The sequence below is a fragment of the Stenotrophomonas pavanii genome, from assembly GCF_900101175.1.
GTDB lineage: Bacteria > Pseudomonadota > Gammaproteobacteria > Xanthomonadales > Xanthomonadaceae > Stenotrophomonas > Stenotrophomonas pavanii.
The window spans coordinates 1-227883 of the sequence record NZ_FNFQ01000005.1 but is presented as its reverse complement, the minus strand read 5'-3'; the positions used below and the strand labels follow the sequence as shown (position 1 = coordinate 227883).

Below are 227883 nucleotides of genomic sequence, written 5' to 3'. Positions count from 1 at the left end.
ATCCACAGCAGCACGGCCACCATCAGCCAGGCAAAAATGAGGAATACGCGGGTCTGGTTCATCAGCGGACAGGCTCGGCGGGGCCGGGACGCGATGCCGGCTCGGTCAAAGAAGGAGTTGCGATGCCATCAGGCGGCGGCATTGTGCCGTCCACGCCCGGCGCGGGCAATGCACGCAGGCGACGCAGCAGGCGCAGGAAGGCCTGGCGGATCTCGTCGTTGCTGGCGGAACGCGCAGCACTACGGGCCACGACGACGAAGTCGCCTGGCTGGATTTCGGTACGTGTCTGACGCAGGATGTCGCGCAGGACGCGCTTGATCCGGTTACGCCCCACGGCGTTCGGATCGACCTTGCGGGAAACCGCCAGACCCAGCCTGGCCGGCCGGTCAGCCGGCAGCCAGTGCAGGGTCATCAGCGGATCGGACACACGGCGGGCGCCGTTGAAGACCGTTGAATATTCGGCACGCGTGCGAACCCGCGCAGAGCGAGGGAATCGCTTGCGCGGGTCTGCAGTATTCACTGTCGAAGGGATTGCGTCTGCCGCGAGGTGCGGCATGGCAATCAGGCGCTCAGGACTTTGCGGCCCTTGGCGCGGCGACGCGACAGGATCTTGCGGCCGTCAGCGGTCTTCATACGGGCACGGAAGCCGTGGTCGCGCTTACGCTTGAGGTTGCTGGGCTGGTAGGTGCGCTTCGTGGCCATTGGGGGCCTCTCGTATGAATGGGACGGAAAGAACCGGAAATTCTAGAGAGGTACCCTGCCCCGCGTCAAGCCCTGACAGCTACGCGAATTCACCGGGCTGTGCAATAGCTGTGGATGTTTTTGTGAATAAGTAGGGGACAAGCATTCCGAAGGCGGGCGCTCGGTGGTAGTCTGAGCCATCCATTTCCCCCCTTTCCGGCCTGTGTCTGGGCGCCTTGTCGCGTCCATGCCCCGGCCACCGGACGATTATTGCTGATGGATGCCTGGTCCCGTAGTCTCGAGCGCCTTGAAGCGGAGTTCCCGCCGGAAGACGTTCACACCTGGTTGAAGCCGCTGCAGGCCGATCTGCGCGCGGACAGCCTGGTGCTGTATGCACCGAATGCCTTCATCGTCGACCAGGTACGCGAGCTGTACCTGGCCCGTATCCGCGAGCTGCTGGCCCATTTCGCCGGCTTCAGCGACGTTTTTCTTGAAATCGGCTCGCGCCCACGGCCGGTGGAAGCGCAGAACGCGGCCGTTTCCGCGCCGTCGGCGCACATCGCCAGTGAGCCGCAGGTGCCGTTCGCCGGCAATCTGGACAGCCACTACACGTTCGCCAACTTCGTTGAAGGCCGCAGCAACCAGCTGGGTCTGGCTGCTGCCTTCCAGGCAGCGCAGAAACCGGGCGATCGCGCGCACAACCCGCTGCTGCTGTACGGAGGCACCGGCCTGGGCAAGACCCACCTGATGTTCGCCGCCGGCAACGCCATGCGCCAGGCCAATCCAGGTGCGAAGGTGCTGTACCTGCGTTCGGAACAGTTCTTCAGCGCGATGATCCGGGCCCTGCAGGAAAAGACCATGGATCAGTTCAAGCGCCAGTTCCAGCAGGTCGACGCGCTGCTGATCGATGACATCCAGTTCTTCGCCGGCAAGGACCGCACGCAGGAAGAGTTCTTCCACACCTTCAACGCGTTGTTCGATGGCAAGCAGCAGATCATCCTGACCTGCGATCGCTATCCACGCGAAGTCGAGGGCCTGGAAGCGCGCCTGAAGTCGCGTCTTGCCTGGGGCCTGTCGGTCGCGATCGAACCGCCGGACTTCGAGACCCGCGCCGCGATCGTGCTGGCCAAGGCACGCGAACGTGGTGCAGAGATTCCCGATGATGTTGCGTTCCTGATCGCCAAGAAGATGCGCTCCAACGTGCGCGACCTCGAGGGCGCGCTGAATACCCTGACCGCCCGCGCCAACTTCACCGGCCGCGCGATCACCACCGAGTTCGCCCAGGAAACCCTGCGCGACCTGCTGCGCGCCCAGCAGCAGGCGATCAGCATTCCCAACATCCAGAAAACCGTTGCCGACTACTACGGCCTGCAGATCAAGGATCTGCTGTCGAAGCGCCGGACCCGCTCGCTGGCCCGCCCCCGTCAGGTCGCCATGGCGCTGACCAAGGAACTGACCGAACACAGCCTGCCCGAGATCGGCGACGCCTTTGCCGGTCGCGATCACACCACGGTGCTGCACGCCTGCCGCCAGATCCGGACCCTGATGGAAACCGACGGCAAGCTCCGTGAGGACTGGGACAAGCTGATCCGGAAGCTGAGCGAATGATGCACGGATGCCGATGAGGCGTCATCGCACAAAACGGTGCAGAATCCGGTAGCAAGCGCGGGACACGTTGTGGATAAAAATGCCGTTTGAAATCGCAGCAGATTTATCCACAGCTTTCCCCACCCCTTGGGGGTCGGTAATGCAGAGGGTTTCGAGGTCTGAAATACCTTTAATTACAAAGACTTAGCATTGTTTTCCAGCGATTCTGTCTCTACCAGCACCACCAAGCTTTTGATTTATTCCACATTTTTTAAAGCATAGGGGCACGGAACCACATGCGTTTCACACTGCAGCGCGAAGCCTTTCTCAAGCCGTTGGCACAGGTCGTCAACGTGGTCGAACGCCGCCAGACCCTTCCGGTTCTGGCCAATTTCCTGGTCCAGGTGCAGAACGGCCAGCTGTCGCTGACCGGTACCGACCTGGAAGTGGAGATGGTGTCGCGGATCGCGGTTGAAGATGCCCAGGACGGCGAAACCACCATTCCCGCCCGCAAGCTGTTCGAGATCATCCGCGCCTTGCCCGACGGCAGCCGGATCACCGTCTCGCAGACCGGTGACAAGATCACCGTGCAGGCCGGTCGCAGCCGTTTCACCTTGGCCACGCTGCCTTCGAACGACTTCCCGTCGGTGGATGAAGTGGAAGCCACCGAGCGCGTCGCCATCGGCGAAGCGACCCTGAAGGAGCTGATCGAGCGCACCGCGTTCGCGATGGCGCAGCAGGACGTGCGCTATTACCTCAACGGCCTGCTGTTCGACCTGCGCGGGGATGCGCTGCGCACCGTGGCGACCGATGGCCATCGCCTGGCACTGTGTGAAACCGATCTGGCCAAGCCGAGCGGTTCCAAGCGCCAGATCATCGTGCCGCGCAAGGGCGTGACCGAACTGCAGCGCCTGCTGGAAAGCGGCGATCGCGAGATCGAGCTGGAAGTCGGCCGCAGCCACGTCCGCGTCAAGCGCGACGATGTCACCTTTACCTCCAAGCTGATCGACGGTCGCTTCCCGGATTACGAAGCGGTGATCCCGATCGGTGCCGACCGCGAAGTGAAGGTCGATCGCGAGGCGCTGCGCGCGTCGCTGCAGCGTGCGGCGATCCTCTCCAACGAGAAGTACCGCGGCATCCGCGTGGAAGTCTCGCCGGGCAACCTGAAGATCAGTGCGCACAACCCGGAACAGGAAGAGGCGCAGGAAGAGATCGAAGCCGACACCACCGTCAGCGACCTGGCGATTGGCTTCAACGTGAACTACCTGCTGGATGCCCTTTCGGCCCTGCGCGATGAGGAAGTCATCATCCAGCTGCGCGATTCCAACTCTTCGGCCCTGGTACGTGAATCCAGCAGCGAGAAATCGCGCCACGTGGTGATGCCGCTGCGGCTCTGACAGCGGTCCTGTTCCACGTGGAACCAGACGACGCCCGGGATATTCCCGGGCGTTTTTTTTGGTTCCACGTGGAGCATCGAAACGTGCTTCCGCTGCGCCGGTCTGTGTGGCCGGTTTATCGAGCTTCGGATCGGAGTGAAACAGGCGGTAGGTGTCCCAGGCAATCGCTTGCCCCTGGCCAGGACTCCGGTTCGTCGGACGGCCGCCCGATCAGGAACTCAGTGCTCTTTCCTCAGCCGGTCGGGTTTCCCAGCGGAAGGCGCTGACGCAGGTGAAGGCAGCCGACATCGCGGTGCTCGCGCCTCTGCGAAACGACCCTGTCCACAGGCTGCATTTCCGGCAGATCGGGGCTCGCCTAGCTTCTAAATCTGGGTATAAATCTAAAGCATGGTGGTGATGGTAGCTCCAGATCTGGTGGAAAAACAGGCTATGTTTATGATTTAAAAGATCTTTTTAGGGCTGAAACCCCCTGTATATAGGCCCCACAGCCTGGGGGAGAACCTGTGGATAGTTTCGAGGCCGGTGCAAAGCCGCTTTTTTATCCACAGATTGCCCATACCTTGTGTATAAGTCATACAGTGCCGCTGTGGACAGCGTGAAACGATCGGCGCGAATTTCTTGAAATCTGTGGAACCCTCCAGGACCTTGGGTCTCAGATTTGAAGCAATCTGCAGGAACGGTCGCGGGCTCCGTCCGTTATCACGAACCGCTCTCCGTAGACGCGCTGATTTCGCTGAAATCTGGGCGGCTGCTCCCGCCATCGCGGTGCAGAATCGAAGGATTTCGAGGTAACCCGCGACGCCATTCCCGCCACGTGGAACAGGGCATCGTTCTGGACTACCCCGCTCCACGCGGTACGTGGTGCCGTCGGCCCCGGCTTGACCGATGCAGTAAGCTGATGGATTCCCCGCCCCCTCTACCGCCCCGTGCGGATGGTCTTTCGCGCCCCATGCTTATCCGCCGCCTCGCCTTGCACCAACTGCGTCGCTTCAGTGCGGTGGACCTTTCGCCCCAGCCGGGACTGAACCTGCTGACTGGCGACAACGGTGCCGGCAAGACCAGCGTGCTGGAGGCCCTGCATCTGATGGCGTACGGGCGGAGCTTCCGAGGCCGGGTACGCGATGGTCTGGTGCGCCAGGGCCAGGAAGCCCTGGAAATCTTCGTCGAATGGGACGAACAACGCGCGGACCATCCGCCGCACCGCCGGAAGGCCGGCCTGCGCCACAGTGGCCAGGACTGGAAGGGACGATTGGACGGTGAGGACGTGGCCCAGCTGGGCAATCTATGCGCAGCGCTGGCCGTCGTGACGTTCGAGCCCGGCAGCCACGCGCTGGTCAGTGGAGGCGGTGAACCCCGTCGCCGTTTCCTCGATTGGGGCTTGTTCCACGTGGAACCTGATTTCCTGTCCCTGTGGCGCCGCTATTCGCGTGCGCTGAAGCAGCGCAACGCCCTGCTCAAGCAAGGGGGGCCGCCACGGATGCTCGATACCTGGGATCATGAGCTTGCCGAGGCCGGAGAACCTCTGACCAGTCGTCGCCAGCACTACCTGGAGCGCTTGCAGCAGCGCACCGTGGCGCTGGCTGCCAGCCTGGCGCCGCAGCTCGGCATCCAGGGCCTGGAACTCAGTGCGGGGTGGCGTCGGCATGAGCTTCCTCTGGCCGATGCCCTGCTTCTGGCACGGGAACGTGACCGCCAGGCCGGTTACACCTCGGTCGGGCCGCACCGGGCCGATTGGAGCGTGGATTTCCACAGCATTCCCGGTCGTGACGCGCTCTCTCGCGGCCAGGCCAAGCTGACGGCATTGGCGTGCCTGCTGGCACAGGCCGAGGACTACGCGGAGCAGCGCGGCGAGTGGCCGGTGATTGCCCTCGACGATCTGGCTTCGGAGCTGGACCGGACCCACCAGGCGCGGGTACTGGAGCGCCTGCTCAGCGGCCCGGCACAGATCTTTGTCACTGCCACCGAAACCCCGGCAGCGCTGCAGGAGCTGACCCATATTGCCCGGTTCCACGTGGAACATGCACAGATCGTGGCTGTGCCATAGTGGGCACACCAGGGCCGCTCGACCCCGGCTGGTATAATTCGGGTTGGAATCCTTTCATTCTCGGCACATCGCTCCCGGCGGTGGCCGACCTGCGGAGCCTACGGCAAGCGCAATGAGCGACGAACAGAACACCCCGGCAAACAACGGCAATTACGACGCCAACAGCATTACCGCCCTGGAAGGCCTGGAGGCTGTCCGCAAGCGTCCCGGCATGTACATCGGTGACGTACATGACGGCACCGGTCTGCACCATATGGTGTTCGAGGTCGTCGACAACTCGATCGACGAAGCGCTGGCCGGCCACGCCGACCACGTTGCAGTGACCATCCACGCCGACGGCTCGGTTTCGGTATCCGACAACGGTCGCGGTATCCCCACCGGCAAGCACGAGCAGATGAGCGCCAAGCTGGGTCGCGAGGTGTCCGCCGCCGAAGTGGTGATGACCGTCCTGCACGCGGGTGGCAAGTTCGACGACAACAGCTACAAGGTGTCCGGCGGCCTGCACGGCGTCGGCGTCAGCGTGGTCAACGCGCTGTCGCAGAAGCTGCTGGTGGATGTGTTCCAGAACGGCTTCCACTACCAGCAGGAATTCAGCAACGGCGCCGCCGTGACCGCACTGGCCAAGCTGGAAACCACCACCAAGCGCGGCACCACCGTGCGCTTCTGGCCGTCGACCGTTGCGTTCCACGACAACGTGGAATTCCACTACGACATCCTGGCCCGTCGCCTGCGCGAGCTGTCGTTCCTGAACTCCGGCGTCAAGATCGTCCTCGCCGACGAGCGCGGTGATGGCCGTCGCGACGACTTCCACTACGAAGGCGGCATCCGCAGCTTCGTGGAGCACCTGGCCCAGCTGAAGACCCCGCTGCATCCGAACGTCATCTCGGTCACCGGCGAGCACAACGGCATCGTCGTGGATGTGGCGCTGCAGTGGACCGACTCCTACCAGGAGACGATGTACTGCTTCACCAACAACATTCCGCAGAAGGACGGCGGCACCCACCTCGCCGGTTTCCGCGGTGCGCTGACCCGCGTGCTCAACAACTACATCGAGCAGAACGGCATCGCCAAGCAGGCCAAGATCAACCTGACCGGCGACGACATGCGCGAAGGCATGATCGCGGTGCTGTCGGTGAAAGTGCCGGACCCGAGCTTCTCCAGCCAGACCAAGGAAAAGCTGGTCAGCTCCGACGTGCGCCCGGCAGTGGAAAACGCCTTCGGTGCACGCCTGGAAGAGTTCCTGCAGGAAAACCCCAACGAAGCCAAGGCGATCGCCGGCAAGATCGTTGACGCCGCGCGTGCACGTGAAGCCGCGCGCAAGGCCCGCGACCTGACCCGCCGCAAGGGCGCACTGGACATCGCCGGCCTGCCGGGCAAGCTGGCCGACTGCCAGGAAAAGGATCCGGCGCTGTCCGAACTGTTCATCGTCGAGGGTGACTCGGCAGGTGGCTCGGCCAAGCAGGGCCGCAACCGAAAGAACCAGGCCGTGCTGCCGCTGCGCGGCAAGATCCTCAACGTGGAACGTGCCCGCTTCGACCGCATGCTGTCCTCCGACCAGGTCGGTACGCTGATCACGGCGCTGGGCACCGGCATCGGCCGTGACGAGTACAACCCGGACAAGCTGCGCTACCACAAGATCATCATCATGACCGACGCCGACGTCGACGGCGCCCACATCCGCACCCTGCTGCTGACGTTCTTCTACCGTCAGATGCCGGAGCTGATCGAGCGCGGTTACGTCTACATCGGCCTGCCGCCGCTGTACAAGATCAAGCAGGGCAAGCAGGAGCTGTACCTGAAGGACGACCCCGCGCTGGACAGCTACCTGGCCAGCAGTGCGGTGGAAAACGCCACGCTGGTGCCGGCCACCGGCGAACCAGGCATCGAAGGCCTGGCGCTGGAAAAACTGCTGCTGGCCTACGCCGCCGCGCAGGATTCGATCGAGCGCAACGCCCACCGTTACGACCGCAACCTGCTCGAGGCGCTGGTTGATTTCGTGCCGATGGACATGGAGAGCCTGCGCAGTGCCGGCGACGGTGAAGGCCTGGATGCACTGGCCAAGCGCCTCAACCAGGGCAGCCTGGGCAGCCCGCGCTTCAGCCTGGAGCTGCAGGAAGCCAACGATGAGCGTCCGGCCGCCGTGCTGGTGACTCGTCGCCACATGGGCGAGCAGCACATCCAGGTGCTGCCGATGTCGGCGTTCGAGAGTGGTGAACTGCGCGCCATCCACCAGGCGTCGAAGTTGCTGCACGGCCTGGTCCGCGAGGGCGCGACGATTTCCCGCGGCGCCAAGTCGATCGAAGTCGACAGCTTCGCCAAGGCGCAGAGCTGGCTGCTCGAGGAAGCCAAGCGCGGTCGCCAGATCCAGCGATTCAAGGGCCTGGGTGAAATGAATCCGGAGCAGCTGTGGGACACCACCGTGAATCCGGAAACCCGTCGACTGTTGCAGGTGCGCATCGAAGACGCCGTCGCAGCTGACCAGATCTTCAGCACCCTGATGGGCGATGTCGTCGAGCCGCGTCGCGATTTCATCGAAGACAATGCGCTGAAGGTCGCCAACCTGGATATCTGACACAATCGGCAGCCGGCCGGTGCGCGGGGAGGCGCACCGGCCTCTGTCCCTTGAACGCAGGTATCTGATGTCCGTTTCCGCCCCGGCTTCCGCTCCGCCTCCGGTTCCGCCCGCGTCTGTCCCGCCGCGTGCCGTGGCCCCGCTGGCAGGTTTCTTCATCGACCTGGGTATTGCCGCGATCACCCTGATCGGCCTGAGCATGGTCAGTGGCCTGTTCTGGGGCTTCTACCGCGCGATCATGGTCAGCCGTGCCAATGCGGATGCCAACGGCGGCGCGCTGTCGCCGGATGCCGTCGGCGCAGCGGTCGGCCAGCCCGGTGCCCTGGCGCAGATCCTGATGGCGTTGATCGCTACCGGCGGCGCGGCACTGCTGCTGTACTTCTGGCGGCGTCCGGCAAGCGTCAGTGAACGCCAGGCCTCGCGGCAGGCGCTGCTGAGGCCGTCCACGTGGGGGTGGACCCTGCTGGTGGCGACCCTGATCGTGCTCGGCAGCAACGGCATCGCCTTCCTTTCCAGGCAGTTCGGGATCGAGCCGGTGCCGACCAACGTGGAACTGATGCAGAGCGCGATCGCGCGCTTCCCGCTGTTCCTGGTGCTGTTTGCGGTGGTCCTCGCGCCGGCGTACGAAGAACTGCTGTTCCGCCGCGTCCTGTTCGGGCGCCTGTGGCAGGCCGGCCGCCCCTGGCTGGGCCTGGTCCTCAGCAGCCTGGCCTTCGCGCTGGTCCATGAAGTGCCCGGTGTCAGCAAGAACTCGCTGCTGGGCATGGCGCAGCTGTGGCTGGTGTACGGCGGCATGGGCGCCGCCTTCTGCTGGCTGTACCGGCGTACCGGCACCCTGTGGGCGGCCATCGCCGCGCATGCGCTGAACAACGCGGTGGCGCTGGCCGCAATGGTGTTCCTGGGGTCAACGTAACGCTGTGCCCGCTTGACGAAAGATTAAGCAGGTACGCTACACACTGCGCACATGAACACGGGGGCGGACCCATGAAACAACTGCTGCTGGCTCTAGTCATCACCACCGTCGTCAGTGCCTGCGCGACCACGACCTCGCCTACCGGACGACGGCAGATGGTGGGCGGCGTGTCGCAGGCACAGCTGGACCAGCTCGGCGCGCAGGCGTTTGCCGAGACCAAGCAGAAAGAGAAGATCAGCACCGATGGCCGCCAGAACGGCTACGTGCAGTGCGTGGTCAACGCGCTGGTGGCGCAGTTGCCGCCCCAGTACCGTGGCGTACGGTGGGAGACGGCGGTCTTTGTCGACAAGGAACCCAATGCGTTCGCCCTTCCCGGCGGCAAGGTGGGCGTCAATACCGGCATCTTCACCGTCGCCAAGAACCAGGATCAGCTGGCTGCCGTGATCGGCCACGAAATCGGCCATGTGATCGCCCGCCACCACGAAGAGCGCATTACGCGCCAGATGGGCGCGCAGACGGGCCTCGCCGTCCTGGGGGCACTGGCCGGTGCTGCCTATGGCGATGGTGCCGCCAGCACGGTCAACCAGTTGGGTGGCATGGGTGCGCAGGCGGCTTTTCTGCTGCCAGGCTCGCGGACCCAGGAAAGCGAGGCCGATGTCATTGGCCAACGGCTGATGGCCCAGGCCGGCTTCAACCCGGCGCAGGCGGTCGATCTGTGGCAGAACATGATGGCGGCCAGCGGTGGTCGCAGCCCGCAATGGCTGTCCACCCACCCCGATCCGGCCAACCGGATCCAGGAACTGCGCCGTGATGCACCGGGCCTGACGCCGGTGTACCAGCAGGCGCAGGCGGCCGGGCTGCGGCCAAAGTGCGGATGAGTGCGCAGTTCTATGCTGTATTGCAGCACATAAAACGATTTCTCACGCCATCTGTTTCTGATACGTTTGGCGGCTCAGATTTTTCTGACAGTCCGACTTTGCCGCTATCCGGCGGTTCGATCGAGGTGAACGATGATTTTCCGTAACCACAAAGCTGTGCTTTCCGTCCTCGTCGCGACCGCCCTGACCGGCGCCGTGGTCACCGATGCCTTTGCGCAGTCCTCGCGTTCCTCCGACCGTGGCAGCCGCGGCGGCAGCAGCAAGCAGGCCAAGGCCGAACCGCTGTACCCGAATGCGACCCGCCAGGAGCCGACCGCCAAGGCCTCGGCCAAGATGGGCAGCAAGCTGCAGAAAATGATTGACAGCTACAACAAGGAAAAGTTCCCGGAAACGCGTGAGCAGGCCGACGCGATCCTGGCCGACAGCGCGTCCAACGAGTACGACAAGTCGCTGGCCGCGCAGCTGGCCTCGCAGGCGGCGTACCAGACCGACGACGTCCCGGGCGCGATCGCGTACCTGAAGCAGGCGATCCAGTTCAACGGTCTGGACAACAACGGTCACTTCCAGTCGATGCTGATGCTCGGCCAGCTGCAGCTGCAGGAAGACCAGACCGCCGAAGGCCTGGCCACCCTGGACAAGTACTTCGCCGAGAGCAAGTCGACCAAGCCGGAAGAGCTGATCGCCAAGGGCCAGGCGCTGTACCAGCTGGAGCGCTACCAGGAAGCGATCCCGGTGCTGAAGCAGGCCATTGCCGGTGCCACCGAGCCGAAGGACAACTGGAACCAGCTGCTGATGGCTGCCCTGTCCGAAGCCGGCCAGACCGGTGAGGCGGTGCAGGCCGCAGAAGCGCTGGCGGCCAAGAACCCGAATGACAAGAAGGCCCAGCTGAACCTGGCCAACATGTACATGCAGGCTGACCAGATGCCGAAGGCCGCCGCGGTGATGGACAAGCTGCGCAGCAGCGGCCAGCTCACCGACGAGCGCGAGTACAAGCAGCTGTACTCGATCTATGCCAACACCGAGAACAAGGAAAAGGACGTCATCGCGGTCATCAACGAAGGGTTGCAGAAGGGCATCCTGAAGCCGGACTACCAGGTCTACCTGGCGCTGGCCCAGTCCTACTACTACTCCGACCAGGTGCCGCAGGCGATCGACGCGTGGCAGAAGGCCGCCCCGCTCTCCAAGGACGGTGAGACCTACCTGAACCTGGCACGCGTCCTGCATGCCGAAGGTCGCATCCCGGAGGCCAAGCAGGCCGCCCAGCAGGCGCTGGCGAAGGGTGTGAAGAACCAGGCTGATGCCAAGAAAATCATCAACCTGAAGTAAGTAGGAATAACGCCTGAACGCCTGCTCAGTTGATGCGCAGGCGCTCAGGATTGGTATAAGCTTGGAGGTTCCTGCGGTGTCATGCACCGCTGATCAGGGATTCCGCCCCCGGCATCCCGGCCCCACTATTGAGCTCTTGGCGCATGACGGAACAACTAGTCGTTCACCGGTACGAACAACCCGATGACAAGGGGCTGAGCTGGCCTCGCATCGTCGGCATCGCGTTTGTAATTGCCCTGCATCTGGCCGCCTTCATGATGCTCCTCATTCCCGCCGTGGCTCCCAAGGCCGTCGCGGAGAAGGAGCGCAACGTCATGGTGACCATCGTCGACGCGCCGCCGCCGCCCCCACCGCCGCCGCCGCCGCCGCCGCCGCAGGATACTCCGCCACCGCCGGTGAAGAATCTGTCGCCGCCGAAGCCGTCGCCCGTACCGCCGCCGCCGCAGGCGCCGGTCGTGGACGTGCCGGAGCCGCGCCCGAACGATATCGTCACCCCGCCGTCGCCCCCGTCGCCGCCGGCTCCGCCGACCTCGATCGAGGCCAGCGTGGACATCTCGTCGAAGGCCATGAATCCGCCGCGCTACCCGCCGGCCGCCTTCCGCGCGGGTATCCAGGGCGAAGTGATCCTGATCATTGATGTCGATGCCAACGGCAACGTCACCAATGTCACGGTGGAAAAGTCCAGCCGTAACCGCGACCTGGACCGTGCTGCGATGGAAGCAGCTCGCAAGTGGCGCTTCAACGCCGCTGAATCTGGCGGTAAGAAGGCGGCAGGTCGCGTTCGCGTCCCGGTCAACTTTGCGCTGAACTGATGCGTCCGGGTGGCCCTCCGGCCACCCCCGCTCCCGGTTCGATTGTTTAGCTTAGCTACACCCTTTATCACCACACACAACAAAGGTAAGCGTCATGCTGCAGGAAATTTTCATCGCCGCTGCTGCCGGGGGCAATCCGTCCAACGCCCTGTCGCAGATGGGCTTCGAGCACCTGATCCACGAAATGACCACCAAGCCGGGTGATTTCGCGGTTTCCTGGGTCGTGCTGCTGACCCTGATCGCCATGTCGGCCATGTCCTGGTACTGGACCGTCATCAACATCTTCCGTGCTACCCGCCTGAAGAGCGCCGCTGACCGCGTCGTCAGCCTGTTCTGGGACACCCCGAACGCGCAGGACGCCATCCGTGCGATGGAAGAGCAGCCGGCTTCGGAGCCGTTCTCGAAGATCGCCCTGGACGCTGCCCAGGCCGCTGCCCACCACCAGCGCGCTGAAGGCGGTGCTACCGGCGGCGTCGGTGAGAACCTGAGCCGTTCGGAGTTCGTCGACCGCGCCCTGCGCCAGGCCGTGACCCGCGAAAGCAACAAGCTGCAGTCGGGCATGACCCTGCTGGCCACCGTCGGTGCAACCGCTCCGTTCGTCGGTCTGCTGGGTACCGTGTGGGGCATCTACGGCGCGCTGATCAAGATCGGTGCCACCGGCTCCGCTTCGATCGACGCCGTTGCCGGCCCGGTGGGTGAAGCGCTGATCATGACCGCGATCGGTCTGTTCGTCGCAATCCCGGCCGTGTTCGCCTTCAACTTCTTCAGCAAGATCAACAGCGCGACCATCAGCAAGTTCGATACCTTCGCGCACGACCTGCACGACTTCTTCGCCACCGGTTCGCGCGTCCGCTAATTGCGGCGCGCGTCACCCAGCGACGAAGTAAGTAGTCACCAAGATCTAGACGGAGCCCGTTATGGCTTTCAGTAGTGGTAACAGCGGCGGCCCCATGGCCGACATCAACGTTACGCCCCTCGTGGACGTGATGCTGGTGCTGCTGATCATCTTCATCATCACGGCGCCCCTGATGTCCCACAAGGTCAAGGTGGATCTGCCGGAAGCCAACCTGATCCAGAAGCCGGAAGATGCTGAAAAGCGTCCGAACCCGATCACGCTGGCAGTCAAGGAAGACGGCTCGATCTACTGGAACGACGAAGAAATCAACAAGCAGACTCTCGAGTCCCGCTTGGCGACCGCCGCACAGCAGACCCCGCAGCCGCCGCTGAACCTGCGTGGTGACCGCACCACCAAGATGCGCGTCATCAACGACCTGACCAAGGTCGCGCAGGAACAGGGCATGCTGGACGTCGGCTTCGTTGCAACCAAAGAAAAGGGGCAATAAGCCATGGCATTCAGTAGTGGTGGTGGCAAGGGCCCCATGGCAGACATCAACGTCACGCCCCTGGTGGACGTGATGCTGGTTCTGCTGATCATCTTCATCGTGACCGCGCCGATCATGACGTACCCGATCGCCGTGGACCTGCCGCAGCGCGTGCTCAACCCACCGCCGCAGCTGGTCGAACCGCCGCCGCCGATCGAGCTGAAGATCGACGCCAGCAACCAGGTCTCGTGGAACAACAGCCCGATCAATACCAGCGAGCTGCAGCAGCGGATGGAGCAGGAGGTCCAGCGTGACCCGACCAACCAGCCGGAACTGCGCATCGACGCCAGCCCGGATTCCGAGTACGACGTGATGGCCAAGGTTCTGGCCGCCGCGAAGAACGCTCAGATGAAGAAGATCGGTTTTGTGCAGCAGTAATCGCTACACCGCAACACAACAGTCATGACGCGACTGCAGACGCCCCTGGAGACAGGGGCGTTTTTTTGTGTTTTCGTCGTGGCGCACGGCTTGGGGTCAGATCCCTTTTCCTGAGCAAAAAGGGATCTGACCCCATCCGGCAGCACGCGCCGCTATGATCGGCGGATGCTCGCCCTCTTCGACTCCCTGCGCCACTGGCTTGACGGCATCGCCCACCTTGGCTCGATCCTGGCGGTGGCCTACCTGCTGTACCTGTTCGCGCTGGCGGGCTGGATCATGCTGCAGAAGCGTGAGCCGGTGGCCACGCTGAGCTGGATCCTGTCATTGGCGCTGCTGCCCTACCTGGGGCTCTTCATCTATTACCTGCTGGGCCCGCAGAAGGTGAAGCGGCAGCGCCTGCGTCGCGGCCGCGCGCGCTCGGGCATGGAGCACTACAGCGATGTCTGCCCGCCCGATGCGGACTGCACCGAGCTGGCCAAGGTCGCCCAGGCCACCACCGGGCTGGCACCGAGCAGCGCCACCGAAGTGACCTGGCTGGTGGACGGCGCCGCGACCTATGACGCGCTGCTCGACGCCATCGCGCAGGCCCGCGACCATGTGCACCTGGAGTACTACATCTTCAACCCCGACCACGCCGGCACCGCGGTGCGCGACGCGCTGGTCGAGCGCGCCGGCGCCGGCGTACAGGTGCGCCTGCTGCTGGATGCGGTCGGCTCGTCCGCCCTGCCCCGCCGCTTCCTGCAACCGCTGCTGGACGCCGGTGGCGAGGCGATCTGGTTCCATCCGCGGCAACTGCTGAAGCCGTTCAAGCGTCCGTGGCTGAACCTGCGCACGCACCGCAAGCTGGTGATCGTCGATGGCCGCGTGGCCTTCACCGGTGGCATCAACATCACCGACGAAGAGGACGAGCGCCGCAGGCCCGACGCCTACCGCGACCTGCACATGCGTATCCGCGGCCATGTGGTGCGCAGCCTGCAGCTGGTGTTCGCCGAGGACTGGCTGTACGCCAGCGGCCAGGACCACTCCCGATTCGACATCGCCCGGTTGTGGCCGGCCGATGTGCCGATGCGCGCGGATGGACCGATCAACGCGCAGGTGCTGGTCTCCGGGCCCGACTCGGGCTGGGAGACCATCCACCGCCTGCATGTGGCGGCGATCCAGGAAGCGAACGAGCGGGTGTGGCTGGTGACGCCCTACTTCGTGCCGGGTGAAGCGGCGCGGATGGCGCTGACCTCGGCCGCGCTGGGCGGCCTGGACGTGCGCCTGCTGGTACCGAAGATGAGCGATTCCTGGTTCGTGACCCAGGCCGCACGCTCCTACTTCGATGAGCTGTTGCACGCCGGCGTGAAGATCTATGAGTACGGGCCGCGCATGCTGCATACCAAGGCCTTCATTGCCGATGACGATGTCTGCATCGTCGGCAGCGCCAACTTCGACCACCGCAGCTTCCGGCTGAATTTCGAGCTGTCGATGATGATCAGCGACCGCGGCCGCGTTGCCGCCCTGGCTGAGCTGCTGCAGGGCGAGTTCGACCGCGCCACCCGGGTGCATGACCAGGCCGGTCGCTCGCTGTGGCTGCACCGCCTGCCCGAGGCCTTCGCCCGGCTGGCCTCGCCGCTGCTGTGACGCAGCGCTACACTGCGGCGATCATCCGGGGAGCCTGACTATGTACTGGTTGTACCTGCTGCTGGCGCTGGGCTGCTTTGCCTTCGCGCTGAAGACCCCGAGCGCGGGGTTGATGACCCTGTGCCTGCTGGCGGCGCTCGGTTTCCTGCTGGCCTGGGTGCGCGGCCGCTATGTGGCCCGCTTCGGCGACCTGCAGCGCGACCCGGCCACGCTGATCGATGCCGAGGAGCTGCGCCGCCTGCGCGAACAGGCCCAGGCCCGCCGCACTGACGACCACAACGACCACGACCCGTCCCCTCTTTCCAAGTAGTTCCGTTCCATGACCCAGCTCAGCGTCAACGTCAACAAGATCGCCGTCCTGCGCAATTCGCGCGGCGGCGCCGAACCGGACGTGGTGCGCGCCGCCCAGGCCTGCCTGGATGCCGGCGCGCATGGCATCACCGTGCATCCGCGGCCGGACCGCCGGCACATCACCGCCGAGGACGTGCTGGCCCTGTCCACGCTGACCCGCGCGCGTGGGGTCGAGTTCAACATCGAAGGCAATCCGTTCGCGCCGCCGCGCGAGGGCTACCCGGGGCTGCTGGCGCTGTGCGAACAGACCCGGCCCGCGCAGGCCACCCTGGTGCCCGACGGCGACGGCCAGATCACCTCCGACCACGGCTTCGATTTCGAGCGGGACGCCGGGCGCCTGCGTCCGCTGGTGGCGGCGCTGAAAGCGATGGGCTGCCGGGTCAGCCTGTTTGTCGACGCGGGCAACCCGCTGCTGGAGCAGGCGGCGGAGGTCGGTGCCGATCGCATCGAGCTGTATACCGGCCCCTACGCGGAGGCGCACGCGGCGGGCGACGCTGCGGCGATGCTGGAACTGTTCGCCACTGCGGCGCGGCGGGCGCAGGCGGTGGGCCTGGGCGTCAACGCCGGGCACGATCTGTCGCAGGACAACCTGCGTGACTTCCTGGCCCATGTGCCGGACGTGCTGGAGGTATCGATCGGTCATGCGCTGATCGGCGAGGCGCTGTATGACGGGCTGGACGCCACGGTGCGGGGCTATCTGGCCCTGCTGTGACCGACGGATGCGAGGGACACGGGTTGCCTTGTAGGGCCGAGCCCTGAACCCTTCAGGCGGCCGTCGCAGCCATTGAGACGGCCACGACGTACCCTGCCGCAATGGGTATTGCGATCAAGGGCCGAGGTTCCACGTCCCACCTTGCCGGGCGCTTCGAAAGCACCGTCAGCGAGGCGGTGGACGACGGCTGGGCGGTCGACGAAAGCGAAGAGTTCCTCGCCCCGCGCCTGCGCACCGAAGTACGCGCCGAGACCGCGCGCAGCATCATCACCCGCAACACTTCGCCGGACGTCGGCTTCAGCCAGTCGGTGAATCCATATCGCGGTTGCGAGCATGGTCTGAATTTCCCATAAGTTTTCACTGAGAAATTACTTCGTAATCAGCAACTTGCGAAGGAAATAGTGAACACTTTCGGCGTCAAAGCTTCGAAAATCGGCCAGACAGTGCCATTCCGGCAGGAAAGGTCGATTCGAGACTGGGAGAGTTAAGCGAAACCTTCTAGAGACCTGCCTCGGTCAGCAACTCAGACATGGTCTTCCCAAGGCCCTTTGCTACTCGTTCGAGTGTGGCGAGAGTGACATTCTTCTCGCCACGCTCAATCTTGCTGTAGTAAGCCCGGTGCATCTGGATATGGTCTGCAAAGCCTTCCTGACTGAATCCAAGAGCGACGCGACTCGCCCGGATGACGTCGGCCAGGGCTGCCTGATGCGTATGTTCGACCATACGACCAAGCTTGTGGTTCCAGTACTTTAAAGACTACGCCTCTAAAGGTAGTCTACTTATAAGTACTGACCTGAATTCTCATGAATTTCTATCTTGTATGCCCGGAACTGGAATTCACTCTAGAGCTGCCCTTCTCTCCTTTAGGAAGAGAACAAGTGATCAGCCAGGTTCGTCGAATGCAAGAAGAGGAAGGCCAGTCGAGAAGCTTTGAGTACCGTCTAGCGGAGGAGCTCTCCAGGCTCATCCCAGAACTGACCGACTGGGACATCAAGCCCCCGACAGGAGCGCAGATGGCATACGCAGTCTCCCTGTGCGCCCAACTGGGAATTGTGCTGACAGCAGCTACCCGTCGATCCCGGGGCCTAATGCACACCTTCCTGGCTGAAGCCAAAGCGCTCGCTAGCCAGCGGGACTGATGGTCGCCCAGCCACAAACGTGCTGTGGATAAGGTTGGGAATACAACACGGAGCGATCAAGCATGAGACCTACAGCTAGCTGAATTCCCGGACCTTGCAGTCCCTGTGGTTAGCAATAATACTAACTGCTTACCAAGGGCTGAGGGTGGCATGGAACAGGATGCTCGAAAGGCCCAAGTACCTATCAAAGGTCGAGGCTCCGCCTCACGCGTACCAAGTCGCTTCGATGCCACGACAACAGTCGGCATCGACGATGGCTGGGAATCGGTCTACGAAGACCTGCAGGAGTTGCCGCAGCTGAGAACTGAGGTGACCGAAGAGCGCGCCCGGAGTGTGATCAGCCGCAACAACTCCCCTGACGTCGGATTCAGTGCGTCGGTCAATCCCTACAGAGGATGCGAGCACGGATGCGTCTACTGCTTCGCGCGACCTTCCCACAGCTACCTCAGCCTATCGCCAGGTCTGGACTTTGAGACCAAGCTCTTCGCAAAAACCAACGCCGCAGAGCGGTTGCGCAGTGAGCTTAGTCGGCCCAGCTACCAATGCGCTGCCATTGCCTTGGGCATCAACACGGATGGGTACCAGCCCATCGAAAGGAGTTACCAAATTACCCGCCAATGCCTTGAGCTTCTGGCCGAAACACGCCACCCCGTGAGCTTCGTGACCAAGAGTGCATTGATCACTCGTGACATCGATCTACTCGCGGCCATGGCTAAGGACCGCCTGGTCACGGTGTACTTCTCAGTGACCACACTTGATCGAAAGCTGTCAGCAAAGCTCGAGCCACGAGCTGCTGCTCCGCACGCACGGCTGAGGGCGATGGAGACGCTACATAAGGCCGGTGTGCCTGTTGGTGTACTGGTGGCTCCTGTCATTCCTCGCATCACTGACCACGAACTCGAGGCGATCCTTGAAGAAGCGCATGCCCATGGAGCGCGGGCAGCAGGCTACGTGCTGTTGCGACTACCCAACGAGATCAGGGACATCTGGAAAGAGTGGCTGGAACTGCACTATCCGGACCGGGCCGAACACGTTCTTAGCCTCATGCGCCAGTTGCATGGTGGCAAAGAGTACGACGCCACATTCGGTACCAGGATGCGAGGTACTGGCCCCTTTGCGGATCTACTCGCCCAAAGGTTCAAGAAGGTTCACAGAAGCCTGGGATTCGCAAAGCTCCCTCCCCTGAACACCCAACTCTTTCAACCCCCCAGGGAGCTGTCGCCCCAGGGCCAATTGTTCTGAGAAGTAAGATGGAGCCCACTACATGCAGATGGGCAAGCTGTCTCAAGCTGTGAGATGAGCAAAAGCTAGCCTTTCTGGAAACAACTACACCGAGAGAATGGTAATGAGCTGGCTGAAGCTAATACGCCTGTACTACCCTGCCGGCTTTGTGGCGATTCTCTCCTTCGTATTCGCGCTAGTCGTGCGTCCCCTTGGCGACAACAGCTTGACCAAAGGCCTCTATCAAGTGGCCATGTGGCTACCAACGGCGGGGCTTGCGTTTGCCTTCATCCATGGTCTGTGGACGCTCCATCGGTGTCGCCAAGCGGAACTAGGCACAGGGCCGATCTGTCCCTACTGCGGGGGGCCGCTGGGGGCCGAAAAAAGCGGCAGATACAGCCTCCACAGGACTTGCATGGCGTGTGGGAAGCACGCAAACGAGCGGCACTACCGCTGATCAGAACTGACTGACGCTGCATCTATACAATCCCCTGCTAACTTCCCTTACTGCTACGGAAGCAATGTCCGCCTCATCGCCGGATCAAGACTCCGTTGCTGAAGCCAACGCTCCAAAGTGATCCTTGAACAAAGGGACCAGGCATAGATGCCACATCAGCCAACAAGCATACATAGCGTCGACACTGAACGGCACGCCGTCGCTTGCGGTGCCATGCGCGATGGCATGCCTGAGTCCTGGACCGGATCGGGCTAGAAAAACTCGATCAATATCATCAATCACCGACTCACCGAAGATTCTATTCAACTCACTCCGATGATTCTTGTAGAGCTGAGTAATGCTCATGTCTTCCTGTGTCCCCGAATCTTCATCGTGCCGTACGACGTCGACATCGTGTCCCTTGAGGACATAGATCAGCGAGGCTTCCATAAGCGGCGTCAGGATGAAAAGTGCGGACGTCAAATCACCATGTAAGAACGCTAGAAATCCCCGCGAGAAAGTCTCCGTAAGATCAGTCGGCACGAACGGGCTATCTCGACAGAGTAGAAAAACGTCCTCGTATGAAATTGGATGTTCCAAAGCCAGCTGGTACAAGACGACAGCAATACGTCCTTGCACCACGGTGCCACGATAAATCTCCTCCTGCTTCGCTACCGCATGCTCTAGGGCAGCAGAGTCAATATCGCGCAGACCTGCTCCAGGCGCCCTGAAGCGAACATAGCCATCGGAGTCATACTGCTCCACGCCAAACAGCGAACTCAATGGATGCTTCCGTATGCCTTCGATGGCCTCTGCTTCGATGACCTGGGTAGGCCGAGGGCGATGGATGGATGCGAGCAAGAACAGTCCGTTCTTGAGTGAAACCCCTTTGGCTCGACTCCTTACTGCATCAACCAGCTCGCTCAAGTCCCATGAATACTCAAACGAGCTAAAGTCATCCTCCGCAGCGGATTGAAGACGAATCAACTCCACGCGAAGTTCGCGCTTGGAAGCCTTGGCGTCAGCTGAGGACAGCCCTCGCAGAAGATCGATGGCCTGCTGCACAAAGTGAGATGCACTTAGCGTGCCGCCCAGCGAGCGGCCATGCTCCGCCATAACGCTGCTAGCCTCAAGCAGGCACCTCTCGTAATTGGCATTGTCCTGCGCGCGGCGCCACGCGCGCCCAGCAGAAACAAGTGCATCGCACACGGCATGTGGGCCTCCATCTGAGGAGAATCCGTGGGCAGCGACCTCCATCCGGGGCGCGCAGTTGCCTGGCTCATCGAGCTCAAAGTCCAGAGCTAGGGTCATCATCAGCAGGAGCCCCTCGCTGCTGGCCTCAGCCTCGAACCTGTCGGCCGCTGAGAGGCAAAACTGCCGCAGCACCCTAAGATCTGGGTCATCCCGATCAAGATGCATGATGTCGCAGATCTGCAGTCCCCGCCGCAACGCATTGGCGATCACTCTGACAGGAATATGACCTGCATCAAGGTCACGGTGCCTGAGCTGCTGAGTCATCAGTCCTTCCGCTACCCGACAGTACGCGAGCGCAGCCTCCCTACCCGAATCAACCCGACCCCGCTCAACAAACCAGGCGAGATCGCAGAGCCGAGCACAAATCACTGGGTTGGGTGAGCTACGCCCTAGGGCCTCTAGTACGGCGCCACATCCCTTCCAATCGGTGCCGACAGCCGTGCGTCTATCGCCGAAGTCCATCATCGCTGTGTACGGAGCTTTCGGCAGATCCAGCCTTTGGTGAAGTTTCAAGGCCGACGCAAGCATCTGCAGGACGCGACTACGCGAAGATGAGTTCGTATCGTCGGAGCTCGAGGTAGCGGCGATAAACATCTCACCGAGATGGTGGGCAGACGCCTCGCTAGTTACAAGCTCGGCAACCGCTAGGTCAAACTCAAACTCAAACTCATTGACGTCTGACAACGACGCTGCGGCCCAAGGATACTTCGCATCGTTCATTGAGCTTCTCCAATCCGACACGTGGAGACTGCGACAGGTCGCCAGCTCCGTGAGAAAAAGGACACCTGCAAGAGGAATGCGAACATCAGAAGGCCGGGCTGAGGAAAACTTCTACAAGTACTCCACAGGACCAGGCAACTCCTCTTCAACAAAAGGGAGTGGATCAACCAAGCCACCTTCGTCGACGTAAGGTAGTCCCTCCGCCTTACAAATGCCTGCTAGCTCTCTCAGCAGCGAGTAAACGCTTTCGAACCGTCGGTCGATGGCAGCGGCAACCTTCGTAAGCGTCTTTCCCTCATGCACGATGGAGTTCCGGAGCCGAACTATCTCCGCGATCGGAGCGGTAACGTCGACAGCGACGCGATGTCCTGTGAGCTTGTAGATGCGCTCAAAAACCCTCTCCATTGAACCATCCGATGCATTGCGTGAAGCCCGGCGGGCGAGGTGGCCATGAAGCTCGGACAACGATGACGCAGCCAACACTTCGCGCAGGGGTACGTACGCTTCCTCTCGCTTTGATGAGTTGGGCATCAGATGCGCATGAATCGACTGCGGCCTGGCAGTGAAGTACACCACAAGGAACTCAAAGACGATGTTCTCGACATACGTCGCCGCGGTGACGACCATAAGTGACGCGTAGTGATCAATGGCTGATAGAGCGTCACTGTAGACAGAGTCGCGAATACGTTCATCCAGACGACTGACGCCAGACGAAACCAGCGCACCGCTATCATCCAACGTCCGTACGTAGAGAGATCGTTTGTACTCGGCTGCCACTGGCGGATGCTCTGCCAAGTCAACTAGCCTCGAGTACGCGGCCGGTGTGGAAAGGACTCTCGCATGCCACTTTCCAACGTCAAAGGCCATTCTCATTCATCCTTGGGTGCCGATTCTGGACGCAATTCTGGGTCGCCGCTGCGTGTGCTGTCTACTCAAGATTGAGAGAGCCGTGGGATTCAGCCGCTAAAGACCCCGGGGCACAAGCCTCTGTAAGCGCATGGATCCGATTAGGGCGCAGAACCGCGAGAACCTAGTATCAATCTACCTACCGCGCACGATCTGCAGGCGGTGAGCAGAATGCACGCAGCGATAGCCATAACCATCTCCTGATCTGAGCTCACCTCATACCCCGTCGGATAGCTTTCCACAGAGGCATGTGCTGCGCACTTCCAAGGCTATTCATTATGAATAGGCGCCTCTCTTAGCAAAGATATCAGTACCTAAAAGTACGGTGCAAGTCTATGAAATAGCGGGGAAATAAACGCTAATGTGACCCATGCGCATCCAGGAGGTACCAGTAGGCTCACGCGCTTGCATTCCGAATTGGGAGTGCTACGTTCCGCGCCCATGAAGGCCTACGACGCAGAAATCCGGATGGTCAGGAACAACGAGGGGAAGAGTCCTGCTTCAAACGGGGGACTTTGGGGTACTCCTTTGCCGAATCACTTCTGCTTCTTGACCAGCCGAACTGACGGGAAAGTCATAGAGCCGGTGTTCGACTTCATGTGTGCCACCTATCTAACCAGGGCGGCGACGCCGTGCCTGAAGGGGGGAAGGAACACCGCGCCAACCATCCTGGCCGACATAGCCGACTTCCATCACTACCTGGACGCCTCGGGCATCAAGGTGGCCGATATCTCATCCGCACACTTGAGGGGCTACGCCACAGACCTCTGTCACTCCAAGTCGGCAGCAACAGGAAAGAACTTGGCCGCGAGCACGGTCAATCGACGCTGGTCGACGCTGACGAAGTTCATCCTCTACTGCCTACGGCATGGATATCTGAAGAATGTGATCCCTACCGCCGAGCGAGACACTAAACGCGGGAAGGTCACCTATCTCGACATTGACGCAGATATCTCTGGATCAGGCAGCAACCTGCTTATCACTGCGCTTGACCCTCAAACCTTGGACCTCTTGCTTGAGGAGTTGGGGCCTCCTGTGAAGGAGATCATTGATCAAACAGTCGTGCTCTGCGAGGGCGCAACCACTGACCGACTCATGGCTGAGGTCTGCCTACATACGGGCCTAAGGCGCGCCGAAGTCTGCAATCTAGGGCTCTCTGCGGTGGGCAACGGCGCGAAGCTTGTCAGCAAGGTCATCGACCGTTGGGCCTATGAAGCCGGTGCGGAGCTGGATTCTTCCCGGCGCGGCGAGCCAACGGACACCACGATGGTGTAAAGCTTCCATTGCCGGCTTAGGAATGAGCCCCTGCTCGAGCGCTGGGGTTCTCGTCTTAGCCGACGCGCAAAGCAAAATTGAAGCTCTGTGGATGCTCTATAACGAGAACTGCACCCACAGTGCTCTAGCAGCAAATTTCCAGAAGTCCGCAGAGGTCCAGATCTCTTCGGGCGCATCGCCCAGCCCACGGGTAGGGGCAATCGCACAAGCTTCGCAGGAACGTAATTGCAAATGGCCGCAATGTATCGGGATTAGCAGCTTGCTGTACCCATGCCAAGTGCATATGATCAATCTATGTGTCGAATGCGTCGCTCTGGCGTTGCAGAGGCCATTGAACTGAAATTGCTCGTCTCAAGCATCCAGCGAAGGATCATTCCATGAACGCCGTTTCTCAGCCAAACAAAAAGCCCTTCTTGCTGCTGATTGCAGTTTTTGCCATTGCAAACGCGGTCGACTTCATCATCTATGGCCAACATCTCTACAACCTTGCAGCAGTGCTTGGACTTCTGCTTATGGCATTCGGCATCCTGAGGGACAAGAATATTGCATCCACCTGCGGTGCAATCGTAGCGATAGCAGCAATTGCCGCGAAGTACCTCTAAGCGTTCGCGCCATTTGGGGCTCTAGCGTAAGAGTGCCGTGCTGGAACGGACTGCATGCGCTGAAAGGTCAAAAAACTGCGCGCCGCGAATAACCCTTGGCTGTAGAGAGTGATGGCCTGTGCGTATGGTGTCTTGGCGCCTGTACCACGAATGGCGTTCTAATGCGGCGGCTAGCACCAGAAGCGACTTGTCCTGGATGCAGGATCGTGATCGCGGCGAGTGGTTTCTATTTCTGAAATAAGCTCGAGGCCTTTAATTGAGCGGAGTCTCAAAGCGAGGCAGTCATGCTTCATGACTGCCTCGCGAGCACTCAGTTACAGCACGCGCGGATTCGCGTTTGCGTAGCCTTCTTTGAAGCCTTCAACAAAATCACTGGTGGCGTCATACACAGCGATCGCAGTGAGGATGTGTGCCCAGATGCCGCCAGAAACTTCTTCGATCTCGTTAATTTCAAGAGTACGCATTTCGTTCATTTCCTTATGTCGAAAAAATAGAGCCAAGCAGGATGACCTCAATGAGGCGCCTGACAGTCGACCAGTCAACTCAGTTACGGGCGAGATTTACTCAAGTTCCCGGCGTGAATCGCGCCCATGTTCGCCTCGTACCAGGCATAGGCCTCACCGGCAAACTGGCCAACGTCGGTCCAAAAGCCGGCGCCGGAGATCTGTTCCACTTCGACCTCAGTAATCTCACGCATACACATTCCTTTAGTGATAGATGATGAAAAGCTTGACTTCCACGTCTCCTGACGCAGGAAATCGATCCGGCCATTTGGCAGGATCGATCAACAAGCTCGAAGCGAGCACTACAACTGCAGATGTGTTGCCAAGCAGGAAGCAAGCCATCGTTGAATGACATCCAATCCAGTCATGCTCACCACGCTTCGCAGCATCTGTTTGAGTGCACGCGATTCCGTTATCGCACGCAAACTTTTGAGTTGTCAATAGACTGTTGGTGCTAGTCAGGCTGCACTTGCTCGTCGTCTCAACGCCATCGTATATTCGACGAAATGCGAGGGAAGGCAGTAGTACTACATGGAACCAATCATTCAGTCTGAGTCTGCAGAGTGTGGACTGGCATGTCTGGCGATGATCGCAGACCACCATGGAAATCGAATTGGTCTCCGTGAGCTGCGTAGACAGCATCCCGCATCTCTTAAAGGGGCAACGCTTGCGCAGGTGATGAAGGTGGCAGCGCGGTTAGGCTTGGGAAGCCGCGCAGTACGTTTGGACTTGGAGCACTTGAGTCAACTCCGACTTCCTGCTGTTCTTCACTGGGACCTAAATCACTTCGTCGTGCTGCAGAACGTCAGCAGGCGCGGGGTTGTTGTTCTTGATCCTGCGTTCGGAAGAAGAGTGCTGAAGATTGATGAGTTCTCAAAGCACTTTACCGGCATTGCGCTTGAGCTAGCTCCAACCACCGACTTCAAGCGAGCACCGATAGCACCGGCTATCGCGATCTCCGATCTTACTGGCAGGATCGACGGCCTATGGCGATCATTGGGGTTGATACTGCTGCTGTCCTGCGCGCTGCAGATATTTGTGTTGCTCGCACCATTCTTCATGCAGTGGACGGTCGATCAGGTTCTGATCTCTGCTGACAGCAACCTGCTAACAGTGCTCGGTGTGGGGTTCGGACTTGCGCTCTTGATACAAGTCATGATCGGACTTGTCCGCGGCTCGGCCGTAATCTATCTGTCCAACCGCCTTGGCGTTCAGTGGGCGACAAACGTCTTCTCCCATCTGCTTAAACTTCCCCTCGACTTCTTTGAGCGGAGGCATCTAGGCGACATCACCTCAAGAATGAGCAGTGTTCAGGCGATTCAGCGAACTCTGACAACAAGCTTTGTGGAAGCGATTGTAGATGGCCTAATGGCGTCAGTTACGCTCCTCATGATGTTCATGTATAGCTGGAAGCTCGCGCTCATCACGCTACTTGCAGTGTGCCTGTACATGGCAGCAAGGACGCTGGCCTTCAAGGCATTACGCACCGGATCGGAGCAGCAGCTGATCGCTTCGGCTCGACAGCAAAGTTACCTGATCGAGTCGATTCGCGGTATTCAGTCCATCAAAATTGGCGGACGAGAGACATCGCGAAAGCTGAGCTACTCCAACCTGCTGCAGGACACGACCAACTCTGACGTTTGGCTCGCTCGCTACGGTCTTGCATTCACCAGTTCGAACCAGCTCATATTCGGCCTTGAGCGCATAGCTGTTATTTGGATCGGCGCACTTCTCGCAATGCAGAACGTCTTCTCCGTAGGCATGCTTGTGGCATACCTAGCATACAAGGACATGTTTGCTCAGCGCATCGCTAGCCTGATTGACAAGTCCGTCGAGTTCCGAATGCTGAGGCTACATGGAGAGAGGCTTGGTGAGATCGCGCTGACCCCTCCCGAAGAAAGCAGTGACGCCTATCTTACTGAGACGCTGCCAGAGGACTTGTCGATCGAGTGCAAGGGGCTTGGCTTTAGGTACTCACCGGACGAGCCTTGGGTCATCAAAGACTGCAACTTGCGCATCGCCCAAGGTGAGTCCGTCGCGATCACGGGGCCGTCAGGGTGCGGAAAGACTACCCTACTTAAAGTTCTGCTGGGCCTCTTGCCACCCACGGAGGGAACAGTCTTGGTCGGGGGCGTTCCCCTGGAGAAGATCAGCGCCGAGTCCTACCGGAATGCAGTGGGTGCCGTCATGCAAGACGATCAGCTATTTGCCGGTAGCCTGGCGGACAACATCTCATTCGGAGAAGACACTCCGGATGAATCATCCGTCTATCGTGCCGCAAATCTAGCGGCGATTCATGCGGAGATTATGGCCATGCCAATGGGTTACCACACCTTGATTGGTGACATGGGCACAAGCTTGTCGGGCGGCCAGAAGCAGCGAGTCATTCTGGCGAGGGCACTCTACAGCAACCCAAGAATCCTCTTTCTTGATGAGGCCACGAGTCATCTCGACGTGGGTAGAGAGCGCCTGGTTAACACTTCGATCCACGGGCTCGATCTCACAAGAGTGATCATTGCGCATCGCCCAGAGACTATCGCTAGTGCTGATCGAGTTCTTCTAATGACCAATGGACAGTTGATAGATCTTCCGGATCAGGCGCGGGACGCAAGGATCGACGAAATCCTTGAATCGGGACACGCAGCATGAGCGACCTTTTTCGGAAGGAAGTGATCGAGAATCGGAGAGGAAGTTGGCTAGGGAGCATTTCCTTGGTTCAACCCCTTCGCATGTGGTTGCTCGCGTCGTTGGCCGCAGTAGCCGGCGGGCTCGTGCTCTTTTTCCTGTTCTTCGGTGAATACACGCGGAGGTCACGTGTGGCTGGCGAGCTGGTGCCAGACTTGGGCCTTTCGACAGTTGTCGCATCTGCGCCAGGAGTTGTCACAGCTTTGCACGCTGAGGAGGGACAGCACGTTTCCGCGCAGGCTCCTCTCGTGCTCCTGAGCGCACCGAGAGTTACTGCTTCAGGCCAAGACGCGCTTGAAATACTCCGATCCCAACAGGAGGCCCAGCAGAAGAGCCTTATCAAGGGCCGCGAATCGCAAAATGAGCAGGTGCGTCTGCAGCATGTAGGTCTTACAAGGCAGAGGGAGGCTCTGCAAAAGGAACTATCTCAGATCGCTGGGGAGATCGAATCTCGAAGAGCGCAGGTAAGAATCGCGCAAGACATTGTAGAGCGATACAGGAAAGTATCGGATGCGCGATACGTTAGCATTTTGCAGCTAAATCAGCAGGAACAATCCGTGCTTGAGCTGATTAATGCGCAGAAGGCGCTGGAGAGACAAGCTACGACCATAAATCGAACACTTGCCCAAGTTGAGCAAGCGCTTGCGGAGTTGCCTAAGCAGCAGGATTCAGCCAACGCCGCCATTTCGAGGGAACTGGCACTCCTAGCCAAGGAAACGATCCAGGTCGAAGCGAATGGAGAAATGTTGCTTCGAGCTCCAGTCAAGGGTCTAGTCGCGAATCGCTTGGTAGAAGTTGGACATGCCGTGCAGACAGGTCAACCCGTGCTCACTCTGCTTCCGGAAGGCTCAGAGCTTCGGGCGCAATTGATGGTTCCTAGTTCGGCGATAGGTTTTATAAAGCCTGGGGATAGAGTTCTTCTTCGCTATCAAGCTTATCCGTATCAGAAGTTTGGCACCCATTCTGGACGCGTACTTCGAATCTCTCGCAGCGCTGTCATTGCATCCAAGGGGCAAGCCGATGAAGGCGAAGCGGTTTATCGAGTGCTTGTTTCACTTAATGAGCAGACAGTCCTTGCGTATGGACAGCCAGAGGCACTTAGGCCAGGAATGCGATTGGAGGCGGACGTGATGGGAGAGCGACGGCGGCTTTACGAATGGGTGCTTGAGCCGCTCTACTCGGTTGTTGGCAAAGCTAGCGGCAGTTGAGTCGGATAGATATCTGCCAGCAATCATGCCTTGAATATACCGGATGGCGCCGCAGCTTGTGATCCGCAGCTCCAAGCCTCCAGGATGAGGAACCGCTGTCGCATCTTTGCGTAAGACTTGGTGCGCATGGAGTACCTGCGGTAATGCTCATAGCTGGTCAGAATGGCGTCGATGTCTTGTTGAAGGCGGACGCAAGTTAGATCGTTTCAAACTTAGACTTGCACCCGTGCTGTAAGAAGCTCCATTAAGGCGGCGCCAACCCCAGGAATCTATGAGGTGGCTGCTTCTCCTCGACCGCCGAGGGTAGCCTCCCCCTCCCTCAGTCCCGGAGCACTGTTGAATCCTCAGATAAACCCTGCAGGAATCAGTACGGGTAGCATTGGCGGCCACGAGTTACGCGCCAACCTGCCCTCTATTGCCTTGGGCTAGGGGGCTAAGTCTTCCTCTTGGTCCTCCAGACTTAGGGTATGACTCCATCATAGCCGGCGACGCAGTGAGCAGATTCCCGCGAACACATATAATGTTGCTGTTCCTACTGTTTCGCGCGTCCCTCGCACGCCTATCTGAACCTGTCGCCGGGCCTGGACTTCGAGACCAAGCTGTTCGCCAAGACCAATGCGCCGCAGCTGCTGCGCAAGGAACTATCAAAACCCGGTTACGTGCCGCAACCGATCGCACTGGGCATCAACACCGATGCGTACCAGCCGATCGAACGCAAGTTCAAGCTGACCCGCCAGCTGATTGAAGTGATGCTGGAGACCAGGCATCCGTTCTCGCTGATCACCAAGAACGCACTGGTCGAGCGCGATATCGATCTGCTTGCGCCGCTGGCGGCGGAAAACCTGGTCAGCGTGCACTTCTCGGTGACCTCGCTGGACCCGCATCTCTCCGCGAAGCTGGAACCGCGCGCATCGGCACCGCACGCACGGCTGCGTGCGATGAAGCGGCTGCATGAAGCCGGCATTCCGGTCGGTGTGATGGTGGCGCCGGTGATTCCCTGGATCAACGACAGCGAACTGGAAGCCGTGCTGGAGGCCGCACACGACGCAGGTGCGAGCACCGCCGGCTACGTGCTGCTGCGCCTGCCGCTGGAAGTGGCACCGCTGTTCCGCGACTGGCTCGATACGCACCATCCTGATCGCGCTGCGCATGTGATGAGCACCATCCAGCAGCTACGCGGCGGCAGGGACTACGACAGCCAGTTCGGCACGCGCATGCGGGGCCAGGGCGTGTATGCCGATCTGTTGAGCAACCGCTTCAAGCTGGCGCACAAGCGCCTTGGGTTCAATGCGCAGAACAGCCATTGGCCGAAGCTGGATTGCAGCCGGTTCCAGAAGCCGCTGCCGCCGAAGAAGGATTCGCCGCAGGGGTCGTTGTTCTGAGGCCATCAGTCGAGCATGGCTCGACTCTACATTGAGGCCGACGAGCAGCTCGGCGTCACGCCCCAAACAACTTCTGCGCACTCTGGAACAGGATCCAGCTGGTGGCGATGAACTTGTCACCACCCTGTGGCCGATTCCCGCGATGCGTGTGGGTGAACGCCGTCGGGGCGATCAGCAGGCTGCCGGTGCGTGGCGCGATCTTGCGGCCCTGGAACAGGAACTCGGTTTCGCCTTCGTCGAAGTCGTCGTTGAGGTAGAGCGTCCACAGCACGTGCCGGTGCAGGGTCTCGGCCTGCGCATCCTTCGGGTACAGCTCGCAGTGCCAGTACGGGTAGCCGCCCTCGCCTGCCGCATACCACTGCAGGTTGATCGCGCCCGGGCGCAGGCAGGTGCGGGCCAGGTCGGCCAGCTGCTGCGGCGGCATGTCGGGGAAGTCCTCGGCAGACAGGCGTCGCGGTTGGCCGTTGCTGTCCTGGATCTGCAACATCAGCGGCGCGATCAAGGCCTGTGGATAACGGCGTAGATAAGTCAGCAGGCCGTTGAACACGGCGATCTGCAGCTGCTGGTCGACGTCCTGCCAGCCGTCCAGGCCACTGATGCGCAGATCCTTGCTGTGCTTGAGTTCGGGGAACACGCCACTGCCCACGGCACCGGGCAGCAGGCCACGCGTGGCACGCATGCGCTCGACGATGGCCGCGCAGACCTCACTGGGGACGGCGTTGTGGATGACTTCGATGAAATCGACCGGGCCCTGCTCGTGCATGCGTGCATTCCTTCGGCGGCAACGGCTTGATGGTGCCGTTTGCCGCCCGCGGTGTCACCCTGCGGTCATGTCATCGAACTGCCATGACCGCCGTCAGGCGTCGAGCCGTCAGCCCTTCGCTTCGTCGTGCGCGTGGTGGTAACGCACTGCTTCGGCCACTTCTTCGCGCGAACCGAGGAACACCGGCACGCGCTGGTGCAGCTGATCAGGCTGGATGTCGAGGATGCGCTCACGGCCCGTCGAGGCGGCGCCGCCGGCCTGTTCGACCAGCAGGCCCATCGGGTTGGCTTCGTACATCAGGCGCAGCTTGCCGGCCTTGGACGGATCCTTCTTGTCCCACGGGTAGATGAAGATGCCGCCGCGGGTCAGGATGCGGTGTACGTCGGCCACCATGCTTGCGATCCAGCGCATGTTGAAGTTCTTGCCGCGCGCGCCTTCCTTGCCTGCCAGCAGGTCGCTGACGTAGGCCTGCATCGGCGCTTCCCAGTGACGCTGGTTGGACATGTTGATGGCGAACTCCTGGGTGGCCGCCGGAATCTGCATGTTCTCGGTGGTCAGCACGAACTCGCCCTTCTCGCGGTCCAGGGTGAAGGCATGGGTGCCGTGGCCGACGGTCAGCACCAGCTGGGTGCTGGGCCCGTAGATGCAGTAGCCGGCGGCGATCTGCTTGCTGCCCGGCTGCAGGAACGCGTCATCGCCCGGCAGTTCGACGTTGGTCGGGCAACGCAGCACGGAGAAGATGGTGCCGACGGAGACATTGACGTCGATGTTGGAGCTGCCGTCGAGGGGATCGAACAGCAGCAGGAAATCGCCGCGCGGGTAGATGTCCGGCACCGGCTGGCTGTGGTCCATTTCCTCCGAGGCACACGCGGCGAGATGGCCACCCCATGCGTTGGCCTCCAGCAGGATCTCGTTGCTGATGACGTCCAGCTTCTTCTGCGCTTCGCCCTGCACGTTGCCGGTGCCGGCGTCGCCGAGCACGCCACCGAGGGCGCCCTTGCTGACGGCGATGGAGATGCTGGTGCAGGCGCGGGCGACCACGGCGATCAGCTGGCGCAGGTCGGCATTGATGCGGCCGGCGTGCTGTTCCTGGATCAGGAAGCGGGTCAACGAAGTACGGGACATGGGCGGGCAGGTCTCGGCAGCGGGAAAACGCCTATTGTCGCCCGTCTGGCGGGAGCGTGCGTGAGCGCGGGAAGGCGTAATCGTTTCCAGATGCGTTGCGCCGCAGAAGCGGGGCGCCCTGCTTCTGTAGAGCCGAGCCCGCGCTCGGCTGCGCTTCGTCCTTCATGCCGCACAAGCCGAGCGTAGGCTCGGCTCTACAGAGACCAGGGCTCAAAAAACAAAGGCGCCTTTCGGCGCCTTTGTCTTCAAACCACTGGAGCGTTGTTTCAGCCCTTGGCGACGGTGGCCACGGCCTTGGCGACGTATTCCAGGTTGTTCTGGTTCAGCGCGGCCACGCAGATGCGGCCGGTGCCGACGGCGTAGATGCCGAACTCGTCGCGCAGGCGCTCGACCTGCTCGCGGCTCAGGCCGGAGTAGGAGAACATGCCGGCCTGCTCGTTGATGAAACCGAACTGCGGCGCGCCGGCGGCGGCCAGCTTCTCGACCAGGCCCTGGCGCAGTGCGTGGATGCGCTCGCGCATCTCGGTCAGTTCCTGCTCCCACATCGCGCGCAGTTCCGGGTGGGTCAGCACGCCGGCCACCAGCGCAGCACCGTGGGTGGACGGGCTGGAGTAGATGGTGCGGATCACGCGCTTGACCTGCGACTGCACCGCCTTGGCGTCAGCGGCGGTCGGCGCCACCATCGACAGCGCACCCACGCGCTCGCCATACAGCGAGAACGACTTGGAGTACGAGTTGGCGACGATGAAGCTGTCGATGCCGGCTTCGGCGATGATGCGCACGGCTGCGCCGTCCTGCTCGATGCCCTTGTCGAAGCCCTGGTAGGCCATGTCGATGAAGGGGAACAGCTGCTTGTCCTTCAGCAGCTGGGCGACCTGCGTCCACTGGCTGACCGTGAGGTCGGCCCCGGTGGGATTGTGGCAGCAGGCGTGCAGCAGCACCACGGTGCCGGCTTCCAGCTTGCCGAGGTCGGCCAGCATGCCGTCGAAATCAACCCCATGGGTGGTCGGGTCGAAATAGGTGTAATCCAGCACCTCGAAACCGGCGGCGCTGAACACGGCGCGGTGGTTTTCCCAGCTCGGGTTGCTCAGTGCAACGGTGGCGTGCGGCAGCAGCTTCTTCAGCACGTCGGCGCCGACGCGCAGCGCACCGCTGCCACCGACGGTCTGTGCGGTGGTGACGCGGCCGGCGGCCAGCAGCGGCGAGTCCTTGCCGAACACCAGCTCACGCGTAGCCTGCGTATAGGCCGGCAGGCCATCGATCGGCAGGTAGCCGCGCGGTTTGGCTTCGGCGGCAAGCTGCTGCTCGATCTGCTTGACGGCGCGCAGCAGCGGAATGCGGCCGCTCTCGTCGTAGTAGATGCCCACACCCAGGTTGACCTTGGTCGGGCGGCTGTCGGCGTTGTACGCCTCGGTCAGGCCCAGGATCGGGTCGCCTGGGACCAGTTCCACGTTTGCAAAGAAGGACACGGCGGTACTCGTTCGGTAGACGGAAAGGGGGAGGAAGTGCGCTACGCGGCTTGCGGCCGTTCGGCCGGAAACAGCCCATCGTAACAAAGCCTGCCGGGGCTGGCCGCCGCCATCGTCATCCACGGCCCCGTACCATGGCGTGCGTTGCCACCGGATCCACCAACCTGAATCATGAATGCTGCCGCACGCCGCCGTTGCCTGCCGTTGTCCGTCCTGCTGCTGCCGCCCTGGGCGGTGGTGGCCGCGCCCGCGCCGACCACCCTGCCCAGCGTGCAGGTGCAGGCTGCGAGGGTGCCGGGCATCGACCCGTTCGCGCTGCCGGCCAGCCAGGACACGGTATGGATCGACGCCAGCCGTGCCGGCACCGGCGTGCAGCTGTCCGAGGCGCTGGCCGGCGTGCCGGGGCTGGTCGCGCGCGACCGGCAGAACTTCGCCCAGGACACCCAGCTGTCGATCCGTGGCTTTGGCGCGCGCTCGACGTTCGGGGTGCGCGGGGTGCGGGTACTGATCGACGGCGTGCCGGCGACCATGCCGGACGGCCAGGGCCAGCTGTCGCACGCCAGCCTGCTGGGTGCCGAGCGCATCGAGGTGCTGCGCGGACCGTTCTCGGCGCTATACGGCAATTCCTCCGGGGGCGTGCTGCAGGTCTGGAGTGCACAGGGCCAGGCCGGGGACCCGTGGCGGCTGCGGCTCAACGCCGGTGCCGACAATACGCTCAGCATCGGCGCGCAACTGAAGGGCGCAGGCCGTGCGCTGGACTACAACATTGCCGCCAACCACTTCCGTACCGATGGCTGGCGCGACCACAGCCGTGCGCGCCGTGAATCGCTCAATGCGCGCATCGGCGGGGAGCTGGGCGGAGGCCGGCTGGAGCTGCTGCTCAATGCACTGGATGCCCCGGACGCGCAGGACCCGCTGGGGCTGAGTCGTGCCCAGGTCGCGGCGGATCCGCGCCAGGCCACCGCCGTGGCACACCAGTACAACACGCGCAAATCAGTGCGCCAGCAGCAGGCTGGCCTGCGCTGGAGCCGCGAAACCGGGGCGCAGCGCTGGCAGGTCATGGGCTATGCCGGGCAGCGCGCGGTGACCCAGTACCTGCCGATTCCGCCCACCGCACAGGCCAACCCGTTGCATGCCGGTGGGGTGATCGACCTGGAGGGCGGTTATGGCGGGCTGGACGCGCGCTGGGGCTGGCACGGTGATCTTGCCGGCCGGCCGCTGGACCTGGTGGCCGGGCTCAGCGCCGACCGCCAGCGCCAGCACCGCACCGGCTACGAGAACTTCGTGGGCAGCGCCCTGGGGGTGCGCGGGCGCCTGCGCCGTGACCAGATCGATACCGTGCAGAACGTGGACCAGTTCGCCCAGGCATGGTGGCAATGGAGCCCGCGCTGGTCGCTGCTGGCGGGCGTACGCCACAGCAGCGTGCGCTTCGAATCGGACGATCGCTACATCACCGATCGCAACCCGGACGACAGCGGCCACCGTCGCTACTCGGCCACCACGCCGGTCGCCGGCGTCAGCTTCGAGGCCAGCCCGCAATGGCGGCTACACGTGGCCACCGGCCGTGGCTTCGAGACCCCCACCTTCAATGAGCTGGGCTATCGCGCAGATGGTCAGGCGGGGCTGGCGCTGGATCTGGCAGCAGCGCGCAGCCGCAACGTTGAGGTCGGCAGCAAGTGGCGTACTCAGCAGGGCACCCAGCTTGATGTCAGCGTGTTCCGCGCAGATACCGACAACGAGCTGGCAGTTGCGAGCAGTAGCGCAGGGCGTAGCACGTATCGGAACATCGGCCGCACCCGCCGCCAGGGCGCGGAGCTGCAGTATCGCCAGCCGTTGGGCGAGCAGCTGGAACTGCAGCTGGCCTGGACCTGGCTGCAGGCCCAGGTGCGATCGCCGTATCTGACCTCCAACAGCGTGGTCGCCGCCGGCAGCCGCCTGCCTGGCGTTCCGCGCCAGCAGGGCTTCGCGCGGCTGCAATGGACCCCCGGTCCATGGCAGTGGGCGCTGGAGGCGTCGGCCAGCAGCGACACCGTGGTCAACGACGTGGCCACCGAACGTGCACCGGGTTACGCACTGCTGAATCTGGAAGCCGGCCACCGCTGGCGCCTGCCGGGTGGCGAGCTGCGCACCTTCGCCCGGCTGGAGAACGTGCTGGACCAGGCCTACATCGGCTCGGTGATCGTCAACGACGGCAACGGGCGCTTCTACGAACCCGGCCCGGGACGGCACGCCAACGTCGGCCTGCAATGGTCGTGGCGCTGAAGGGGCTTTGGACGGCAGCGCGCTGCGCAGGACGTCTGGGGAGGTTGCCGGCCAGCGGCCGGCACTACCCGCAAATTCCGGCGGGACCTGGACGGCAGCGCGCTGCGCAGGACGTCTGGAGGTTGCCGGCCAGCGGCCGGCACTACCCCGCAAATCTGGGGGCTTTGGACGGCGGGACGCCTGGCGGTTGCCGGTCAGTCCGGTGCCTTGGCTGGCACGAACGGCGATGTCGGGTCGCTGGCCGGGAAGGTCTCCTCCAGCGCTTCGTCCTGGTTGTCGCTGGCGCGCTGCTTGCGTTCGCGGCGCTTGAGCGGGCTTTCCTGGCCGCCACGATGGCGGTCGCCGCCATCCTTGCGGTCCTGGGCCGCCTGTTCAGCCTCGTGCTTCACCGGCAGATGGTCGTTCCCGTGCTCGGCATCGAAGAACGGTGCGCCGGTGCCACGGTAGTCCGCGTTGTCGGCGTCGCGCTTGCCGCGCTGCTCGCCGGGAATGGGCGGGTGATTTTCCCGCAACGGGTCTCGGGAGGTCTCTCGGCTCATGGTCTGGCTACCTGCGCTGGGGCCTCCACTACACCGCGCCGCAGGTAAAGCGGCTGCGAACCTGGCGTCATGAACATCTCGCTCACCCCCCGGTAACGCTACCGCGCGTATTCCTGCCCACCCGCCCCCGTTGCAGGAGCCGGCCATGCCCCGTCTTGAACGACCCGCGCCGTCCGTGTTCAACGCCCTGCTCGATCCGCTCGGCCAGCGCACCGCGCAACGCCGCACGCGCCGGCATGAAGACCCGCAGGCGGTGGCGCAGGACTACCTGCAGTACATGCTCAGCGACTATGAGGAGCGCCGCGGCCAGGGCCATCGCAACTGGCGTGACCTGTGCCCGGTCTATGCGTTCGCGCTGACCACCCATGCGGCCGACTGGCCGCGCGGTGATGCCGCCGATACCTGCGAGGAACTGGCCGAGCACTGGGAACAGATGCGCGGCCAGTCGCGGCTGGGCTGGTCGCAGGCGCGTCCGGTGGTGGAGGATGCCTGGCGCGCGCTCGACCACATCCCCGCTGCGGCGGTGAGGCCGTTGCTGCAGTAGTGCCGGCCGCTGGCCGGCAACCCCAGGAAACTTCAGGCCGCGAGCTCTGCCGGCCAGCAATCGGGACTACCGCATGTGTGTAGAACCCACGTGCACGGCACGGACACGGGTGGTTTACGCCCGTCGGGCCACGCTGGGCACCCTGCCCTAGCAAAGGTGCGTCCATGGCCCGCCCGATCTGGACCGGCACGCTGTCGTTTGGCCTGCTCAACGTGCCCGTGTCGCTGATGTCCGGCGAACGCCGGGTCGATCTGCAGTTCCGCATGCTGGATTCACGCGACCGCAAACCGATCCGCTTCGAGCGCGTCAACGCCGACACCGGCGAGGAAGTGCCCTGGAAGGACATCGTCAAAGCCTACGAGTACGACAAGGGCAGCTATGTCGTGCTGGAGGAAGGCGACATCCGCTCTGCGGCACCGGAGAGCCATGAGGCGGTCGAAGTGGAATCGTTCGTGGACGCGGCGCAGATCGACCCGCGCTACTACGAGAAGCCCTATCTGCTGGTTCCCGGCAAGAAGGCCGAGAAGGGCTACGTGCTGCTGCGCGAAACACTGCGCAGCACCGGCAAGGTGGGCATTGCCCGGGTGGTGGTGCGTACCCGCGAATACCTGTGCGCGGTGATGCCGCATGCCGACGCGCTGGTGCTGATGATCCTGCGCTATCCGCAGGAACTGGTGGATCCCGAGGATTACAAGCTGCCCACCGGAAAGCTCGCCGACTACCGCATCAGCAGCAAGGAAACGGCGATGGCCGAGCAGTTGATCGAGTCGATGTCCGGTGATTGGGACCCGTCGCAGTACCACGACGAGTTCCGCGAGCGCCTGCAGCAGGTGCTGAACAAGCGCATCAAGTCCAAGGGCGGCACCACGCGGGTGGAGGATGAACCTGCACCGCGTGAGGACGCCAGCACCAACGTGGTCGATTTCATGGCACTGCTGCAGAAGAGCCTGGATGCGAACAAGCGGACGCCGGCAAAGAAGGCCGCGGCGCGCAAGGCAGCCGCAAAGCCGACGGTAAAGAAGGCCGCAAAGAAGACAACGAAGAAAGCTGCAAAGAAGTCCGCACCCCGGCGCAAGGCAGGCTGAGCCATGTCGCTGCACCAGTACCGGCGCAAGCGCCGGCTCGGCGGTGGCGCCGGGCAGACGCCGGAGCCTGACGACGTCCCCGCGCACGGCGATCCAAAGCGCCGGCCGACCTTTGTCATCCAGCTGCATCACGCCAGTTCGCGCCACTACGACTTCCGCCTGGAAATGGAGGGCGTGCTGAAGAGCTGGGCGATACCGAAGGGCCCCTCACTTCGGGCCGGCGAGAAGCGGCTGGCGGTGCAAGTGGAAGACCATCCGCTGTCCTACGCCACGTTCGAGGGCGATATCCCCGAAGGCCACTACGGCGCGGGCCATGTCGAAGTATTCGATCAGGGCACCTGGGCCTGCGAAGGGGATCCGCTTGAGGCACTCGCCGCAGGGAAGATCGACTTCGTGCTGCATGGCCAGCGCCTGGCAGGCGCCTGGAAGCTGGTGCGCACGGCGATGAAGGGGCGCCAGGTGCAATGGCTGCTGATCAAGCGCAATGACGATGCAGCACGCGATGCGGACGCGGACGACCTGCTGGAGGTGCCCGCGTCGAAAGCCCGACCGTCGAAGAAGCGTGCTGCGACGAAAGCGGTTCGCGCTGCTCCGGCCGCGCGCGCCCGCAGCCGCAGGGCCTCAGCGCGCTGGCGTACCCGCGCGCTGGGGCTGGAAGGCGCGCGCGACACGGCCTATCCCCGCGACTTCAAGCCACAGCTGACCGATCACCGCGACAGTGCCCCGGACGGCGAACGCTGGCTGCATGAGATCAAGTGGGATGGCTATCGGCTGCTGGCCGACCTGCACGAAGGACAGGTGAAGCTCCGTTCGCGCAACGGCCTGGACTGGACGGCCGACTTCCCCGAAGTGGCGCAGGCGGTGCAGGCTCTGCCGGTGGATGATGCGCGCCTGGACGGCGAGCTGGTGGTGCTGGACAAGCAGGGGCGCAGCGACTTCGCCGCGCTGCAGCGGGTGATCGACGGCAGTTCGAAGCAGCCACTGCGCTATATCGTGTTCGACCTGCCCGGCGTGGCCGGCACGGACATCAGTCGTGCACCGTTGCTGGAACGCAAGGCGCTGCTGAAGGATCTCATCGGGCCCGCGCCGGGCATCCTGGCGTTCAGCGAACACGTGATCGACCATGGACCGCAGGTGTTCGACGCCAGCGGCAAGGCCGGTTTCGAAGGCATCGTCAGCAAACAGGTGGATGCCCCGTACGTGAACACCCGTGCACGCAGCTGGGTGAAGGTGAAGCACGAGGACACCGAGGAGTTCGTGATTGTCGGCCACACTGCACCCAAGGGTTCACGGGTAGGATTCGGCTCGCTCCTGCTGGCGGCGCCGGACAAGGGAGGGCTGCGTTACGTGGGACGGGTAGGCACCGGTTTCGACGATGAGAGCCTTCGCGCGCTGGCCCAGGCCTTGCAGCCATTGGCAGTGACGGCGCCGGTGCTGCAGCTGCCGGCACACGTCCCGTTCCGCGCGGCGAGCGTGCGCTGGGTCAAACCGGTGGCGGTGGCCGAGGTGGCCTTCCGTGGCTGGGGCAAGGAAGGCCTGCTGCGCCAGGCCAGCTTCAAGCGGCTGCGCAGCGACAAGCAGAAGGAGGACCTGGGCGTGGACGCAGCAGAGGCCGACGCGGGGTCCGGGGTCCAGATCACGCATCCCGAGCGGGTCGTGTATCCCAGGCAGAAGCTGCGCAAGGGTGACGTGGCCGACTACTACCGGCGCATGGCACGCTGGATCCTTCCTGAAATCGCCGGCCGGCCGCTATCACTGCTGCGCTGCCCGGATGGCGTCGGCAAGGCCTGCTTCTTCCAGAAACACCATGGCCCCGGGCTGGGCGACGCCGTGCATGCGGTGCCCCTGCAGCAGAAAAGCGGCCGCGAGGACTATGTCTACATCGACGATGCGCGGGGCCTGCTGCAACTGGTGCAGATGAATACCCTGGAGCTGCATCCGTGGGGCGCGACCGTGGCCGATCCCGAGCATCCCGATCGCCTGGTGTTCGACCTCGACCCCGGCGAAGGGGTGAGCTGGGCACAGGTGAAAGCCGCCGCGCGCGATGTCCGTGATCACCTGCAGGAGGTCGGCCTGGAGAGTTTCGTACGCCTGTCCGGTGGCAAGGGCGTGCATGTGGTGGTGCCGCTTCAGCCCAAGGGCGACTGGGAACAGGCCAAGGCGTTCTGCGAGGCGTTTGCGCGGGCGATGGCGGAGCGGGCGCCGGACCGTTACGTGGCGACCATGAGCAAGGCAAAGCGTGGTGGCGTCATCTTCATCGACTGGCTGCGCAACACGCGCGGCGCCACCAGCGTGTGCTCCTGGTCGCTGCGCGCGCGCGACAGTGCCGGCGTAGCGGTGCCGCTGCGCTGGGAAGAGCTGGCCCGGGTCAGGGCGGCCGATGCGTTCCCGATGGAAAAGGCGCTGGCCCGCGCCAAACGGCTGGACAGTGACCCATGGCAGGGCACCGCGCAGGTGAAGCAGACGCTACCGTCGCTGAAACGGTAGTGCCGGCCGCTGCAGGATGGGAGGTTGCCGGCCAGCGGCCGGCACTCCCTGCAGGCGCTCAGCGCGGGTCGCGCGAGGGGCGGCGGCCGAACCACCAGCCCACCAGCAGCTGCAACGGCAGCGATGCCAGCAGCGCAATGACGAACCAGAACGGGAAATCCGCGCCCGTGGTCCACATCGCGTAGCCGCAGCCCAGCGCGATCAGCGACCAGATCGAGAATCCGTGCGAACGCGGCCAGCAGGGCGCGTAGTAGGTGGCAAAGGCGATACCCGCGATGCCGCCGAGCACGCTGAAGGCGAGATCCCAGCCCAGCTGCACGCTGTTGTCGCCAGGCGCCATGCCCAGCAGTGGCGGCAGCCAGCCGGCGACGCTGCTGACCAGTGCAAGCGACAGCACGCCACCGATCAGGGCAACGATGGACAGGAACAGGATCTTGAGCATGGCGGGCATGCGCGCATTGTACGGCTGCCACAGAGTGCCCGCGTTGCCGGCCAGTGGCCGGCACTACCGAACCGCCTGGGTTTGCGGGCCAGCGGCCAGCACTACCGAACCGCCTTGGGTTTGCCGGCCAGCGGCCGGCACTACCGATGAATCGGCATGGCCGCCGCGTCCGTGGGAGAGGGGGACGGAGCGACGGCGGCCATGCACGGAGGGTCAGGCAGCGAAGTCCAGTACGACGCGGCCTTCGATGGTGCCGGCATGCATGCGTGCGAACACGTCGTTGATGTTCTCCAGGCGGTCGGTGCTGACCGTGGCCGCGACCTTGCCTTCGGCGGCGAACTGCAGCGATTCCTGCAGGTCCAGGCGGGTGCCGACGATCGAGCCGCGCACGGTGATGCCATTGAGCACCATGCCGAAGATGTCCAGCGGGAAGTTGCCGGGTGGCAGGCCATTGAGCGACACGGTGCCGCCACGGCGGACCATGCCCAGCGCCTGCTCGAACGCCTTGGGCGATACCGCCGTGACCAGGGCGCCATGTGCACCGCCGATCTCCTTCTTCAGGAACGCAGCCGGATCGGTGCTGCGCGCGTTGACGGTGACCTGCGCGCCCAGCTGCCGCGCCAGCGCCAGCTTGCTGTCGTCCACGTCCACGGCGGCGACGTTCAGGCCCATCGCGCGGGCGTACTGCACCGCCATGTGGCCCAGGCCGCCGATGCCGGAGATCGCCACCCAGTCACCGGGCTTGGTGTCGGTGACCTTCAGGCCCTTGTAGACGGTCACGCCGGCGCACAGCACCGGCGCGATCTCGACAAAGCCCACTTCCTTCGGAAGCAGGCCGACATAGTTGGCATCGGCCAGTGCGTACTCGGCGAAGCCGCCGTTGACCGAGTAGCCGGTGTTGCGCTGCGTCTCGCACAGCGTTTCCCAGCCACCCAGGCAGTGTTCGCAATGGCCACACGCCGAGTACAACCAGGGGATGCCGACCCTGTCGCCTTCCTTGACGTGCCCGACCCCGCCACCCACGGCCACGACGTGCCCCACGCCCTCGTGACCGGGGATGAACGGCGGGTTCGGTTTCACCGGCCAGTCGCCCTCGGCGGCGTGCAGGTCGGTGTGGCAGACGCCACAGGCCTCGATCCTGACCAGCACCTCGCCCGCCCCCGGGCGCGGTACCAGGACTTCCTCGATCACCAGTGGCTTGCCGAACTCACGCACGACAGCGGCCTTCATGGTCGAATTCATGTTCGGGTCTCCGTAGTGCGCTTGCCCACAGAATGACGCCGGCGCGAGGCCGGCGCTTTGATCACGATCAAACCTTTGAAGATCCGTGCGCCGGGTTCAGCTGGCCAGGACCGACGCTTCGCGGGCCAGGCGCTCGATGGCGTCCCAGTCGCGGGTCTGCAGCAGCGCCGGGGTGGTCAGCCACGAGCCGCCCACGCACAGTACGTTGGGCAGGTGCAGGAACTGCGGCGCAGTCTGCGCGCTGATGCCGCCGGTCGGGCAGAACCGCACCTCGGAGAACGGGCCGTGCCAGGCCGCCAGCAGCGCGGCACCGCCGGCCTGCACGGCCGGGAAGAACTTGAACGTGTCATGGCCGTGTTCCAGGCCCAGGATCAGGTCCGAGGCCGTGGCCGCACCGGGCAGGTACGGCAGGTCGGCATCGCGCGCGGCCGCGTACAGGGCCGGCGTGGCGCCGGGGGACACCGCGAAACGCGCACCGGCCTGCTTCGCCGCCTGCATCTGCGCGGAGGTGAGCACGGTGCCGGCACCGATCACCGCGTCCGGTACGGCTTCGACCATGGCCCTGATCGCGTCCAGCGCCCGCGGCGTGCGCAGCGTCACCTCGATCACCGGCAGGCCGCCGCGGAACAATGCCTGGGCCACGTTGACCGCTTCATCCACATCGTCGGGGGTGTACACCGGGATCACCGGTGCCAGTTTCAGGACCGCGCGTACGCGCGGATCAGCGGCGGACATCGAGTTGCTCCTCGCCCATCAGGGCCAGCACGTCAGCTTCGCTGACAGGATTGAAATCGCCGGGAATGGAGTGCTTCAGCGCCCCGGCGGCCAGGCCGAAACGCACGGTGGCGTCGGCATCAAGGCCGGACAGGATGCCATGCAGGATGCCGGCCGCGAAGGCATCGCCGCCGCCAATGCGGTCGACGATGCCCTGCAGGTGACGCACCGGGGCCTGCGCGCGTGCCCCTCCGCGGCCCAGCAACAGCGCGCCCATCGCATGATGGTCCACGCTCAGCACCTGCCGCTGCGTGCATGCCATCCACTGCAGCTGCGGAAAGGCGCTGAACGCGGCCGCCGCCGCTGCGTCGACCCGCTCCACCGGGTCCGGCTGAGTGAAGCGCGTACCCAGCACGACCTCCATGTCGCGGTAGTCGGCGAACACAATGTCGGCCTGCGCGAACAGCGCGCGCAGCACCGCCTGGGCATCGCCGCCCCAGCGCTGCCAGAGGCGGGGCCGGAAATTGCCGTCGAAGGAGACGCGGACACCGGCCTGGCGTGCCGCGCGCGCCGCCGCCAGCGTGGCGGCAGCCACGTCAGGGCCCAGCGCCGGGCTGACACCGGACAGATGCAGCCACTGTGCGTCCTGCAGCAGCGCAGGCCAGTCATAGTCGGCCGCCGTGCTGCGTGCGAACGCCGAATCCGCGCGGTCATAGACCACTTCACTGGCGCGCTGCACCGCGCCGGTGGTGAGGAAATACAGCCCCATGCGGGCATCCGGCACTTCGCGCACATGCCGGGTATCGACCCCGTGCCGCCGCAGTTCGCCCAGCGCGTGCGCACCCAGCGGGTTGCCCGCCACCGCGCCGACCATCCTCACCTGATGTCCCAGCCGGGACAGCGAGACACCGACGTTGGCCTCGGCGCCGCCCACATGGACCTGCAGCTGCGGCGACTGCAGCAGCAGTTCGTGGCCGGGGGCGCCCAGGCGCAGCAACAGCTCTCCGAAACACACGATACGACCCATCTCAGCTCCTTCACGCGTGCCGCCGGCATGGGACACTGCATGGCATGTAAGTGGACCACGCAGGGGGCGTGGCATTGACCATCGGTGTCATTCTAGACCGAAGTCGCCTTGCAGGTGCTCGATCGACATGACGAAACCATTGTCCTGCAAGCGTCTTGGAGACATTACAGATCTGTTGCGGTGCAAGATGCCCGATCCCGGTGGTGCTGCTAACGTCGGCTTTGACCAGCGGTGTCATTCCGCTACACAGCCGCGATACCAGACCTTTGGGAGAGGGAAAGGCATGCAATCTCGGATCCATGGAAAAAAGACACCGGTTACCTTGCTGGCGATGGGCGTGGCACTTGCCCTGTCGGCAAACGCGACCGCCCAGCAGCAGACCGCAACCGACCTGGACACGGTGACCGTCACCGGCTATCGCGCCAGTGTCGAGAAGGCGCTGGACATCAAGCGCGGCGAGGCCGGCGTGGTTGATGCCATCGTCGCCGAGGACATCGGCAAGTTCCCCGACCTCAACCTGGCCGAATCGCTGCAGCGCATCCCCGGCGTGGTGATCACCCGCGAGGCCGGCGAGGGGCGCAACATCTCGGTGCGCGGCCTCGGCCCGGACTTCACCCGCGTGCGCATCAACGGCATGGAAGCGCTGACCACCGTTGGCGCCGGAGACCAGAGTGGCGGCACCAACCGTGGCCGTGGTTTCGACTTCAACGTCTTCGCCTCGGACCTGTTCTCGCAGCTGCTGGTGCGCAAGACCGCCTCGGCCGACGTGGAAGAGGGATCACTGGGCGCCACGGTCGACCTGCGCACCGCGCGCCCGTTCGACTATGACGGCTTCACCTTCGCCGCCAGCGGTCAGGCCGGCTACAACCAGATGGCTGAAAAAGCCGATCCGCGGGTGGCCGCGCTGATCTCCAACACCTTCGCCGATGGCACCTTCGGTGCCCTGCTGTCGGTGGCCTACTCCGAGCGCCAGGCGCTGGAGGAAGGCTCCAACACCGGCCGCTGGGCCAACGGCCCCAGCAACGGCAACTTCGCTGCGTCATCGCCGTTTGCCGCAGCACGCGCCGCGGATGTCTTCCATCCGCGCTTCCCGCGCTACGTGCAGATGGAACACGAGCAGAAGCGCCTGGGCGTGACCGGCTCGCTGCAGTGGAAACCCAGCGACGCCACCGACGTCTCGCTGGACGTGTTGTATTCGAAGATCGATGCCACCCGCGACGAGCACTACATCGAAGCGATCTCCTTCAGCCGCGGCAGCAGCAGCACGCCGCGCCTGGTGGGCAAGCCCTCGACCATCGTCAGGAACGGCGAGATCCGCAACGGCGCGCTGCTGTACGGTGAATTCGACAACGTCGACATCCGCTCGGAGAACCGGCACGACGAGTGGAGCACCGAGTTCAAGCAGATCAGCCTGAACGGCCAGCACCGCTTCGGCGACGACTTCACCGTGTACGGCAAGCTCGGCATCTCGCGCTCCAGGCACGAGAACCCGGTGCAGACCACCGTCATCATGGACAAGTACGACGTCAAGGGCTACAGCTACGACTATCGTGGCAACAGCCGCTTCCCGATCCTCAACTACGGCATTGATCCGACCAGCCCCAATGGTTGGGAGCTGGCGGAAATCCGCCTGCGCCCGCAGTACGTGGACAACGATTTCGATACCGGGCAGATCGATTTCAACTGGAACATCAGCCCCGGCTTCCGCCTGAAGGGTGGCGTGCTGGCCAAGGACTATACGTTCAAGACCACCGAACTGCGCCGCGCCAGTGAACTGGCCGTGCCCACCTTCGCCAATGGCAGCAGGATCGTGCCGGTGGACATGGTCAGCCAGGCGGGCCTGAAGGGCATCGACGGCAATCCGTCCAACTGGGTGGTGCCGGACCTGGATGCGATCGCCGACCAGTTCGACATCTACAGCAACAGCGGCATCTACGCCGTCGCCCCCCGCGCCAACAACGTGCGCAGCGTGGAAGAGAAGGATCGCGGCGCCTACCTGATGGGCGAGTTCAGCACCGAGATCGGCGCGCTGCCGCTGTCGGGCAACTTCGGCGTGCGCTACGTGCGTACCCGGCAGTCGTCCACGGGCCTGTCTACGCTGGCCAGCGGCACCACCTCGACCACGGCCACGCGGACCTACGACGACACCCTGCCCTCGTTCAACCTGGTGGCCGAAGTCACGCCCGATTTCCTGATCCGCCTGGGGGCGGCCAAGGTCATGACGCGCCCGGGGCTGGGCAGCCTGACGCCCGGCGCAACCGTGGCCGTGGCCGGCGGTGCCCGCACCATCTCCAGCGGCAACCCCAACCTGGACCCGACACGCGCCACCAATGTCGACCTGGGCTTCGAGTGGTACTTCGCCGAAGGCGCGATGGCGGGCCTGGGCCTGTTCTACAAGGACATCGAGACCTCGGTGCAGACCCTGCGCGAGAACCGCCCGTACACCGACAGCGGCCTGCCCGCCGAACTGCTGATCGGTACCGGCGCCTCGCCCACCGACGACTTCACCTTCACCCGCCCGGTCAACACCCCCGGTGGCGAACTGTACGGCGCCGAAGCGAACTACACGCAGCCCTTCAGCTTCCTGCCGGGCAAGTGGTCCAACCTGGGCGTGCAGTTGAACTACACCTGGGTGGAATCGAAGATCCAGTACATCAACGCGTCCGGCCAGCCGGTGATGAAGAACGATCTGCTGGGCCTGTCCAAGTCCTCCTGGAACGCAACCCTGTTCTATGAAGGCGAGACCTTCTCCGCCCGCGTCTCGGCCACCAACCGCGATGACTACCTCACCCAGGTTCCGGGCCAGGAAACCGGCTTCAACCTGGACGGCTACCACGGCATGACCGGCACCACGGTCATTGATGCGTCGCTCCGCTACAGGATCAGCGACCAGCTGGAACTGAGCCTGGAAGGCATCAACCTGACCAACGAAGCCTCCGACGAGTGGGTGTACTCGCCCGCGACCGGCCGCCTGCCGCTGCAGTACACCGAAACCGGCCGCCAGTTCCTGCTGGGCGTGCGCTACAAGTTCTGAGCAATGCTGGCGGCGCGCACCGGTGCGCGCCGCCGCACGTCGTGACCGCTGCTGCGCCGCAAGGTGCCGTCGTGGCATGGCCTTGCTACGGTCCGGCGGCCCACCGCCGGCCGTCGCCCGTTGAAAGGAAACGTCTTCATGCCGCACCGCACGACCTTGTTCCGCTGCCTGCTGCTGGCAGCGGCGCTGGCCGCAGGCCCCGCGACGGCCGCCGCCGATGTCCCTGCCCTGCTCTTCCACGTCGATGCCCGCCACGGCCTGCAGGCCGTGACCGCACAGGGTGAAGCCGTACCGAACTTCCGCGACAGGGTGGCGGTGGTCGACGATGGTGCCGGTGGCAAGGCCATCCAGTGGGAAGACGACGGCGTACTGGCCTGGGACGCACCGGGCAACATCCTGGCCCAGCGCGGCACCCTCGCCTTCGACTGGCGTCCGCGCTATGCGGTGGGCGAAGCCCCGTTCGTGATCTTCCGCGTCGGCTACGCCGACCACAGCAGCTGGGACATGGCCTGGCTGCGCGTCGACTGGAACGGGCACGGTTTCGATGCCTTCGTCACCGATGCCAACCTTGCACGCACCCGCGTGTCGTTCCGCATGGACACGCCACCGCGCCCCGAGCAGTGGCTGCACCTGGCCTTCGCGTGGGATGAAGACCAGGGCGTGCGCCTGTTTGTCGACGGGCGCGAAGTGGCGCGGGCGCAGACCACCGGTGACTACGATGCGGCGCTGGACCAGCTCGGCCTTGCCGGGCGGGTGATGGCACCGTACCAGGTGCAGAGTCGCTACAACTTCCTGCGTGGGAGTGATTTCCAGCACATCCGGGTCTACGACCGCATGCTGGATGCGCCGGCGGTGGCAACGCTGGCGCGCGGGCGCGAGCCGGCCAGCGCCGTGGCGATCGGCGATGGCACGCGCGCCTGGCGCCACCGCTTCGGCTGGGAAGGGGCTGCACCCCCCGCGTTGGCGGCCGGCGGCACCCGCATCCGCAAGATCGAATTCGCCGACACCCGCGACCTGAAGGCGTGGATGTGGAAGGCCACCGATGGCATCGCCGAAACCACCTGGCCGGGCGTGTACAACCGCTCGCGCCTGCCCGGCCGCAATGACTACTTCCAGCTTCCGGACTGGAACACCTATGTGGAAGGCGGCCAGCACCTGGACCTGACCCTGCCGGCCACTGAAACGGTGAACCGCGTGGAGATCCGCGGTGCGGCCTTCGGCACCCTCGCCCACGGGCCCGACGCCCGACATGCCACTGACGTGCTGGCGACGCGCCCGCGCGGCGTGGTGCGCAGCGTCGACGACATTGCCGCGCAGCGCGGCGGCGTGCTGCGTTTCAGCAACGTCGAGCAGGAAACACCGATCCAGGAAATCTGGGCCTACCACGTGAGCGAGGGCACCGAGCCGGAAGGCACGGTGAAGCAGACCTACATCATCGACAGCCAGGCGCTGCCCGACTACACCAACCTGGACGCATTGCGCCGCTACATTGACGGACGTTTCCCGGCCGCCGAACGCAGCACGGTGATGGCGCTGCCGAAGGGCGCCGGTTCCCGCCGCCGGGATGCCGGCACCCTGCCCGCACATCCGCAGCCGATCGTGCACGTGCTGATTCCTTCCGGGGTGGGTGACGCGCCGGCCAACCAGCCGCTGATCCGCAGCTGGGCCTACAGCTGGGAAAACATGCACGACGGCCTGGATGGCGTGGCCCTCGATATCCCCGCGCTGGACCTGCCGGCCACCCATGACGGGCTGATCCCGCTGAACATCCGCATCAAGGATCCGATCTGGTCGGCGCGCGACATGATCGATGTATCGGTGTCGGTGCCGCCACGGCAGGCGCGCACGCTGTGGCTGGACCTGCGCGATCGCATCCTCACCCCGGACAGCCTGTGGCTGAGCATCGCCTCGGCCGCGCCGGGCTTCGATGCAGGCGCCTTGGACGGTGCGCAGGTCCGGCTGGTGTTCAAGCCGCGCGCCGAGGCACTGAAGGAGCACGTGGCCGACCGCTTCAACCAGGTCCGCGACAACTGGGGCTTCCTGGTGGAAGAGCACACCACGTCCAAGCGCCAGCGCCTGTACGCGCGCGTGTACGCGGACCTGAGCGACCTGCTGCGGGTGGATCCGGACCATGAACTCGGCCGCCTGTACTGGAACTACATCAGCTACAACAGCCAGGGCCGCCCGCCCTACACGGCGCCTGCCGTGCCCAGGGGCGTGCCGGCGTGGGCATTCAACCAGGTGCAGGACCTGGCGCAGGCGCGGCAGTTCGTCGACTGGTGGATCGACGAACGGCAGGTGGCCTACGGTGACTTCGGTGGTGGCATCTCCGACGATTCCGACCTGACCCAGCAGTGGCCGGGACTGGCCCTGATGGGCGTGCGGCCGGATCGATTGAACGCCTCGCTGACCGCGCTGTCCGACGCGGTGTACCGCAATGGCATGTTCAGCAATGGCCTGAGCACCATCGAGACCGACGAACTGCACTCGTACGAGGAAGGCATCAACACCAACAGCGCCATGCTCTACCTCAACTGGGGCGATCCGCTGACGCTGGAACGCCTGATGGAAACAGTGAAGGCCTTCGACGAGCGCATCATCCTGCGCAACCCGCAGGGCCACCTGCTGTTCTCCAGCAACTGGTTCGGTGGCAACAAGGTGTACCGCGAACCGAACTGGCAGTGGCAGAAGCCGTATTCGTTCCCGGTGCTGCACCCGGCGTTCCTGCTGGGCCAGTACAACGCCGATCCGACCGGTCGCAAGCTGGTGATCGGCCTGGCCGATGGCTACCTGGCCCACGCAGGCAAGGACGACAAGGGGCGCTTCACCCTGCCCAACGAGATCAACTGGGCCAGCGGTGCCACCCGGGGCGGGGAGTTGAACAATGGCTCCGGCGGCGGCGACACCCTGCATACCTTCTGGGCCGCGTGGCGCTGGACCGGCGATGCGAAGTACCTGCAGGCACTGGACTATCGCGTAGCCCGTGGCGGCCCGGGTGCGCTGGCCAACCTGGGCGAGAACGTGGTGGACATCCTGGGGCGGCAACAGGACTGGTATCCGCTGCTGAGCACCGAGGCCGATGCGGGAAAGACCGGCTTCGCCAGCCTGATGGCGTGGCAGGCCAGCGGCGACAGGGCCTACATCGCCGCGATGCATGCCGACGGCCTGCAGGCGAAAGTGCAGCGTGCGTACATGAACACCGAGGGCCACTGGTGGTCTGACCGCGTGGAAGCACCCAGCGAATTCCTGCAGCGCGCACGCCTGGGCGGCATCGCGCTGAAGCGCAACCAGAGCTGGCCCGGCCATACCGTCAGCTGGCGCTTCGACCGCGAGGACGCGGCCGAACAGGTCGCCCTGCTGGTACACGCGCCGTCGCGCGAGCGCTTCACGGTGACCAGCTACAACCTGGGCACGCGCACCATCGGTGCGGACATGACCGGCTGGAACGTGGCCAGTGGTACCTGGCGCATTCGCAGCGGCGTGGATGCCGATGGCGACGGGCGCATCGACGGCCCGGTGGCCGCGCGTACCGTGCAGCTGGAAACCAGCACATCGGTGCCGATGCAGTTCCGCCCCGGCCGGACCGAGGTATTCGAATTCGAGCGGATCAGCGCGGGCACGCCGGTGGAAACCCGCCCGGACCTGGGCATCGGCCGTGGCGATGTACGGGTGGACGGCCGCCAGGTGCACGTGACCGTGCACAGCCTGGGCCATGTCGGCAGCGGCGTGGGCGTGGCGGTGCTGGAAGATGCGCGTGGCCGCGAGATCGCCCGGACCGAAGTGCCGGCGATGGCCGCACCGGCCGATCTGCAGCCGAAGACCGCGGTCGTGTCGTTGCCGTTGCCGGCCGGTGACCGCAGCGGCCTGCGCGTGCGCGTGGCACTGGCCGACGGCGGCGAGGAAGTGACGCAGCTCAACAACCGGGTGGACGTGCCGCGCTGATGCCTGCGCAGGGGCCGGGCCATGCCCGGCCGAACGCGGTCAGGCTGCGTCGGTCTCCATCAGCTTCACCCGCCGCTGGTACCAGTCCTCGCCCAACGGTTCGAACACCGCGCTGCGTTCCATCACGCCCTCGTAGACGTGCAGCGATACCGCCACGTCCGCGTCGCTGGCGTTGCGCAGCGTGTGGTACTCGTGCGGCGGAATCAGGCTGCCGGCACTGCCGCGATGGCCGTACAGCGCCGGCTGGGCGGCGAAGCGATGGCGTTCGCCCTCCTGCTCCAGCAGCGCGTACGGGGTGACGACCAGTTCGCCCTGCCAGACCCCTTCCACGCACCACATCGCATCGTGGTCGTGCAGCGGCGTGCCCTGGCCCGGGCCCCAGCACATCGCGATCACGCTGTAGCCCAGGGTCGGGCTGCGATGCAGTTCGCGGCGCGCGTAATGCCCTTCGACCGGGCGCCGCACGCAGGGCGGCAGCTGGATGGACGGATCGACGATGGCCTCACGCAGCACCTGCTGCAGCGCATCGGTGATCGCCTCCGGCGTGCCCAGCATCACCGCGGCATCGATCGCAGCGAACAGGCGCTCCCGGCCGGTGAACGGCAGTGGCGAGGACATCTCTCCCATGGCCCGACTCTAGCCGAGACGGGTTAACAGAATGTTTGCACCACGGTGTCATCACTGCGTGCCGCGCTGCACGAACGGCACTTTCGCGTACAGCGCACGCTCGCCGGCACGGGGATCATCCACTGCGCGGCTGTGCTGATCGAACAGCATGGTCTGGCGCTGCGGCAGACGGTAGGGGGCCCATTGCGACATTCCGCGATGATTGGGGTCGCCGGTCCGGGCAAAGGCGATCAATGCGTCGCTCATCGTGGCCGCCAGCGCCTGCGCGTCCGCACCGCCGCCGGTGCGTGCACCGGGCAGGCCGGCGTTGTCGAACACCAGCGGGATGTCCAGGGTATGGAAGGCGCGCAGCCGGCCCTCCTCCACCGGGGAGTCCCAGTCCAGCTGGTAGGCCCAGGTGGGTGCGGCCCCGCTGGGCTGGCGCGCACGCGCTTCCAGTTCCTCCACTGCGCCACGCCAGGAACGGCCGGCAGTGGTGGCGGCAAAGAACACCTCCGATGGCGTGTAGTGCGGGTACAGGCGCCGGTACTCGGCGATCACCGTCTGCGGCAGCAGATCAACGAACTGCTGGCGTTCCAGCTGCGCCGGCAGCGTCTCCCAGGTCAGCGCGAAGTTGGCCGGGTCATTGCCGAGGAAGGCGCGGGTCTCGTCGCGGGTATTGCCGATCACCATCGGAATGGCGGCCGACTGCAGCGGAGCCTGCGGCCAGAACGGATGCACCGGCAGGGTGACCTCGTCCAGCACCGGCCCGAAGTACAGCGACGTGCTTTCCACCCGCGACGGATCGCGCGCGCGGGTCGCCGCCAGCAGATCGGCGGTGGGCAGTCGCAGCAGTGCCGCCAGGTCCCCTGCGCCTACGGTCTGCATGGCGATCGCCGCGCGCTGCGCGGCGGCACGCGGGCCGGCTGCGGTGACCTGCTGGCCGCTCATGGTCCAGGCGCGCTGGAACAGGCCGCGTGCGGCCGGCATTGCCATCAGCGTAGCGATCTTGGCGCCGCCCCCGGACTGGCCGAACACGGTGATGTTGCCGGCATCGCCACCGAAGGCTGCCGCATGCTCGCGCACCCACTGCAGCGCCTGCACCAGATCGAGCTGGCCGACGTTGCCCGACGCCGCATAGCGTGCATCGCCCAGCCCACCCAGGTACAGGTAGCCGAAGGCATTCAGGCGATGGTTGAGGGTCACCACCACCACATCGCCGCGACGGCACAGCGCACTGCCGTCGTACAGCGGGTCGCTGCCGGAACCGTTGTTGAAGCCACCGCCATGCAGATAGACCAGCACCGGGCGGCGGCCGCCATCCCCCAGCGCCGGCGTCCAGATGTTGAGGAACAGGCAGTCCTCGCTGCCGGGGCCTTCTGCGCCCGCCTGTGGCGCGGCGGCGCCGTAGTCCAGCGCATCGGCGATGCCGTTCCATGCCGCTTCCCGGCGCGGCGGTTGGAAGCGATGGGGGCCGGTGTCGGCACCGTAGCGCACGCCGCGGAACACCAGCACGCCTTGCTCATGCTGGCCGCGCAGGCGCCCCCCGCGCACGCGGACGATCGGCAGGCGGTCGTCGCGTGCACCGGGCATCGCCGCTGCCGGCAGTGTCGCCAGCGTCGCCGTGGCCAACGCCCAGCGCGCGCTGTCGCGCAGGAAGCGGCGGCGCTGCAGGTCGTCCGGTGCTCCCGTCATCGGCTGCCCTCCGCGCCCTTTCCTGCCGTCAGCCACGCCTGCGCCAAGGCCGGCCACAGCGCCAGCGACGAACCACCCTGCAGGTGCATGCCGAAGCCGTGGCCGCCGTGGGCGAACACGTGCAGTTCGTGCTCCACGCCCGCTTCGGCCAGCGCCCGCGCCATCACTTCGCTGTTGTGCACGCTGACCACGCGATCGTCAGCGGCATGGATCAGCAGGGTCGGTGGCATGTCCGCGCGCACGTGCTGCTGCACCGAGTACCGGGCCGCCAATGCGGGGTCAGGGTGTTCGCCCAGCAATCGCCCGCGCGAACCGCTGTGCGCATGCGCACCCATGTCGATGACCGGGTAGACCAGCACCGCCCGTGCCGGGCGCGCGCTCAGCTGATCGATCGCATCGCGTGCGGGATAGACCGGAGCATCGAAGCCGGTGGCCAGCCGCGCCGCCACGTGGCCGCCGGCGGAGAAACCCATGACCGCCACGCTGCCGGCCTCCAGGCCGCGGCGTGCGGCCTGGTCGCGTACGACCCGCAGCGCGCGCTGCGCATCGGCCAGCGCCGCCTGGCGGTCCCTGCCCGGCTGCGGCAGGCGGTAGCGAAGCACGAACAGGGTGAAGCCTGCCCGCTGCACCCAGTCCGGTACCAGCGCGCTGCCTTCCTTGTCGATCACCACGCGCTGGTAGCCGCCGCCCGGAATGACCAGCACCGCCTGCCCGTTCGGACGTGGCGGCGCGTACACGATCATGTACGGCGCATCGATCCCGTCCACGAACCGGTCCGGATGGGCCGGGTCGGGGCTGCGCTCAACCACGCGCGCCGTTCGCGACGCAGCGCTTTCGCCGGGTACCTGCCCGGCGGGCCAGAGCGGCAGGCGTTCGCCCGTCACCTCGCGCCCGGGCCGCTGGCCGTCGCGCAGCGGGACGTCGGTGGCGCGCGCCGGTGCAAGCGTCAACAGAACGGACAGGCACAGCACAAGGGTGGGCAGACGCATGGCGGACCGGGCTCCAGCAAGGGGGGGCAGCGTGCCGCAGGCGCCCCGGAAGCGGGCGTGATGCGCTGCGGCTTGCGTGATGACACCGGTTTACCATATACACCTCCTGCAGACGCTGTCGATGGGCAGTGCAACAACGCAGAGGGAGACCGTTCTTGAGCAACGAACACGGCACACAGGGGCACAGGCCGACGCCGGACGATGCAGCCGCGATCGCCCGCGCCTTCACCGACGCCCGCCGCGCCGGCCAGGCCCTGACAGGGTTTCCCGGCACCATTCCGGCCGATCTGGTGCACGCCTACCGGGTCCAGGACCGCGCCATCGAGGCCTGGGACGATCAGGTGATCGGCTGGAAAGTGGGGTACATCGCCGCCGAGCGCCGCGATGGCTCCGGCGACGAACGCCTGCTGGGGCCGATCTTCAAACGTCAGCTCTGGAATGATACCGGTGGAACAACCGACATTCCGGTATTCGTCGGGGGCTTTGGCGCAGTGGAAGCAGAGTACGTGCTGGAGCTGCTGGAGGACGCCCCGGCCGGACGGTTGCACTGGTCCCCGGAACAGGCCGAAGCCCTGCCCGCGCGCCTGTACATCGGCGTGGAAGTGGCCAGCAGTCCGCTGGCCACCATCAACGAACTGGGTCCGCGCGTGGTGGTGTCCGACTTCGGCAACAACAATGGCCTGGTGCTGGGGCCGGAGATCACCGGCTGGACCGCCCGCGACGAGACTGCGCTGCGTGCGGAGACCGTCATCGACGGCGAGGTGGTCGGTACCGGCGGCGCCACCCGCCTGCCCGGCGGCCTGCGTGCGGCCTATGCCTTCGCGCTGTCCCGTTCGGCGCAGCGCGGCCGGCCGCTGCGCAAGGGCGACCTGATCGCCACCGGCAACGCTACCGGCATCCACGATATCGAGGCAGGACAAACGGCGCTGGTGCGCTTTGCCGGCTTCGGTGACATTGCCTGCCGGGCCGTGCCGGCGGGATGACCGCCGGCCAGCCCTGGTGAACACGCGCGGGAGGGCGCAGATGATCACACGACGTAATTTCCTGGCCGGCGGCGCCGCTGCGCTGGCGACGCCGATGCTCGCTGCCTGCGGGCGTCGGGCCGCCGGCGACGTGGACGGCAGCACCCTGCTGACCGCGACCGACGTGCACGTGGCCGACTACCCCACCGTCACTGCGGTGAAGTGGATCGGCGAGACCCTGCAGCGTGAGACCAACGGCCGCCTGCGGCTGCGGCAGTACCACTCGGGCCAGCTGGGCCGCGAGTCGGAAGCGATCGACATGGCGCGCTTTGGCGCCATCGACATCACCCGCGTGTATGCCGGTGCACTCAACAACGCATTTCCGCTGACCCAGGCACTGTGCCTGCCGTACGTCTTCAGGTCGGTCGCACAGCAGCGCGCCGCACTCGATGGCGGCGTGGCCGACGCGGTGCTGCGTGGCTTTGAAGGCCGCGATCTGGTCGGCCTGGCGATCTACGACTCCGGTGCACGCTGCTTCTACAACACCAAGCACCCCATCGTTTCGCCCAGCGACCTGCACGGCCTGAAGCTGCGGGTGGCCTCGTCGGACATCTTCATCCAGCTGATGCGCCTGCTCGGCGCCAACCCGACGCCGATGTCGCTGGGCGACACGTTCTCCGGCATGGAGACCCACATGATCGACGGCGCCGAGAACAACATGCGCAGCTTCCATTCCAGCCGCCATTTCGAAGCCGCGCACTACTGGTCGCAGAGCGACCATTCGTATGCGCCGGACGTGCTGCTGATGTCGCGCGCCCGTTTTGAACGCCTCAGCCCGGATGACCGCCAGCTGCTGCTGCACACCGCCCGCGCATCGGTGGCGGTGATGCGTGAGCAGTGGGACGCATCGGAGGATGCCGCGCGCCGGGCGGTGCTGGCCTACGGGGTGAAAGCCAACGAGGTCGACATGGCGGCCTTCCGCGATGCGGCGCAGCCGCTGCTGAAGCACTACCTGCAGCAGCCTGGCATCGCCGCGCTGGTTGACCGCATCCGTGCCGCCTGAGGATACCGCCATGACCGAAACGACGACCTCCACCACCGGACCCGGCCAGCGCCTGCTGGACCGCATTGCCGACATCGCCATCTACGGCGCCGTCGCCGCCCTGCTGGGGCTGGTGGTGGTGCAAGGCTGGCAGGTGTTCGCGCGCTACGTGATCAACGATTCGCCCAGCTGGACCGAGCCGGTCACCCTGCTGCTGCTGGCCACGGCGATGAGCCTGGGCGCGGCCTGCGGCGTACACACCAACCGCCACTTCGGCTTCTTCCTGCTGCATGCCTACATGGGCGCCGGCCTGCGCCGCGCGGTGGACGTGCTGGTGCAGCTGGTGGTAGCGGTGCTGGGCGGCTTCATTGCGTTCTGGTCGGCCGACCTTCTGGTCGACGGACTGGACATCAAGACCGCCGGTGCCAACCTGCCGCAGAGCATCAACTACCTGCCGCTGGCGGTGGGGGGCGCGCTGATGCTGATGTTTGCACTGAACCGCGCGTGGAACGCGCTGCAGGCCCGCGTCACCGGCGCCGAAGACGCTGAAGGAGATCGTTGATCCATGGGCATCACCCTCCTGTTCTCCGTATTCGCCGTGCTGCTGCTGCTCGGCGTGCCGGTCGCCTACGCGCTGGCCGCTGCGGCGCTGGCCACCCTGCTGTACCTGGATATCCCCAGCATCGTGCTGGTGCAGCAGATCTCGGCCGGTACCGGCTCCGCTTCGCTCATCGCCATTCCACTGTTCATCTTTGCCGGCGAAATCATGATGCGCGGCGGCATCTCCGAGCGCCTGATCGCACTGGCCTCGTCGCTGGTCGGGCGCCTGCGCGGTGGCCTGGGCCAGGTGTCGATCCTGTCCTCGCTGTTCTTCGGCGGCGTGTCCGGCTCGGCCATCGCTGATGTCTCGGCGGTCGGCGGCACGATGATCCCGCAGATGGTCAAGCGCGGCTACGACCGCGATTTCGCCGTCAACGTCAGCATCACCGCCGCGCTGGTGGCCCTGCTGGTGCCTCCGTCGCACAACCTGATCCTGTTCTCCGCTGCTGCCGGCGGGGGGCTGTCCATCGCCGACCTGTTCGCCGCCGGCATTGTCCCTGCGCTGCTGATGACGCTGGCACTGATGATCACCGGCTATGTGGTCGCACGTCGCCGCGGCTATGGCGTAGAGGTCTTTCCAGGCTGGCGTGCCGTGGCCCTGCGCATCGTCTCCGCCCTGCCCGGCCTGGGCCTGGTCGCGCTGATCTTCGTCGGTATCCGCGCCGGCATCTTCACTGCCGTGGAAAGCGCGGCGATCGCCGTGGTCTACGCCCTGCTGGTGACCACCGTGCTGTACCGGCAGCTGCGCTGGCGCGAGTTCTTCGACACCGTCATCCATGCCGCGCGCAGTACCGGCGTGATCCTGTTCGTGATCGCCACCGCGGCGGTGTTCGGCTGGCTGCTGGCGTACCTGCAGGTGCCGGCTGCCGCCGTCGAGTTCCTGCAGTCGTTCGCGCACAGCCGCTTCATGGTGCTGCTGATGATCGTGGTGATGCTGCTGTTGCTGGGCACCTTCATGGATCTGGCGCCGATGATCCTGATCTGCACGCCGATCTTCCTGCCGGTGGCGCGCGCCTACGGCATCGATCCGATCCACTTCGGCCTGGTGCTGGTGCTCACCGGCGGCCTCGGCCTGGTCACCCCGCCGGTCGGCTCGGTGCTGTTCATCGGCACCTCCATCGGCAAGATCAGCGTCGGCCAGAGCATGCGCACCATCTGGCCATTCTGGTTCGCCGCGCTGGGCGTGCTGCTGGTGGTCACCTTCTTCCCCGCCCTGTCGCTGTGGCTGCCGGCCGCGCTGCGCGGCTGAGCCGCAAGGAGACTGCCATGCGTGCACTGCGTATCGTCGCCGCCGCCACCCTGTTCGCCGTGTTGCTGCCGGCATGGCCTGCACCCGCGGCGGAGACCGCGCGCGCCCCGGCGCAGTGGGCGCGGGGGCTGGAACACCAGCGCCAGGCGGACCGTGGCGATGGCACGTTCCTCAATCCGGTGCTGGCCGGCGACCATCCGGATCCCTCGGTGCTCAAGGACGGAGACGATTACTACCTCACGCTGTCGTCGTTCGACGCCTATCCCGGCCTGCCGATCTGGCACTCGCGCGACCTGGTGAACTGGCAGCCGCTGGGCCATGCGATCACCCGCAACGTGGGCTCGATCTGGGCGCCGGACATCGTCAAGCACCGGGGGCGCTACTTCATCTACTTCCCGGCGCGCACCGGCGAGCGCCGCAGCAACTTCGTGGTCTGGGCCGATGACATCAAGGGCCCATGGAGCGCACCGATCGACATCGGCCTGGGCGGCTACATCGATCCTGGCCATGCGGTGGGTGAAGACGGCAAGCGCTACCTGTTCCTCAGCGGTGGTGATTACGTGCAACTGGCCGACGATGGGCTGAGCGTGGCCGGCACGCCGAAGCACGTCTACGACGGCTGGCGCTATCCGCAGGACTGGGACGTCGAGGCCTATGCGCAGGAAGGCCCGAAGATCCACCTCCGCAACGGCTGGTACTACATGACCACGGCGGTGGGCGGCACGGCCGGGCCGCCCACCGGCCACATGGTGATCACCGCGCGCTCGCGTTCGATCCACGGACCGTGGGAGAACGCGCCCAACAACCCGATCACGCGCACGCAGTCGGCAGCCGAGCCCTGGTGGTCGCGTGGCCATGCGACGGTGATCGAAGGGACCGATGGGCGCTGGTGGATGATGTACCACGGGTACGAGAACGGCTTCTGGACGCTGGGCCGCCAGGCCCTGCTGGAGCCGATCGAATGGACCGCCGACGGCTGGTTCCGCGCGACCGGGGGCGACCTCGGCCAGCCACTGCGCAAGCCGGCCGGACAGGCACTGTCGCCGCATGGCATGGCGCTGTCGGATGATTTCCGCGGCAGCACGCTTGGCCCGCAGTGGGCGTTCTTCAATCCGGCGCAGGACGAGTACCGGCGGCTGGGTTTCAGCGGCAACGGCCTGGTCCTGCAGGGCAAGGGCAGCACGCCGCGCGATGCGTCACCGCTGACCACCATCGCCGGCGACCGGGCCTACCAGTTCGAGGTGGAGATGGAGATCGCCCCCGGTGCCGTGGGCGGCGCGCTGCTGTTCTACAGCGACCGCCTGTACGTGGGCGTGGGCAGCAATGGCGAGTCGTTCATCATGCATCGCTACGGCGAGGAGCGACCTGCCCGGCCGGCGGCGGGGCGCGGCGGCCGGCTGTGGCTGCGGGTGACCAACAACCGCCACATCGTCACCTTCCACTCCAGCACCGACGGGCACACTTGGCAGAAGTATCCGGTTCAGATGGAAGTGTCCGGTTACCATCACAATGTAGCGGGCAGGTTCCTGGCGCTGAAGCCGGCGCTGTATGCGGCCGGCGACGGTGCGGTAACCTTCCGCAACTTCCGCTACCGCGCGCTGGACTGAGCGCGGAGCCGGAATCCCCAGACTTACCGGGTTCAAAACATGTCAGTGCGCAACAAGAACGATGCCGCTACGCCGGCATTGGCGAAGGGCAAGGCAGCCACCATCAACGACATCGCGCGACTGTCGGGCGTATCCAAGAAAACGGTTTCAAGAATCATCAACAACTCGCCACTGGTGCGCAAGGACACGCGCGACAAGGTGGAGGCGCTGATGCGTGAGGTGGGCTACACGCCCGATCCGCTGGCCCGTGGACTGGCGTTCCGCCGCTCCTTCCTGATCGGCATGGTCTACGACAACCCCACCGCGCAGTACATCGTGGACATGCAGTACGGTGCGCTGGATGCACTGCGTGGTTCCAGCTTCGAGCTGGTGGTGCACCCGTGTGACAGCCGCAGCCCCGGCTACATCGAGGGCGTGCGGCGCTTCGTGCAGCAGCAGAAGCTGCACGGGGTGATTCTGGTGCCGCGTGCCTCGGAAGACCAGGCGCTGGCGGACATGCTTGATGAGATCGGCTGCCGGTTCACCCGCGTGGCAGCGCTGCCGCTGGACGAAAGCTCACAGATGGTGGTCACCCATGACCGCGACGGTGCGGCCGAAGCCGCCGACTACCTGCTCTCGCTCGGCCACCGTGACATTGCCCTGGTGACCGGTCCCAGCGCCTACCGTTCGGCCCATGAACGTACCGCCGGCTTCATCGACGCACTGTCCCAGCGCGGCATCGAGCTGCCCAAGGACCGCATCATCGAGGCCGGCTACACCTTCGAATCCGGCGTGGCCGCTGCCGAGAAACTGCTGTTGGGCAAGCGCCGCCCGACCGCCATCTTCACCGGCAATGACGAAATGGCCGCCGGCATCTACAAGGTCGCGCTGCGCGCGGGCATCAACATTCCGCGCCAGCTGTCCATCGTCGGCTATGACGACAGCCCGCTGGCCTCGCGCCTGTGGCCCTCGCTGACCTCGGTGCGCCGGCATACCCGCGATACCGGGCGCACCGCTGCGGCGATGCTGATCCAGCCCGAAGGCCAGGCCGCGCTGCCCATCGCCAGCGTGCGGCCGCACCTGATCGTCCGCGATTCCTGCCAGCCGCCGGAGGATTGATCCCCCGGGGATCAATCCTGCAGGTCACGACCTCTGCCCCATCCACCCGATCCGCCGCGCCTTGCCCGGGCCATCCCGGCATCGTGCGACGCAAAATGACACCGGTTTCCTGTCTGGCTAGAATCGACCGTGAACCGCGCCGGGGCCGACCCGTCGGCCCGCCCCCCGCTCTGGAGACGCCATGTACAGCAAGACCCATTACGCCACCCATCCCGATGCCATCCACGGTGCCAGCAACGACCAGCTGCGTGACCTGTACCTGCTCGATGGCCTGTTCAACGCCGGTGCGGTGACCCTCAAGTACACCCACTACGAGCGCTTCGTGATCGGCGGCGCTGCCCCGGTGGACGCACCGCTGGCCCTGCCGACCCAGACCGAACCCGCTTCGGCCGCAGGCCATCCGTTCCTGGAGCGTCGAGAGCTGGGCGTGATCAACGTCGGCAGCGGAACCGGCAGCGTCACCGTCGATGGCACGGTCTACACGCTGGGCCCGAAGGATGGCCTGTACGTGGCCATGGGCAGCAAGGACGTCGTGTTCGCCTCGCAGGACGCCGCCAATCCCGCCCAGTTCTACCTGGCCTCGACCCCGGCCCATGCCCGCTTCGAGACCCGGCAGCTGTCCATCAAGGATGCCGTCGCCCTGGATCGCGGCGCGCTGGAAACCAGCAACGAGCGCACCATCTACCAGTACATCGTGCCGGCCACCTGCCAGTCCTCGCAGCTGCTGCTGGGGCTGACCGTGCTCAAGCCGGGCAGCGTGTGGAACACCATGCCGCCGCACCTGCACGACCGCCGCAGCGAGGTGTACTTCTACTTCGACCTGGGCGACAGCGACCGCGTCTACCACTTCATGGGCGAGCCGGCCGCGCAGCGCCACATCGTCATCCAGAACAACGAAGCCGTGGTGTCGCCGCCGTGGTCGATCCACATGGGCGCCGGTACCAGCAACTACGCCTTCATCTGGGCGATGGGGGGCGAGAACCTGGATTACACCGACATGCACGTGCTGGACATCTGCCAGCTCAAGTAGGCCCCACCTGACCGCCGTGCACCGTGTGCCGGCGGCCGTCGCGCTGACCCCGCTCGCCCCAATCAAGGAACGCATACGCAATGGCTAATCCCTTCAGCCTGGAAGGCAAGGTCGCTCTGGTAACCGGTGGCAACACCGGTCTGGGACAGGGCATCGCCGTGGCACTGGCTGCCGCCGGCGCCGACGTGGCCGTGGCCGGCATCGCCCCGCCCACCGACACCATCGAAAAGATCACTGCGCTGGGCCGCCGCTGCCTGGCCATCGAAGCCAACCTGATCAGCATCGAACCGGTGGCGCGCGTGGTGCGCGAAACCATTGACGGCCTGGGTGGCCTGGACATCCTGGTCAACAACGCCGGCCTGATCCGCCGCGCCGATGCGGTGGACTTCAGTGAGCAGGACTGGGACGACGTGATGAACGTCAACCTCAAGTCCGCCTTCTTCATCTCGCAGGCCGCCGGCCGCCACTTCATCGAACAGGGCCACGGCAAGATCATCAACATTGCTTCGATGCTGTCCTTCCAGGGCGGTATCCGCGTGCCGTCGTACACCGCCAGCAAGAGCGGCATCGCCGGCATCACCCGGCTGCTGGCCAACGAGTGGGCGGGCAAGGGCATCAACATCAATGCCATCGCCCCGGGCTACATGGCCACCGACAACACCGCCCAGCTGCGCGCCGACGAAGCGCGCAACAAGGCGATCCTGGAGCGCATCCCGGCCGGTCGCTGGGGCACGCCGGATGACCTGGCCGGTGCGGCGGTGTTCCTGGCGTCGTCGGCGTCGGATTACATCAACGGCGCCGTGCTGCCGGTCGACGGTGGCTGGCTGGCGCGCTGACGCGTGAGCCACGGCAGTGCCGGTCGCTGGCCGGCATCTTCGCGAGGCTTCCGCCGTTCATGAGGGTGCCGGCCAGCGGCCGGCACTACCGGAGAACCGCCATGCGCACCCTGTTGCTGCTGTTGCTGCTGTCTTGCACCACCGCACAGGCGGCGCCGGTGCGGGTATTCATCGCCGGTGACTCCACTGCGGCCGAATACGGCCCCGAGCGCGCGCCCCAGGCCGGCTGGGGCCAGGCACTGCAGAGCTACCTCGACCCGGCACGCTTCGAGGTGCACAACCATGCCAAGGGCGGTCGCAGCACGCGCAGTTTCATCGACGAAGGGCGCCTGGATGCCATCGCCGCCGAGCTGCGCCGTGGCGATGTGCTGCTGATCCAGTTCGGCCACAACGATGCGAAGTTTGAGGATTCCACGCGCTACACCGATCCGGACCGGGACTACCCCCGCCTGCTGATGCGCTACGTACAGGTGGCGCGCGGGAAAGGCGCCACGCCGGTGCTGGTCACGCCGGTGGCGCGGCTGCTGTACGACTTCGGTTCACTGCTCGACACGCATGGCCGTTACACGCAGTCGATGAAGGCCCTGGCCGCGCGCGAGCGGATTGCGCTGATTGATCTGAACGACCGCAGCACGCGCTGGATCCGCGCGCTGGGTGAGCAGGGCGCGCGACCGTACTTCCTGTTCGTGCCCGAACAGAACAAGGCCGACGGCACCCATTTCAGCGTGGCCGGCGCCCATGCGGTGGCCTGTCTGGTACTGCGCGAAGCAGTGCCGCTGCTGCCCGCGCTGCAGCCGGCGCTGGTGCGGGACATCGACTGCGACGTGATGGACGCAGGGCAGGGCGCCGGTGCGACGGGAGATTCGCAGGTCGTGCACGAAGGCACGATTGCGCGCATGCAGCCCGGCCCGCACGGCGGCGGCGGGCCCACCACCGCGTATCCGTTCTTTGCCGGCGCGGCGGACCTGCCCTTCGTGCTGCGCAAGCGTGTGCTGCACAAGGGCGCGGGTATCGGCCTGCATCCGCAGCACAAGGATGAGATCTATTACATCGTCAGTGGGCAGGGCAGCTACGTGCTGGACGGCAGGCAGTACGACGTGCACGCCGGGCACGCGCTGCTGACCCGCAAGGGCAGCCGCCATGCGCTGCAGCAGGTGGGTGACGAGGACCTGGTGGTGCTGCTGGCGTACCCGCGCTGAGCCTGTAGAGCCGAGCCCATGCTCGGCTGTCCTGCATCCGGTTGATCGCAGCCGAGCATGGGCTCGGCTCCACGCGGACTGCTACAGCCGCTCGGCGCCGAAGTGCTTCAGCCCGAACCGCGCAAGGTCTTCCGGGCGCTCGAAATAGGCGTCCTCGAACGCTTCCAGCGCCTGCCGTTCGTCTTCGCTCATCGCGTCGTACAGGTCGGTCAGTTCCTTGATCGCCGGGTCGTTTTCCAGCCGATCCAGCAGCCCGCGCATGCCGGCCAGGAGCGCGTGCGTCTGCACTGCGCCCATCGCCTGCAGCGCGCGCAGCGCCAGCTGGCAGGTCGGGTCGCCCCAGTTGCACAGGAACTGCATGAAGCCGCCGTTGTTGATGTCCGCTTCCATGCGCCACAGCGCCACCAGTTGCTGGTCCTCGTCGGACAGCGCCTCCAGCGTCCATCCGGCGTCCTTCAGCCGTGCCATCGCCGCGTCGTAGCGGTCTTCCCAGACCTGGTTGAGGATATCGACCACGCCCGCCTCGCGCGCCGGCAGCAGGGCCGGCCAGTTCACACCCAGGCCATCGGCGGTGGCGACCCACTGCGCGCGCTGCCCTGCATCGGCTTCGAACAACGCAGGTACCCAGCGCAGCGGCTGGCGGGTGCGCCGGCCATCGGCCAGGGTCAGCAGGATGACGTCGTCGTCGAAGGCGACGTTGGTCACGCGCAGGGCGGCAAACACATCGGTCATGCCGCGCAGGATACCCGCCCGCCGGCCCGCCTCACACGTCGCCGCCGTCGGCCCAGCCTTCACCCGTGCCCTTCTGGAACACGCGGTCGTCGTCCTGCACATCACCGGCAGGCAGGTGTGCCTGGTCGGCCAGTGCCGCGTAGATCGGAGTGAAGTCCGGTGAGGTCGCCTGCATCAGCTGTTCAAAGCTGTCGATGACGAAGTAGGTCTTCTGGAACGTGTCGATGCGGTACTTCGTGCGCATGATCCGCTGCAGGTCGAAGCCGATGCGATTGGGCGCGTCCGATTCCAGCGAGTACAGCGACTCTCCCTTCGACGACACGATGCCCGCGCCGTAGATGCGCAGGCCGTCCGGCGTATCGATCAGGCCGAATTCCACCGTGTACCAGTACAGGCGGGTGAGATTCTGCAACGCGTCCGGCCCGATCGCGTGGGCCTTGACGCCACCGCGGCCGTAGGCCTCCATGTAGTCGGCAAACACCGGGTTCATCAGCAGCGGCACGTGGCCGAACAGGTCGTGGAACAGGTCCGGTTCGGCGATGTAGTCGATCTGGTCCGGGCGGCGGATCCACCAGGTCACCGGGAAACGTCGGTTGGCCAGGTGGTCGAAGAAATCCAGTTCCGGCAGCAGGCCTTCGACGCCGACCAGCGTCCACCCGGTCGCCGCGCCGAGCACTTCGTTGAGCTGGTCGAAGCGCGGAATCATGTGCGCACTCATCCCCATCTCGTCCTGCGCATCCAGGAACTCCTGGCAGGCGCGGCCGACCAGCAGCTCGCGCTGGCGCTGGTACAGCGTGCTCCAGGTGGCGTGGTCGTCGGCAGTGTAGGTGTCCCACGGTTGCTCGACGAGCGCGGTGGTGTACACCGGCACGTAGCCCTTGTCGGTCTGCTGGTGTTCGACGCGGCGGGGCTGGGCGAGGTCCATGGGGCGCTCCTTGAAGGGATACCCACGATGCTAGGGCAGGGCGCGCGCAACAGGGTTGCAAAAGTTGCGCCGATTGCCGTTGTTGGCGCAATATCCTTGCGTACTCACCATGTTGCGGGGCAACAATGGCCGGAGAAGTCCAGTTCGATCGCACGGATATACGCCTGCTGGCTGAAATCCAGCGGGACGGGCGCGCTACCAACGCCGAACTGGCGGCGCGGGTGAATCTCTCCCCCTCGGCCTGCCTGCGCCGCCTGCAGCGGCTCGAAAGCGAGGGCGTGATCGTCGGCTATGGTGCGCGCCTGGAGCCACGGCAACTGCGCCTGGGCCTGCAGGCCTTCGTGCGCGTGCAGCTGGAAAAGCACGACCAGGCCGCCATCGGCCACTTCGTGGACAGCGTGCAGGGCTGGGATGAGGTGGTGGCCTGCCATGCGTTGACCGGCGACATGGACTACCTGCTGCACGTCTATGTGCGCGACCTGGAGCACTTCTCGCACTTCCTGCTGGACCGGCTGCTCAACGCCGGCGGCGTGGCCGATGCCAATTCCAGCTTCGTGCTGCGCACGGTGAAGGGCTTCCAGGCGTTGCCGTTGTCGCAGCTGGAGACCTGAGCGGCCACCGGGCATGCCCGGTGGCCACGCATCAAGGGATCAGCACTTGTCCTTGCGGCCCATCAGCCTGCCCAGGCGCGAGGCTTCCTCGCACTTCGGTGCAGCCACCGGGGCCGGTGCCGCTGCGGCGGCGCGTGCGCGCTGCAGCTGCTGGATCTTCGCGCGGATCTGCGGCATGGCCGCCATCGCGGCCTTTTCGCCTTCCAGGATCGCGGTGCCGCGCTGGCTGAAATCGGCCGCGCCGATGTCCAGCACCTTCGGGCGGATGACGATGTCGGCGCGCGCCAGTTCCTGCTCGCCCAGGCGCTGGCCCATGATCGAGATGGACTGGTTGACGATGCCCAGCATGTCCGTCGGCGCCTTGCCGCTGGCCTTGCTGGAAATATCCACGGCGATCACGAAGTCGGCGCCGAGCTGGCGCGCGGCGTCCACCGGCACCGGGCTGACCACGCCGCCGTCGATGTAGTTGCGGCCGCCGATCTTCACCGGTTCGAACACGCCGGGGATGCTGCTCGATGCGCGCACGGCCTGGCCGACATTGCCGCGCACGAAGATCGCGCGCTCGCCGGTTTCCAGCTGGGTGGCGACGGCGGCGAACGGCTTTTTCAGGCGCTCGGCGGGACGGTTGGCAACCTGCTCGTTGACGTAGTCCTGCAGCTTCTGGCCCTGCACCAGGCCACCGGAGAACAGGCGCACGTCGCGGATGCTGGCTTCATCCAGCGCCACGGCCTTGCTCTGCATCTGGAAGGCGTCCATGCCGCTGGCATACAGGGCGCCGACCACGCTGCCGGCGCTGGTGCCGGCGACCACGGCCGGCTCGAAGCCGTTGGCCTCCAGCATCTTGATCACGCCGATATGGGCGAAGCCCTTGGCCGCGCCGCCGCCGAGGGCGATGCCGATCTTCACCGGCTTGGCCTGCGGGACCACGGTCGGTGCCGGCGGCGGGGTGGGGCGGACCGGCTCGCCACCGCAGCCGGCCAGCAGGCCGATCAGGGCGACGGACAGCAGCATGCGGGGGCGGAACAGGCTCATCGGCAGTGCGCGCGCGGCGCCGGGTTCAGGAAAGGGCGCCAGCATACCGAAGCCGTGGCAGGGCGGGCAGGGTGGGAAATATCGCCCATTCATAAAGGTAGTGCCGGCCGCTGGCCGGCAACCATAGGGAAACTGGCAACGGTCCATGGGGTTGCCGGCCAGCGGCCGGCACTACCGGGATGCGCGCCAAGGTGCATGGGGCTGCCGGCCAGCGGCCGGCACGACCGGAGCCGCTCAGAACCGGTTGTCGCCATCCAGCATCCGGCCCAGGCCACCCAGCACCGAGCCTTCGCCACGGTTCTGGCCGCCGCCCTGCGGCGCGGCCATCCACATGCGGCCGGCCAGGCGCGAGAACGGCAGCGACTGCAGCCAGACCTTGCCAGGGCCGGTCAGCGTGGCCAGAAACACGCCTTCGCCGCCGAACAGCATGCTCTTGATGCCGGTCACCCGGCGCACGTCCATGTCCACGGTCGGGTGGTAGGCCACCACGCAGCCGGTATCCACGTCCAGGCGCTCGCCGGCGGCCAGCTCGCGCTCGATCACGCAGCCGCCGGCGTGGATGAAGACCCAGCCGTCGCCTTCCAGCTTCTGCATGATGAAGCCCTCACCGCCGAACAGGCCGGTCATGATCCTGCGCTGGAACTGCACGCCGATCTGCACACCGCGCGCGCCGGCCAGGAAGCTGTCCTTCTGGCAGATCAGGCGGCCGCCATGCTGGTCCAGTTTCATCGCCAGCACGGTGCCGGGGTAGGGCGCGGCGAAGGCGACCTTGCCCTTGCCGTGGCCGCTCTGGGTGTAGACGGTGGCGAACAGGCTCTCGCCGGTCAGCATGCGCTTGCCGGCGGCCATCACCTTGCCCATGAAGCCACCGCCCGGACCCCCGCTGGCGGCGCCGAACACGGTGTCCATCTGCACGCTCGCGTCCTTGAACATCAAGGCGCCGGCCTCGGCAATGGCGCTCTCGCCGGGGTCAAGCTCGATTTCCACGAACTGCATCTCATGGCCGACGATGCGGAATTCGATGTCGTCGGCGCGGCCGCCGGCGTCGGCGGGGACCGGCGGCGGGGTGCTGGGCATGCCAGGGGCCGTTGACTGCAGTTCGGGCACCTCGGCAATCGACGTCCACCCGCCCATGCCCTGGCACCAGGCCAGCGCGCGCGGATTGGCCAGCGCAAAGCGGCGCGCGGCCTCGTCATCAAGCGGGCCGATGCGTTCGGCCTGGGCAGAGGCGTGGAAGTACCACTGGGTCATTGCGGCGGCTCCGCGGCGCTGGAAAACCCCGAGTCTAGCGAGCGCGCCCGGGGCCGGGCGACAGGGCCATGAACGGCCGGCATTTGCGGGGCAGGTGCTGTATTGCAACAATTATCTGGTAGCGCCGTTTTACCACCCCTCCAAACACAGCCTACCGCCATGTCCCCGACCCGCACTTCCCGTGGCCGATTTCCGGTCGCGCGTCCCCTCGTTGCCGCTCTTTCCGCCCTGCTGCCGCTGGTAGCAGCCGCCCAGGAAACCCCCGCTGCCAAGGATCCGGTTGCCCTCGACGCCCTGCAGGTGACCGCCCAGCGCCGCGTCGAGAACGCCAAGGACGTACCGGTCGCGTTGAGCGCGATCCAGGGCGAGAAGCTGGACGTGCTCGGCTCGGCCGGCGATGACATCCGCTTCCTGGCCGCACGCGTGCCCAGCCTCAACATCGAGTCGTCCTACGGCCGGGCCTTCCCGCGCTTCTACATCCGCGGCCTGGGCAACACTGACTTCGACCTCAATGCCTCGCAGCCGGTGTCGCTGGTGTATGACGATGTGGTGCAGGAAAGCCCGTTGCTGAAGGGCTTCCCGCTGTTCGACCTGGCCAACGTGGAAGTGCTGCGTGGCCCGCAGGGCACGCTGTTCGGCCGCAATACCCCGGCCGGTGTGGTCAAGTTCGACTCGGCGCGCCCGTCGCAGGATGCCGATGGTTACCTCCGCGTCGGCTACGGCAGCTACAACAGCTGGAACGTGCAGGGCGCCTACGGCGGCCCGCTGACCGACCGCTGGTCGGCGCGCGTCTCGGCCATCTACCAGCGCCGCGACGACTGGGTCGACAACACCCGCGCCGGTGCACCCAACAGCGGCTTCGAGGGCTATGACGAAGCGGCCGGCCGCGTGCAGTTCCTGTACGAAGGCGATGACTTCGAAGCGCTGTTCAACCTGCACAAGCGCAAGCTCAACGGCACCGCCCGCCTGTTCCGCGCCAACATCATCCAGAAGGGGGGCAATGCGCTGGTCGAGAACTTCGACCGCGACAAGGTGGCCAATGACGGCGTCAACTTCTCCGACCTGGAGACCTGGGGCGGCAGCGCGCGCCTGCAGTGGAACCTCGGCTCGGTAACCCTGCACTCGATCACCGGCTATGAAACCGCCGAATCGCTCAACCGTGGCGACATCGACGGTGGCTACGGCGCGTCCTTCCTGGGTGCCGGCAACTCTGGCCCGGGCCTGATTCCGTTCTCGTCGGAGTCGGCCGACGGCCTGCCGCACCACCGGCAGTGGACGCAGGAAGTCCGCGTCGAGTCCAACGAGTGGGGCCGCTTCGACTGGCAGGCCGGCGTCTTCTACTTCGATGAAGACGTGACCATCAACAACTTCAACTACGACTCGCTGACCCCGGGCAATCCGCAGACCGGCCACGTGGTGCAGAACCAGCGCAACAAGGCGTGGGCGGTGTTCGCCTCGGGTGACTTCGATGTCACCGACCGCTTCAAGCTGCGCGCCGGCGTGCGCTACACCCAGGACAAGAAGGACTTCAGCGCCAGCGTGCTGCAGGCCGTTCCGTTCGGCACCCCGGTCAGTGGCCCGTACCTGGCCAACACCGACGTCAACGACGTCAGCTGGGATTTCAGTGGCGTCTACAAGCTGACCGACGACATCAACGCCTATGCCCGCGTGGCCAAGGGCTTCCGCGCGCCGTCGATCCAGGGCCGCCTGGCCTTCGCGCCGGGCCTGTCGCAGGCCGATTCGGAGAAGGTGATCTCGTACGAGGCCGGCATCAAGGCCGACCTGTTCGAGCGCCGCGCGCGCCTGGGCCTGAGCGTGTTCCGCTACAACGTCGATGGCCAGCAGCTGATCGCCGTGGGCGGCGCCAACAACACCGCCACCCTGCTCAACGCCGACAAGACCGTCGGCCAGGGCGTCGAGCTGGACCTGGAGGCCTACCTGGCCGACAACGTCCTGCTGACCTTCGGCAGCAGCTACAACGACACCGAGATCAAGGACAAGAACCTGGCGGTGGCGATCTGTGGCGGTGGCTGCACCATCACTGACCCGACCACGGTGATCAACGGCCAGACCTACGCGCTGGTCAACGGCAACCCGCTGCCGCAGGCGCCGAAGTGGATCCACAACGCGACCCTGCGCGTGGGCTTCCCGCTCAGCGATGGCAGTGAGCTGTACGCCTACACCGATTGGGCGTACCGCAGCGCGGTCAACTTCTTCATCTACGAGTCGCCGGAATTCCGCGGCCGCAGTTCGCTGGAAGGCGGCCTGCGCCTCGGTTACAACTGGGATTACGGCCAGTACGACGTGGCCGTGTTCGGCCGCAACCTGACCAACCAGACCCGCGTGGTCGGTGCGATCGACTTCAACAACCTGACCGGCTTCCTCAACGAGCCGCGCACCTGGGGCGTGGAGTTCACCGCGAAGTTCTGATGCGGTGGCGGTAGTGCAGTGAAGAAGGGCCGGCGTAATGCCGGCCCTTCCTTTTGATGCGCGACCATGTCGCAGATGGACACGCCCGCACTGCGGGCAGCGGTCAAGAAGTGTGAGCGGCGGCAAGAATATGTCTCAGTTCCCGTGAACCCGAGCCCGTGTCGATGCGCTCGGATGGAACAGGCGTACAACCGTAGCTACCGGAATCTTCCGGGCAACCGGGGTACTGCAATGAAGAACAGAATGTCGCGGATGACCGTAGGCTTGGCCATGCTCGTGCTGTCGATGCAGGCATCTGCGGGGGTGAACGCTGCTGAAGCAGCAACAACGACGCTTCCGGACGACCAGCACCTGCACCTGGAGAAGCGGACCGCGTCGATCACCGATCAGCGATCATTCGACGCGTATGCAAAGGCATTCGGGGATACCGATACGTTTCCCCTTTACAAAATGACGCCTGCAGCGCGCGCGCGGTTCACCGCATCGCTACGGTTCAGTGCGCTCGGACTGACCACCTTCGATTACTCCGATCTGGCACGGGAACTGGGAGCGGCCGATCTCCATCGCGTACTCAAACCGTTTGGGTTCCAGCACCTGGTGGCGGTCATTCCCGATGTCAGGGTCAATTCGGAAGAAGACCAACGGGTTCTGCAGATACAGAACACTGCGCGCAGCCTGCGTTGTAGCGTGGGAGAACATTGCAACGAGGCAGACTATCCCGGCTACAAGTGCATCTCGCACGCGACATGCGAGGAATCAACGGCACACATATGCACGTCCAACTGCTGATCGCGGCCCTGCGGCGCCCACGGGTCATGATGCGTGGGTTGCTCCCGGTCGCCACCACGCTGGCGATGATCCTGTCCTCTCCCTGTGCCGCCGGGGTATCTCTGGAGGAGGGCTATGCCACCGTGCAGGAAACGTGGGAAAGCCTCTCAGGGCCGGACCATGACTGGCGTGAGCGCGGAGCCCAGGTTGATCGTGCGTTTGACACGGGTGTTTTGCCTCATACCGCTACGCTGTCCCGCCTGAGCACACCCGACCTGCGTGTACTGTTGCGGGCGACCCACGCGGCCGCCGTGGCAGGCAAGCAGCCGCACTACTCGGCCATTGCACTGCGCGTGGGGGTCGAGCTCCGCAAGCGTGGTGAACTGCAGCCTGCTGACGCACGCGCCGGAGCGACCATTGCCGTTCTGAGCCGTGATGCCGCTGCGTTGGCCCCGGTATCGCCGTGGCGGGCCGCTTTCAATGGCCGCCCCGTGCCCCGGTGGCCGCGCGTCACCAAGCCGTTCGAGTACTGGACGCCCAGTGCGGATGGCGCGAGCTTTCGCGCGGCGCACGCCGACATGGCGTCGTTGAAGATCATTGTCATCGCGCATCCAGCCTGCGGCTTCACGCGTGCGGTGGCAGAAGCGGCGCGCGCCGACCCCGACGTGTTGCGGATACTTTCAGGAAGCCGCGCGCTGTGGCTGTCCCCGCAGGACGGGACGCTTGATCTGCGCATCTTCACCGACTGGGCCGAACGCCATCCCGATCTGCCGATCCAGGTCGTGGCCCGCCAGACGGACTTTGCAGACTTCGGCTACTGGGGAACACCCACCTTCTACATCCTGCGCGACGGCAGGGTCGCCGCGCGGGTGGTGGGTTGGCCGCGCGGCGGCAACAAAGCAGCCCTGCAGAAGGCGTTCGCCGACGCAGGGATCGCCGCAGAGCCCTGACCCTGGCATCGACCGTTACAGCGCGCTCTGCGGGCGGATCTTCAGCACCGCGTTCTCGGTGGTGCAGTCGCGGCTGGAGTGCAGGCCGGCCTTGCGTGCCGCTTCGATCTCCTTGCGTGCGGCCAGCAGGTCCTTGTTGAACGCGGCGTTGTCGTGCAGGCGGGCCACGGCGGCGGCACCCATGAAGCGGCCTTCGAGGATGTCGCTCTGCCAGTGCACGTTGCAGACCAGGCGGCTCTCGCCGTAGTTGCGGCCACGGGCCTGGATGGCGTCGGCGCGGTCCGGCGCGATCTCCGACAGGATCAGGGCCCAGGCCCAGCCGATCGAGGTGTGGCCGGAGGGGTAGGAACCGTTCTTGCGCAGGCCGTCCTCGTCCTTCGGCGAACAGGTCGGCTCACCGTTGACCATGAACGGGCGCGGGCGCTGGTAGTGGTTCTTGGCCGCCTTGGTCGCCGCACTGGCGTCGATCCGGCTGCGCTCCAGCAGGCGGTACAGCGCTGGGGTCTTCACCGCATCGACGTCGATGTCGGCGGCGCAGGAGAAGTGGTTGGCGCCCTCGGGGAAACCGAGTTCCGCATCGACGCCGGCCTGGGCGAAGCGCGGGCTGCCACGCAGCGCGCGGGCTTCTCGGCTGACCTGCTCGTCCAGGGCGAGGGCAGCCGAACCGGCGACCGGCGGTGCCGGCACCAGGTCGAGGCTGGCCGGAACCGCGCTCTTGTCCAGATAGCCGACGGCCTTGGTGGTGATGTTGGCTTCGACGGCGGTCGGCTTGGTGGCGGTGGCGGCACAACCGGCCAGGGCCGCAGCCACGGCAAGGCCGAGCAGCGGGCGGGCAGGGTGGGAAATCAGCGACATGGACAGGCTCTGGGCAGGAAACACCGCGCCATGATCGCAGCCCCCGCACGACACCGCAGTGACCGTCGGTCATACGGCCAGACCCGGCATGGTCACTGCCATGAAATAAAAACCGTCATCGTTCGGCGTCATTCTCCCGATTCCGGGCGCAGCGCACGGACTTTCACGCGCCTGCACCGCGAGCATCGACACAACGGTGGTCGAGATGCCGTCCAGTTCCAGTCGGGTCGGGGGGATCCGCTGACAGAGGGAGAGAAGCGATGCGCAGCACCGCAACAGGAAGTACCGTCCTGGCCCTGCTCCTCGGGCTGGCAACCGCCCCGGCGCAGGCCGCCGATGTGGTCGGCGTGGCCTTCGTGCATGGCACCGGCGCGCAGACCAATGCCACCCAGGACTACTGGCAGCCGGCGATCATCGACACCGTGCGCCAGGGCCTGCCCAACAGCAGCAACTACGTCGTCATCAACTGTGACTTCACCCAGTACATGTGGAAACCGGAAGCGGCCGGTTGCCTGGCCAACCAGCTGACAGGCTTCATCGACAGCCGTGGCATCACCCAGCTGGTGGTGATCACCCACTCCAACGGCGGCAACGTGGTGCGCTGGATCCTGTCCAACCCGACCTACGACAGCCGCTATCCGAAGATCATCCGTACGCTGCGCAAGGTCACCGCGCTGGCGCCGTCCTCGGCCGGCACGCCATTGGCCGATGCGGTGCTCAACGGCAATACCTTCGAAACCTCGCTGGGTTGGCTGCTGGGCTACAAGAACGACGCGGTGCGCCAGCAGCAGGTGGCGAGCATGGCCACCTACAACGCGCAGAACCTGTATGGCACGGCCGGTCGCCCGGCGCTGCCCAAGCCGTTCCGTGTGGTGGTCGGCAGTGACGTGGAATCGGCGGTATGGGACAGCAACAGCTACTGCGGTGGCTATGCCGCTAATGTCGGCCTGGAGTTCACCCAGAACTGGCTGTCGTCCTGCTCCGATGGCTTCCTGGAGTGCAGCAGCCAGAAAGCTGCCGGCACCACCTGGTTCACCGACAAGGCGCGCACCCAGGGCGCAGAACCGCTCAGCCACAACCAGAGCCGGCGCGAGTGCTTCGGCCTCGGCACCCTGCTGCGCAACGACCTGACCCGGTGAGGGAGATGACCATGACGATCCATTCCACCCTGCTGGCCAGTGCGGTGCTGGCAGTGCTGTCCCTTTCCACAGCGCAGGCCGCGCAGCCGCTGCAGGCGGCCCGCGCGGGCGATCAGGTGCCTGCCGCCCTGGTGGCCGCGCCGCTGCCCACCGATGACAGCGAACACGCGCCGCTGGCGTTCGCCTGGGCGCTGGACCCGGCACAGCCGCTGCAGGCAGCCACGCCGTACGCCTCGGTCAGCCGCAGCTACTGGCAGCAGGTCGATGGCACGCAGCTGCAACGCGGCCTGGACCTGCCGCTGACGGCCGCCGATGCGGTGATCCAGCTGAGCCCGGCCGAAGGTGCCCGCGCGCTGCCGGCCAATACCCTGCAGGTGCGCGACCCGGCCGGCCGCAGCAGCGTGGCGCGCAGTGTCGATGCGCGCGCGCTGCAGGAGGCCGGCATGCCGGTGAAGGATGGCAGCAGCATGCTGCGCACCGGCGCGACAAGTGCCGCCGGTGCGTACACGCTGCAGAGCGCACAGGCACAGGGCCGCTACGTGGTGCAGGTGCTCGAGCCGAACAGCCCGCTGCGGCTGGAAGTGCAGGCCAACCAGGCACAGGTGCTGGCCGGTGGCAGCGTGCAGCTGCAGGCACGCCTGCTGGAAGACGGCGCCACCACCGCCCAGCTGGCATCGCGGCGTAGCGGCCTGGGCGGTGAAGCGCTGCTGGTGGCACCGGACGGACGCAGCTGGCCGCAGCGGCTGCTGCGCACCACCGATGGCGCCCTGCGTGCGCAGGTGCGAATTCCGTCCGACGTCGGCAGCGTGCAGGGGCTGTGGGAGTTGCAGGTGTTCGCGCAGGCCGATGGCGTGCTGCGCGATGGCAAGGTCGCCTTCGCGGTGGCGCGGCCGACCGCGCGTTTCAGCGGCCAGGCGGCACCGGACCCGGCCAGCCGCCAGGTGGCGCTGCCGCTGCAGGTGGCCGCAGCCGGTCGCTACGAGGCGCGTGGCACGTTGTATGCCACCGGTCGCGACGGCCAACTGAGGCCGGTCGCGCAGGGGCATGCAGCGGCGTGGTTCGATGGCCCCGGCGCGGGCCAGCTGGTGCTGCCGTTCGACCAGGCCGCATTGCCGGCGGGCTTCGGCGCACCCTATGAGCTGCGAGACCTGCAGCTGCAGGACCAGAGCCGGATGGCACCGATCGAGTCGCGCGCGCTGGCGCTGAAGTTCTGAGCAAGGGTGCAGCGGGCCGGAACCTCCGGCCCGCTGCATTGCATCCTGCAGAGCCGAGCCCATGCTCGGCTGCCGTTTGCTGTGATCACGAGCCGCCGAGCGTGGGGTCGGCTCTACAACGGCATGTCGATTACCCCGCGTACGCGGTCAGCCGGCCTTCCTGCTCGCACACGGTGATCGCGCCCCCGAATACCGCCGACAGCGGCGTGCTGCGCAGCAGCTCGGCGCGGGTACCGTCGGCCTGTACGCGGCCGTCGCGCAGCAGCACCACCCGCTCGATCTCGGGAATGATCTCTTCGATGTGGTGGGTCACCAGCACCAGGGTGATGCCCTGCTGCGCCAGTACCCGCATGGTCGCCACCAGCTGCTCGCGCGCGACCAGGTCCAATCCGGTGGACGGTTCGTCCAGCAGCAGTGCCTGCGGCCGGTTGACCAGCGCGCGGGCGATCAGCACGCGGCGGGTCTCGCCGGCCGACAGCTCGGCGTAGGCGCGTTCACGCAGGGACAGGGCGCCGGTCATCGCCAGCGTTTCGCCGACGCGGGCGCGCATGTCGTCGGTCACCTCGCGGAACGCGGGCACCACGTAGCTGGCGAAGAAGCCGGACAGCACCGCCTGCTCCACGGTCAGCCCCGGCATGTCGGCCAGGTTGCTGCTGAGGTCACCGGTGACGATGCCCAGCTGCGAGCGCAGCCGGTCCACCTGCCAGCGGTTCTGGCCCAGCACCTTCACGGCCACCGAGCCGTCGCCCAGCGCCAGCGGGTACAGCTCGCGGGTGATCAGCTTGATGAAGGTGGACTTGCCGCAGCCGTTGGGCCCGAGCAGGGCGGTGTGCTGGCCCTGCGCGATGCGCAGGCTGAGCCCGTGCAGCACCTTTACCTGGCCGCGCACCACGGTGGCGCGGTCCAGTTCGATCAACGGGGGCGGCTCCGCGACGGGCGGGGCAGCGGTGATGGCGCTGGTGCGTGGATCAAGGCTCGACAACTCGGGTCCCCAACTGTGAACGGTGCCACGGATGGCGATGCGATACACCGCCGTAGGGATGCAGTTTGCAACGCAAGCGCCCATCATGTCTGCCATCCCCGCGTCGATCCGGAGAGCTGCCATGCCTGATGCCCTGATGTCCCTGTTGACCGGTGGTGTGCTCGGCCTGGGCGGGTGGGCCCTGCTGGCGGTGCTGCTGGTCTTCACCCAGATCACCATCTTCTCGGTGACCCTGTACCTGCATCGCAGCCAGGCCCATCGCGGGGTCGATTTCCACCCGGCGCTGGCCCATGTGTTCCGCTTCTGGCTGTGGCTGACCACCTCGATGATCACCCGGGAATGGGTGGCGATCCACCGCAAGCACCACGCCAAGGTGGAGACTGAGGACGACCCGCACAGCCCGGTCACCCGTGGCATCGGCAGGGTGTTCTGGCACGGCGTGGAGCTGTACCGGGAGGCACGCGCCATGCGCGCGGACATCGAGCAGTACGGGCGCGGCACCCCGGACGATGCGATCGAGCGCCACCTGTATACCCCGCACGCCACGCTGGGCCCGGTGCTGCTGCTGGTGATCAACAGCGTGCTGTTCGGCCTGCCGGGCGTGGCGTTGTGGGCGATCCAGATGGCGTGGATCCCGTTCTGGGCCGCCGGCGTGGTCAACGGCCTGGGCCACTGGTGGGGATACCGCAACTACGAGTCGGCCGATACCTCCACCAACCTCACGCCGTGGGGGTTCTGGATCGGCGGCGAGGAGCTGCACAACAACCACCATGCCTTCCCCAGTTCGGCGCGCTTTGCGATGCGGCGCTGGGAGTTCGACATCGGCTGGAGTGCGATCCGACTGCTGCAGGCGCTGCGCCTGGCCAAGGTGCTGCGGGTGGCGCCGGCCATGGACGTGCGCCCGAACATCGCCGTGCCCGATGCCGAAACCCTGAAGGCGCTGCTGTCGCATCGCTTCCAGGCGATGACGGATTACCAGCGCAACGTGTTCATGCCCGCCCTGCGCGAGGAAGCCGCGCAGGCTGGAGCCAAGCTGCGCCGCCTGTTGCCGCGCCGGCTGCGCCGCGGCCTGGTCAATGATGGCCGCTGGCTGAAGCCGGATGGGCGTGCCCAGCTCAGCGCCTGGGTGGCACAGCGCCCGCGCATCCGCACCCTGGTCGAGTACCGCGCGCGGTTGGCGGCACTGCTGGAGGCGCGCGGCCACGATGCTGCCGAGCGCCTGCATCAGCTGCAGGCCTGGTGCCGCGAGGCCGAGGAAAGCGGTATCGCCGCGCTGCAGGCCTACGCCGCACGGTTGAAGGGCTACAGCCTGGTGGGCGCGTGAGGGCAGGGCACGGGCTTCTGCTGGCGCTGCTGCTGCCGGGCGTGGCGCTGGCCCAGGTCACCGACACCGCCAGCTATCTGCAGCGGATGGACAGCGATGGCGACGGCCGGGTGAGTGAATCCGAGTACGTGCAGTGGATGCTGTATGCCTTCGACCACATGGACCGCAATGGCGACGGAGTGCTGAGCGCCGACGAGCTGCCCGGCGGCAAGGGCAGGGCGATCAGCCGTGAGCAGCAACGGCAGGTGATCGTGCAGCGCTTCCACAAGCAGGATGCCAACGGTGATGGTTTCCTGGACGCCCGTGAGCTGTCCGCGCCGCCGCGTTGAGCGGGCGTAGAATCACCCCATGCCCGAACTACCCGAAGTCGAAACCACCCGCCGCGGCCTGGCGCCGCACCTGCAGGGCCGGCGCGTGCATGGCGTGATCCTGCGCCGCGCCGACCTGCGCTGGCCGATTCCGCCGGAAGTGGCCGAGCTGCTGCCGGGGCAGCGCATCGAAGACATCCGCCGCCGCGCCAAGTACCTGCTGCTGGATACCGCCATCGGCAGCGCGGTGCTGCACCTGGGCATGTCCGGCAGCCTGCGCGTGCTGCCCGGTGATACTCCGCTGCGCGCGCACGATCACGTCGACATCAGCCTGGACAACGGCCGCCTGCTGCGCTTCAACGACCCGCGCCGCTTCGGCAGCCTGCTCTGGCAGCCGGCCGGCGAGATCCACCCGCTGCTGCAGGGGCTGGGCCCGGAGCCCCTGGACGATGCCTTCGACGGCGATTACCTGTTCGCCCGCAGCCGGGGCCGCAGTGCGCCGGTGAAGACCTTCCTGATGGACCAGGCGGTGGTGGTGGGTGTCGGCAACATCTACGCCGCCGAGAGCCTGTTCAAGGCCGGCATCAGCCCGCTGCGCGAGGCCGGCAAGATCTCGCGCGAGCGCTACCAGCGGCTGGCCGACGCAGTGAAGGAGATCCTGGGCTACGCGATCACCCGCGGCGGCACCACCCTGCGCGATTTCATCAGCCCCGATGGTGCGCCGGGCTACTTCGAACAGGAACTGCTGGTGTACGGCCGTGACGGGCTGCCGTGCCCGAACTGCGGGCGCGCGCTGAAGCACGCCACCATCGGCCAGCGCGCCAGCGTCTGGTGCAGCCACTGCCAGCGCTGAGCCGGGCAGCCAGCGGCAGCTGAACGGGCAGGGCGCGTCTCCGCTGCCCGTTAACGTTTGTCTGCCTATCATGGCCGACCTTCCTCCCTGTGCCTGACGCGCCTGCATGCAACGACGCGACTTCATCCGCAATGCCTCCCTCGCCCTGGCTGCATTCGGCCTGCCGTCCCTGCCCGCGTGCGCGGCCAGCCGGAACGGCCAGATGGGCCTGCGCCGCCTCGGCCAGCCGCAGCCGTTCGATTTCGCCACCCTGAAGGGCCAGGCGCGCGCGTTGGCGCAGGCGCCCTACAAGAGCCACAAGCGGGTGCTGCCGGGCCGCCTGGAGGGCCTGGACTGGGACCAGTACCAGTCGATCGGCTACCGCCAGGACCATGCGCTGTGGGCCGACCAGCCCGGCAAGTTCCAGGCCAAGTTCTTCCACCTGGGCCTGTACTTCCATTCGCCGGTGCGCATGTTCGACGTGGTCGACGGCAAGGCGCAGGAGCTGGCCTATGACGGCGCGGCGTTCAACTACGGCAAGAGCGGCATCAAGGATGGCGAGCTGCCGGCCGACCTCGGCTTCGCCGGTTTCCGCCTGAACACCCGCAAGGATACTGACCGCGACTTCGCCGCCTTCCTCGGCGCCAGCTATTTCCGCGCGGTCGGCAAGGAAGGCCAGTACGGCCAGTCCGCGCGTGGCCTGGCGATCGATACCGGGATGGGCAAGCCGGAGGAATTCCCGGATTTCATCGCCTACTACCTGGAACAGCCGTCGGCAGATTCGGACACGATCGTGGTCTACGGCCTGCTGGATTCGCCCAGCGTGGCCGGTGCCTATCGCTTCGCGATCACCAACGGTGACGTGCTGCTGATGGACATCGACAGCGCGCTGTACCCGCGCAAGCCGATCGAGCGGCTCGGCATCGCACCGTGCACCAGCATGTACCAGGTGGGCGAGAACGACCGCCGCATGGGCTGGGACTGGCGCCCGGAGATCCACGATACCGACGGCCTGTCGCTGTGGACCGGTGCCGGCGAATGGATCTGGCGCCCGCTGCTGAACCCGCGCAACCTGCGCTTCAACATGTTCGTGGACCGCAACCCGCGCGGCTTCGGCCTGCTGCAGCGCGACCGCAACTTCGACCACTACCAGGATGACGGCGTGTTCTACGAGAAGCGCCCGTGCCTGTGGGTGGAGCCGAAGGGCGAATGGGGCGAGGGCTCGGTGCAGCTGGTGGAGATTCCCACCGTGGACGAGACCTTCGACAACATCGTGGCGTTCTGGAATCCGAAGGAGAAGCCGCAGCCCGGCCAGGAGCTGCTGGTTGGCTACCGCCTGTACTGGGGCGCCGAGCCGCCGGCACGTCCGCCGCTGGCGCACTGCGTGGCCAGCCGTACCGGCCTGGGCGGTGTGGTCGGCAAGAAGCGCGAGTATTTCAGCTGGCGCTTCGCGGTGGACTTCGAAGGCGGCGAACTGGCCAGACTGATCGACAAGGCCGAGGTCGAGGCGGTGGTGGAAGCCAGCCGGGGCCGGGTCGAGATCGTGTCGGCGCGGCCGCTGCGCGAGATCAACGGCTATCGCGCGATGTTCGACCTGGTGCCGCCGGAAGGCAGTACCGAGCAGATCGACATCCGCCTGTTCCTGCGCAGTGGCGGCAAGACCCTGACCGAGACCTGGCTGTACCAGTACACCCCGCCGCCGGCCGGAGCGCCGGAGCGCACGTTGTACTAAGAGGGGTGCGGGTTTGCAGGGCTTGCAGCCCTGCACCTGCCGGGGCCAAAGCCACCGCAACAGCCGAAGCAGACGCTGGTTTCCTGAGGGTAGGCGGGGTGGGTCCGGTGGCGGGAGACGCCGTAAACCCGTCCATGGGGGCTTGGCCGCGGCATTCATGCCGCGGACGCCCCCGCCACCGGCCCGCCATCCCACGGAATGCGGCTCTGGCTTTGGCCGTTGCCGTTGCCGTTGCTTCTGCAGGTGCAGGGCTGCAAGCCCTGCAAAAGAACACCCTTTACAGCGGCAGGGGCGCCTGCGCCGGGTCGATCCGCCCTTCACCGCGCGTGATCTTCTTGAACTCCGCACGGCTGACCGACACGTAGCGGTCGTTGCCACCGATCTCCACCTGCGGGCCGTCCTGCACGGCGTGGCCATGCTCGTCCACGCGCACGGTCATGGTCGCCTTCTTGCCGCTGTGGCAGATGGTCTTGATTTCCTGCATCTCGTCGGCCCAGGCCAGCAGGTACTGGCTGCCCTCGAACAGTTCGCCGCGGAAGTCGGTGCGCAGGCCGTAGCACAGCACCGGAATGCGCAGCTGGTCGACCACCTCGCTGAGCTGCCAGACCTGGGCGCGGGTCAGGAACTGCGCCTCGTCCACCAGCACGCAGCCCATCGGCCCGTTTTCCGCAAGGTCCTGCTCTACCCAGCGCTGCAGGTCGGTGTCGCGGTCGAAGGCCATGCCCTCGGCGCGCAGGCCGATCCGCGAGGCAACCACGCCGGCGCCGGCCCGGTCGTCCAGGCGCGGCGTCAGGATCGCCACCCGCATGCCGCGCTCGCGGTAGTTGTGTGCGCTCTGCAGCAGGGTGGTGGTCTTGCCGGCGTTCATCGCCGAGTAGTAGAAGTAGAGCTTGGCCATCGGCCGATTGTACGCCGCCGCCCCCACTGGCCGAAGCTGTTCAGCAAGCCTGCCGGCCGCCCGCTGTGGTTGTCCCGCCCGCCCGCTACAATCCCCATTCCATGCACGGTCTCAATCCCCCCCAAGCTGCCGCGGTCCTGCACATCGAAGGCCCGTTGCTGGTGCTCGCCGGCGCCGGCAGCGGCAAAACGCGCGTGATCGTGGAGAAGATCGCCCACCTGATCAGCTGTGGCCGCTACCCGGCGCGCCGCATCGCCGCGATCACCTTCACCAACAAGTCGGCCAAGGAAATGCGCGAGCGCGTGGCCAAGCGCCTGCGCGAGCAGGACGCCGATGAAGTGACCATCTGCACCTTCCATGCGCTGGGCCTGAAGTTCCTGCAGATCGAGCACGCTGCCGTGGGCCTGAAGCGTGGTTTCTCGATCTTCGATGCCGATGATGCCGCCGCGCAGATCAAGGACCTGATGCACGGGGCCAAGCCCGATGACATCGAGGACATGAAGAACCTGGTGTCGCGTGCGAAGAACGCCGGCCTGTCGCCCGAGCAGGCGATGGCCGCCGCGCGCAGCAACCGCGAGAAGGAAGCGGCCAGCGTCTACGAGCGTTACCAGCTGCGGCTGACCGCGTTCAACGCGGTCGACTTCGACGACCTGATCCGTCTGCCGGTGCAGATCCTGGAAGAGAACCCGGAGATCGCGCTGGCCTGGCGCGAGCGCATCGGCTACCTGCTGGTGGACGAATGCCAGGACACCAACGACGCGCAGTACCGCCTGCTCAAGCAGCTGGCCGGCGAGAAGGGCAACTTCACCTGCGTGGGGGACGATGACCAGTCGATCTACGCCTGGCGCGGGGCCAACCCGGAAAACCTGCAGCAGATGGGGCGCGATTACCCCGCCCTGGAGATCATCAAGCTGGAGCAGAACTACCGCTGCTCCAACCGCGTGCTGCGCGCGGCCAATGCGCTGATCGCCAACAACCCGCACGAGCACCTGAAGAAACTGTGGAGCGACCAGGCCGACGGCGAGCGCATCCGCGTGTGGGAATGCCGCAACAGCGAGCATGAAGCGGAAAAGGTCGCGGCCGAGATCGCCTTCGTGGCGCAGTCGCGCAAGGTGCCGTGGAGTGATTTCTGCATCCTGTTCCGCGGCAACTTCCAGTCGCGGCCGCTGGAAAAAGCGATGCAGCTGCTGCGCATCCCGTACCACCTGACCGGCGGCACGATGTTCCTGGAGCGCCAGGAAGTGAAGGACACGCTGGCCTGGCTGCGCCTGCTGGTGAACCCGGACGACGACACCGCGTTCATGCGCGCGGTGCAGTCGCCCAAGCGCGACGTGGGGGCCGGTACGCTGGCCAGGCTGGCCGAGCTGGCGCAGGAAAAGGACATGCCGATGGCGCATGTGGCCGAGACCATCGGCGCCCTGCAGCAGTTGCCGCCGCGCGCGGCCAACAGCCTGGCGCGCTTCACCGACATCCTGCGCGACCTGCGGGCACAGATGCGCCAGGTGACGTCCGGCGACATGATCCGCAAGGTGGCCAAGGAATCGGGCCTGCTCAGCGAACTGCGCCAGCAGGCCAAGGAAGAGGCCAGCTACCAGCGCCGCGCCAACAACATCGAGGAACTGGCACAGTGGTTCGAGGGCGGCCCACGCGGTGCCACCGCCGCCGACCTGGCCGGCCAGCTGGCGCTGCTGTCGCGCAGCGACAAGGACGAGGGCGGCAACCAGGTGCGCATGATGACCCTGCATGCCTCCAAGGGCCTGGAGTTCCCCTATGTGTTCATCGTCGGCTGCGAAGACGGCGTGCTGCCGCACCAGGTCAGCCTGGATGAGGGCAACCTGCAGGAAGAGCGCCGCCTGCTGTACGTGGGCATCACCCGCGCCAAGATCCAGTTGTGGATGAGTTACAGCAAGCTCACCCGCAAGTTCGGTGAGCATGTACGGCTGAAGCCCAGCCGGTTCTTCGAGGAAATTCCGGCCGAGGAGATCCAGCGCGATGGTGCCGATCCGGTCGCCGATGCGGCGCGCAAGAAGGAGCGGGCGACGGCGGGGTTGGCGGCGATCGAGGCGTTGTTCGATTGATCCGGCACCCCGGCTCACGGCCTTACAATCGGTTTTCCCATTGGAGATCCGCGCGTGCATCCCATTGAAAGCGAACGCCTGCGCCTGCGCCGGATCGATCCTGACCGCGACGCGGTGCCGATGCTGGCGTTGTTGAATGACCCCGGCTTCCTGCGTTTCATCGGTGACCGCGGCGTGCGTACGGCGCAGGAGGCACGCGACTACGCCACGGCGCGGGTGCTGCCGGCTTATGCGCTGCACGGCTACGGGATGTACGCCATCGAGCGCTTGTCCGATGGCGCGTGGCTGGGCAACGCCGGGCTGGTGCGGCGCGATGGCCTGCCGGGACCGGATATCGGCTATGCGTTGCTGTCCGAATTCGCCGGGCAAGGCTATGCCGGTGAGGCGGCGCGGGCGGTGTTTGCCTATGCGCGTGGCGAGCTGGGCCTGCGCGATCTGTATGGCATCACCGACCTGGACAACGTGGTGTCCGGAAAGATCCTGCTGGGCCTGGGCATGCAGGAGCGCGGGGTGGTCCAGCTGCCGGGCGTGGACAGCCCGAGCCGGCTGTATGCCACGCCGGGTGCGGCCGACGTCGGGTAGTGCCGGCCGCTGGCCGGCAACCAGGCATGACCAGATGCCGGCCAGCGGCCGGCACTACCGCCGCATGTCGACGCTCAACCGCGCAGTTCGGCCAGCTGCGCCTGCAGTTCGGCCACGGCTGCTTCCAGCTGGGCCACGCGCTCGGCCAGGCCCGGCTCGGCCGCGTCGCTGCTGCCGCTGCTGCTGGCGTACTTCGCCGCCAGCGCCGCACCATCCACTTCACCGCACAGCAGGTGCATGTAGCGGTCTTCGCGCTGGCCACTGGCACGCGGCAACACCACCAGCAGCGCGCGCTGCTGCAGGCGCTCGATGGCATGGCGGGCTTCGTCGGTGTCGGCGAAGCGGTGCAGGCGCTCGCTGCGCGTGACCAGCTCGCCCAGCGTCTGCGGCCCGCGCAGCAGCAGCAGCGCCAGCAGCACGGTCTGCTGCCGGGTCAGGTCCAGCGCTGCCTGCAGGCGGTGCTCGTAGCGGTCTGCCCGCGAGGAGAAGTGCTGGCGGGCCAGCCCCAGCGCCTCCAGCTGGCGCAGCGCGTGCTGCACCGTGCCGGCATCAACGTTCATCACCGGCTCGCGGGCGGTCTTCTGGTTGGCGGCCGATTGGGCGGCGTTGACCGTCAGCGGGTAGGTGTCCGGCGTGGTCGCCTCCTTCTCCACCAGGCAGCCCAGCAGGCGGGCCTGCACGGCGTCGAGCAGGGGGACGTCGGGGGTCTGGCTGGAATCGGTCATGGCGGCCTCCGGAAGGGCAACGGGTCAACCGCCAAGCATAGCCGTCCCGGGGCCGCCTTTGCCGGTAAAATGCGCCGGTATATCTGATTGCCGGTGAATCCATGCGTCGTCCCGTTTCCCTGTCCCTGACCCTGCTCGCTACCGCGGCGCTGGGCCTGTCCGCCTGCAAGCGCGTGGAGGCGCCTGCCGCCGAAGCCGCTGCCCCGCAGGCGCCCGCTGCCGCTGCCAAGGCCGAAGGCGCGCTCGATGCCACGGCCAACGACAACCTCAATGCGGTGCTGTGGATGCAGCGCGCGCAGGAGTACAAGGCGATCACCGAGCAGACCTACCGTGCCGCCGCCGACCATCTGGATGTGGCGCTGAAGGAAGCCCATTGGGATGCGCTGGTGCCGGAAGAGCGCGGCAACGATGCCAAGGGCCTGAAGCCGGCGGTGGTGCTGGACGTGGACGAAACCGTGCTGGACAACTCGCCCTACCAGGCGCGCCTGGTGCGCGATGGCAAGGAATACGACGAGCTGAGCTGGGACCAGTGGGTGGCTGAAAAGAAGGCCAAGGCCATTCCCGGCGTGGTTGATTTCGCCAAGGCCGCCAACGCCAAGGGCGTGACCCTGCTGTACATCTCCAACCGCGCCGTGCACCTGAAGGACGCGACGCTGGCCAACCTGCGCGAGCAGGGCCTGCCGGTGGCCGATGACAGCGTGTTCCTGGGCCTGGGCACGGTGGTGCCGGGGTGCGAGCAGGCCGGCAGCGAGAAGAACTGCCGACGCCGCCTGGCCGGGCAGAAGTACCGCGTGCTGATGCAGTTCGGCGACCAGCTGGGTGACTTCGTCGAAGTGACCGCCAATACCAATGAAGGCCGCGACGCGCTGCTGCAGCAGTATCACGACTGGTTCGGCGAGCGCTGGTGGATGCTGCCCAACCCGACCTACGGCGGCTTCGAGCCGGCGCAGTTCAACAACGACTACAGCCAGTCGCGCCAGGCCCGCCACGACGCCAAGCGCGCCGCCCTGGACTACGCCCCGTGAGCCGCGCACCGCTGCCGCTGCGCGATGACGAGCGCCTGATCTTCGCACTGGACGTGCCTGATCGCGTGCAGGCACTGGACTGGGTCGATCGCCTCGGTGACAGCGTGGCGTTCTACAAGATCGGCATGGAACTGCTCGCCTCCGGCGAGTACTTCCAGGTGCTGGACGAGCTGGCCCGCCGCGACAAGCGCGTGTTCGTCGACCTCAAGTTCTTCGACATTCCAGCCACCGCGGCGGCGGTGATCAAGCGCCTGTCGCAGTGGCCGGTCAGCTACGCCACCATCCATGGCTGGCACCCGGCGATGATGGAGGCCTGCGCGGCCGCCAACAGCAGCGACATGCGCCTGCTGGCGGTGACCGTGCTGACCTCGATGGGGCGCGCCGATCTGGCGCAGATGGGCATCGACCGCGAGCCGGTGGACGTGGTGGTCGAACGCGCATTGGCCGCCCAGGCAGCGGGCGTCGATGGCGTGATCGCCTCGGGCCAGGAGGCTGCACCGATCCGCGCCGCGACCGGTAGCGGGTTCTCGATCGTCTGTCCGGGTATCCGCCCCGGTGGTCCGGCTGGCGATGACCAGAAGCGCACCGTCGGCGTGGCCCAGGCCTTTGCCGATGGCGCCGATGCCATCGTGGTCGGTCGCCCGATCCGTCTGGCGGCCGATCCGCAAGCGGCAGCGCGGGCGATCCAGCAGGAAATCGCGTCGGCTCTGGCTGCACGCTGAGCCCACTGCTGACGCCGGTCACGCCGGCACCACGAACGCCATTCCGATCCATGCGGGATGGCGTTCGCATTTGTCGGCCTGCGACTGTCGCAGGCAGCGCATTGCGCCGAAACTGTGCGCGCGTTCGCGCTGCAGGCTTCATCCCTGCTCCCCAATCGATGCACCGGCACGGACCGCGGCCGCGCCGGTTCTAATCATTGATAGAGGAGTACAGGGATATGTATCGCAGCACCTCTTTGTTCATCGGCCTGTTGTTGGCCGCGTCCGCCGTACCCGCCTTCGCTGCGCCACAGGTGCGCGATGCGCCGCGCGTGATCGGCGGCGAAGCGGCACTCGCCGGCGAGTACCCGTTCATGGTCAGCATCCAGGGCATCTTCGACGGCGATTCGGATCATGACCGCCACTTCTGCGGCGGAACGCTGATCTCACCGTCCTGGGTGCTCACCGCCGCGCACTGCCTGCAGGGCGAGCAGCCGATGGGGTTGGCGGTGCTGGGGGGCCAGGCCACGCTCTCCACCGGTGCCGCGCCGCGACCGTCCAACGTCAAGGCGATCCACGTCCATCCGGCCTTCAACAGCGGCAATTCGCTCGAACACGACGTTGCCCTGGTCCAGCTGAGCGCGCCCCTGGAGGGCGCACAGCCGGTGGCACTGCGGCTGCGGCCCGACGCCAGCTACCTCAAGCCGGGCCGTGAGTTCACCGTGATCGGCTGGGGCGACACCGACATCGGCGATGGCCGGATCTACCCCACCCAGCTGCAGACCGCGCAGGTACCGTTCGTGTCCTTCAGCGACTGCCAGCAGGCCTACGGCGGTGAACTGTCACGCGGCAAGGTGATCTGCGCCGGCCGTGAAGGCGTGGACAGCTGCCAGGGCGATTCCGGTGGCCCGCTGCTGCTGCGCCTGCGCGAGGGCTGGACCCAGTTCGGCATCGTCAGCTGGGGCGAGGGGTGCGCGCTGGCCGGCTATCCCGGGGTTTATGCCCGAATCGCCGAAAAACATGCCGTAGATTTCATTGAGGCGGTTTGGCAACGAGACTGATCCATTAAAATCAAATAGATACGACGCATTACGTAAAGTGTTGCCTTAACTTGGGCGGCAGCGTAGGATCGCCGCCATCCGGTCCTTGACCGGACATGCGCCACAACACTGTCCTCCGGCCTCGTGCCGGCTTGAAGAGCCTGCGATCCCCGTGATCCGGGCTCTTTTTTTTATCCCGGTGGCGGCTCTGGGGTCAGATTCCTTCTGCCTGCGGGCAGAAGGGATCTGACCCCCGTGGTTGGAAACCGTGACCGCACGGCTTGCCGCTGTCACGTCGCAGGCCGCAAGATGCGGGCCGGTCCGGGGAGTCCGAGTGCATGAGCGTGGCGGTGCGAGGAAGGTCTGCGCGTGGGTGGGGGCTGGCAGCCATGCTGCTGCTGGTCGTGGCGGCGTGCCGCGAGCCTGGCAACGATCCGGCCAGGCCGGCGGCCGAGCCGGTGGCGGCCGTGCAGGCGATGGCATTGCGCTTGGCCGACGATGATCTGGTCGGCTACGCAAAGCTGTCGGTACCGCCAGGCCAGTACCAGCGCCTGCAGCAGGCCTGGGCCGAGGGACACAGCCAGTGGCCGCTGACCGAACTGCCGCTGGGTGACCAGCTGCTGCCGATGCTGGCCGCACTGCGCAAGCCCGGGGCCAGCGCCGAGCTGCAGCGCAGCTTCGACCGCCAGCTGGCCGGCCAGGCCAGTGCCGTGCGCCAGGCTGCACAGTCGATGGGCAACTTCGGCGTGCAGTACCTGCGCCATCAGAAGGGCTACACGCCCGGCCAGCAGGCGCACTACATCGCACTGGTGGAAACCCTTGCCGTCTGGGCGCAGGGCGCGCCGATCAGCGACCGCGCCCGTGCACGCAGCACCATCGCCGCGCTGGTCGGCGCGGCCGGCAAGGTCGGCTTCGATGACGAGGCGGGCCTGCAGGCCGCTGGCATGGAAGGCAGCCTGCAGCAGCTGGCGCCGTTCATCCACACCCTCAAGGCGGTGCTCGGCAGTTACGGGCTGGGCGTGGACGACGCGCTGCGCAGCGTGCGTGGCGAGCTGCTCTCGGTGGAGGGCGACAACGCGCTGGTGCGCCTGCACTACGACCTGGCCGGCCGTGAGATGAGCCTGCAGCTGCCGCTGAGCCGCCGCGAAGGCCACTGGTACCTGACCCGCACCCTGGCCGACACCGATGCGCTGCTGCGCAAGGCCGACGCGGCCCGCGCTGCGGCCTCGCCGTCGCCGGCTGAGGCCCCTGCCGGGGGTGGGGAAGCAGCAACGCCGCCGCCTAAGCCATAATGGCGCCGATGTCGAAACAGAACCCGCTGCCGTTCCCCGGCGAAGAATCCCAGTCGACGCTCGCCGATACGGTGCCGGCGTCCCCCTCGACCGGTACCGGCCCGAACCCGGTACCGCCGCCCGCGCACGCGCGCCCGGCCGGCCGCCGCCCGCTGTGGGCGCGCCTGCTCGGTCGCCTGGTCGAGCCGTGGCTGTCGCTGAAGATCGAACCGGAAGACCCGGGCCAGTACAACGATGGCCGTCCGGTCATGTACGTGCTGGAAGACTACGGCCTGTCCAACGCGCTGATCCTGGACAAGGCCTGCCGCCAGGCCGGTCTGCCGTCGCCGCTGGTGCCGCTGGCCGGTGATCCGACCGGGCGCAAGCGCGCCTACCTGGCGCTGTCGCGGCGCAGTTCCAGCAATTCGCTGATTCCCGAGCAGCGCGGCGCCAAGACCCACTCCGATTCGCTGGCCAAGGTCCTGCAGGCGCACCGCGTGCGCGATGACCTGGACGTGCACCTAGTGCCGGTGTCGATCTTCGTCGGCCGCGCGCCGGACAAGCAGAGCGGCTGGTTCGCGGTGCTGTTCTCGGAAAACTGGGCGCTGGTCGGCCGCTTCCGCCGCCTGCTGGGCCTGCTGCTGAACGGGCGCAATACCATCGTGCGCTTCGCCCCGCCGATCTCGCTGCGCAGCACCGTGGACGAAGGCCTGGAGCCGGAACGCACGGTGCGCAAGCTGCAGCGCGTGCTGCGCACCCATTTCCGCCGCATCCGTGAATCGGTCATCGGCCCCGACCTGTCGACCCGGCGCCTGCTGGTGGACCAGGTGCTGGCCGCCGAGCCGGTGCGCGAAGCGATCGCCGCACAGGCCAAGCGCGACAACTCGAAGCCAGCCGATGCCTGGAAGAAGGCGCACGCCTACGCCTGGGAAATCGCAGCGGACTATTCCAGCCCGGTAGTGCGCTCGGCCAGCTTCATGCTCAGCCACGTGTGGAACCGCATCTATGCGGGCGTGCTGGTGCACCACCTGGACAAGTTCAAGGCCGCCGCGCCGGGCCACGAAGTGGTCTACGTGCCCAGCCACCGCAGCCACATGGACTACCTGCTGCTGTCCTACCTGCTGTACGACCGTGGCATCGTGCCCCCGCACATCGTGGCCGGCATCAACCTGAACCTGCCGGTGGTCGGCACCCTGCTGCGCAAGGGCGGTGCGTTCTTCATCCGGCGCTCGATCCGTGGCAACGCGCTGTACTCGGCGGTGCTCAGTGAATACGTGGCGCAGCTGGTGGCCGGCGGCTATTCGCTGGAGTACTTCGTCGAAGGTGGCCGCTCGCGCACCGGCCGCCTGCTGCAGCCCAAGGGCGGCATGATCTCGATGACGCTGCGCGCGTTCCTGCGCCAGCCGCGCAAGCCGGTGCTGTTCCAGCCCATCTACATCGGCTACGAGAAGCTGATGGAAGGCGGCAGCTACCTGGACGAACTGTCCGGCCGGCCGAAGGAAAAGGAATCGATCTGGTCGCTGCTGTGGGGCATCCCCAAGGTGCTCAAGCAGAACTACGGCCAGGTGGTGGTGAACTTCGGCGAGCCGATCGCGCTGAACGACGTGCTGGCCGAAAAGGCGCCGGAATGGAAGGGCGAGGCAGTGTCCGAGGACGAGAAGCCGGCCTGGCTGTCGACCACCGTGGATACGCTGGCCGAGCGCATCCAGGTGCGCATCAACGGCGCCGCCGACGTCAATCCGATCAACCTGCTGGCACTGGCGCTGCTGTCCACGCCGAAGCACGCGATGGGCGAGGCCGACCTGATCGCGCAGATCGAGCTGTGCAAGACCCTGCTGGCCGAGATGCCGTACTCGGACCGGGTGACGGTGACGCCGCATTCGCCGGAACGGATCATCGCCCACGCCGAGGAAATCAACGTCCTCACCCGCATCAAGCACCCGCTGGGCGATGTGCTCAGCGTCAGCGGCGACACCGCGGTGCTGCTCAGCTACTTCCGCAACAACGTGGTGCACCTGTTCACCGCCTCGTCGTGGGTGGCGTGCTGCTTCCAGAACAACCGCCGCATGAGCCGCACCGGCCTGGTGCAGCTGGGGCGCACGGTCTACCCGTTCCTGCAGGCCGAGCTGTTCCTGCCCTGGAGCGAGGACGAGTTCGCCCAGCGCATCGACCGCACCATCGACGTGTTCGTGCGTGAGGGCCTGCTGCAGAACGTCAACGATGACGATGGCGGCATCCTGGCGCGCAACACCGGGCAGACCGACGAGGTGTTCCGCCTGCGTGCGATCGGCCATTCGCTGCAGCAGGCGTTCGAGCGCTACTACATCGCCATTTCGGTGCTGGTGAAGAACGGCCCGGGCGTGCTTGGCGCCGCCGAGCTGGAGAGCCTGTGCCAGCAGGCCGCGCAGCGCCTGAGCCTGCTCTATGCACCGGCCGCGCCGGAGTTCTTCGACAAGGCCCTGTTCCGCGGTTTCATCCAGAAGCTGCGCGAACTGCGCCTGGTGTGGCCGGACGAGAACAGCAAGCTGCTGTTCGACGAGCGCCTGGACGCCTGGGCCAAGGACGCCAAGTTCATCCTGGGTCGCGAGCTGCGCCACACCATCGAGCGGGTCAGCCCGGAAGCGGCCCGCCCGGACGAGCCTGCGCCGCAGGATTGAAGGCAGCGCCGGGTCCTGCCCGGCGAACGGCATGCCAACCCGGGGGGGCACTACCGGGGCCAAGCAGTAGATCCACGCCATGCGTGGATGGCCACCGCTCAGGCCGGCTCGTCAGGAATCTGCAGGCTTTCCAGCTTGGCGATGCAATCCTTCAGCTGCAGCTTGCGCCGCTTCAGGCGCTTGGCTTCCAGCTCATCCTCGCCGTTGGCGGCCATGCGGGTGATCTGTTCATCCAGCAGGCGGTGCTCGGCGCGCAGGGCAGCGAGGCGTTCGACGATCTCGGCGGGGTCGTAGGTATCCACGGCTTCGAGGATACACAGCGTTGATGACCGCCGGGAGAGGGGAATCCCGACTCCCGGCCGGGGCCGCTCCGAGCCGTTAGAATGGACCCCATGAGTGCCGTGATTTCTCTTCCCGATCCCCCGCCGCGCACCGCCCGCGATCCGCGCGTGGCCGAACGCGAGCAGCACAAGCTGGCCAAGCGCCTGCGCCGCCAGGTGGGCGAGGCGATTGCCGACTTCGGCATGATCGAGGCCGGCGACAAGGTGATGGTCTGCCTGTCCGGCGGCAAGGACAGCTACACCCTGCTGGATCTGCTGCTGCAGCTGCAGAAGAAGGCACCGGTGCCGTTCGAGCTGGTGGCGGTGAACCTGGACCAGAAGCAGCCGGGCTTTCCCGAGCACATCCTGCCGGAGTACCTGGCCGGGCTGGGCGTGCCGTACCACATCATCGAGCAGGACACCTATTCGGTGGTCAGCCGGGTCATCCCGGAAGGCAAGACCATGTGTTCGCTGTGCTCGCGCCTGCGGCGTGGTGCGCTGTACCACTACGCCGAGACCCACGGCTTCACCAAGATCGCGCTGGGCCACCATCGCGACGACAGGGTGGCCACGTTCTTCATGAACCTGTTCCACCACGCCAAGCTGGCGAGCATGCCGCCGAAGCTGCGCAGCGATGACGGCAGGCACGTGGTGATCCGGCCGCTGGCGTACGTGCGCGAGAGCGACATCGTCGAGTACGCGCAGGCACGCCGGTTCCCGATCATTCCCTGCAACCTGTGCGGCAGCCAGGAGAACCTGCAGCGCCGCCAGGTCGGCCTGATGCTGAAGCAGTGGGAAAAGGACCACCCGGGCCGCATCGAGCAGATCGCGCGTGCCCTGGGCGACGTCCGGCCCTCGCAGCTGGCCGACAGCACGCTGTTCGACTTCATGTCGCTGGGCCGTGGCGACGACGCGCCACTGCCCGACGCCCATGCCTGGCTGGCCGGTACCCCGGCTGACGCCGACGCAGATCCCGAGACGCCCGCCGTTTAAGGTCGGTCGCCCTTCCTCTTTGCCATCCGGAATTCCATGTTCTTTCGCAACCTGACGTTCTTCCGTTTCCCGACTACGACCGATTTTTCCGAAGTCGATACCCTGCTGCCGCATGCCGTGCTCAAGCCCGTGGGCGCGCTGGAAATGAACTCGCGTGGCTTCATCTCGCCGTTTGGCCGCGAGGAGAAGGAACTGCTGTCGCACCGCATCGCCGAACACCTGTGGCTGACCGTGGGCGGCGAGGACAAGATCCTGCCGGCGGCGGTGGTCAACGACCTGCTCGAGCGCAAGCTGGAGGAGATCGAGGAGAAGGAAGGCCGCCGCCCCGGTGGCCGCGAGCGCAAGCGCATGAAGGACGACCTGCTGCATGAACTGCTGCCGCGCGCCTTCGTGAAGTCCTCGCGCAACGACGCCTTCATCGACCTGCAGCACGGCTACGTCGCAGTGGATACCTCCAGCCGCAAGACCGGCGAGTACTTCATGTCCGACATCCGCGGCCTGCTCGGCAGCTTCCCGGCGATGCCGCTGAACGCTGAAGTCGCGCCGCGTTCGATCCTGACCGGCTGGATCGCCGGTGAGCCGCTGCCGACCGGGCTGAGCCTGGGCGAAGAGTGCGAGATGAAGGATCCGGTCGAAGGCGGTGCGGTGGTCAAGTGCCAGCACCAGGAACTGCGCTGCGACGAGATCGACAAGCACCTGGACGCGGGCAAGCAGGTGACCAAACTGGCGCTGATCTTCGAGGACAACCTGTCGTTCGTGATCGGCGACGACCTGATCGTGCGCAAGCTGAAGTTCCTCGACGGTGCCCTGGACCAGCTGGAGCATGCCGACGAAGACGGCCGCCGCGCCGAGTTCGACGCCCGCTTCGCCCTGCAGAGCGCCGAGATCCGCCGCCTGTTCCTGTTGCTGGAAGACGCGTTCAAGCTCAGCAAGGCTGACTGAACACGCGCCTCATGGGCCGCCGGTCATCCGGCGGCCCGAAGCAGCGCTATGCTGGGTGCATGAGCCGTCTGCTGCGCCGCCTGATCAGCCCGACCCCGCCCGCCACCGTGCAGCGCGACACCGTTCGCCTGCGCCTGGAGGATGCCGAGATCGAGGTACTGCGCGTGCGCGATCCGCGGGCACGCCGGATCAAGTTGAGCGTGGACGAGCGCGGCGCACGCCTGACCCTGCCGCCGCGGGCCAGCCTGGTAATGGGCGAGCGCTTCCTGGAGCAGCACCGCGACTGGCTGGCGCTGCAGTTGCGCCAGTACCAGGGCCAGGGCCTGCCGGCCCCACTGCAGCCGGGCGAAGCCGGCGTGCTGCCCCTGCGCGGCGAACTGCTGCCGCTGCGCTGGCAGGAAGGCCGCTACGCGCGGCTGGAGATCGATGAGCACGGCGCCTGCGTGCAGTGGCCGACCCGGGGCGGCGATGCGACCCTGCGCCGCCTGCTGCGCGAGTTCTACGAAGCCCAGACCCGCGCCGATGTCGGCCGCTGGCTGCCCAGGTACCTGCCCACCCTGCCACGCGCACCCAGCCGCCTGCGGCTGAAGGTGATGTCCTCGCAATGGGGCTCGCTCGCCCCCGATGGCAGCATGGCACTGGACCTGGCACTGGTGCTGGGCCGCCCCGAAGCGTTCGAGTACGTGCTGGTGCACGAACTCTGCCACCTGATTCAGCCCAATCACTCGCCGGCGTTCTGGCATGAAGTGGAACAACGCTTCCCGGACTGGCGGCAACAGCGCGACTACTTCCAGCTCGAAGGGCGCCGCTTGAAAGCCATGCTCCGCCAGCTGTTGTAGAGCCGAGCCGATGCTCGGCTGACGCGCGTAGCGCGGATATTCAGCCCTCGCGATCAACAGCAGCCGAGCATGGCTCGGCTCTACAAAAGCGCGCGCAGCGCGCGACCCGCTCCTGCTCTTCCTTCTTTCTTTCTTCCGTGATGGGCACACAGGAAACTGTCCGTGGCCGGGCGGGGTGGGTTGCGCAGGGGCGTGAGCCGCATGGATGCGGCGACCGAGCTTACAAGGACGTACTTGCAGCGACCCCTGCGCAATCCACCCCGCCCGGCCGAGCACGGCTTCTGATTTGAACGACCCACCACGAGGGGCTCAGCCGTTGGCCGGAACCCTCATCCCGCGCGCAACGCCGCCGCTGTCGCCCAGCGTGCCGCCACCCGCGGTGCGGTGATGCACACCGCCTGGTCGGTCACCGTCGTCACCGCGCGCTCCAGCAGCTGGATGTCGGCCTCGTGCTGGCGCGCCACATGCGGGTCCTCGAAGAAGATCGCGCGCTGGCAGCGGCCCTCCAGCACGCGATCGGCAATCTGCGCGTCGCCACCCATCGGGCCACTCTGGTACCGCGTCACCCACGGCGTATCGCTGGGCCACCCCCGGCTCCACGCCAGCTCGTTCAGGCGTTGGCCGGTGGTGCCGGTGGCAACGCGCTGACCAAAGCGTGCCAGCACATCGAAGTGTTCATCGGCAAAGGCCAGCATCGCCGGCTTCATTGCATCATGCGCGATCAGCGCCAGCGTCTGTTCCTGGAACGCATGCAGGTCGTCGGCACCGGCATCGGCCGCCAGCCCGGCGTGGATGCGCTCCACTTCGATCCAGTCGCGCGCGGTGGCCACGGTTGAGATGAACGGCTTGCCGTGGATTACACACTGCCGCTTGAGCGCAGTGGCTTCCGGAAACACCGAGGAAGGATCGACCGGGTCGATCAGGTAGATCGCGCCGTCCAGGGTGCGCTCCGGTCCCATGCCGACCACTTCGGCCACCAGCTTCATCAGGCCACCTTCGCGGCCGTAGGGATACCGGTGCAGGCCGCCGTACCCGGCCAGGAAGCCCTGCCGCGCGATGGCGTCGTGGGTGCGCCCGACCGCATGCAGTGACACCCCCAGCTCCCGCAGGCCCGCCTCGCTGGCACGCAGCCAGCGGAACAGCGCAGCGCGTGCATCGTGGTGATGGAGACGGTTGGCGGCCAGGCCGATACGCATCGAGCGCTCCGTAGGGACGGGTAGAAGCGGCAGTGTATGTCGCCATCCGCCGATGCGGATGTTTTTCCAATTTTTCTCATTGTGGCGGAAGCCTGCCCCGCTAGCGTGGCTGGCAGCGGTACCGCTGCGCGGCCGTGGTTCCTGCCCGCGAAATGAGGACGCCTACCGTGAATGCCGCCGGCCGCCGCGCCGTCGCCGCTGTCATGACAATGCTGCTGCTGCCCGGCGTCGCCACTGCGTCCAGCTGCACAAGCCCGTTGCAGGTGGCATGGCGCTCCGATCGGCCGCCGCTGTCCTACAGCGTGCAGGGCGACCTTGCGGGATTGGCTGCAGACTATCTGCCGCTGCTGGGCGAGCCGGCGGCGACGGATGCCAGGCCTCTGGCTGCCGCGGCGCTCACCGAGGGCCAGGTGCCGGCCGGCACCCAGGTGCTGTTGGGGTGGCCGCAGGCGCAGCTCCCCGCCGGATGGGTGGCCAGCAGGGCCTACCTGGAGGTGCCACAGGTGATCGTGCGGCGCGAGAGCGCGGCAGCCGTGCTGGGGCTGGAGGACCTGCGTGGGCGCAGCGTGGCCAGTCCGGACCGGCTACCGCTGGAGGCACTGCTGGCCGAGCAGGCCCCGGGCGCGCAGCTGCTGGCCCCTGCGCCGCTGGACCATGCGCTGTCACTGCTGCGCGCCGGGCTGGTCGATGCCGTGATCGCCAATCTTGCTGAAGTCGAAGCCGCGCTCCGTGCCGGGCCGGGTGACCCGCTGGTGATCGCCGCACCGGCGGGCTTCGGTGATGCCCTGGTGGTGGCAGCGGTGCCGGCCTGTGCCGGGGTGATCGCTGCCTTCGACCAGCAGTTGCGGCAGGAGGACGACGCGCATCGCGCATCCGAGCACAGCGCGTGGCGGCCGGAGCGGCCACGGGCACAACCCGCCGGCGCGACGCTGCGTTGGCTGGTGCCGGCGTCGCTGGTCCTGCTCGCGCTCGCGCTGGTCCATGCCTTTGGCTATTGGCGCGTGCATCGTGAGAGCACCCGCCGGCGCGTGCTGGAGCAGCGCTTGCAGGAGGTCACCGCGAACCTGCCGGCGGTGGTCTACCAGGCCCGCCGCTCGGCGACCGGGCACTACAGCCTGACCCAGATCGCCGGTGATGTGCAGGCGCTGTTCGGGGTGAGCGTGGAGACCGCGCGGATCGATCACTTCCAGCTGCTGGCCGCCGTCCATCCCGACGACCGCAGCCGGGTGATGGCCTGCATCGAAGCTGCCGCGTTGGCGCGCGGCCCGATCGACGTCACTTTCCGCACCCGGTCGGCGCAGGGCTGGCGCTGGGTCCGCTCGCAGGGGCGCCCGTTGCCGTGCGATGACAGCAGCGTGGAGTGGAGTGGTTACTGGATGGACGTCAGCGAAGCACAGGCGCGGGCGACGGCGCTGGCCGATGCACGCCGCGCAGCCGAGCAGGCGGCGCTGGCCAAGAGCCATTTCCTGGCGACCATGAGCCACGAGATCCGCACGCCGATGAGCACCCTGCTGGGCATGCTGGAGCGGTTGGCGGGCGGGCCGCTCGACGCGGGCCAGCAGCAGGTGCTGGGCACGGTGGCGGATGCGGCGCAGATGCTGCGGCAGATCCTCGACGACGTGCTGCACAGCCAGCGCCTGCAACCCGCCCCGCTGCAGCTGCGCCCGACCGACCTGGCGGCGATGGTGCGGGCGGTGCAGCAGCTGCTGGCGCCGGTCGCGAGCAGCCGGGGCCTGCAACTGCACAGCGAGATCGACCCGGCATTGCAGGCCTGGTCGCTGGCCGATGGGCTGCGCCTGCGGCAGGTCCTGTTCAACCTGGCCGGCAATGCACTCAAGTTCACCCTGCAGGGGTGCGTGGTGTTGCAGGTCCGCGTGCTGCAGCAGCGCGAGGGCGGCCAGCAGCTGCGCCTGCAGGTGACCGACACCGGCGTGGGCATCAGCGTGGAACGGCAACAGGCGGTGTTTGCCGCCTACGAGCAGGCCGAGGCGTCGACCACGCGCCGCTTCGGCGGCAGTGGCCTGGGGCTGTCGATCTGCCGCGAGCTGGCGACGTCGATGGGCGGGCGCCTCCACCTGCGCAGCGTGCCCGGCAAGGGCACCACCGTGTGGCTGGAGCTGGACCTGGCGGCCTGTGCGGCCCCCGCGGCGGGACCGGCGACGGCACGGGCCGCGCAACGACCGCTGCCACCGGCGCGGGTGCTGGTGGCCGAGGATCATCCGACCAACCTGCAGTTGCTGGCACAACGCCTGTGCGAGCTGGGCCTGCAGGTGCACGCCTGCGGCGACGGCCTGCAGGCCTGGGAGGCCTGGCAGGGGCAGCCGTTCGACCTGGTGATCACCGACTGCCACATGCCGCACATGGATGGCTTCGCGCTGGCCCGGGCGATCCGGAGCGACGCCTGCGCCACCCGTGCACGGGTCCCGATCATTGCGCTGACCGCCAGCGTGCTGGAGCGCACCCGTGAGGCCTGCCGTGATGCGGGCATCGACCATTTCCTGGCCAAGCCGCTGGAGGCGCGCGAACTGCGCGCGCTGCTGGACGCGCTGCTGCTGCCTGACTCAGTGCGCCAGTAGGCGGACGATGCTGGCAGCGGCGTCGCGACCTTCGGCCACGGCGGTCACCACCAGATCGGCACCGCGCACCGCATCGCCACCGGCGAACAGGCGCGGGTGCGCGGTCTGGAACGGCAGACGGTCCTTGCCACCGGCGAGGATGCGGCCGTTGGACTGGGCTTCCACGCCCAGTTCGGCCAGCCACGCCGGCACGCTGGGCGAGAAGCCGAAGGCGATGATCACCACGTCCGCCTCCAGCAGCGATTCACTGCCTTCGATCGGTACGGCGTTCTGGCGGCCATTGGCATCGGGTTCGCCCAGCCGCGTTTCGACCACGGTCACGCCGATCACTTCGTCGTCGGCGCCGGCTTCGATCGACAGCGGCTGCCGGTTGAACAGGAAGCGCACGCCTTCTTCGCGCGCATTGGCCACTTCGCGCGCGCTGCCGGGCATGTTGGCTTCGTCGCGGCGGTAGGCACAGGTGACCTTGGCCGCGCCCAGGCGCACGGCGCTGCGTACGCAGTCCATGCCGGTATCACCGCCACCGAGCACCACCACGCGCTTGCCGTTGAGGTCGGGCAGGGCGATGGTGTCTTCCCAGCCGGCAATCGGCCGCCCCTTCGGGTCATCGCCGCCGACGATGCGGCTGTTCTGCACCAGGAACGGCAGTGCCGGCAGCACGCCCTTCAGGTCCTGGCCGTCGAGGCCACCGTCGGTATAACGGTAGGCACCGGTACCGACGAACACGGCATCGTGGGTGTCCAGCAGCTGCTGCACGCTGAGGTCGCGGCCGATCTCCACGCCGAGGCGGAACTGCACGCCCATGCCTTCCAGCACTTCGCGGCGCCGGTGGATCACGTCCTTGTCCAGCTTGAAGCTGGGAATGCCGAACTGCAGCAGGCCGCCGATCTGCTCGTAGCGGTCGTAGACCACCGCGGCAATGCCGGCGCGGGCCAGGCGATCGGCGCAGGCCAGGCCCGCGGGGCCGGCCCCGATCACCGCAACGCTGTGGCCGGTCGGCCGTACCGCGCCTAGGTCCGGGCGCCAGCCACTGGCCAGGGCGGTATCGACGATGTACTTCTCCACCGCGCCGATGGTGACCGCGCCGAATTCCTCCAGCGTGCAGCTGCCTTCGCACAGCCGGTCCTGCGGGCAGACCCGGCCGCAGACTTCCGGCAGCGGGTTGGTGCTGTGGCACAGCGTGGCGGCCTCGTGGATGCGGTTCTCCTGCACCAGCTGCAGCCACTGCGGAATGGCGTTGTGCACCGGGCACTTCCAGCTGCAGTAGGGGTTGCCGCAGTCCAGGCAGCGGCCGGCCTGGTACTGCGCGTCTTCCTTGCCGAACTTTCCGTACAGCTCGCCCCAGTCGCCGGAGGTGCGCAGTTCCACCGGAATGCGCTGCGGCATGGTGCGGGGCAGGTCGAGGAACTGGAAGGCGTGCTTGCGGCTCATGGCGGGCTCTGTGGTGTTTTGCGGTTGCCGGCCAGCGGCCGGCACTACGTGGTCCTGGGTTGCCGGCCAGCGGCCGGCACTACCGTTACGCGGCGCGGCGCAGCGTTTCGGTCAGCGACTCGATGCTGGCGGCCTTCGGTTTGACCAGCCAGAACTTGCCGATGTAATCGCGGAACTCGTCCAGGATCTGCTGTGCCCAGATGCTGCCGGTCAGCTCGCGGTGGCGGCCGATCAGGCGGTGCAGGTGCTGGCGATAGTTCTCGAAGCCTTCGGCGGACACGCGATGGATGTCGATCAGCTCGTGGTTGTAGCGGTCGACGAAGTCGCGGTCGACGTCCAGCACGTAGGCCAGGCCACCGGTGAAGCCGGCACCGAAGTTCAGGCCGACCTTGCCCAGCACCAGCACCACGCCATCGGTCATGTACTCGCAGCAGTGGTCACCGGCCCCTTCGACCACCGCCAGCGCGCCGGAATTGCGCACCGCGAAGCGTTCGCCGGCACGACCGGCAGCGAACAGTTCACCGCCGGTGGCGCCGTACAGGCAGGTGTTGCCGATGATGGCAGTGCTGCGTGCCTCGAAGCGCGCGCCCCGCGGCGGCCGCACCACCAGCCGGCCGCCGGCCATGCCCTTGCCGACGTAATCGTTGGCTTCGCCTTCCACTTCCAGGTGCAGGCCGCCGACATTGAAGGCGCCGAAGCTCTGCCCGGCGCTGCCGCGGAAGCGCAGTTCCAGCGGCGTGTCGGCCATGCCCTGGTTGCCGTGCGCGCGTGCCACCGCGCCGGCCAGGCGGGTGCCGATGCTGCGGTCGGTGTTGTGGATCAGGAAGCGATGCTCGCCGCCGCGCTTGTGCTCGATGGCCGGGGCCAGCAGGCCATCCATCTGCGTGGCCAGGCTGTCCGGCGATTCGTACAGGCGCTGCGCGGCGCAGTGGCTGCCTTCATAGCGGCTGTCGGCCAGCAGGCGCGACAGGTCCACGCGTACGCCGTCACGCGGCGCGGCCTCGATCTGCCGCAGCAGGTCGGTGCGGCCGACGATCTCTTCCAGCGAACGCGCGCCCAGGTAGGACAGCCAGCCACGCACTTCTTCGGCCAGCAGCCGGAAGAAGTTCTCCACGCGCTCCGGCTGGCCGGTGAAGTGGTTCTCGCGCAGGCGTTCGTCCTGGGTGGCCACGCCGGTGGCGCAGTTGTTGAGGTGGCAGATGCGCAGGTACTTGCAGCCCAGCACGATCATCGGCGCCGTGCCGAAGCCGAAGCTGTCCGCGCCCAGCAGCGCGGCCTTGACCACGTCCAGGCCGGTCTTCAGCCCGCCATCGGTCTGCAGCAGGGTGCGCCCGCGCAGGTCGTTGGCCAGCAGCGCCTGGTGCGCTTCGGCCACACCCAGTTCCCACGGCACGCCGGCATAGCGGATCGAGCTGACCGGCGACGCGCCAGTGCCACCGTCATGGCCGGAAATGGTGATCAGGTCCGCACCGGCCTTGACCACGCCGGCGGCGATCGTCCCCACGCCGGCATGGCTGACCAGTTTCACCGACACCAGCGCGGTCGGGTTGACCTGCTTGAGGTCGTAGATCAGCTGCGCCAGGTCTTCGATGGAATAGATGTCGTGGTGCGGCGGCGGCGAGATCAGGCCGATGCCGGGGCGTGCGTAGCGCAGCCGTGCGATCAGTTCGTTGACCTTGTGGCCGGGCAGCTGGCCGCCTTCGCCGGGCTTGGCGCCCTGGGCGACCTTGATCTGCAGCACCTCGGCATTGACCAGGTACTCGGCGGTCACGCCGAAGCGCCCGGACGCCACCTGCTTGATCTTGCTGCGGCGCTGCGTGCCGTAGCGTGCCGGGTCTTCGCCGCCTTCGCCGGAATTGCTGCGGCCGCCCAGGCGGTTCATGGCAATGGCCAGCGCTTCATGCGCTTCCGGCGACAGGGCGCCGAGGCTGATCGCCGCGGTATCGAAGCGCGGGAACAGTGCGCTGGCCGGGGCGACCTCGTCCAGCGGTACCGGCACGGCGGCCGGTACCAGTTCCAGCAGGTCACGCAGTGCCGAGGGCGGGCGCGCATGCACCGCATCGCAATACTGCTGCCACGCACGCGGGTCACCGCTGCGCGCCGCGCGCTGCAGGGTGGTGACCACGTCCGGGTTGTACATGTGGTATTCGCCGCCGTGCACGTACTTCAGCAGGCCACCGACATCGACATCCTGCTGCGCGTCCCAGGCCTGCGCGCACAGCTCGCGCGCATCGGCGTCCAGGCGTGCGAAGCCGGCGCCGCCGATGCGCGAGGCGGTATCCGGGAAGCACAGGTCCACCACTTCCGGTTCCAGGCCGATGATCTCGAACAGCTGCGCGCCGCGGTAGCTGGCCACGGTGCAGATGCCCATCTTCGAGATGATCTTCGACAGGCCCTTGTAGACGCCCTTGCGGTAGCGGCGGCCGATCTGCGACTGCTCACCGCCCTTGCTGAGCTTGAGGATGCCGCGACGGCCGAGGTCGAACAGGGTCTGATAGGCCAGGTACGGATATACCGCGGTGGCACCGAAGCCGAGCAGGCAGGCCATGTGGTGCGGATCGCGCGCGGTGCCGGTCTCGACGATCAGGTTGACGTCGCAGCGCAAGCCCAGCCGCGACAGGTGGTGGTGGATGGCGCTGGTGGCGAGCAGGGCATGCACCATCGGGCGTCCGGCCACCGGGTAGCGGTCGGACAGCAGCAACATCACCATGCCATCGCGCGCGGCCTGTTCGGCCTCGGCACAGATGCGCTCGATGCCGGCGCGCAGGCCCTCGTCTTCGCTGTAGGACAGATCGAGCAGGCGGTTGGCCTGCACGTACTGGTCCATCTTCAGCAGCTGGCGCAGCTTGCGCTGGCTCAGCACCGGCGAATTGAGGATGACGTGGTTCACCGTCTCCGGGCCGGCATGGAAGATGTTGGTCTCCTTGCCGAGCTGGGTGGACAGGGACATCGCGCAGTCTTCGCGCAGCGGATCGATCGGCGGGTTGGTGACCTGCGCGAAGGCCTGGCGGAAATAGTCGTACAGCGGGCGGCTGCGCTGGCTCAGCACCGCCATCGGCGTGTCGTCGCCCATCGAGCCGGTGGCTTCCTGCTCGGTCTCGGCCAGCGGCCGCAGCACCTGCTCCACTTCCTCGCTGCTGAGCTGGTACAGCTTGTGGTAGCTGCGCAGGGTGGCTTCGTCGAACGGCTCTTCCACCAGCGACGGGTCGATCAGTTCGGTCTGCAGGTAGGTCACGCCCTGCTGCAGCCACTGCTTGTAGGGCGCGCGGCCGCGGTTGATGCGGTCCACCGCATCGGAGTCGAGCAGATCGCCGCGCTTGAGGTCGATCGCGATCATCTCGCCGGGGCCGAGCTTGCCCTTGCGCACCACCCGCTCGGTGGGCACTTCCCACACGCCCGCTTCAGAGGCAACCAGGAAGTGGCGGTCGGCGGTCAGCATCCAGCGCGCCGGGCGCAGGCCGTTGCGGTCGAGGGTGCAGACGGCGTAGCGGCTGTCGCAGGCAACGATGCCGGCCGGGCCATCCCACGGCTCGCTGTTCAGACCGTGGAACTCGTAGAACGCGGCCAGGTCCGGGTCCTTGAACTCCAGCGACTGGGTGGCCGGCGGCACCAGGATGCGCAGCGCCTGGATCAGCTCCATGCCACCGGCGACCATCAGTTCCAGCATGTTGTCCAGGCTCTGCGAGTCCGAGCCGTGCATGGAGATCACCGGGTCGAATTCGGCGATGTCAAAGCGCGGCGTCTTCCACACCTTGCTGCGCGCCTGGGCCCAGCGGCGGTTGCCTTCGATGGTGTTGATCTCGCCATTGTGGGCGAGCATCCGGAACGGGTGGGCAAGCGGCCAGCGCGGCAGCGTGTTGGTCGAGAAGCGCTGGTGGAACACGATCGCGCTGGAGGCCAGCTCGCGCCGCTGCAGGTCCGGATAGAAGCGGCTGAGCTTGTCCGGCAGCACCATGCCCTTGTAGCTGATCGCATCGGGGGTGAGGGTGGTGACGTAGAAATCAGCGTGATCGCGCAGCTGCTGTTCGCTGCGGCGGCGGGCCAGGAACAGCGCCAGCGCGAAGCCGGCATCGTCCTGGCCGACGCCGGCATCGACGAACACCTGCTCGATGCGCGGCAGGGTGTCACGCGCCAGCTGGCCGCAGACGCTGTCATCGGTCGGCACTTCGCGCCAGCCGGCGACCCGGCAGCCGACCGCTTCGACCTGCGCCTGCAGCTGGGTGCGGCAGGCATGGGCGGCATCGGCGTCGTGGGGCAGGAACACCAGGCCGGCAGCAAAGCGTGCGGAGACGGCGATGCCGGCTTCGCTGGCCAGCAGTTTCAGGAACGCGTCGGGGCGGCGCAGCAGCAGGCCGCAGCCATCGCCGGTCAGGCCATCGGCGGCAACACCGCCACGGTGGGTCATGCGCGACAGCGCGGCGATGGCGGTATCGACCAGCAGGCGCGAAGGTTGATCGTCGAGCTGGGCGACCATGCCAAAGCCACAGGCATCGCGCTCGGAGCGCGGGTCGTAAAGCCCTTGGCGGTTGCGGGGGGCCATCTCTACCTCGATGCGGGATGAATTGAACGGGGACACTCAAGCCCGCCCAATCCCTGGAGCGCATCGTGAGGCCACCGGATGCCTCGACTAGATCACAGGTTGCTGCAACGCCGCAATACACGGTTGCAGGTGCAACGGAACGCGCCGGCAACCCCGTGCCGGCGCGGGGTCGGCCTCAGCCGCAGCGCACGCCGCTGACCAGGCCCTTGTCGTCCACTTCGACGTTCAGGCGGTCGCCAAGGAACTCCATCGTGGCCACGTCGTTGGGCTTCATCACGCGCAGCTGGTGGGCACCGGCATCTTCCTGCGCCTGCTTGCCCAGCGCGTCGGCATAGGCCTGGCCGACCAGGCTCTGCACCTGGCTGGCATCGCAGGTGCCGACCGGCGGTGCCTCGGTGGCCTTGCCGGCTTCGTCGGCCGGTGCCTTGGCCGCTTCGGCCGCCTGCTGCGCATGGGCCGTGGCCGAATCCTGTTCATCCAGCGCCGGAGCCTGGCAGGCGGTCAGGGCCAGTACGGCCGGCAGCAGCAGGGCGGAGAGCGAACGGGCGCGAATCGGGAACGACATCATGACTCCGGAAGGGATTGTGAAAACCCGAGCATAGCGGCGATCCGACCCTCACGTGTTTGTCTTCTGTTATCGACAGGATCGCGGCATCGCGACGGCGACACTGTGGTCATGCCAACCCCCTCTTCCCCCGAACGACAGGCCGCGCGCGCGGCCGGCCTGCGCTATGTCGATGACACCCAGCCGGGCATCAGCCGGCGCCGCGCCGGCCAGGGCTTCAGCTACCGCGACGCGGACGGTCACGTGGTCCGCGATGCGGCCACCCTGCAGCGCATCCGCGCACTGGCCATTCCACCGGCCTACACCGCCGTGTGGATCTGCGCCCACGCCAACGGCCACCTGCAGGCCACCGGCCGCGATGCGCGCGGGCGCAAGCAGTACCGTTACCACGCCGACTGGGCGAAAGAGCGCGACGCCGGCAAGTTCGACCGCATCATCGCCTTTGGCGACGCCCTGCCCACGCTGCGGCGACGGCTGTCGCGGGACCTGAAGCGTCCAGGGTTTCCGCGCGAAAAGGTGCTGGCGATGGTGGTCGCACTGCTGGCCGACACGCTGGTGCGGGTCGGCAATGAAACCTATGCCCAGCAGAACCGTTCATTCGGGCTGACCACCCTGCGCAACCGCCATCTGGAGCTGTTGCGGGGTGGGCGGGTGCGCATGCGTTTCCGAGGCAAGTCCGGCCAGCTGCAGGAAGTGACCGTGGGTGATCGCCGGCTGGGGCTGCTGGTGCGGCGCCTGCAGCAGCTGCCGGGCCAGGCGCTGTTCCAGTACCGCGACGATGAAGGTGCGCTGCAGCCGGTGGATTCGGGTGCAGTGAACGATTATCTGCGCGAAGTGATGGGCGAAGATTTCACGGCCAAGGATTTCCGCACCTGGGGCGGCACCGTGGCCGCAGTGCAGGCGTTTGCCGCCACCGAGCTGCCGGAACCGGCCAGCCAGCGTGCGTTGGCGCAGGCACAGCGCAGCGTGGTGTGCCAGGTCGCGGCGCGGTTGGGCAACACACCGGCCGTGTGCCGCAAGGCCTACATCGACCCGTGCGTGTTTGCCGGCTGGGAGCGCGGTGAACTGGCGGCGCTGGCCGGCCTGCGTGGGCCGCGCCAGTGGGAGCAGGCCACCCTGCGCGTACTGCGCAGGGCGCGCCGGCTCAGCCGCCGTCGTCAGCCGCAATAGATCGCGACGATGTTGTTGGTCCGGCCTTTCTCGATGGTCAGGCGGTCGCCGCCTTCACTGGCCGGTGGTACCCGCGGGCCGTCATGGCGCAGCACGCGCACCTGCAGGCTGTCGCTGTCCACGCGTGCGCGGGCCACGGTGGCGTCCGAAGCGGCCAGGCCCACGGCGCCACGCACCTTGTCGCTGTGGCACTGGCCGGAAATCACGCCATCGATCGGCTGTACCTGTGCGACCGGCGTACTGCTGCAGGCGGTGACGGCGAAAGTGAGTACGGCCACGCTGAATGCGCGCATCATGGTCCTGCTCCGTGGTGATCGGGTCGACAGCGTGCCGGGCGCTGCGTGGTGACGGCATGAATGGCCTGCACGCGCGCGACACAGGGCATTCACCGTCGGCGACATCGGCGATGGCCACACTGACGTTTCTTTCCACACCACGGAGGCGCGAGATGGCCACCTGTGATGTCTGCGGTAACGACTACGACAAGAGCTTCACCCTGCAGCAGGGCGGGCGCAGCGGCACGTTTGACTCGTTCGAGTGCGCGATCCATGCCTTCGCCCCGCACTGCGCGCACTGCGACTGCGCGGTGATCGGCCACGGCGTCGAAGGCGACGGCCGGATCTTCTGCTGTGCGCACTGTGCCAGCCACGCCGGCGTGCAGGGCGTGGCCGACCGCGCCTGAGCAGCCCCCATTCCCATCTGACTGAAGGAGACCCCATGGCCACGAGCAAGAAGGTGCCCGCCCGCCGCAAGGCATCCCCCAAGGTACGCAAGGGTGCGAAGGCGCCGGCTGCGGAAACGGCTGCAGGCACTGCGCGTACGCGGGTGGTGAAGACCGCAACGCGCAAGGCCGCCGCCGGTGATCCCCGTGCCGCCCGCGTTGCCGCCCGGCAGCGGCGCCTGCAGGACCAGGAAAAGGCCAAGGACGCCCGCGCGGCCAAGAAGGCCACGAAAAAGACCGCCACCCAGGCCGGCGCACGCCGCCAGCCGGAGGCCATGCCGGCCCAGCAGCTGGCAAAGCCGGGGCACGAACACGAACTGGCGCTGGCGCCGCGCTTCCTCGCGCCGGACTACACCGGCAGCGGCAAGCTGCAGGGCATGCGCGCGATCGTCACGGGCGGTGATTCCGGCATCGGCCGCGCGGTGGCCGTGCTGTTCGCACGCGAAGGCGCCGATGTGGCGGTTCTGCACCTGGACGAGGCCGAAGATGCCGACCTCACCCGCCAGCACGTGGAGCGCGAAGGCGGCCGCTGTGTGGTGATCGCCGGTGACGTGCGCGACCCGCGCTTCTGCAACAAGGCGGTGAAGCAGGTGGCCAAGGCCTTCGGTGGCATCGACATCCTGGTCAACAACGCCGCGTTCCAGCTGCACTGCGAGCGGCTGGAGGATCTGGAAGACGCGCACCTGCAAGAGACGCTGCAGACCAACATCGGCGGCTACATCCAGATGGCGCGTGCGGTACTGCCGCACATGGGCGAGGGCGCCAGCATCATCAACACCGGTTCGGAAACCGGACTCTTCGGCAGCAAGGCGCTGATCGATTACTCGGCCACCAAGGGCGCGATCCATGCGTTCACCAAGGCCCTGGCCAGCCAGCTGCTGCCACGTGGCATCCGGGTCAACTGCGTGGCACCCGGTCCGGTGTGGACGCCCTTGAATCCGGCTGACAAGCAGGCTGAAGACGTAGCGGAATTCGGCAAGGACAGTGACATGGGCCGGCCCGCACAGCCCGAGGAGCTGTCACCGGCCTATGTGTTCCTGGCGTCGCCAGCCTGTGCCAGCTACATCAGCGGGGTGATCCTGCCGGTGATGGGCGGGCCACGTGGGTGAACAAGCACTGGCGGTAGTGCCGGCCGCTGGCCGGCCACCTCAGGGCACGGTCACCGCAGGCGCATAAAGATCGGCGATGCGTGGAATGAACTGCTGCGGATTGGCACCGACAAGATTGGTCAGCACCACCACCGCCACGCCGCGCTCGGGGTAGACCACGAAGGCCGAGCGGGCACCGCCGATGCCGGCGACCTGCAGGTCCGGTGTGTCCTGCAGCACGGGCCAGCCGGCGGCCCAGGGGCCGGCACGGCCATCGGCCAGACGCTCGGCCGACCACATGCGTGCACGCGCGGCGTCGTCCAGCAGGCCGCCTTCGGTCAGCGCGACCAGCCAGCGCGCGGTGTCGTCGGCGGTGGTGAGGATGCCGCCACCGGCCCACAACGAAGGCGGTATGTCATAGAACCAGTGCGACAGGCGCGACGGCGCATCCGCCGCGTCGGTGGCACGCGGGGCCAGGCTGTACATCGTCGCTACCTCCGGAATCAGGTCATAGCTGTCGCCGAAGGTGGTGCGCGCCATGCGTGCACTGCTGAACTGGCCGGTGGCCAGGAAGCGTTCGTAGGGCATGCCGGATAGCTGCGCGATGATCCTGGCCAGCAGCACGTAGTTGGTCTGGTTGTAGGCAAAACGCTGCCCCGGGGCGGCTTCGACAGGGCGCGCGGTGACTGCCGCCCATGCCTGTGCCTCGGAGCCACCGCCAAGCAGTCCGTTCGCATCAAGGATGTCCGGAAGGCCTGAGGTATGCGCCAGCAACTGGCGCACGCGTACGTCTTTCCACGCAGGTGGAAGATCATCCAGGTAGCGCGACGCCGGCGCGTCCAGATCCAGCTGCCCCCGCTGTGCCAACTGTGCGGCGGCCACGCCGGTGAACGCCTTGGTGGCCGAATTGAGCGGGAAGCGGGTATCGCGCGAGGCGGGCACGCCGTTCTCGACGTTGGCCAGGCCATAGGCCTCTGACAGCACGATCTGTCCCTGCTTGACCACGGCGACCTGCAAGCCGGGGATGCGCTGTTCCAGCATGACCTGGCGGATCAGGCGGCGGGTCTGGTCGTTGGCCGGGTCGTGGCTGGCAGAGATGGCAGCGAAGGGCAGTGCACTGATGAGCATGAGCAGCACTCGGAGCGTGGGACGGAACATGCGGCATTCCACTGGGACGTTGCGGATCGGATGCAGACGGCGCGTCAAAGGTTTAAGGGCGCGGTGGTGCCTACCGTTCGTCGGCCCATGACTTCCGGGGGGTTGACTACAGTTGTCGTCACAGAGAAAGTGACGACACGTGTAGTCAAGGGAGTGGTGTCATGCGTGGCAAGACGATCGGGGACCAGGAACTGGCCCTGCTGCAGTACATCGATGAACATGCGCCGGCCACGGTCGGCGAGGTCGCCAGTGGCTACGGCGAGGCCCGCGGCCTGGCCCGTTCGACCGTGCTGACGATGATGGAGCGGCTGCGGGCGAAGGGGTATCTTCAGCGCCACCAGCAGGACGGCGTCTACCGCTACCAGGCCACCCGTGGCCCGCAGAGCGTGCTGCAGGGCGCCGTGGCCCAGTTCGTCGACAACACCCTGCAGGGCTCGGTGTCGCCGTTCGTGGCCTACCTGTCGCAGCGCCAGCAGGTCAGCGACAACGAACTGGCCGAGCTGGAAGCGCTGGTGGCCCAACTCCAATCGCGTCGCCACGAGGGCTGAGCCATGGACACCACGATGCTGATCCCGTTGTTGGAACGGCTGGGCTGGACCAGCCTGCAGACTGTGTTGCTGGTGGCCCTGGTGTATGGCGTGTGCCGCGCGCTGCCGTCACTGTCGGCGGCGACCCGCTGCCGCCTGTGGTGGCTGGTATCGCTGCAGGCCGTGCTTGGCCTGTTCTGGAGCCAGCCGCTGCAGCTGGCCTGGCTGCCCGCACCGCAGGCGGTGGCGATGACCGCAACCGATGCGGCCGCCGACGTGGTCTATCCGCTGGCCCCGGAAGCCTCGGCACAGCTGCTGGCTGCGATGCCCACGGCTGCGGCGGACATGCCGGCCATGGCGTGGTGGGCGGTGGCACTGGCCGGCCTGTGGATGTCGGGCGTGCTGCTGATGGCCCTGCGCACCTTCGGTGAATGGCGTCGCTGCCGCGCGTTGCTGGCGGCGGCGTATCCCTGCACGGACGAGGCGCTGGTAGCCGCGTTGCAGCTGGCGTCCGATGCACACGGCGTGCGCCCTGCGCCGCGGCTGTGGATGAGCAGGCAGGTGGACGCACCGCAGCTGGTCGGTCCGTTCCGCCCGGTGCTGCTGCTGCCGGCGGGCGACAACGCCCTGCAGGGCGACGCGCTGGACCTGGCACTGACCCACGAACTGCAGCACCTGCAGCGCCGTGACCTGCAATGGGGCCTGCTGCCCGCGCTGGCCCAGCACCTGTTCTTCTTCCACCCGTTGCTGCGCCTGTCGGTGCGCGAATACGCGCAGGCCCGCGAGGAAGCCGTGGATGCGGCCGTGGTGGGCCAGCAGGGTGCCAGCCGCCAGGCCTATGGCCGCCTGCTGCTGCAGCTGGGCGTTGCGCCGCAGCCACACCTGGGCGTGGCCAGTGCCGCGCCGGACGCCACCAGCCTCAAGCGCCGCCTGCTGTCGCTGCAGCCGCGCCGGGCCTGCCCGCGCGTTCTGGCGATGGCGCTGACGGCCGTCGTGGTCCTGGTGGGCGTGGCGCCGATGCGCCTGGTCGCGGCCCCGGTGCCGCCGGCTCCGCCCGCGCCGCCGACGGCACCGAAGGTGGCTGTGCCGCCACCGCCGAAGGCTCCCAAGGCCCCGGCCGCACCGCCATCGGCCGCGGGTGTGCCGGAGGCGCCTGCAGCACCGGCTGCACCGGAGGCGCCTGCAGCACCGGCCGAACCCGCTGATACGACCGGGCCCGACGATGCCGACGTGGCCGATTTCGACGCCGCCGCCGGCATGGCCGAAGACCCCCAGGGAACGACTTCGACGGCCTCATCCATCACCACCTATGGCCGCCTGGACCTGGGCAGGTCGCCGCCGCAGGCCTTCGTGCTGGTCGATGGTGATTCGACCTTCGCCAACGGCGGCATGGATGACGTGACGGTGGCCCGCCAGCAGCTCGGCAAGGGCCCGGCGTTGTGGTTCCGCCAGGGCGACAAGCGCTACGTGGTGCGCGATCCGATGATGATCCAGAGCCTGCAGCGTGCCTACAGTGGCGCGGTGGATCTGGGCCGCCAGCAGCGCGAACTCGGCCGTCAGCAGAGTGCGCTGGGCCGCCGGCAGGGTGAACTCGGCAGGCAGATGGGCGAGATGGGCCGCCTGCAGGGCGAGGAGGCGCGACGCATCGCCTTGGCGGCCGCCCAGGCCGCGCGCAGCGCGATGGCCGCGCATGACATCAACCGCGAAGCGGCGGCCGAGGCGGCGAAGGCGGCGCGGGGCGCGACCCGCGATTCGTCCATTGCACGTGAGGCCGCGCGTGAGGCCGCAGCACAGGCACGTCGTGCCATGCAGGACGTGGACAACGAAACCGCGCGTGCCAGCCACACCCGCGATATCCAGCGGCTGGCCAGCCAGCAGTCTGAACTGGCCAGCCGTCAGGCGGCGCTGGGCAGCCAGCAGGCCGCGCTTGGCGAGCGCCAGGCCCGCGTGCATGCGCAGGCGTCGCAGCAGGCACAGCAGGTGATCGCGCGCGCACTGGCCAGCGGCAAGGCCGAGCGTCTCTGACTGGTAGTGCCGGCCGCTGGCCGGCAATGTGGGGCGCCGGCCAGTGGCCGGCACCCACCGGGCCGATCAACCGCAGCTGGCGCGTTCGATGCGGTTCTGCGCGTCCACCTGCACGGTGACGCGGTCCTGGCGGAAGTCCATGGTCACCGCCATGCCCGGCTTGACCACCCGTGCGCCGCGCGCGCCGCTGTCAGCCACCAGTTTCCTGATCGTGGCCTCGTCGGCGGTCTTGCCGGTGAAGGCGTCCAGCGCCTCGGGTCTGCATTCGTGCCCGGCATCGGCCACGGGCGCCGGCGCAGGATCGTGGGCGGTGCTGCCGCCGGCGTGACTGCAGGCGGCCAAGGGCAGGATGGCGAGCAGGACAAGGGGACTGGGACGCATCGTCAGGCTCCAGGCGTGGATGGTGCCGGCAGTGTCACCGCTGCCACCGTCAGGGCATGTCAACGCCTACTGCCCGACCAGCGCCAGCGTCTCGCGTTCGCGCTGTTCCTCGCGTACCAGCCGCTGCAACAGCAGGGCCAGGGTCACCACGTCCTGGTGGTTGTGGTCGGCCACCCGCCGCAGGTTCACCGCGTCGCCGCCGCGCAGGAAGCGCAACCAGGCACCAGGCGCCTCCGAGCCCGGCAGGTCGTCCTCGCGCACGACGCGCAGCAGCTGGCGTTCGATGGTGGACAGCTTGCAGTTCTCCCAGCGGCCGCGGTAACGGCGGCGCGTGGGGTAGAGCAGGTCGACGTGGTCCAGTGCACTGATCGGGTCGGGCTGGCGGGCCAGCCGATAGCGCGCCTTCAGCAGCGGCGCATCGTAGCTGCGGCCGTTGTAGCTGCAGAACACGGTGGACGGCTGCAGCCAGCCGGCGAAGGTGGCCAGCATCGCCTCTTCGGCGGCCAGGGTGGACATCAGCAGCTGGCGGATGCGCAGGCCCTCGCCGCGCTGCGGGCACACGTGCCAGTCGGCCGCGCCGATCATGAAGGCGCGGGTGCCGGTGCCACCGGCCAGGCCGGTGGTCTCGGTATCGAAGAACAGCAGATCGCGCGCGGCCACGTGCTGGTCCTCGCGCCTGGCGAAGGCCAGTGACAACGGGGCGGCCGGGATCGGCTGCGGTTGCAGCGATTCGACCAGGAACAGGCCCGGCGCGATCTCCTCCCCCGGTAGCTGGCGATCCTGTGCGCTGGCGCGTGCCGGCGTGGCGGAACCGCGCGCGCGCAGGCCGAGCAGGCGATGCAGGCTTCCCACCTCCGGCCGCCGCAGCGTTGCCGGCGCCGGTGTCGGGGCACAGGCCGCAGCGCCGGTCGGCTTGTGGCGGATCTCCTGTTCGACCCAGGCGAACACCGAGCGCTCGACCGGCGGCTGTCGCGCATCGTTGGCGGCCCGCGGTGCCGCAGGTGCAGCGGGAGCGTCCGGTGCCGCCGGTACGGCGGCTTTCGGGTCGCCGGCCTGCTTCCGCAGCAGGCGCAGCTTGTCCAGGCTCAGGCTCACGGTGCCAGCAACTCCATCGGCTCGCGCGTGGTCACCACCACGTCGCGCACGTACTGGCAGGCCTCGGCATCGAACAGGTCCAGCACGCGCAGCGCCAGCGCCCGTGGCGAGGTCTCATCGTCCTCCTGTGCGGCCAGCACCGGGCCGACACAGGCCGGGCAGCCGGCCTTGCAGTCGCAGCGCTGGACCAGTTCGCGCGCGCGCTGCACCAGCTCGGCCTGGCGCTGCCAGAGCGGTTCGCTGAGGCCGACGCCGCCGGGGAAGTTGTCGTACAGATAGACCGTGGGTACGAACTCCTGCAGCAGCTCCACCCCGCCAGGATCGCCTTCGCTGCCGCGCAGCTGGCCACGGCCGCTCTGGTCGGCGATGGCGAACCAGGAACCATCGCCGTTGCCGACCGACTTCTGCAGGTCGCGCGCATCGGCCATCACCGCCACGGTGGCGACGATGTGCAGCGCATACGCCGCACCGAGGAAGCCATCGAGCGCATCCTGCTTGCTGGCGAACGCGCGCAGCAGCAGGGCCTGCGGCAACTGCCACCAGACCGCGGTGGTGTGCAGCTCCTGGTCGGGCAGATTCACCGGGCCATAACCGATGTTCTCGTGGGTGTAGTAGCGGATCTTCTTGTAGCCGGCCACGCGGCGCACCACGTGCACTTCGCCATGGTGCGAATCGCCACGGCCGGCCACGCCGCCGTCGAAGCGGTCCAGCACCTTGAGCCGGGTGAAGTCGATGCTGTCGGTGTAGTAGTCCACGTGGGTGCGGGTGACGTAGGCCTTGCGGCCCTCCCAGTCCAGCGTTTCCACCTGGTAGGGCGTGGACTGCACCATGTGGATGGCGCCCTCGTACAGGGTGAGCGCGGCGGCGGAATAATCGACCTCGGCGATGATCTGCTGGCGGCCATCGCTGCGGTCGACCACCACGAAGTTGCCGTCGGCGACCGCGCGCAGGCTGACCGCGTTGGCCGGGTAGCTGTCGGCGATCCATTCCCAGCGTTCGCCTTCGCGGTGGAGGACCTCGGTTTCGGCCAGCGCTTCCAGGAATACTTCCGGGTCGATCGGGCCGAAGCCATCGCCGACCCGGAACGGCAACTCGAACGCGGCGCAGCGGATGTGGTCGAACAGGATCAGCGGCTGGTCCGGCGCGATGCGCGCATGTTCGGGCGAGGCTTCGGCGAAGAAATCCGGATGCCGCACCACGTACTGGTCCAGTGGCTGCGAGCTGGCCACCATCACCCCCAGCGCCGGCTGCTGGCGACGGCCGGCACGGCCGAAGCGCTGCCAGGTGGCGGCCACGCTGCCGGGGTAGCCGTTGAGGATGACCACGTCCAGGCTGCCGATATCCACCCCCAGCTCCAGCGCCGAGGTGCTGACGATGCCGTCGATGTTGCCGGCGCGCATCGCCCGCTCGGTCTCGCGGCGTTCGGTGGGCAGGTAGCCGCCGCGGTAGGCACGGATGCGCGGCGGCTTGCGCGGGTCGTGGTCGAAGATGTCCTTCAGGTACTTGGTCAGCACTTCGACCATCAGCCGTGTCTGCGCGAACACCAGCGTCTTCAACCCGGACTTGATCGCGATGCGCGCGATGCGGTTGCTCTGCGAGCGCGCTGAAGCGCGCAGGCCCAGGTCCGGATTGATCACCGGCGGGTTCCACAGCAGCACCTGCTTCGGCCCGCTGGGTGCGCCGGATTCGGTGATGGCGGTGACCGGCGCCTCGATCAACGCCTCGGCATGCGCCTGCGGGTTGCCGATGGTGGCCGAGCACAGGATGAACTGCGGTTGCACGCCGTAGAACGCGCAGATGCGCTTGAGCCGGCGCAGCACGTTGGTGACGTGGCTGCCGAACACGCCGCGGTAGGTATGCACCTCGTCGATGACGATGTAGCGCAGGTTCTCGAAGAACTGCGCCCACTTGGTGTGATGCGGCAGGATCGCCTGGTGCAGCATGTCCGGGTTGGACACCACGATGTCGCCATGCAGGCGGATCGCCTGCCGTGCATCACCCGGGGTATCGCCATCGAAGGTGAAGGCCTTCACGCCCAGGTCGCCGGCACGGTTGAGTTCCAGCAGCTCGGCCACCTGGTCCTGGGCCAGCGCCTTGGTCGGGAACAGGTACAGCGCCTTGGCCTTGTCCTGCATGGCCGCGCTGACCACCGGCAAGGTGTAGCACAACGACTTGCCGCTGGCGGTGGGGGTGACGATGGCCACGTGCTCGCCGCGCTGGCTGGCCTCCCAGGCCTCGGCCTGGTGGCTGTAGAGCTGCTCGATGCCGCGTGCCTGCAGCGCCGCGGCCAGCGCCGGCGGTACCGAGGCGGGAAGCGGCGCATAGCGGCCTTCGCGGCCGGGAATGGCGAAGCTGCCGGTGATGCGGTCCTGGTAGCGACGCTGCAGGCGCGCGCTGAGCAGTGCGCCATCGCGGGCCGGCAGGCCATCGCGGGTGGCGAGCTTCTGCTCCGCATCGGCGGTGCGCTTGGCGAGTTCGTAGACCATGGAAAGTGGAGCCGGGACGTTTTACGAGGGGTCACATGGCACCACATCCACGTCTCAGGATGTGAGACACCGCCTGCGCGGCCGTGAACCGTTCAGTGCCTTTGCCGGATGGCATCGCTGCATCTCCCCTGGCTGAACAGCTGCCGATGCAGCAACGAATTCTGAAGCCGGCATCCGTATCCTTGGGTGCTGGACGCAACCAACAGGGTGGATGGCTGTGGCACGACGTGGAACGCAGGGAGCACTCCTGGTCAGCCTGTTGCTGGCGGGTCTCGCGCAGGCGCAGCAGGCCGCGCCGATAGCGGGGCCTGACCCAGCGCCCACTCCCCCGGTGGATGCGCCGGCTGCAGGCACCGCGTCCCTCCCCGCCGCTCCATCGCAGGACAACGTCACCACCCTCGGCGAAGTGCGTGCGCTCAAGCCCGACGACGAGCCGCTGGACCTGTATCGCTTCAAGAACCCGGTAAAGTTCGGCGACAACCGCTTCAGCCGCGACTGGAGCGAACCGCCGTCGCCGGAGCAGGTCAGCATGGGCGGCGGCTACATCATGATGGGCGTGGTCAAGGGCGTGCTGGCGGCGGCCAAGGGGATCAACAAGCTCACCGGCGGGCCGGACCAGATCCAGGTGGCCGTTGCACGGCCTCCGCCGGAGCTCAGTGCCGAACAGCAGCAGCGTGCGCTGCGCTTTTCCCAGCAGCAGGATGGGGGCGAGGCGCCGCCGGTGAAGTAGGCCGGTTATCCTGCGGGTTCCTCAATCGGTAGCGCTGCCATGTTCCTGCGTTCGTTCTGCCTGCTGGCTGCATTGCTGCCGGCGTCCGCCTTCGCTGACGGCATCGCCGGTGGGGGCGCCTGCCGCAATGGCGCATTTCCGTCCGAACAGGGCCAGTTTGCGCTGGCACGCGTGGTCGATACGCCACGCCTGTACCTGCTCGGCGACATGGACGGCTGCCCGGCGAAGGGCGAACCCGCCTGCCGCCAGCGCGGCTATGTGATCAACGGCGATACGGTGGTGACCGGTCGCGACCTGGGCCGTTACCGCTGCGCGTTCTTCCCGAACAAGGTGGGCGGCAGTGCGGGCTGGGTGGACCGCAGCAAGCTGCAGCCGCTGCCGGTGGTTGTGCCGGCGCTGAAGGACTGGGCGGGGCACTGGAAAGACGGCGACAACGGCCTGCGCATCACCGTGCAGGGCGGGCAGCTGCATGTGGAAGGCGACGCCTACTGGCCCTCCGCCAACCCCACGCCGGAGCAGCGTCCGTATGGGCCGAACATGGGCCAGGTGGAAGCGCGCGCGACGCCGCGGGGTGCCGATGTGGAATTCGTTGAAGACACCTGCAAGGTGCGGGTGCATTCGCTGGGTGAGGTGCTGATCGTGGCCGACAACAGCGAATGCGGCGGCATGAACGTGCGCTTCAACGGCGTGTACCGGCGCGCGGCCAAGCACTGAAGGACGCATGACGGAGGGGGCTGGTAGATCCACGCCATGCGTGGATGCTGTGTGCGATCCAGTCGGTGGGATCAGAGCCCCTTCGCGGGCGAAAGGGATCCGACCCCGGGTCAGCGCCGCCGCTCCAGCCACCACAGCAGCGATGCGCACAGCACGAATCCCAGCCACCCGGGCCAGCGTGAGCCCGGCACCGGCGACATGAGCGTCGTATTCGCCGACGTACGTGAGGCCAACGCCTGCGTGGTGGCCTCGATCATCGCCTGCCGGTGCAGTGCGGGCGCGTCCTTCGGGTCGAATGCGTAGCGCCAGACCGTAGTCTCACCGTGCCGCAGGCGCTGCCAGCCCGCCTCACGCGGCCACCAGCCCGCGCAACGCAGGTCTGACGTGGTGCGGTCGACGATCAGCGGCACACCGCCGCCGCGTGCGTTGAAGGCCTGCAGCGGTGCCTGCACGCCGCACAGCGCCTGCCGTTCGCCGGCCCAGCTGATCGGCTGTGGCGACCACAGCGCATCGGCGCTGCCTTGCGCACGCGCCAGCGTGGCAACCACGCCGCTCCACAGCTCGCCGTGGCGGTCGTCGCGGCCGGCCAGCACCCAGCGCCAGGTGTCGGTCAGTGGCAGCAGGCCGATGCGGCCCCTGCCGGCAGCGCGCCAGCCGCCGACCGCCCTGCCGGTGCGATCGTGCAGCAGCGCGGTGCTGCCCGGCGCCTGCAGCGCCAGTGCTTCCAGCGTGGGCAGGGCGGCGCTGTGCGAACTGCGGTCCGCCTCTTCGCCGTAGCCGGTCGGCAGCGTACCTGCGGCGAGCGGGCCACGTCGTGCCGCGAGCACCGCGCTGTCGCCGTCGCCGGGAAGTTCGAGCGCGTGGCTGCTGCCATCGCCCTGCACCGGCAGCCCCAGTTCGCGCAGGCGCAGGCGCGCGCTGGCCGAAGCCGTGCCGCCACTGCGCACCAGTACACCCAGTCCTTCGCGCAGGGCCTGGCGCACGGTGGCCAGCTGGGCTGTGCTCAACGCGGCCAGGCTGCGCTCGTCCAGCACCAGCAGGTCGATGCGTGCCAGTGATTCCGCATCGAGCGGCAATGCACCGTCGCCGACGCTTACCCCGGCGCCGACATCGGCCTGCACCTGCACGTGGATGCCGGCATCGGCCGCCCATCGCCGCAGGTACTTCAATTCTGGTCCCGGCGCACCGGCGCGCACCCGCAGGCGCAGCGGCGCGGCCGGCAGGGTCTGCTGCGGCACCGGCACGCTGTCCACCCCATGGCCGTCGGCATCAAGCAGGCGCAGCTGGAACACGCTGCGGCCTTCAGCGCGGGCAACGCCGCTCAGCTGCACCTGACCATCTGCTGCAACATCGCGGCGGTCGACGACGCTGCCGGCCGGGTCGAGCAGCTCCGCCTTCGCCCGGGCAACGCCGCGTGCCTGCGCCCGTACCTCGAAGCGCGCACCGGGCGCGACGTCGGCCGGTGGTCGCAGCGCGATCCAACCGCGTGCTGGTGGCGCCGGCTGCCAGCGCACGTCCGCTGGCAGCGCGGTGTCCTGATCGCGCGCAGCCAGGCCGGCACCGACCAGGGTGAGCGTGGAGGCCGGGTGCAGGCGCAGCGCGGTGGCCAGATCGGGGACGCGCTGGGCGCCGGGCACATCGGCCGCTTCCGGCAACAGCAGCAGCGGGCCTTCGCTGGCCGGCAGTGCGCCGGCCTTGCCGGCATCGATTCCGAGCACGACCAGACCGCTGGCGGGTTGCTGGCGGGTGGGCGGTACCAGGCAGACGTACAGCAGCGCGGCGGCGATGATCTGCAGCGCGATCACCCACCACCGGCGGCCTGGGGACGCGGTGCTGCCACGCAGCTGGCGCACGCTGGCGATGACCACGATCAGGGCCAGTGCCAGCGCGATCCACAGATTCAGGCCGGCGGTGTTCATGGCTGCGCCTCCAGCGCATCGAGGTAGCGCTGGCCCATCGCATCAGCGGCACTGCGCCGCATCGCCTGCGGCAGTGGACGCTGCAGCGCCCGCCACAGCTGCGCGCGCAGGCGCTGGCGGCAATCGCTGCAACCGGGCTCGATGCGCAGTTGTTCGATGGCGGCGGCCAGATCGAGAGCATCGGGCAGGTAGGGAGCGTTGCGCTGCTGCCAGGCCGCGAGCGCGTCGAGATCCGGTGCGCCGTTGTCATCACCGAGGCGTTGCCAGGCTTCGACGATGGCCGGATCCGGTGGGGTGCGCGCGGCCAACGGCAGCTCACGGCTGGCCAGCCCGGCGCGGTCACCGCCCAGGCGTCGGCCTTCATCGATCGGCGGCAGCTCCGGCCCGACCCGGGCCAGATAGATGCGTTCGGCCTGCTGCACCTGCTTGATGAAACCCAGGGCCTTGTAGGCGAACGGCAGCGCCTGCTGCGGGCGCCCCTGGCGCAGCTCGCCTTCGGCCGACCACATCTGGTCCAGCGCGGCCTTCAGGGTGGCGCGGGTCTGCGGATCGAGCAGCGTCGCCGCCTCGGCGTGGTCATGGGTGTGTCCGTATTCGGAGAGCACGTCGGTATCGCTGCCGAACACCGGTGGCGTATCGGCATTGGCCGGCTTGCCGCCGTGATCGTGGCCATGCGCGTCGTGCGCTCCGGCATCGGCGCCATGGTCGTGATCGTGATCGTCGTCGTGGCTGTCCGCGGTCGGCGCATCGCTGGTGGGCAGGTCGCTGGTCGGCGGCGGCTTCGGTGCGCCTTCGCTTTCTTCGCCCAGGAACTGGCCATAGCGCAGGCGCAGGATGCGCTGGTCGACGCCGATCGCATCGCTGCGCTTCACGAAGTCGTCGGCGGCAAGGGCGCGTCGCTGCCGGATCAGCGCTTCGGCATCGATGATGATCTGCCGCTGGCTGCGGAAGTAGGCCGGCAGGGTCTTCTTGATCCGTCCTTCCAGCTCGGCACCGAGCGCGACGTCGGCGCTGGGCAGGCGCAGGATCACACTGCTGCTGCGCCCGGTCTGCGGCGTCGGCGCGTGGTTGTCGCGTACCTCCAGCTGGGCGATGACATCGCTGCCGGGTTGCGCGCCCAGCGCGGCCAGGTCGAGGGTATGCGCGAAACGCCGCGCGGTCGCTTCGCCGCTGCCGATGAGGCCGACACTGCGGCGAACGAAGGTGATGTTCTCGCCGCTGCCCTGCGTGAAGGTGATCGACAGCGTTGCCTGCGTGGCCACGGCGTAGTCATCGCTGGCCTCGAAGCGCAGCGACCACTGGCGTTGCCCGGGCGTGCCCGGAACCAGGGTCGCGGCGGGCTCCAGCACGCGTACGCTGGGCGCGCGGTCAGCGACCACATCCAGCCGATGCAGGCGGGCTTCGGCCAGTGCGGGTTCGCTCACCACGCGGTACAGCACCGGCGTGCGCGCCACGTCCTCCGCCTGCCACTGTCCATCCCGCTGGCTCAGCGGCAGCCGCCGGCCGTCGTGGAACTGCAACCATGCCTTGTCCGGCGCGCGATCGAAGCGCAGCGACCACGACAGCGTGCTGTCGGCGGCGACCTTGGCATCCAGCGTGCTCTGGGTAAGCGTGGCCTGGCCGGTATAGGCCGGCGCATCGATGCGCAGGCGGGCGGACTGCAGGTGCAGCGGGCCTGCGGCCGCCGTGCTGCCAGGCGCCGATGTGCGCGCCGGTGCGGGGCCGGGGCTGGAAGGTGGCCAGCCGAATGCCAGCGCAACGATGGCCAGGCCCGCGACCCAGTTCAGGGCCAACGCCCTGCGCGGCCAGCGCGGACGCAGGTCCGGCATTGCGCGCTCCAGCGCGGCCAGTACATGCGTGCGCTGGCGCTGTTGCAGTGGATTGAGCGTAGCGCCATCGGCGAACAGCAGGTCGGCACTGTCCTCGCTGCTACCGCTGCCGTCGAGCTGGCGCTGCAACCACTGCCGGTCCAACTGGCGGGAACGCGCCGTGGCGGCCGCTGCGCAGGCGAGCAGGCTGACCGTGCCGACCACGCAGGCGCTATCGAAGCCGGCCAGGCGCAGGGCCAGCATCGTGGTGGCCAGCGCCCATGGCAGGCCCAGCAGCAGGGTGATGAGCGCCCGGCGGCGGCGCGCGCGTTGCCAGGCGCGTTGCAGGGTGTTCATGCGGCCACCCTGCGCCGGCGGCTGCTGGCCATCCAGCGCTCCAGCGCGAACAGCAGCACGATGGCCAGCAGCAGCCAAGGCGTCGGCTCGCGCAGCGGTGGTGTTGCAGCAGGCAATGCGGCCCGGTGCGGCGCCTGGTCACGTGCATCGCCGAGGCGCGGCGAAGGGGGCGCTTGCAGCGCCAGCAGCAGGGCACGCGGCACCTGTGGATCGCGCAAGGCAGCGTTGCCCGAGGCATCCCAGTCGCCGGGCAGAGACAGCAGGACCCCGTGGCCGACGCGTTGCTGCCACAGCAGGGGGGCGCCCTCGGCATCGCGCAGGAGGATGCGGGCGTCGGCAGCAGGCTTGCCGGCAGTCATCACCCGGCCACCGGCGCGCAGCCATGCCTGCCAATCCGCCGGCAGTGCGTCGCTGCGGCTCCAGACGCCGATCTCGCCGCGCTCGGGCAGGGTATGCGCCGGCAGCGATGCGGGCAGCGCCCTCGCGCCCCACGCGCGCTGCAGTGCATTCAACCAGTGCTGGGCGGTGGCGGACGCTCCGTCGTGGGCGCGCAGCCGCGGAATGGCCGCGGCCGTCCGGGAAGGAGTGACCGGCATCGGCTGCGGGTGCCATTGCACGTCGCGTGACAGTTGCAGGCGGGTGCCATCCAGGCCGGGCAGGGGGTCGGGAACATGCACGGTCAACGGGGTGCCCGCAGGCAGCTGCGCGTCCAGCTCACGCAGCAGGCTGGGCAGCGACGCACTGGATGCACCGGGCGCCTGATCGATGGTGGGGAAGCCGGGGGCCAGCCAATGCCAGTTGTCCTCGTCGGCGGTGCCGCGCAGCGCGGCAGCATCCAACCCCGGGGCCACGACCGTCCACGCAGTGGGGGCTGGCGCAGGCCCGGTCAACGCAGGTCGTGCCAGCAGTACTGCCAGCGCGGCCAGCAACAGCAGGCGCACCAGCAGCAACGGCCAGTCATCGAAGCGGATGCGCTGGCGCGGCCGGATCTGAGCGCGCAGCCAGCGCAGCGCGGCGAAATCCAGTGGCGTGTACGGATGGCGGCGGGCCAGGTGGATCAGCAGCGGCAGCAACCCTGCAGCGAGCGCGGCCAGGCCCAACGGGAACAGCAGGGTCATGCGCCGCCCCCGCGGCCGAACAGTGCCTGCAGTGGCTGGTCCAGCGGCTGGTCGAGCCAGCCGGTGGCACGGGCGATGCCGCTGGCCTGCAGGCGCGCCTGCAAGGCGCTGCGCGCCTCAGCGAAGCGCTGCAGGTAGTCGGCGCGGATCGCCGCGCCGTCACCCAGCAGTTCCTCGCCGGTTTCCGGGTCGCGGAAGCGATGGCCGGCATCGAACGGGAAGTCGCGCTCGTCGGCGGTGAGGATCTGCAGCAGTGCCACTTCGCGGCGGGCGCTGGCCAGCTGTTCCAGCAGCACGATGCCGGCCTCGTCGAAGCCATCACCAATCGCCAGCAGCAGGTCGCCCGGGCGCACGCGCTCCCACAGCGGACGCAGTCGATCGGCCGCAGGCCAGCCGCCGCGCGCCTGCAGGGCATGCAGTTGCAGGTGCACGCGATCACGCTGGCGTGCGCCGTTTGCGGCGGGTGCCAGTTGCAACCCATCGCCATTGATTACCAGCAGGCCGAAACGGTCGCCCTGCTGCAGGGCCAGTTCAACCACGCAGGCGGCCACGCCGCGCATGTGGTCCAGGCGCGTGCGCTGCGGTGCCGCGCGGTCGGCCTGGCCGGCCGAGGCGGTGGCATCAAGCAGCAGCCAGACCGTGATCGGGCTTTCGCGTTCGGACTCGCGCACGAAGAAGCGGTCCGAGCGGGCATACAGCTTCCAGTCGATCTGGCGCAGTTCGTCACCGGGCTCGTAGGCCCGGTACTGGGCGAATTCGAGCCCGGCACCACGGCTGCGGCTGGCGTGCTGGCCGATGCCACTGGCGCCGCTGGCCAGGCGTGGCCGCAGCCGCAGCGTGCGCAGGCGCGCACGCAGTTCCGGCGGCAACGTCAGGGCGGCAGCTGCGTTCACGCGTGGCTCAACCCGGGAACGGCACGGCCTGCAGCAGCGCGGCGACCACGTCGTCGGCACGCTTCTGCTCGGCCTCGGCGGCAAAGGACAGCAGCAGGCGATGGCGCATCACCGGTGCGGCCAGCGCCTGCACATCCTCGCGGGTGGCGGCGAAGCGGCCCTGCAGCAGTGCGCGCGCTTTGGCCGCGAGCACCAGCGACTGTCCCGCGCGCGGACCGGCGCCCCACTTGACCCACTGGTTGATCGCCGCCGGTGCGCCTTCGCCGGGCCGGCTGGCGCGCACCAGCCGGGTGATCCAGGCCAGCACGTCAGGGCTGACATGCACCTGCCGCACGGCCGCCTGCAGGGCGATCACCGCCTCGGCATCCATCACCTTCGGCACCGCGTCGGTGGTGCCACCGGTGGTCTGTTCCAGGATCCGCCGCTCCTCGTCCTCGCTGGGGTAATCGACCAGCACGTGCAGCAGGAAGCGGTCCAGCTGCGCTTCCGGCAGCGGGTAGGTGCCGGCCTGCTCGATCGGGTTCTGCGTGGCCAGCACGAAGAACGGCGCGGGCAGCGCGTAGGTGGTACCGGCGTAGCTGACCGTGCGCTCCTGCATCGCTTCCAGCAGAGCGGCCTGGGTCTTGGGCGGGGTGCGGTTGAGCTCATCGGCCAGCAGCAGGTGGGTGAAGATCGGGCCCTGCTGGAAGCGGAAATGGCGATGGCCGGTGCCGTGGTCTTCTTCCAGCAGCTCGGTGCCGAGGATGTCGCTGGGCATCAGGTCCGGGGTGAACTGCACGCGCCGGAACTGCAGCTCCAGTGCCTGGCCCAGTGAGCGCACCAGCAGGGTCTTGCCGAGCCCGGGCGCACCTTCCAGCAGGCAGTGGCCGCCGGCCAGCAGGCCGATCAGCAGCTGCTCGACCACGGTGTGCTGGCCCACCACCGCGCGTGCGAGCGCGGCGCGCAGTGCATCCAGGCGCGGCAACAGGGAATCGAGGTCGGGGGAGGTCATGGGCGTGCAGGTCCTGTCAATGGTTCAACGCGTACATCACGATGTTCACGCCGAAGCGGGTGTTGTCCTCGGCCAGGAAGCGCTTGTTGCGCCAGTCGTAGTCCCACTCGCAGCCGTAGTCCTTGTTGCTGTAGAGCAGGCCCAGGCGTCCGTCGACCTCGATGCCCTTCAGGTAGTCGTGCACCAGGTCGTCGCCCCAGCCGTTGAGCTCAAAGCTGGTGGCAGGCGGGCCCTCCGGGAAGCGGAAGAAGCTGCGGTACAGCGCGTGGCTGTTGGGCAGCTTCTGCAGTGCCTTCGGTCCGAACAGGCGACCCATCTGTGCTTCGAACGACGTGGCGAACAGGCCATCGATGTCATGGTTGCAGTCGTCGACGAAGACGAAGCCGCCATTGCGCACGTAGCGTACGAAGTTCTGCCGTTCGGCGGCGTTGAACTCCACCAGCGTGTGCCCGGCCAGGTAGCAGAACGGCGCCTCCAGCATGCGCGGGTCGGCCAGCGCCACCACGTGTTCCTGCGGGTCCACGCGCAGCGCGGTGTAGTCGATCAGCGAGGTGATCAGGTTGGACGGCATGCGCGCGTCGACGTCCCAGTCACCGGAGTCGTACTGCAGGCGGGTGAACCAGAAGTCGTAGCGCGAACTGCGCGGGCCTGCCTGCGCCCAGGCCGGCAACGCCGCCGCCGAAGCGGCAGCGGCCAACCAGCGCAGGCAGGCCCGGCGATCCATCAGACCGCGTCGGACAGCGAGGTGAAGGTGAAATCGCGCAGCTTCATCGGCGGGATCATCATCACGAAGCTGGATTCATCACCGGCCACGCGCACCGGCTTGCCCAGTTCCTCGATGTTGTTGAGCATGATCACCGGCGACTCGTTGAAGCGGAAGTTCTTCACCGGGTACTTGATCTGGCCGTTCTCGATGTAGAAGGTGCCGTCGCGGGTCAGGCCGGTCAGCAGCACGGTCTGCGGATCGACCATGCGGATGTACCAGGTACGGGTGACCAGGATGCCCTTCTGGGTGCCACGCACCAGTTCGGCGGTGCTCTTGTCGCCGCCGCTCATCAGCAGGTTGCCCGGCGAGGCCTTGGCGGTCTTGCCCTGCTTCTGCGCCCAGAAGCGCGAGTAGTCCAGGTTGGCGATCCTGCCGTTCTCGATGATCGCCATGCGCTCGCGCGGCAGGCCCTCGTTGTCCCACGGCAGCACCGGCGCCTCCGGATGCCACGGGTCGGCGATCATGGTCACGCGCGGGTCGTAGACCTGCTCGCCCAGCTTGTTGCCACCGCCCTTCTTCGACAGGAAGCTGCGTCCTTCATCGGCCGAGCGTGCACTGAAGAAGTTCATCATGAAGCTGATCAGGCCCGCCGCTGCGGCCGGCTCCAGGATCACCGTGTACTTGCCCGGCTCCAGCGCCTTGGCTTCGGCCGATTCGGTGGCCTTGCGCATGGCGATGCGGATGTCCTGGTCGGCCTTGAAGTCGGCGGCGTCCTTCAGGTTGCGGCCCACCCAGCCCGAACCACGGCCATCCTCGGTGCGCACGGTGCAGGTGTAATTGAAGTTGGTGGTGCGCTGGTAGGCGAAGTTGCCGTTGCTGTTGGCGGTGGCCTGGAAACCCTGGCCGTCTTCGAGGAAGCCGGCGGCGATCAGGCCATGGCCACGGCACGGCGCGATCGAATCTGCGGCAACCTTGGCACGGAAGGCCGGATCGATCGCGGCAGTGGATTCGCTGAAGGTGGGGCTGGCGCGGTAGCTCTGCTTGCCGATGGCTGGCATGAACTCCGGGTTCTCCGGGGCCAGGCGGGCCAGGTCTTCGGCACGGCGCACCACGCGTTCCAGCGCGGCATCGTCGAACTCGTTGATCGAGGCCGTGCCGACGCGCTTGCCGAACGCAACGGTGACCGCCAGTTCGGTGTTGTCGACGATGCCGCTGGTGGAAACGTTGTTCAATGCGAAACGGATGTTGCCGTCGATCGCGCCGGCCAGCACGGCGGTGCATTCGTCGGCCTTGGACAGGGCGATGACCTTGTCGAGGATGGCCTTGGCCTGGGCTTCGGTGAAGATACTCATGGTGTAAGGGCTCCTGACCGGTCAGCCGAGGCTGCGTGCGGTGTTGATGACGTTGATGCCGTTGAAGCGCGCGGTGGACGAACCGTGCGAGACCGCCGAGACCTGGCCCGGCTGGCCCTTGCCGTCGAAGAACGAACCGCCCAGGCGGTAGTCGCGCTCGTCGGCCACGGCGGTGCAGGCGTTCCAGAACTCCGGCGTGCGGATCTGGTAGGCCACGTCTTCCAGCATGCGGGTGATCTGGCCGTTCTTGATCTCGTAGAACAGCTGGCCACCGAACTGCGCGTTGTAGCGCTGCTGGTCGATCGAGAACGAACCATCACCGATGATGTAGATGCCGTTCTCCACGTCCTTGATCAGGTCCGGCACGCTCAGCGGCTTCTTGCCCGGTGCCATCGACACGTTGGCCATGCGCTGGAACTGCACGCTGGACCACGAGTCGGCATAGCAGCAGCCGTCGGACTCGGTCTTGCCGAGGATGTGGGCCTGGTCGCGGATGGTCTGGTAGTCCACCAGCTTGCCGTTGCTGATCAGGTCCCAGCGCTTGCACTTCACGCCTTCATCGTCGTACGCCACCGCGCCGAGGCTGCCCGGCTGGGTCTTGTCGGCGAAGATGTTGACCAGCTCGCTGCCGTACTGGAAATGCTGTTCGCGCTTGTCCAGGGTGGCGAAGCTGGTACCGGCGTAGTTGGCTTCGTAGCCGAGCACGCGATCCAGTTCCAGCGGGTGGCCGATCGATTCGTGGATGGTCAGCCAGGTGTGCGACGGGTCGAGCACCAGGTCGTACTTGCCCGGCTTCACCGACGGTGCCTTCAGCTTCTCCTGCGCCTGCCGGGCAGCGGCGATGGCATCTTCCTTCATGTCGTAGGAAGAACTGTAGTTGACCACGCCATTGGGGCTGACCACCTTGCCGGCGGCGGCGCCGTCCAGGTACTCGTAGCCCAGGCCCATCGGCGAGGACAGGCCCGAACGGGTGCGGAACTTGCCGCTGGCCTTGTCGATGGCGGTGACCGTCATCGGCGCCCAGATGCGGTGCACGTCCTGGTCGATGTAGGAACCATCGGTGGAAGCGAAGTACTTCTGCTCGTTGACCAGGAACAGCATCGAATTGACGAAGCTGGCGCCAGCGCCCATTGCGGCGGCGTTGACGTCCAGCAGCAGCCCGACCTTGTCCTTGATCGGCACCTCCATCGCATTCTTGCGGATCGGCGTGCGCCAGCTGACTTCACCCACGCCCGGCGCCTTGGCCAGCTGCACCGGCGCGGTCTGCACGCCGGCATTGGCCTTGGCGATCGCCGCGGCCTGCTGCGCGGCCCGGGCCACATCGGCGGTACCCAGCGCGTTGGTGGCGGCAAAACCCCAGGCACCGTTGACGATCACGCGGATGCCCACGCCGGTGGACTCGGTGTTCACCACGTTCTGCACCTTGTCCTCGCGGGTGATCACGAACTGCCGCAGGTAGCGGCCGATGCGCACGTCGCAGTAGGTGGCACCGGCGCTGCGCGCCGCCTGCAGTGCAGCGTCGGCCAAGCGCTTCTTCAACGCCGGGTCGAGGCTGGATTGCAGCTGCTCGGCGGCGATCACCTTGCCGAAGAGGGAGGGCACGATCAGCCCGCCCGCGGTAAGCCCGGTCAGGGCCAGGAAGTCACGTCTTTGCAAGGCTGCTCTCCATGTCGAAGGATGGGTGGCTCAAGCGCCGAGACTGCGCGCGGTGTTGATGATGTTGATGCCGTTGAAGCGGGTGGTGGACGAACCGTGCGAGACCGCCGAGACCTGGCCGGGCTGACCCTTGCCGTCGAAGAACGAACCGCCCAGGCGGAAATCCCGCTCGTCGCAGATGGCCGTGCAGGCATTCCAGAATTCCGGCGTGCGGATCTGGTAGGCCGCGTCCTCGACCATGCCGGCGATCTTTCCGTCCTTGATCTGGTAGTACAGCTGGCCGCCGAACTGCGCGTTGTAGCGCTGCTGGTCGATCGAATACGACCCGCGGCCATGGATGTAGATGCCGTTCTCGACGTCCTTGATCATGTCCTCGACGCTGAGCGGCTGTTTGCCCGGTGCCAGCGAGACATTGGCCATGCGCTGGAACTGCACGCTGGACCAGGAATCGGCATAGCTGCAGCCGTGCGAGGCATCGCGGCCGAGGATGTGGGCTTCATCGCGGGTGGCCTGGTAATCGACCAGGATGCCGTCGCGCACCAGGTCCCAGCGCTGGGTCTTTACGCCCTCGTCGTCGTAGCCGACCGCACCGAGGCTGCCCGGCTGGGTCTTGTCGGCGAAGAAGGTGACGATGTCGCTGCCCCAGCGGAAACCCGCATCGCGCTTGTCCAGCGTGGCGAAGCTGGTGCCGGCGTAGTTGGCTTCGTAGCCGAGCACGCGGTCCAGCTCCAGCGGGTGGCCGACGTTCTCGTGGATGGTCAGGAACAGGTTGGACGGGTCCAGCACCAGGTCGTACTTGCCGGGCTTCACCGACGGCGCCTTCAGTTTCTCGCGCGCGTGGCGGGCGGCCGCAATGGCGTCCTCGACCGGATCGTAGGAATCGCGGTAAGCGGTGATGCCACCGGGCAGGTGCACCTTGCCGCGCGCATCGCCATCGAGGAACTCATAGCCCATGCCCATCGGCGAGGACAGCCCGGCGCGGGTGCGGAACTTGCCGCTGGCCTTGTCGATGGCGGTGGCGGTGAACGGCAACCAGATGCGGTGGATGTCCTGGTCGATGAACGAGCCGTCGCTGGAGGCGAAGTATTTCTGTTCGTTGACCAGGAACAGGGTGGAATTGATGTAGTCGGCGCCCGCATCCAGCGCGGCCGCATTGAGTGCTAGCAGCAGCTCGACCTTGTCCTGGATCGGCACCGCCATCGCGTTCCTGCGGATCGGGGTCTGCCAGCGCACCTCCCCGACCGGCGGCGTCGGCGCCAGCTGCACCGGCCGGGTCTGGATGCTGGCGTTGGCGCGGGCGATCGCGGCGGCCTGCTCCACCGCCGCGCGGACCGCGGCCTCGGTCTGCTGGTGGGTGGCGGCGAAGCCCCAGGCCCCGTTGACGATCACCCGCACGCCCACGCCGGACGATTCGCGGTTGGTCACATTGCCGACCTGGTGCTCGCGGGTGATGACCGACTGGTTGAGGTAGCGGCCGATGCGCACATCGCAGTAGCTGGCCTTGGCCGTGCGTGCGGTCGCCAGCGCAACGTCCGCCAGGCGTCGGCGCTGGAGGGGGTCGACCGGGGCGAGCAGTTGCTCGGCGGCGATGGCACGGGAATGCGGCAGCAGCAGGCCCGCCAGGCCCAGACCGGAAAAAGCCAGGAACTCACGTCGTTGCACAGCGTTTCTCTCTCTCGCTTGCGTGCGGTTGGCAACGGGCCGGACCGATCACGTCAACTCCTCGACTTTCGCCAGCGCGGCGCCACCGGGCAAGTGACTGCAGTCATGGTTGGGAGGGTTTCGGCAGGGCTGCGCCCTGCACCTGCTCAATGCAGCGGCAAAGGCAACGGCCAAAGCCAGAGCGGCATTCCGTGGGATGGCGGGGCGGTGTGGGTGGGCAGGACACGCCGTAAACCCCCAGACCGGCCCAGCCGCTGGCGGCTGTGCGTTCGGGCGCTTGCGAAGCAGTGCTTCGCAAGCAAAGCGCCCTCACCCCTGGGGGCTCGATGGCGCCATCCATGGCGCCAACGGTCCTGCCCACCCACACCGCCCCGCCTCTGACAGATCCCTGCGGCTGTTGGTAGGTGTCGACCTTGGTCGACACATCTGTCAGATATCGAAATGGAACCGGGGTCAGATCCGTTTTCCTTCGGAAAACGGATCTGACCCACGGTCGTCCCGACAGATCGCAGAAAACTGTCGAAGGCGGGGTGGGTCCGGTTGCGGGGGCGTGAGCGCCATGGATGGCGCGACCGAGCCTACAGGGACGTATTTACGGCGTCCCCCGCAATCGGACCCACCCCGCCAACCCACAGGAAGTCCGCTTTTGACGTTGCTTCGGCCTTTGCCGTTGCTCCTGCGGGTGCAGGGCTGCAAGCCCTGCCGAGCAACCCCCCCTCGTGCACAATGGGGACGACCCCGCCTGGACACCGTCCCTGATGTCGAGCAAGCCGTATTCAGCAGCCTGCGAGCGCAACCGCGAACCGATCGCCGCCGCGCTCGACCCGTGGATGGGCGACCGTCATCGGCTGCTGGAAATCGGCAGTGGCACCGGCCAGCACGCGGCGTTCTTCGCCGAGCGTTGGCCCTGGCTGCGCTGGCAGCCCACCGACCATCCGGACCATCTGCCCGGCATCGAGGCCTGGCGCGCGGAAGCGGCGCTGCTGAACCTGCTGCCGCCGGTGGCACTGCAGGTGGAGCTGCCGCCGGCGAACGGCCTGAGCCTGCCGGAAGGCAGCATGTTCGACGCCGCATTCAGCGCCAACACCCTGCACATCATGAGCTGGGCGCATGTGCAGGCACTGTTCGCCGCGCTGCCTGCGGTACTGCGCCACGGCGCGCTGCTGGCGGTGTATGGCCCGTTCAACTACGGCGGTCGCTACACCAGCGACAGCAACGCGCAGTTTGACGCCTGGCTGAAGGCGCGCGATCCGCGCAGCGGCATCCGCGACAGCGAGGCGGTGCAGGCGCTGGCGGCCGACAACGGATTCACCCGGCTGGGGGATGTCGCGATGCCGGCCAACAACCGGTTGCTGCTGTGGCGGCTGGGCTGAACCGCCGGTAGTGCCGGCCGCTGGCCGGCACCGATTGCCAGGATGAATGCCCGCCAGCGGCCGGCATTACCTGTTCCGCGGCCTTACGCCACCTGCACGATGTGCAGCGCCTTCGGGTTGCGCCACTGTGCCAGCAGAACCGCTTCGCGCGCCTTGGCCTGTTCGAAATGCGCTTCCTTGACGTGGCCGAAGCCGCGGATGTGCTCGGGAATGCTGGCGATCTCCACCGCCAGTGCCAGGCGATCATCGTCCAGGCCATCCAGCAGCACCTGCACGGTGGCCTCGTAGTCGGTGATCAGCGTGCGTTCCATGCGGCGCTCGGCCGTGCGGCCGAACACATCGAAGCGACCGCCACGCAGGAACTTCAACCTGGCCAGCAGGCCGAAGGCCTTGAACATCCACGGCCCGTATTCCTTCTTCAGCAACCGGCCCTGCTCGTCCTTCTTCGCAAACAGCGGCGGTGCCAGGTGGAAGCGCAGCTGGTAGTCACCCTCGAACTGCTGCTGCAGGCGGCGCTGGAAGTCGCCGCTGGTGTACAGGCGGGCCACCTCGTACTCGTCCTTGTACGCCATCAGCTTGAACAGATAGCGGGCCACGGTCTCGGTCAGCGCCGTGGAGCCGCCGATGCGATCGGCTTCGGCGCGGCGCACGCGCTCGACCAGGCTGCGGTAGCGGTTGGCGTAGGCCGCGTCCTGGTATTCGACCAGGAACGCGGCGCGGCGCTCGATCATTTCATCCAGCGAGCGCGACAAGCGCGCGTCGTCCAGCGGCAGGAACGCCACGTCCCCGCCGTGCGCAGGCAGGCCGCGCAGTTCGCGTTCGTCACCGGTGTTGCGCGGTGCCGCGGTCGCACCCCATTCATTGCCTTCCCACTCGCCCGGCGGCAGCGGATGCAGCGGGCCCGGGGTGGACTCGGTATCGGTGTGGCGGTTGCGCACCAGGCCGGCGGCCTGCTGCACCGCCTGCGGGTCGACCACGGCCAGGCGGCCCCAGGCAAAGGCCTGCTGGTTCATCGCCACGGCGGCACCGTTGAGTTCGATGGCGCGCATCAGCGATTCGAACGACAGCGGCACCAGGCCCTGCTGCCACGCGTAGCCGAGGATGAACAGGTTGGCGGCGATGGCATCGCCCAGCAGGGCGGTGGCCAGCTGGGTGGCATCCAGCAGCAGCGGCTCCTGGCCGCCCAAGGCCACGCGCACGCCGGCGATGATGTCGGCGGCCGGGAACTGCATGTCCGGGCGCGTGGTGAAGGTACCGGGCATGGCTTCGTAGGTGTTCAGCACGACCTGCGAACGGCCGGCACGCACCTTCGACAATGCCCAGTAGTCGTTCACCACCACCATGTCGCAGCCCAGCACCAGGTCGGCCTCACCGGCGGCGATGCGCACGGCGTGGATGTCGTCCGGGCGGCGTGCAATGCGGATGTGCGTGGTCACCGCACCGCCCTTCTGCGCCAGGCCGGTCTGGTCGAGCACGGTCGCGCCCTTGCCTTCCAGGTGGCCGGCCATGCCCAGCAGCGCACCGATGGTCACCACGCCGGTACCGCCGACACCGGTGATCAGGATGTTCCAGGGCTGTTCCAGCGTGCCGCGGATGGTTGGTGCCGGCAAATTGTCCAGCAGCGTGGAGGCATCGCGCTTGCTGCCCTTGCGCGGCTGGCCGCCGTGCACGGTGACGAAGCTCGGGCAGAACCCGTTCACGCAGGAATAGTCCTTGTTGCAGTTGGACTGGTCGATCTCGCGCTTGCGCCCGAACTCGGTTTCCTTCGGCAGCACCGACACGCAGAAGCTCTTCTTGCCGCAGTCGCCGCAACCTTCGCAGACCAGCGAGTTGATCATCACCCGCTTCTGCGGATCTTCCAGCTTGCCGCGCTTGCGGCGACGGCGCTTCTCGGTGGCACAGGTCTGTTCGTAGATCAGGATCGAAACACCCTTCACCTCGCGCAGGCGCTTCTGCACTTCGTCCAGCTCGCTGCGGTCATGGAACTCGACGTCGCTGGGGAAGTGCTCGCGCTGGGCGGTCCACTTGCCGATGTTGTCCGACAGCACCACGATGGTGTGGATGCCTTCGGCGCGCATCTGCCTGGCGATGTCCGGCACGCTCAGCGGGCCGTCCACCGGCTGGCCGCCGGTCATCGCCACGGCATCGTTGTAGAGGATCTTGTAAGTGATGTTGACGCCGGCGGCGACCGCCTGCCGGATCGCCAGCGAACCACTGTGGAAGTAGGTGCCGTCGCCGAGGTTCTGGAACACGTGGGGGGTATCGGTGAACGGCGCCTGCCCGGCCCAGGTCACGCCTTCGCCGCCCATGTGGGTGAAGGTATCGGTGCTGCGGTCCATCCAGGTCACCATGTAATGGCAACCGATGCCGGCCAGCGCACGCGAGCCTTCCGGCACGTTGGTGGACGTGTTGTGCGGGCAGCCCGAGCAGTAATGCGGCACGCGCGGGAAGCTGGCGCGCGGCAACGCCAGCTCGGCTTCCTTCTCCTGCATCCACTGCAGGCGCTGCTCGATCGACGCGTTGTTGAAGAACTTCTGGATGCGGCGGCCGATCACGCCGGCGATGGTGGCCGGGGTCAGTTCACCGGTGGACGGCAGGATCCATTCGCCGCTCTCGTCGTACTTGCCGACGATGGACGGGCGCTGGCCCCAGCTGGCCGGCCAATTGAAAAACTGTTCCTTCATCTGGCGCTCGATGAAGGCACGCTTCTCCTCCACCACGATGATGTCTTCCAGGCCCTGCGCGAAGCGCGCGATGCCCTGCGGCTCCAGCGGCCAGGTCATGCCGACCTTGTACACGCGGATGCCGATGTCGGCGCACGCGGCTTCGTCCAGGCCCAGGTATTCCAGCGCCTGCAGCACGTCCAGGTAGCTCTTGCCGGTGGTGACGATGCCCAGCCGCGCGCGCGGCGCATCCATCACCACCCTGTCGATGCCGTTGGCGCGGGCGAACGCCTGTGCCGCCTTCACCGCATAGCGGTGCAGGCGCATTTCCTGGTCCAGCGGCGGGTCCGGCCAGCGGATGTTGAGGCCGCCCGAGGGCATTTCGAAGTCTTCCGGCAGCACGATGCGGCGCGCCATCGGGTCGACCTCGACCGAGGCCGACGATTCGACCGTCTCGGCGATGGTCTTGAAGCCGACCCAGCGCCCGGTGTAGCGGCTCATCGCCCAGCCCAGCAGGCCCATGTCCAGGATGTCCTGCACGCCGGCCGGGTTCAGCACCGGCATCATCGCGCTGACGAACTCGTCCTCGCTGCCATGTGGCAGGGTCGAACTACGGCATGCATGGTCATCGGCGGCCAGCGCCAGCACGCCACCGTAGCGCGAGGTGCCGGCGGCATTGGCGTGCTTGAACACGTCGCCGCAGCGGTCCACGCCCGGACCCTTGCCGTACCACATCCCAAACACGCCCTGCACGTTGGCGCCGGGAAACAGGTTGGTCTGCTGGGTGCCCCACACCATGGTGGCGCCCAGGTCCTCGTTCAGGCCCGGGGTGAACTTCACCCGGGCGGCTTCCAGGTGCTTGCGCGCGCGCCACAGCTCCAGGTCGAAGCCGCCCAGCGGGCTGCCGCGGTAGCCGCTGACGAAGCCGGCACTGTCGATGCCTTCGGCGGCATCGCGCAGGCGCTGCATCAAGGGCAGCCGTACCAGCGCCTGTACGCCACTCAGGTAGATCCGCCCCTCGTTGCGGGTGTACTTGTGGTCGAGCGTGTAGTCACGGTCGATCAGGTCGGCGGAAGAGGGCGAAGTGAGTTGCGCGGTACTGGTCATGGCTGGCCCGGTAGGATCGGCTGGCACCGGCCGCGTGCGGGCACGCGGCGGGAAAGGCGCGAATTGTAGCAGCGAGGCTCCGGCCGCCCCGGCACTCGCGCCCGCAGCCATGCTGCGGTTAGGATCGGGGAGAGAGAGGGAGGCTGCAGTTGCGGTCTGGGGGAGATGGGATGTCAGTTGCAGGAAAGATCCTGGGCAGCATGCTGCTGGTCTCGGGAACGGCCCCGGTGTGGGCCGCGCCGGTCGTGCCGGCACCACAGGAGTTCTACTTCGACAGCGATGCGGCCGCCGCGCCGATGGTCGTGGTCCAGGCCGAAGGTGATGCGCTGGTGGCGCAGCTGCTGAAACAGCGCGAACGCGGCCGGCGTACGGTCGAAGCCACCGTCCAGCTGGCGTCGGTGGCCATCGCCCAGGGCCGCACCGAACTGGGGGAACAGCTGTATCGCGAGGCACTGAAGGATGCGCCGGTGCAGGGCAGCCTGGGCCGCGGCGTGCGCTGGAATTACGGCTGGGACCTGCTGCGCCAGGGCAAGGCCGAGGCCGCCCTGGAGCAATGGCAGGCCGCCGCCGGTGGTTCACTGAGCAAGCCGGCCTGGTTGCCGCCTACCTATGCGCTGGCGTTGTGGCGGGCCGGGCAGAAGCAGGAGGCGGTGCAGTGGTATGCCGCGGCGGTGCGCACCGAGCCGGCGCAATGGAGCGACAGCAGCCGCTATGCGCAGTTGCTGCCGTTGTGGCGTGACGACGAGCGCGCCTCGCTGGCGGAAGTGCAGCAGGCGTGGGCGGCTGCCCCGCCGGCCTGGCCCTGAGGGTAGGGGGCGGCCGGGTTGCACCCGGCACCCGCAGAGGCAAGGGCTGGAGCCAAAGCCAAAGCCAAAGCGGGTTTCCTGAGGGATGGGGCGGGGCACTGTGGGTTTGCGGGGCCGCCGTAAACCCATCCATGGGGGCTTGGTCGCCGCATCCATGCGGCTCACACCCCGCAAACCCACAGTACCCCGCCTCCGACAGGTTCCTGCGGCTGTTGGTAGGTGTCGACCTTGGTCGGCACGGTCGATCCACGCCATGCGTGGATGCGATCTGCCAGGGATAGAAATCGAACTGGGGTCAGATCCGTTTTCCAGAGGAAGACGGATCTGACCCCATGCCCTCAAGAGCAGCCAGCCAAGCGCTTTTGCTTTTGCGCTTCCACTTCAATCGTCCGCGGAAACCGTCCGCCCCGACGCCCATGCCCGCAACGCCTCGACCTGCTCGGCCATCAGCACCGACAGCGGTCGGGTCGCGCGGATCTCGTTCATCAGCAGCTCGGTGTCCAGCGGCCGGCCTTCCGCATGCGCTGCATACAGCCCGGCCACGATCGCCTGCTCGATCTCTGCGCCGGAGAAGCCATTCGCCGCCGCCGCCAGCGCCGGCAGCGCGAAGTCGTCGCCATTGAGCTGGCGCCGGCCCAGGTGCAGCCGCAGCAGCTCCACACGCACATCAGGCGTGGGCAGGTCGACGAAGAAGATCTCGTCGAAACGGCCCTTGCGCAGCAGCTCGGCCGGCAGCTCGTGCACCTGGTTGGCAGTGGCGACGATGAACACCGGCGCCTTACGCTCGGCCATCCAGGTCAGCAGGTAACCGAGCACGCGGCGCGACACGCCGCCGTCCTCGCCACCGCTGGCCAGGCCCTTCTCGATCTCGTCCATCCACAACACGCAGGGCGCCAGCTGCTCGGCCGAGGCCAAGGCCTGGCGCAGGTTGGCCTCGGTCTCGCCGTGGTACTTGTTATAGAGCGCGCCCACGTCCAGGCGCAGCAGCGGGACGCCGAAGCCGGCGGCCGTGGCCTTGGCCAGCATCGATTTGCCGCAGCCCTGCACGCCCAGCAGCAGCATGCCGCGCGGCGGGTCCAGGCCGGCCGGTGCCGAGCCGGCGATGAAGGCCACCCGGCGCTGGTTGATCCAGCGCTTGAGCCGATTGGCGCCGGCCACGTCACCGAAGCGCGCGCTGTCATGCTCGAAGAACAGGTGGCCGCTGCGGTTGAGCAGCTCGAACTTCAGCCGCGCCAGCTGCGGCAGGTCGTCATCGCGCAGCGCACCGTCGGCGTAGATCAACTGGCGTGCGATGCGGCGGGCATCGACCAGGCTCAGGCCCTGCAGGTTCTTCAGGATCTTCTTCACTGCCTCGCTGTCGACCTCGACGCGGCGGCCGCCGTGCTCGCGGGCGTAGGCGTCGGCCTCTTCGCGCAGCATCTTCAGCAGCGCGTTGGCATCGGGCAGGCGCGGGTTGAAGCGCACCGCCAGCGCTTCCAGCTCGGCCGGCAGTTCGACCTTGGCGCCGATCAGCACCAGCACATGCGGTTCGCTGTGGCGGCGCTGGATCAGGTCGCGCAGGGCGCGCTGGTGGCTGGCATAGCCCAGGTAGGGGTGGAAATCGAGCAGCAGGTAGACGCCACGCTGGTCGGCCTGGCGGATCATCTGCAACGCAGCGCTGGCATCGGGAGGGCCGACCGCCGCGTCCTCGCGGTCCAGGTCGATGCGGCGCAGGCCCTCGGTGATGGACCAGCGGTGCAGGGCCCGCCACACATGCATCAGCGTCTGCCGGAACAGCTCGACGATGCGACCCTCGTCCTGGGTCTCGATCACGATCAGGGGGGTGTTGGCGCGGATCAGTGCGCTCAGGTCCTGCAGTTCGCTCATGGCGGTTCGATCCTTCGGGGGCGCCACGATAGCAAAGGCGATGGCCACCGGTTCAGCACGGTGCTACCTCCCGTCACCACCGCCGGTGTACGCTCGGGGCACGTACCCGGAAGCGAGGCTGGCATGAAGACGATCCTGGTGGCCGGTTCCAAGGGCGGGGTGGGCAAGACCACCGTCGCCACCCACCTGGCCGCGTACGCGGCATTGCAGGGCAAGGCCACGGTGATCGCCGATGCCGACCCGCAGGGCTCCAGCACCCGCTGGGCGCAACGGCGTGCCGGGCTGGAGAGCGCGGTGCTTCCCATCGACGTGTATCGAAAGAAGCAGTGGGCGCAGAAGCTGCCCGACGGTACCGATACCGTCATCATCGATGCGCCGGCCGGTGCGCTCGCCGACGATATCCCCCATTTCCTGGACGCGGCCGATGCCGTGGTGGTGCCGGTGCTGCCTTCGGCGCTGGATATCGAAGCCATCGTCGGCTTCCTCAACAGCCTGGCCCAGAACCCGCGCGTGCACAGCCGCAAGCTGCCGGTGGGGCTGGTGCTCAACCGTACCAAACCCTGGACCCAGACCTCGCAGCAGGCGCTGCAGATGCTGGCCGAGTGGCCGTACCCGGTGGTCGCGCAGCTGCGTGACAGCCAGAGCTACGTGGTCATGACCGGCCTGGGCCGCAGCCTGTTCGACTACCGCTCGGCCCAGGTGCGCGAGCACCAGGCCGACTGGGAGCCGCTGCTGTCCTGGCTGAAGCTGTAAGGCTGCACGTCTCCATCCTCTTTTTCATGGAAACCCGCGATGCGTGAATTGATCCTGCTGCGCCATGCCCATGCCGAACCGGCCACCCCCGGCCAGGCCGACCTCGACCGGCCGTTGTCGCCGGTCGGTCTGGCCGAAGCCGAGGCCGCCGGCAAGTGGCTGAAGGACAACAACCTGCTGCCCGACTGCGTGCTGTGCTCGCCGGCGCGGCGCACGCGCGAGACCCTGGAGGCGGTGCTGGCCGCCATCGGGTATGTGGAAAAGCGCCTGGAAGACCGGATCTACGAGGCCACCCCGGGCACCCTGGCGGCACTGGTGGATGAGCGCCGCGACCTCGATCGGGTGCTGATCGTCGGCCACAACCCGGGCCTGGAGCGCCTGGTGGCGCTGATGACCGAGGGCACCAGCAGCGACTACCGTGGCATGCCGCCGGCCGGCATCGCCGTGCTGGGCTTCCCGCGCGAGGCCACGATCGAACCGGGCGTGGCCAGCCTGAACGCGTTCTGGTGGCCGTGATCCGATGAGCCGGGTGCGGCGCGGCCGCTTCCTGCTGCCCGCGTTGCTGGCGCTCGGCCCGGCCTGGGCCGCGGCGCCCCCGCCGACTCCGTTGCCGGCGGTGTCGGCCGAAGCGCCCCGGCCATTGCGCCTGGATACCCAGCGCTCGCGGATCGGTTTCGAAGTGCGGACCCGCTTCGGCCAGCGCATCGAAGGCGTGTTCCCGCACTTCGAGGGACGCATCGAGATCCTGTCCGACGGCCGCCACCAGGTGCACCTGAAGATGTTCACCCGCTCGGTGGAGATCCCCGGCAAGGCGCGCTATACCGGCTGGATGCGCGGCGAGGAGTTCTTCGATGCCGGGCGCCATCCGGTGGTCGAGTTCGACTCGCTGCCCTACTGGCCGGAGACCGTGGAGCAGGGTGGCGACATCCAGGGCCGGCTGACCCTGCGCGGCATCAGCCATCCCGAATCGCTGCGGGTCGAGAAAGCGGAGTGCGCCCGACCCGGCTATGATTGCGATGTCGTCAGCCGCGGTACCGTGCAGCGAGGCCGGTATGGAATGGACAGCTGGCAGCTTGCCTTGAGTGACCGAGTGACCTTCGTATTGCGTGCGCGCCTGAGCGAGGCGCCGAAACCGTGAACCTCCTGCTGCGTGTACTGGCGCTGGCAACCGTGTTGCTGGGCAGCGGTTGTGCATCGCTCTCGCATGCCGAACGCGATCGCGCCGAGGCGATCGCCGTGCAGGCGCGCTCCAGCCAGGTGGACTGCCAGCGCGCCGACCGCTGCGCGCAGGACTCGCCGCTGCGCGCGTTGGCCGGCCGGGCGTTCACCGAATCCACCCCGCAGCAGCCGCGCCACTACGCCACCCTGCTCGACGAGGGCGAGGGTGCCCTCGTCGCGCGCCTGAACCTGCTGCGCAGCGCCACCCGCAGCATCGACCTGCAGACCTACATCTTCGACAAGGACGACAGCGCCCGGTTGGTCATCGACGAGCTGCTGGCTGCATCGCGGCGCGGGGTGAAGGTGCGGGTGCTGATCGACCAGCTCTCGGCGATCTCCGACCTGCAGATCCTCGGCGCGCTGTCCGGCGCCCACCAGAACTTCCAGCTGCGGGTCTACAACCCGACCTTCGGCAAGGCCCGGCTGAACTACTTCGACTATGCCGGCAGCGTGCTGTGCTGCTTCCGCCGCTTCAACCAGCGCATGCACAACAAGCTACTGGTGATCGACGATGCGATCGGCGTGGTCGGAGGCCGCAACTACCAGGATGACTATTACGACTGGGACCGCGAGTACAACTTCCGCGACCGCGACGTGCTGATTGCCGGCCCCGAGGCGCGTGCGATGGCAGCCAACTTCGATGCCTTCTGGCGTGCCCAGCGCAGCGTGCCGGCCGAGCGCCTGAACGATGTCGGCCGGACCCTGCTGCGCGAAGGCGTGCCGGCCCTGCCACCGGCCAGCTTCCGCCGCCCCGAGCGGGTGCAGCGGGTCAGTGCCGAGGCCAACGACATGGACTTCGTCACCCGCGCGTTCGTCGATACCGCGCTGCCGGTGGCGTCGGTGCGCTATGTCGCCGACCTGCCACGCAAGCACCGGCGCCAGAAGGCCGATGCGCCACTGGCCGGCCAGCACGTGACCGAGCCGCAGCTGGATGCGCTGATCGCCGGCGCGCAGAAGGAAGTGATCCTGCAGACCCCGTACCTGGTGCTGTCCAAGCCGGCGCAGGCGCTGTTCCGCGAGCTGCGCAAGCGACCGCAGCCGCCACGGGTGGTGGTGTCCAGCAACAGCCTGGCGGCCACCGACAACCCGATCGTGTATGCGCTGTCGTACAAGTACAAGCGGCGCAACATGCGCGAACTGGGCTTCAACATCTTCGAATACAAGCCGTTCCCGCTGGATGCCCCGGTCGACTACCGCAACCTGCTGCCTGATCCGATCGCCGCACCCGGGGGCGACGACGACGGTGGGCGCAACCCGCTGATCGGCGGCAGCGCCGCCGGCAGCAATGCCGGCGACCGCCGCGACGCGCCCGCGGCGCCTGCCAGGCAGGCGCCGGTGAACCATCCGCGCACCGGCAGCGCGTACCAGAACGCACGCGAACGTCGCCGCGCGGCCGGCAGCGAGGTCGAGACCCGCCTGCTGCGCACCGAGACGCGGCCCTCGTTCCTGGGCAGCAAGGCGGTCAACAAGCCGCTGCCGGTCACCCGCAAGGGCGCGCGCATGGGCCTGCATGCCAAGTCGCTGGTGGTCGATCGCCGCATCGGCGTGGTCGGCACCCACAACTTCGATCCGCGCAGCGAGAACTACAACACCGAAGGCGCGGTCATCATCGATGACCCGGCCTTCGCCGAGCAGCTGGCCGAGAGCATCCTGCGCGACACCCACCCGCAGAATTCGTGGACGGTGGCCCCGCGGGCCAAGCCGCCGGTGCTGTCCGGGCTGAACTACAGCGTCGGCAAGGCCTCCGAAGCGCTGCCGATCCTCGACTTCTGGCCGTGGCGCTATGCCACCGACTACGAGTTCAAGCCCGGCCCGGACTGCCCGCAGCCGCTGCCCCGGCAGGACCCGGACTTCCACCGCTGCTACGTTGCCGTGGGCGACTTCCCCGAGGTCAATGTCGGCCCGAAGTGGCTGCTGGTCCGCATGCTGACCGCATTCGGTGCCGGCCTCGTTCCCATCCTCTGAAGGTGCCCGCATGACCCAGGTGTTCCGCGAAGCCGTTTCCCTCGAGCAGCTCAATGCGCTGAGCCGCAACACCGCGATCGCGTCGTTGGGCATTGTCTTCAGCGCGGCCGGTGACGACTGGCTGCAGGCCACCATGCCGGTGGACGAGCGCACCCGCCAGCCCTACGGCATCCTGCACGGCGGCGCGTCGGTGGTGCTGGCCGAAACCCTGGGCAGCAGCGCCGGCAACCTGTGCGTGGATACGGCGCAGCAGGTCTGCGTGGGCCTGGAAATCAACGCCAACCATGTGCGCGCCGTGCGCTCGGGCACCGTCACCGGCACCGCGCGCGCGCTGCACGTCGGCCGCAGCACCCAGCTGTGGGAGATCCGCATCGAAGATGAGCAGGGCCGGCTGGTATGCATCTCGCGGCTGACCCTGGCGGTGGTGGCGGCCGGCCACGGCTGAGCCCCGGAAGGCCGGTGACGGCAGCAGAACCCAGCGTTCCCTGCCGATTGCCCCGGTCAATGGCAGTTATGGCCTAAATCGGCTGGCAGCGATGACGGCCCTCCGGTATCGTGCGCGGATGACTTCCCCCACTCCGGCCCCCCGCGGCGGCGTGGCGCGTGTGTGCCGTTACCTGTACCGCGTACCGCTGCTGTTGGTCCACATCATCGTGTTCCTGCCGCTCATCCTGATCGGCATGCTTCGGCCGTGGGGCGAACTGCGCGTGGGCGAGGCGACCCTGGGGGCCAAAGTGGTCAACTGGTGGCAGGGGGGGCTGATGTGGATCTTCGGCTTCCGCCTGGTGCAGATCGGCACGCCGCTGCCCGGCGCCGTGCTGTTCGTCGCCAACCACGTCAGCTGGGTCGACATCTGCATCCTGCACAGCCAGCGCATGATGGGCTTCGTCGCCAAGCGCGAGATCGCCAGCTGGCCGCTGGTCGGGTGGCTGGCCGCGCGTGGCCAGACCATCTTCCACCAGCGCGGCAACACCGAATCGCTCGGTGGCGTGATGCAGGTGATGGCCGATCGCCTGCGCGAAGGCAAGGCGGTGGGCGTGTTCCCGGAAGGGCGTACCCGCGGGGGCCACGAAGTTGGCCCGTTCCATGCGCGCATCTTCCAGGCTGCGGTGGAAACCGGCGTGCCGGTGCAGCCGGTGGCGCTGGTGTACGGGGCCAACGGCGATGCGCAGACCATTGTCGCCTTCGGCCCCGGCGAGAGCTTCTTCGCCAATTTCCTGCGCCTGCTCGGCGAGCCGGCGCGGCGTGCGGAAGTGCATTTCCTGGCACCCATCGGTGCGCAGGACCTGGAAGGCCGTCGGCGCATCGCGGAGACGTCGCGCGCGCGCATCGTGGCGGCCATGAGCACCGGGTGAGGGTGCGGTGGCCCTGATCCCGCCACCCGTCCTGGACGCCGGCACGCCGACGTTGCACGCGGCTGACTACCAGCCGCCGCGCTGGCTGCGCAACCCGCACCTGCAATCGATGCTCAGCTCCAGCCGCATGCGCCTGCAGCGTGGCCTGCTGTTGCTGGCCGCGACCGGCGCGGTCAGCGAAGAGCTGATTCTCGATGGCGGCGATGGCGTGCGTCTGCAGGGCTGGCACAGCCATATCGAAGGCCGCGAGCCCAAGGGCATGGCGCTGCTGCTGCACGGCTGGGAAGGCAGCGCCGAATCCAGCTACATGCGCATGGCGGCCGCGCGCATGCTCGAGCAGGGCTTCGACGTGGTACGGCTGAACTTCCGCGACCACGGCAATACCCATCATCTCAACCCCGGCATCTTCCACTCCAACCTGATCGACGAAGTGGTGCATGCCGCGGGCGACATCGCCCAGCGCTGGCCGCAGCTGCCACTGGTGGCCGCGGGTTATTCGCTGGGCGGCAACTTCGTGCTGCGCCTGGCCCTGCGCGCGCCAGCGGCCGGCGTGCCGCTGCTGCGCGTGGCGTCGGTATGCCCGGTGCTGGACCCGGGCTTGACCATGGAGAACATCGAGAACGGTCCGGCGATGTACGACTGGTATTTCCGCCGCAAGTGGGCCGGTTCGTTGCGGCGCAAGCGCGATCTGTTCCCCGAACTGAGCGACTGCGACGACCGCGTGCTGAAGCTGGACATCCGCGCGCTGACCGCCTGGCTGGTCGAGCGCCACACCAGCTTCGGCTCGTTGCAGGCCTATTTCGATGGTTACTCGATCGCCGGCGATCGCCTGGCCACGCTGCAGGTGCCGGCCGACATCCTGATGGCGCAGGACGATCCGGTAATCCCGTACGCGACCTTCAGCGACTGGCAGCTGCCGCGCCAGGCGCACCTGGAAACCGCCTGCTGGGGAGGCCACTGCGGCTTCCTGGAAAACTGGCGGGGGGATGGCTTCTCCGAACGCTGGGTGGCGCAGCGGCTGCGGCGCGTGCTGCAAGGCTGAACCGGCACGGGCGCGCAGGCCGCTACAATGCGGGTTTGCCCTTGAACCGGACCGCCATGCAAGACCAGATCATCCAAGCGTTGCGCCAGAACGAGGCCGACCAGGCCGTGCAGCTGGCCCAGGCATGGACCCACGATGAACCCGGCCAGGCCGCGGCCCACCGCTGGCTGGCGCTTGCGCTGCAGCAGCAGGGCAAGGCCGAGGACGCGATGGACGCCCTGCAGCAGGCGCTGCAGCTGGCCCCGGACGATGCCCAGCTGCACCTGCAGCACGCCGGCCTGCTGCTGGCCCTGCGCCAGTTCGAGGGCGCCGGCGAGGCCCTGACCCGCACCACCGGGCTGGACCCGAACGCGTTTGCCGCGTACCTGATGCAGGCCCACCTGGCGATCGGCCGCAATGATTTCGACGAAGCACAGCGACTGTCCACCCTGGCTTCGCGCGTCGAACCGGACCATCCGGAACTGCTGACCATCGACGGCATGATCGCGCTGCGCCGCGATGACCCCGATCGCGCGCTGAGGCTGCTGTCGGCCGCCAACCAGGCCCAGCCCAACGACCCCCGCGTGCTCTACGCACTGGGCTTCGCCTACCTGGGCAAGAACATGCTGGCCTTCGCCGAACAGGCATTCCGCCGCGTGCTGGAGCTGAACCCGGCGATCTCCTCGCTGCATGGCCTGGTGGTGCAGCTGGCCATGCGCCAGGGCAACCTGGAAGCCGCCGCCGAAGCCATGCAGGTCGCACTGCAGCAGCAGGGCATGGATACGCCGTCGATGCGCCGCCTGGCTGGCGAACTGGCGCTGCGCAGCGGCCAGCCGCTGCAGGCGCTGGAACACCTGCTGCCGTTGCTGGAATCGGCGCCCGGCGACCGCGAGGTGCTGCAGCTGCTGCTGATGTCCTGGCAGCGCCTGGGCCGCGAAGACGAAGCACGCGCACGTCTGGATGCCGCGCTGGAGCAGCACCCGCAGCTGCACGACCTGTGGCTGGCGCGCCTGGCGGTGGAAGAGGTCGGCAGTCCCACTGCTGCCGCCACGGTCGAGCGCTGGATGGACACGATGCCGGGCCACCTGCCGGCGCTGGAAGCGCGCCTGCGGCTGCACGACATGGTGGGCGAACACGCCCAGGCCGAAGCGATCGCCGAGCGCATCGTCAGCCTCGAGCCGGGCCGCGTCAGCGGCGAGACCCGCCTGGTCGAAGGCCTGCTGCAGCGCGATCCGGCCGCCGCCATCGCCCGCGTGCAGGCGCTGATCCAGATGGCCCCCGAAGACCACCGCGCCGACCTGCGCACCTGGCTGGGCGAGATCCAGGATCGCGCCGGGCAGCACGAAGACGCGCTGCAGACCTGGCTGGCGCTGCAGGCCGACCAGGCACCGCAGCGCCTGCCGCTGCCGCCGCAGGCCAAGGCGCCGCCGAGCTGGCCGGACAAGGGCGAGATCGATGCGCAGGCCACTTCCGCGCCGATCTTCCTGTGGGGGGCACCGGGGTCGGGCGTGGAACGCGTGGCAACCGGCCTGGCCGCCGCCAGCCCGGTGCTGCGCAGCGACCGCTACACCTCCAGCGCACCCGACGACGCGTTCCAGAACTACCACACGCTGCAAGACCTCGCTTCCGGCGTGCTGACCCCGGAGCGGCTGGTGCAGCGCTGGCGCGAACAGCTGCCGTCGCGCGGCGTGCAGGACGACGCGATCATCGACTGGCTGCTGTGGTGGGACAACGCGCTGCTGTGGGCGCTGCGCCCGCAGCTGCCGCAGGGCCGCCTGCTGGTGGTGCTGCGCGACCCGCGCGACATGCTGCTGGACTGGGTGGCCTACGGTGCGGCCGCGCCGCTGGCGATGACCTCGCTGGCCGAAGCCAGCGAATGGCTGGCGCGCGCGCTGGCCCAGGTTGCCGCCCTGCACGAGGACGACCTGTATCCGCAGGTGCTGCTGCGCATCGACCAGATCGGCAACGATCCGCAGGCGATGGCCGATCTGCTGGGCCGCTTGTTCGAGCGGCCGATGCCGCCGGCCGCGCAGCTGGGCGCGCCGCGGTTCCCGCCGGGCCACTGGCGCAACTACCGCGACGTGATGAGCGCCGCCTTCGCCAAGCTCACCCCGATCGCGGTGCGCCTGGGCTATCCGGAAGAGTGAGGAGAATGCAATGCAGCTGAGCAGCCACAGCCTGGCCAATGGTGCGCCGATCGACCGTGAGTTCGCCGCCGGCGATGCCGCAGGTTTCGCACCGGACCGCAATCCGCACCTGGCGTGGAGCGGGGTGCCGGAGGGCACCCGTTCGTTCCTGCTGGTATGCGTCGATCCGGACGTGCCGACGGTGCCGGAAACGGTCGGGCGCACCGATATGAGCGTGCCGCGCGACCAGCCGCGCTGCGATTTCGTGCACTGGGTGATGGCCGATATTCCGGCCTCGGTGCGCGAGATTGCCGCAGGCAGCTGCAGCGACGGCTTCGTGGTGAAGGGCAAGTCCGCACCGGCCGGCCCGGCCGGCAGCCGCCAGGGCCTGAATGACTTCACCGGCTGGTTCGCAGGCAATCCGGACATGGCCGGCGATTATCTGGGCTATGACGGCCCCTACCCGCCGTTCAACGACGAACGCGTGCATCGCTACTTCTTCCGCGTGTTCGCGCTGGACGTGGCGTCGCTGCAGCTGCCGGAACGCTTCACCGCCGCCGACGCCTACCGGGCCATGCACGGCCACGTGCTGGCCGAAGCGGCGCTGCACGGCACCTACACGTTGAATCCGGCGCTGGGCTGAGGCGGCATGACGGGTCGTGCCGGCCGCTGGCCGGCAACGCCCGTGTGCTGCCGGATCCGCGCAGGGCAGCCGGCCAGCGGCCGGCTCTACCCACAACGAAGAAGGGCGGCCTTGCGGCCGCCCTCCACCCGTCAGCCGACTGGCAGTCGGCTCTACATCACTTCTCGATGGCCGACTCGACCACCATGTCCAGCACGTACGCCTGCGACGGCGCATCGGCCGGCGGGTTCTTCACCTCGTAGCGCTTCACGCGCACCACGTTGCGCACGCCGTCTTCGTGGGTGTAGCCCTCGATGGTGCCGTAGAAGTTCTCGAACTTGCCCGGCTCACCCTGCTTCAGGCCCTTGTCGTCGAACTTCACTTCGCGCACCTGCAGGCACTGGTAGTCCGGGATCAGCGGGTGCGAGCACTTCTCGGTCTTGGCCGCCACTTCCAGGAACACGGTCTCGCCGGCGCCGCCATAGCGGGTTTCAGCGGTCGGTTCCGGGTTGAACACCAGCACGTCGCCCTTGGCGTTGGTCAGGGTCAGCGTGCCATCGGCACCCTGCTCGGCCTTCAGTTCGCCCTGCAGGCGGCTCGACACGGCCTCGTCCAGCGCCATCAGCGCCTTGTCGGTGCAGGCCATCATGGTCGACGCCATCGCGCTGACGCTCAGCTTGCCAGCGTCGAAGGTGTAGCCGCCGCCCATGCGGTTGCAGGTGTTGCTGACCGACAGGCGGCCCTCAGCGAAGTCCAGGGTGACCGGCTTGTCTTCGCGGGCGAACAGCGCGTCGATGCGCTTGCCGTCGGCGCCGGTGGCCTGCTGCAGCCGCCAGTGCTGGCTCTGCAGGCGCTGCGCATCCAGGTGCGCCAGCGTCTGCTGGTCTGCTGCCTTGGCCGCGGCCGGGGCCACGTCGTCGCCGCCGGTGCCGGCCGGGGCCGGGGTCTGGCTGCAGGCGGCCATCAGGGCCAGCGGAAGGAGCAGGGTGAGCTTGCGGTTCATGGTGATTCTCCTTGGGGAACCGTGGGGGAAACGGAGCGGGGCCGGCAACGGGGTTGCCACGCCCCGGCGCTGTTCAGCTGCCGGATGGCAACCACAGCAGCAGTGCCGCGCCCAGCGCGATGCGGTAAAGGGCGAAGGCGGTGAACGTGTGTGACTTGATGTAGCCCATCAGCCACTTCACTACGACGAAGCCGGTGACGGCTGCGGCAAGGAAGGCCACGCCCACGTCGGCCCAGTTCTCGCTGCCCAGCTGCCCGGCCCTGGCCATTTCCAGGAAGGTGTAGGCGCTGGCGGCGAACATGGTGGGAATACCCACCAGGAACACGAACTCGGCCGCGGCGGCACGGCGGCTCAGGCCCAGCAGCATGGCCAGGAAGATCGCCGAGGCCGAACGTGAGGTGCCGGGGAACACGCCGGCCACCACCTGCGCCAGGCCCACGCCGATGGCCACCGTCCAGGTCACCTGGTCGCGGTCGGGCAGGCGTGCGGTGTAGGCCTCCACCAGCAGCATCCAGACGCCGCCGATGATCAGCGCCCAGGCCACCGGGCTGACCGTCTCCGGCAGTGACCAGCCGGCCTTGCGCACCACCAGGCCGACCACCGCGGTGACCAGGAACGCAGCGCCCAGCTTGAACACGTACTCGCGGTTCTCGCGCTGGTTGAAGCCGGTGGCCAGCTGCAGCAGGCGCTGGCGGAACACCAGCACCACGGCCACGATGGCGCCGGCCTGGATGACGATGTTGAAGAAGTCCGAGCGGGCTCCCAGCCAGTGCTGGGCAATGAGCAGGTGGCCGGTGCTGGAGATCGGCAGGAATTCGGTCAAGCCTTCGAGGATGCCCAGCAGCAGGGCGGAGAGCAGGTCGGACATGGACGGTGCGTGCACGCGCGGCGGAAGGAAGAAGGTCGAGAGGATAGACGATCCCCGCTGCACCAAACGGGTGCGTGCGGTACCCCGCGCACCCGTTTGGTGCGCGCTGATCTGCACCGGTGCGGGGCGGGCTTAGTGAAATCAACGACTTGCGGGTTGCAGAAAGTTGGCACGGTCATTGCTGTACCTCAGCAGGCATTCATCCCCATCCGAGGTCGTACCGATGTCCGTGGAAAACGTTGAGAAGCTGATCAAGGACAACCAGATCGAATTCGTCGATCTGCGTTTCGTGGACATGCGTGGCGTCGAGCAGCACGTCACCTTCCCGGTCAGCATCGTCGAGCCGTCGCTGTTCGAAGAAGGCAAGATGTTCGATGGCAGCTCGATCGCCGGCTGGAAGGGCATCAACGAGTCGGACATGGTGCTGCTGCCGGACCCGTCCAGCGCCTATGTTGATCCGTTCTATGCCGATCCGACCCTGGTGATCAGCTGTGACATCCTCGACCCGGCCACCATGCAGGCCTATGGCCGTTGCCCGCGCGGCATCGCCAAGCGCGCCGAGGCCTACCTGAAGTCCTCCGGCATCGCCGAAACCGCGTTCTTCGGCCCGGAGCCGGAGTTCTTCATCTTCGACTCGGTCCGTTTCGCCAATGAAATGGGCAACACCTTCTTCAAGGTCGATTCCGAAGAAGCCGCCTGGAACAGCGGTGCCAAGTACGACGGCGCCAACAGCGGCTACCGCCCGGGCGTGAAGGGTGGTTACTTCCCGGTTCCGCCGACCGATACCCTGCACGACCTGCGCGCTGAGATGTGCAAGACCCTCGAACAGGTCGGCATCGAGGTGGAAGTGCAGCACCACGAAGTGGCCACCGCCGGCCAGTGCGAGATCGGCACCAAGTTCAGCACCCTGGTGCAGAAGGCCGACGAACTGCTGCGCATGAAGTACGTGATCAAGAACGTCGCGCACCGCAACGGCAAGACCGTCACCTTCATGCCCAAGCCGATCGTCGGCGACAACGGCAGCGGCATGCACGTGCACCAGTCGCTGTCCAAGGGCGGCACCAACCTGTTCTCCGGTGACGGCTACGGTGGCCTGAGCCAGCTGGCGCTGTGGTACATCGGCGGCATCTTCAAGCACGCCAAGGCCATCAATGCCTTCGCCAACTCGGGCACCAACAGCTACAAGCGCCTGGTGCCGGGCTTCGAGGCGCCGGTGATGCTGGCCTACTCGGCCCGCAACCGTTCGGCCTCGTGCCGCATTCCGTGGGTGTCCAACCCGAAGGCACGCCGCATCGAGATGCGCTTCCCGGATCCGATCCAGTCCGGCTACCTGACCTTCACCGCGCTGATGATGGCCGGCCTGGACGGCATCAAGAACCAGATCGACCCGGGTGCACCGAGCGACAAGGACCTGTACGACCTGCCGCCGGAGGAAGAGAAGCTGATCCCGCAGGTCTGCTCCTCGCTGGACCAGGCGCTGGAAGCACTGGACAAGGACCGCGAGTTCCTGAAGGCCGGCGGCGTGATGAGCGATGACTTCATCGACGGCTACATCGCGCTGAAGATGCAGGAAGTGACCAAGTTCCGCGCGGCCACCCACCCGCTGGAATACCAGCTGTACTACGCCAGCTGACCGGGCGCGATGGCGGTGGGTTCCCCCTCCCACCCGCCGCCATCGCTTCCGTTTTCGCGGCTGGGGAGCCGCAAGGCGGGCGCAGGCCCGTCGTTGTAGAGCGGACTGTCAGTCCGCTGCATTGGAACGCGGGCCTTTGGCCCGCTTATCCAGGGGCAAGAGAGAGACCGGATACGCGACCAGGGCCGCCCTCCCTCCCGCGTCGGTCGTGCAAGGAGAGAGGCACGGCCGTCCCGGCCCTGTATGTGTCCGGTGCAACAGCCACGGTCATCATCCTGATGACCCGTGGTTGCCTGATGCCAACGCGCGCTGGCGCGCTGGCCCCATCCACCATCGGGACATGCGCATGAAACTGATCTCCGCCATCATCCGACCGTTCAAGCTCGACGAGGTCCGCGAGGCCCTGTCCGATGCAGGCGTGTCGGGCATCACCGTGACCGAAGTGAAAGGTTTCGGTCGCCAGAAGGGCCACACCGAGCTGTATCGCGGCGCCGAGTACGTCGTGGATTTCCTGCCCAAGATCAAGATCGAAACGGTGGTCACCGACGAGCGTGCCGACGCGGTGATCGAAGCGATCCAGTCGTCGGCAGGCACCGGCAAGATCGGTGACGGCAAGATCTTCGTCACCGCCGTTGAACAGGTCATCCGCATCCGCACCGGCGAAATCGGTGCCGACGCGCTGTAACCCCCTTCCGGAGATTTCCCCCATGAAGATGCGCCTTCTCACCGGGTGGCAAGCCCGGTTCCACCTGGTGTGCCTGCTGATGCTGCTCAGCGCGCTGGCCGCCGGCGCCTGGCCGGGCAGCGCCCACGCCCAGGCCCAGGTCTCGCCGTTGCCCAGCGAAAGCGTGGCGGTCGAGCCGCTGCACGATGCCGCCGCCGCCGCCGCCGCCGCTGCGCCGGCCGTGGCCGAAGCCGCCGCCGCCTATGATCGTGGCGACGTCGCCTGGATGCTCACCTCCACCCTACTGGTGCTGTTGATGGTCGTGCCGGGCCTGGCCCTGTTCTATGGCGGCCTGGTGCGTTCGAAGAACGTGCTGTCAGTGCTCAGCCAGATCCTGGTGGTGTTCTCGCTGGTGCTGCTGCTGTGGGTGGCCTATGGCTACAGCGCGGTGTTCAGCGCCGGCAATCCGTTCTTCGGCTCGTTCACCGAATTCGCCTTCCTCAAGGGCTTCACCCCGGAGTCGGTGGGCAACACGCCGATCAAGGGCCTGCCGGATTACCTGTTCGTCGCCTTCCAGTCGACCTTCGCCGGCATCACCACCGCGCTGATCGTCGGCGCATTCGCCGAGCGCATCAAGTTCCGCGCGGTGCTGCTGTTTTCGGCGCTGTGGTTCACCCTCAGCTACATCCCGATGGCACACATCGTCTGGGGCGGCGGCTACCTGGGTGAACTGGGCGCGATCGACTTCGCCGGTGGCACCGTGGTGCACATCAATGCGGGCGTGGCCGGCCTGGTCGGCGCGTGGTTCGTCGGCAAGCGCCTGGGCTACGGCCAGACCGCGCTGAAGCCGCACAACGTGCCGTTTACCTACATCGGCGCCATGCTGCTGTGGGTGGGCTGGTTCGGCTTCAATGCCGGTTCCGCCGCCGCCGCCGATACGGTGGCCTCGCTGGCCTTCCTCAACACCGTGCTGGCCACCGCTGCTGCCGTGCTTGGCTGGACCCTGGTGGAGGCGATCGGCAAGGGCAAGCCGTCGGCACTGGGTGCGGCGTCGGGTGCGGTGGCCGGGCTGGTCGGCATCACCCCGGCCTGTGGCACCGTCGGGCCGCTTGGCGCGATCGTGATCGGCTTCGTCGCCGGCGTGGTCTGCGTGTGGGGTGTGACCGGTCTCAAGCGCCTGCTGAAAGTGGACGACACTGCCGACGTGTTCGGTGTGCATGGTGTCGGCGGCATCGTCGGCGCGATCCTCACCGGCGTGTTCAGTGCACAGTCGCTGGGCGGTACCAAGGCCGATCTGGATATCGCCCACCAGGTGTGGGTGCAGGTGGTCAGCGTCGGCCTGACCGTACTGTGGTCGGCGGTGGTGACCGCGGTCATCCTGCTGGTGGTCAAGGTCGTGGTCGGCCTGCGCGTGACCGAAGAGGCCGAACGCACCGGCCTGGATGTGACTTCGCACGGCGAGTCTGCCTACGAAGCCTGAAGTAGCGGCGGAGCTACTGCATTGATGTTGTGGGTGCCGACCGTTGGTCGGCACTTCTACTGTCCTGGTGGGTGCCAAGCTTGCTTGGCACTGTTGGCGACTCAGCCACGCATGGCGTGGCTCTACCGTTCCTGCTTCAATGGTTGTCTGCAGGTGTGCGTGTACGCGCCACCAACGACTTCGATGGACTACAGAACGGAGTAGGCGTGATTCAGGCGACTTCCGCAGCAGTGATGGAAGACATCGAATGGTATGTCTACCTGCTGACCCTGGATGACTACAGTCCGCATGCGCTGGTGCGTAGTGTGGGCGGCGCAGCAGATCGAGAACACTGGAGCTTCGCGGTGGAGCTCACCTATCGCTGCCTTTCCTCCGGTCTGTGGCGACTCTCCTACGGGCTGCCTGCGGAGCTGGGGCTTTCCAGCATCGATGCCTTCTGCCACAAGCTCTCGGTTGTCCGTCCGGATCAGCTTTCCGACGAGGGGCAGGTGCTGTGGCTGGATACCTACATGGAAGCGACGGAGCTGTGCCTGGATCTGGTCTCGCGTTACCTGCGCTCGCAGTCGAGTGTTGAGACGACATTTCATCCAGGATTCCAGGATGAGATCGAACGGCTGTTCTCCGATGCCGGAGTGCCCTGGGGCCGTGGGCCGTTGTTCCCCATCGGCTGAAGCGCCTTTTGCGGAACGGCTGCTCGTAGAAGATGCCTTTTTCCTTCAAGCTATGCTCTGGATCAGGACGACCTGTCCCGTTGTCGGGGCGGGTGTCGCCCCAGATTCTGAACGGCGACCAGTGCGCAAGGAGCAGGCGTGAACTATTTCAGACTCCGTCCATGCATCGGCATTGGCAGCAAATGGGTGCTGGATCATGTGGACAACTTCGGTGCTGCACTGATCGTCAGTGAGGAAGTGAAGTCACGCCTTGAGCGGGCAGGCGTGACTGACGTGATCTTTGATCAGGTCGGGTAGACCGGAAGTGGGACAGGGGTTTCCGTTGCGGCACCAGGGAATGGGTTTCGAATGACTATCCGTGCAGTTCTTTTCCCCTACTGGACCGGCGATTGCCACGTTCCTTCCGGAGAAGAGAAGATCGGTGACGCGCCGGTCGTCCACCATGGGCAGGGACGGGGTGTCGGTGAAATCGCAGCATGGCTGGATGGAGACTTCGGCCATCTCGGCTGCGGCAGCGAACTGCGGACCCGCAGTGCCTTTGTTGCGCCCACAAAGGGTGACGAGGGCAGCGCATGCGTCCACTATGGAGAGGGGCATGTCGTCCTGCGGGCAGCCGATTTCCTCCTGGTGTATTCGCGATGGAACTCCCAAGATGTTGTCTTGCTGACGCGACCCCAGATATTGGCTGTGCTTGAGGGCTATGCAGTGTTTCGAAGCATGAATCCGCAGAAGAAGCATCGTCCGCCCATGCCGTTCGCCATCGAGTACGAGGCAGAGGGGGAGGACGCCGTCCAAAGGTTCACTCAGGCCGGCGGCTGCTTCGACCCCGAACACTGAAGTCGGGACGTGCTGGTCCGGGATCTCGCGACCGCGACTCTTCATCGCCTGTGGTTAGAATCACACCATGAGTCTCCCTCGCCTGCTGCTGTCCGCCCTCTCAGTGCTGGCCATTTCGGCCTGCACCGCCACCGCGCCCGTGCAGCACAACCCGCTCGCCACCTGGGTGCCATCACCCAACCAGAACGCGCGCACGCCGGTCATCATCGTCATCCACCACACCGAGCAGAAATCGGTGCAGCAGAGCCTGCATACGTTGCGCACCGCCAACAGTGGCGGGCCGGTCAGTGCGCACTACCTGATCGGCGCCGATGGCCATCGTTACCAGCTGGTGGCCGATGAGCGCCGCGCCTGGCACGCTGGCGCCGGGCGCTGGGGCACCATCACCGATCTCAACTCGGCTTCGATCGGTATCGAGCTCGACAACGATGGCCGCAGCCCGTTCAGTGCAGCGCAGATCGAATCGCTGATCGTACTGCTGCGCGATCTCACCACGCGCCTGAACATTCCGCCGCGCCAGGTGATCGGCCATGCCGACCTGGCGCCGACGCGCAAGCAGGATCCGAGCCGCTTCTTCCCATGGCAGCAGTTGGCCGAGGCCGGCTTCGGCGTGTGGCCGCGCGCGGCCGACGGCGTGGCACCGGAAGGCTTCGACGCGTGGAATGCGCTGGCCCGCTTCGGTTATCCGCTCGACAACCGCGACGCCACCGTCGCCGCCTTCCACCGCCGGTTCCGTGGCCGCGACGACCTGCCGAAGACGCTGGATGCCGAGGATGCCCGTATCCTGCATTCGTTGCTGCTGCAGATGCCGTGACCCCGCGCATGAACGCTTGACCCCGCGCTGGGTTGCCGCACAGCGGCCGGCACTCCACCATGGCGGCATGATCGATTCCGCTACCTTCTTCAAGCGCAAGCACTGGACCCTGTTGGCAGCGGCGGTGCTCGCCGGTTGCGCAACCACCGCTCCCCGCACGGGTTCCGAAGCGCCCACGCCGCCCTCACCGCCGGCGGCCACCTACGCCAAGGTCGACTGGAAAGCCCTGCCCGCAGTCTCCGACGCTGATCTGCAGGCCGGCTTCGTGGCTTGGCGCAGCAGCTGCGCCCGCCTGAAAAACAATGCTGTCTGGGCCAAACCCTGCGCCGCCGCCGCCGCGGTGTCAGACAAGGACCCGGCCGCGATCCGCCAGTTCCTGCAGCGCGACCTCGATGCCTACGCGCTGCGTGCCGGCGGCCATCAGGCCGACGGGTTGATTACCGGCTACTACGAGCCGATCTACCCCGGCAGCCTGACCCGTACCGACAAGGCCACGGTACCGGTGTACGGCACGCCCGATGATCTGATCGTGGTGCAGCTGGACAGCCTCTACCCGGAACTGAAGGGCAAGCGCCTGCGTGGTCGCGTCGAAGGCAAGGTGCTCAAGCCCTATGACGACGCCGGCACCATCGCGGCCAAGGGCGCCAAGGCCCCGGTGCTGGCATGGCTGACCGACCCGATGGACCTGCAGCTGCTGCAGATCCAGGGGTCCGGCCGCGTGCGCCTGGCCGATGGCAAGCAGGTGCGGCTGGCCTACGCGGAACAGAACGGCCATCCCTACCGCGCCATAGGTCGCTGGCTGGTGGACCAGGGCCAGTTGAAGAAGGAAGACGTCACCATGGACGCGATCCGCGCCTGGGCCCGGGCCAACCCCGCGCGCGTACCGGAACTGCTGCGCAGCAATCCCAGCTACGTGTTCTTCGTGCGCAACCCGGACAGCCCGGAAGGGCCACGGGGTTCACTGAACGTGCCGCTCACCGCCGGCTACAGCGTGGCAGTGGATCGCACCGTGGTGCCACTGGGCAGCCTGCTGTGGCTGTCCACCACGCGCCCGGACGGCACCCCGGTGGTGCGCCCGGTGGCCGCGCAGGACACCGGCGGCGCCATCGCCGGCGAAGTGCGCGCCGACCTGTACTGGGGCAGCGGCGATGCCGCCGGCAAGCTGGCTGGCGACATGAAGCAGAAGGGCAACATCTGGATGCTGTGGCCGAAGGGCGTGCCCCTGCCGAACTGAACCGGCAAGGGTCGGATCCCTTCCAAAGGAAAGGGCTCTGACCCCGGATGCCTGATAATGGCGCCATTCCGTACTTTCCGGCCGCGCCTGCGGCCAGGGCTCCTGCAATGACCTACGCAAAGCACAACGCAAAATCCGGCGCGAAATCCGCCGCAAAGAAGTACTACAAGCACTGGGCCGAATCGGGCCTGGGCAAGGGCAACGTGCTGATGGAAGCGCGCGGCGAGAAGATCGTGCGGCAGGTGGAAATCTACGGCACCAAGATGGTCTGGGCCGACGAGCATGCCCACAGCGACGACCGCTTCCTGCTGGCCGACCAGCCAGTGTCGTTCCTGGATTTCGACGAGGACGACGAAATCTCCGCGCGTGAATTCGAAGCCGCCTGGAAGAAGGCACGGGAAGCTACCGGTTACCCGGTGTAATCCCCTCGGCACCTGCCCTTGTAGCGCCGAGCCTTGCTCGACGCTGCAAAAGCGGGCATGTGAAATGTTATATAATTACATTTCACTGTAACCGCCCCTTCCCATGAAGACTCCCACCCTGGTGGCCGCCCTCGCGGCCGCACCGTTCGCCCCTGAAGCCTTCGCGCAGTCGGCCGACGCCGCGCTCACCCTCGGCAAGGTGCAGGTACACCAGCGCGGCGAAGGCCAGCTTAGTGCGCACCAGGTGCTGACCTCGGTGGACGTCCTGAGTGCAGACCAGATCGAAAACCGCAACGTCTCGCACAGCTGGGAACTGCTCGGGCAGATGCCCGGCATCCAGCTCACCGAAACCCGGCAGGGCGCCGAATCGGGCAAGGTCAGCTTCCGCGCCTTCAACGGCGAGGGCTACCTCAACGCCATCAAGACGCTGATCGATGGCATCCCCAGCAACGTCAACAGCGGCAACCAGCGCTTCATCGACATGCTGTTCCCGCTGGACATCAGCTACATCGAAGTGGTGCGCGGTACCAACGACCCGCGCTATGGCCTGCACAACATCGGCGGCAACGTGAACTTCGGTACGCGCCAGGGTGGCAGCTACACCGATGCGCGCCTGGCCTACGGCAGCTACAACACCCGTGATGCGCAGCTGGCGGTTGGCCGCGAAGCCAATGGCTTCGCGCAGAACTATTTCGTTGGCACCCAGGCCAGCGATGGCTACCGCGACCACGACACCTCGAAGAAGTACTCACTGGGCGGCAAGTGGTTCTTCGGCTCGCTGGACGACGGCCTGCGCGTGGGCCTGACCGCGCGCGCCTACCACCATGAAGCCGACGAACCCGGCTTCATGACCGCCGAGGAACTGCGCACGCACCGCCGTGGCAGCGAGCTGCGCAACGGCAACGATGATGATGACCGCGACATGCGCCAGCTTGCTGCGCACCTGGACATGAAACTGTCCGACGCACTCACCTTCGGCACGCGTCTCTACTACAACCGCTACGAAGACGATCGCCGCGTGACCTTCAGCAACCTGCCCACCGGCAACCTGCCGCGCCAGCACCGCGTGTGGGACGAGCGGCAGCATGGCCTGCTCAGCACGCTGACCTGGCAGGCCAGCCCCGCGCTTACTGTCGAGGGCGGCCTGAACTACGAGCAGCAGGACAACAGCTACATCCGCGAGCGCTACGCCTACGCCGAACCCACTGATTTCAGCCAGCTACCGGCGCGGGTGCAGAACAACGATCGCCACAGCTTCGACAACGGGGGTGCCTACGTGCAGGCCATCTACCAGCCGGTCGAGGCCTGGAAGATCGTGCCGGCCTACCGGGTCGACCGTTTCAGTGGCCGCACGCACCTGATGAACGGCATCACCGCCCGGCTGCAGGATTACGGCAGCATCGGCCAGCCCAAGCTGAGCATCATCCACAGCCTGGGCCAGACCACCCACGTCTACGCGAACTGGGGCCGCACCTTCCAGGTGCTGACCGGATCCACCGCACCGGCCTACCTCACCCCGGGACAGGCACCGATGCAGCCGTCCACCAACACCGGCATGGAGCTGGGCCTGAAATTCCAGCCGTTTGCCGGCAGCCAGGCACGCCTGGCGCTGTGGCAGCAGGACGCGGAAAACGAGGTGTCCAACATGCCGGCCACCGGCACCACGGTCACCTTGGGCAAGACCCGTCGGCGCGGCGTGGATGCGCAGCTGAGCCTGCAGCTGGGCAACGACTGGACGGTATGGGCGTCGCACGCCTACCAGGAAGCGAAGATCACCCGCGACGACCGCGATGCCAGCATTTCCCTGCAGGGCCGGGAAGTGGCCGCCACCCCGCGCCACATCAGCAATCTGGGCGTGGACTACCGCGCCACGGATGCGCTGCGGCTGGGCCTGCAGGCGCGTGCACAGGGCGACTACTACCTTGAGGAGCGCAACGTGGCCGGCAAGTTCGGAGGCTTCGCCGTGCTCGACCTCAGCGCGGCCTACCAGCTCACCCCGCGTTTCAGCGTGGACCTGCAGCTGAAGAACGTTACCGGCCGCGAGTACGCCTACGCCTGGTACGACAGCTTCTTCTGGGACAGCGCCCGCCCCATGTTCTCGCCGGCGCCGGGCCGCAGCGTATTCGTCGGCCTCAACATGAAGCTGTAGCCGGCCACGCATCTGGTAATGGTCGAGCTTGCTCGACCTGCAGCAGGGGGCAGAGCCCTTTTCTGGCGGACAGGGATCCGACCCCGGAACCCGTAGCGCATGGGGTCAGATCCCTTTCCGCGAGGAAAGGGCTCTGACCCCGAACCCCGCGTTTTGCACTACATTGGTGCAATGTCCGACCCCGCACCGCCGCCGACCCTTGAAGCCCTGGGCACGCCGCTGGCCTGGGCCGGGGCCGATGGCCGCATCATCGGCTGCAACCCGGCCTTCGGGCGCTGGCTGGGCGTCAGCGGTCGCCGGCTGCTGGGCCAGCCACTGGCCGCACTGGAAGTGCAGGGCGAAGCCCTGGCCCACTTCCTGGCACGCGATGAGCGCGACAGCCTGCGCCTGAACCGGCTGGCGCTGGCGGTGCCCGGCGAGGCGCCCCGCTTCGCCGAGGGCTGGATGAGCCGGCGCGACGATGGCGGCTGGTTGCTGGAGGCGCATCCGGTCGATGAATTCCCCGGGCTGGACCCGACCCAGGCCCTGCCCAGCGCGCTCAGCGCGGCGCTGAAGGGCCTGGCCCACGAGCTGCGCAACCCGCTGGCCGGGTTGAAGGGGGCGGCCCAGCTGCTGGCCCGCCGGGCCGCACAGCGCGACGCCAGCGAACGCGAACTGATCGAGCTGATCGGCTCGGAGATCGAACGTCTCAACGGCCTGCTCGACCAGCTGCTGTCGCCGGCCCCGGCCGCACCGCACGCCGAACTGAACATCCATGCCGCGCTCGAGCGCGTGCTGCGCCTGGCCGAGAACGAGGCCGGCTGGGCGGTACGCCTGCAGCGCGACTACGACCCCAGCATTCCCGAATTCCACGGCGACGCCGACCGCCTCACCCAGGCGGTGTGGAACCTGGTGCGCAATGCAATCCAGGCCGGTGCCGGCAGCATCACCCTGCGCACCCGCGTGGAGCATGGCGTGCGCATCGCCGAACAGCTGCACACGCTGGCCTTGCGCCTGGAAATCGCCGACGACGGCCGTGGCGTGCCCGAGGAACTGGCCGAACACCTGTTCCTGCCGCTGGTCAGTGGCCGCGCCGAAGGCACTGGACTCGGCCTGGCATTGGCCCAGCAGGTGGCGCGCGAGCATCGCGGCACGCTGACCTACCGCTCGCGCCCGGGCCACACCGTGTTTACCCTGCTGCTGCCGATCGGCAACGGCGCCGCTCCGGCCGAGGAGGCCCCGCGCGATGTCTGAATCTCCTTCCGCCGCACAGCGCATCTGGGTGGTCGACGATGATCGTGCCGTGCGCTTCGTGCTGTGCACCGCGCTGCGCGAGGCGGGCTACCAGGTCGTCGATTTCGACAGCGCCGCCCCCGCCCTGCAGGCGTTGCGCGAGGGGCCGCCACCGGCGCTGCTGTTCACCGACGTGCGCATGCCCGGCGACGACGGCCTGGTGCTGCTGGACAAGCTCAAGGCCGCCTTGCCGCAGCTGCCGGTGGTGGTGATGTCGGCCTACACCGATGTGGCCAGCACCGCCGGTGCGTTCCGCGGCGGCGCGCATGAGTTCCTGTCCAAGCCGTTCGATCTGGACGATGCGGTGGCACTGGCGCAGCGGGTGCTGCCGGCGGTGGCACCCACCCTGGCCGCGCCCAGCCCGGCAGTCGAAACCGCCAGCGACCAGCCGCCGCAACTGGTGGGCGATACACCGGCGATGCGCGCGCTGTTCCGTGCCATTGGTCGCCTGGCGCAGGCGCCGCTGGCGGTGCTGATCACCGGCGAGACCGGCACCGGCAAGGAACTGGTGGCCCATGCGCTGCATCGCGAATCGCCGCGTGCGCACGGGCCGTTCGTTGCGCTCAACACCGCCGCGATTCCTGCCGAGCTGCTGGAAAGCGAGTTGTTCGGCCATGAAGCCGGCGCGTTCACCGGCGCGCAGCGCCGCCATACCGGGCGCTTCGAGCAGGCCGACGGCGGCACGCTGTTCCTGGACGAAATCGGCGACATGCCGCTGCCGCTGCAGACCCGCCTGCTGCGCGTGCTGGCGCAGGGCGAGTTCTTCCGCGTCGGTGGCCGCGAACTGATCCGCGTCGATGTGCGCGTGGTCGCCGCCACCCACCAGGACCTGGAAGGCCTGGTCGCGCAGGGGAAGTTCCGCGCCGATCTGCTGCACCGCCTGGACGTGGTGCGCCTGCAGCTGCCACCGCTGCGCGAGCGCCGCGAGGACATCGCACAGCTGGCCAGCACGTTCCTGGCCGCCGCCGCACGCAAGCTGGACACGCCGCCGAAGCGCCTGACGGCGGCCGCATTGCAGGCACTGCGCGAGCACGACTGGCCGGGCAACGTGCGCGAGCTGGAAAACGTGTGCTGGCGGATGGCCGCGCTGGCCGCTGCTGACACCATCGGCGTGGCCGACGTCGATACCGCGCTGAACCGCGCACGGAGCCGTCGCGGCAGCAGTGCCGATCCGGGGCAGTGGGAAGCGCTGCTGGCCGAATGGGCGCGCCGGCAGCTGGCTGAAGGCGTGGAAGGACTGCACGCACAGGTGCGCGAGCGGGTCGACCATGCCCTGCTGGACGCCGCGCTGCAGATCACCCATGGCCGCCGTGCCGAAGCCGCGGCACGACTGGGTCTTGGCCGCAATACCCTGACCCGCAAGCTGGGCGCGGGACGTCGTCGCGGCGGCCATTGAACGGCCCCTGCACGCGATCCTCGCACCCGCTTGCCGAACTGTTGATCGTTCATGGACGATGCAACGCTTAGTGTCATCTGCAAGGAGTCTTTGATGCGCCTGTCCTTTGCCATCCTGTCGTTGTCAACCGCCGTGCTGCTGTCTGCCTGTGGCAGTGCGCCGAAGAAGGCCGAACCCACGCCGCCGCCGCCCACCGTGGTCAGCGCTGCCCGGCAGGGCGAGGCCAATCTCGCGCCGGCCTCGGCCAGCATCGTCAGTGGCCGCATCGCACTGATGGTGGAGCCTGGCGGCATCCACATCACCGGCCTGGTCGGTGGCCTGCAGCCGATGCAGCAGGCCGGCTTCCACATCCACGAGCGTGGCGACTGCAGCGCGGTGGATGCCAGCAGCGCCGGCAACCACTTCAACCCCGCCGGGGCTGCGCATGGTCGCGCCGGCACCGGCAAGCACCACCTGGGCGACATGGACAACCTGCGTGCCGACGCCCAGGGCCGCGCCAACGTCGATATCCACCTCAAGGGCGTTACCCTTGGCGGAGGCGCCGCCACCGATATCGCCGGACGTGCACTGGTCGTGCATGCCAACGCCGACGACTATCGCAGCCAGCCCGCCGGCAATGCCGGCGTCCGCATCGCCTGTGGCGTGATCCGGGTCGTCCGCTGATCACTTCACCACAGGCATCATCGAGGGAGAGATTCCAATGCGTCTGATCCACACTTCGCTGTTTGCGGCCATCGCCGCGCTGGGCCTGGCGGCCTGCAACCCGCAACCGGCCGCGCCGCAGGCGGAAACCCCGCCGGCCACGCCGGCCGACGGCGCCACCACCGAACCCGCTGCAACCCCGCAGCCGGCTGCCGCACCGGCGGCCGATGCTTCGGCCACCGCCGAGCTGGCACCGACCCAGGGCAACGAAGCCAAGGGCAGCGTCACCTTCAAGGTGGTTGACGGCAAGGTCCACGTGACCGGCCAGATCACCGGCCTGAAGCCGGGCAGCGAGCACGGCTTCCACATCCACGAGAAGGGCGACTGCAGCGCGCCGGACGGCATGAGCGCCGGCGGCCACTTCAATCCCGGCAAGCAGGATCACGGCAACGTCGCCACCGATCCGCATCACGGCGGCGACATGCCCAACATCAAGGCCGACGACAAGGGCGTGGCCACCATCGACGGCCCGGTGTCGAGCAACGTCAACATCGGCAAGGGCGATGACTTCGACATCATCGGCCGCGGCCTGATCGTCCACGCGGATGCAGACGACTACAAGACCCAGCCGACCGGCAATGCCGGCGCGCGCCTGGCGTGCGCGGTGATCCAGAAGGCCCCGTAAGCATCAAGGAACGCCGGCGCAAGCCGGCGTTCTTCCTTATCGGTAGTGCCGGCCGCTGGCCGGCAATCGCAGGTCCGGACGTTGCCGGCCAGCGGCCGGCACTACCCGCCTTCAGCGCGCCAGCAGCTCGCGCGCGTCCTGGCCGGCCTCGCAGTGCACGAACAGCACTGCGGCCATTTCTGCTGGAAACGGAAAACGCCGGCGCAAGCCGGCGTTCGTTCTTCTTTATCGGTAGTGCCGGCCGCTGGCCGGCAATCGCAGGTCCGGACGTTGCCGGCCACCGGCCGGCACTACCCGCCTTCAGCGCGCCAGCAGCTCGCGCGCGTCCTGGCCGGCCTCGCAGTGCACGAACAGCACTGCGGCCATTTCTGCTGGAAACGGAAAACGCCGGCGCAAGCCGGCGTTCTTCTTCATCGGTAGTGCCGGCCGCTGGCCGGCCATCGCAGATCCGGACGTTGCCGGCCAGCGGCCGGCACTACCCGTCTTCAGCGCGCCAGCAGCTCGCGTGCGTCCTGGCCGGCCTCGCAGTGCACGAACAGCACGGGCACGCCATGCGCTTCCAGCACCGCCGCCATCTGCCGCTGGCGCATCAGGAACTGCTCGTAGATGCCCTGCAGGCGGTCGCAGTCGTTCTTGCTGTGGTTGTAGTACGCGCACCAACCGGCCGGGTCGAACAGCGCCATGCGTGCCTCGCCATGGGTATAGCGCAGCAACGGCTCGGGCGCGGCATTGAGCCACTCGTCTTCGCCCGGCGCCATGATCGCGGTCTCGATCAGCGGCCACAATGCGGCCAGGCCCTGGTTGTCGTACTGCATCGACATCATCGCGGCCAGGTCGTTCACGGTGAAATAGCGCGCGTGCTCGATGCGGGCCCCGAAGGCGTTCTGCGCCATCAGCGCGGTATCGGCATGCGCCATGCCGTTGGCCAGCAGGGTGTCTTCCAGCGCCTCGGCCACGGCATGGGTGGTGGCCACGTCGCTGCCGGTCAGCAGGAACGGCACCACGCGCAGGCCGCCCCCCACCAGGGTCGCATCGGCCTGGAACGGCAGCGGCACATCGCCTGCGGCATCGGTGCCGAAGGCCAGCAGGCGCGGGCCCTGGTTGCGGCCCGGGGCACGCATCTGCAGTTCTTCCAAGCGGCGATGGATCGGCCAGCCCGGACGCAGGACTTCGGCCGGGTCGAAATGCGCGGCGGCGAACACCAGGTCCAGCTCGGCGACTTGTGGCACCAGCTTGGACAGGTCACGGCCGACACGTTCGGCCAGTTCACCGGCCTGTTCAGCGCTGAGTACCGCCTGGCGGGGGATTTCGCCGCCGGCCAGTTCCAGGGCCAGCACGCCAAGGGCATTCATCGCGGGGTCGGGTTTGCTCATGGTTCCACGGTTGGCCCATCACAGGGCGGCAGCTACACTTGGCTCCATTATGCCTGCTCCGCCGTGCAGGCCATGTTGCAGACACCCTCATCCATGCCAGGTATCTCCATGCCCAACGCTCGTCCCGTCGCCATCCTCGGTGGCGTCCGCATTCCGTTCTGCCGCCAGAACACCGCGTATTCGGATGTCGGCAACCTCGGCATGTCGGTCCGTACGCTGGGCGCGCTGGTCGAACGTTTCGGCCTGCACGGCCAGCAGCTGGGCGAAGTGGCGATGGGTGCGGTGATCAAGCACTCCAGCGACTGGAACCTGGGCCGTGAGGCCACGCTGTCCTCCGGCCTGTCGCCGCTGACCCCGGGCATCACCCTGCAGCGCGCCTGCGGCACTTCGCTGGACAGCATCATCACCGTGGCCAACAAGATCGCGCTGGGCCAGATCGAATCGGGCATCGGTGGCGGTTCGGACACCACCTCCGACGTGCCGATCGTCTACGGCAAGAAGCTGCGTGCACGCCTGCTGGCCGCCAACCGCGCCAAGAGCACCGGCGACAAGATCCGCGCGCTCACCGCCGGCTTCAAGTTCTCCGAGCTCAAGCCCGAGTTCCCGGGCGTGGCCGAGCCGCGCACCGGCAAGAGCATGGGCGACCACTGCGAGGACATGGCCAAGGAATGGAACATCTCGCGCGACTCGCAGGATGAGTGGGCGGTGTCCTCGCACAAGAAGCTGGCTGCTGCCTACGAGCGTGGCTTCTTCAACGACCTGATCGCACCGTTCCGTGGCGTCGAGCGTGACAACATCCTGCGCCCAGACACCTCGCTGGAAAAGCTGGCCACGCTGAAGCCGGCGTTCGACAAGGTTTCCGGCCGCGGCACGCTGACCGCTGCCAATTCCACCCCGCTGACCGACGGTGCCGCTGCGGTACTGCTGGCCAGCGAAGAGTGGGCGCGCGCGCATGGCCATGAGCCGCAGGCCTACCTGCGTGACGCACACGTGGCGGCAGTGGACTTCGTGCATGGCGAAGGCCTGCTGATGGCACCGACCATCGCGGTGCCGGAAATGCTCAAGCGCAATGGCCTGACCCTGCAGGACTTCGACATCTACGAGATCCACGAAGCCTTCGCCGCGCAGGTGCTGTGCACCCTGCGTGCGTGGGAGAGCGAGGACTACTGCCGCAACCGCCTGGGGCTGGACGCACCGCTGGGCCGCATCGACCCGGACAAGATCAACCTGCTGGGTTCGTCGCTGGCCACCGGTCATCCGTTCGCCGCCACCGGCGCCCGCGTCATCGCCACCGCCGCCAAGCAGCTGGCCGAACGCGGCGGTGGCCGCGCGCTGGTGTCGATCTGCACCGCCGGCGGCATGGGCGTGGTGGCGATCGTCGAACGCTGAGCATCACGGTACTGCCGGCCGCTGGCCGGCAGCGCGGGTACGAAAACGCCGCCCAATGGGCGGCGTTCTTTTTTGCATCGGTGGGTGCCGACCGCTGGTCGGCACGCTTCACGGCAACCGCGGATTACCGAACTCGTCGCGCTCTTCGTTGGCGTCATACACCGGCGGCTGCACCGCGATCGGCTGCTCTTCCACCGTGGCACGCAGTGGCGCCTCGCTGCCGCGCGCCAGCGCCACGCTGTCCTCGCCACGCTGCAGGCGCAGCGCATTGGCCAGGCACTGTGCGGCCAGCGCGTGTTCGCCACGCTGGGCGAACAGTTCACCGAGTGCTTCCCACGCCGGTGCACCGGCGCCCGCGGCGATGGCCTCGTGCAGGAACGCATCGGCGGCCTCCCACTGCTGCTGGGCCAGGGCCACACGGCCCTGCGCCAGCCGCAGCGCGGCCGAGCCGTCATGCACGTTGCGCCAGCGAGCGAGGTTGGCCTGGCGGGTGGCCAGGCGCTCGGCCGGCAGGCGGCCATACAGCGCCACCAGTCCGTCATCCCAGCGCTGGTCCAGGGCCTGTTCCAGCGCCAGCAGCGCCGGCTCGTCCCAGTCCAGCGCCACGGCGCGGCTGGCATAGGCGCCCACCACGTCCGGGGTCGGGCGCAACGCCTTCGGCGTGGCTTCCCACTGCGCGGCCAGTGCGTTGACGTCGGCCGCTTCCAGCAGCGCCTGCGCAGCCAGCCGCGCTTCCAGTTCGCTGCTGGCCTCGGCCGGCAGCACCTTGCTCTGGCGCAGTGCACCCAGCTGGCCATACGCCTCGTGGGCGCGGCCGGCCTGTGCCAGTGCCTCGGTGCGCAGCCACAGGCCGCGTGGCGGCAGCGGCTGGATCGCCGCCACGTCCAGCGCGTTGATCGCATCCACCGGCAGGTCGCGCGCCAGCAGCTGTTCGGCGCGCAGAAGCGCCTGCAGGGTGGCGTCACTTTCGCCCAGGCGCTGCAGCAGTGCTTCGCCGGCCGGGCCGTCGGCGCGTGCCTGTGCGCTGCGCACCGCATTGGCCAGCGCCACTGCGCTCACTTCCGGGTCCTTGGCCGCACCGTCCAGCAGTTTTTCGGCACGCTGCCACTGGCCATGCTCATAGGCCTGCAGGCCGTCGATCAGGCGCACCCGGCCCTGCTTGCGGCGGTAGCGGCCCCAGGCGCGGAACGGTGCGGCGATCAGGCTCCACAGCAGCCACAGCACCAGCACCGTGATCACTGCCAGCAGCGCCACCTTCGGCAGGTTGCTGTGGTAGTCGTAGCCGCCGTAGCGCAGGGTCACCTCGCCAAAGCGGTTCAGGTCATCGGCGCCGAGCCATTGCGCGGCCACCACGCCGATGGCCACGGCCAGCAACAGCACGACCAGGGATTGCAGGGGTTTCATGCGGGCTTACCTCCGGTCGGTCTGGGTGCGCAGTTGTTGCAGGGTGCTGCCAAGGACAGCGTCGTTGGCCTGCAGCGGCAGTTCGCGCAAGGCCTTCAGTTCAGCACGTTGCGCGCGCAGGGCTGGTGAATCCGGCCAGCGCCGCTGTGCCCAGTGCTCCACGCGGTCCAGGGCGGTATTGCGGCCGGCCCGGTCGCCGCGCTCGATGGCGGCACGGGCCAACGTCAGTTCCAGCTGCAGCGCATCGTCGGCAGTGCGCTGCTCGGCGGCGGTCAGCGGGCCGTTCTGTCGGCTCGGGGTGATGTCCACGAACGGCGCCAGCGTGGCCTGCCACCAGGGCTTGGCTGCGTTGCCGCCGGTCGTGCCGGTGATCTGCGAGGGCAGGCCTTGCAGCGCCTGGGCCACAGCATCCAGGCGCTGCAGCGCCTGCACGCGCGGGCCGCTGCCGAGTGCATCCAGTGCCTCGCGCTCCTGCACCAGCGCCTGGCGCAGGTTCAGTCCCTCAGTGTCGGGCAGTTCGGCCAGTGCGGTGGCCGCCTGCGCATACAGGCGACGTGCGCCGTCTACGTCGTCGGCGTAGTTCAGGCGCTGTGCGGCCTGGGTCAGCAGCAGCTCGGCCTCGTCGCGCTGCACTGCCTGGCGGCCCTGGTTGGCGCTGTCGGCCAGCTTGGCCAGGTTCTCTTCCAGCAACGCGCTGCGCTGGGAGAGGCCCAGCATCTCGTCGCGCAGCACGCGGTTGGTGGTCGCTGCGTCCTGCAGGCGCTGGCTGGTCGCGCGCTGGTCACGACGCAGCGCATCCAGCGTGGCCTCCAGGCCCTTCAGCTGGACGGCCGTGGTCTGTGCCTGCGCTTCCTGCTCATGCTGTTGCTGCTGCCAGACGTACCAGCCGGCATAGCCGCCCGCGCCGAGCACGACCACAGCGGCCAGCGGCAGCAGCCAGCGCACGGGTCGATGGGGTGGGGGAGTGGGCGGAGTGTCGTTCATCGGGCTTCCTTGTCGGCAGCGTCGCCGGTGGAAGTCCGGCTGGCCGCGTTGTGCACAGCATCACTGTTGCCGACGACAGCGGCAAGCGTGATCCACGTCCCTGTTCAGGTCGCTGCCGGGACGGTGAGCGTGGCGTGTGCAGCGGCCACCAGCTGCGCAGCGGTGGGGCCGGCGCTGCGGGTGATGCGCTGCAGGCCGAGCGCCTGCGCCTGTTCGCCGAGGCGGTCACTGGCGACCACCACGCGGGCACAGGCGCGCAGGCGCTGCTGCTCGGCCGGCGGAAGCTGCTGCCAGACGTGCTGCAGCGCTTCGCCACTGCTCACGGCCAGCACCCACGGCTGGGCTGAATGCGCCAAGCGGGCCAGCGTGCGCCGAGGCAGGCGCAGCAGGCGGCGCTGGTAGACGTCGGCGCGTTCGATCGTGGCGCCCGCCGCCTGCAACTGCGCGGCGATCAGGCCGCGCCCGCCGGGCGCGGTCACCAGGCCGATGCGCAGGCCGCGGACGTCCGCCAGCACCGGCAGCGCAAGCAGGCCTTCGCTGTCCATCCGCTGCGGCGCATGCACCTCGGCCACGCCGTGCGCCTGCAACGCGCGCGCGGTGCCTTCGCCCACGGTCAGCCAGGGGCTGCGCTGCGCTTCGGCCAGCGCCAGCAGCGATGCTGCGGCGGTGACGGCGGCGGGGCTGGTGAACACCACCCGGTCGCAGTTCAGCGCGCGTTGCAGCTGGCGCAGCACGGGCGTGCCGTGCAGGCGCTGCAGCCGCCACGGCGGCAGCGCCAGTACCTGTCCGCCCCGCCCCGCAACGGCGCGGCGCAGCGCCGCCTGCTGGCCCTGTGGGCGCAGCGAGATCAGGGTCCAGCGCGCGCCGGAACGGGTGGCGCCAGTGGGTATCGTATGGTCGACCATTGCCTGCATTATGCGGGCCCTTCGTTGTCGTGGTCGCTGCTCCGATGTCCGTTGATGCCCTGACTTCCTCGTTGGCCGCCCTGCAGGACGTGCTGGACTGCATGCCGGCGGTGCGCGCCATGCAGATCCGCCTCGACGGCTATGCTGACGGCGTGCTGCGCATCACCGCGCCGCTGGCCGCCAACGTCAACGACAAGGGCAACGCCTTCGGCGGCAGCCTGGCCTCGGTGCTGACCCTGTCCGGCTGGGCCCTGGTCAGCCTGCGCCTGCGCCTGGCCGGCCACGATGCCGAGGTCTACGTGGCCGACAGCAACCTGCGCTACCTGGCGCCGGTCTACGAGGACCTGCATGCCCACGCCGAAGCGGCCGAAGCCACCGGCTGGGATGCCTTCCTGAACACCTTCCGCCAGCGCCGCAAGGCCCGGATCAGCATCATTGCCACCCAGCCCGGTGCCGATGGCAAGCCTGCGGCCGAGTTCAGCGGTCGCTTTGTTGCCTTCGCCAGAGGGTAGGATGGCAGGCTGACGTCCTGGGGAAACCACCGATGCGCCGCCTCATCCAGTTCCTGATGTATTCCCTGCTGCTGGTCAGCGCCGTGGCCTCGGCCGACGACCTGAGCCGCAAGCAGCGCAAGCTGCTGGAAGAGACCCAGGTCGCCTACGGCGCCACCATCCGCTGGGGCAGCATGGACGATGCCATCGGCTACCTGGACCCGAAGCTGCGCAAGGAAAAGCCGCCGACCGAGTTCGAGCTCAACCGTTACGCGCAGCTGCGCGTGTCGTCCTACCGCGAGCGCAGCAGTGCCGCGCTGGATGGCGGCCTGGTCGAGCGCCGGGTCGAAATCGGGGTGATCAACCAGAACACCCAGGCCGAGCGCACGGTGGTGGTGGTCGAGCGCTGGCGCTGGGACCCGGAGGCCAAGCGCTGGTGGCAGACCGCCGGCCTGCCGGACCTGTGGAAGGGGCAGTGACGGGCCGCGTCCGGCTTGTGCGACAATCGGCGCCCGCTTAATCGACCCGTGACCTGAGTGAATTACGAAGAGTTGCTGGCCTTTGCAGGCCGAAACCCGATGCTGTCCGCGGCCCTGGTCGGCCTGACCGTGGCCATCATCGTCACCGAGATCCGCCGCCTGTTCCGGGGCTTCAAGGGCATCAAGCCTGCCGAACTGACCCAGCTGATGAACGCGGGCGGCACGGTGGTGGTCGACCTGTCGGCCAGCGGTGACTTCGAGAAGGGCCACATTGCCGGCAGCCGCAACGCCCAGGCCAGTGCCTTCGGCCCGGAGCACAAGCTGGTTGCCAACGCCAAGCAGTCGCCGGTGGTGCTGGTGTGCCGCAGCGGCAACGCTTCGGAAACCGCCGCCAAGGCGCTGAAGAAGGCCGGTTTCGAGAAGGTCTACGTGCTCGACGGCGGCATCCCCGCCTGGCAGCAGGCCGAGCTGCCGCTGGTCAAGGGCCGTAACTGATTGTCGCAGGTGGCGGATCCGGCCTTGTCTGGGCCTGATCCCGCCCCCATCGCAGTAGTTCGACCATCGTTTTCATTGCATTCACCTGGAGTTACTGGAAATGTCCGAAGAGATCACCAACGGCGCCGCTGCGCCGGTCGATGCCGCTACCGGCCCCGCTTTCACCGTCGAGAAGATCTACGTCAAGGACGTCTCCTTCGAGTCGCCGAACGCGCCGACCATCTTCAATGACCAGGTGCAGCCGGAGCTGCAGCTGAATCTGAACCAGCAGGTGCAGCGCCTGGGTGAGAACGCCTTCGAAGTCGTGCTGGCCGTGACCCTGACCTGCCAGGCCGGTGAGCGCACCGCCTACGTGGCCGAAGTGAAGCAGGCCGGCGTGTTCGGCCTGGTCGGCCTGGACCCGCAGTCGATCGACGTGCTGCTCGGCACCCAGTGCCCGAACATCCTGTTCCCGTACGTGCGCCAGCTGATCAGCGACCTGATCCAGGCCGGCGGCTTCCCGCCGTTCTTCCTGCAGCCGATCAACTTCGAAGGCCTGTACGCAGAAACCCTGCGCCAGCGCCAGGAGCAGGGCGACGCACCGTCGCTGGCTGACTCCGAGCCGGCCGGCAACGCCTGATTCCTGCCGCGACGTCACGGATGAGCACTCCCGCTGACAAGATCGCCGTGCTTGGCGCCGGTTCCTGGGGAACCGCGCTGGCCAGCCTGCTCGCGCGGCACGGTCACCCGACCGTGCTGTGGGGCCGCGATGCTGCCGTGGTCGACGCCATCGACCAGCGCCACGAGAACCCGCGTTACCTGCCGGGCATCCCGCTGCCGGACAGCCTGCGGGCTACCACCGACCTGGCGTCGGCGGTGGAGGGCGCGGCCTGGATCCTGGTGGTGACGCCGTCGCATGCCTTCGGTGAAACCGTGCGCGCGCTGGCGCCGCTGCGTCCGGCCGGTGCCGGCGTGGCCTGGGCCACCAAGGGCTTCGAACCCGGTTCGGGCCGCTTCCTGCATGAAGTGGCGCGCGAAGTGCTGGGTGAGGACGTGCCGCTGGCCGTCGTCACCGGGCCGTCGTTCGCCAAGGAAGTGACCCAGGGCCTGCCGACCGCGATCACCGTGCACGGCGACGTGCCCGAGTTCGCGCAGACGGTGGCCGAGGCGATGCATGGCCCGGCGTTCCGCGCCTACACCGGCGACGACATGGTCGGTGCCGAGCTGGGCGGCGCGATGAAGAACGTTCTGGCGGTGGCCACCGGCGTGGCCGATGGCATGCAGCTGGGCCTCAACGCCCGTGCCGGCCTGATCACCCGTGGTCTGAACGAGATGCTGCGCCTGGCCGCTGCGATCGGCGCCAAGCCGGAAACGCTGATGGGCCTGGCGGGCCTCGGCGATCTGGTGCTGACCTGCACCGGCGACCTGTCGCGCAACCGTCGCCTGGGCCTGGCCCTGGGCCGCGGCCAGACGCTGCAGGATGCCGTGCGCGAAATCGGCCAGGTGGTCGAGTCGGTGCAGACCGCCGACGAAGTGATGCGACAGGCGCGCCGCCATGGCATCGACCTGCCGATCTCCGACCGCGTGCGTGCCGTGCTGCACGGCGAGCAGACGCCGGAAGAAGGGCTGCGCGCATTGCTGGCGCGGGAACAGAAACCGGAATATCCGGACACGCTGTTCAAGTGAATCGAAGAACCCCGGCCACGTGCCGGGTTTTTTTTTTATGTGCGCGACCCATCCACGCATGGCGTGGATCTACTGCCGAACCCGCTTCTGGTCGCTGCCAACCTTGGTTGGCGCCCGGCGGCAGCAATCACCGCGCCCGTGGCGGCGCGCTGGTGTTGTCCATGTCCGAGAAGATCAACCACGGCCCATCGCCCACGCGCTTCAGCGTCAGCGTGAATTTGCCGGTGTCCCCCACGTTGTTGCCGTAGCGGTAGGCACCAATGATGTAGCCCGCATTCCCGTCCACCGCGTACGCCAACGCACGCAGCCGCAACGGACTGCCGCCCTGTCCGGCATATGCGGCCTCGATCGCACTGCGGCCGCGCACCGGCGGCTGGTTGCTCTGCAGCACAAAGCCATCCTCGGCGAACAACCCGGCCAGCGCCTTGGCGTCGCCCGTGTGCCACGCCTGCTCGTAGTCGCGCAGTACGCGATCCAGCGAAGGGGGCAGCGGTACCTCCGGCAGCGCAGTGGCAGCCGGCGCCGATGGCGGGCCATCGGCGGCCAGCAGCGGTCCGGACAGGGCGAGAAGCAGCAGGCAGATACGCATCGGCTCAGTCCTTGGGCGCGCCGGTGAGCGCAAGGGCGAGTATCCCCCATCCGCGCCCGGCAGGCGGTGGCGCAGACCCCATTGAAAGCGCACGGACGCTTCGGCATGCTCGACGTCAACCGGGGGAGGGGACGCATGCACTTTTTCCAGCTGGACCAGTTCGCAGGCCATCTCAACGAAACGTTCAGCGCCGACATCGAGAACACCGGTGTCCCCTTCGTGCTGGTGGAAGCCGCGCCGATGCCTGATCGGCAGATTGCCGGCCAGATGCGCGCACCGTTCTCGTTGCTGTTCCGCAATGAATCGGCGGTGCTGTTCCCGCAGCGCACCTACACCATGCGCCACCACGGGCTCGGCGAGTTCGGCATTTTCCTGGTGCCGATCGCGCGCGATCGGACCGGCTTCATCTACCAGGCACTGTTCAACTGACCGCTGTCGCCACCCAGCGCATGCGCAGGTGGCTGCCGGTATCGCCTTCGGTGTGGAACGCGAGCCGTTCGTAGAGCCGGCGCGCGGCCACATTCTCCCAGGCGACATGCAGGACGACGCTGTGCAGCGGCACCGCATGCGCCGCGCGTTGTACCCAGCGCACCAGGGCCGAGCCGATGCCACGGCCGCGCACGGCGTCCAGCAGGGCGATATCGATGAGGGTGGCTTCGTGCTCGTCGCAATGCAGGTACAGGCGCCCGATCGGTTGGCCCGCCTGCTCGACCAGCAGATAGTGTGCCGGCTGGTAATGCCGCGTGTAGTGCAGGTGCTGCAGCGCGAACTGGCTATCGAGGAACGCGTGCCGCAAGGCGTCCGGCCACGGCACATTGGCCAGCTCGGCCGCACGTGATTCGGCGTAGAGCCGCTGCAGGAAGGGCAGGTCGCCATCCTGTGCTTCGCGCACGCTCACACCTGCGGGAAGACCGTCCCCCGTTGCGGGCAGCCAGGCTGCCCGCAGCGAGGGAAAAGCCAGTGCCACGTTCGACGTCATGGCCGCTGCGGGAAGACGCCCGACAGGCAGATGCAGAAGTTCAGGGCGAGATAGGGCTGCCGGTTCTCATGCGGCAGGCTCCCACCCGCGACGCCCACCGTCGTCAGCGGGAAGGTACTGTTGACTGTCGGTGTCACGGCCAGGATCGGACTCGACTCCGGCGTGATCAGTGCATTTCCATTGGCAGGTATGCCACTGCGATGCGCAGTGTCGGGCTGGTTGTAGATGCGTGCGCCATGGGTGTGGTTGGGCATCTCGTTGATCAACAGGGTGACATTGTCGCTGCCAAAGGTCTCGCCCATGTCGCGCTGCGACAGGCCTGGGCCGCTGCCCTGGCCGCATGCGATGTTGTTGGTGAAGTTCGGCAGCTGGTAGTTGCTGGTGCCGTTGCCACCGAAGGTCGTTCCCAGCAGTGAGAACAGCGCGGTGTTCTGCTGGATCGGCATCAGCTGTCCTTGGCACATCGCCCAGTTGTAAGGGGCGAAGTTGAAGCCGAAGATCTGGATTTCGCCGGTAAAGGGATCGCTCATGATAGGGGTCCTGGTAGGCGGTCGATGATCGTCAGCCTTGCGATGGGAAGACGCCTGCCCATGCGATGCAGTAGCGGGCGACCAGCGAGGGCATGGTGTTGTCGTGTGGCTGGCCGCCGCCGATCGCGCTCACCGATGCTGCCACCAGGGTGCCACTGCCAAGGTCGGTGGTGCTGTCGGTATACAGCGTGTCGCCACTGACCGCGCCGAGCTGCAGTGCCGGCCCGGGTGCCGCCGACGTGGCTGCCGAGTTCACCGCATTGAACGCATGGGTATGCGCGGGCAGCTGCGCGGTGGTCAGGGTGACCGATTCGCTGCCGCCTGCCTGGCCAAGCACATAGGTGCCGAGGCCAATGCCGGTGCCCTGGTGAACCGGTACGCGCCCGCAGAGGTTGGGCAGGCCGAAGGTGTTCACACCATCGCCACCGTAGGTGGTGCCCAGCAAGGTGTACAGCACGTCGTATTCGGAAATGGGCAGCAGTCGGCCATCACAATCGAACCAGCCCGCCGGCGCGAAGTTGTAGGGAAACAGACGGACTTCGCCAACAAAGGGTTGAGACATGGCAGAAACTCCGGTCAGCCGCGCGAAGGGTAGATTCCATAAAGTGCGATGCAGAAGTTGATGACCAGATACGGTTGCAGGTTCGCGTGTGGCTGCGTCTGCCCGCTGGCATCAAGCACGTTCAAGGGCACCTGCGCTCCGCTTGAAGCACCGTAGACATTCTGCGTGCCGGTTTTGCCGAGCAGCACGTTGCCTTGTGGGATACGCGTTGAGCCGTCGGCGGTGGTGCCGCCGAAAACGTGTGCGTGCTGGGGAATCTGTGACGTCAGCAGGGTCACGCTCTCCAGCCCCTGGCGATCACCCATGTTGCTGCCATTGGTGGATCCCCGGGGCGTGCGGCTACGCAGGTCCGGAAGCTGGAAATTGGTCGTGCCGTTGCCACCGTAGAACGTACCCAACAGCGAAAAGAGCGCGGTGTTCTGCTGGATGGACATCGACTGACCGTTGCAGAAAGCGAAGTTCTTCGGCGCGAAGTTGAACGCCACGGGCATTATCTGCCCGAGAAAGGGTTCCGACATACGATTTTCCCCCTGGGATAGGCGCCGGCACTTGGCCCCCGGCCGGCGATATAACTCTGGCGCATTATCGGGATCCTTGACAAGTGTCGGTGGCTGTGGGCAAGAATATCGCGCTGCCTGCCCACGTGATTCAGGGATTCGAGGGGCAGGACCGCCGGGCAGGGCCAGGGAGTCTGCCGGGTGGGGAGGTCAGGAACCGCGGCTGCCCGACCGGCTGCCACGGCGGTTTTCTCACTCGCGCAACAAGGCGCAGCGCCCGTCGGGAAGCCGGGCAAGCAGGGGGCAAAACATGTGGCACGCAGAGTCGATGCATCGCGACGCGATGCGCTATGGGCTCGGCCGTCGTTTTTGGGGCCGCCTTGGGGCAATCCTGCTGCTGGGCGCCACACTCGCGCTGCCCGCGATTTCATATGCAGCATGCTCGGTTTTCACGCCGGCCAATGCCAGCGCGGGCTCACCGATGGCCGCCGGCAGCACCATTACCATCGACGCCTCGAGCTGCCAGGGCGTGCCCGGTTTCGGCATCGGCAATGTGACCACGCCGGCCGGCAACGGTACTGCCACCATCACCAGCCATGCGGCCTCGAGAATCTCCTATGCCCACAGCGGCAACGGATCGACGACCGATACCTTCGCCTTCGATGATGGCACCGGCTCGCACAATGTGCAGGTCACCGTGTACATCCAGGCAGCGGCCTCGCCGATCACGATTTCGCCGGCCACCGTGCCCGGCGCAACGGTGGGCGTGTCCTATGCAGGTGTCACACTCAGCGCCAGCGGTGGCACCGCGCCCTACGGTTATGCCGTCACTTCCGGTGCACTGCCGGCCGGAATGACGTTGAGTGGCACTGGCCTCCTGTCCGGTACGCCGACCACGCAGGGAACGTTCGCGTTCTCGGTGACCGCCACCGACAGTGCCGGCACACCGTTGACGGGCACGGCGAGCTACTCGATCAGCGTTGCTGCGCCGACCATCACGGTCACCAATGTGCCTTCCGCAGCAGCCATCAATACGCCGTACTCCTTCACGCTGACCGCCAGTGGTGGCAATGGCCCCTACAGCTTTGCGCTCGACGCCGGTACTACTTTGCCGACCGGACTGGTGCTGGCCAGCAACGGGGCCATCTCGGGTACGCCCACCGCATTGGGGGTGACGAACTTCAGCGTGCGCGTCACCGACAGCAGCACGCCTACGCCTTTCTTCTCGGCGATCAACCTGTCGATCAACGTGCAGAACGTGGTGCCGCCGGTCGCCAATCCGGTCAGCGCGACGGTTGCCTACGGCAGTACCAGCAACCCGATCACCTTGAACATCACCGGTGGCGTCCCGGCATCGGTTGCGGTCGGTACCCAGGCCGCGCATGGCACTGCAACCGCCTCGGGAACCTCGATCACCTACACCCCCACGCCGGGCTATGCGGGGCCGGACAGCTTCACCTATACCGCCACCAATGCCGGTGGGACCTCGAGCCCGGCGACCGCGACCCTCACGGTCTCGCCGCCAACGATCACCTACGCACCCGCCAACCCGCCCGCAGGAACCGTCGGCGTGGCGTACAACCAGTCACTGGCCGGTGCCAGTGGCGGCACCACGCCGTACAGCTACACGCTCAATTCGGGCAGCCTGCCGCCTGGGTTGACCCTGGCCAGCAACGGCAGCCTGTCCGGCACGCCGACCGCCAACGGCAGCTTCTCCTTCACCGTCCGCGCCACTGACGGCAGCACCGGCACCGGCCCGTTCAGTGCCACCAGCGGCACGCTGACACTGAACATCGCTGCCGCGACCGTCACCTATGCACCGGGCAATCCGGCTGCCGCAACGGTCGGCACGGCGTACAGTGGCTCGCTGGCCAGCGCAGCGGGCGGCACCGCGCCCTACAGCTATGCGGTCACCTCGGGCAGCCTGCCGGCGGGCATCACGCTGGCCAGCAATGGCAGCCTGGCAGGCACGCCGACGGCGGGCGGTACCTTCACCTTCACGGTGACCGCCACCGACAGCAGCGGTGGCACCGGACCCTTCAGTGCGAGCAGCGCGGCGCTGGCACTGACCGTGAACGACCCGACGATCCTGATCGCGCCGAGCTCGCTGCCCAATGCCACCGTGGCCACGGCCTACTCGCAGACCGTGACCGCTTCCGGCGGCACCGTCGGCTACAGCTACGCGGTCACCGCCGGGTCCCTGCCGCCGGGCCTGAGCCTGTCGAGTGGCGGCGTGCTCAGCGGTACGCCCACTGCAGGCGGTACCTACAACTTCACGCTTGCCGCCACCGACAGCAGCACGGGCACGGGCCCGTATACCGGCACCCGAGCGTACGCGATCACCGTGAGCGCACCCACGCTGACATTGACACCGACACCGGGCAGCGTGCTCAACGCTACCGCCGGCGCAGCGGTGACCGGACTGAGCTTCACTGCCGCCAATGGCACCGCACCGTACAGCTACGCGATCACCGCGGGCGCATTGCCACCTGGCGTCACCCTGGCCTCCACCGGCAGTCTGTCGGGTACGCCCAGTGCCACCGGCAACTTCACCTTCACCCTCACCGCCACCGATGGTTCCAGCGGTCCAGGCGCTCCCTTCACTGTGTCGGGCAGCTACACGCTGTCGGTGGCGGCGCCCACCATCACGCTGTCGCCGGCAACCTTGCCCGCGCCGACGATCGGCATCGCGTACAGCCAGACGTTCGTGGCTTCGGAAGGTCATCCGGCCACGTTCACCTATGGCGTCAACGCGGGTGTGCTGCCGGCAGGCCTGTCGTTGAACCCCAGCACCGGCGTGCTGAGTGGCACGCCCACCCAGGCGGGCGCCTTCAGCTTCACCATCAGCGCCACCGATGGCGGCGGATTCACCGGCAGCCAGTCCTATTCGGGCGCCGTGGCGGGCGGTGTCGTCGTGTTGCCGGCGGCAAGCCTGGGCAATGCCAGCGCCGGCACCGCCTACAACCACAGCTTCTCCGCCAGTGGCGGAACACCGGGTTATACCTACGTGCTGCTGAGCGGGGCATTGCCCGCAGGCCTGTCGTTGTCCAGCGCCGGCGTGTTGTCCGGTACGCCGACCGTGGCGGGCACGTTCAACTTCACCGTGCGGGCAACCGACAGCAGTACCGGTACCGGTGCACCGTTCACTGGCAGCCAGAGCTACACGCTTGTCGTGTTGGCACCGACGATCACGCTGGCGCCTTCCTCGCTGGCGGCAGCCACTGGCGGCCAGCTCTACGCGCAGACCATCAGTGCAATCGGAGGCACCGGCGGCTACACCTACAGCCTGTCCAGCGGCGCATTGCCGCCGGGCATCAGCCTGAGCAGCGCTGGCGCTGTGTCCGGTACACCCACCACCCCTGGCACCTACGCCTTCACGATCACTGCGACCGACAGCCACGCCTTCACCGGCAGCCAGACCTACAGCTTCACGGTCACTGCGCCGGCGATCACGCTCACGCCGGCCACGTTGCCTGCGGCGGCGGGCAGCACTCCCTACAGCCAGACACTGACCGCCAGCGGTGGCAACGGCGGTTACACCTTCAGCCTGACTGCAGGTGCGCTGCCACCGGGTATCGCGCTGAGCAGTGGCGGCGTGATCAGTGGCACACCGACCACCGTCGGCAGCTACACCTTCACCGTGCGCGCGACCGATGGTTTCGGCTTCACCGGCAGCCAGGCCTACACGGTGGCGGTGAATGCACCGGCCATTGTCTTCATCCAGACCACGCTGCCCGGTGGCCAGGTCGCAACGGCCTACAGCCAGACAGTGAGTGCCGGTGGCGGAAGTGGCAGTTTCACCTACAGCCTGGCCACAGGCGCGCTGCCTCCCGGTATCGCGCTGAGCAGCGCCGGTATCCTCAGCGGCGTGCCTGCAACTGCCGGCAACTACAGCTTCACCGTCACCGCCACCGATTCCTTCGGCTTTACCGGCAGCCAGGCGTACACGCTGGGCATCAACCAGCCGGTGCCGGTGGTGGTGAACGATGCGGCCAGCACGCCGGCCAATGCGGCCGTGAGCATCAACGTCTCTGCCAACGACACCGGGCCGATCACCAGCATCGCGATCGTGCAGGCGCCCACACATGGCACGGCGGTGGTCAGCGGGCTGGACGTGGTGTACACCCCGGCCACCAGTTTCTTCGGCAACGACAGCCTGACCTACACCGCCACCGGCCCCGGCGGTACTTCCACGGCGGCCACGGTGAGCATCACCGTCACGCCGCTGGCGGTGCCGGTGGCGGCGGCGCACAGCGCCACCGTCCTGGCCGGGCAATCGGTCACCGTGCAGGCCGAGGCCGGGGCGACCAATGGTCCCTTCACCGCAGTGACCATTACCCGGGCACCATCGTCAGGCACTGCGGTGGTGCAGGGCACCGGCATCGTCTACAGCGCCGCTGCCGATGCGTCCGGTGTCGTCGATTTCGACTACACGCTCAGCAACCCGTTCGGCGCATCGGCCCCGGCGCGGATCAGCATCAACGTCAATCCACGCCCGGTGGCACCGGCACTGAACGCTTCGGCGATTGCCGGCACCGTGGTCAACGTGGACCTGACCACGACCGCACGCGGCGGACCGTTCACCGCCGCCAACGTGGTGTCGGTCTCGCCGGCCGAAGCGGGTACCGCCAGCATCTCCGCCAGCGGCACCGGCTACACGCTGGCCTTCACCGCGGCGGCGACCTTCGGGGGTGCGGTGCGCATCACCTACACGCTGAGCAATGCCTTCGCCACCTCGGCGCCCGGCACGGTGGATGTGATGGTCAAGCCGCGCAGCGATCCCTCACGCGATGCCGAAGTGCTGGGCGTGCTCGACGCACAGGTGGAGGGTGCGCGGCGCATGGCCATCGGCCAGATCGGCAACTTCCAGCGGCGCCTGGAAAGCCTGCGCGCCGGCGGCGGTCGCGGGGGCTTCAGCAACGGCATCACCTTCAGCTCGGCCAGCAGCCAGCGCCGTGCGCAGCAGACCGAGCTGCTGCAGAAGGGCATCGGCGCCACCGGCGAGGCACTGTCGATGGTCGAGGAACCGGCGCTGCAGGGCGATACCGCGCCTGCGGCCACCCCGGTCGACGGCTTCGCGTTCTGGACCGGCGGTGCGGTGAACGTCGGCACGCTGAAGCCGGGTGCAGGCAGCAACGGCATCGACTTCACCACCTCCGGCGTCAGCCTGGGTGCGGACCGCCAGCTGGGTCCGTCGTTGAGCCTGGGCGCGGGCATCGGCTATGGCCACGACGCGTCGGATATCGGTCGCAATGGCAGCCGCAGCACGGTCGATGGCTACAGCATCGCCGGCTATGCCAGCTTCCATCCGGAAGGCGGGTTCTATGTGGATGGCCTGCTGGGCTATCAGTGGCTGACGTTCGATGCACGTCGCTTCATCACCGACAACGGCAATACCGCCTATGGCAGCCGCGATGGCAGGCAGTGGTTCGCCTCGTTCTCCACCGGCGTCCAGCATCGTCTGGACAACCTGTTGCTGACCCCGTACGGGCGCCTGGACCTGGCCCGCGCAACGCTGGATGGCTACCGCGAACGCGGCGATGCGGTGTACGCGCTCGACTACGGGAAGCAGACGGTGAACACCAGTACCGCCACCGCAGGTGTGCTGGCGCAGTGGTGGGTGAAGCGCGACTACGGCATGTGGACGCCGCAGCTGCGCGCCGAGTTCGGCCATGACATGCAGGGCTCCAGCGAGGCCTTCATGCGCTACGCCGACCTGATGTCCGGCCCGGTCTATCGCACCACCCTGGGCCGGCAGTCGCGCAACCACACGCTGCTGGGCGCGGGTATCGGCCTGCAGACGCTGAAGGGCTGGTCGCTGCGCGCCGAATACCAGAGCCAGTTCGACAGCAGCAGCCGCGACAACCAGGGCATCCAGATCAGCGTGCAGAAAACCCTGCCACCGTGACCGTGCCCGCGATGGCGGCCGTTGTGCCGCCACCGCGTGCTGCGGCGCAACCCGGCACCCATACAATCGCAGACCCGGCAGGTGCACTGACCGCACCTGGCGTGGAACCCGAATGGATGGAACAGGATAGGGAATGAAGATTCGAATCACAGGGATGGCACTGACGGTCGCATTGCTGGCTGCCTGCGGGCAGGCACCCGCACCGGCCGCAGCACCGGCGGCACCGGCACCGACTGCCGAAGCACCTGCGGCCACGGCCACGGCGGCCGAGAAGGAACCGTCCACCGAAGACGGCGTGGACCCAGCGGTGTGGGACAACGAAGGCGAACCGGAAGACCCGAGCACCGGCGGCGAACTGACCTGCGCGGACAATCCGCTGGCGACCCACTTCTTCACCCTGGTCGGTGGCAACACCGTGGACGACTGCGGTCGCAAGGACCCGAAGGTGCTGGCGGCCTTCAATACCCTGATGAAGGGCACTGCGGCAGCCGAATCCGCTGACAAGGAGATTCCCTCGCTGCGCCAACGGCTGTTGAGCGGCCCCAGCGGGCCCGGCGAGCGGGTGATGCTGCAGGGTGAGCCGTGGTGGTTCTACACCGCCTGCCAGGCCCACGACTGCCCCGGCACCGCGTTGGCGATGCTGTATTCGCCGACGGAAGCGAAGATGGTCGGCCGTCTTACCGCGCGCTGCCGCGTGTGGTGGCTGGGCGAACCGACGGCGGAACAACGTGCGCAGATCGAACGGCGCCAGCCACTGCAGGATGCCGCGTTGAAGGAAGACAGCGCGCTTTGCGAGTGAGGTGGCGCCCGCGTCATCCTTCCGGCTGCATGCGTGCGCTGGCCTGTGCGTTCATGGTCAGGCACGCCAGGATCAGCCCTTCCATCACCCGGTCGCCCACGTACTCGGCCTCCGCGCCGTTCTGACGCACGCGCTCGGCCGCCAGCAGCAGCTCCAGCGTCACGCGTTGGCCGGCCAGTGCACAGTCCGCATCGGCCAGCGCCATGCAACGGCCCGGCATCTGGTGACGCTCTGGCCAAGGCTGGCCGTCGGCGGCCGCGCCTTTGCCGATGCGGTGAAGCGTGGCGATGAAGGCGTTCGGATCGGCCGCAGGCGCGTGGTCTGGCAACTCACCGGCATTGGCGGGCGAGTGATGCGGATGCAGGCGCGGGAAGTCCGGTGTGGTCATGGCAGTGCTCCGTGCAGGACAGACGGTAGCCGCCACACAAAGGTGGCGGGCGGAGACGTGGCTCGAAAACCGGGCGCTTGTTGAAACCGGCAGGCACAAGGCCTCCACGCTCCGCCCGCCATGACCGGCAGAGGGATTGCCCGCCGGCGCCACGAGAGGTGACGCCGGCGGGCAAGCGTTGTCAAACAAGCGCACGGGTTTTCGAAGCCCGGCCACCCTTTTCCGGTGGCCCGCCATCTGTACGCGTGTCGCGGCGTAGTGCCAATCAGAACTGTTGCATTCCACGCTGAAACAAAGACGCTTTCGGCATTCTTGCATCCGGTTAAGTCGTCGCAGACGCAGGCGCCGCAACGGCCACAGCGGCATGGGGAATATGCGACATGGGTCGAAGTTGAGGGTGCTGCGCTCCGCCACGTCACCGTGCCGATGACGACAAGGTAGGGTGGAGGCAGCAAGATCTCCATGTTGGACTATTGAACGACCCTGATCGCCAACAACATTTCGCTTCAGCAGGAGGGCTGCCTTCTTTCGGAGCAGGTACAGACGGTGTTGTGTCCACTGGAGCACAGTGGTGGAGCACGCTTCCATCGCAATGGTGTCGCAATTCGCGCTTTACGGAGTCAGAGTCTGATCGATATAAACGGCTCCTCCTTTCCATGACTGCGCACCATGACTCTGAGGGATTTGTTGGTCTCTGCTGCCTATCGCGACTACCTATCTGGATTGGAATCGCATCTGATCGGGCACCCTTTCAACCAAGACGCACCCATCAGGGCTGTCATTGTCCGCTTGCATGAAGAATGGATGGGGTACGCCGAGGTGACACCTGAAGCGCTGCTGGGCCTGATTGAAGCGGAACGCGTTCAGACCTTCAGATACATTGCGCAGAAACTCACTGCGTACATGGAAGCGGAAGGAGGGCCAGACAATATTGTCAATGAGCCCGCAAACCTGCACATGCCGATCGGTCATCTGATCGAGTACTGGTTACACCGTGGCGAGGGCCCAGATATAAGAAACTATCTTAGAAAAATCCGCATGCCCGGTGCCACTGCCTATGCTAAGGAGACGGCAGTGATGTTCCGGACTGCCCGAGCGACCGCCTTCAGTCAGTAGACCCGGGCCGTGGGATCCACGACCAACGCTGCCTGATGGTTCACGCATCACAGTTCAAGCCCGTCTCTGAGTTGAGGCCAGAGATCGGCCGCCCACGAGGGAGCGCTGCTTCGGAATGCCTCTTCGGAAGGCAGGTAGACCGTCAAGCTGCCCATTGGCAGCTCAAGAACGAACGAGCCATGCGGGCCCGTGCAGACCAGCTCTTCCTTCCAACGTGCTTTGAATTCGAAAACGGACATGCAGACGCAACACCTGAACCAAGCCGGCCCGCGAAGCGGGTTCCCCCAGCGTGGAGTGTACGCCGGCGCCGTTACTTGCTCGCGCGCCGCGCGCCTTTCTCGTCTTCATCCTTTGCATCGCCCCGGCTCTGCGCGAACCCCGGGGACGTCGTCGCGATTGAATCCTTGTCCGGCAGGATGTAGAACACACCACCCTTTTCGAATGTGGATTGCACGATCTGCTCGTAGAGCGCGGGTGAGACATCGCGAGTGATGTGGCGCCCGCGTGACCCTTCCTGCTGCATGCGCGCGCTGGCCTGTGCGTTCATGGTCAGGCACGCCAGGATCAGCCCTTCCATCACCCGGTCGCCCACGTACTCGGCCTCCGCGCCGTTCTGGCGCACGCGCTCGGCCGCCAGCAGCAGCTCCAGTGTCACGCGTTGGCCGGCCAGTGCACAGTCCGCATCGGCCAGCGCCATGCAACGGCCCGGCATCTGGTGACGCTCCGGCCAGGGTTGGCCATCGGCGGCCGCGCCTTTGCCGATGCGGCGAAGCGTGGCGATGAAGGCATTCGGATCGGTCGCAGCCGCGTGCTCTGGCAACTCACCGGCATTGGCGGGCGAGTGATGCGGGTGCAGGCGCGGGAAGTCCGGTGATGTCATGGCAGTGCTCCGTGCAGGACAGACGGTAGCCGCCACACAAAGGTGGCGGGCGGAGACGTGGCTCGAAAACCGGGAGATCACGAACAAGACCGGCAGGCGCAAGGCCTCCACGCTCCGCCCGCCATAGCCGGCAGACGGAATGCCAGCCGGCGCCACGCGGGGTGACGCCGGCTGGCAAGCGCAAACAACGTTCGTGATCTAACGGGTTTTCGAGGCCCGGCCACCGATTTTCCGGTGGCCCGCCATCTGTACGCGTGTCGCGGCGCAGTGCCAATCAGAACAGTTGCATTCAATGCTTGATCAAAGACGCTTTCGGCATTCTTGCACGCGGTTAAGCCGTCGCAGACGCAGGCGCCGCAACGGCCACAGCGGCATGAGGAATATGCGACACGGGTCGGAGTTGACGACGTTGCCCACCAACGCCCCACCAAGCCGATGGCGACAGGGTGCAAGCGGAGCGTGATCGAGCGTCGGCAGCGGCCTGCGACGATTACGCCTGCATGTGTGCGTAACCGGCCACGGCCGCGAACCTGGCCAGGTTCCACAGCTCGCCGTTTGCGCCCCAGGTCCCATCGGCGACGTCGCTGACGGTGATCGATACGGCAAGGCGGCGCGACTCCGGATGCGCCAGTGCACCGACGATCGCATCGTGCACCGCCCGTGCGTAGCGCGTACGTCGCTCAGCATCAAGCACGCCTGCGGGTGCCAGCACCTGTACCAGCACCGGGACAAACGTCTCGAAGGTGTCCTCGTCGCCACAGCGCCAGTGAGCGACCGGCTCATGGAGCACCCAGCAGAGCCGGCGCTGGTGGGGCAGCGGTCCCAGTCCGCTGCACGCGATGGCCGCCTGCTCGACAGCGGACAGCATCGCGCGGCATTGCGATGCGGTGAATGCGCCGGCAGGCGTCTTGATCTGGAGAGTCGGCATCAGTGGTACTCCGTGGGGAAAGGAAGCGTCATTGGACGCCCCCGCGAGTACCGACTGAAGTGGCCGATCCGCCATCTTTGACGCACAATCGGCCAATGCACGATTTCACACTCGTCGTTCCTGCGGGCGCTTTCGGCTCCAGCGTTGCGCTCACCCTTGATGTGCTCGCTACCGCAGCGAAGCTTGCACCGCGAGCCGGGGTGATGCCACCCCGATGGCGGGTCTGTGGCATTGACGCCGGTGCCCTGCGTCTGGCGGGCGGATTGCAGGTCGACGTGGCGCAGCTGCCGGACCGGGCCACCCGACGCGAATGCTGGATCCTGCCAGGGCTGGATGTGGACGACGCGGATCAGTTGGCGGCGCGCCTGGCGCAGGATGACGTGCCAGTGCTGGCGGCCGCGCTGCGCCGCCATGTGCGGTCCGGCGGGCGCATTGCCGCCTCCTGCTCCTCGGTGTTCCTGCTGAATGCGGCAGGACTGCTTTCCGGTCGCAGCGTTACCACCACATGGTGGCTGTCGCCAGCGTTGCGCCGCGTTGCACCGGCGGCGTCGGTTGAAGCCGACCGCATGGTGATCGAGTCGGGCGCGTTGATGACCGCCGGCGCCGCATTCGCACATCTGGATCTGATGCTGCACGTGCTGCGGCAGCGCTTCGGCGATGCGCTGGCGTCTGCGGTGGGACAGGCGCTGCTGGTGGACCGCCGGCATCTTCAGTCACGCTACGCGACGCCGGCGCTGATGGCACCGCAAAGCGAGCTGATCGCTCGGCTTTCCTCACATATCGAGCGGTCAATGCCTGGAACGATCACCGTTGCGGATCTGGCCACCTACGCCAACACGTCGATCCGCACGCTCAACCGGCAGGTCACGCGGCTGCTCGGCCACGGGCCGCAGGCATTGATCCAGTCAATACGGCTCAACCGCGCGCGAGTCCTGCTGGCGCAAGGCACGTTGCCGGTGGACGAGGTCGCCGCCCAGGTTGGACTGGGCGACGCGGCGGCATTGCGCAGGCTGCTGCGCAGGCGGATGGACGTTACGCCCAGCCAGATACGGGGCTGACGCGACGCCAGTATCTCCGCGCGGCCTGGCCCAGCGCGTCCGTTCCATCACTGCGGGCTGCGCTTCTCATACCAGGCTTGAGTACGGTTCACGATCCGGACCACGGACAGCATGACCGGCACCTCGATCAGTACGCCAACCACCGTCGCCAGCGCCGCCCCCGAATGCACGCCGAACAGCCCTACTGCCGTGGCAACCGCCAGCTCGAAGAAGTTGCTGGCCCCGATCAGCGCTGACGGGCCGGCCACGCAGTGCGCCACGCCCAAGCGGCGGTTGAGCAGGTAGGCCAGGCCTGAAGTGAAGTAGACCTGGATCAGGATCGGCACTGCAATCAGTGCAATCACCAGCGGTTGCTTCACGATCTGCTGGCCCTGGAACCCGAACAGCACCACCAGCGTCAGCAGCAGCGCGGACAGGGACAGCGGCCCCAACCTTCGAAGCGCACCCTGAAGGCCCGCCTCGCCGCGGCGCGAAAGGATCCAGTGCCGCAGCAGCGCAGCCATCAGCACCGGCGCCACGATGTAGAGGCCCACCGACAACAGCAGCGTGTCCCACGGCACAGTGATCGCCGACAGGCCCAGCAACAGTGCAACCACCGGTGCGTATGCGACCACCATGATCGCGTCGTTCAACGCCACCTGGCTCAGGGTGAAGTTGGCATCACCGCCGCACAGGTTGCTCCAGACGAACACCATGGCGGTGCAGGGCGCGGCCGCCAGCAGAATCAGCCCGGCGATGTAGCTGTCGATCTGTGCTGCGGGCAGCCAGTCCGCGAAGGCATGGCGCAGGAACAGCCAACCCAGCAGCGCCATCGAGAACGGCTTGACCGCCCAGTTGATGAACAGTGTTACCCCGATGCCCTTCCAGTGCTGCTGCAACTGGCGCATCGCGCGGAAGTCGACCTTCAGCAGCATCGGGATGATCATCAGCCAGATCAGCGCGGCAACCGGCAGGTTGACCTTGGCGACTTCGGCGGACGCCAGCACCGTGAAAGCACCGGGCAGGACGTGGCCCAGCAGCGTGCCCATCGCAATGCACAGCACAACCCACAGCGTCAGGTGTCGCTCGAACAGACTCATGGCAGTGGCACCGTTACTGCGCGCCGTCGGCCGGCAACAACTGGCCGATCTGGTCCAGCGCGTTCTGCAGCTCTTCGGGTTCGGACCACACCGATTCGGGCAGTGCGAGCAGCGCACGCAGGCGCGTTTTCACGATGGCGTGGGCCAGCGCAAAGGCTGCGGCCTTGTCGGCGTCGCTGCCCGTCACAGCAGCCGGATCGGGCAGGCCCCAGTGGCTGCGGATGAAGTCACCGAACACCACCGGGCAGGCTTCGGCAGCGGCCGCGTCACACACGGTGATCACCAGGTCCATCGGGGCAGCATCCACGAATTCGTCCCATGATTTGCTGCGCAGCCCGTCAATGGGCATTCCTTCGCCCTGCAGCTGGGCCAGCGCGAATGGATTGACCTGGCCGGCAGGCTGGCTGCCGGCGCTGAACGCCGTGAAGCGATCACCGCCCCAGGCGCGCAGGGTGGCTTCGGCAAGCACGCTGCGGGCGCTGTTGCCGGTGCAGAGGAACAGGACATTGCGGGTCATGGAGCAATTGCCTCGAGGGAGGGCGTTGCGTGGGTTCAGCACCCGCACGCGGGGGCGCCGGGCGTGCATTGCCCTGTCGGCGAGCCCGCGCAGCAGTTGTGCGTCAGGTACTCGATCAAGCCGTTCATCGCATTGAAGTTGGCGCGATAGCAGACATGGCGACCCTGGCTTTCGCTCTCTACCAGGCCGGCCTGCACCAGCTCCTTCAGATGGAAGCTGAGCGTGGCCGGCGGCACCTGCAGGGCGGTGCCGATATCGCCAGCCATGCGTCCGGCGGGGCCGGCCTCCACCAGCAGGCGGAAGGCGGCGAGTCGGGTCGCGTGACCGAGGGCGGTCAGCGCGCTGATTGCGTTCGATGTTTCCATATTTCTAGAATAATCGAACAAATGAGCCGGCCGCAAGTACCGGCCTGCCGCAGCACGGCGCCGTCACTTGCGTGTCCAGGAAACAGATCCGCTGGCTGCCTTGGGAGGCATGCAGCGGACGGCACACCAGGCGGCACTCTGGCAGCGATGCAGGTGAGCGGCGGTTCGACAGGAATTCGATGGCGACGGGCGATTGCAGCCCTCGCCTTTCACCCGCGGGCGGTGGAGGGGATGGCGGTGCTGGCCAGGCGCTCGCTGCTGAGGCGAGGCCGGGCGGACGGTCTGGTGGACCGGTACAGCGAGCGCGCGCTACTTGCTCGCGCGCCGCGCGCCCTTCTCGTCGGCGTCCTTCGCATCGCCACGGCTCTGCGCGAACTCCGGGAACGTTTTCGCGATCGAATCCTTGTCCGGCAGGATGTAGAACACACCGCCCTTTTCGAACGTGGACTGCACGATCTGCTCGTAGAACGTCGGCGAGACGTTGATGCAGCCGTGGGTGACGCGGTTGTCGTCCGGCGTGGGCGATGCCAACCGCTCGGCGCGCTTTTCTTTCGGGCTGCCCGGCGGCAGCGGGTGCAGCGAAACGGCGGAATCATAGTCCACCCACAGCACGCGCCCGGCATCGTCGGAGGGGCCGTAGCCGCCAATGAAGCGGCCGGCCGGCGTGGTGCGGTCGTGGCCGGGAATCGCGCTCAGTGCGAGCTTTGCGACGCCGGGTGCGGAGTGGTCGCCGATGGCCGAACCGAACAGTGCCGGTGCCGCGCCACGCAGCTTTCCCTCACCGCTGAAGATCAGCACCTGCGCCGCCGCCTTGTCCATGACCGCAAACGGATAGCCCTGGTTGTCCTTGCTGGCAACGACCCAGCCGGCCAGTTCGATTACGGTTTCGGACACGTTCTGGTCGGGCGGCAGTTCATCGATGGCGGCGACGCGTTGGGCCGGTACGTCGTCCTTCGCGTCCTTTGCGTTGGCTACGCCACTGCACGCAACCGCCAGCGCCATGGCCAGAGTGGCGTGCAGGGCGCGGCGTGCAGGGGAGGAGTAAGTACGAATGGGACGGCTCCTTGCAATGCAGATCTGTGGTGGAAGGATGCCAGTGGCCGGCGAAGGCCACTGGTTCCCGGTACAGATGTGGATCAATTCAAACGGTGAGGGAGCGGTTACCCGCGCGGCTTGCGGCCGGCAGGTGCCCTTTCAAGCTGCTGCACGCGGCCTTCGATCTGGTCCAGGCGCTGGTTGGCCTGCTGTGCGGACTGGTTGGCGGATTCAGCGCTCTGTGCGGCGCCCTGCACCTTTACATCGAGCTGGTCGAGGCGCGAGTTGATCGTTGCAAACTCGTTCTTGTAAGAGGCGCAAGCGCCAAGGCTCACGGTGGCGATGAGCGCTACAGCAAGCGCGCGGGCCGTCTTCATGTGTTGCGGGTTCAGGTTCATTGCACTCCCTCCTTCGTCTGGGGAAGCTGGAATATAGCGGCGTTTGTTCCCGGCGCTACCAAGCGCTTTCAGCTGGAATTTGACTACGTGGAAGGGCTGTGAAGTCCGCCTGTGACCCAACATTAACAAGCGGGATCAGGCGAGCTGGTCTGCGTCGGCCGAGCGCCTTGCGCCTATTCAAGATCGCCAATTCATCAGTATGAAGCCGAACTCACGGGCGCTGGGTGTCCGTGCTTGTTGCGGCCGTGCACGCAGGCCGCCATCCACTTGCCTCAAGCAGCGCATTGGCCGTCGCGGGCCGTACATCCAGCAGCTCCGCAATCGCCTTCGATCTGTCTGGCGCGCGGGAGACATAGTCGCGGGCGATGCGGTAGCCGATCCAGTAGCCGAGATCCCCGCGCCGAGCGTCATCGCCAGGACCGTTGTACAGCCGCTGCGATAGATCGGTGCCCCTGCTGTCCTGCACGAAGGCGCGCTCCAGCGCGCATTCGCGGCCGTGCGCCCAACGAACCTTGGAAACGCGCAGCGTGCGGACGCTGCGCCAGCATCCTCTGGACCGAACGCGGATGAGACGGTCATCGATGTCCAAATGAGACGCTTGACCGCAGAGGGACACGGCGTTCAGAGACATGGATCGCAACTGACCAGGGTCCAGCTCTACGCTCGAGTTGTCGAAGGCTTAGATCCTATGACCGGGACCAGGGTGGACGGCGTTCACGGTGGCCAACATGCTTACGCTGCGCACGCGACGCAATTTACTAGCGACGCCGCATATGTGACTGCCGAAAGCTATGTTTGGCGATGACTTCAGAGATCACGTGTATAGCGTCACCAGATATGGAGCAAAGAACAATCCGTTAGGAGCCGGTCGTGCGCAATTTTCTAACGATGCGTACGTTGTTGCGCGATATAACAGGGGCTCGTCTGGTGTTTGGGCGTTCAATACAATGTTCCCTGAGCCGTGATGACTTTTAGGCGAGGATAGTGGAATGAGTGGTTTGCCTGATCCGTTGAAAAGAGCGCTTAGGAATTTCTGTCACGTCGAATGGGTTGAAGTGCGCGAGCTTCGCGATCTTATAAAGGAAGGGCGTATTGGATACGACGTCAAACTACTTGAGGACCAAATGGATCATTATGTAGAGTCGGGAGATCTCCCGGTTGAGGAGATCAACAAGTTGACTTCAAACGAATTTGAGTCCCCTGAGGAGGCGGCTGAATGGCTGACCAAGATCAGGAATGTCGTGTTCCGTGGTGAGCCGTGGTCCTGAGGTTGACGCAAGGGTCCTTTAGTTAAAAGACGTCGGCTCGCCGGGGAGTCGTATGGAGCAAAGGGGCTGTCTGATGAGTTTCTGGACAGCCTCTTCGTGCGAAAGCTGGGTGGCTACCCGCAACTATAACCTTCCGGCGCCGGGGCGTGCGGACGGGAACTACTTGCGTAGCTATGCAACGGTGATGGGCGACATCACCCGACCGGCTTGGAATGCATGGACGGCACAGAACGCAGAGAACCTCCGTGCCCAGGGCTACGGGGCAGGCGCGATACGGGACCGTAACGTGGTACAGGGCCGGGATGACATGCGTGATCTTCGGGCGATGGGCCGATTCGTGGAGAGAGGCGTCAAGGGGCTGATCAATGATCTAGCGGCCACCGCGCAGATGGGCAGTCTGGCAATGGCCTATCGTTGGGCCACGGGTACAGAGGTATGGCAGCCGTTCGAGTTGAACGGATCAGTTGAGAAGGCAGGCGCGATCAGTTTCGGCGTTGCAAGCATCTTCGTGGGTGGGGCGGGAACCGCTGCGCGATCCACCCGTATGTTGCCCAACCCTGGAGCGCTGGAGCGCGTAGCGCCGCATGCCATCTCGGACCTGCGTCTAGTTGCAAAACCTGAAAAGGGCATGATCGTCTACCGCGCATTGACTGCCCAGGATGCTGCGGCTCTGAAGAGCGGGACTGGTTTGATCGCCAAGGCTCCTGACGGTACTTGGACTGCGGCCGAACATTTGGCAAACCAGGGTGTGGGCGAGGGTGGTGCTGCTATGAATAGCCCTTGGATATCGACAACGAAGAAGCTTGAGGTCGCTCGAGCTTACGATAGTGGGCATGGGATAGTCGCCATTGACCTTGGCAAGGCGGATACTGCCCACGTCGAAGTATGGAAAACTGCTCCCCGGGTGAACGGAAGGGCAGGCCTCCCGTGTCATAGGTCGATCTGGGCCCAGGAGGTCACTGTTTTCCAGAGCATTCCTGAACGGGCGATCATCGGAGCAATAGAGTGAATGAAATTGAAGAGCAACTGGAATTGAGTTCCGATAGATTTATTGTTGACTTGCAATCATCTGGGTATTTGAACGAAACAGAGTTTTCTAGAGTGGATTTACTCACCCGGGAACTCGCCACCCTTTGGAAGGGCCAGGCAATGCTTCCGAAGCAGACGCTTCACACAATTCAAGCGGTGATAAAGGCACTCAAAGCAGAGGCTCCGCACCTATCAGAAAGATCGGATAACGTTCTTGCAAAGGCGCGTGCAATTGAGTTGACATTCGATCTTATCCTGCTTGGGGAAGATCATTCGGATCGGGTTCCGGGCACTCCTAGAATTATCTAGATTGGAAGAGAGGGCGATAAGTGCTTGTACAGTCAGTCAACAGTGACCTAACCATTGAAGTAGATGGATTCGAGCTCGCAGAGCCAGATCGCCATATGATGGCGTGGATCAGGCGAGGCCCTGACTTTCCTGCTTTCGTTGTGAATGACGTCGAAGCGGAGCTGTCCGCTCAAGACGTGGGCGCCAGGTTGCTGTCTTTGACTCTTCTTTCAAAGCCAGACATCGAAACAAGTCTACGACAATTGTCCACCGATCCCATGCACGGTGTCGTAACTGCGATGACCCTCCGTTTCCCGGTGGAGCTGAGGGTTGTGTCAGGAACTGGAGATGCTTGGGTGCTTGGGGTAGATGCGGTCTATCGTGCGGCGAACATGGATGCTCCGGATCGCTTTAGCTTGCAGTTCGATTTCAATGTTATTAGCAGTAGGATGTGATCATTGGGGAGTGGGCGCTGACTCTGCCGACCGTGCATGTATCCGGCGATGAGCGGGCCAACCACGACTTCATGCACTACTGGGGCTACGCCCGCAAATACACCTTCCGGCACCCGCGCGTGCGGACGGGAACTACTTGCGTAGCTATGCAACGGTGATGGGGCAACGGTGATGGGCGACATCACCCGGCCGGCTTGGAATGCATGGGCCGCACAGAACGCAGAGAACCTCCGTGCCCAGAGCTACGGGGCAGGCGTGAGTCGACAGCAGGGCTTGATCTATAGGCGCGATGACGCTCGCGACCTCGTAGCCGGCGGGAAGTACGTTGGTGCCATTGGCAAAGCGGCGATCAACGATGTAGCGGCGCTGATTCAGTTGTCGCCTCAGGCGTTCGCCTTCCGTGCCGTTACTGGCACGGAAGCATGGCAACCCTTTGAGATGAAGGGCGCGCTTAACGAAGCGGGTGAGATCACGTTCCAGGCAGGAAGCCTGTTACTCGCTGCAGGAGAGATACCCTCGCTTGCAAGGGGCGCGAAGGCGCTCTTTGACTTGGCAGTGGGGCGCCTTGCTCCAGAGATTTCCCGCTTAGGAGGGGGACTGCAGAGTCTGCAGTCACGTCTCTGCGTAGCCTCGATATCACGTATGTCCCTACCCGCCAGGGATGGCTGCATCTGGCCGTGGTCATCAGCGTCCAGACCCGGCAGGTGCTGGGCTACAGCGTTTCCAAGCGTCTGACTGAAGAGCTGGTGGTGAAAGCATTTGCCAATGCTTGGGCTCTGCATCCACAACGACCCGGCCTGATCTTCCATTCAGATCGTGGTGGGCAGTACTGGGGAAACGAGTTTCGCCAGCTGCTGCAGTCCCATGGCGTGGTCCAAAGCATGAGCCGGCCTGGCAATTGCTGGGACAACGCGGTGGCCGAGAGCTTCTTTGCGACGCTCAAGACAGAAGAGGCTGCCGAGCCTTACGCCAGTAGAGAACAAGCCAGCCAGTCCATCGCTGCTTACATCCACGGCTTCTACAATCCAGCCCGGCTACACTCGGCGCTGGGCTACCACTCGCCTAACAACTACGCCCGGCAGCTCCGGACTGCCGCCTGAAACGGCTTCATGGCGTCCGTTTTCAGGGGGCCAGATCAGGACACCTTTAAAGTCACCCTCGACTCTGGTCACATTCGCCCTGCCACCCCATCATGGGATACGGGTTCCACCCCCGTTTCCACGGACGATCGGGTAAGAGTCGAAAGGCTGATCTTTGGCATCAAGCCTTCGCTGGATGAGCGGGGCGTGTAACCGCCCGATGTAATCGAGTGCATCCGCCGTAGATTCGGCCAGCTTCAGGTATCGGCGTCGGTAGACACGCTCACGCTGGAGCTTCCCGAAGGAGCATTCGGTGGCTGCATTGTCAAAGCAGTGGCCGACGTTGCTCTACTGTTGATGCGGTGGTCTCTCAGGAAATGCTGGCACTCGCTGCTATTGAACGGCATGCCGCGATGGGAGTGCAGGATCACCTCACTGCAATTCGGTTGTTGCCAGCGTGCCATCATCACCGCTATCAGGACCAGATGCCAATCCTGCACTGGCGCCATCGACCAGGGGACGACCTTGCCTGAGCAAAAAACAAGCACCGGACACAGGTGCAACCAGATTTCGCCGGTTCTCAGGTAGCTGGGGTACAGCACCTACTCAGTGTTGGGCTCGTTTGCTGTGAAGTCGCGTGCCAGATGGTTACGCACGAAGGCCGCGCGCAGAACCGAGGGCTTGTGTCGTTAGTGTCGACGACGCAGAACTCCAGCCAGCCCGTCAGCCGTCACGAACCGGGCGGCCCGGTTGAGGCTGGCCGTCTCGCCTGCTTAGCCCAACGCCTCATGCATGCGCGGCGCGTTCATCACGCCATTACTGGACACGTGGTGCGTACGGATCTTGGCCAGCAATCGGATATTGCCCTGTGCACGGATTCTGGGGTGTCTAGGTCGCCAGTCATGGAAGCCGCTGGACGACACCTTCAGGCATCGGCGCATCTGCCGGATCGGATACCTGTTGCGGTGGCGCTCGGTCGCCTCGTATCTCAGAACGATTCCTTGGCAAAGAACGGTGCCTCATCGCGCAATGAATCTCGCTCCGTCGTTACCCGCGCCAGGATGTCGCGGTCTGGGCAACGCCGCGGCCCTTTCAGTACGTCGCGCGCCTCAGTCAGGCGTTTGATCCCAGCCTTCATGTGTCTGACCTGACCTCGGCTGAGTCCATTGAAGATCGCAAGATCACCCCTCCGGCGTTCCCGCCAGCCGTCCGCCTTTGGCCTTCCGGAGCCATCTCGTGCAGGCTATGGGAAGAGACAACAAGCCGTTTGGCAATCTCCGCAACTGCGAAGCCCTTTCGGTCACCTGCTTGATCGCCTCGGCCTTGAACTCATCTTTGTACTGCTTGCTCGCCATAGGTACTGCTCTCGTCACCGCTGATTACGGCTCTGAGTTGTCTACGAAATCCTGCCAGTCCTGATCCTATGATCCGAGCGTGACCACCAGACCTTTCCAGTCTGCTTCGCCGAGCTGGCCGAGAGGAGACTAGCGAGTTGCAGACTCTGAGCAGGGTTCGCCTTTGTCCTCATGATCTGTGGAGATGATTGCTCCCATCAGTGGCGCGATCGGCACGTGCTACGGGAGCGTAGCTACGTGCCGCTCAGCGAGTTCCCTGAACGGCAGCCTTATTTATACACCAGTCAGTTCAATATTCAGGGTCGATTGGCCCCCCTAACGGATAATTCACACCTGTCGACCGCCTCTTCTCTCTCCCCTCCCGGGAGGCGGCCGACGAAACCAAAATAATGAAAGGTGTGTCCCGATGAACAAGAATTCGCTGCTCGCCCTGGGTCTTCTGGCTGCCCTGCCGTTCGCTGCATCGGCAACCGACGGCCTGTCGTACAACTACGTCGAAGGCGGCTACGTGAACACCGATGCCAAGGGCGGCGACGCCGATGGCTGGAAGGTGAAGGGTTCGGTGGCGGTGCACCCGAACTTCCACATCTTCGGCGACTACAGCGCGCAGGAGACCGACACGTTCAAGAATGACGTCGACCAGTGGCGCATCGGTGCCGGCTACAACTACGGCATCGCACCGAACACCGACCTGGTCGCCCGCGTCGCGTACCAGAAGTTCGACATGAAGCACGGCCTGGACTTCAACGGCTACTCGACCGAAGTCGGCGTGCGCACCGCGTTCAACCCGTACGTGGAAGGCTACGTGATGGCCGGCTACGAGGACTACACCAAGAAGCACGGCATCAACCCGGACGGCGAGTTCTACGGCCGCGTCGGCGCCACCGCCAAGTTCAACCAGAACTGGGGCCTGAGTGGCGAAGTGAAGTTGGCCAAGGCCGGCGACCGCGAGTGGTTCGTGGGCCCGCGCTTCACCTGGTAACAAACGCCTGTCGTTAGTGCGTGTTGTGCTGGCGTGTGACTCTCTCTCTCTCCCACACGCCAACCGAAGCCCGGCCTCGCGCCGGGCTTCACTTTTATGGGCTCCGGGGCGCCACAATGTCGCATGGGCGATTCCCCCTCTCTCGCAGGTACCGGCACGGCCTATCAGGAGCATCTGCCACCTGGCTCGCTGCGTGGCCACTTCGGCCAGCTTTGGCAGAGCCAGCTTCCTGCCGATGCCGATGGGCACATCACCGTATTGCCCGATGGCTGCGTGGATATCCTCTGGCGCGACGGTGCGTTGTTCGTGGTCGGCCCGGACCGCGTGGCCGCGCACCCGGCGCTGGCACCCGGTGCACAGGTGCTGGGCGCACGCTTCCGTCCCGGCCAGGCATTGGCCGCGCTGGGCCTGCCTTTGGCCGGGATCATCGGCCAGGCCGTGCCACTGGCTGATCTGAAGGGCACGTGGGTGAACAAGGCGGCGGCCTCCATCGGCGACACCGCGCCTGCACTGCGCCTGCAGCGGATGGCGCACTGCCTGCAGCAGCATATGGGTGCGTCCGCGCTCGATACTTCGGCGCAGCGTGCGCATGTCCTGTTCCGGGCGCTCGCCGCGGGTGACGCCACGCTGGATACGCTGGCGGCGCACTTGAGCCTGAGCCCGCGCAGCCTGCGGCGTTTCAGCCAGTCGCAGTTCGGCTACGGCGCCAAGACACTGGAGCGGATCCTGCGGCTGCAACGTTTCCTTCGCCAGAGTCGCGCGCTGCCACAGCATTCGTTGGCGATGCTGGCCGCTGATGCCGGCTATGCCGACCAGGCCCATCTCAGCCGCGAGGCGCGCGAGCTGGCTGGCATGACCGCCAGCGAACTGCGCCTGGAGTGGGGGCAATGATGGCCGTTTTGTTCAAGACTCGCCGGCTGCACTGAGCGACGCTGGGGCTCCCTCAACGGAGCCATGCCATGAGCCATGCTGCTACCCACGATGCCGAACGCCGCATCGACAACATTGAATTCAACGTCGCCGACATCGCCCGCAGCAAGCGCTTCTATGGCGAGGTGTTCGGCTGGCAGTTCACCGACTACGGCGTGGCCTATACCGAGTTCGACGACGGCCGCCTGAAAGGTGGCTTCGTGGCCGACGCGCAGGTGCGTGCCCATGGGGGACCGCTGGTGATCCTCTACTGCGCGGACCTGGCCGATGCAGAGCGGCGCGTGGTTGCCGCCGGTGGTGAGGTGGTGCAGGCCGTGTTCGCCTTCCCCGGCGGCCGCCGCTTCCACTTCCGCGATCTGGACGGCTACGAGCTGGCGGTCTGGAGTGACGTGGGTTGATCCTGCCTATGCCCGTCGTGGAGCGGGCATACTGGGACCGAGCCAGGCAGCGTTCCCGCATGCAGATCCCCATTTCCGCATATGTGCAGCAGGCCGACGGCAGCACCGTGCAGGTAGCGGTTCTGGACGCTGGCGTGCTTGCGGCGCTGCATGCCCTCGGCTTCCAGGGGCAGGCCCCCACCTTGCGTGCTGAAGTGGGCGACGACATCAGCAAAGCTCGTTTGTTCGCTGCCCTGCGTGATCTTGGTGTAGCGTTTGCGGCCGGTCGCGAATGGAGTCCGGTCGAGGTATTTGGCTGGCTCTGCGACCATGGCTTGCTCGAAGGCCCGCATCTGCGCATCGCCTGGACCGATCCACAACGCTACGTAGTCTGCAGCGTCATGGCGCTCTCTCAAGCACAAGCGGCATCGACCGCGAACTGAGAACCGCTCCGTCCCCGGTCTGGCGGTTCCGCTATGATCGCCCGCACATCGCCACGCGCGATGCGCCCGCCTCAAGCCCGCAGGAACCGCCGTGAACTCCCAGCCCGCACCGATCACCGCCCTCAACCACACGCTCGACAACGAGCCGCAGCAGATCACCGCGCCACTGACCCATTCGGCGGCGTTCCTGGTGTTGAAGGTGAAGGATGACGAGGCGTCGATCGCCAGGGCACGCGAGGTGCTGGCGAGCACCGATGACCTGATCAAGAACACTGCCATCCGCGAGATCGAGCGTACCTTCACCTGCAACGTGGCCATCGGCCACCGCGTGTGGCAGCCGCTGGTGGGCTCCACGCCGCCGCGCGAGTTGAAGCCGTTCCGCGAGATCAAGGGCGCCACCCACACCGCCGTGTCCACGCCCGGTGACCTGCTGTACCACATCCGGGCGCGCACCATGGACCTGATCGTGGCGTTCGAGCGCAATCTGCTGATGGCCTTCGGCGATGCCGTTGAAGCGGTCGATGACGTGGCCGGGTTCCGCTATTTCGATGGCCGCGACCTGCTCGATTTCGTCGACGGCACCGCCAACCCGGAAGGGCTGTCGCTGCCGGAAGCCACGATCGTAGGTGACGAGGATCCGGACCACGCAGGCGGCAGCTACGTGGTGGTGCAGAAGTACCTGCACAACCTTGACGCCTGGCGCGCGCAGAAGACCGAGGCGCAGGAAGCGATCATCGGCCGCACCAAGCACGACAACATCGAGCTGGACGACGCGCCGGCCGATGCGCAGAAGTCGCACAAGACGCTGTGCACCATCGAGGATGCCGACGGCGAGCACGAGATCCTGCGCGACAACATGCCGTTCGCCAACCCGGGCCGCGGCGAGTACGGCACCTACTTCATCGGCTACACCCGCCGCCTGTGGGTGATCGAGAAGATGCTCGAGCGCATGTTCATCGGCAATCCCGCGCCACTGCACGACCGCATCCTCGACTTCTCCACCGCCACCACCGGCGTGACCTTCTTCGCGCCCTCGCGCAAGGTGCTGGCCGACCTGGGCGAGTGATCGCGCCGGGCCATCACCGGCCGCCATCTGCCTGTCATCTAGGGCGCCGACCATGGCGCGCTGGATGGGAGTGCAGGAGGCAGGCGATGGTCATGGCAGGGAACAGGACCGGCATGCGCCGCTGGTGGCGGCATCTGGCTGCAGTGCTCGGCGCGTTGGCACTGGGGAGTGCCAGCGTTTCCGCGCAAGAAGCCCCTGCGCACTGGATGGCCTACGCCGCCTCCGTGGGAGGCCAGCTGCAGCAGCGCCTGCAGCAGGAGCACGATCCGCAGGCGCAGCGTGTACTGGAATGGCTGGAGGCGCACCCGGACACGCCGATGCCACTGCCGGTACGCCTGTGGATCGCCGCGGACGGCCGCATTTCGAAACTGGAGTTCGACAGCCTGGGTGATGCCCAGGTCGATGCCGACCTGCGCGCGACGCTGCAGGCTGCGCCGTTGCAGGCGGCCCCACCGGCCGACATGCGCCAGCCGCTGCGCCTTGGTTTGGCCCTGAGCCCGTAGATCCACGCCATGCGTGGATGGCGCGCCGATTGCCCGCAATAGCCACGCATGGCGTGGCTCTACTGCGTTGCCACCTGTGGCTCGCGCGCGGCCGCGCTCCATGCGCGCAGGCCGAACACGGCCAGGCCGAGGAAGAACACATACAGCGCGGCGGTCACGTGCAGCGACTTGAACAGGTACGCGCCGACGTAGACCACGTCCACCGCGATCCACACCCACCAGCAGGCCACGTGGCGGCGCGCCTGCCACCACTGGCCGACCAGGCTCAGCGCGGTCAGCATCGCATCCAGCCAGGGCAGCACGGCATCGGTGAAGGTGTGCATGGCCGCGCCCAGCGCCACGCCACCACACAGGCCGATGGCGAGGTCGCGCAGCAGCGTGCTACGCGCCAGCGGCACGATGCGGATGCTGCCCTCGTCGGCCGCGGGCTGGCGCCAGTTCAGCCAGCCGTAGACCAGGAAGCCACCAAAGGCGACCTGCAGCAGCGTGTCCGAGTACAGCTTGGCCTCGGCGAACACCAGGCCATACAGCGCCACCGACAGCAGGCCCACCGGCCACGCCGACAACCGGCGGCGGGCCATCAGCCAGACGCCGAGGATGCTGCACAGCGCGGCGCTCCACTCGAGCATCACGCTGCTCACAACGCGAACGTCACCGACAGGCGGGCCTGTCGCGGTGCGCCGGGGAACAGGTAGTAGTCACCGCCGCTGCTGCCGGTATCACGCCAGTAGAAGCGGTTGAACACGTTGTCCACCGACAGGTTCCAGGTCACCGCACGCTCGTGCAGGCGATGCTGGAAGCGCAGGCCCGCATCGAATACCGAGTAGTCCGGTGCGCGCACGCCGCCGTCGGCACGCGCCACGTTGGCACCGGCATAGCGCCAGCCGCCGGTGACATCCAGGCCCTGCACGAACGGCAGTGCGTAGGCCAGGTGCACGCTGGCGCGCAGCTTCGGCACGTTCACCAGCTGATGGCCTTCATAGGCCGGCGTGCCGGTGTCGCGCGCGCGCGCCTGCAGCACGCTGGCGCTGGCCACGATCTGCAGTGCATCGGTCAGCTGCCCGTTGGCGGTCAGCTCCAGGCCAGTGTGGGTCTGCGTGCCTTCCTCGACGAAGGTGTAGCCGACGTCGCTGCTGTCCGGCTTGGCGTACTGGTACGGCTGCGAGATGCGGAACACGGCCGCGCCCAGCGTCAGCGCCTCGACCGGCACGTACTTCACGCCCACTTCCAGCTGCCGCGACTGCACCGACGGCAGGAAGGTGTCGGCATTGCTGGTCCAGAACGGCGCTTCCTGGCCCAGAGAAATGCCGCGCACGTAGCTGGCATAGGCATTGAGCTGCTCGGTAGCCTTCCACACCACCGCGGTCTGCGGCAGGAAACGCGACAGGCGGCTGTGCCGCTGCGGCGTACCACGCTTGTCGTAGGCACGCTCGTCCAGGCGCACGAAGCGACCGCCGGCCAACCACTGCCAGTCATCACCGAAGCTGATTCGGTCCAGCGCGAAGAACGCGGTCTGGCGGCTGTCCAGGCGTCGCGCGGACGGGCCCGGCATCTTCGGCGACGGCTCGAATACCGGCACCGGCGCATCGTGGATGTTGGTGGTGCCGACGTACTCGTTGACGCTCGGGCGCCTGTCCACGGTGCGGCGGAAGTAGTCGGCACCGACGGTCAGCTGGTGGCCGACGCTACCGGTCTGGAAGCGCCCGCGCAGCTCGGCACGGGCCTGCTGGTTGCGGCGGGTGTCGTCCGGGCTGCGGTAGTCGTAGACGTCATAGTCGCCGTTCGGCGCGAAGTAATTGCCCGGCACGCTGCCATCGGCGCACTGCGTGGCGTAGTAGCAGCCGTAGGCGAAGGCGACGTTGTCATCGATCACCGAGCGGCTGTGGCCGACCGAGACGCGCGACTGCCAGGCGTCATTGAAATCGTAGGTGTGCAGGGCGGTGATGTTGGTGCTGGCGATGTCCACCGGGCGCTGCCACGGCTGGTAACCCAGCAGGTGTTCGCGGTCGACACCGCGCGGCAGGTCGCGCGCGCCCAGCAGCTGGTAGCCGGACACCGAACGCTGCGCGCTGGTCTGGTAGTTCGCATCCACCTCCAGCTTGCCGCGTTCGCCGATCAGCCAGTCGGCGGCCAGCGAGTAGAAGTTGCGGCGGCCATCGGCGTGCTCGACATAGGAATTGCTGGAATCCCACGCGGCATTCAGGCGCAGGCCGAAACGCGGGGTGATCCAGTGACCGACGTCGACAGCGGCGTAGCGCGATCCTTCCGAATCGGTGCCGAGCGTGGCGGTGCGCACCTCGGCCGGGCGCTTGCCGATGTAGTTGATGATTCCGCCCGGCGCCATCACGCCTGCCGCCAGCCCGGCTTCACCCTTGAGGATCTCCACCGACTGCACGTTCTCCAGCGCCAGGCGTTGTTCGCCGGCGATGGACAGCCCGTTGAAGCGGTAGCCGGTGGCCGCGTCCAGTGCGAAGCCGCGGATGGCGATGTTCTGGTAGTAGCCCACCGGCGCATAGGCATCACCCAGCGAGGCATCGTTGCTGGCCAGCTCGGACAGCGAACGTACCTGGCGGCGGTCGAGGTAATCGCGCTCGAGCACGTTCACCGACGCCGGCGTGTCCTTCCACGAACCGCCGCCGAAGGCATTCACGAGCGAGGTATCGGCCTTCGCTTTGCCCGCCTGCACGCGCACCGCCGCCAGTTCGGTCGGCGAGCGTTCGGCACCAGCGGCAGCCGCATCGGTGGTGGACTCGGCCTCGCTGGCATGCAGCGGCAGCGCGGCGCAGAGGGCGAGGGAGAGCAAGGTGGGGCGCAGGCAGCGGTTCATTCGATTCGTCTTCGGACAACAAGGGAGACGAAGCGACGGCGCGCAGGTGCACCGGCCCATGATGGGGGTGTGGCTGCGGCTCAAAGCTCCCTACGCCGGTGCAAACCGGATCAGGTTCCAAGGGACTCTCTCAGCCTGGCAGATCCAGGCACCCCCGCTTCAGGTGACCATTTCACTACAAATGGTACGGATTTGCGAGCGCCACCCGGGGTCAGATCCCTTTCCGCAGGAAAGGGATCTGACCCCAACGGTGTCCCAGCCGGGTCACGCGGCGGCGTGCAGGGCCTGCAGCAGTGCCTGCCCCGGGGCGGTATGGAACCACGCCGGATGGCCCAGCATGAAAGGCTGCCAGGCCACGTCGGCATTCGCGGTCGAGCCGGTGATGCCCTCGAAGTACTCCACTTCGGACAGTGCGAAGTCGAAATGGACCATGGGCAGCAGGTCGGCCAGCAGGTGCACGCGTGCCGCCGACAGCGGCAGCACCTGGCGATAGCCCTCGAGCAGCGCCAGCGCGATGTCGAGGCGCACGGCCTCGCTGCCGCGTTCCAGTTCCAGCCACGCCACCGCGTTGCGCTCGATCGCGGTGGCGAGGTCGAACAGTGCGCTGGTGGGCGAAGCCAGGCCGAAATCCAGCACGGTGCTGACCTGCCCGTCGCGCCACAGCAGGTTGGAGACATGCCAGTCGTTATGCGCCCAGAGCCGTGGCTCGGCGCGCAGGCGCTCGGCCAGCCCGGCGTGCCACGGCAGTACGTCGCGCTGCAGCTGCGCCTCCCAGGGAATGCGCGCGAGATAGCGGGCCAGCCCGGGACGCTCATGCAGTCCTGCCTTGATCGCCGCGATCGGATCGTCGGCGCGGATCAGATCATCGCGCGCGACCAGCAGATGGGTGCTGCGCTGGGGCGCATGGTAGCTGGCGGCGGCACGGTGCAGCTGTGCGAGTGCGCGCCCGGCTTCGCGGGCCTGGGCGACATCGGTCAGCAGCGACCACGACACCGCGTCGCGGTACAGGTCATCGCCCGCGCCGACGGCATGCAGTTCAAAGGTCCACTCGCCGTGCTCGACCGCAGTGCGGCCATCGGCCGCTGGCAGCACCTGCACCACTGGTACGCCCGCCGCAGCGAGATGGGCGATGAAATGGTGCTCTTCTTCCAGGCACGTCGCGCTGCGCACGCTGTGGTGATGGCGCTTGACGAACACCGCCCCGTTCGCGCCGCTGACGATGGCGGCAGCCGACAGCGGCCGCGGGCTGTGCCAGCGCGGATGGCTGCCGCTGTCCAGCTGCGGGTAGCGCTGGCGCAGCCATGCGATGTCCGCCGCGCTGATCGGTGGCCAGTCGGCAGCCACCTCGTCGTTGTTGAGGCCCTGCACGCGGTGGGAGGGAGACGTCATGCCGCAGCCCGAGAGGGGAAAGTCACATCCAAGGCTGCGCATTCAACGCCATGAGCGCGGCCAACGCAAACGGGCGGGTCACCGACCCGCCCGTCCGTGCAGCCGCGTGGAGGATGCCGCGCGGCTTACCAGCCGCGATGGCGGCCGCGGTCGTGGTAGTAGCGGTTGTCGTAGTAGCGCTCGCGCTGCCAGCGGCGGTCGTCGCCGCGGTCGTAGTAACCGCTGCGGTAGTAGCCACGATCGTAGCGGCGGTCGTAGCGGTTGTCGTAGTAGCGATTGTCGTAATAACGACGGTCGCGGCGGTCGGAGGTGGTCAGATTGCCGATCGCGCCGCCGGCCACGGCACCACCGACGGTGGCGGCAGGATCACCGTTGGAGAGCAGGTTGCCGGCCACGCCACCGACCACGGCGCCGACCAGGGTGCGCTTGTCCTTCCTCGACATCGCGCTGGCATCGCTGACCACGGCGACACCGGCCACCAGTGCCAGCGCCATCGCCAGACCACGGAAGCTGAGTGTGGAAGTACTGAGCATGATTCGTTCTCCTGTGAGGTGCATGCCACGCTGGGCAGGGAGGGCGCGGGGCGCCCCGGCTGCCGTGATGTCCACGCTGGCGTTCCAACATTGCCGGAACATTGCCTGGGCCACCGTGCGGCTTGCGCATTCATCTAGCGGCAGGTGGCATGAAGCAAGGCTGAAAGCGGCCTCGGCCGCTCAGCTGGCAGAAAGGGAAAAGGCCACGCGGAGGTGGCCCCCTCCCTTCTCTGCCAAGGCGTTGGCATGTCAGACGCCCATCGCCTTCTGGGCCTGCCGCGCCGGCTCCCGCGGGGTCTCCTGCTGCGGCTGCAGCACGTCAGGGGCGCCCTGCACCGCATCGCTGCAGAGCGCCAGGCCCTGCCCGCTGGCGGCCCGCATCTCCACGGCGACGCGGCTGGGGGCCGGACATGCGCCGGTCGATTCCTTCGACCTCGCATTGTTGTTGGGGCGATTATGTGAATCGCGTCTCAGATTTTCCCGTCACGCAGGTAGTCGAACAATTCGGCATCGCCCTTCAACCCCAGCTTGAGCATCGCATCGCCCTTCTGCCGGCTGATGGTGCTGACGCTCTTGTGCAGCAGCAGCGAGATTTCCTTCACTGTCATGCCGGTGCCGAGCAGGCGCAGCACCTCCACCTCGCGCGGGGACAGCGGCTTGCCGTCGCCCTCGCGCATGCGCCAGCTGCCGGCTGCCTCCACCCGCTCGCGCAGGCTGCGGCTGATGTAGGGCTGGCCGCGGTAGACCGCCTGGATCGCCTGCGGCAGCTCGTCCATCGACGAACTCTTGTCGACCAGGCCGAGCACACCACTGTCGAGCACCATGCGCAGGATCGCCAGGTTGCTGGAAACGCTGAGCATCAGCACCGGCAGGTCCGGGTGGCGGCGCCGGATCATGCCGATCATGGCGAAGCCATCGGCCTGCGGACTGCCCGGCATCGAGTAGTCGGTGACCAGCAGGTCGCAGGGCTGGTTGGCGAGCAGGGTCATCAGTGCCTGCGCGCTGTCGGCCTCGCCGACCACGCGGCCCACGCCGCTGGACTCGATGACGGCGCGGGTACCGATGCGGACCACCGGGTGATCGTCTGCGATGATGATGCGCAAGCTCATGCTCTAGTATGGCCATCGGGCACGCCGGACCGCGACCATCGCGGTCCCTGGCAGGATTCTAGGAGATCGACGCAGATGCGTAGGTGGGCTGTTCGCGGGCTGCTGCTGCTGCTGCTGGCGGTGCTGGCCCTGCCCGTGGCCCAGGCACAGCCGGTCCCTGGGCTGCTGCCGCTCAGCCCGTTGCAGCGCGAATACCTGGTGGCGCATCCGACCATCGTTGTCGGGCAGTATGACAGCGGTTGGCCGCCCTTCGAGTCCCTCCGTGACGGCCAGCAGGTCGGTCTGGGACCGGACTACCTGTCGCATCTTGCACGCCAGCTCGGCATGAAGGTCGAGGCGCGCCGCTATCCCGACTGGACATCCGTGCTGGATGCGGCATGCCGTGGCGAGATCGACGTGGTGATGAATGTCGGTCTCAGTGCCGACCGCACCCGCTGCATGGTCTATACCGCGGCCTACAGTGAGGCGCCGCTCGCCCTGGTGGGCCGGCCCGATGACCTGCGTGCCTCCGACATGCCGGACCTGGATGGGCTGAGGGTCGTGATCGAGCAGGATTTCCTGACCGGTCCGCAGGTGCGCGCCCGATTCCCGCGTGCCCGCCAGCTTGTCGCAAGCGACACGTTGAGCGCGTTGCAGATGGTCATAGACGACAAGGCCGACGTCTACATCGGCAATGCTTTTGTCGCCACCGAGCTGATTGCCAGCCGGCGCCTGCAGGGCGTGGCGCTGCTGCGGCCGAGCGACCTGCCCCCTGAGCGGCTGCACTTCGGCATTCCCAACAGCAAGCAACCGCTGGCCGAAGCCCTGGACCTGGCGCTGGCGGCCACCAGCCAGGCCCAGCGCGATGCCCTGGCACAACGCTGGTTGTCACCGCCGCACTGGTCGGCATCGGCGCAGCTGGCGCTGAGCCAGGCCGAGAAGCGCGTGCTGGAGCAGCCGCTGAAGATCGGTTTCGCCCCGAATGCCGCGCCGCTGTCGTTCACCGGCGAGGATGGCCGGCCCAGCGGCCTGGCCAGCGAATACCTGCAGCGCCTGATGCAGGCCGGCGCCAACCTGCAGGTCGAGGACAGCCACGACTGGTACGAGGTACGCGAGAAGGCCCGCCGCGGTGAGCTGCAGGCGGTGATGGGCATTCCTGTCGATTCACGTTACCTGGGCCCGGACTGGGTGTTCAGCCAGCCCTTCATCAGCGTGCCGAACGTGATTGTGGTCAGGAGCGATGGCGAGTCGCTGCTGGACCTGGCTGACCTGCAGGGCAAGCGCGTGCTGCTGTCCGACCCGGAGCGTGTGCGCGGCTACGTGCTGCAGCAGGCACCGCAGGCGCGGATCATCGCTGCACGCAGCGCCGAACAGTCGCTGCAGCGCCTGCTCGATGGCGAAGCCGATGCGTACATCGGCAACCTTGCCGTGGTGGATCACCTGCTGCGCAGCCGTTTTCCGGGGCGGCTGCAGGTGGCGGCACCGGCCGGCTTCAACGACCAGCTGGTGCTGGCCGTGGATCGCCGCCACGCGGCGCTAGCCACCACCTTCGATCGCCTGCTGCTGCAGATGACCCCACGCAAGCGCGAGGCCCTGCGCAACGCCTGGCTGGGGGTGGAGTACCGCAACGGTGTCGACTGGAGCAACGTGTTGCGGTGGGGCGTGCCGGTGCTGCTGGTGCTGCTGACCGCGCTGCTGGTGCATGGCGTCGGCCATTGGCGCCTGCGCCGTGAGGTGGCAGGACGCCGCCAGCTGGAGCAGCGCCTGGCCGAGGTGACCGACAACCTGCCGGCGGTGGTCTACCAGGCACGTCGCGATGCCGATGGCACGCTCAGTTTCCCGTTCATTGCCGGCGACCTGCCGGCGTTGTTCGGTATCACCCGGCAGCAGGCCGAGCAGGATGCGAAGCTGCTGCTGGAACGCATCGAGCAGGACGACCGCGCGCACATCCTGCATTCCATCGAACAGGCCGCGCGCCAGTTCGCACCGTTGGTCCTGGAGTTCCGCCTGCGCAGCGATGAGGAAGGCACGCGCTGGGTGCGCAGCCAGGCCCACCCCTATGCCGCCGAAGAGGGCGCGGTGATCTGGAGCGGCTATTGGGTGGATGTGACCGAAGCGCGGATGCAGGCCGATGCGCTGGCGGCGGCGAAGGCAGAGGCCGAGCAGGCTGCGGAAGCCAAATCGCGTTTCCTGGCCACGATGAGCCACGAGATCCGCACGCCCATGAGTGGCGTGCTGGGCATGCTGGAGGTGCTGGCGCATTCGCCGCTGGACAGCGAGCAGCAGCGCATCCTCGGCGTGATCGAGGATTCGGCGCAGATGCTGCGGCAGATCCTCGACGACATCCTCGACTACTCGCGGCTGGAAGCAGGTGCATTGCGCCTGGAGCCGGTGCCGCAACCGCTGCGGCCCCTGCTGGAAAGCGTGTGCCGCCTGCTGTCCGCGCAGGCCAGCGCGCGTGGCCTGGCGCTGCACGTGCAGATCGATCCCGATCTGGCGCCGGCCCACGAAGTGGACGGCGTACGGCTGCGCCAGATCGTGTTCAACCTGCTCAGCAATGCCATCAAGTTCACCAGCCAGGGCGAGGTGCGCCTGCAGCTGGACGTCCTGGGGCCGACCAGCGAGGACGGTGTGCAGCCGCTGTGCCTGAGCGTGACCGACACCGGCATGGGCATCGCACCGGAACAACTGCAGCACCTGTTCGCGCCATTCACCCAGGCCGGCGCCTACATCCAGCGTGACCACGGCGGCACCGGCCTGGGCCTGAGCATCTGCCAGCGCCTGGTGCAGATGATGCAGGGCGAACTGACCCTGCACAGCACGCTGGGCGAAGGCACGCGCGCCGAAGTGCGGGTCTCGCTGGTCGAGGCCGGCAGCGAGGACGCGGCGGCGCTGCTGGCCGAGCAGGACCAGACCGCGCTGCTGCCCGCCGCGTTGCGCCAGGCGCGGGTGCTGGTGATCGAGGATCACCCGACCAACCAGGCGATGATGGCGTGGCGGCTGCAGCAACTGGGCGTGCCCTATGTGCTGCTGGGCGACGGCCAGCAGGCGCTGGACCGCTTGTCATCAGAGTCCTTCGACCTGGTCATTACCGACTGCCGCATGCCGGTACTCGACGGGTTCGGGTTCACCCGCCTGCTGCGCGAACGCGAGGGTCGCACCGGGCAGCCGCGACTGACGGTGCTGGCATTGACCGCCAGCGTGCTGGACGACGATGCGCGCCGCTGCCGCGAGGCAGGCATGGACGAGGTGCTGGCCAAGCCGCTGTCGCTGGCCACGCTGCGCACCGCGCTGCTGCGCTGGCTGCCGCAGGCGCAGGGCCAGTCGTTCGACGCGGCCGTACAGGAGGATGCCGCCGACGACGGTGATGCGCTGCCTGACCTGGCCACCCTGCAGCAGCGCTACGGTTCGCGTGCGGTGGCCGAACAGCTGCGCGACAGCCTGCTGCAGGCCAGTGAGGGCGACCTCGCGGCCGTGCTGCGCGCCGTGCAGGCCGGTGACCGCGAGGCCGCGGCGCGGCACCTGCATCGCCAGGCCGGCGGCCTCGGGGCGATCGGAGCGACGGCACTGGCCGGGCAGGCCAACGCGCTGGTCGAGCGCCTGCAGGATGCGGGCGGGGCCGACCCGGCACCGTTGTTCGCCGCCGTCACGGCGTTCGTGGCCCGGCTGCAGCATCAGCTGCAGCGACTGGCTCACTGAGCCGACTGCTGTTGCAGGTAGGCGATCACCAGCGCGCGGCGTTCGGGGCTGGGGAAGGCGTTGTACATGCGGGTGCCGGGCACCACGTGGGTGGGCGACTGCAGGAAGGCATCCAGGGTCTGCGCGGTCCAGGTGATGTCGGCGCGGCGCATGCCCTCGGAATAGCCGTAGTCGGGCAGGCTGCCGGCGCGGCGGCCGATCACGCCGTGCAGGTTCGGCCCGAAGCGGTGGATGCCGCCGGGCTGCACGGTGTGGCAGCCGGCGCACAGTTCGAACGCGCGCTGCATGGCCTGCTGCCGGGCCTGTTCCGGCGTGGCCGGTGGCGCAGGCGGGCGCTGGCAGGCCGTGGCAAGCAGGGCCCAGGCAAGGGCGGTGAGCAGGGAGACACGCATGGCCGGGCAGGATAGCGGTGCGCTGCAGTGGCCGGGCTGCGACACGCAGCCGCAGCCCGGGGCGATCACATGCCCGAGTAGTTCGGGCCGCCGCCGCCCTGCGGGGTCACCCAAACGATGTTCTGGGTCGGGTCCTTGATGTCGCAGGTCTTGCAGTGCACGCAGTTCTGCGCGTTGATCTGCAGGCGTGCGTTGTCGGCTTCGCCAACGAACTCGTACACGCCGGCCGGGCAGTAGCGCGCTTCCGGGCCGGCGTACTCGGCCAGGTTCACCTTCACCGGAATGCTCGGGTCCTTCAGGGTCAGGTGGCTGGGCTGGTTCTCGTCGTGGTTGGTGCTGCTCAGGAACACCGAGCTGAGACGGTCGAAGGTCAGCACCCCGTCCGGCTTCGGATAGGTAATGCGGGTGTGCTGGGCCGCCGGCTCCAGGCAGGCATGGTCCGGCTGGGTGCGGTGCAGCGTCCACGGCGGGTTGCGCACGCCCAGCTTCGGCAGCAGCCACTGTTCCACGCCGGTCATCAGCGTGGCCACGGTCTGGCCCTTCTTGAACCACTGCTTGAAGTTCTTGGCCTGCTGCAGTTCGGTGAACAGCCAGCTGGCTTCGAAGGCCTTCGGATAGTCGCTCAGCTCATCGTGCTGGCGGTTGGCGGCCAGCGCGTCGAACGCGGCGTCGGCGCAGAGCATGCCGGTCTTGATCGCGGCGTGGCTGCCCTTGATGCGGCTGGCGTTGAGATAACCGGCCTCGCAACCGACCAGCGCGCCACCGGGGAACACCGTCTTCGGCAGCGACAGCAGGCCGCCGGCGGTGATCGCACGCGCGCCGTAGCCGATGCGGGTACCGCCTTCCAGGTGCTTGCGGATATCCGGATGGGTCTTGAAGCGCTGGAATTCCTCGAACGGGCTCAGCCAGGGGTTCCTGTAGTCCAGGCCGACCACGTAGCCGATGGCGACCTTGCCACCTTCGGCGTGGTAGAGGAACGCGCCGCCGTAGGTGTCGCTGTCCAGCGGCCAGCCGGCGGCGTGCACCACCAGGCCCGGCTCATGCCGGGCCGGGTCGATCTGCCACAGTTCCTTGATGCCGATGCCGTAGGCCTGCGGGTCCTTGCCTTCGTCCAGCTTGTAGCGGGCGATCAGCTGGCGGCCGAGGTGGCCGCGCGCGCCTTCGGCGAAGACCGTGTACTTGGCGTGCAGCGCCATGCCGCGCTCGAAGGCCGGGCCGATGCTGCCGTCCTTCTCGATGCCCATGTCGCCGGTGGCCACGCCGATCACTTCGCCGTTGTCGCCGTACAGCACCTCGGCGGCGGCGAAGCCGGGGAAGATCGCCACTTCCAGCGCCTCGGCTTGCTGCGCCAGCCAGCGGGTCACTTCGCCCAGGCTGATGATGTAGTTGCCTTCGTTGTGGAAGCACTCCGGCAGCAGCGCATTGGGCGTGCTGCGCGACCCGGTCTCGCTGAGGAACAGGAACTCGTCGCGGGTAACCTTCTGCTTCAGCGGTGCGCCGCGTTCGGCCCAGTCCGGGAACAGTTCGGCCAGCGCGCGCGGATCCATCACCGCGCCGGACAGCACGTGCGCGCCCGGTTCGGAGCCCTTTTCCAGCACGCACACCGACAGTTCGCGGCCGGCTTCGATCGCGCGCTGGCGCAGGCGGATCGCGGTGGCCAGGCCGGCGGGGCCGGCGCCGACGATCACCACGTCGAACTCCATTACTTCACGCGGGGGCAGGGCGTTGGCTTCAGCGCTCATCGATTGCATGACTCGTGGGTAGGGCCGGCATCGGGGCCACCGGCGGTGCCTGGGAATCGCGCGTGCAGCCACGGGCGAAACGGTTGTTTGAATGTGTCAGGGTACCGGGCCGCGCGTGATCGAGCTAGATCGGCGATGTTCACGCCCGGATTGCTGCAATGCAGCGTAGGGCCGCAGCCCCGCCGGTGCCGACCCTGGCCGGCACGCGCTGTGCGGATGACCGACAATGGCCCGGTCCTGACTGCGCATGAGTGCCATGGCTTTGCATCCGTACGATCTGTTCGATGTCCGTTCCCTGCTCAACGAGGAAGAGCGCGCGGTGCAGGAGAGCGTCGCCCGCTTCACCAACGAGCGCGTGCTGCCGATCATCGGCGATGCCTTCGACCAGGCCCGTTTCCCCGCCGAGCTGGTGCCGGAGATCGCGTCTCTGGGCCTGCTCGGCGCGACACTGCCGGCCGAATACGGTGGCGGTGGCCTCGGCGCGGTCAGCTATGGCCTGATCTGCCAGGAGCTGGAGCGCGGCGATTCGGGCCTGCGCAGCTTCGTTTCGGTGCAGAGCTCGCTGTGCATGTATCCCATCTACGCGTATGGCAGCGAGGAACAGCGCCAGCAGTGGTTGCCGGCGATGGCACGCGGCGAACTGATCGGCTGCTTCGGCCTGACCGAGGCGCACGGCGGGTCCGACCCGGCCAGCATGAAGACCCGCGCGGTGCGCGACGGCAGCGACTGGCGCATCAGCGGCAGCAAGATGTGGATCACCAGCGGCCCGGTGGCCGACCTGGCCATCGTCTGGGCACAGACCGAGGACGGCATCCAGGGCTTCGTGCTGGAGAAGGGCATGGCCGGCTTCACCACGCAGGAAATCAAGCACAAGATGAGCCTGCGCGCATCGCTGACCGGTGCGCTGTTCTTCGATGACGTGCGCGTGCCCGACAGCCACCGCCTGCCGAACGTGAAGGGCCTGAAGGGGCCGCTGGGCTGCCTGACCCAGGCCCGCTATGGCATCAGCTGGGGCCCGATCGGCGCGGCCATCGCCTGCCTGGATGAAGCGCTGGGCTACGCCAAGGAGCGCGTGCTGTTCGGCCGCCCGCTGGCTGCCACCCAGAGCGCGCAGATCAAGCTGGCGGAAATGGCCCGCCGCATCACCACCGCCCAGCTGCTGGCCCTGCAACTGGGCCGGCTGAAGGAAGCCGGCCAGCTGCAGCCGCAGCAGGTCAGCCTGGCCAAGTGGAACAACTGCCGCATGGCGATCGACATCGCCCGCGAGTGTCGCGATCTGCTCGGTGGGGCTGGCATCACCACCGAACACGTGGCGATCCGGCACGCGCTGAACCTCGAATCGGTGATCACCTATGAAGGCACCGAGACCGTGCACCAGCTGGTGATCGGCCGCGAACTGACCGGCATCAACGCGTTCTGAGTGCACCGGTAGTGCCGGCCGCTGGCCGGCATTGCCCAGCAGCGTATCCGCAGGCGAGCGATCGGTGTACCGAACCGCGCACCGGACGGAACTGCCGCGAGTGTTCAAGGACAGCCTGTAGCGCGCGGCTGTCGGGTCCGCCTTGAAGCGAGCCGAGGAGCGCAGGGTACCGGTGCACAGCACCGGCTCGCCGATGGCGGCGCGATTCTTTGGTTACTTTCTTAGCGCGAGCAAAGAAAGTGACACACGTGAGCTACGCCCCACCGGCAAACCCGTGCTGCCGCCACGCCTCGTACATCACCACGGCAACGGTGTTGGAAAGATTGAGGCTGCGGTTGCCCGGCCGCATCGGCAGGCGCAGGCGGCGGCCATCTGGCAGCGCATCGAGCACGTCCTGCGGCAGGCCACGGCTTTCCGGGCCGAACAGGAAGGCATCGCCCTCTTCAAAGGCCACGCTGTCGTAGCGCACGCTGGCGCGGGTACTGAGTGCGAACAACCGATTCGGTGCGATCCGCGCCAGCGCGGTGTCCAGGTCGGGGTGCACCTGCAGGCGCGAGTACTCGTGGTAGTCCAGGCCGGCGCGCTTGAGCTGCTTGTCTTCCAGTGCGAAGCCGAGCGGCTCGACCAGGTGCAGCTGCGCGCCGGTGTTGGCACAGAGCCGGATCACATTGCCCGTGTTGGGCGGGATTTCCGGTTGGAACAGGATCACGTGGAACGGGGGCGCGGCATTCATCGGCGCAGTGTACCTGCGACGGCGGCCGGCTTTACGGCGCGCGCCCTGCGCTGGGCAGGGCGGCACCGCTTACGGGCGCAGCAGGACCTGGGCGGTTTCGGTGGCCAGCGCCTGCAGGTCGGCAGCGCTCGGGCGCACCTGCAGGGCCGGCAGGTTGACGATGACCGAGTTGGCGACGTTGGTGGCGGCGGCGGCCAGGGTGGCGGCGTAGCGCTGGGCTTCCAGTTCGGCGGCCAGGGCGACGCGCTGTTCCAGGCTCGGGCGCACTTCCACCGAGGCCAGGGTGGTGATCGGCATCGCGGCGGCGACCGGGGCGGCGACGTAGCCGTTGCGCTCGGCCAGCTGGTCAGCGCTGGGGCGCACTTCCACGGTGGCCAGGGTCGGGATGCCGCTGGCCTGTTCCCAGGCCTGCTGGGCCAGTTGGTCGGCGGCCGGGCGAACCTGCACGGTGGCCAGGGTCTTGATGGATTCGGAGGCCTGCACCGACGAAACAACCGCGGTGCCGGCGATCAGGGCGATGGCGATGGCAATGGTCTTGGTGTTCATGACGGGGCCTGTTTAGTGTTGTTGAGCGGTGGTGTGGTAGTAAGGTAGTACACCAATTCTGGGCATGCAAGAGAAATTTTCGATTTCCTGCATTTGTTCAGTCTTCAGTCAGCTTTTGTCTGAAGCCCTTCCTGGCGCAGGAAGTACCAAGCAATCCGCGTGCCAACTTTTAGTTATTGATTTGAAAGGTTTTTTCGGCATCCGAAAAGTGTCCGCTGGGCGGACACCTGTCCATTCGTCGCGCCACGGACACTGTCCGGACGTCTTCAGCCGGCGCATGTGACGGGCCAGGCACGCCGATCGGGCCGGGAGCGGAGGGCCTTGGGGGCGAACACCCCCAGTGACTGGTGACCGATTCCGGCCGCCGCGCGCGCAGGCTAGGATCGGGGTTCACCTTCGTGACCAAGGATCCGGATATGTCTCTCGCCCTTCGCCCGCGCGCTGCACTGCTGGCCGTCGCCCTCAGCACCGCCCTGGGCACGCTCGCGCCCACCCATGCGCTCGCCGCCAAGCCGGCGGCACCGGCCAAGGTCGATATCCCGTACGAGCAGTTCACCCTGCCCAATGGCCTGCGCGTGATCGTGCATACCGATCGCAAGGCGCCGATCGTTGCGGTCAACGTCTGGTACCACGTGGGCAGCAAGGACGAACCGGCCGGCCGTACCGGCTTCGCGCACCTGTTCGAACACCTGATGTTCCAGGGCAGCGAAAACCACGACGGCGAATTCTTCGAACCGTTCAAGCAGGTGGGTGCCACCAACCAGAACGGCACCACCAACACCGATCGCACCAACTATTTCGAGAACGTGCCGACCACCGCGCTGGACATGGCGCTGTGGATGGAATCGGACCGCATGGGCCATCTGGTCGGTGCGATCGACCAGGCCGCGCTGGACGAGCAGCGCGGCGTGGTGCAGAACGAGAAGCGCCAGGGCGAGAACCAGCCCTACGGCCAGGCCTGGGACCAGCTCAACAAGGCGCTGTACCCGGTAGGCCACCCGTACCACCACGGCGTGATCGGGTCGATGAACGATCTCAACGCCGCGTCGCTGGATGACGTGAAGACCTGGTTCCGCACCTGGTACGGCCCGAACAACGCGGTACTGGTGCTGGCCGGCGACATCGATCTGGCCACCGCCAAGGAAAAGGTCGCCAAGTACTTCGGCAGCATCCCGGCCGGCCCGACCATGGCGCAGCCGGCCGTGAACGTGGCCAAGCGCAGCGCCGACACGCGCGAGACGATGACCGACAAGGTGCCGCAGGCGCGCATCTACCGCGCCTGGAACGTGCCGCAGGTCGGCACCACCGAGGTCGATCAGCTGCAGCTGTTCGCGCAGGTGCTGGGCGGTGCCAAGTCCTCGCGCCTGAGCCAGCGCCTGCAGCACCAGGACAAGCTGGTGGACAGCATCGCGTCCGGCCTGTCGACGTCGCAGCTGGGCTCCAACTTCGTGATCATGGCGACGGTCAAGCAGGGCCAGGACCCGGCCAAGGTCGAGAAGATCATCGACGAGGAACTGGACCGGCTGATCAAGCAGGGCCCCACCGCGGCCGAGCTGGAGCGGGCCAAGACCGGTGCCCGCGCAGGCTTCATCCGCGGCATCGAGCGCATCGGTGGCTTCGGCGGCAAGGCCGACGCACTGGCCGAGTGCGCAGTGTTCACTGGCGACCCGGGCTGCTTCCGCACCTCGCTGGCCAACATCGAGAAGGCCAGCGCTGCCGACCTGAGCCGCCTGGGCGCGCAGTGGCTGGACAAGGGCAGCCACACCCTGGTGATCGCACCGGGTGAACGCGTGGCGCTGAAGGAAGATCCCAGCCAGGCGCCGAAGCCGTTCAACGTACCGGCGGTGGACCCCAAGTACAGCACCCTGCCGGAGCAGGTCGACCGCAAGGCCGGCGTGCCGCAGACCCGCGAGTTCCCGCAGCTGAAGTTCCCGGCGCTGCAGCGCGCCACGCTGAAGAACGGCACCCAGGTGATCCTGGCCGAGCGCCATGAGATCCCGGTGGTGCAGTTCAGCTACCAGTTCCCGGGCGGCTTCAGTGCCGACCAGGGCCGCAAGCCGGGCACCGCCAACTTCACCATGAGCCTGATGACCGAAGGCGCCGGCAAGCTGGGCTCGCTGGCCTTCGCCGATGCCGCTGACGCCCTGGGCGCCAGCCTGGATGCCTCGGCCGGCCTGGACTCGATGAGCGTGGACCTGTCGGCGCTGAAGGAAAACCTGGCACCGTCGCTGGCGCTGTACCGCGACCTGCTGCGCGAGCCGCGTTTCGAGCAGGGCGAGATCGACCGGGTCAAGGCGACCTGGATCGCCGGCATCCAGCAGGAGAAGGTCAACCCCGGTGCGGTGGCGATGCGCGTGCTGCCGCCGCTGCTGTACGGCAAGGGCCATCCGTATGCCATTCCGTTCACCGGTAGTGGCGACGAGGCGGCGATCAACGGCCTGACCCGCGAGGACCTGGTCGACTTCCACCACGACTGGCTGCGGCCGCAGAACGGCACCCTGATCGTGGTCGGCGACACCACGCTGGCCGAGATCGTGCCGCTGCTGGACAAGCAGCTGGGCGACTGGAAGGCGGCAGGCGATGCGCCGCAGGTGAAGGCGGCCACCGATGTCGTACTGCCGAAGGGCCCGCGCGTGTTCCTGATCGACCAGCCGGGTGCGGTGCAGGCCAACCTGTTCGCCGGCCAGGTGGTGCCGCCGTCCAGTGCGTCCAGTTCCACCCGCTTCGACATTGCCAACGGGGTGATCGGTGGCGACTTCACCTCGCGCCTGAACATGAACCTGCGCGAGGACAAGCACTGGTCCTACGGTGCGCGCAGCAGCGCGGTCAACTCGGTGGGCCAGCGCCCGTGGATGGCCAGCGCGCCGGTGCAGATCGACAAGACTGGCCCGGCGATGGCCGAGATGCGCAAGGAAATCGCCGCGTTCGCCGATGGCAGCAAGCCGGCGACCGCGGCCGAGGTCAACCGCATCCGCAACATCCAGACCCTGAGCCTGCCCGGTGCCTACGAGACCGCCAGCGCGGTGGCCGCCACCATCGGTTCGATCGTGCAGTTCAAGCGCCCGGACGACTATGTGCTGCGCCGCAAGGCCGAGATCGAAGCGATGACCCCGGCGCAGGTGCAGCAGGCCGCTGCCGAGATCAAGCCGCAGGCCCTGACCTGGGTGGTGGTGGGCGATCTCAAGCAGACCGAAGCGGCGGTGCGTGCGCTGAACCTGGGCGAGGTGACGGTGATCGACGCCGAAGGCAACCCGGTCAAGAAATAAGGGATGTGCCTGCCCGCCCCGGCGGGCAGGCCTCCCCAGGTAGTGCCGGCCGCTGGCCGGCAACCCCGTCATGCATCCGGGGTCAGAGCCCCCTGCGGGGGGGCTGACCCCTCTGCCGACCTGGGGTCGGATCCCCCGCAGGGGGCTCTGACCCCGGCCCCGGCTACCCCCGATTCAGGCTGTTCAGGCAGAATCCCCCCATACCCTTCCAGGATCTGCCCATGCGCGTTCTGCTGCTTTCCTCCCTGCTGCTCACCGTCACCGCCTGTACCTGGGTGCCGATCGAACCGGCCGGCAAGGCGACCCGCGTGCTGCCGGCGGGCCCGGTTCCAGCCGGTTGCATCGCCAAGGGCGAGGTGGTGGTCACCGTGAAGAGCAAGGTCGGCTTCTACAACCGCAACCCGCTGCGGGTGCAGGAAGAGCTGGAAACGCTGGCCCGCAACGAGGCCCCCAGCGCCGGCGCCAATGCCGTGCAGGCCGCTGCGGCCCCCGCCGATGGCAGCCAGCGCTTTGCGGCGTTCCAGTGCCCGCCGCGCTGAACGCTTCACCATACGGCCAAGGCTGAATTCGTAAAGATGCGGTGAAAGCCCGGGGGTTATAGAATAGCGCCCCCTTTTGCCTGAGCCTTGGCGCTAACCTCGATGCTCTTCAAGAATGTCTCGATCGCCGGCCTGGCACACGTCGACGCGCCGCATACGCTGACGACCAAGGAAATCAACGAGCGGCTGCAGCCGACGCTGGATCGCCTGGGTATCCGCACCGATGTGCTCGGCGACATCGCCGGCATCCACGCCCGCCGCCTGTGGGACAACGGCGTGCTGGCCTCGGACGCTGCCACCATGGCCGGGCGCAAGGCGCTGGAAGACGCGGGCATCACCGCGACCCAGGTCGGCCTGCTGGTCAACACCTCGGTCAGCCGCGATTACCTGGAGCCGTCCACCGCCTCCATCGTGTCGGGCAACCTCGGCGTCAGCGACGAATGCATGACCTTCGACGTCGCCAATGCCTGCCTGGCCTTCATCAATGGCATGGATATCGCCGCGCGCATGATCGAGCGCGGTGATATCGACTACGCGCTGGTGGTGGATGGCGAGACCGCCAACCTGGTGTACGAGAAGACCCTGGAGCGCATGACCGCCCCGGACGTCACCGCCGATGATTTCCGCAACGAGCTGGCCGCGCTGACCACCGGTTCGGGCGCCGCCGCGATGGTGATGGCGCGCTCGGAGCTGGTGCCGGATGCCCCGCGCTACAAGGGCGGCGTGACCCGCTCGGCCACCGAGTGGAACCAGCTGTGCCTGGGCAACCTGGACCGCATGGTGACCGACACCCGCCTGCTGCTGATCGAAGGCATCAAGCTGGCGCAGAAGACCTTCAGCGCCGCCAAGATCGCACTCGGCTGGGCCGTGGAAGAACTGGACCAGTTCGTGATCCACCAGGTCAGCCAGCCGCACACCGCCGCGTTCATCAAGAATTTCGGCATCGACCCGAAGAAGGTCATGACCATCTTCGGCGAGCACGGCAACATCGGCCCGGCCTCGGTGCCGATCGTGCTGAGCAAGCTCAAGCAGCTGGGCAAGCTGAAGAAGGGCGATCGCATCGCGCTTCTGGGCATTGGCTCGGGCCTGAACTGCTCGATGGCTGAAGTGGTCTGGTAAAAAGTCACCGCTGACCTGCTGCACGATGGGCAGCGATGATTTTTCCAAGTGTCCAGGGGCCGGTTCTACCGGCCCTTTCTACAGGTGCGATTCGATGTCCCAGCTTCCCGGTTACCCCGCCCACCCGCAGCGCTTCGAGGTCCGCCCGGGCCTGTCGATGAACTATCTCGACGAAGGCCCGCGCGATGGCGAAGTGGTGGTGATGGTGCACGGCAACCCGTCGTGGAGCTATTACTGGCGCACGCTGGTGGCCGGCCTGTCGGACAGGTACCGCTGCATCGTGCCGGACCACATCGGCATGGGCCTGTCGGACAAGCCCAATGACAGCCGCTACGACTACACGCTGCAGTCGCGCGTGGACGACCTCGATGCGCTGCTGAAGCACCTGGGCATCACCGGCCCGGTGACCCTGGCCGTGCACGACTGGGGCGGCATGATCGGCTTCGGCTGGGCGCTGTCGCACCACGCCCAGGTCCAGCGCCTGGTGGTGCTCAACACCGCCGCGTTCCCGATGCCGGCGGCGAAGAAGATGCCCTGGCAGATCGCGCTGGGCCGCCACTGGAAGATCGGTGAGTGGATCATCCGCAGCTTCAACGCATTCTCGTCCGGCGCCTCGTGGCTGGGCGTGGAGCGGAAGATGCCGGCCGATGTGCGCCGCGCCTACGTGTCGCCGTACAACAGCTGGGCCAACCGCATCAGCACCATCCGCTTCATGCAGGACATCCCGCTGTCGCCGGCCGACAAGGCCTGGTCGCTGCTGGAACGGGCCGGCAAGGCGTTGCCGTCGTTCGCGGATCGACCGGCCTTCCTCGGCTGGGGCCTGCGCGACTTCGTGTTCGACCACCACTTCCTGAAGGGCTTCCAGGCCGCGCTGCCGCAGGCCGAGGTGCATGCCTTCGAGGACGCCGGCCACTACGTGCTGGAAGACAAGCATGAAGTGCTGGTGCCGGAGATCCGCGCCTTCCTGGACGCGAACCCGCTCTGATCGGCTCCCGGGCCGGATCCCGGGAGTGCCGGCCGCTGGCCGGCAACCTCATGAACCCGGCGCGCATAGCGCGCTTGCCGGCCAGCGGCCGGCACTACCATTACGCCGCGACCGGTGCCTGCGGCGGTGAGGACGGGCTGTTGCCGTTGTCGTCCGGATGGTCGTCGTCATTGTCGGCGTCATCGCGCCAACGCCAGTCGGCCAGCGTCAGCGGATCCAGGCCATAGGCGATGCGTGCCTTGTCGCACTGCGGGCTGGCCTTGCCGTACTCCCAGGATGCATCCACCTCACGGCACACGCTGGGCCGGTTGGGGTGGATGGTGCAGCGCGAGTACACGCCGATCTGCGCATCCAGCGCCACGCAGCGCACCGGCTTGGAGTGGGTGCCGCGCATGCACAGGCGGTGCGGGTCCAGCACCTCGGTGAGCTGGTGCGGCACGCCGCCGGGGGTGACCTCGTCCGATTCCATCCAGTGGAAGGCCACGCGGTATTGGGTGCAGCAGGCGCCGCAGGTCATGCAGGGATGTTGCATGGGCAAGCCGCCTCGGGCGGCAGTCGGAATCAGGAACGAGGGAGCGGATTTTCCACGAAGTGGGCCGCCGCGCAAGAAATTCCGTAAGCGGCGACAATGAACGGATGAACCGACCCTGCAACATTGCCGCGCGCCTGCCTGAACTGGCGCGTGAACGCCCTGACCAGATTGCCATCCGTTGTCCCGGCCGCCGCGGCGCGGGCAATGGCATGGCGGCCTACGACGTGACCCTGGACTACCGCCAGCTGGACACCCGCAGCGATGCCATGGCCGCCGGCCTGGCCGGTTACGGGATCGGCCGCGGCGTGCGTACGGTCGTGATGGTGCGGCCCTCGCCGGAGTTCTTCCTGCTGATGTTCGCGCTGTTCAAGCTGGGCGCGGTGCCGGTGCTGGTCGACCCGGGCATCGACAGGCGTGCGCTGAAGCAGTGCCTGGACGAAGCGCAGCCGCAGGCCTTCATCGGCATTCCGCTGGCGCACGTGGCGCGGCTGGTGCTGCGCTGGGCGCCGTCGGCCACCCGCCTGGTCACGGTCGGCCGGCGCCTCGGCTGGGCCGGCACCACGCTGGCCGCGCTGGAGCGCGCTGGCGCCAGCGCTGGGCCGATGCTGGCCGACACCGATGGCGAGGACATGGCCGCGATCCTGTTCACCAGTGGCTCCACCGGCGTGCCCAAGGGCGTGGTCTACCGCCACCGCCACTTCGTTGGACAGATCCAGCTGCTGGGCAGCGCCTTCGGCATGGAAGCGGGCGGTGTGGACCTGCCGACGTTCCCGCCGTTCGCGCTGTTCGACCCGGCGCTGGGCCTGACCTCGGTGATTCCGGACATGGACCCGACCCGGCCGGCGCAGGCTGACCCGGCCCGCCTGCACGACGCCATCCAGCGTTTCGGCGTGACCCAGCTGTTCGGCTCGCCGGCCCTGATGCGGGTGCTGGCGCGGCATGGCCGGCCGCTGCCGACGGTGACCCGGGTGACCTCGGCCGGTGCCCCGGTGCCGCCGGATGTGGTCGCCACCATCCGCGGCCTGCTGCCGGCCGATGCGCAGTTCTGGACCCCGTACGGCGCCACCGAGTGCCTGCCGGTGGCGGTGGTCGAGGGGCGCGAACTGGAGCGTACCCGTGCCGCGACCGAGGCCGGTGCCGGCACCTGCGTGGGCAGCGTGGTGGCGCCCAACGACGTGCGCATCATCGCCATCGACGACGCGCCGTTGCCGGAGTGGTCGCAGGCGCGCGTGCTGGCCACCGGCGAAGTGGGCGAGATCACCGTGGCCGGGCCGACCGCCACCGACAGCTACTTCAACCGCCCGCAGGCCACCGCGGCGGCGAAGATCCGCGAGACGCTGGACGACGGCAGCACGCGCATCGTCCACCGCATGGGCGATGTGGGCTACTTCGACGCGCAGGGCCGCCTGTGGTTCTGCGGGCGCAAGACCCAGCGCGTGGAAACCGCGCGCGGGCCGCTGTACACCGAGCAGGTCGAGCCGGTGTTCAATACCGTGGCCGGCGTGGCGCGCACGGCACTGGTCGGCGTCGGCGCCGCCGGCGCGCAGGTGCCGGTGCTGTGCGTGGAACTGCAGCGCGGCCAGTCCGACAGCCCGGCGCTGCAGGAAGCGCTGCGTGCACATGCCGCCGCCCGCCTGCCGGAGGCCGGCCTGCAGCACTTCCTGGTGCATCCGGCGTTCCCCGTCGATATCCGTCACAACGCCAAGATCGGCCGCGAAAAGCTCGCCGTCTGGGCCAGCGCCGAACTGGAGAAGCGCGCATGAAGATCCTGGTCACCGGCGGTGGTGGTTTCCTTGGCCAGGCGCTGTGCCGTGGCCTGGTTGAACGTGGCCACCAGGTGCTGGCGTTCAACCGCAGTCATTACCCGGCGCTGCAGGCGATCGGCGTGGGCCAGATCCGCGGCGACCTCGCCGATGCACAGGCGGTGCTGCACGCGGTGGCCGGCGTCGATGCGGTGTTCCACAACGGTGCCAAGGCCGGGGCGTGGGGCAGCTATGACAGCTACCACCAGGCCAACGTGGTCGGCACCGACAACGTCATCGCGGCGTGCCGCGCGCATGGCATCACCCGGCTGGTCTACACCTCCACGCCCAGCGTGACCCATCGTGCCACGCATCCGGTGGAAGGCCTGGGCGCGGACGAGGTGCCGTACGGGGAAGATTTCCAGGCGCCGTATGCGGCCACCAAGGCGATCGCAGAACAGCGCGTGTTGGCGGCCAATGACGCCGCGCTGGCGACGGTGGCGCTGCGCCCGCGGCTGATCTGGGGCCCCGGTGACCAGCAGCTGGTGCCCAGGCTCGCCGAGCGTGCGCGGCAAGGGCGCCTGCGCCTGGTCGGCGATGGCAACAACAAGGTCGATACCACCTACATCGACAACGCCGCGCTGGCGCACTTCCTCGCCTTTGACGCCCTGGCACCGGGCGCTGCGTGTGCGGGCAAGGCCTACTTCATCTCCAACGGCGAGCCGCTGCCGATGCGCGAGCTGGTCAACAGGCTGCTGCAGGCGGTGGGTGCGCCAACGGTGGACAATGCGATCAGCTTCAAGACCGCCTACCGCATCGGCGCCGTCTGCGAGCGGCTGTGGCCGCTGCTGCGCCTGCGCGGCGAGCCGCCGCTGACCCGCTTCCTGGCCGAGCAGCTGTGCACGCCGCACTGGTACAGCATGGAACCGGCACGCCGTGACTTCGGCTACGTGCCGCAGGTCAGCATCGAAGAAGGGCTGCGCAGGCTGAAGGCTTCATCTGCCGCATAGATCGCCATCACTGGTTGCACACCGCTGGATCGGGAGGATGGACCCACGCCATCCAAGGCTCGACCACCCGCGAGGAGCGCCATGCTGCACTACGCCATTATCTTCTTTGTCATCGCCATCATCGCCGCCGTTCTGGGTTTCTCCGGAATTGCCGGCGCCGCAACGAACATCGCCTGGATCCTGTTCGTGGTGTTCCTGATCCTTGCCGTGATCTCGATGTTCCGCAAGCGAGGCTAGCCGGTAGTGCCGGCCGCTGGCCGGCATCGCTTTCCGCAGAGTCGAGCCATGCTCGACTCTGCGGGCGATCACCACGTTACACAGCGCTCTGCAGCCCGCGATCGGCCTCATGGCGCTCCAGCGCCAGTTCGATCAGGCGGGTGATCAGCGTGGTGTAGTCGATGCCGCTGGCGCCCCACAGCTTCGGATACATGCTGATGCGGGTGAAGCCCGGCAGCGTATTAACCTCGTTGATGATGATCTCGCCGCCCGCGGTGAGGAATACGTCCACGCGCGCCATGCCCGCGCACTCCAGCGCCTGGTAGGCCTGCAGGGCGATCTGCTGGATGCGTGCCTGCGTGAGGGCATCGATATCGGCCGGCACCACCACGTCGGCGCCATCTTCGTTGATGTACTTGGTGTCGTAGGCATAGAACTCGTCGTGCACGACTACCTCGCCGCACAGGCTGGCCTGAGGTTGCGCGTTGCCCAGCACCGCACATTCGATCTCGCGGCCGACCACCGCCGATTCCACCAGCACCTTGTGGTCGTAGCGCAGTGCCAGTGCCAGTGCCTCGGCAAAGCCCGCCGCATCCTTGACCTTGCTCACGCCCACCGACGAACCCTGGTTGGCCGGCTTCACGAACAGTGGCAGGCCGAGCCGGGCGATCACCGCATCGACATCCACCGACGCCGCCTGGTGGCGGCGGATGCACAACCACGGCGCTACCTGCAGACCCGCGTCGCGCAGCAGGCGCTTGGTCACGTCCTTGTCCATCGCCACGGCCGATCCCAGCACCGGTGAACCGACGAAGGGCAGGTTGGCCATGCGCAGCAGGCCCTGCAGCGCGCCGTCCTCGCCCAGCGGGCCGTGCACGATCGGCAGCACCACATCGATCTGCGCCAGGGCGCTGGCCGCGTCCGAGGGCTGCAGCTGCGCCTGCTCGGCGCCCGGAAGGACCGCCAGCGACAGGCCGGAACGATGCAGCGCGATGCGGGCCGGGTCGTCGGCATGCAGCAGGAAGGTCGCCGGTTCGCTCAGATGCCACTGGCCCTGCTTGTCGATGCCGACCAGCACCGGCTCGAAGCGCTCGCGATCAAGGGCGTCCAGGATGTTCTTCGCCGACTGCAGTGAAACTTCGTGTTCGGAAGACTTGCCACCGAAGATGATGCCGACCCGGGTGCGTGCCATGGGAAATGCGATGTCCTGTGCGTTGCGTGGCCTCATAGCATGAACCTTCATCGACCCACCGCGTGAGGCACAGATGAACCAGAAATCCATCCACGCATGGCGTGGATCTACCGTCCTCATGGCCCATCAACAGGGGTCGAAGCCCGTTGCGGAGCAACGGGATCCGACCCCACGGACGGCAGGCAACCGTCGAAGGCGGGGTGGGGCCGGTTGCGGGGGTGTCCGCGGCATGGATGCCGCGGCCAAGCCCCCACGGACGGGTTTACGGCGTCCCCCGCAACCGGCCCCATCCCGCCAACCACGGAATGCCCGCTGTTGCTGTTGCTGTTGGGGTTGAGGTTGCCGGCCAGCGGCCGGCACTACCGCGGGTGCCGGGCGGCAGCCCGGCCCAAGCTCCCCACCCACGCAGGTAGAATGCGCGCATGGCTCCTTCCCTGCTCAAGTCCCTCAAGCCGGTCGCTGGCCGCGCCCTGCAGATCGCCCTGAACCGCGCGCTGGCGCTGGATCCGGATACCCGCCATGCCCTGGCCAGCCTCGATGGCCGGCACATCGACCTGACCCTGGAAGCGCCGTCGCTGGCAATGCGCATCAGCGTTGATGGCGACCAGCTGCGGGTCGGCCCGGTGGATGCGCAGGAAGCCGACCTGGCCGTGCGCAGCAGCCTGGCCGGCGTGCTGGCGCAGCTGCCGCTGCTGGCCAACGCCCGGCGCGGCGAATCCAACAGCAAGGGCCGCGTGCGCGTGGCCGGTGACGCCGAACTGGCGCGCCGCCTGCAGCAGCTGGCCAAGGGCTTCGATCCGGACTGGCAGCAGCCGTTCGTCAGCGTGTTCGGCGAGGTACTGGGGGTGCAGGTTGCCAACACCCTGCGCAGTGCCCTGCAGCATGCGCGCCAGGGGGCAATCGACCTGGCCCACAGCGCCGCCGAATTCATCACCGAGGAGTCGCGCGATGTAGTGCCGCGCGCCGAGCTGGATGCCTTCCACGATGACGTGGACGTGCTGCGCGATGACGTCGAGCGCCTCGGCGCACGCGTGCAGCGCCTGCCGGGTGCCGCATGAAGGCCGTGCTGCGGGCCAGCCGCATCGGCCGGGTGATCCTGCGTTACCGCCTCGACGACCTGCTGCAGGGCACGCCGGCCGAGCGCTGGCTGCGCCTGGCCAAGCCGTTCGTACCGCGTGCCTCGGCCGACATCGCCGTGCAGTCGCGCGGTGCGCGCCTGCGCCTGGCGCTGCAGGATCTCGGCCCGATCTTCGTCAAGTTCGGCCAGATCCTGTCCACCCGCCGCGACCTGGTGCCGCCGGACGTGGCCAACGAACTGACCCTGCTGCAGGATCGGGTCAAGCCGTTCGATGGCGAAACCGCACGCCGCATCGTCGAGGATGCCCTCGGCCGGCCGGTCAGCGAGGCGTTCGCCAGCTTCGATACCGAACCGCTGGCCTCGGCCTCGATCGCGCAGGTGCATGCGGCCACGCTGGCCGATGGCCGCCAGGTGGTGGTCAAGGTGCTGCGCCCGGGCATCGAGAAGCAGATCGACGCCGACATCGCCCTGCTCAATTCGCTGGCCGCGCTGGTCGAGCGTACCCATCCGCGTGCCGACAAGATCCGTCCGCGTGAAGTGGTGGCCGAGGTCGAGAACACCCTGGCCGCCGAACTGGACCTGCAGCGCGAAGGCGCCAACGCCAGCGTGCTGCGCCGCTTCTGGGAACACAGCGACGATCTGTACGTCCCGGAAGTGATCTGGAGCCACACCGCCGAGCGTGCACTCACCCTGGAGCGGGTGTGGGGCATTCCGTCCGATGACATCGTCGCGCTGGACAAGGCCGGCATCGACCGCAAGGCGCTGGCTGCCAAGGGCGTGCGGGTGTTCTACACCCAGGTGTTCCGCGACAACTTCTTCCATGCCGATGCGCATGCCGGCAACATCTGGGTCGACACCGATCCGGCGCGCCGCGCCAATCCGCGCTTCATCGCGCTGGACTTCGGCATCATGGGGCAGCTGTCGCAGGAAGATCAGTACTACCTGGCCGAGAATTTCATGGCCATCTTCAACCGCGACTACCGCCGCATCGCCGAGCTGCATGTGCAGGCGCGCTGGATGCCGGACAACGTGCGCATCGATGATCTGGAAGCAGCCGTGCGTTCGGTGTGCGAGCCGTACTTCACCCGCCCGCTGTCGCAGATCTCGCTGGCCGAAGTGCTGATGAAGCTGTTCCGCGTGGCCCAGCGCTACCAGCTGACCCTGCAGCCGCAGCTGATCCTGCTGCAGAAGACCCTGCTGAACATCGAAGGCGTCGGCCGCCAGCTGGACCCGCAGATCGACATCTGGGCAGTGGCCAAGCCGGTGCTGGCGAAGATCCTGCGCGAGCGCTACAGCCCGCGCCGGGTGGTGCGCGAGATCGGCAAGCGCCTGCCGGAGATCATGACCCACGCGCCGGACATGCCGCGCCTGGTGCATGCCTGGCTGACCCAGCAGGTGGAGGGCCGCCATGAGCTGGCGATGCGCTCGCGCGATCTGGTCGCGCTCGACGCCAGCGTGCAGCGCCTGCAGAAGCGCGCGGTCGGCGCAATCACCGGCGTTGGCCTGCTGGCCATCGCCGCGCTGATGTACGTGCTGCAGCCGCCAGGCTGGTACTGGGGTGAGGTGCCGATGTGGAGCTGGGTGTCCGGTGCCGTCGGTGCGCTGGCGCTGGCGCGCGCGTGGTGGAAGTAGACCCGGTGCTGCGGGCGCTGAAGGATGAGCTGGCACGCTTCGGCGCCGAGAACGACGCGCGTGAAAGCCAGCGCGGCCGCCGCATGCTCAACATCACGCCGGACACCGGCGAATTCCTGTCGGTGCTGGTGCGTTTCGGCAATGCGCGACGGGTGCTGGAAATCGGTACCTCCAACGGCTACTCCACGCTGTGGCTGGCCGAGGCCGCCGCCGCCATCGACGGCCACGTGACCACGCTGGAATTTGCCGAGGACAAGGCGGCGATGGCGCGCTCCACGTTCGCGCGCAGCGGGTTGGCCGCGCACATCACGCTGGTGCATGGCGATGCCGGGCAGTGGTTGGCCGAGGCCGCCGAAGGCAGCATCGACCTGCTGTTCCTCGATTCGGACCGCGCGCAGTACGCCGGCTGGTGGCCGCAGCTGCGCCGCGTGCTGCGGCGGGGTGGCCTGCTGGTGGTGGACAATGCCACGTCGCACGCGGTGGAGATGGAGCCGTTGCGGGCGCTGCTGGACACTGATCCGGTGTTCAGCACCAGCCTGGTGCCGGTGGGCAACGGCGAGCTGCTGGCCGTGCGCAACGGCTGACCGCCGCGCCACACTCCCGTGATCCGGTAGTGCCGGCCGCTGGCCGGCAACCGCAGCAATCCAACTGCCCGGAGGCAGCCGGCCAGCGGCCGGCTCTACCCCATTCAGTGCCCAGCCCCGATAATCCTGCGGTGAGCACCGAACCTGACACCCTCGCCGCGGTCGAGCCTGAAACCGTGCCCCTGCAGCTGCTGCACCTGGACGAGCGCCTGGCCGTGGTCAACAAGCCCGCCGGGCTGATGGTCCACGACAGCAAGCTGGCCCGAGGCGAGGACGATTTCCTGGCCGACCGCCTGCGCGAGCAGCTGGGCCGCCCGATCTTCCTCGTGCACCGCCTGGACCGGGCCACCAGCGGCTGCCTGCTGCTGGCCTTCGACCGCGAGACCGCCAGTGCGCTGGGCAAGGCGCTGATGGGTGGCGAAGTGGCCAAGGACTACCTGACGGTCTGCCGGGGCTGGCCGGCCGAGCTGTCGTGGCGGGTGGACCATGACCTGGATGGCGGGCCGGGCAAGCCGGTGAAGAAGCCGGCGATCACCGATTTCCAGCGCCTGGCCACCGGCGAGCTGTCGGTGCCGGTGGGTGAATTCACCCGCTCGCGCTACGCGCTGCTGCGCTGCCAGCCGCAGACCGGGCGCTTCCGGCAGATCCGCCGGCATCTCAAGCACCTGTCGCACCACATGATCGGCGATACCAGCCACGGCGATGGCCGCCACAACCGCATCTTCCGCATGCAGGGCGTGCATCGCATGCTGCTGCACGCCGAGCGCCTGCGCTTCCCGCATCCCGA

203 protein-coding genes, 5 pseudogenes and 1 riboswitch (1 of these 209 only partly in view) are annotated in these 227883 nt (G+C 67.0%); of the genes and pseudogenes, 125 read left to right on the top strand and 83 right to left on the bottom strand.

The features are described 5' to 3' along the window. The 3 genes in view from yidC to rpmH are tightly spaced (at most 5 nt apart) and all read right to left on the bottom strand, a layout consistent with a single transcriptional unit that may run on beyond the window. Positions 1–62: the 5' end (the start) of a membrane protein insertase YidC gene (yidC, locus tag BLS66_RS10990; protein ID WP_049468400.1), read on the bottom strand. Its footprint begins 1654 nt before the window's first position; 62 of the gene's 1716 nt are visible here — the first part of the coding sequence; the start codon lies at positions 60–62; its stop codon lies beyond the left edge, outside the window. Next, positions 62–556 carry a ribonuclease P protein component gene (gene rnpA, locus BLS66_RS10985; RefSeq protein WP_074725861.1) on the bottom strand — a complete coding sequence of 165 codons (495 nt, stop codon included), beginning with the start codon at positions 554–556 and terminating at the stop codon, positions 62–64. The genes yidC and rnpA overlap by 1 nt, the downstream gene beginning before the upstream one ends. A gap of 5 nt (positions 557–561) precedes the next feature. Then, positions 562–702, bottom strand: coding sequence for a 50S ribosomal protein L34 (rpmH, locus tag BLS66_RS10980; RefSeq protein ID WP_005411729.1), 141 nt, complete (start codon positions 700–702; stop codon positions 562–564). A 255-nt stretch (positions 703–957) separates the two neighbouring features. Between rpmH and dnaA the strand changes: the two genes are divergently transcribed. From dnaA to BLS66_RS10905, 15 genes and pseudogenes are all read left to right on the top strand, one after another. Further along, positions 958–2289, top strand: coding sequence for a chromosomal replication initiator protein DnaA (gene dnaA, locus BLS66_RS10975; RefSeq protein ID WP_049468402.1), 1332 nt, complete (start codon positions 958–960; stop codon positions 2287–2289). 275 nt (positions 2290–2564) lie between these two features. Continuing rightward, positions 2565–3665: a DNA polymerase III subunit beta gene (gene dnaN / locus BLS66_RS10970; protein ID WP_005411731.1), complete on the top strand. Its 1101-nt coding sequence runs from the start codon at positions 2565–2567 to the stop codon at positions 3663–3665. A gap of 949 nt (positions 3666–4614) precedes the next feature. Beyond that, entirely contained in the window at positions 4615–5709 is a 1095-nt protein-coding gene (gene recF, locus BLS66_RS10965) for a DNA replication/repair protein RecF (RefSeq protein WP_049468404.1), read from the top strand. Between the two features lie 112 nt (positions 5710–5821). Then, a complete protein-coding gene (gene gyrB / locus BLS66_RS10960; RefSeq protein ID WP_049468406.1) occupies positions 5822–8281 on the top strand; it encodes a DNA topoisomerase (ATP-hydrolyzing) subunit B in 2460 nt (819 codons plus the stop codon). Positions 8282–8348: 67 nt separating this feature from the next. Continuing rightward, positions 8349–9194, top strand: a complete 846-nt coding sequence (locus BLS66_RS10955) for a CPBP family intramembrane glutamic endopeptidase (RefSeq protein WP_074725860.1) — start codon at positions 8349–8351, stop codon at positions 9192–9194. Positions 9195–9265: 71 nt separating this feature from the next. After that, positions 9266–10072 (top strand): M48 family metallopeptidase, encoded by an 807-nt coding sequence (locus BLS66_RS10950; RefSeq protein ID WP_014645409.1) that lies wholly within the window; start codon positions 9266–9268, stop codon positions 10070–10072. Between the two features lie 132 nt (positions 10073–10204). Next, positions 10205–11398, top strand: coding sequence for a tetratricopeptide repeat protein (locus BLS66_RS10945; RefSeq protein ID WP_053461734.1), 1194 nt, complete (start codon positions 10205–10207; stop codon positions 11396–11398). Between the two features lie 143 nt (positions 11399–11541). Then, positions 11542–12210, top strand: a complete 669-nt coding sequence (locus tag BLS66_RS10940; protein ID WP_049408447.1) for an energy transducer TonB — start codon at positions 11542–11544, stop codon at positions 12208–12210. A 94-nt stretch (positions 12211–12304) separates the two neighbouring features. Then, complete coding sequence (gene exbB / locus BLS66_RS10935) at positions 12305–13066, top strand: TonB-system energizer ExbB (RefSeq protein WP_005411738.1); 762 nt, start codon at positions 12305–12307, stop codon at positions 13064–13066. A gap of 61 nt (positions 13067–13127) precedes the next feature. Beyond that, positions 13128–13553 carry an ExbD/TolR family protein gene (locus BLS66_RS10930; protein ID WP_005421196.1) on the top strand — a complete coding sequence of 142 codons (426 nt, stop codon included), beginning with the start codon at positions 13128–13130 and terminating at the stop codon, positions 13551–13553. 3 nt (positions 13554–13556) lie between these two features. Further along, on the top strand, positions 13557–13970 hold the full coding sequence (locus BLS66_RS10925; protein WP_005411740.1) for an ExbD/TolR family protein: 414 nt from the start codon (positions 13557–13559) through the stop codon (positions 13968–13970). Between the two features lie 165 nt (positions 13971–14135). Beyond that, positions 14136–15596: a cardiolipin synthase gene (cls, locus tag BLS66_RS10920; RefSeq protein WP_049468413.1), complete on the top strand. Its 1461-nt coding sequence runs from the start codon at positions 14136–14138 to the stop codon at positions 15594–15596. Positions 15597–15636: 40 nt separating this feature from the next. Beyond that, the gene (locus BLS66_RS10915; RefSeq protein WP_014645412.1) at positions 15637–15906 is read left to right on the top strand and encodes a hypothetical protein; all 270 of its coding nucleotides are present in this window, start codon (positions 15637–15639) and stop codon (positions 15904–15906) included. Positions 15907–15915: 9 nt separating this feature from the next. After that, the gene (locus BLS66_RS10910; protein WP_057495286.1) at positions 15916–16659 is read left to right on the top strand and encodes a pyridoxine 5'-phosphate synthase; all 744 of its coding nucleotides are present in this window, start codon (positions 15916–15918) and stop codon (positions 16657–16659) included. A gap of 101 nt (positions 16660–16760) precedes the next feature. Next, positions 16761–17006: pseudogene (locus tag BLS66_RS10905) on the top strand (radical SAM protein); the annotation flags it as partial. 151 nt (positions 17007–17157) lie between these two features. Here the strand turns inward: BLS66_RS10905 and BLS66_RS10900 are convergent. Then, positions 17158–17382: a helix-turn-helix domain-containing protein gene (locus BLS66_RS10900; protein WP_049447428.1), complete on the bottom strand. Its 225-nt coding sequence runs from the start codon at positions 17380–17382 to the stop codon at positions 17158–17160. Between the two features lie 80 nt (positions 17383–17462). On the opposite strand from BLS66_RS10900, the gene BLS66_RS10895 reads away from it, so the two are divergent. Together BLS66_RS10895 and BLS66_RS10890 are read left to right on the top strand one after the other, a co-directional pair. After that, positions 17463–17798 carry a hypothetical protein gene (locus BLS66_RS10895; protein ID WP_143025154.1) on the top strand — a complete coding sequence of 112 codons (336 nt, stop codon included), beginning with the start codon at positions 17463–17465 and terminating at the stop codon, positions 17796–17798. Positions 17799–17948: 150 nt separating this feature from the next. After that, on the top strand, positions 17949–19040 hold the full coding sequence (locus BLS66_RS10890; protein ID WP_074725857.1) for a PA0069 family radical SAM protein: 1092 nt from the start codon (positions 17949–17951) through the stop codon (positions 19038–19040). A 520-nt stretch (positions 19041–19560) separates the two neighbouring features. On the opposite strand, the gene BLS66_RS20380 is transcribed toward BLS66_RS10890, so the two are convergent. Together BLS66_RS20380 and BLS66_RS10875 are read right to left on the bottom strand one after the other, a co-directional pair. Continuing rightward, on the bottom strand, positions 19561–21429 hold the full coding sequence (locus BLS66_RS20380) for a DUF7380 domain-containing protein (protein ID WP_083348159.1): 1869 nt from the start codon (positions 21427–21429) through the stop codon (positions 19561–19563). A 111-nt stretch (positions 21430–21540) separates the two neighbouring features. Then, positions 21541–22296 carry a hypothetical protein gene (locus tag BLS66_RS10875; protein ID WP_143025153.1) on the bottom strand — a complete coding sequence of 252 codons (756 nt, stop codon included), beginning with the start codon at positions 22294–22296 and terminating at the stop codon, positions 21541–21543. Positions 22297–22776: 480 nt separating this feature from the next. Here BLS66_RS10875 and BLS66_RS10870 point away from each other — a divergent pair, with 480 nt between their 5' ends. Both BLS66_RS10870 and BLS66_RS10865 read left to right on the top strand, forming a co-directional pair. Further along, a complete protein-coding gene (locus BLS66_RS10870) occupies positions 22777–23610 on the top strand; it encodes a hypothetical protein (RefSeq protein WP_074725855.1) in 834 nt (277 codons plus the stop codon). Between the two features lie 377 nt (positions 23611–23987). Next, positions 23988–24212, top strand: coding sequence for a hypothetical protein (locus tag BLS66_RS10865; RefSeq protein ID WP_074725854.1), 225 nt, complete (start codon positions 23988–23990; stop codon positions 24210–24212). A 314-nt stretch (positions 24213–24526) separates the two neighbouring features. On the opposite strand, the gene BLS66_RS20760 is transcribed toward BLS66_RS10865, so the two are convergent. Both BLS66_RS20760 and BLS66_RS20755 read right to left on the bottom strand, forming a co-directional pair. Continuing rightward, on the bottom strand, positions 24527–24676 hold the full coding sequence (locus BLS66_RS20760; protein WP_167357708.1) for a hypothetical protein: 150 nt from the start codon (positions 24674–24676) through the stop codon (positions 24527–24529). A gap of 83 nt (positions 24677–24759) precedes the next feature. Next, positions 24760–24909, bottom strand: coding sequence for a hypothetical protein (locus BLS66_RS20755; RefSeq protein ID WP_167357707.1), 150 nt, complete (start codon positions 24907–24909; stop codon positions 24760–24762). A gap of 337 nt (positions 24910–25246) precedes the next feature. Between BLS66_RS20755 and BLS66_RS10860 the strand changes: the two genes are divergently transcribed. The 3 genes and pseudogenes from BLS66_RS10860 to BLS66_RS10850 form a co-directional block, all read left to right on the top strand. Continuing rightward, positions 25247–27364 carry a peptidase domain-containing ABC transporter gene (locus BLS66_RS10860; protein ID WP_074725853.1) on the top strand — a complete coding sequence of 706 codons (2118 nt, stop codon included), beginning with the start codon at positions 25247–25249 and terminating at the stop codon, positions 27362–27364. Continuing rightward, the gene (locus tag BLS66_RS10855; RefSeq protein ID WP_074725852.1) at positions 27361–28608 is read left to right on the top strand and encodes an HlyD family secretion protein; all 1248 of its coding nucleotides are present in this window, start codon (positions 27361–27363) and stop codon (positions 28606–28608) included. Before BLS66_RS10860 ends, BLS66_RS10855 begins: the two co-directional genes overlap by 4 nt. A 527-nt stretch (positions 28609–29135) precedes the next feature. Further along, positions 29136–29990 (top strand): annotated as a pseudogene (locus BLS66_RS10850) (PA0069 family radical SAM protein); the annotation flags it as partial. 55 nt (positions 29991–30045) lie between these two features. On the opposite strand, the gene BLS66_RS10845 reads toward BLS66_RS10850, so the two are convergent. From BLS66_RS10845 to BLS66_RS10835, 3 genes are all read right to left on the bottom strand, one after another. Further along, a complete protein-coding gene (locus BLS66_RS10845) occupies positions 30046–30753 on the bottom strand; it encodes a 2OG-Fe(II) oxygenase (RefSeq protein ID WP_053506189.1) in 708 nt (235 codons plus the stop codon). Between the two features lie 108 nt (positions 30754–30861). Continuing rightward, positions 30862–31878 carry a class 1 fructose-bisphosphatase gene (locus BLS66_RS10840; RefSeq protein WP_049438869.1) on the bottom strand — a complete coding sequence of 339 codons (1017 nt, stop codon included), beginning with the start codon at positions 31876–31878 and terminating at the stop codon, positions 30862–30864. Between the two features lie 266 nt (positions 31879–32144). Beyond that, complete coding sequence (locus BLS66_RS10835) at positions 32145–33347, bottom strand: amino acid aminotransferase (RefSeq protein ID WP_053507021.1); 1203 nt, start codon at positions 33345–33347, stop codon at positions 32145–32147. 171 nt (positions 33348–33518) lie between these two features. Here BLS66_RS10835 and BLS66_RS10830 point away from each other — a divergent pair, with 171 nt between their 5' ends. Further along, positions 33519–35609, top strand: a complete 2091-nt coding sequence (locus tag BLS66_RS10830; RefSeq protein ID WP_074725850.1) for a TonB-dependent receptor family protein — start codon at positions 33519–33521, stop codon at positions 35607–35609. A 194-nt stretch (positions 35610–35803) separates the two neighbouring features. On the opposite strand, the gene BLS66_RS10825 is transcribed toward BLS66_RS10830, so the two are convergent. Beyond that, a complete protein-coding gene (locus tag BLS66_RS10825; protein ID WP_049468438.1) occupies positions 35804–36148 on the bottom strand; it encodes a hypothetical protein in 345 nt (114 codons plus the stop codon). 145 nt (positions 36149–36293) lie between these two features. Here BLS66_RS10825 and BLS66_RS10820 point away from each other — a divergent pair, with 145 nt between their 5' ends. From BLS66_RS10820 to ligD, 3 genes are all read left to right on the top strand, one after another. Then, positions 36294–36692: a hypothetical protein gene (locus tag BLS66_RS10820; protein ID WP_049468440.1), complete on the top strand. Its 399-nt coding sequence runs from the start codon at positions 36294–36296 to the stop codon at positions 36690–36692. Between the two features lie 164 nt (positions 36693–36856). Next, positions 36857–37777 (top strand): non-homologous end joining protein Ku, encoded by a 921-nt coding sequence (gene ku, locus BLS66_RS10815; RefSeq protein WP_074725849.1) that lies wholly within the window; start codon positions 36857–36859, stop codon positions 37775–37777. A gap of 3 nt (positions 37778–37780) precedes the next feature. Beyond that, positions 37781–40264: a DNA ligase D gene (ligD, locus tag BLS66_RS10810; protein ID WP_074725848.1), complete on the top strand. Its 2484-nt coding sequence runs from the start codon at positions 37781–37783 to the stop codon at positions 40262–40264. Positions 40265–40322: 58 nt separating this feature from the next. On the opposite strand, the gene BLS66_RS10805 is transcribed toward ligD, so the two are convergent. From BLS66_RS10805 to BLS66_RS10790, 4 genes are all read right to left on the bottom strand, one after another. Next, the gene (locus tag BLS66_RS10805; protein WP_049468446.1) at positions 40323–40715 is read right to left on the bottom strand and encodes a hypothetical protein; all 393 of its coding nucleotides are present in this window, start codon (positions 40713–40715) and stop codon (positions 40323–40325) included. A 204-nt stretch (positions 40716–40919) separates the two neighbouring features. Beyond that, positions 40920–41948, bottom strand: coding sequence for an alcohol dehydrogenase AdhP (gene adhP / locus BLS66_RS10800; protein ID WP_049468447.1), 1029 nt, complete (start codon positions 41946–41948; stop codon positions 40920–40922). 96 nt (positions 41949–42044) lie between these two features. Further along, positions 42045–42683: a bifunctional 4-hydroxy-2-oxoglutarate aldolase/2-dehydro-3-deoxy-phosphogluconate aldolase gene (gene eda, locus BLS66_RS10795; protein ID WP_049468449.1), complete on the bottom strand. Its 639-nt coding sequence runs from the start codon at positions 42681–42683 to the stop codon at positions 42045–42047. Beyond that, positions 42670–43689, bottom strand: a complete 1020-nt coding sequence (locus BLS66_RS10790; RefSeq protein WP_049468450.1) for a sugar kinase — start codon at positions 43687–43689, stop codon at positions 42670–42672. The genes eda and BLS66_RS10790 overlap by 14 nt, the downstream gene beginning before the upstream one ends. Positions 43690–43972: 283 nt before the next feature. Between BLS66_RS10790 and BLS66_RS10785 the strand changes: the two genes are divergently transcribed. Beyond that, positions 43973–46723, top strand: a complete 2751-nt coding sequence (locus tag BLS66_RS10785; RefSeq protein WP_057494434.1) for a TonB-dependent receptor — start codon at positions 43973–43975, stop codon at positions 46721–46723. Positions 46724–46861: 138 nt separating this feature from the next. Then, positions 46862–50665 (top strand): LamG-like jellyroll fold domain-containing protein, encoded by a 3804-nt coding sequence (locus tag BLS66_RS10780; protein WP_074725847.1) that lies wholly within the window; start codon positions 46862–46864, stop codon positions 50663–50665. A gap of 39 nt (positions 50666–50704) precedes the next feature. Here BLS66_RS10780 and BLS66_RS10775 read toward each other — a convergent pair whose 3' ends face one another. Genes BLS66_RS10775 through BLS66_RS10765 form a run of 3 tightly spaced genes read right to left on the bottom strand, consistent with a single transcriptional unit; the run spans position 50705 to position 53937 of the window. Further along, a complete protein-coding gene (locus BLS66_RS10775) occupies positions 50705–51292 on the bottom strand; it encodes a cysteine dioxygenase family protein (RefSeq protein ID WP_053506099.1) in 588 nt (195 codons plus the stop codon). A gap of 51 nt (positions 51293–51343) precedes the next feature. Then, the gene (locus BLS66_RS10770) at positions 51344–52966 is read right to left on the bottom strand and encodes a carboxylesterase/lipase family protein (protein WP_074725846.1); all 1623 of its coding nucleotides are present in this window, start codon (positions 52964–52966) and stop codon (positions 51344–51346) included. Further along, the gene (locus BLS66_RS10765; RefSeq protein ID WP_074725887.1) at positions 52963–53937 is read right to left on the bottom strand and encodes an alpha/beta hydrolase; all 975 of its coding nucleotides are present in this window, start codon (positions 53935–53937) and stop codon (positions 52963–52965) included. The genes BLS66_RS10770 and BLS66_RS10765 overlap by 4 nt, the downstream gene beginning before the upstream one ends. Positions 53938–54110: 173 nt before the next feature. Between BLS66_RS10765 and BLS66_RS10760 the strand changes: the two genes are divergently transcribed. The 9 genes from BLS66_RS10760 (at position 54111) to BLS66_RS10720 (ending at position 63578) form a co-directional block, all read left to right on the top strand. Further along, complete coding sequence (locus BLS66_RS10760; protein ID WP_074725845.1) at positions 54111–54938, top strand: 2-keto-4-pentenoate hydratase; 828 nt, start codon at positions 54111–54113, stop codon at positions 54936–54938. A gap of 40 nt (positions 54939–54978) precedes the next feature. After that, positions 54979–55980 carry a TRAP transporter substrate-binding protein gene (locus BLS66_RS10755; protein WP_074725844.1) on the top strand — a complete coding sequence of 334 codons (1002 nt, stop codon included), beginning with the start codon at positions 54979–54981 and terminating at the stop codon, positions 55978–55980. A 10-nt stretch (positions 55981–55990) separates the two neighbouring features. Next, positions 55991–56521 (top strand): TRAP transporter small permease, encoded by a 531-nt coding sequence (locus BLS66_RS10750; protein ID WP_074725843.1) that lies wholly within the window; start codon positions 55991–55993, stop codon positions 56519–56521. A gap of 3 nt (positions 56522–56524) precedes the next feature. Beyond that, entirely contained in the window at positions 56525–57808 is a 1284-nt protein-coding gene (locus BLS66_RS10745) for a TRAP transporter large permease (RefSeq protein WP_049468465.1), read from the top strand. 17 nt (positions 57809–57825) lie between these two features. Next, positions 57826–59415, top strand: a complete 1590-nt coding sequence (locus tag BLS66_RS10740) for a family 43 glycosylhydrolase (RefSeq protein WP_083348161.1) — start codon at positions 57826–57828, stop codon at positions 59413–59415. 39 nt (positions 59416–59454) lie between these two features. Continuing rightward, positions 59455–60513, top strand: coding sequence for a LacI family DNA-binding transcriptional regulator (locus tag BLS66_RS10735; protein ID WP_019337388.1), 1059 nt, complete (start codon positions 59455–59457; stop codon positions 60511–60513). A gap of 181 nt (positions 60514–60694) precedes the next feature. Further along, entirely contained in the window at positions 60695–61543 is an 849-nt protein-coding gene (kduI, locus tag BLS66_RS10730) for a 5-dehydro-4-deoxy-D-glucuronate isomerase (protein ID WP_053506103.1), read from the top strand. A gap of 80 nt (positions 61544–61623) precedes the next feature. After that, positions 61624–62379, top strand: a complete 756-nt coding sequence (gene kduD / locus BLS66_RS10725; RefSeq protein ID WP_049468467.1) for a 2-dehydro-3-deoxy-D-gluconate 5-dehydrogenase KduD — start codon at positions 61624–61626, stop codon at positions 62377–62379. A 101-nt stretch (positions 62380–62480) separates the two neighbouring features. Continuing rightward, positions 62481–63578 carry a GDSL-type esterase/lipase family protein gene (locus tag BLS66_RS10720; RefSeq protein ID WP_074725842.1) on the top strand — a complete coding sequence of 366 codons (1098 nt, stop codon included), beginning with the start codon at positions 62481–62483 and terminating at the stop codon, positions 63576–63578. A gap of 81 nt (positions 63579–63659) precedes the next feature. On the opposite strand, the gene BLS66_RS10715 is transcribed toward BLS66_RS10720, so the two are convergent. After that, positions 63660–64310: a DMP19 family protein gene (locus tag BLS66_RS10715; protein ID WP_074725841.1), complete on the bottom strand. Its 651-nt coding sequence runs from the start codon at positions 64308–64310 to the stop codon at positions 63660–63662. 31 nt (positions 64311–64341) lie between these two features. Then, a complete protein-coding gene (gene phhA / locus BLS66_RS10710) occupies positions 64342–65235 on the bottom strand; it encodes a phenylalanine 4-monooxygenase (protein WP_057494427.1) in 894 nt (297 codons plus the stop codon). 125 nt (positions 65236–65360) lie between these two features. On the opposite strand from phhA, the gene BLS66_RS10705 reads away from it, so the two are divergent. Then, a complete protein-coding gene (locus BLS66_RS10705) occupies positions 65361–65846 on the top strand; it encodes an Lrp/AsnC family transcriptional regulator (RefSeq protein WP_074725840.1) in 486 nt (161 codons plus the stop codon). A 39-nt stretch (positions 65847–65885) separates the two neighbouring features. On the opposite strand, the gene BLS66_RS10700 is transcribed toward BLS66_RS10705, so the two are convergent. Together BLS66_RS10700 and BLS66_RS10695 are read right to left on the bottom strand one after the other, a co-directional pair. Beyond that, positions 65886–66878, bottom strand: a complete 993-nt coding sequence (locus BLS66_RS10700) for a patatin-like phospholipase family protein (protein ID WP_049468508.1) — start codon at positions 66876–66878, stop codon at positions 65886–65888. 234 nt (positions 66879–67112) lie between these two features. Next, positions 67113–68129, bottom strand: coding sequence for a TIGR00266 family protein (locus BLS66_RS10695; RefSeq protein WP_074725839.1), 1017 nt, complete (start codon positions 68127–68129; stop codon positions 67113–67115). Positions 68130–68288: 159 nt separating this feature from the next. On the opposite strand from BLS66_RS10695, the gene BLS66_RS10690 reads away from it, so the two are divergent. The 3 genes from BLS66_RS10690 to BLS66_RS10680 all read left to right on the top strand — a co-directional run bounded on the left by BLS66_RS10690 (position 68289) and on the right by BLS66_RS10680 (position 72277). Next, positions 68289–70559, top strand: coding sequence for a TonB-dependent receptor (locus tag BLS66_RS10690; protein ID WP_057495306.1), 2271 nt, complete (start codon positions 68289–68291; stop codon positions 70557–70559). Between the two features lie 243 nt (positions 70560–70802). Beyond that, positions 70803–71348, top strand: coding sequence for a hypothetical protein (locus BLS66_RS10685; RefSeq protein ID WP_057495307.1), 546 nt, complete (start codon positions 70803–70805; stop codon positions 71346–71348). Next, positions 71330–72277: a hypothetical protein gene (locus tag BLS66_RS10680; RefSeq protein ID WP_074725838.1), complete on the top strand. Its 948-nt coding sequence runs from the start codon at positions 71330–71332 to the stop codon at positions 72275–72277. The genes BLS66_RS10685 and BLS66_RS10680 overlap by 19 nt, the downstream gene beginning before the upstream one ends. Positions 72278–72292: 15 nt before the next feature. Here BLS66_RS10680 and BLS66_RS10675 read toward each other — a convergent pair whose 3' ends face one another. Next, entirely contained in the window at positions 72293–73132 is an 840-nt protein-coding gene (locus BLS66_RS10675) for an acid phosphatase (RefSeq protein ID WP_074725837.1), read from the bottom strand. A 260-nt stretch (positions 73133–73392) separates the two neighbouring features. Between BLS66_RS10675 and BLS66_RS10670 the strand changes: the two genes are divergently transcribed. Both BLS66_RS10670 and BLS66_RS10665 read left to right on the top strand, forming a co-directional pair. After that, positions 73393–74271, top strand: a complete 879-nt coding sequence (locus BLS66_RS10670) for a lipase family protein (protein WP_074725836.1) — start codon at positions 73393–73395, stop codon at positions 74269–74271. An 11-nt stretch (positions 74272–74282) separates the two neighbouring features. Next, positions 74283–75485 (top strand): DUF4785 domain-containing protein, encoded by a 1203-nt coding sequence (locus tag BLS66_RS10665; protein WP_074725835.1) that lies wholly within the window; start codon positions 74283–74285, stop codon positions 75483–75485. 130 nt (positions 75486–75615) lie between these two features. Here BLS66_RS10665 and BLS66_RS10660 read toward each other — a convergent pair whose 3' ends face one another. After that, on the bottom strand, positions 75616–76437 hold the full coding sequence (locus BLS66_RS10660; protein WP_057494921.1) for an ABC transporter ATP-binding protein: 822 nt from the start codon (positions 76435–76437) through the stop codon (positions 75616–75618). Between the two features lie 151 nt (positions 76438–76588). Between BLS66_RS10660 and BLS66_RS10655 the strand changes: the two genes are divergently transcribed. The 4 genes from BLS66_RS10655 (at position 76589) to BLS66_RS10640 (ending at position 80663) form a co-directional block, all read left to right on the top strand. Then, positions 76589–77791 (top strand): DesA family fatty acid desaturase, encoded by a 1203-nt coding sequence (locus tag BLS66_RS10655; protein ID WP_064237364.1) that lies wholly within the window; start codon positions 76589–76591, stop codon positions 77789–77791. Then, positions 77788–78120 (top strand): EF-hand domain-containing protein, encoded by a 333-nt coding sequence (locus BLS66_RS10650; RefSeq protein WP_049468487.1) that lies wholly within the window; start codon positions 77788–77790, stop codon positions 78118–78120. The genes BLS66_RS10655 and BLS66_RS10650 overlap by 4 nt, the downstream gene beginning before the upstream one ends. A gap of 19 nt (positions 78121–78139) precedes the next feature. Continuing rightward, positions 78140–78952 carry a bifunctional DNA-formamidopyrimidine glycosylase/DNA-(apurinic or apyrimidinic site) lyase gene (gene mutM / locus BLS66_RS10645; RefSeq protein WP_005421105.1) on the top strand — a complete coding sequence of 271 codons (813 nt, stop codon included), beginning with the start codon at positions 78140–78142 and terminating at the stop codon, positions 78950–78952. 106 nt (positions 78953–79058) lie between these two features. Then, positions 79059–80663 (top strand): OpgD/OpgG family glucan biosynthesis protein, encoded by a 1605-nt coding sequence (locus BLS66_RS10640; RefSeq protein ID WP_074725834.1) that lies wholly within the window; start codon positions 79059–79061, stop codon positions 80661–80663. 277 nt (positions 80664–80940) lie between these two features. Here the strand turns inward: BLS66_RS10640 and BLS66_RS10635 are convergent, their stop codons facing one another. Further along, on the bottom strand, positions 80941–81561 hold the full coding sequence (locus BLS66_RS10635; RefSeq protein ID WP_049468491.1) for a thymidine kinase: 621 nt from the start codon (positions 81559–81561) through the stop codon (positions 80941–80943). Positions 81562–81662: 101 nt separating this feature from the next. On the opposite strand from BLS66_RS10635, the gene BLS66_RS10630 reads away from it, so the two are divergent. Further along, the gene (locus tag BLS66_RS10630) at positions 81663–83639 is read left to right on the top strand and encodes a UvrD-helicase domain-containing protein (protein ID WP_049468492.1); all 1977 of its coding nucleotides are present in this window, start codon (positions 81663–81665) and stop codon (positions 83637–83639) included. Positions 83640–83693: 54 nt separating this feature from the next. After that, the gene (locus tag BLS66_RS10625) at positions 83694–84221 is read left to right on the top strand and encodes a GNAT family N-acetyltransferase (protein ID WP_074725833.1); all 528 of its coding nucleotides are present in this window, start codon (positions 83694–83696) and stop codon (positions 84219–84221) included. Positions 84222–84295: 74 nt separating this feature from the next. Here the strand turns inward: BLS66_RS10625 and BLS66_RS10620 are convergent, their stop codons facing one another. After that, on the bottom strand, positions 84296–84946 hold the full coding sequence (locus tag BLS66_RS10620; RefSeq protein ID WP_049470542.1) for a YceH family protein: 651 nt from the start codon (positions 84944–84946) through the stop codon (positions 84296–84298). A gap of 101 nt (positions 84947–85047) precedes the next feature. On the opposite strand from BLS66_RS10620, the gene BLS66_RS10615 reads away from it, so the two are divergent. The 5 genes from BLS66_RS10615 to plsB all read left to right on the top strand — a co-directional run bounded on the left by BLS66_RS10615 (position 85048) and on the right by plsB (position 91640). Continuing rightward, positions 85048–85971, top strand: coding sequence for a 5'-nucleotidase, lipoprotein e(P4) family (locus BLS66_RS10615; RefSeq protein ID WP_049470541.1), 924 nt, complete (start codon positions 85048–85050; stop codon positions 85969–85971). Continuing rightward, entirely contained in the window at positions 85968–86693 is a 726-nt protein-coding gene (pyrF, locus tag BLS66_RS10610) for an orotidine-5'-phosphate decarboxylase (protein WP_049470536.1), read from the top strand. Before BLS66_RS10615 ends, pyrF begins: the two co-directional genes overlap by 4 nt. A 218-nt stretch (positions 86694–86911) precedes the next feature. After that, positions 86912–87733 carry a S1 family peptidase gene (locus BLS66_RS10605; RefSeq protein ID WP_074725832.1) on the top strand — a complete coding sequence of 274 codons (822 nt, stop codon included), beginning with the start codon at positions 86912–86914 and terminating at the stop codon, positions 87731–87733. A gap of 317 nt (positions 87734–88050) precedes the next feature. Next, the gene (locus tag BLS66_RS10600; protein WP_057493723.1) at positions 88051–89004 is read left to right on the top strand and encodes a hypothetical protein; all 954 of its coding nucleotides are present in this window, start codon (positions 88051–88053) and stop codon (positions 89002–89004) included. After that, positions 89004–91640 (top strand): glycerol-3-phosphate 1-O-acyltransferase PlsB, encoded by a 2637-nt coding sequence (gene plsB, locus BLS66_RS10595; RefSeq protein WP_057493722.1) that lies wholly within the window; start codon positions 89004–89006, stop codon positions 91638–91640. Before BLS66_RS10600 ends, plsB begins: the two co-directional genes overlap by 1 nt. A gap of 98 nt (positions 91641–91738) precedes the next feature. Here the strand turns inward: plsB and BLS66_RS10590 are convergent, their stop codons facing one another. Further along, entirely contained in the window at positions 91739–91942 is a 204-nt protein-coding gene (locus BLS66_RS10590; protein ID WP_049470524.1) for a YdcH family protein, read from the bottom strand. 90 nt (positions 91943–92032) lie between these two features. On the opposite strand from BLS66_RS10590, the gene ttcA reads away from it, so the two are divergent. From ttcA to BLS66_RS10575, 3 genes are read left to right on the top strand one after another with little or no spacing between them, the layout of a single operon-like run. Beyond that, positions 92033–92953 (top strand): tRNA 2-thiocytidine(32) synthetase TtcA, encoded by a 921-nt coding sequence (gene ttcA / locus BLS66_RS10585; RefSeq protein WP_176422035.1) that lies wholly within the window; start codon positions 92033–92035, stop codon positions 92951–92953. Between the two features lie 36 nt (positions 92954–92989). After that, positions 92990–93895 carry a recombination-associated protein RdgC gene (locus BLS66_RS10580; protein WP_053461785.1) on the top strand — a complete coding sequence of 302 codons (906 nt, stop codon included), beginning with the start codon at positions 92990–92992 and terminating at the stop codon, positions 93893–93895. A 59-nt stretch (positions 93896–93954) separates the two neighbouring features. After that, positions 93955–94734, top strand: coding sequence for a M48 family metallopeptidase (locus BLS66_RS10575; RefSeq protein WP_049470515.1), 780 nt, complete (start codon positions 93955–93957; stop codon positions 94732–94734). A 329-nt stretch (positions 94735–95063) separates the two neighbouring features. Here BLS66_RS10575 and BLS66_RS10570 read toward each other — a convergent pair whose 3' ends face one another. After that, positions 95064–95930, bottom strand: coding sequence for a methylglyoxal synthase (locus BLS66_RS10570; RefSeq protein WP_049470511.1), 867 nt, complete (start codon positions 95928–95930; stop codon positions 95064–95066). Between the two features lie 167 nt (positions 95931–96097). Here BLS66_RS10570 and BLS66_RS10565 point away from each other — a divergent pair, with 167 nt between their 5' ends. Next, positions 96098–98506, top strand: coding sequence for an ATP-binding protein (locus BLS66_RS10565; RefSeq protein ID WP_074725831.1), 2409 nt, complete (start codon positions 96098–96100; stop codon positions 98504–98506). Here BLS66_RS10565 and BLS66_RS10560 read toward each other — a convergent pair. From BLS66_RS10560 to BLS66_RS10550, 3 genes are all read right to left on the bottom strand, one after another. After that, positions 98492–99937, bottom strand: a complete 1446-nt coding sequence (locus tag BLS66_RS10560; RefSeq protein WP_049470505.1) for an FAD-dependent oxidoreductase — start codon at positions 99935–99937, stop codon at positions 98492–98494. The genes BLS66_RS10565 and BLS66_RS10560 overlap by 15 nt on opposite strands. A gap of 85 nt (positions 99938–100022) precedes the next feature. Further along, positions 100023–104477: a glutamate synthase large subunit gene (gene gltB / locus BLS66_RS10555; RefSeq protein ID WP_064237371.1), complete on the bottom strand. Its 4455-nt coding sequence runs from the start codon at positions 104475–104477 to the stop codon at positions 100023–100025. A 175-nt stretch (positions 104478–104652) separates the two neighbouring features. Continuing rightward, positions 104653–105042 (bottom strand): I78 family peptidase inhibitor, encoded by a 390-nt coding sequence (locus BLS66_RS10550; RefSeq protein WP_074725885.1) that lies wholly within the window; start codon positions 105040–105042, stop codon positions 104653–104655. A gap of 111 nt (positions 105043–105153) precedes the next feature. Between BLS66_RS10550 and BLS66_RS10545 the strand changes: the two genes are divergently transcribed. After that, positions 105154–106212, top strand: coding sequence for a DNA topoisomerase IB (locus BLS66_RS10545; RefSeq protein WP_049470499.1), 1059 nt, complete (start codon positions 105154–105156; stop codon positions 106210–106212). On the opposite strand, the gene BLS66_RS10540 is transcribed toward BLS66_RS10545, so the two are convergent. Continuing rightward, a complete protein-coding gene (locus tag BLS66_RS10540; protein ID WP_049470497.1) occupies positions 106200–106508 on the bottom strand; it encodes a hypothetical protein in 309 nt (102 codons plus the stop codon). The genes BLS66_RS10545 and BLS66_RS10540 overlap by 13 nt on opposite strands. A gap of 152 nt (positions 106509–106660) precedes the next feature. Here BLS66_RS10540 and BLS66_RS10535 point away from each other — a divergent pair, with 152 nt between their 5' ends. Both BLS66_RS10535 and BLS66_RS10530 read left to right on the top strand, forming a co-directional pair. After that, positions 106661–106894, top strand: a complete 234-nt coding sequence (locus BLS66_RS10535) for a hypothetical protein (RefSeq protein ID WP_057493717.1) — start codon at positions 106661–106663, stop codon at positions 106892–106894. A 35-nt stretch (positions 106895–106929) separates the two neighbouring features. Further along, on the top strand, positions 106930–108042 hold the full coding sequence (locus tag BLS66_RS10530; RefSeq protein ID WP_049470492.1) for an SDR family oxidoreductase: 1113 nt from the start codon (positions 106930–106932) through the stop codon (positions 108040–108042). A gap of 39 nt (positions 108043–108081) precedes the next feature. Here the strand turns inward: BLS66_RS10530 and BLS66_RS10525 are convergent, their stop codons facing one another. Continuing rightward, the gene (locus tag BLS66_RS10525) at positions 108082–109149 is read right to left on the bottom strand and encodes a serine hydrolase domain-containing protein (protein WP_074725884.1); all 1068 of its coding nucleotides are present in this window, start codon (positions 109147–109149) and stop codon (positions 108082–108084) included. A gap of 191 nt (positions 109150–109340) precedes the next feature. Here BLS66_RS10525 and BLS66_RS10520 point away from each other — a divergent pair, with 191 nt between their 5' ends. After that, positions 109341–109727 carry a BlaI/MecI/CopY family transcriptional regulator gene (locus BLS66_RS10520; protein WP_053461791.1) on the top strand — a complete coding sequence of 129 codons (387 nt, stop codon included), beginning with the start codon at positions 109341–109343 and terminating at the stop codon, positions 109725–109727. Positions 109728–109730: 3 nt separating this feature from the next. Then, a complete protein-coding gene (locus tag BLS66_RS10515; protein ID WP_074725830.1) occupies positions 109731–111731 on the top strand; it encodes a M56 family metallopeptidase in 2001 nt (666 codons plus the stop codon). A 66-nt stretch (positions 111732–111797) separates the two neighbouring features. On the opposite strand, the gene BLS66_RS10510 is transcribed toward BLS66_RS10515, so the two are convergent. From BLS66_RS10510 to BLS66_RS10500, 3 genes are all read right to left on the bottom strand, one after another. Beyond that, on the bottom strand, positions 111798–112112 hold the full coding sequence (locus BLS66_RS10510) for an I78 family peptidase inhibitor (protein ID WP_049470483.1): 315 nt from the start codon (positions 112110–112112) through the stop codon (positions 111798–111800). Positions 112113–112178: 66 nt separating this feature from the next. Beyond that, complete coding sequence (locus BLS66_RS10505) at positions 112179–113207, bottom strand: ribonuclease H-like domain-containing protein (protein ID WP_074725829.1); 1029 nt, start codon at positions 113205–113207, stop codon at positions 112179–112181. Then, positions 113204–115693 carry a DEAD/DEAH box helicase gene (locus tag BLS66_RS10500; RefSeq protein ID WP_053461795.1) on the bottom strand — a complete coding sequence of 830 codons (2490 nt, stop codon included), beginning with the start codon at positions 115691–115693 and terminating at the stop codon, positions 113204–113206. The genes BLS66_RS10505 and BLS66_RS10500 overlap by 4 nt, the downstream gene beginning before the upstream one ends. A gap of 211 nt (positions 115694–115904) precedes the next feature. On the opposite strand from BLS66_RS10500, the gene BLS66_RS10495 reads away from it, so the two are divergent. Further along, on the top strand, positions 115905–116423 hold the full coding sequence (locus BLS66_RS10495) for a hypothetical protein (protein WP_074725828.1): 519 nt from the start codon (positions 115905–115907) through the stop codon (positions 116421–116423). Between the two features lie 39 nt (positions 116424–116462). Beyond that, the gene (locus BLS66_RS10490; protein ID WP_074725827.1) at positions 116463–117137 is read left to right on the top strand and encodes a hypothetical protein; all 675 of its coding nucleotides are present in this window, start codon (positions 116463–116465) and stop codon (positions 117135–117137) included. A 110-nt stretch (positions 117138–117247) separates the two neighbouring features. Here the strand turns inward: BLS66_RS10490 and BLS66_RS10485 are convergent, their stop codons facing one another. Genes BLS66_RS10485 through BLS66_RS10445 form a run of 9 tightly spaced genes read right to left on the bottom strand, consistent with a single transcriptional unit; the run spans position 117248 to position 129599 of the window. Then, complete coding sequence (locus tag BLS66_RS10485) at positions 117248–119056, bottom strand: hypothetical protein (RefSeq protein ID WP_074725826.1); 1809 nt, start codon at positions 119054–119056, stop codon at positions 117248–117250. Further along, positions 119053–121221 (bottom strand): hypothetical protein, encoded by a 2169-nt coding sequence (locus BLS66_RS10480; protein ID WP_074725825.1) that lies wholly within the window; start codon positions 121219–121221, stop codon positions 119053–119055. The genes BLS66_RS10485 and BLS66_RS10480 overlap by 4 nt, the downstream gene beginning before the upstream one ends. Then, entirely contained in the window at positions 121218–122339 is a 1122-nt protein-coding gene (locus BLS66_RS10475) for a BatA domain-containing protein (RefSeq protein WP_074725824.1), read from the bottom strand. The genes BLS66_RS10480 and BLS66_RS10475 overlap by 4 nt, the downstream gene beginning before the upstream one ends. Beyond that, positions 122336–123232 (bottom strand): DUF58 domain-containing protein, encoded by an 897-nt coding sequence (locus BLS66_RS10470; protein WP_074725823.1) that lies wholly within the window; start codon positions 123230–123232, stop codon positions 122336–122338. The genes BLS66_RS10475 and BLS66_RS10470 overlap by 4 nt, the downstream gene beginning before the upstream one ends. 7 nt (positions 123233–123239) lie before the next feature. Then, a complete protein-coding gene (locus BLS66_RS10465) occupies positions 123240–124223 on the bottom strand; it encodes an AAA family ATPase (RefSeq protein WP_057493706.1) in 984 nt (327 codons plus the stop codon). 16 nt (positions 124224–124239) lie between these two features. Beyond that, positions 124240–124947 carry a DUF4159 domain-containing protein gene (locus tag BLS66_RS10460; RefSeq protein ID WP_053461803.1) on the bottom strand — a complete coding sequence of 236 codons (708 nt, stop codon included), beginning with the start codon at positions 124945–124947 and terminating at the stop codon, positions 124240–124242. After that, positions 124947–126281 (bottom strand): TldD/PmbA family protein, encoded by a 1335-nt coding sequence (locus tag BLS66_RS10455; RefSeq protein WP_049470455.1) that lies wholly within the window; start codon positions 126279–126281, stop codon positions 124947–124949. The genes BLS66_RS10460 and BLS66_RS10455 overlap by 1 nt, the downstream gene beginning before the upstream one ends. Positions 126282–126302: 21 nt before the next feature. Continuing rightward, positions 126303–127937, bottom strand: a complete 1635-nt coding sequence (locus BLS66_RS10450) for a TldD/PmbA family protein (RefSeq protein ID WP_074725822.1) — start codon at positions 127935–127937, stop codon at positions 126303–126305. A gap of 30 nt (positions 127938–127967) precedes the next feature. Further along, a complete protein-coding gene (locus tag BLS66_RS10445) occupies positions 127968–129599 on the bottom strand; it encodes a TldD/PmbA family protein (protein WP_074725821.1) in 1632 nt (543 codons plus the stop codon). A 758-nt stretch (positions 129600–130357) separates the two neighbouring features. Here BLS66_RS10445 and BLS66_RS10440 point away from each other — a divergent pair. Next, positions 130358–130972, top strand: coding sequence for a DUF938 domain-containing protein (locus BLS66_RS10440; RefSeq protein ID WP_057493703.1), 615 nt, complete (start codon positions 130358–130360; stop codon positions 130970–130972). 83 nt (positions 130973–131055) lie between these two features. On the opposite strand, the gene BLS66_RS10435 is transcribed toward BLS66_RS10440, so the two are convergent. Next, a complete protein-coding gene (locus BLS66_RS10435; protein WP_057493702.1) occupies positions 131056–134742 on the bottom strand; it encodes an indolepyruvate ferredoxin oxidoreductase family protein in 3687 nt (1228 codons plus the stop codon). A 170-nt stretch (positions 134743–134912) separates the two neighbouring features. Between BLS66_RS10435 and BLS66_RS10430 the strand changes: the two genes are divergently transcribed. Beyond that, complete coding sequence (locus BLS66_RS10430; protein WP_049466260.1) at positions 134913–135548, top strand: tetratricopeptide repeat protein; 636 nt, start codon at positions 134913–134915, stop codon at positions 135546–135548. A gap of 381 nt (positions 135549–135929) precedes the next feature. Here BLS66_RS10430 and BLS66_RS10425 read toward each other — a convergent pair whose 3' ends face one another. Then, positions 135930–137414: an AAA family ATPase gene (locus BLS66_RS10425; RefSeq protein WP_074725820.1), complete on the bottom strand. Its 1485-nt coding sequence runs from the start codon at positions 137412–137414 to the stop codon at positions 135930–135932. Positions 137415–137537: 123 nt separating this feature from the next. Here BLS66_RS10425 and BLS66_RS10420 point away from each other — a divergent pair, with 123 nt between their 5' ends. The 9 genes from BLS66_RS10420 (at position 137538) to BLS66_RS10380 (ending at position 146495) form a co-directional block, all read left to right on the top strand. After that, entirely contained in the window at positions 137538–138167 is a 630-nt protein-coding gene (locus tag BLS66_RS10420; protein WP_005420986.1) for a ParA family protein, read from the top strand. Between the two features lie 39 nt (positions 138168–138206). Continuing rightward, positions 138207–138683 (top strand): SixA phosphatase family protein, encoded by a 477-nt coding sequence (locus BLS66_RS10415; protein WP_049466266.1) that lies wholly within the window; start codon positions 138207–138209, stop codon positions 138681–138683. A 4-nt stretch (positions 138684–138687) separates the two neighbouring features. Continuing rightward, positions 138688–139305 (top strand): YceI family protein, encoded by a 618-nt coding sequence (locus BLS66_RS10410; RefSeq protein ID WP_049466268.1) that lies wholly within the window; start codon positions 138688–138690, stop codon positions 139303–139305. Next, positions 139302–141350 carry a phospholipase D family protein gene (locus BLS66_RS10405; protein ID WP_049466270.1) on the top strand — a complete coding sequence of 683 codons (2049 nt, stop codon included), beginning with the start codon at positions 139302–139304 and terminating at the stop codon, positions 141348–141350. Before BLS66_RS10410 ends, BLS66_RS10405 begins: the two co-directional genes overlap by 4 nt. Before the next feature lie 10 nt (positions 141351–141360). Then, entirely contained in the window at positions 141361–141795 is a 435-nt protein-coding gene (locus tag BLS66_RS10400) for a hotdog fold thioesterase (RefSeq protein ID WP_049466272.1), read from the top strand. A 118-nt stretch (positions 141796–141913) separates the two neighbouring features. Continuing rightward, on the top strand, positions 141914–142705 hold the full coding sequence (locus BLS66_RS10395) for a lysophospholipid acyltransferase family protein (RefSeq protein WP_049466274.1): 792 nt from the start codon (positions 141914–141916) through the stop codon (positions 142703–142705). 52 nt (positions 142706–142757) lie between these two features. Further along, entirely contained in the window at positions 142758–143747 is a 990-nt protein-coding gene (locus BLS66_RS10390) for a YheT family hydrolase (RefSeq protein WP_049466306.1), read from the top strand. Between the two features lie 56 nt (positions 143748–143803). Then, positions 143804–145873 carry a tetratricopeptide repeat protein gene (locus BLS66_RS10385; protein ID WP_074725819.1) on the top strand — a complete coding sequence of 690 codons (2070 nt, stop codon included), beginning with the start codon at positions 143804–143806 and terminating at the stop codon, positions 145871–145873. Between the two features lie 10 nt (positions 145874–145883). After that, on the top strand, positions 145884–146495 hold the full coding sequence (locus tag BLS66_RS10380; RefSeq protein ID WP_049466278.1) for a YbhB/YbcL family Raf kinase inhibitor-like protein: 612 nt from the start codon (positions 145884–145886) through the stop codon (positions 146493–146495). A 157-nt stretch (positions 146496–146652) separates the two neighbouring features. Here BLS66_RS10380 and BLS66_RS10375 read toward each other — a convergent pair whose 3' ends face one another. Beyond that, on the bottom strand, positions 146653–147477 hold the full coding sequence (locus tag BLS66_RS10375) for an META and DUF4377 domain-containing protein (RefSeq protein ID WP_049466280.1): 825 nt from the start codon (positions 147475–147477) through the stop codon (positions 146653–146655). A 73-nt stretch (positions 147478–147550) separates the two neighbouring features. Continuing rightward, a complete protein-coding gene (locus BLS66_RS10370; protein ID WP_057493697.1) occupies positions 147551–148345 on the bottom strand; it encodes an undecaprenyl-diphosphate phosphatase in 795 nt (264 codons plus the stop codon). Positions 148346–148568: 223 nt separating this feature from the next. On the opposite strand from BLS66_RS10370, the gene glnA reads away from it, so the two are divergent. The 14 genes from glnA (at position 148569) to BLS66_RS10305 (ending at position 162244) form a co-directional block, all read left to right on the top strand. After that, on the top strand, positions 148569–149978 hold the full coding sequence (gene glnA / locus BLS66_RS10365) for a type I glutamate--ammonia ligase (protein WP_019661939.1): 1410 nt from the start codon (positions 148569–148571) through the stop codon (positions 149976–149978). 346 nt (positions 149979–150324) lie between these two features. Then, entirely contained in the window at positions 150325–150663 is a 339-nt protein-coding gene (locus tag BLS66_RS10360; protein WP_004134334.1) for a P-II family nitrogen regulator, read from the top strand. 22 nt (positions 150664–150685) lie between these two features. After that, positions 150686–152122 carry an ammonium transporter gene (gene amt / locus BLS66_RS10355; RefSeq protein WP_074725818.1) on the top strand — a complete coding sequence of 479 codons (1437 nt, stop codon included), beginning with the start codon at positions 150686–150688 and terminating at the stop codon, positions 152120–152122. Positions 152123–152355: 233 nt separating this feature from the next. After that, positions 152356–152793 (top strand): hypothetical protein, encoded by a 438-nt coding sequence (locus BLS66_RS10350; protein ID WP_053506116.1) that lies wholly within the window; start codon positions 152356–152358, stop codon positions 152791–152793. 138 nt (positions 152794–152931) lie between these two features. Further along, positions 152932–153090, top strand: a complete 159-nt coding sequence (locus tag BLS66_RS20750) for a hypothetical protein (RefSeq protein WP_154583164.1) — start codon at positions 152932–152934, stop codon at positions 153088–153090. A 51-nt stretch (positions 153091–153141) separates the two neighbouring features. Beyond that, positions 153142–153630 (top strand): hypothetical protein, encoded by a 489-nt coding sequence (locus tag BLS66_RS10345; protein ID WP_049466288.1) that lies wholly within the window; start codon positions 153142–153144, stop codon positions 153628–153630. Positions 153631–153697: 67 nt separating this feature from the next. Next, positions 153698–154444 carry an N-acetylmuramoyl-L-alanine amidase gene (locus BLS66_RS10340; protein WP_074725817.1) on the top strand — a complete coding sequence of 249 codons (747 nt, stop codon included), beginning with the start codon at positions 153698–153700 and terminating at the stop codon, positions 154442–154444. Between the two features lie 67 nt (positions 154445–154511). Beyond that, positions 154512–155678 carry a murein transglycosylase A gene (gene mltA, locus BLS66_RS10335; RefSeq protein ID WP_074725883.1) on the top strand — a complete coding sequence of 389 codons (1167 nt, stop codon included), beginning with the start codon at positions 154512–154514 and terminating at the stop codon, positions 155676–155678. 107 nt (positions 155679–155785) lie between these two features. After that, positions 155786–156100 carry a hypothetical protein gene (locus BLS66_RS10330; protein ID WP_053461818.1) on the top strand — a complete coding sequence of 105 codons (315 nt, stop codon included), beginning with the start codon at positions 155786–155788 and terminating at the stop codon, positions 156098–156100. 103 nt (positions 156101–156203) lie between these two features. Further along, on the top strand, positions 156204–158249 hold the full coding sequence (locus BLS66_RS10325; protein WP_074725816.1) for a TonB-dependent receptor: 2046 nt from the start codon (positions 156204–156206) through the stop codon (positions 158247–158249). 171 nt (positions 158250–158420) lie between these two features. After that, entirely contained in the window at positions 158421–159482 is a 1062-nt protein-coding gene (locus BLS66_RS10320; protein WP_053462608.1) for a two-component system sensor histidine kinase NtrB, read from the top strand. After that, positions 159475–160917 (top strand): nitrogen regulation protein NR(I), encoded by a 1443-nt coding sequence (gene ntrC, locus BLS66_RS10315; protein ID WP_064237393.1) that lies wholly within the window; start codon positions 159475–159477, stop codon positions 160915–160917. The genes BLS66_RS10320 and ntrC overlap by 8 nt, the downstream gene beginning before the upstream one ends. Before the next feature lie 93 nt (positions 160918–161010). Next, complete coding sequence (locus BLS66_RS10310) at positions 161011–161580, top strand: superoxide dismutase family protein (protein WP_064237394.1); 570 nt, start codon at positions 161011–161013, stop codon at positions 161578–161580. Between the two features lie 37 nt (positions 161581–161617). Further along, the gene (locus BLS66_RS10305; protein ID WP_049439226.1) at positions 161618–162244 is read left to right on the top strand and encodes a superoxide dismutase family protein; all 627 of its coding nucleotides are present in this window, start codon (positions 161618–161620) and stop codon (positions 162242–162244) included. Between the two features lie 485 nt (positions 162245–162729). Here BLS66_RS10305 and BLS66_RS10300 read toward each other — a convergent pair whose 3' ends face one another. After that, entirely contained in the window at positions 162730–163617 is an 888-nt protein-coding gene (locus BLS66_RS10300) for a hypothetical protein (RefSeq protein ID WP_053461823.1), read from the bottom strand. 93 nt (positions 163618–163710) lie between these two features. Between BLS66_RS10300 and BLS66_RS10295 the strand changes: the two genes are divergently transcribed. Next, complete coding sequence (locus BLS66_RS10295) at positions 163711–165006, top strand: acetyl-CoA C-acetyltransferase (protein WP_005420942.1); 1296 nt, start codon at positions 163711–163713, stop codon at positions 165004–165006. 108 nt (positions 165007–165114) lie between these two features. On the opposite strand, the gene BLS66_RS10290 is transcribed toward BLS66_RS10295, so the two are convergent. From BLS66_RS10290 to BLS66_RS10280, 3 genes are all read right to left on the bottom strand, one after another. Then, positions 165115–166410: a heme biosynthesis HemY N-terminal domain-containing protein gene (locus BLS66_RS10290; RefSeq protein ID WP_074725815.1), complete on the bottom strand. Its 1296-nt coding sequence runs from the start codon at positions 166408–166410 to the stop codon at positions 165115–165117. Positions 166411–166416: 6 nt separating this feature from the next. Beyond that, positions 166417–167394 (bottom strand): uroporphyrinogen-III C-methyltransferase, encoded by a 978-nt coding sequence (locus BLS66_RS10285; protein ID WP_074725814.1) that lies wholly within the window; start codon positions 167392–167394, stop codon positions 166417–166419. A 104-nt stretch (positions 167395–167498) separates the two neighbouring features. Beyond that, positions 167499–168308 (bottom strand): uroporphyrinogen-III synthase, encoded by an 810-nt coding sequence (locus tag BLS66_RS10280; RefSeq protein WP_074725813.1) that lies wholly within the window; start codon positions 168306–168308, stop codon positions 167499–167501. A 35-nt stretch (positions 168309–168343) separates the two neighbouring features. Here BLS66_RS10280 and BLS66_RS10275 point away from each other — a divergent pair, with 35 nt between their 5' ends. From BLS66_RS10275 to BLS66_RS10255, 5 genes are all read left to right on the top strand, one after another. Continuing rightward, the gene (locus BLS66_RS10275; protein WP_049470815.1) at positions 168344–168811 is read left to right on the top strand and encodes a YiiD C-terminal domain-containing protein; all 468 of its coding nucleotides are present in this window, start codon (positions 168344–168346) and stop codon (positions 168809–168811) included. Positions 168812–168843: 32 nt separating this feature from the next. Beyond that, positions 168844–169269: a hypothetical protein gene (locus BLS66_RS10270; protein ID WP_049470818.1), complete on the top strand. Its 426-nt coding sequence runs from the start codon at positions 168844–168846 to the stop codon at positions 169267–169269. 57 nt (positions 169270–169326) lie between these two features. Beyond that, a complete protein-coding gene (locus BLS66_RS10265; protein WP_005420930.1) occupies positions 169327–169764 on the top strand; it encodes a rhodanese-like domain-containing protein in 438 nt (145 codons plus the stop codon). Between the two features lie 100 nt (positions 169765–169864). After that, positions 169865–170383 (top strand): protein-export chaperone SecB, encoded by a 519-nt coding sequence (secB, locus tag BLS66_RS10260; RefSeq protein ID WP_005407596.1) that lies wholly within the window; start codon positions 169865–169867, stop codon positions 170381–170383. 20 nt (positions 170384–170403) lie between these two features. Beyond that, positions 170404–171429 carry an NAD(P)H-dependent glycerol-3-phosphate dehydrogenase gene (locus BLS66_RS10255; RefSeq protein WP_021204061.1) on the top strand — a complete coding sequence of 342 codons (1026 nt, stop codon included), beginning with the start codon at positions 170404–170406 and terminating at the stop codon, positions 171427–171429. A 127-nt stretch (positions 171430–171556) separates the two neighbouring features. Here BLS66_RS10255 and BLS66_RS10250 read toward each other — a convergent pair whose 3' ends face one another. Continuing rightward, the gene (locus tag BLS66_RS10250) at positions 171557–172018 is read right to left on the bottom strand and encodes a YybH family protein (protein WP_074725812.1); all 462 of its coding nucleotides are present in this window, start codon (positions 172016–172018) and stop codon (positions 171557–171559) included. 135 nt (positions 172019–172153) lie between these two features. Here BLS66_RS10250 and BLS66_RS10245 point away from each other — a divergent pair, with 135 nt between their 5' ends. Then, entirely contained in the window at positions 172154–172447 is a 294-nt protein-coding gene (locus tag BLS66_RS10245; protein ID WP_049470820.1) for a DUF6916 family protein, read from the top strand. Here BLS66_RS10245 and BLS66_RS10240 read toward each other — a convergent pair. The 4 genes from BLS66_RS10240 to BLS66_RS10225 form a co-directional block, all read right to left on the bottom strand. Continuing rightward, positions 172440–172910 (bottom strand): GNAT family N-acetyltransferase, encoded by a 471-nt coding sequence (locus BLS66_RS10240; RefSeq protein ID WP_244152985.1) that lies wholly within the window; start codon positions 172908–172910, stop codon positions 172440–172442. The genes BLS66_RS10245 and BLS66_RS10240 overlap by 8 nt on opposite strands. 83 nt (positions 172911–172993) lie before the next feature. After that, positions 172994–173527, bottom strand: a complete 534-nt coding sequence (locus BLS66_RS10235; protein ID WP_049470826.1) for a phage tail protein — start codon at positions 173525–173527, stop codon at positions 172994–172996. 31 nt (positions 173528–173558) lie between these two features. After that, positions 173559–174089, bottom strand: coding sequence for a phage tail protein (locus BLS66_RS10230; protein WP_049470828.1), 531 nt, complete (start codon positions 174087–174089; stop codon positions 173559–173561). 14 nt (positions 174090–174103) lie between these two features. Continuing rightward, positions 174104–174607 carry a phage tail protein gene (locus tag BLS66_RS10225; protein ID WP_049470832.1) on the bottom strand — a complete coding sequence of 168 codons (504 nt, stop codon included), beginning with the start codon at positions 174605–174607 and terminating at the stop codon, positions 174104–174106. Positions 174608–175067: 460 nt separating this feature from the next. On the opposite strand from BLS66_RS10225, the gene BLS66_RS10220 reads away from it, so the two are divergent. Further along, on the top strand, positions 175068–180494 hold the full coding sequence (locus tag BLS66_RS10220) for a putative Ig domain-containing protein (protein ID WP_244152984.1): 5427 nt from the start codon (positions 175068–175070) through the stop codon (positions 180492–180494). A gap of 133 nt (positions 180495–180627) precedes the next feature. Then, positions 180628–181293, top strand: coding sequence for an Ivy family c-type lysozyme inhibitor (locus BLS66_RS10215; RefSeq protein WP_074725810.1), 666 nt, complete (start codon positions 180628–180630; stop codon positions 181291–181293). A gap of 13 nt (positions 181294–181306) precedes the next feature. On the opposite strand, the gene BLS66_RS10210 is transcribed toward BLS66_RS10215, so the two are convergent. Further along, positions 181307–181681 (bottom strand): hypothetical protein, encoded by a 375-nt coding sequence (locus BLS66_RS10210; protein ID WP_074725809.1) that lies wholly within the window; start codon positions 181679–181681, stop codon positions 181307–181309. Between the two features lie 669 nt (positions 181682–182350). On the opposite strand from BLS66_RS10210, the gene BLS66_RS20375 reads away from it, so the two are divergent. Then, on the top strand, positions 182351–182797 hold the full coding sequence (locus tag BLS66_RS20375; protein ID WP_083348157.1) for a hypothetical protein: 447 nt from the start codon (positions 182351–182353) through the stop codon (positions 182795–182797). A 47-nt stretch (positions 182798–182844) separates the two neighbouring features. Here BLS66_RS20375 and BLS66_RS10200 read toward each other — a convergent pair whose 3' ends face one another. From BLS66_RS10200 to BLS66_RS10190, 3 genes are all read right to left on the bottom strand, one after another. Further along, positions 182845–183036 carry a hypothetical protein gene (locus BLS66_RS10200; RefSeq protein WP_231353152.1) on the bottom strand — a complete coding sequence of 64 codons (192 nt, stop codon included), beginning with the start codon at positions 183034–183036 and terminating at the stop codon, positions 182845–182847. Positions 183037–183107: 71 nt separating this feature from the next. Further along, the gene (locus BLS66_RS20915) at positions 183108–183779 is read right to left on the bottom strand and encodes a hypothetical protein (RefSeq protein WP_244152983.1); all 672 of its coding nucleotides are present in this window, start codon (positions 183777–183779) and stop codon (positions 183108–183110) included. Positions 183780–184167: 388 nt separating this feature from the next. Further along, a complete protein-coding gene (locus BLS66_RS10190; RefSeq protein ID WP_074725808.1) occupies positions 184168–184605 on the bottom strand; it encodes a tautomerase family protein in 438 nt (145 codons plus the stop codon). A gap of 95 nt (positions 184606–184700) precedes the next feature. On the opposite strand from BLS66_RS10190, the gene BLS66_RS10185 reads away from it, so the two are divergent. Further along, entirely contained in the window at positions 184701–185663 is a 963-nt protein-coding gene (locus BLS66_RS10185) for a GlxA family transcriptional regulator (RefSeq protein ID WP_074725807.1), read from the top strand. A 47-nt stretch (positions 185664–185710) separates the two neighbouring features. Here the strand turns inward: BLS66_RS10185 and arsB are convergent, their stop codons facing one another. The 6 genes and pseudogenes from arsB to BLS66_RS10155 form a co-directional block, all read right to left on the bottom strand. Further along, the gene (gene arsB / locus BLS66_RS10180) at positions 185711–186742 is read right to left on the bottom strand and encodes an ACR3 family arsenite efflux transporter (protein ID WP_074725806.1); all 1032 of its coding nucleotides are present in this window, start codon (positions 186740–186742) and stop codon (positions 185711–185713) included. A 13-nt stretch (positions 186743–186755) separates the two neighbouring features. Further along, positions 186756–187259 carry an arsenate reductase ArsC gene (locus BLS66_RS10175; protein WP_074725805.1) on the bottom strand — a complete coding sequence of 168 codons (504 nt, stop codon included), beginning with the start codon at positions 187257–187259 and terminating at the stop codon, positions 186756–186758. A gap of 35 nt (positions 187260–187294) precedes the next feature. Next, positions 187295–187624, bottom strand: a complete 330-nt coding sequence (locus tag BLS66_RS10170) for an ArsR/SmtB family transcription factor (protein WP_049465978.1) — start codon at positions 187622–187624, stop codon at positions 187295–187297. Between the two features lie 309 nt (positions 187625–187933). Further along, positions 187934–188626: a hypothetical protein gene (locus BLS66_RS10165; RefSeq protein ID WP_049465980.1), complete on the bottom strand. Its 693-nt coding sequence runs from the start codon at positions 188624–188626 to the stop codon at positions 187934–187936. 158 nt (positions 188627–188784) lie between these two features. Further along, positions 188785–189057, bottom strand: a complete 273-nt coding sequence (locus BLS66_RS10160; protein ID WP_010487149.1) for a hypothetical protein — start codon at positions 189055–189057, stop codon at positions 188785–188787. A gap of 211 nt (positions 189058–189268) precedes the next feature. Then, positions 189269–189565: pseudogene (locus tag BLS66_RS10155) on the bottom strand (DUF2268 domain-containing putative Zn-dependent protease); the annotation flags it as partial. A gap of 481 nt (positions 189566–190046) precedes the next feature. Between BLS66_RS10155 and BLS66_RS20560 the strand changes: the two are divergent. From BLS66_RS20560 to BLS66_RS10140, 5 genes and pseudogenes are all read left to right on the top strand, one after another. After that, the gene (locus BLS66_RS20560) at positions 190047–190325 is read left to right on the top strand and encodes a hypothetical protein (protein ID WP_143025152.1); all 279 of its coding nucleotides are present in this window, start codon (positions 190047–190049) and stop codon (positions 190323–190325) included. A gap of 184 nt (positions 190326–190509) precedes the next feature. Further along, on the top strand, positions 190510–191334 hold the full coding sequence (locus tag BLS66_RS10150; protein ID WP_074725804.1) for a hypothetical protein: 825 nt from the start codon (positions 190510–190512) through the stop codon (positions 191332–191334). Further along, positions 191331–191663, top strand: coding sequence for a hypothetical protein (locus BLS66_RS20555; protein WP_143025151.1), 333 nt, complete (start codon positions 191331–191333; stop codon positions 191661–191663). Before BLS66_RS10150 ends, BLS66_RS20555 begins: the two co-directional genes overlap by 4 nt. Before the next feature lie 95 nt (positions 191664–191758). Then, entirely contained in the window at positions 191759–192097 is a 339-nt protein-coding gene (locus BLS66_RS10145; protein WP_057494004.1) for a hypothetical protein, read from the top strand. Between the two features lie 602 nt (positions 192098–192699). Then, positions 192700–193197 (top strand): annotated as a pseudogene (locus BLS66_RS10140) (IS3 family transposase); the annotation flags it as partial. A gap of 967 nt (positions 193198–194164) precedes the next feature. Here BLS66_RS10140 and BLS66_RS20745 read toward each other — a convergent pair. Together BLS66_RS20745 and BLS66_RS20910 are read right to left on the bottom strand one after the other, a co-directional pair. Then, positions 194165–194314: a hypothetical protein gene (locus tag BLS66_RS20745; RefSeq protein ID WP_167357706.1), complete on the bottom strand. Its 150-nt coding sequence runs from the start codon at positions 194312–194314 to the stop codon at positions 194165–194167. Positions 194315–194411: 97 nt separating this feature from the next. Continuing rightward, positions 194412–194531 (bottom strand): annotated as a pseudogene (locus BLS66_RS20910) (transposase); the annotation flags it as partial. Positions 194532–194937: 406 nt separating this feature from the next. Between BLS66_RS20910 and BLS66_RS10130 the strand changes: the two are divergent. The 6 genes from BLS66_RS10130 to BLS66_RS10105 all read left to right on the top strand — a co-directional run bounded on the left by BLS66_RS10130 (position 194938) and on the right by BLS66_RS10105 (position 198832). Continuing rightward, entirely contained in the window at positions 194938–195513 is a 576-nt protein-coding gene (locus BLS66_RS10130) for an OmpO family porin (protein ID WP_049465985.1), read from the top strand. 123 nt (positions 195514–195636) lie between these two features. Further along, positions 195637–196404, top strand: a complete 768-nt coding sequence (locus tag BLS66_RS10125; protein ID WP_074725803.1) for a helix-turn-helix transcriptional regulator — start codon at positions 195637–195639, stop codon at positions 196402–196404. A gap of 68 nt (positions 196405–196472) precedes the next feature. Continuing rightward, entirely contained in the window at positions 196473–196841 is a 369-nt protein-coding gene (locus BLS66_RS10120; RefSeq protein ID WP_074725802.1) for a VOC family protein, read from the top strand. Between the two features lie 59 nt (positions 196842–196900). Beyond that, positions 196901–197263: a hypothetical protein gene (locus BLS66_RS10115; RefSeq protein ID WP_074725882.1), complete on the top strand. Its 363-nt coding sequence runs from the start codon at positions 196901–196903 to the stop codon at positions 197261–197263. A gap of 91 nt (positions 197264–197354) precedes the next feature. Continuing rightward, a complete protein-coding gene (locus BLS66_RS10110) occupies positions 197355–198329 on the top strand; it encodes a Dyp-type peroxidase (RefSeq protein ID WP_049465993.1) in 975 nt (324 codons plus the stop codon). An 86-nt stretch (positions 198330–198415) separates the two neighbouring features. Then, the gene (locus tag BLS66_RS10105) at positions 198416–198832 is read left to right on the top strand and encodes a hypothetical protein (RefSeq protein ID WP_074725801.1); all 417 of its coding nucleotides are present in this window, start codon (positions 198416–198418) and stop codon (positions 198830–198832) included. Between the two features lie 59 nt (positions 198833–198891). Here BLS66_RS10105 and pnuC read toward each other — a convergent pair whose 3' ends face one another. The 6 genes from pnuC to BLS66_RS10080 form a co-directional block, all read right to left on the bottom strand. Next, on the bottom strand, positions 198892–199461 hold the full coding sequence (gene pnuC / locus BLS66_RS10100) for a nicotinamide riboside transporter PnuC (RefSeq protein WP_074725881.1): 570 nt from the start codon (positions 199459–199461) through the stop codon (positions 198892–198894). A gap of 8 nt (positions 199462–199469) precedes the next feature. Then, positions 199470–201659 (bottom strand): TonB-dependent receptor, encoded by a 2190-nt coding sequence (locus tag BLS66_RS10095; RefSeq protein ID WP_074725800.1) that lies wholly within the window; start codon positions 201657–201659, stop codon positions 199470–199472. A gap of 70 nt (positions 201660–201729) precedes the next feature. After that, a riboswitch (TPP riboswitch) is annotated at positions 201730–201825 on the bottom strand. Positions 201826–201923: 98 nt separating this feature from the next. After that, positions 201924–203048, bottom strand: coding sequence for a phosphotransferase enzyme family protein (locus BLS66_RS10090; RefSeq protein ID WP_074725799.1), 1125 nt, complete (start codon positions 203046–203048; stop codon positions 201924–201926). A gap of 125 nt (positions 203049–203173) precedes the next feature. Further along, the gene (locus BLS66_RS10085) at positions 203174–203581 is read right to left on the bottom strand and encodes a glycine zipper 2TM domain-containing protein (RefSeq protein WP_049416597.1); all 408 of its coding nucleotides are present in this window, start codon (positions 203579–203581) and stop codon (positions 203174–203176) included. A gap of 249 nt (positions 203582–203830) precedes the next feature. Continuing rightward, positions 203831–203968, bottom strand: a complete 138-nt coding sequence (locus BLS66_RS20740) for a hypothetical protein (protein ID WP_167357705.1) — start codon at positions 203966–203968, stop codon at positions 203831–203833. A gap of 83 nt (positions 203969–204051) precedes the next feature. Further along, complete coding sequence (locus tag BLS66_RS10080; RefSeq protein WP_049439268.1) at positions 204052–204690, bottom strand: response regulator; 639 nt, start codon at positions 204688–204690, stop codon at positions 204052–204054. 75 nt (positions 204691–204765) lie between these two features. Between BLS66_RS10080 and BLS66_RS10075 the strand changes: the two genes are divergently transcribed. Then, entirely contained in the window at positions 204766–208368 is a 3603-nt protein-coding gene (locus BLS66_RS10075; protein ID WP_074725798.1) for an ATP-binding protein, read from the top strand. On the opposite strand, the gene BLS66_RS10070 is transcribed toward BLS66_RS10075, so the two are convergent. Both BLS66_RS10070 and BLS66_RS10065 read right to left on the bottom strand, forming a co-directional pair. Next, positions 208362–208760, bottom strand: a complete 399-nt coding sequence (locus BLS66_RS10070; protein ID WP_049470065.1) for a c-type cytochrome — start codon at positions 208758–208760, stop codon at positions 208362–208364. The two genes, BLS66_RS10075 and BLS66_RS10070, sit on opposite strands and share 7 nt — an antisense overlap. Before the next feature lie 65 nt (positions 208761–208825). Continuing rightward, complete coding sequence (locus BLS66_RS10065; RefSeq protein ID WP_074725797.1) at positions 208826–210502, bottom strand: electron transfer flavoprotein-ubiquinone oxidoreductase; 1677 nt, start codon at positions 210500–210502, stop codon at positions 208826–208828. 256 nt (positions 210503–210758) lie between these two features. Between BLS66_RS10065 and BLS66_RS10060 the strand changes: the two genes are divergently transcribed. Beyond that, positions 210759–211922, top strand: coding sequence for an acyl-CoA dehydrogenase family protein (locus BLS66_RS10060; RefSeq protein ID WP_033835514.1), 1164 nt, complete (start codon positions 210759–210761; stop codon positions 211920–211922). 253 nt (positions 211923–212175) lie between these two features. Here BLS66_RS10060 and BLS66_RS10055 read toward each other — a convergent pair whose 3' ends face one another. Both BLS66_RS10055 and BLS66_RS10050 read right to left on the bottom strand, forming a co-directional pair. Then, complete coding sequence (locus BLS66_RS10055; protein ID WP_049455011.1) at positions 212176–212655, bottom strand: tRNA (cytidine(34)-2'-O)-methyltransferase; 480 nt, start codon at positions 212653–212655, stop codon at positions 212176–212178. 69 nt (positions 212656–212724) lie between these two features. Then, positions 212725–213201: an XAC0231 family protein gene (locus BLS66_RS10050; RefSeq protein ID WP_049470054.1), complete on the bottom strand. Its 477-nt coding sequence runs from the start codon at positions 213199–213201 to the stop codon at positions 212725–212727. Between the two features lie 416 nt (positions 213202–213617). Between BLS66_RS10050 and BLS66_RS10045 the strand changes: the two genes are divergently transcribed. The 4 genes from BLS66_RS10045 (at position 213618) to BLS66_RS10030 (ending at position 219110) form a co-directional block, all read left to right on the top strand. After that, entirely contained in the window at positions 213618–216467 is a 2850-nt protein-coding gene (locus BLS66_RS10045; protein ID WP_057493994.1) for a M16 family metallopeptidase, read from the top strand. A gap of 221 nt (positions 216468–216688) precedes the next feature. Beyond that, positions 216689–217006, top strand: a complete 318-nt coding sequence (locus BLS66_RS10040; RefSeq protein ID WP_005407628.1) for a DUF4156 domain-containing protein — start codon at positions 216689–216691, stop codon at positions 217004–217006. A 102-nt stretch (positions 217007–217108) separates the two neighbouring features. Continuing rightward, complete coding sequence (locus BLS66_RS10035; RefSeq protein ID WP_010487115.1) at positions 217109–218125, top strand: 3-oxoacyl-ACP synthase III; 1017 nt, start codon at positions 217109–217111, stop codon at positions 218123–218125. Between the two features lie 94 nt (positions 218126–218219). Further along, positions 218220–219110 (top strand): alpha/beta fold hydrolase, encoded by an 891-nt coding sequence (locus tag BLS66_RS10030; protein WP_074725796.1) that lies wholly within the window; start codon positions 218220–218222, stop codon positions 219108–219110. Between the two features lie 100 nt (positions 219111–219210). Here BLS66_RS10030 and BLS66_RS10025 read toward each other — a convergent pair whose 3' ends face one another. Beyond that, positions 219211–219642, bottom strand: coding sequence for a YkgJ family cysteine cluster protein (locus BLS66_RS10025; protein WP_029380125.1), 432 nt, complete (start codon positions 219640–219642; stop codon positions 219211–219213). A gap of 104 nt (positions 219643–219746) precedes the next feature. Between BLS66_RS10025 and oleC the strand changes: the two genes are divergently transcribed. From oleC to BLS66_RS10010, 3 genes are all read left to right on the top strand, one after another. Beyond that, positions 219747–221405, top strand: a complete 1659-nt coding sequence (gene oleC, locus BLS66_RS10020) for an olefin beta-lactone synthetase (RefSeq protein WP_074725795.1) — start codon at positions 219747–219749, stop codon at positions 221403–221405. Beyond that, a complete protein-coding gene (gene oleD / locus BLS66_RS10015; protein WP_074725794.1) occupies positions 221402–222394 on the top strand; it encodes a 2-alkyl-3-oxoalkanoate reductase in 993 nt (330 codons plus the stop codon). Before oleC ends, oleD begins: the two co-directional genes overlap by 4 nt. A gap of 81 nt (positions 222395–222475) precedes the next feature. Next, on the top strand, positions 222476–222631 hold the full coding sequence (locus tag BLS66_RS10010; RefSeq protein ID WP_005407633.1) for a DUF1328 domain-containing protein: 156 nt from the start codon (positions 222476–222478) through the stop codon (positions 222629–222631). A 76-nt stretch (positions 222632–222707) separates the two neighbouring features. Here the strand turns inward: BLS66_RS10010 and ddlA are convergent, their stop codons facing one another. Continuing rightward, positions 222708–223802, bottom strand: a complete 1095-nt coding sequence (ddlA, locus tag BLS66_RS10005; RefSeq protein ID WP_074725793.1) for a D-alanine--D-alanine ligase — start codon at positions 223800–223802, stop codon at positions 222708–222710. A gap of 422 nt (positions 223803–224224) precedes the next feature. Between ddlA and BLS66_RS10000 the strand changes: the two genes are divergently transcribed. The 4 genes from BLS66_RS10000 to BLS66_RS09985 all read left to right on the top strand — a co-directional run. Continuing rightward, on the top strand, positions 224225–224860 hold the full coding sequence (locus BLS66_RS10000; protein WP_074725792.1) for a ubiquinone biosynthesis accessory factor UbiJ: 636 nt from the start codon (positions 224225–224227) through the stop codon (positions 224858–224860). Further along, positions 224857–226512, top strand: a complete 1656-nt coding sequence (gene ubiB / locus BLS66_RS09995; protein WP_074725791.1) for a ubiquinone biosynthesis regulatory protein kinase UbiB — start codon at positions 224857–224859, stop codon at positions 226510–226512. The genes BLS66_RS10000 and ubiB overlap by 4 nt, the downstream gene beginning before the upstream one ends. Before the next feature lie 5 nt (positions 226513–226517). Next, entirely contained in the window at positions 226518–227096 is a 579-nt protein-coding gene (locus tag BLS66_RS09990) for an O-methyltransferase (protein WP_074725790.1), read from the top strand. Positions 227097–227203: 107 nt separating this feature from the next. Further along, a partial coding sequence (locus BLS66_RS09985; RefSeq protein ID WP_425513290.1) for a pseudouridine synthase occupies positions 227204–227883 on the top strand: 680 nt, incomplete at its 3' end.

Excerpts from the sequence above, each read along its gene's own strand:
- rnpA (WP_074725861.1), bottom strand. The coding sequence starts at position 556 with ATGCCGCACCTCGCGGCAGACGCAATCCCTTCGACAGTGAATACTGCA.
- rpmH (WP_005411729.1), bottom strand. The coding sequence starts at position 702 with ATGGCCACGAAGCGCACCTACCAGCCCAGCAACCTCAAGCGTAAGCGC.
- dnaA (WP_049468402.1), top strand. The coding sequence starts at position 958 with ATGGATGCCTGGTCCCGTAGTCTCGAGCGCCTTGAAGCGGAGTTCCCG.
- dnaN (WP_005411731.1), top strand. The coding sequence starts at position 2,565 with ATGCGTTTCACACTGCAGCGCGAAGCCTTTCTCAAGCCGTTGGCACAG.
- recF (WP_049468404.1), top strand. The coding sequence starts at position 4,615 with ATGCTTATCCGCCGCCTCGCCTTGCACCAACTGCGTCGCTTCAGTGCG.
- gyrB (WP_049468406.1), top strand. The coding sequence starts at position 5,822 with ATGAGCGACGAACAGAACACCCCGGCAAACAACGGCAATTACGACGCC.
- BLS66_RS10955 (WP_074725860.1), top strand. The coding sequence starts at position 8,349 with ATGTCCGTTTCCGCCCCGGCTTCCGCTCCGCCTCCGGTTCCGCCCGCG.
- BLS66_RS10950 (WP_014645409.1), top strand. The coding sequence starts at position 9,266 with ATGAAACAACTGCTGCTGGCTCTAGTCATCACCACCGTCGTCAGTGCC.
- BLS66_RS10945 (WP_053461734.1), top strand. The coding sequence starts at position 10,205 with ATGATTTTCCGTAACCACAAAGCTGTGCTTTCCGTCCTCGTCGCGACC.
- BLS66_RS10940 (WP_049408447.1), top strand. The coding sequence starts at position 11,542 with ATGACGGAACAACTAGTCGTTCACCGGTACGAACAACCCGATGACAAG.
- exbB (WP_005411738.1), top strand. The coding sequence starts at position 12,305 with ATGCTGCAGGAAATTTTCATCGCCGCTGCTGCCGGGGGCAATCCGTCC.
- BLS66_RS10930 (WP_005421196.1), top strand. The coding sequence starts at position 13,128 with ATGGCTTTCAGTAGTGGTAACAGCGGCGGCCCCATGGCCGACATCAAC.
- BLS66_RS10925 (WP_005411740.1), top strand. The coding sequence starts at position 13,557 with ATGGCATTCAGTAGTGGTGGTGGCAAGGGCCCCATGGCAGACATCAAC.
- cls (WP_049468413.1), top strand. The coding sequence starts at position 14,136 with ATGCTCGCCCTCTTCGACTCCCTGCGCCACTGGCTTGACGGCATCGCC.
- BLS66_RS10915 (WP_014645412.1), top strand. The coding sequence starts at position 15,637 with ATGTACTGGTTGTACCTGCTGCTGGCGCTGGGCTGCTTTGCCTTCGCG.
- BLS66_RS10910 (WP_057495286.1), top strand. The coding sequence starts at position 15,916 with ATGACCCAGCTCAGCGTCAACGTCAACAAGATCGCCGTCCTGCGCAAT.
- BLS66_RS10900 (WP_049447428.1), bottom strand. The coding sequence starts at position 17,382 with ATGGTCGAACATACGCATCAGGCAGCCCTGGCCGACGTCATCCGGGCG.
- BLS66_RS10895 (WP_143025154.1), top strand. The coding sequence starts at position 17,463 with ATGAATTTCTATCTTGTATGCCCGGAACTGGAATTCACTCTAGAGCTG.
- BLS66_RS10890 (WP_074725857.1), top strand. The coding sequence starts at position 17,949 with ATGGAACAGGATGCTCGAAAGGCCCAAGTACCTATCAAAGGTCGAGGC.
- BLS66_RS20380 (WP_083348159.1), bottom strand. The coding sequence starts at position 21,429 with ATGAACGATGCGAAGTATCCTTGGGCCGCAGCGTCGTTGTCAGACGTC.
- BLS66_RS10875 (WP_143025153.1), bottom strand. The coding sequence starts at position 22,296 with ATGGCCTTTGACGTTGGAAAGTGGCATGCGAGAGTCCTTTCCACACCG.
- BLS66_RS10870 (WP_074725855.1), top strand. The coding sequence starts at position 22,777 with ATGAAGGCCTACGACGCAGAAATCCGGATGGTCAGGAACAACGAGGGG.
- BLS66_RS10865 (WP_074725854.1), top strand. The coding sequence starts at position 23,988 with ATGAACGCCGTTTCTCAGCCAAACAAAAAGCCCTTCTTGCTGCTGATT.
- BLS66_RS20760 (WP_167357708.1), bottom strand. The coding sequence starts at position 24,676 with ATGCGTACTCTTGAAATTAACGAGATCGAAGAAGTTTCTGGCGGCATC.
- BLS66_RS20755 (WP_167357707.1), bottom strand. The coding sequence starts at position 24,909 with ATGCGTGAGATTACTGAGGTCGAAGTGGAACAGATCTCCGGCGCCGGC.
- BLS66_RS10860 (WP_074725853.1), top strand. The coding sequence starts at position 25,247 with ATGGAACCAATCATTCAGTCTGAGTCTGCAGAGTGTGGACTGGCATGT.
- BLS66_RS10855 (WP_074725852.1), top strand. The coding sequence starts at position 27,361 with ATGAGCGACCTTTTTCGGAAGGAAGTGATCGAGAATCGGAGAGGAAGT.
- BLS66_RS10845 (WP_053506189.1), bottom strand. The coding sequence starts at position 30,753 with ATGCACGAGCAGGGCCCGGTCGATTTCATCGAAGTCATCCACAACGCC.
- BLS66_RS10840 (WP_049438869.1), bottom strand. The coding sequence starts at position 31,878 with ATGTCCCGTACTTCGTTGACCCGCTTCCTGATCCAGGAACAGCACGCC.
- BLS66_RS10830 (WP_074725850.1), top strand. The coding sequence starts at position 33,519 with ATGAATGCTGCCGCACGCCGCCGTTGCCTGCCGTTGTCCGTCCTGCTG.
- BLS66_RS10825 (WP_049468438.1), bottom strand. The coding sequence starts at position 36,148 with ATGAGCCGAGAGACCTCCCGAGACCCGTTGCGGGAAAATCACCCGCCC.
- BLS66_RS10820 (WP_049468440.1), top strand. The coding sequence starts at position 36,294 with ATGCCCCGTCTTGAACGACCCGCGCCGTCCGTGTTCAACGCCCTGCTC.
- ku (WP_074725849.1), top strand. The coding sequence starts at position 36,857 with ATGGCCCGCCCGATCTGGACCGGCACGCTGTCGTTTGGCCTGCTCAAC.
- ligD (WP_074725848.1), top strand. The coding sequence starts at position 37,781 with ATGTCGCTGCACCAGTACCGGCGCAAGCGCCGGCTCGGCGGTGGCGCC.
- BLS66_RS10805 (WP_049468446.1), bottom strand. The coding sequence starts at position 40,715 with ATGCCCGCCATGCTCAAGATCCTGTTCCTGTCCATCGTTGCCCTGATC.
- adhP (WP_049468447.1), bottom strand. The coding sequence starts at position 41,948 with ATGAATTCGACCATGAAGGCCGCTGTCGTGCGTGAGTTCGGCAAGCCA.
- eda (WP_049468449.1), bottom strand. The coding sequence starts at position 42,683 with ATGTCCGCCGCTGATCCGCGCGTACGCGCGGTCCTGAAACTGGCACCG.
- BLS66_RS10790 (WP_049468450.1), bottom strand. The coding sequence starts at position 43,689 with ATGGGTCGTATCGTGTGTTTCGGAGAGCTGTTGCTGCGCCTGGGCGCC.
- BLS66_RS10785 (WP_057494434.1), top strand. The coding sequence starts at position 43,973 with ATGCAATCTCGGATCCATGGAAAAAAGACACCGGTTACCTTGCTGGCG.
- BLS66_RS10780 (WP_074725847.1), top strand. The coding sequence starts at position 46,862 with ATGCCGCACCGCACGACCTTGTTCCGCTGCCTGCTGCTGGCAGCGGCG.
- BLS66_RS10775 (WP_053506099.1), bottom strand. The coding sequence starts at position 51,292 with ATGGGAGAGATGTCCTCGCCACTGCCGTTCACCGGCCGGGAGCGCCTG.
- BLS66_RS10770 (WP_074725846.1), bottom strand. The coding sequence starts at position 52,966 with ATGACGGGAGCACCGGACGACCTGCAGCGCCGCCGCTTCCTGCGCGAC.
- BLS66_RS10755 (WP_074725844.1), top strand. The coding sequence starts at position 54,979 with ATGATCACACGACGTAATTTCCTGGCCGGCGGCGCCGCTGCGCTGGCG.
- BLS66_RS10750 (WP_074725843.1), top strand. The coding sequence starts at position 55,991 with ATGACCGAAACGACGACCTCCACCACCGGACCCGGCCAGCGCCTGCTG.
- BLS66_RS10745 (WP_049468465.1), top strand. The coding sequence starts at position 56,525 with ATGGGCATCACCCTCCTGTTCTCCGTATTCGCCGTGCTGCTGCTGCTC.
- BLS66_RS10740 (WP_083348161.1), top strand. The coding sequence starts at position 57,826 with ATGCGTGCACTGCGTATCGTCGCCGCCGCCACCCTGTTCGCCGTGTTG.
- BLS66_RS10735 (WP_019337388.1), top strand. The coding sequence starts at position 59,455 with ATGTCAGTGCGCAACAAGAACGATGCCGCTACGCCGGCATTGGCGAAG.
- kduI (WP_053506103.1), top strand. The coding sequence starts at position 60,695 with ATGTACAGCAAGACCCATTACGCCACCCATCCCGATGCCATCCACGGT.
- kduD (WP_049468467.1), top strand. The coding sequence starts at position 61,624 with ATGGCTAATCCCTTCAGCCTGGAAGGCAAGGTCGCTCTGGTAACCGGT.
- BLS66_RS10720 (WP_074725842.1), top strand. The coding sequence starts at position 62,481 with ATGCGCACCCTGTTGCTGCTGTTGCTGCTGTCTTGCACCACCGCACAG.
- BLS66_RS10715 (WP_074725841.1), bottom strand. The coding sequence starts at position 64,310 with ATGACCGATGTGTTTGCCGCCCTGCGCGTGACCAACGTCGCCTTCGAC.
- phhA (WP_057494427.1), bottom strand. The coding sequence starts at position 65,235 with ATGGACCTCGCCCAGCCCCGCCGCGTCGAACACCAGCAGACCGACAAG.
- BLS66_RS10705 (WP_074725840.1), top strand. The coding sequence starts at position 65,361 with ATGGCCGGAGAAGTCCAGTTCGATCGCACGGATATACGCCTGCTGGCT.
- BLS66_RS10700 (WP_049468508.1), bottom strand. The coding sequence starts at position 66,878 with ATGAGCCTGTTCCGCCCCCGCATGCTGCTGTCCGTCGCCCTGATCGGC.
- BLS66_RS10695 (WP_074725839.1), bottom strand. The coding sequence starts at position 68,129 with ATGACCCAGTGGTACTTCCACGCCTCTGCCCAGGCCGAACGCATCGGC.
- BLS66_RS10690 (WP_057495306.1), top strand. The coding sequence starts at position 68,289 with ATGTCCCCGACCCGCACTTCCCGTGGCCGATTTCCGGTCGCGCGTCCC.
- BLS66_RS10685 (WP_057495307.1), top strand. The coding sequence starts at position 70,803 with ATGTCGCGGATGACCGTAGGCTTGGCCATGCTCGTGCTGTCGATGCAG.
- BLS66_RS10680 (WP_074725838.1), top strand. The coding sequence starts at position 71,330 with ATGCACGTCCAACTGCTGATCGCGGCCCTGCGGCGCCCACGGGTCATG.
- BLS66_RS10675 (WP_074725837.1), bottom strand. The coding sequence starts at position 73,132 with ATGTCGCTGATTTCCCACCCTGCCCGCCCGCTGCTCGGCCTTGCCGTG.
- BLS66_RS10670 (WP_074725836.1), top strand. The coding sequence starts at position 73,393 with ATGCGCAGCACCGCAACAGGAAGTACCGTCCTGGCCCTGCTCCTCGGG.
- BLS66_RS10665 (WP_074725835.1), top strand. The coding sequence starts at position 74,283 with ATGACGATCCATTCCACCCTGCTGGCCAGTGCGGTGCTGGCAGTGCTG.
- BLS66_RS10655 (WP_064237364.1), top strand. The coding sequence starts at position 76,589 with ATGCCTGATGCCCTGATGTCCCTGTTGACCGGTGGTGTGCTCGGCCTG.
- mutM (WP_005421105.1), top strand. The coding sequence starts at position 78,140 with ATGCCCGAACTACCCGAAGTCGAAACCACCCGCCGCGGCCTGGCGCCG.
- BLS66_RS10640 (WP_074725834.1), top strand. The coding sequence starts at position 79,059 with ATGCAACGACGCGACTTCATCCGCAATGCCTCCCTCGCCCTGGCTGCA.
- BLS66_RS10635 (WP_049468491.1), bottom strand. The coding sequence starts at position 81,561 with ATGGCCAAGCTCTACTTCTACTACTCGGCGATGAACGCCGGCAAGACC.
- BLS66_RS10630 (WP_049468492.1), top strand. The coding sequence starts at position 81,663 with ATGCACGGTCTCAATCCCCCCCAAGCTGCCGCGGTCCTGCACATCGAA.
- BLS66_RS10620 (WP_049470542.1), bottom strand. The coding sequence starts at position 84,946 with ATGACCGATTCCAGCCAGACCCCCGACGTCCCCCTGCTCGACGCCGTG.
- BLS66_RS10615 (WP_049470541.1), top strand. The coding sequence starts at position 85,048 with ATGCGTCGTCCCGTTTCCCTGTCCCTGACCCTGCTCGCTACCGCGGCG.
- BLS66_RS10605 (WP_074725832.1), top strand. The coding sequence starts at position 86,912 with ATGTATCGCAGCACCTCTTTGTTCATCGGCCTGTTGTTGGCCGCGTCC.
- BLS66_RS10600 (WP_057493723.1), top strand. The coding sequence starts at position 88,051 with ATGAGCGTGGCGGTGCGAGGAAGGTCTGCGCGTGGGTGGGGGCTGGCA.
- plsB (WP_057493722.1), top strand. The coding sequence starts at position 89,004 with ATGGCGCCGATGTCGAAACAGAACCCGCTGCCGTTCCCCGGCGAAGAA.
- ttcA (WP_176422035.1), top strand. The coding sequence starts at position 92,033 with ATGAGTGCCGTGATTTCTCTTCCCGATCCCCCGCCGCGCACCGCCCGC.
- BLS66_RS10580 (WP_053461785.1), top strand. The coding sequence starts at position 92,990 with ATGTTCTTTCGCAACCTGACGTTCTTCCGTTTCCCGACTACGACCGAT.
- BLS66_RS10575 (WP_049470515.1), top strand. The coding sequence starts at position 93,955 with ATGAGCCGTCTGCTGCGCCGCCTGATCAGCCCGACCCCGCCCGCCACC.
- BLS66_RS10570 (WP_049470511.1), bottom strand. The coding sequence starts at position 95,930 with ATGCGTATCGGCCTGGCCGCCAACCGTCTCCATCACCACGATGCACGC.
- BLS66_RS10560 (WP_049470505.1), bottom strand. The coding sequence starts at position 99,937 with ATGAGCCGCAAGCACGCCTTCCAGTTCCTCGACCTGCCCCGCACCATG.
- gltB (WP_064237371.1), bottom strand. The coding sequence starts at position 104,477 with ATGGCCCCCCGCAACCGCCAAGGGCTTTACGACCCGCGCTCCGAGCGC.
- BLS66_RS10550 (WP_074725885.1), bottom strand. The coding sequence starts at position 105,042 with ATGTCGTTCCCGATTCGCGCCCGTTCGCTCTCCGCCCTGCTGCTGCCG.
- BLS66_RS10545 (WP_049470499.1), top strand. The coding sequence starts at position 105,154 with ATGCCAACCCCCTCTTCCCCCGAACGACAGGCCGCGCGCGCGGCCGGC.
- BLS66_RS10540 (WP_049470497.1), bottom strand. The coding sequence starts at position 106,508 with ATGATGCGCGCATTCAGCGTGGCCGTACTCACTTTCGCCGTCACCGCC.
- BLS66_RS10535 (WP_057493717.1), top strand. The coding sequence starts at position 106,661 with ATGGCCACCTGTGATGTCTGCGGTAACGACTACGACAAGAGCTTCACC.
- BLS66_RS10530 (WP_049470492.1), top strand. The coding sequence starts at position 106,930 with ATGGCCACGAGCAAGAAGGTGCCCGCCCGCCGCAAGGCATCCCCCAAG.
- BLS66_RS10525 (WP_074725884.1), bottom strand. The coding sequence starts at position 109,149 with ATGCTCATCAGTGCACTGCCCTTCGCTGCCATCTCTGCCAGCCACGAC.
- BLS66_RS10520 (WP_053461791.1), top strand. The coding sequence starts at position 109,341 with ATGCGTGGCAAGACGATCGGGGACCAGGAACTGGCCCTGCTGCAGTAC.
- BLS66_RS10515 (WP_074725830.1), top strand. The coding sequence starts at position 109,731 with ATGGACACCACGATGCTGATCCCGTTGTTGGAACGGCTGGGCTGGACC.
- BLS66_RS10510 (WP_049470483.1), bottom strand. The coding sequence starts at position 112,112 with ATGCGTCCCAGTCCCCTTGTCCTGCTCGCCATCCTGCCCTTGGCCGCC.
- BLS66_RS10500 (WP_053461795.1), bottom strand. The coding sequence starts at position 115,693 with ATGGTCTACGAACTCGCCAAGCGCACCGCCGATGCGGAGCAGAAGCTC.
- BLS66_RS10495 (WP_074725828.1), top strand. The coding sequence starts at position 115,905 with ATGGCTGTGGCACGACGTGGAACGCAGGGAGCACTCCTGGTCAGCCTG.
- BLS66_RS10490 (WP_074725827.1), top strand. The coding sequence starts at position 116,463 with ATGTTCCTGCGTTCGTTCTGCCTGCTGGCTGCATTGCTGCCGGCGTCC.
- BLS66_RS10485 (WP_074725826.1), bottom strand. The coding sequence starts at position 119,056 with ATGAACACCGCCGGCCTGAATCTGTGGATCGCGCTGGCACTGGCCCTG.
- BLS66_RS10480 (WP_074725825.1), bottom strand. The coding sequence starts at position 121,221 with ATGAACACCCTGCAACGCGCCTGGCAACGCGCGCGCCGCCGCCGGGCG.
- BLS66_RS10475 (WP_074725824.1), bottom strand. The coding sequence starts at position 122,339 with ATGACCCTGCTGTTCCCGTTGGGCCTGGCCGCGCTCGCTGCAGGGTTG.
- BLS66_RS10465 (WP_057493706.1), bottom strand. The coding sequence starts at position 124,223 with ATGACCTCCCCCGACCTCGATTCCCTGTTGCCGCGCCTGGATGCACTG.
- BLS66_RS10460 (WP_053461803.1), bottom strand. The coding sequence starts at position 124,947 with ATGGATCGCCGGGCCTGCCTGCGCTGGTTGGCCGCTGCCGCTTCGGCG.
- BLS66_RS10455 (WP_049470455.1), bottom strand. The coding sequence starts at position 126,281 with ATGAGTATCTTCACCGAAGCCCAGGCCAAGGCCATCCTCGACAAGGTC.
- BLS66_RS10440 (WP_057493703.1), top strand. The coding sequence starts at position 130,358 with ATGTCGAGCAAGCCGTATTCAGCAGCCTGCGAGCGCAACCGCGAACCG.
- BLS66_RS10435 (WP_057493702.1), bottom strand. The coding sequence starts at position 134,742 with ATGACCAGTACCGCGCAACTCACTTCGCCCTCTTCCGCCGACCTGATC.
- BLS66_RS10430 (WP_049466260.1), top strand. The coding sequence starts at position 134,913 with ATGTCAGTTGCAGGAAAGATCCTGGGCAGCATGCTGCTGGTCTCGGGA.
- BLS66_RS10425 (WP_074725820.1), bottom strand. The coding sequence starts at position 137,414 with ATGAGCGAACTGCAGGACCTGAGCGCACTGATCCGCGCCAACACCCCC.
- BLS66_RS10420 (WP_005420986.1), top strand. The coding sequence starts at position 137,538 with ATGAAGACGATCCTGGTGGCCGGTTCCAAGGGCGGGGTGGGCAAGACC.
- BLS66_RS10415 (WP_049466266.1), top strand. The coding sequence starts at position 138,207 with ATGCGTGAATTGATCCTGCTGCGCCATGCCCATGCCGAACCGGCCACC.
- BLS66_RS10410 (WP_049466268.1), top strand. The coding sequence starts at position 138,688 with ATGAGCCGGGTGCGGCGCGGCCGCTTCCTGCTGCCCGCGTTGCTGGCG.
- BLS66_RS10400 (WP_049466272.1), top strand. The coding sequence starts at position 141,361 with ATGACCCAGGTGTTCCGCGAAGCCGTTTCCCTCGAGCAGCTCAATGCG.
- BLS66_RS10395 (WP_049466274.1), top strand. The coding sequence starts at position 141,914 with ATGACTTCCCCCACTCCGGCCCCCCGCGGCGGCGTGGCGCGTGTGTGC.
- BLS66_RS10385 (WP_074725819.1), top strand. The coding sequence starts at position 143,804 with ATGCAAGACCAGATCATCCAAGCGTTGCGCCAGAACGAGGCCGACCAG.
- BLS66_RS10380 (WP_049466278.1), top strand. The coding sequence starts at position 145,884 with ATGCAGCTGAGCAGCCACAGCCTGGCCAATGGTGCGCCGATCGACCGT.
- BLS66_RS10375 (WP_049466280.1), bottom strand. The coding sequence starts at position 147,477 with ATGAACCGCAAGCTCACCCTGCTCCTTCCGCTGGCCCTGATGGCCGCC.
- BLS66_RS10370 (WP_057493697.1), bottom strand. The coding sequence starts at position 148,345 with ATGTCCGACCTGCTCTCCGCCCTGCTGCTGGGCATCCTCGAAGGCTTG.
- glnA (WP_019661939.1), top strand. The coding sequence starts at position 148,569 with ATGTCCGTGGAAAACGTTGAGAAGCTGATCAAGGACAACCAGATCGAA.
- BLS66_RS10360 (WP_004134334.1), top strand. The coding sequence starts at position 150,325 with ATGAAACTGATCTCCGCCATCATCCGACCGTTCAAGCTCGACGAGGTC.
- amt (WP_074725818.1), top strand. The coding sequence starts at position 150,686 with ATGAAGATGCGCCTTCTCACCGGGTGGCAAGCCCGGTTCCACCTGGTG.
- BLS66_RS10350 (WP_053506116.1), top strand. The coding sequence starts at position 152,356 with ATGGAAGACATCGAATGGTATGTCTACCTGCTGACCCTGGATGACTAC.
- BLS66_RS10345 (WP_049466288.1), top strand. The coding sequence starts at position 153,142 with ATGACTATCCGTGCAGTTCTTTTCCCCTACTGGACCGGCGATTGCCAC.
- BLS66_RS10340 (WP_074725817.1), top strand. The coding sequence starts at position 153,698 with ATGAGTCTCCCTCGCCTGCTGCTGTCCGCCCTCTCAGTGCTGGCCATT.
- mltA (WP_074725883.1), top strand. The coding sequence starts at position 154,512 with ATGATCGATTCCGCTACCTTCTTCAAGCGCAAGCACTGGACCCTGTTG.
- BLS66_RS10330 (WP_053461818.1), top strand. The coding sequence starts at position 155,786 with ATGACCTACGCAAAGCACAACGCAAAATCCGGCGCGAAATCCGCCGCA.
- BLS66_RS10325 (WP_074725816.1), top strand. The coding sequence starts at position 156,204 with ATGAAGACTCCCACCCTGGTGGCCGCCCTCGCGGCCGCACCGTTCGCC.
- BLS66_RS10320 (WP_053462608.1), top strand. The coding sequence starts at position 158,421 with ATGTCCGACCCCGCACCGCCGCCGACCCTTGAAGCCCTGGGCACGCCG.
- ntrC (WP_064237393.1), top strand. The coding sequence starts at position 159,475 with ATGTCTGAATCTCCTTCCGCCGCACAGCGCATCTGGGTGGTCGACGAT.
- BLS66_RS10310 (WP_064237394.1), top strand. The coding sequence starts at position 161,011 with ATGCGCCTGTCCTTTGCCATCCTGTCGTTGTCAACCGCCGTGCTGCTG.
- BLS66_RS10305 (WP_049439226.1), top strand. The coding sequence starts at position 161,618 with ATGCGTCTGATCCACACTTCGCTGTTTGCGGCCATCGCCGCGCTGGGC.
- BLS66_RS10300 (WP_053461823.1), bottom strand. The coding sequence starts at position 163,617 with ATGAGCAAACCCGACCCCGCGATGAATGCCCTTGGCGTGCTGGCCCTG.
- BLS66_RS10295 (WP_005420942.1), top strand. The coding sequence starts at position 163,711 with ATGCCAGGTATCTCCATGCCCAACGCTCGTCCCGTCGCCATCCTCGGT.
- BLS66_RS10290 (WP_074725815.1), bottom strand. The coding sequence starts at position 166,410 with ATGAAACCCCTGCAATCCCTGGTCGTGCTGTTGCTGGCCGTGGCCATC.
- BLS66_RS10285 (WP_074725814.1), bottom strand. The coding sequence starts at position 167,394 with ATGAACGACACTCCGCCCACTCCCCCACCCCATCGACCCGTGCGCTGG.
- BLS66_RS10280 (WP_074725813.1), bottom strand. The coding sequence starts at position 168,308 with ATGCAGGCAATGGTCGACCATACGATACCCACTGGCGCCACCCGTTCC.
- BLS66_RS10275 (WP_049470815.1), top strand. The coding sequence starts at position 168,344 with ATGTCCGTTGATGCCCTGACTTCCTCGTTGGCCGCCCTGCAGGACGTG.
- BLS66_RS10270 (WP_049470818.1), top strand. The coding sequence starts at position 168,844 with ATGCGCCGCCTCATCCAGTTCCTGATGTATTCCCTGCTGCTGGTCAGC.
- secB (WP_005407596.1), top strand. The coding sequence starts at position 169,865 with ATGTCCGAAGAGATCACCAACGGCGCCGCTGCGCCGGTCGATGCCGCT.
- BLS66_RS10255 (WP_021204061.1), top strand. The coding sequence starts at position 170,404 with ATGAGCACTCCCGCTGACAAGATCGCCGTGCTTGGCGCCGGTTCCTGG.
- BLS66_RS10250 (WP_074725812.1), bottom strand. The coding sequence starts at position 172,018 with ATGCGTATCTGCCTGCTGCTTCTCGCCCTGTCCGGACCGCTGCTGGCC.
- BLS66_RS10245 (WP_049470820.1), top strand. The coding sequence starts at position 172,154 with ATGCACTTTTTCCAGCTGGACCAGTTCGCAGGCCATCTCAACGAAACG.
- BLS66_RS10235 (WP_049470826.1), bottom strand. The coding sequence starts at position 173,527 with ATGAGCGATCCCTTTACCGGCGAAATCCAGATCTTCGGCTTCAACTTC.
- BLS66_RS10230 (WP_049470828.1), bottom strand. The coding sequence starts at position 174,089 with ATGTCTCAACCCTTTGTTGGCGAAGTCCGTCTGTTTCCCTACAACTTC.
- BLS66_RS10225 (WP_049470832.1), bottom strand. The coding sequence starts at position 174,607 with ATGTCGGAACCCTTTCTCGGGCAGATAATGCCCGTGGCGTTCAACTTC.
- BLS66_RS10220 (WP_244152984.1), top strand. The coding sequence starts at position 175,068 with ATGGCCGCCGGCAGCACCATTACCATCGACGCCTCGAGCTGCCAGGGC.
- BLS66_RS10215 (WP_074725810.1), top strand. The coding sequence starts at position 180,628 with ATGAAGATTCGAATCACAGGGATGGCACTGACGGTCGCATTGCTGGCT.
- BLS66_RS10210 (WP_074725809.1), bottom strand. The coding sequence starts at position 181,681 with ATGACCACACCGGACTTCCCGCGCCTGCATCCGCATCACTCGCCCGCC.
- BLS66_RS20375 (WP_083348157.1), top strand. The coding sequence starts at position 182,351 with ATGACTCTGAGGGATTTGTTGGTCTCTGCTGCCTATCGCGACTACCTA.
- BLS66_RS10200 (WP_231353152.1), bottom strand. The coding sequence starts at position 183,036 with ATGTCCGTTTTCGAATTCAAAGCACGTTGGAAGGAAGAGCTGGTCTGC.
- BLS66_RS10190 (WP_074725808.1), bottom strand. The coding sequence starts at position 184,605 with ATGCCGACTCTCCAGATCAAGACGCCTGCCGGCGCATTCACCGCATCG.
- BLS66_RS10185 (WP_074725807.1), top strand. The coding sequence starts at position 184,701 with ATGCACGATTTCACACTCGTCGTTCCTGCGGGCGCTTTCGGCTCCAGC.
- arsB (WP_074725806.1), bottom strand. The coding sequence starts at position 186,742 with ATGAGTCTGTTCGAGCGACACCTGACGCTGTGGGTTGTGCTGTGCATT.
- BLS66_RS10175 (WP_074725805.1), bottom strand. The coding sequence starts at position 187,259 with ATGACCCGCAATGTCCTGTTCCTCTGCACCGGCAACAGCGCCCGCAGC.
- BLS66_RS10170 (WP_049465978.1), bottom strand. The coding sequence starts at position 187,624 with ATGGAAACATCGAACGCAATCAGCGCGCTGACCGCCCTCGGTCACGCG.
- BLS66_RS10165 (WP_049465980.1), bottom strand. The coding sequence starts at position 188,626 with ATGGCGCTGGCGGTTGCGTGCAGTGGCGTAGCCAACGCAAAGGACGCG.
- BLS66_RS10160 (WP_010487149.1), bottom strand. The coding sequence starts at position 189,057 with ATGAACCTGAACCCGCAACACATGAAGACGGCCCGCGCGCTTGCTGTA.
- BLS66_RS20560 (WP_143025152.1), top strand. The coding sequence starts at position 190,047 with ATGAGTGGTTTGCCTGATCCGTTGAAAAGAGCGCTTAGGAATTTCTGT.
- BLS66_RS10150 (WP_074725804.1), top strand. The coding sequence starts at position 190,510 with ATGGGCGACATCACCCGACCGGCTTGGAATGCATGGACGGCACAGAAC.
- BLS66_RS10145 (WP_057494004.1), top strand. The coding sequence starts at position 191,759 with ATGATGGCGTGGATCAGGCGAGGCCCTGACTTTCCTGCTTTCGTTGTG.
- BLS66_RS20745 (WP_167357706.1), bottom strand. The coding sequence starts at position 194,314 with ATGAAGGCTGGGATCAAACGCCTGACTGAGGCGCGCGACGTACTGAAA.
- BLS66_RS10130 (WP_049465985.1), top strand. The coding sequence starts at position 194,938 with ATGAACAAGAATTCGCTGCTCGCCCTGGGTCTTCTGGCTGCCCTGCCG.
- BLS66_RS10125 (WP_074725803.1), top strand. The coding sequence starts at position 195,637 with ATGGGCGATTCCCCCTCTCTCGCAGGTACCGGCACGGCCTATCAGGAG.
- BLS66_RS10120 (WP_074725802.1), top strand. The coding sequence starts at position 196,473 with ATGAGCCATGCTGCTACCCACGATGCCGAACGCCGCATCGACAACATT.
- BLS66_RS10115 (WP_074725882.1), top strand. The coding sequence starts at position 196,901 with ATGCAGATCCCCATTTCCGCATATGTGCAGCAGGCCGACGGCAGCACC.
- BLS66_RS10105 (WP_074725801.1), top strand. The coding sequence starts at position 198,416 with ATGGTCATGGCAGGGAACAGGACCGGCATGCGCCGCTGGTGGCGGCAT.
- pnuC (WP_074725881.1), bottom strand. The coding sequence starts at position 199,461 with ATGCTCGAGTGGAGCGCCGCGCTGTGCAGCATCCTCGGCGTCTGGCTG.
- BLS66_RS10095 (WP_074725800.1), bottom strand. The coding sequence starts at position 201,659 with ATGAACCGCTGCCTGCGCCCCACCTTGCTCTCCCTCGCCCTCTGCGCC.
- BLS66_RS10090 (WP_074725799.1), bottom strand. The coding sequence starts at position 203,048 with ATGACGTCTCCCTCCCACCGCGTGCAGGGCCTCAACAACGACGAGGTG.
- BLS66_RS10085 (WP_049416597.1), bottom strand. The coding sequence starts at position 203,581 with ATGCTCAGTACTTCCACACTCAGCTTCCGTGGTCTGGCGATGGCGCTG.
- BLS66_RS10080 (WP_049439268.1), bottom strand. The coding sequence starts at position 204,690 with ATGAGCTTGCGCATCATCATCGCAGACGATCACCCGGTGGTCCGCATC.
- BLS66_RS10075 (WP_074725798.1), top strand. The coding sequence starts at position 204,766 with ATGCGTAGGTGGGCTGTTCGCGGGCTGCTGCTGCTGCTGCTGGCGGTG.
- BLS66_RS10070 (WP_049470065.1), bottom strand. The coding sequence starts at position 208,760 with ATGCGTGTCTCCCTGCTCACCGCCCTTGCCTGGGCCCTGCTTGCCACG.
- BLS66_RS10065 (WP_074725797.1), bottom strand. The coding sequence starts at position 210,502 with ATGAGCGCTGAAGCCAACGCCCTGCCCCCGCGTGAAGTAATGGAGTTC.
- BLS66_RS10060 (WP_033835514.1), top strand. The coding sequence starts at position 210,759 with ATGGCTTTGCATCCGTACGATCTGTTCGATGTCCGTTCCCTGCTCAAC.
- BLS66_RS10055 (WP_049455011.1), bottom strand. The coding sequence starts at position 212,655 with ATGAATGCCGCGCCCCCGTTCCACGTGATCCTGTTCCAACCGGAAATC.
- BLS66_RS10050 (WP_049470054.1), bottom strand. The coding sequence starts at position 213,201 with ATGAACACCAAGACCATTGCCATCGCCATCGCCCTGATCGCCGGCACC.
- BLS66_RS10045 (WP_057493994.1), top strand. The coding sequence starts at position 213,618 with ATGTCTCTCGCCCTTCGCCCGCGCGCTGCACTGCTGGCCGTCGCCCTC.
- BLS66_RS10040 (WP_005407628.1), top strand. The coding sequence starts at position 216,689 with ATGCGCGTTCTGCTGCTTTCCTCCCTGCTGCTCACCGTCACCGCCTGT.
- BLS66_RS10035 (WP_010487115.1), top strand. The coding sequence starts at position 217,109 with ATGCTCTTCAAGAATGTCTCGATCGCCGGCCTGGCACACGTCGACGCG.
- BLS66_RS10030 (WP_074725796.1), top strand. The coding sequence starts at position 218,220 with ATGTCCCAGCTTCCCGGTTACCCCGCCCACCCGCAGCGCTTCGAGGTC.
- BLS66_RS10025 (WP_029380125.1), bottom strand. The coding sequence starts at position 219,642 with ATGCAACATCCCTGCATGACCTGCGGCGCCTGCTGCACCCAATACCGC.
- oleC (WP_074725795.1), top strand. The coding sequence starts at position 219,747 with ATGAACCGACCCTGCAACATTGCCGCGCGCCTGCCTGAACTGGCGCGT.
- oleD (WP_074725794.1), top strand. The coding sequence starts at position 221,402 with ATGAAGATCCTGGTCACCGGCGGTGGTGGTTTCCTTGGCCAGGCGCTG.
- BLS66_RS10010 (WP_005407633.1), top strand. The coding sequence starts at position 222,476 with ATGCTGCACTACGCCATTATCTTCTTTGTCATCGCCATCATCGCCGCC.
- ddlA (WP_074725793.1), bottom strand. The coding sequence starts at position 223,802 with ATGGCACGCACCCGGGTCGGCATCATCTTCGGTGGCAAGTCTTCCGAA.
- BLS66_RS10000 (WP_074725792.1), top strand. The coding sequence starts at position 224,225 with ATGGCTCCTTCCCTGCTCAAGTCCCTCAAGCCGGTCGCTGGCCGCGCC.
- ubiB (WP_074725791.1), top strand. The coding sequence starts at position 224,857 with ATGAAGGCCGTGCTGCGGGCCAGCCGCATCGGCCGGGTGATCCTGCGT.